Origin of the sequence: Providencia sp. PROV119, from assembly GCF_028482435.1 — a bacterium.
Taxonomy (GTDB): domain Bacteria; phylum Pseudomonadota; class Gammaproteobacteria; order Enterobacterales; family Enterobacteriaceae; genus Providencia; species Providencia stuartii.
The window spans coordinates 173015-403700 of sequence record NZ_JAMPQL010000001.1 but is presented as its reverse complement, the minus strand read 5'-3'; the positions used below and the strand labels follow the sequence as shown (position 1 = coordinate 403700).

Here is a 230686-nt window from a genome sequence, read left to right as displayed (position 1 = left end):
CACCTGCTCTGATAGCGGCACAATATGAGGTCGGCGTGTAAGCACACTTGATTAGCATATTTGTTAGCTTCATAAGTCACTAATATTGTAGAGGTAAATTCTATATAAAAAACTACGCAACAAATTATTGTAGAGATTTAGAAAGACGTTAGTAGACTTTGGTAGAGTGAGATTTAGCTAGAATGCTTGATTTAACTGAGGTTAGGAGACTTTAGTAGACTTGATTAGAAGTGAAGATGGCGGAGGAGGAGTCCGCTTAATATAAATCCAACCCCATCCAGAGCTATTCAATTAGTAACGGAATATCAATGGATTATTTAAATTCAAATCCAAACATGTATAATATTCTCCATACAAAGCCTAACAATAATGGCATACCAGATGGCATACTCAACCTTAGGATAAATTCACCATGGCTTTATTAACCAATACCAAAGCTAAGAATATACAACCTGGGGATAAACCATTACCTCATGGCGGTATCACCGGCCTTACTCTACATCCATCATCAACAAAAGGAAGAGGAAAGTGGGTACTTCGCTATATGAGCCCAGTAACACAAAAACGCCGAAATGCGGGTTTAGGTAGTTACCCAGAAATCACAATTTCAGAAGTGTCAAATATTGCTTCAATAATGAGAGAGCAAATAATCAAAGGTATTGATCCCCTTGAGTTCAAAAAATCAATTTCCGAGAAGCCATCAATCCCTTCTTTTGAAGATGCTGCTCGTAAACTTCATACTGAATTACTTCCTGGCTGGAAAAATGAAAAACACGGTAAACAATGGATCACTACACTGGAACAATATGTATTTCCATTTATCGGCTCAATGACATTAGATACCATTGCCCCCGCTGATATAGCTGACACATTACGCCCTATCTGGTTAACTCGCTCCGAAACTGCCTCTCGCGTCAAACAACGTATCCATGCGGTTATGCAATGGGCATGGGCACATAGTTATTGTTCTGCTAACCCTGTCGATGTGGTCGCCCATTTATTACCACAACAAATCAGCGTGAGTATCCGTACCGAACATCAACCTGCAATGCCATGGAAATCACTCCCTCTTTATATTGCAACCTATGTATCCACAGATGAACGATACAATGTCACTCGTGCCTTACTCTTATTTGTCATACTCACCGCCTCACGTTCTGGAGAGGCTAGAGCCATGCGATGGGGAGAAATTGATTTTAAACAACGAGTTTGGACTATCCCAGCCGAAAGAATGAAAGCTGGCATGCAGCATCGAGTTCCCTTATCGGATCAAGCTATGTCGCTACTCCATAGCTTAAAAGGGCTACATGATGAATTGGTTTTTCCTTCCCCCAGAAAACAAGTTGTCCTTTCCGACATGGTGCTCACTGCATTCTTACGGCGTACGAAAGCCCCAAGCGATAATCCTAACCGCGTTGCAACAGCACATGGCTTTCGTTCAACTTTCCGGGATTGGTGCTCTGAGCATGGCTATTCTCGGGATTTAGCTGAAAGAGCACTCGCTCATACAGTCAAAAATAAAGTGGAAGCAGCTTATCACCGAACGGACCTATTAGATCAGCGACGCCCTATGATGCAAGCGTGGGCTGATTATCTCTTGCCTTAAACTAAAGAGCTAGCCAATATGGCTAGCTCTTTTATCTCTTATTAACAATAGAAGGCATGGGCTGTAGAAAACTTATGTCACTACAGGCAAATCCACACCAAATCTGACCGATTTTAACCATCTAGACTTTATTAATAGGAGTTTAATCTACTATCGATTTTTGCAAATAATTAGGTACAAAATCACAGGGTAAATATCTGAAAATCAGTTGGCTTGTACTTCTTCATAACTTTGCGACATATATGAACCGCCTGTTGCCACTATCCAGCCTCAATAGATTCTGGATAATGGCTGGTTACCCTTTACCGAAATGACCACTCAGTGATCGCAAAGTCTACGATTTTGTTATGCCGTTTATCTATTGCTTCACAATCCCACACTGGGTTCTCGCTATCTTTAACGAAAGAAGCAATCTCAGCCTGTTGGTTAAGAATGGGGGTCTTTCTGTAAGACATTAACTTATCGGCAAATGGTTTGTTTCCGATGGACGCATTGTGCGACCCTGATATGAGCATCAGGTTGCCAAGACAATTGAGGTATTCAGAGCTAAAGTCCTCGGAATATTCACCCTGCTCATTGAGTTCATATCCTGTTTCGAGAGGACTTCCATCAGTAGGCGTGCGCGGTGCTATATGTTCAATTTGTTGGTTGGTAATCTTGAACCCTTCGACTGAATATCCAGCTCTCTGAAGATAACTCTCGTAGCTCCAAAGCAGGTAGCTTAGTACATTATTTCCGTACATCCCGCCATGTAGATAGTTCTTCATATTTGCATCACTCCAATACCACGTATCGTTGAGCTTACTTGCTATTTTTTCTGATAAGACAGCATTGTTGCCATCGTAGGAGAGCAGAATTTCATTGAGACGCTCTTGGATATTTGCCCGACTATTGATGAGCTTAGCCCTAAAGGTTATCACTTCAAGAATGCGGAAAAGAGTTGGGAGATCTGAAGAGTTATAACGGTAGCCCTTAATAATGAATGGGTAAATGTACGCGGGGATCCCAAGTTTAAACAGCCTTTTCGCATACAGACTCTTTTCATGTTGTAACTTATCTATGGCCACAAATGAATCGTTTAAACTTCGAACGTACCCTTTTATCCAGGTAACTTTGTCATCTTTGTTACGGAAAGCTTCCTTCAAGTCATCCAAAGTGCGGTAGGCATACCCCTTGATATACGCATTGTTGTGGTAAATCAGAACACTATCTTCATTAATCCGCTCTATATTGTTGATTCTCTGATAAATGTGTTTAAATATGTTCGATACAAATTCGATATTGTTATCAACATCGTCAGCAGGGCTATTCACGTACATCTGATACATGAAATACGATTTGACCTTTTCCATATTGGTCAATTCTTTGCCTCTATTATTTTCCAGTTCAAACATCAGAGCCGCATCCTTCTTACCCTCCAACTCGATGATGGTAAGGTCGGTATTTTCAAGCTTATCTTGGATACTGACAAGGCGTGCGGTATCAAGTTTAGAGAGTTGTTTAGTGAAGTATGCTTTCGCTTCAAGTAGTTTCTTTTGTGATGGAGAATAAGCATCAAACTGATCGTGATTTTCGACAATTAAGCAGTCATAACAACTTCGATCATATTCAACTGGGCGGAGTTTAATATTTTTATCTCTGATGAAAGCTTCTTCAGTGTCTTCAATGTCAAAATTATGCTCTGACAGGTCATCTCGTGTCTTTAATACATTGAGTAGAGAGCGAACAAATATAGTAATGGTAGTGACCCTTTGCTGGCCGTCAATGATTTCGTATAACTTGTTCTTTTCAACGCATTCAAGAAGAATATTCCCGAAAAAATAGTTGTTTTCCCCATCTACTTGCTCATAAAGATCTGACAAGAATTCATTCCAGTTATTCTCTCCCCAAGCATAAGCCCGCTGGTATACAGGGATCTCGTAACTAACCTTGGAGGGTTCAAAGAAAGCCAATACTGTGGTTTGATTAAAGTTCATGTCACTCCCAATACTAAACATTACACAGTGTTTAATATCAAAAATTTAATCATATCATATTGTAGTGGCTCACTAAAACTGGCCACTGATATAGAGTTTTCCTATATTTTTATTTATGTGAACAAGGCAGACACTGATGGCATTCATAACTCAGAAATTTCCAAAAACGAGTTTACCCGGCTGTCCGCTTTTCGCTCAGACCAGCCGGTCAGGCTTAGTTATGTTCTACCCAACAAAACCTGTTAGTTCCAGTCTGAGCTAATGCCTCTCAATTAAACCTGACTGGTTCCGAAGTTTCTAAAGTCAGTAATGAGCTCCTTGGTATTCATTTTAGCCAGATACGTCATGCGTAATAGGAAATCAAAATAATTAGAATGACGGGCCAGAGCATCTCGTCTATCAAATCGAAATACGGGGTTCTCTGGAAAGTTAACTAATGGTGCATAGTCTGGGTACGCTAAGCCAATGGCGCTACACCATGCCCGTTGTATTCTAGTCGCCATATTATTGGCATCATCTTGTAAATAGTTGCCTAAATAGCCGTATATATCTCGATTAAATAACAAAACTAAATGGTAGTGAGGATATTCACTTTCATTACGTTCTCTTACCCAAGCATAATAAGGGAGTGCTGGTGTACCTGAACGCCCCGTACGATGATGTGCGGCTCTCAGTTGGCTTTTTAGTGACTCGATAAAACGGGTAATGGCTCGCTCATCCGTGCGTTGAAAACATATAGGCATATCTGGGGCATCAGGACTACTATCCTGAGCGAATCGTAAATCAACTCGGATTGCAAATACTCGGTTATGGTGTTCTAGTGTATTCTCAACCACAGCCAGTAATCGACGGAGGATATAATACGATATCGAGGAATCATAGCGATCACTCGCGATAGTTATCAGTTGATCCAATTCTGTTTTAGTTAATGCATAAGCTGACATTTTCATTACCTTACTATCATAGAAATAGCGATATCTGTATTCGTGTTTAAGTACCTATCGCATCCATAACACAGTGAGTTATAGACACAATAGGTACGGTGATTAAATAAACATTGCTTTGTTGATTGATAGGTGTTATTGTTATAAATTAGTATTGTATTTGGTAAGATGTTATATATTACCTATACCGACATCATTCCATTTAATAAAAGACAGACTCAACCCTCCCCAAAGCCGCAATAAACCTCGCTTGGTGATATAATCCTACTCACTGATTTTATTCAAAATAACTCTGAAGTTATCCTTTATCTTGGTGAGTTATTGAGCATAAATATCCCTCGATGACTCAGTGGTATATTTAAACGTTCTGCAAGTACTTTAGGCTCCATTTTTGCCCCCGTAAACTTGACATAGTGAGTGCCATTCTTTTCGAATAATTGGACTTTATCTTCCTGCTGTAATTTTTCTAACGCTGGTCGTAAACGGTCTGAGCGCCTCAGTGAATAGGGACCATTTTTAATGATATCATTTCGCCGAAAATCATATGATTTATTGCTGACAAGATGTTCTTCCAACCATAACAGGAGTTTTTCAGCATCACTGACTTCCTTAAAATCATCTATTTTTTTGATAAAATGATTAAGATGCCACTGAGTAATATAGACTGCCGACTCCAGCGTTTCCAACGTAACAACAGTGGAATCGGGTGTCATAAACATTTGCATCACTCCAGCAATTCGAGAAGCATGCTCCATAAAGCGCGATGCGTAATCATCATAAGCATGTAATTCCCCACCAGGCTCCATCATCTTTTTAACAGTTTGATAATAGCCATTCCACGCCCCTTGGGCATCGAGTGCTAAAGTAATACAATGGCGTTCTTCGTCATTTTCCCGACGTTTTATTCCTTTTTGTAAATGGTTTATCAACGTAGCCGATAAATCTGCTAGACTTAATTCAGTTGAATGTGAAACATTTTTTATCTCACATAATTGCTGAATTTGATCTAGATCCACTAATAAGCTGCGAGCTAAAAAACCTGAACTCTTTGCTTTCTTTCCTTTTTTATCCATAAAGCTGTCAAATAACGCTGGCTGGACCATGAGTAACAGACTAAAACGGCAATCTTTGATGACATAGTTATCTCTAGATGCTCGGCTTACCGATTTCCCCTCTGCGCACCAAAGCGAATTTAGTAATGGTGTTTTTCGCAATAAACTACTTTCAAACAATTCACCCGCCTCATCTGACATCAGCGACAATACGGGATATCCATCCCCCAACTCCTGAGCCAGACCTTCACTTGTTGAATCATTGATTACTAAACGTTTTTTTATTGGTGCTACTGGTTTTTGAACAAGGCACTCTTCTAAATTCAAAAAAGCTTCATTCACTTTTATTCCCTGATTCAGCGCTTTTTGATAGCATTTATTCAATGCGCTAAATTTTATATTCCATAGCACCAGACTCCGCTCATAATTATCTCTTTCAATATAAAAATCCTGTTCGAGTTGTTGCTCAAATTCTGAAATTGCTTTTGTGAGCAGTTTATAAACAGTAGATTTTCGGCACCCCGACCTCGCCAAAACAACATGATAAAGTGACAGTGGATATTTTCGTCCACTTATCGGTTCAATATCAAAGCTATCCTGACACGACAAGGACATCACACTTAAAAGAGTAGGCAAAATAATTTCAGCCGCCGCGTCTGTTTTTATATGTACTAGCTCAATCATGCGTTGAAAATAATCTGGTAATTTCTCTATGTTTAAATATAACTCTTCATTTTTTTGTGACATTTCATCCGCCTTATTGATTAAACCATTCTTGAAGTTAACCATTTTTCAACTGAAGCGTATTGCCAGCCAACTGATGATGCACCAAGTTTGATAGGTTTAGGAAAATCTGGATCGTAGTACTTAGAACGAGGATTAAGTTTTTCATAAATACTAGATCTTGATATCCCAAGCATCACTGTCAATTCGGTCATACGTAAAATACGTATACGCAAATTATTCTGATTCATATTTTCGTTTAGATGATGTATTTGATTCTCCATTGATTCACGTTCTTAAGAGATATTCATTTTCCACATCATCTGGCAATATGTCCTCGTAGAAAATTGGAAACCAACTGGAGAATGTCATGTACACCCATATTTTTGCTAATATCATGTTAACAGCCTACGACATAACAGTTTTAAATAAGGAAAGAATAGAAAAAATCAACACAAAAGAAAAAAAAATAAAAACAAAAAATATAAAACGCTAAATCTAGCTAACCAGAGAAAAATTGAAAATTTTTCATTACATCAAGATTTTTTTGCAAAAACAGGTAATCTGAAAACGCAGGAATATGGTGATGACAACATCAATACTAAAGAAACATATCAAAAATTGATTAATATCATCGATAGCAAAGCAGTCTTTACTCAGACAGAAAGACAGATGTTTTTCTATAAATATGAGCAACTGTATAACGCATTGATTGCTCAATACGTTGTGTCTAATTTAGAAAAAAAAGAAATATTAAAAAAATATACAAAAGCCACCATACCGGCCATTGTGGCATTAGATATGTATAAAACGCTGAGTCTTTCCGTCGATAAAGAACAATTACATTTTTACAGTCATATCCATCATTTTATACTGAGTGAATACTACGACAATCATCACAATAATCTCGAATCGCTCTGTAAAGGGGTGAGGGCCTATCTCAAATACTACATCAAGACATTAGCGTTCAACCCCATTGTTAATCTTTTTGAAATTACAACCTCAATTAACAACATAAGAACCTCATCATTCACAACAATTTGTAACATCGATACGATTATTGATGCTTGCAAAAAAGAAGCGAGCGAGATAGGTAAACCACACGATACCCAATTTGAGCAATTGAGAGTCGCTTATACTTCTCTTAGTGTCCTGCTCGCCTTTCAAAAAATCACTCACCTACTGACGCCACTTGTATCAAATTATAAAAAATTACTTGAAGATAAACTTGAAGCGCCAGATCCTCTCTTCTATTTAGAACGGTATCTTTACCAAAATGTTAAAAATGATCCTATTTTTTTGGGAGAAGATGCACTGTATGAGTATATCGAGGTGTTAATTTCTCACGAGAAAATAGATATCCCTAGTTGTGAAGATGACTGTGATTGCGGCCAAGGCCCTGAATGTGAGTGTCAATGTATCCCTAGTTATTGTTACGGTATTCTTAATATTCTAGAAAACTTTATATTTGAAAATAAATCTCATCTGCCTTTACCTACTCTTGTACCCTCCATAAACTTATCTGAGTTTTCCCTAAAAAAATAAGCATTTTTGAATTATCATCATACTTAGATGAGCTCTGTGACGAAGTGCCATCTCTTAAATTATACAAAGAAATCCCTTATATTCTTGAGCTACTTTACGCTAACGAGTTAGATAACATAAGAGAGGTTATTAACGAAATCTCATTTGAAGAATTCCCATTAGGTTTTTTTACATCTACACTCGCTATTATCAATCTCGCATTAAAGATAAAGTTTGAACCAAAATCGATTCGATACGGGTCATTACTCTCCTATATCAATCCTATTTTAACAAATCAAGGTGTATATACTGAATATATCATTGTTACACCCGACATTAAAAATTCCACTCAGTCAGTTTCTGATATAGAAGAAAACCCTGTAATTAATGATCCCAACAACCAAACAGTTCTGCATTCAATCATGATATATAATAGAATGATAAAAAAAATGATTATTTATGATAATGATCACTCCGAGCTCATTGCCCCACAATCCGTTTATGGGCTTCTCGATTCGGTTGAGCTCGCCCTTAAAAAATTAAGGGAAGCTTTTTTTCAGGAGAAAATGTTGCTTACAGATAAAGAACTGGCAAGCCTTATCATTCAAAATAAAGTATTAACGAAACATGAAACCAATGATAATCTGATAGGTATACTCAATGAGGCTACATTATATAATTGCCTTGGTTGCCTTTCTTATTTATATAAAAATCTAGCGGGTTATGGCGAATCACTTCCAAACATATTATCATTTACAGGAATATCAAAAGATGAACATGAAGAAAGAGAAACATTACGTCGCGCATTACTCATCGTGAAAGAAAAACAGACTAATAAAGATAACTAAACACCTTCAATCTTATTCATGTCAATCAATGCACCTGCAACAGCTGCTACATGTAGCAGCTGTTGCAGGGTATACCTTCTATTTTAAATTTTATTGGCTAGTGGGCGGCCCGTTAACTTGTTATTAATTCGTTTTATGATTTTTAAGTTGGGCAATACCTACTTGATGGCAGGGAGGAATATTATAGAGCAAAAAAATATCATAGAGTTACGCAACTTATCTTATCAATTTGAATTATTGCATTAGCTAATTCCTGAGTATGTTTTGTATCGAGTTGATGGAGGGATTGGACGCGTTCTTGATAATCTTCATTGACTTTGACTTGTTCGGTCAGCTCAACAAGCAATTCGGAATTCTTAGTGTTTAACTCACCTATCCTTTCGTGTTGTTTCCACATTCCCCATATGGCTAGGCTATAGTCAGTACTAGAAGCTGCTTAGGCAGGTAGTAGGCGCTATCTGCCTTTTAAAAGGGTTCCACTGATAGCCGCCATCTTCGTCTGTTAGGGAATAGTCTGATACGAGCTTACCAATATCATGGAACAAAACGCCGAAGGCTGCTGCAACACGCCACCTTGGTTCAAGCTCTTTTATCTCAACAGGTGTGCCACTGGTGTCAATGATCTTCAAAAAATCACCAAATCAATTTCCACATACTGAGCTCGTATCAGGCACTATTCATGATTTGAGTTTTTGACAAACGTATCCTGGTGTTTGTGAAGAAACGAGTTCACTTGGGACTTATCCAGCTCCAGCTCCTTGGCAATTTGACGTCCTTTCAGGCCTGGTGCCCCACCTAATAACTCTGAGACTGCCTTCAGCAAACCATCACTCCTTTCTACCTACCTACCATTCGTTGCATACTTTGCGTCCACGAGGCTTTAAATGCTGAATCTCCTGCGAACAACTTGTAGAGCTCAAGTTCATCTTTACGGCGTTGCAGCATGATTTCCTTGAGCATTTTTTCGAAGGCCAAATCTCGATTATGGGGATCTGGGTTGTTTTTGTATTTCGATTCGAAGTCAGGGTGATTGCGGATACTTTCAGCGATGTTCACGAACTTAACCTTTTGCTCTTCAGGTGTGGCACTCCAGCCCTGGAACCATCGCTCATTAAATGTGCGAATGATTTCATCCAGCGGGTCAGTTTCTTTTTCACCGCCATGCGCCCCACGTGGGTTCGGATTTTGAGGATCAAGCTCCGCTTCTTGGTCATTAAGTTTAATGCTGTGATTAAGCTTCACACGTTGCAAACCGTATGAACTCAGATCGACAGAATCGAGAAGCTCATCAATAGCATCAGCATCGGGATCTTCCACTTTCAATTTCGGTATTAAAAACTTCAGGAACCAAAACAGTTTTTCCCAGCTGACCATTTCATAAGGCATGATAGAAGCCATCTGCCCATAGATTTTAACGAACTGTTTGGCTTTAATCTTAAAGTCCACTTTAGCTTCAGCTTCAAGATCTAGTTCATGGTCAAACCGCGCTGCGGCAATATCAATGATTGGACTGAGTGTTTGGGCGTCTTCATTCTTGAAATAACGCGTCACAAAGTCTTCAACTTCATACCACTCGTACACACCGACATCGTCCATTTCATCTTTCAACTCGTGCAGCACGTTTATATCTGTAGCTTGGGACAATGACGTTGCTGTATAGAAAGGATCGAATGCTGATTGAATATCTTCAACCGAGTTGAAAAAATCCAGGATAAACAAGTCTTCTGTTTTCTTCCCTAGCTTAGGTGCACTGCGATTGAGCCTAGATAGCGCCTGAACACACAAGACACTGGCGAGCTTCTTATCTACATACATGGCGCAAAGTTTAGGCTGATCAAACCCAGTCAGATACTTGTTCGCAACCACTAAAAGTCGATACTCATCGGTATCAAACATATCTTTGGTATCTGACTCAGCAAAACCATTAATATCTGCTTCGGTATATTCAATACCATCAACTTCTTTGGTTCCTGAGAAAGCAATGGCAACTTTAAAGGGGTTCCCTTGCTCCTCAAGTATTCGCCTTATCGCTTTGTAGTATCGAATGGCCGTCTCAATATTTTGAGTGACCACCATTCCTTTACCTTTACCTTTGAGCTTTTTCGTATTCACGACATGCGGAACAAAATGCTCCAGCATAATCTCTGCCTTGGTATCAATTGTTTGCTGGCTTCGTTCTACATAAGCTCTGAGTTTTTTCTGCGCCTTTTTGGTATCAAACTCAGGGTTATCAGCAATTGATTTCTCAATCTCATAATAACTTTTGTACGTCGTATAATTTGCCAGCACATCTAAGATGAAGCCTTCTTCAATGGCTTGTTTCATCGAATACAAGTGAAACGGCTTGTAAGAGCCATCTTCTTGGCGTTGACCAAATTTCTCCAAAGTGCTGTTTTTGGGTGTCGCTGTAAATGCTAGGTACGACGCATTCCCACGCATCTTGCGTGATTTCATCGCCTGAAGGATTTTATCCTGAGCATCTTCTGCCTCTTCGACTTCAGACTTGCCCATCGCTCGGTTCATATTGTCATGCGCCGAACCAGACTGTGAGCTGTGTGCTTCATCGATGATCACCGCAAAGCGCTTGTCACTAAGATCGGCGATACCATCAATAATGAACGGGAATTTCTGAATCGTCGTTATAATGATCTTTTTGCCATTCTCCAGCGCCTGCTTAAGCTCAGAAGACTTGTTCGCCGGGGCAATAATGTTCTTTACTTCAGAAAACTCTTTAATGTTATCCCGCAACTGCTTGTCCAATAGGCGTCTATCGGTAACCACAATTACAGAGTCAAATAACGGCTGCTCCAAGCTTTTTCCGCCTGCTACATCAGACGAAGCAGGATAGGTTTCAATTAGCTGATAAGCTGCCCAGGTAATCGAGTTAGACTTACCTGAACCGGCAGAGTGTTGAATTAAGTAAGTCTGACCGACACCGTGCTGGGCGGCATGGTCTACTAATTTTCTCACCACATCCAATTGGTGGTATCGAGGAAAAAACAGGGTTCGCTTTGGTAATGGATCTTTGCTTGACCCATCCAGACGCACAAAATGCTGAATAATATTCGCCAAGCTTTCTTTAGTGAATACTTCTTGCCATAGGTATGCCGTTTTATGGCCAGATGGATTCGGCGGGTTGCCTTGCCCAAGATTGTGACCTTTATTGAACGGCAAGAAGAATGTACTGCTACCTGATAACTTGGTGGTCATATACACTTCGTCGGTATCGACCGCCATATGCACTATGCAGCGGCCAAAGGTCAGCAATGGCTGAGTTGCATCCCGATCATCTCGATACTGCTTTTGGCCGTGATAACGTGCTGTTTGCCCGGTCCATGCGTTCTTCAACTCCAGCGTTATCAATGGTATTCCGTTGATAAACAATACCATGTCGATTTCTTGTAGGGGATTTACCATGGAATAGCGCACTTGGCGAGTACAACTAAACACGTTATCTGCAAAGTTTTGCTTTACCTTCTCACTACTGCTTGCCAAAGGGGCTGGATAGAGCAAATTGAAATGAGCATCGTCTACGCTTAGCCCTTTCTTAAGTAAATGAAGAATGCCATGCTTCTTAATCAGTCGGTCAAATCGTTCGAGTAACTTACGCTGCCAATCTGAGGGGTTGTTCTTTTGCAGTTTGGCCAACTCTACTTCTTGTGTCTTTTGCAGAAATTGCCAGAAAAAACGTTCATCAATGGCATATTGCATATTAAAGTCACTAGCAGCACCAATGAAGTATCCAGCACCCAGTGACTGCTGACTCAGCCCCTCTTTGAGCTCTTCAGTACTGATCCCAGCCAGACATTTCTCGATGGCCGACTCTAATGCTTGTTCATTGGTTTGACTGACCATAATTGTAAGTTCCCTTAATCAAAATTCTTCTGTTTCATTGCCTCAGCCGCTTTTTGCAGCGGTCCTTTCAAGGCTTTTTCTAACTTTGTCATCTGCTCTAAGTGCCACGCAACCGCTTGGGGCCAAGTCTCTTTATTAAACCCATCGGCTTTGGTCGAAAACTGGATACGGCAAGATTTCTTCTCATCCAGCCTCATCCACTCAAGTTCTGCACCAAAAGTATGCTCAATGTCCTGCTTGGACTGACTCAACAAGTCAAAAAGGTATTTATTCTCTTCGGTAACCCCACGGCTGATCCAAAGCTCTACTCGAAGCTCTTTTTGCAGAAATATCTGGTTATACGGACATCCACTTAGCCCTGAGCCTGCTGATAACCAATGATCTTTGCTTGGGCTAATGTTGTTATAGAGTTGGCAAGCGCTTTTCTGAAACGCCTCTAAGGCACGCTCCCAGTACTCGCGCCGCACCGTATGGCGGTTTTTTAGTACCACTTCGGTAGTTTTTTCTTCCGCTTCCTTGGCATTAATACCGATCATCAACTCTTTCGCTTCAGGTGTTGGGATGATCTGGTCAATATTAATCAGTAGCTGTTCACCCAGTGAATAAGGCGTGATTTTGAAGCAGGCAATGCTAATGCCTTGACCCAATAACCACAGCGCGGTGCTGGTCACTTCTTTGCGAAAGTTTGCCGCAACTAACATAATGCGCTGGCTGTTACCCAGGTTGAGCTTTAACTCATCGAGATCGGGCGCATCCAAAAACTCACATATTCTTTGACTGGCACTAAGAGCGGCACTTGCAGGGGTATTTAACAGGTCAGCCTCTCCTGTCACAGGCTCATAGCGGTCTAAATATTGCTGGTAAATTTCAACGATTTGCGCTTTGGTTAAACTGACACAGTAAGAGGCATATTTAAGGGCCTGCCACACCACATCTCGGCCACTGTCGTCCAGCTTGTTTTCAATAATGACCAAGTTGCCATCTTTATCCAATGCCAGTAAATCTAAGCGTTCACGGGTATCATCAAAGCCATCAAACTCCTTTTGAATAATCAGTAGCTCTTCACCGAGTGCGGAAGGTTCGTGTGCCAACCACTCCTGAAGATGCTTGCGCTCAGTAAAGCCCAACTCACTGAACTTCTTTGCCTTAACCGGACTAATCCTATTGGCCTGATGATTTACCGTGAACATATTCGCTTCCTATTGCTCAACCATTTCTGGGGTGATCTTGATTTTTCCTGTCACGGCGCTGTTGATCAGGGTGGTTTTGTATTCTTTAAGCCTTTCGATTTGTTGCAGTTGGATCTCAATGGTCTTTTCGAATTTTAACGTTTCAATTCTGAGAAACCCAACTATCCTATCTTGTTCAATTTTTGATGGGCACGGCAATAAAAAATGTTTAAAAAATTCATTATTCAATATCGGCAAAGTAGTATAATTTGCCACTTTAAGCATTACGCTTGAATACATACTAATCAGATAATACATGAACTCTGCGTTTTCATGGCGTGAACTAAAACCCGTTATTTGTTGGTTAAATGCCGAAGAACTCTTGAGGTAAGCAGTCTTACCACAAGTTGCACCTATACCAACAATCAAGACTGAATCACCTGGAAATATCTTTGCTTGACCATGTTTAATTGCAAGTTCAGATATAGTCTTTTCTGACTTATCAAGATAACCAGCATTTAAATCTTTGGGATTATACCAATCAACATCTCCATCGAAATATTTTGGCTCAGAAGTTACCGGGGTCGTACCAGTCTGAATAGAGTCAAAAATGAATTTCATTTTTTTTACTTCCCAATGCGCTGGAACCTTCCCAATCCAATCCACACCGGAGTCCTTCATTGGCACATTCGGGTCAAGCCCTTGGGTCACCGCCTGTTGGATGATGATCTGCTTACGCTCTTTCAGCAGGCTAATTTGCTGCTCTTTGATCGCAATAGCTTCGTCGATTAGAGCGGTTTTCTTGTCTAGGAAGTTGGCGATACGGGTTTGTTCTTCTTCAGCCGGAATAGGAAGAAGTGAATATTGCAACTCCTCATAACTGATGTTTTTTCCTTCACGAATCCCTACAATCGATGTTTGTAACTCTGAAATAAAAGTCTGACTTTTAAACAAATATTTGTAATATCCTGCAAGTAGATAATCTTTCTTAGTTTTTAACACCGTATAAGCAGGGCTTATGATTCCATCATGATGACAATACTCCAAACCACCTTCAAAGGAACGAAGGCTTATAGCAAAGTCACCTTTTGCAATGAACTTGAAGCTTTCTAGATTGCCAGATGGCATAACCATTCTGTTTTCTACCCACTCTCTGGGAACAACACCTTGACTTTGTGTAACAGATAATAAAGTTTCGTTAGGCTTGTTTTTCATCGACGTATCTTTGAAAAGAAACTTCATTTTTACTGCGTCCCAATGGCTCGGTAAATCCCCTAACCATTCAACTCCAGAATCTACATAATCCTCATATTTCGGCATCAACGCTAAACTTTGACTCGGGCTGTCCGTGCCCTCGCGCTTTGCGCCAACGGCAGAGCCGTTGTTCAAATTTACTCCCGATAAATTTGTCATTCGACTTCTCCCTGAACTTCCGCCACGTTCACTCCCAATATCTGCGCAATAAGACCTTCGGCTTTTTGTTCTAGGTTAATAATATCGGTTGCGACCTCTTCTAAACTACGCAGTGGTTTATGACGGTAGAAATACTTATTGAAGCTGATTTCATAGCCAATTTTTACCGTATCTAGGTTTATCCATGCTTCATCGACATGAGGCTTCACTTCGCCCTTGAAGTACTGGTAAATGCTTTGCTTTAATGGAACAGATTCTGTGTCACGAAGGTCTGAGTTGGTCTCGTAAGTGATGTACTCGCCTTTTTTACCGCCTTCTGTTGCAGGAAGGGGGTAATAACCAAAATCGGGCAGGTCAGCGACTTCACACTCATAGCGCTCCAGCAGGTCGTTTAATTTATCACCCGTTAATTTAACTACCTTTTTAACCACTTTCTTGGCGGTTTCGTCATACCAGCTCACCGCGTTCAGAATGACATTTTTCTCAGGTGCTGAAAGCTTAATGGCATGGTTTTTTAGTGATTTATCAACTTGGGTTTTAAAGCTATTGAAGTCATCAAATTCAATGCTACCGATGTCAGCCATCAGCGTTTGTGCAGTTTCAAGCAATGCTTTTAGCGCCAGCCAGTGTTTCACATCAAGCAGTTTGGCCTTAGCCTTAGCATTGAGACTGATATCGTTCTCTTCACACCAAGAAAGAATGTCCTTCTCAATGGATTTCAAGAAGCTCTTTTTCTGATCTGACCCATAGCCAGTTTTTTCATATACACGTTCGCCATGCTCTGCGTAAACGTACTCCATCACTTCACTAAGCTGCCTATCAAAACGCAGTGGGGCTATGGCATCTTGAGTAAACTTGGCTTTGCGGCGATCAGGACGCTCGATAGTGACTTTGTAGTAGCCAAAATCGTCATTGCTGAATACCTTACTGGCGATGCCAACAGGATCATTGTTTGCATCCAGTGCTCTTTCAACATCCTTACACGCGAGGTAAGTATCGGTAATTTCCGTGATGTGCTCAGGCGCAAATTCGCAGTTTTTGTTACCTAAGTTCTTGCGCAACTTACGGTAGAGCAAGCTGGCATCAATTAATTGCACCTTACCTTTACGCGCCTCAGGTTTATTGTTGTTCAACACCCAAATGTAAGTGGTAATGCCAGTGTTATAGAACAGGTTATTAGGTAACTGAACGATGGCATCTAGCATGTCGTTTTCAATGATGAAGCGACGAATATTACTTTCGCCGCCGCCCGCATCACCGGTAAAGAGCGATGAGCCGTTATGAACAGAGGCAATCCGGCTGCCTAATGGACTTACGCTCGGATCTTTCATCTTGTTGACCATCTCCATTAAGAATAGCAGCTGGCCATCACTCGAACGTGGCGTGGCATCCACCACTTCGAGATTTCCCCAATAGTCTTTCAGGCTAACCTTAAAACGCGGGTCAATCACATCACTGCCGTCTTTAATGTACTTCTGTTCAGACGCCCAACTCTTACCGTATGGCGGGTTAGACAACATAAAGTCAAAGCGTGAAGCCGCAAACTCGTCGGTAGACAAGGTTGAGCCTACTTTGATGTTCTCAGGGTTGTTGCCTTTGATCATCATGTCCGATTTACAAATCGCGTAGGTCCCGTCATTGATCTCTTTGCCGTAAAGGTAAACATCTCGGCTGTCGTTCGGGTATTTCTCTTCAATGAAGTTTTGAGATTCAGTGAGCATACCACCGCTACCACACCACACGTAACATTCACTACTGGTGACATTGGCTGTAGGCAATGATTATTCTGCATTACAGGTGATTTCCAAATTGTCCATAGGTTAGCATCTTAAATGGTGACAAAAACTCAATTTTGTCACCAGCTCATTCGAAACGAATTTTATCAAATCAACCACACGCTAAGCAGATCAGCTTGGCAGAGAAAGACTGCTCAGGTTTCACGATATTCCGGTGATGAAGTTCACGCTCCAAGACGGCTTCAATTTTATGCAAATCTACTTCGTGAGCGCCTTTCTTTCCCTTAGGTTTAAACACTGCGTCTATTTGCTTTTCTAAATGAGGTAGCCGGTTACCATTGCAATCGACAGCAAGTTTCATGATGGAGTGAACATTGTGTCCTTTTTCGTTGGCAGCCCTTACTTCCCATAAAGAAACGGTTTCACCAGCATTCAGCTCACTAGAATAGAAACCAAGGTATTCAGGATCAAGATTGCGGTATTTATCGAGCTGTTTTGCAATCACGGGATGATCCAAACCAATCAAATGCAATTTTTCCGAATTGGTCGCGTCTTCTCGAACCGTGGTAAACAGCATTTGTTCGAGACCATCTTTTACCAGGGCCCATTGCTTTTGTCCGCGAATCTCAATGGCTTCCCCTTCGTATGGCAAGGCCTTCTGCATAAACCGGATCAGATCGTCTATGGATTCCCTTGTATCTGAGAGTGATGCGTAGTCATCCAAACTGAAGCCATCTAGGTCCTGGAATAGTTCGAATACCGCATCCTTAGCAGTACGGGCATTATCCATAGCCGCTTCAAGCTCCAGCCGGGTCCGTTTAAGCTCTGGGTCTTGCAGTGCCTGCGAATAAAGTTGCTGATAGTTCACCTGCTCAGATAATTGGCCTAGAATTTGTGATCGAAGGTCTTCTTCCACCTGGCCCTTTTCATCCACTTTACCAAGCGCCTTGGCAATCTCCTCCAGTTTTTCATCTAGTAGCAGGAAAATGCGACCTTCAATGGTGTCACCCAACACAAGGTTATAAACCTGCGCTGTATCTCGCTGTCCATAGCGGTGAATACGACCAATGCGCTGTTCCATATCCATTGGATTCCACGGCAGGTCAAAGTTAAACAGCACCCGTGCATGTTGCAGGTTGATACCTTCCCGACCGGCGGCTGTACAGATCATTACGCGAGGACCATTGGCCTGTTTGAAGCGCCGTTCTGCCGCGAGTTTACTTCCGTGATCACCACCTTTAAGCACAACCACACCTTGGCCTGGATACGCTTTTTCAATCTGGTCGCCCAGCATTTCAACCGTACCCAGATAGGTGGCAAATATCACAATGCGTTCCTCTGGGTTTTGTTGCCACAGCACACCCAAAGCCCCAATGAGCTTATCTACTTTAGTTTCACGGGCTGAAGGGAACAGCCCCAGTAGTTCTTTAATGCGGAATCGCTCTTCTGGCAGGGCGTATGCCACAGCATCCATGGCCGCATCTTCAGCGGCGGCTGTTTCCAGCTCATCGGTAAACGTATCGGATACAGCGGCCAGCTGCTCTTCATTGATCTTTTTAAGTAGGCGACGCTTGATGTCATTCAATATACGGTCGATCTCAAGGTCAGAAAGACGGTCATGACCTAAATCGAACTCAACGCGAATCTGTTCTTTCGCCTCATTAAAAGCAAAGTCTCTGGCGTCGATGTCGAGGTTTTCATCGTGCATCAAGCCCTCATGAACAGTCAGGGCCAACAGTCTTCGTCTCAAGGTGCGATGCACCGCCGCAAAGCTGGACGCCGCAATCTTTTGGAAGATCGTCATTACAAAGCCCAGAGCCGTTCCTTTGCCGCCTTGCTTCTTCGCCAGAGCAAAACCGTCGCGCAGGTATTCATTCAGGGCGTTATAGAAATCGCGCTCCTGATCTGACATTGAAAAGGCTTCGGTATGCACCCAGCGCCTAGCAAACAACGTGGATCCATCGGCTTTACAGGCGTCGGCTTTGGTGCGGCGGAAGATGATTGGATTCAGGCGGTGACGTTCTTCCACCATCTCTGTTTCACTGGAAAACAAAGTGGGGTCAAGCAAATCAATCAGCTTCCAGAAACGAAAATGATCGCCCTGGTGTGGTGTGGCCGAAAGCAGAATCATATCCCTACTGTGGTCACGTAAGGCTTCCGCCAATTTGTAGTTCTGGGTCTTGCGGGTTTTGCCACCTTGCTTATAGGCAGTGCAGTGATGCGCTTCATCAAAAACAATCAAATCCCAACGGGGGGCTTCCAGTATTTTCTTGATTCTTGCTGGACGCTTTAAGGTGTCGATGCTAGCAATCAGCAGGTTATGTTTAGCAAACGCATTACTGCGGCGGTCGCTGACATCACCTTCGCGGCCGAATACTTCAAAATTCAAATTGAAAACCTCATTCAGCTCGCGGTGCCAGTTGTTAACCAGACCTGCCGGCACAACCATTAAAGCCCGGTTTAGCTCGCCACGACTGGCCAATTCCCGCAGCACTAATGCTGTTTCAATGGTTTTCCCCAAACCTACTTCATCGGCAATCAGAAAGCGACGTGGGCTCGCGCAGGCAACCCGATGAGTCAGCACCACCTGGTGGGGTAGCAAATCAATCTTGGCTGAAGTCAGCGAGCTGGCTGAATCCTGAAGGGGTAATTCATGCGCCTTCCAGGAGAGCCAGGCTTTCGTGTCACTATCTGTATGGGTGCCAATGCTGGCTACCACGCGCTCATTATGGCTAAGTGCCGCCACCAAGGTGCTGACGGGTACTTGTCGCTCACCCTGGGGAAAGAAGACACGGGCGTAGCCACCCACTGCCGAGATAACAACACCTTGGCCAAATTCAAAATGGCTGACGCGTTCACCGGGTTTAAAAGTCATGGTTCCCCCTATTAGCTGATCCGCTCTAGGTATAAACCCAGCCATTCGTTCGTTTTTCCGCCAAAAGCGGATTCAATCCGGCGCACGTCCTTTTGTGCGCCGTTCCAGATGCATTGTCCCAACGGGAACATTTGCGCATCGTATTTACCAGCCAAGCACCAGTTGTAGGTACTGGTGGTCAGATCTTCCTTCCAGCGCCCCTGATCCGGCATCCAGAAAATCAACGCGGCATCGGCATGGTTCTGAAAGTCGTAGATCATTTCGTAAATCTCCGATTCCAGCCATTCCAGTGCATCTTCTGGTGATAAAGCGTCTACAGCTACGTCCAACCCTGCGACGTATAAGCCATCGTCATTCAGCAGAGGCATATCGTCCGGCCAGCCCGCTTCGTAATAGCCGATGAACTGACGCAGACTGATCACCTGACTTGCAGCATTTAATTCAGCCAGTGTTTTGCCACACCAAAGCACTGAGACACCGCGTCGCTTCCATTTGTCGTTGGTCAGCACATCGCTCATATTTCATCTTCCATACCAAACAATGATATTTGTTCCTGCATAACCTGTTGATGATCTGCTTCCCATCTATTAAACAATTGCCTTGCCAAAGTGCAGGCACTGCGCATAGATAAGTCGGCTCCGTTGTGAACAAGCCAATCTAATAGATGACCTAATGCCGGGTGTGGCTTAAAGTTATCATCCAGAATTTTCTTGGTATTGATACCGCTTTCCGGATAACAGGCACCCACAAGCAACATGGCCTGATCAAAGTCGCGGCTCACGCTGCGACTGCTGGCCATTCGCTCTTGCGCAATTTCTAGCGGAGATCGCCAATGAAAAGCCTTTGGTCGTGTGGTTTCGGTAGCCCAGCCCAAAGCGATAAAAGTCGATGGTGCTATGCCGCTACCGCGCAGGAATTTCTGCATCTGATCGCGCTCGACTGAAGGTTGGCGTGCAAAAATACGCAGAAATTGGCGTGTATTTGGCTCACACACCACCGGGGTACCACCCGATTCTGATTCTGATTGGTCATCCAGAATTTGGTTAATCCCTACTAACGCTTCGTTAACCGTAAATTCGCGGCCTTCCTCAACATATACCTGGCCATAGTGGCGTGAGAAATATTCTAAAGCCTTACCGCGCTTGATGACCTGAATATCTGCTACTGGCAAACCTTTTGACTGGTGATGTTCCAACAACTCTTGCAACTGACGCACATCTGCAAGAATCTTGCGACGCAAGCGAGCCCAGCTGATTTTACTGGGCGCTTCAGTACGCTTACGGCATACATGAATAATGTCGTATTCAATGGTCTTGGAACCAAACTCGCCCTTTCCTTTAGTTTCATCACTGCGAATAGGATACGTTGCTTCCAGGTAGTAACCTGCGTCAAATAAGCTCTCTAATACATCCAACCAAGGCTCGTCTTCGCTGTGATGGAAGGTAAATGCCAAAATGCCCCCTGGTTTCAGCAACCGATTCGCCTCCCGCCAACATTCGGTCAGCAAGCGCTTATAAAACGCATCTGGATCATCTGGATGGCGTGCTTTGTTAGAAACAGCTTCCAGCGTCTTTGGCGTGTATTCCCCAGCATAAACCTCTGGGTATTTATCCTTCAGCAGCAGACGTAGCCATACGTAGAAGAAATCCGCTAACTCGGCGTAGTGCAGCAAACCACCAAATGGTGGATCGGTAATGACGAGATCATACGACTGATCGGCATACTGTTTTAATTCCGTCGATGAGCCGCAGGTCACTAAGGTTCCCGGCAACACTGGGTCGTTTGGCATGGCCTTTGAGCTTTTCCCGCTGACCAATTTGCCAATGTCAGCGGATATATTGCTCAGCATCTCGTTCGATACAGTTTCCCATGGCTGCTTGCACCACTCCAGCCCCTTGAGGGTGTTTGCTCTGCATGATGCCCAATTCCCTCTCCCTAAATTAGCAAATACTGAATTTTCAATTACAGTCGATTTAGGGTGATAGTTATTGTTACTAAACATCGGCTCCATTTTGTCGGCATTGTTATTCCAAAAGCAGAACATATTCTGATTGCGCAGATACTGCTGAAATGCACCCAAAACTATTTCTTTACTGGTGTCGCTGAAGCCATGAGATGTATCAATAGCCTTGAGAATTTGTGCATGAATTAGAAGCTGAAGCGGGTTAAACATGGTGTTCCAGTGCGTAAAACCATGATTAGGAACGCCGCCTTGCAAGTGGTGTGTCATAAATCCATAGGGTAATTTCGACTCGGGCCAATAACCTCGCAAATCCGAATTTTTCCTTTGCGCCCACTCAGATACCGCCAAATTTTGTCTTTTGGCAGCATTGCTGTCAGCTGGCGCAAAGTAGCGGCCATTGTATGGTGCACCTGTTGCATCACGTCCAGGTGAATAACACTGTAATACGTAAGCAGCCATCGGGCCGGTCTGGCCAGAAGCTTTAATACTGTCGAGAACATCTTGTTGACGACCACAAGTGCTTTCCTGACAGGTGAAATTAGACTTTTTAGGAATAGTGCCTTGCCGAGTGTTTATCACCAAACCTGAATCAGGACAGGTAATTTCTTCGGGCAATTTACCCCGAACTTCCAGCAGCTTAAGTGTCTTTGTTCTGTGCAGATTCCAACGCTGCGTTGCTTCCACCTCACTAAGGGAGGTGCCGCCAAATATTCCTGTTTCGTCTGCTTTTGAAGAACCTTTAAGCCAATCAGGATGAACAAGCAGAGATAAATCAACCTTCTTATTTTTACTCATCTTCTTGAGTAAACGTGAAGACTCTCCCTTCTGCGCTGCCGCCTCATCACGATATTTGTGTTGGCAATGAGGGCATTGATAGCTCCCAGCATCATCCATGATGGCGTAAGGAGCTTCTGAATCGCTAACGACCAGCGGAACATCGGGAGCCATACGGGCTTCCTGGCGCTCAATATCAAAGCTCGTTCCACAGTGTTGGCATTCAACATCTTGCCAGGTTTTAACCGAAAGGGATTTCACCGCTACGACTGGAGAGGTCATCAATGGAGTGCGGTGACCGCATCCGGGAGCCGCACATGGGCCGTGCTTAGCCCAGAAGGTGTAAATGACTTCTGGGCCTTCGTATGTGTAGTCTTTGCGTTCTTCAGGTGTCAGAGCCAGCGGATCAAAATCATTGCCCATGACTCTACCGGTAGAACGCTGTGTCCATTTGCCTTTTTCGCCATCAGGGCCTTCGCAAGCGTAAAACGGCATGATCTGGGGTTTTACCTCCCGCTCGATGTGATCAAAAAGTTTGTTCACTTCATCCAGATCAACATCAGCCAGCTCGTTCTTTACAACCAGCCAGGCAACTGGGTTGAGATCGTTGCCTGTCATCTGCATACCGAGCCGCGCACCTTCGACCAATGTGGTACCGCCCCCCATGAAAATGTCAGCCACTTTCAATTTTCTGAACGCTTGGTTGTCCTGGTGATTGGCATAGTAGTTATCCCAAACCAATTTGGCAGATTCGGATGGTTCATCGGGCGCTTTGGTGGCAGCTGCAATCAACATAGAGCGGAATACGCTGGAGCGGCGACGTGCCCACCACTTACTCATTTGATATATTGGCTTGCCCGCATTACCTTCTATCTGCGCAATCTGGTTGATTGGCAGAATCGGGAAATCAACCTCAAGGCAGGTTAAGGGGCGATTGGGGTCAGAAAAATCTACCGATTCCAGTTGTGCTTTTTTACCGGCACTAACGGCCTCTGCCACCAATTCTTCTGTCAGTTCTGCTTTCGTTTTGTTAGATGCCATAAAAATACTTATCCAAAGGCCAGCACTGCATGCTGACAATTAATTATTCGGTTTCGACAGTTCGATAAAGGGTACGGCCACCTCTAACAGGCTCAACCCACCGTGGGCTAAGCTTGGGTAGCCGCCTTGTGAACGCCATTTCTTGCGGCCCAGCACAATGTTCCAGTTGCCATGCTGTGTCGTTAGTACCTGAGATAATGGCGGTACCCAATGCTGTTCGGTTTTTGCGTTTTTCACTTCGCTGTTGCGGCCAGACTTGAATTGCCCTTTCAGATAGGCTTTTTGGTCTTCCGGGTAAACATCAGGAAATAACGCGGGATTTGAATACCCATGGTCGGCAGTAATAACCAGACGACGGCCCGTGGCTAGTTTGTCGATGAAGGCCCAGAATTCATCGCCGGTTAATACGGCTGCGGCTTCTTTCGCCAACACCCGATAACCTGCTCCCTGTTCGGCCAGATGATGCATACGTTCATCAGGCCAGTGATGCCAGAAAATAATATTCGGGTCAGCCTTGATCAGAGATGCACAATCCCCCCATGGCAAGTCGGTGGACTCAGTGAAGGCTTCAGGGAAAGCAGCACTATTCCCCTGGTTGTTTTGCAATCTGGTGCGCTGCCCAAATCCCATGGCCCTTGCAAACGGTGTGGTATCACCGGGTAGCTCAGAGGCGGTCGCACCGGCGCTGTGAACTGTGTAGCCCCGCTGCTGCGCACTTTCGAGAATCCAGGGCGCTTCGCGGAGCGACAGTGCATCCAGAATCAGGATGGCTTTCGGTGTTGTCTGGCGTTGCCAGAATGCTTTCAGAGCATCTGCCGTTTTTGGCGAAGCACTCTCGAACGATGCCCACAAATCCCAGGCACTGCCTGCCAACACGTCATCTAATGGTTTGATGGCGCGGTCCCGTTCGGTTGTTTTTGCATCCGCCAGATCCTGCCTGATCGGTTCTGCAAACAGGGGCCAGAGGGCCGAAAAAATTTTCGGCCATGCTTCCTGTGCGGGCAGTCTGTGTATATCAGCGATCAGTGACTTATCCATATGCTTTCGCTCGTCGATTATTGTTCTTTATCCAAATCCAGAGAGTAAGTAACACCATCCGGTAAGTTTTTCAGCAGATGCTCTAACTGTGCACCAGTGAGCTGCGAGGTAGACAATTTTACGTCCTTCACCTTACTGCCTTTGTTAATTCCCCATTGTTCAAGCTTACCGAGCAAGCTCAATGTGGATGTATTCTGGGCGCTGTAATGAGCAACGAAGCCGCCACTGGAACCACCGAATAGCGATCCCGGCGTTAGTGTCGTACCGGATGCTGTGCAGCCATTGCCTGAGCCTGCGGTTGGCTCGTTAACACCACCGGCGGTGAATTCTTCTGGCACGCCTGGAACAGGCTGAACAGGGACAGAACCGCCTGAACCAACAGAGCCTCCGGGCAGGTGCAATGTCGTATCTTCCAGATCTTTACCGCTGCCCAGTCTCCCACGAACTCGCAACCAAGCATCATCCGTGGTTTCTGACGGCTTTTTCTCGTACAGACTGCCTTTGGCGTTGATGGCAATTTTGCCTTCTGCACAGGCTCGCCCAATGCGCTCTTTAACGGCTGTTTCACCAAGCCAAGGAATGCTTTCTGCACCTTTTGGGGCTGGCTCTTTGAGCTGTTCGATAAGGTCGGCCACGCTACGGCTATTGGTCGCGGCATCAAGCAGTATGGTGTCGAATTCTTCTGGAATGAACAGCTCGCTGCAGATTTTTGCATCCAGCTTTTCGAGGATCTGTAACCCTTCTGCGCCGTGCTGTGAAATCTCAAATTCGCATTGAGATGGGTCTGCGAAATTCCATACGACCAAGACTGCAAAACGATCAAAGCGGGATTGCAACTGCTCACGCAGTTCCTTCTGGTATTTCAGATGCAATTGAGCGTACTCACGCTCGGAGTTTTTCCAATCGCTAGCAAGATAAACCGCACGGGCTAATACCAGCAAAGACTTATCGTAGAAAATGTCGCCAGTACCCACACGTGGCAGCAGGAAGCGCACAGTGTTTCTTGCCTTGGCAACATTTGTTTTCAGCCATTCTCCCAGCTCTTTGTTGTCCAGCGATGCCTTGGGCATAACAATCACTGGAATCCGGTTATCCCAATGCTGAGGATGGTCTTTTTCTTCAATATCCGCCCATGGCGAAGTGCGCCACTGCTTCTTTAAGACAATGGTTCGATAGATATTCGACTGATTGCCATCCCCAACCAGGGCGTAACGAATCTCTTTGGCGAGGTGTTCTACATCCTCATCCTTTTGAAAGAGCTTGTCGTTTTTAGCATGTGCTAACAGTTTGGCCTGTGGATTCACCTCGTTCTTGAAGACCAAACGGTTGGCTTGGCGGTGAATGTTGAAGCTATTGTCCTCGATGACTGCAAGCTCAGCGGCAAACAGGTTGTCATCAATCGCTTTTCGCTCAGTAATATCCAGCTGCAATTCTGACGGCTCAGCACCGGCATGATTCTCCAATGATAGGGAACGCAGCCAGAGAGCGGAAAGAATGGGCTCAAGATGTGGGACCTGAGCAATAGGTACACCGTTTTTAACAGCTTCGAGGTTGCGCAGTGCATTCTCACGCAAATCCCGATGCAGCTGACTCGCTACCGAATCCAGTAGTGAGGTAACGCCTGATTTTTCACTGGTTAAGCTGAAGTTGGCAGGTGTAAGTATGGCTGTGTCGTCACCAGATTCCTTAAACACATCCACCAGAATACGCAAGAGATCGCGTGTCTCTTGAGTTTCGGTTGCGATAAGCACCTGATCGTCCAGCAATTGCAGGAGTCTTGGCGAGTAAGGCCAGGTCTCGATAAATTGCTGTCTATGTTTTTCGTGATCGGAGCCTGAGATATGACTCAAACGCAGGAATTCATCCACATGAGTTTTTATCAGTGAAGCAATATCAGACTCTGGAATGTTCATCCGGTTTTCGAAGATCCGATAGAGCAACAAACGCTGTCTGTCTCGTTTGGCTTCTGGCCCTTTGAAATCAATCAGTACTGGGTTCACACGGAACAGCTGCTGCGCTGCGTCGGAGTTGCCTTCGCGCACAGATACGACAAGTGTCAGAAGTTCAGGGTACTTTGCAGATATTTCCGAGAGGATTTGAATGAAGTTAAAGGCCCAGGCCTTACGTTTGTACTGGTTGGAGTTTGTTAATCCTTCAAACCACGTCTGGAATTCATCCAGAATAAGGATAAATGGTTTATTCTCTGCCATTTCCAGTATCAGGTCATAACCTGGAACCTCGGTGCCGTGCACCTCCCACTTGGCTTTAATAATATTGCCATGCGGATGCTGGTCGAACAAAACATCCCATACATGCTTATAGCGTTGCAAGTGCAAGCTTTCAGTAATGACATGCATGCCATACTGCAATTTGAGATTTGCAATGTCAGGATTTTTCAGTCGGGTAGACCAGTCATTCAACCAGTTTACTGTTGCATCCTTATCCTGATGCATATGTGACAGTGCTGCCATAAGGTGTGATTTACCTTGGCCCCGCGCACCGATAATTACGACAGGCTCAGCCCGGCCAGCTTGTACAGCTTCCACAGTCTTGAGCATGTCGATTGAAGGGTAAGTGATCTTCAGAAATTCACTTGCAGACTTATCGAGCGCACCGGTGCCATTCCGGTTATGCATTTCGATCATCGTTCCTTTAATACGACGACCAGAAAACTCCTCACGTAACTTCAGTCCTAGCATGGTTAGCTCTCTTTATTACTTGATATTTGGTTGTGTTGCTGCGCTATCCATATATCTATCTCTTCTTTCTTAAAACGCCACGAGGTGCCCACTTTGAACGCTGGGATCTTTGCTGCTGTGGCCATGCGATAGACAGTACGCTCGTTGAGCTTGAGGTACGACGCGACATCCTTGACGGTCATTATTTGCTCACTCATGTTTGTTGTCCGCAGTTAGTACAGTGTCATGTCGGTACTGTACAAGAAAGTCTTCTCTTGTTCAATGTTATATCTAAATGTCAAGTATGCATGCTTAACACCTACCACCATCGCACTAGCTCCCGCGCAGGGACATCGTAAAAATCTTGAGTAATACGATTCTGGATACTGTCATCGTCCAAGTACTTCGCCAACTTGTTAATGACGCTTACCGGGTGCCGTTTCAGTTCAACTGCTATCTGCCGGACAGTGCAGGCATAATCAATCATGTCGTAAAGAATCTCTTCGTCCATCTTGCTCCATGTTTTCCCGAAATTCTCCGAGAATTGAAATTCACCAGTCATGTATCGGTGATAGAAGTCTGACAGCTCCCCCATAAACACCTCTGAGACGACACCGTCCAGGGTCAAGTGCTGGTATCGCCCAGATCGAGGCCACAAGTACCATCGCCGTAATTCAAATTGCAGTAGATACTTGTATTTACTTAGCTTTTTGTCGTTCCACATATACTTGTCCATAACCCAGTCGATTGAGTTAAGACTACCTCAGAATGGTAAAAATGAGCGATATATCCCGTGGTGATATATCCAACATTTGGTGATAGTTCTGTCTTTTGGACAGAGCGAATATGAAAGCTCCAATACTGGTCGCTTTTGGCGAGAAGGTTCGCCAGATACGGAAGGAAAAGGCCTCTCGCAGGAGGCTTTGGCGGACCTAGCCGGTATAGATAGAAAAGCTATATGGGACATATCGAGCGCGGTGACCAGAACATCACCCTGACGAAGATCCATCAAATCGCTGACGCCGTGGAGATTCCGATCGTAAATCTCATCTCTTAACAAATTTAGACTCGCTCCCGGTGCAATTTACTCACGAGGGTTTCTTCGAGTTCGAAATGAAGTGAACATTACTTGCCGGTAGCTGAGCTTGTAGACGCTGATTCTCAAGTGTCAGCTCCAGTATCCGGGATTGAGCATCCAGCAACTGCCCCAAGGCTTTATCTCGCTGCTCTTCCAGCGCCTTAACCTTTTCCATTAGATCACGGTTCCTCGATCTTTGCGCAAGCATCATTTGTCTGGGCGATTTCTGCGGTGCTTCATCCTTGTGACTTTCTATCCAGGCTTGAATATCCGCAACCAGCTCAGGGAATCGTGCTCTGCGAAGAGCGGAAGGATCTACCCCCGCTTCTTTTGCAACATTGTTCTGACTGACTTGTGTCCCTTTTAGCAAAATATCTGGCTTGCCCGCTTTGAGGCGTTCAAAAGCCTCCCTGAATTTCAGTTCAGCCTTACTGACTTTTCTTGGATCAATTACTTTCGATGACATGGATTGCTCGCTCTGCGGATTCTAATTGCGCTCGCAATGACTCATACAACGGGGAGTCTGGCGCAGCGTCACTGATCTGAATAGTAATAACGTTTTTAAGCTGTTTAATCATTGGTAGCTTTGCTTTATCTAACAATGCCGATGCGCATGGCTTATTGCTGCTAAATCCCATACAGGAACTGATATTGCTGATCCCCCCGAGTGAGCAAGGTGGGCCTGAATTGGCGCAGCCTCCAAGGAATGTTTGACGGTAACTGATCCGTCCTGATTTTGCGGCCTTGAGCAACTGCTCATGGTCTTTCTCCGATATTTCGGAGAGGATCTGTTGCTTGCGCTTCTCACCGTGTGGCGAAACATACTGATCAGATTGGAGCGCTTTAAACTCCCGCACCATTGATTGATACATCTCACGCAAGTAATAGGCACGAGCTTCGTCATTCAATGGTTCTTTGAGTCGGTAGTAGTTTTTCCCGTAGTATTGGCTCATGGCGCGTGAGGCGTGTTTCAGCTGATACTGAAGAGACGCTTCGGTCACCAATCCACTGGCCAGCATATTGACAGCACCAGTGCGTCGTAATTGATGCCAGGCAAGGGGCCAGACTTTACCTACGGCAAACTTCTCTGGATCAAGGCCAAATGTCATTCTATTGGCCATTTCCAGATCGGCTTCGGTAATCGTTAGCTCCTTGTCATCAAAGAGCTTTGGCCACATATTTTTGGCAATGTCGCCGTATGACCGAATCTTTTTGTACTTTTTGGTTGATTGAGATTTGGGTGCTTTGGGGCACCATGGTTCATGCTGAATAGATTGAAGAACTGGGTTCTCGACATCTTCCTTTGATAATTCTAAATAAGGATTCTCTCTTGCTGCCTTTAATCGCATAAAAGCAACAGCCTTCCTTTTGTGGGAATTATCGCAATCGTCACATTGGGGATTTATTTCGGCAAACAACCTAAGCCAACCTATCGAGATTGTGTTGAGTTCAGCTCATCTCCTGCCAATACGCTTCAGATTTATGATCAACCCGATAGAGGTTCCAAGTCTATCAACTATCAGTCCACATCAGGAAAAGAACAATTCTGGGTCGCAAAACGAACAGCTGATGAACAATGGGTACAACTCTACCATGCCATAACACTTTTTGATGATTTACCTGAATCGGCTAAACTCGGATGGGTCAGTGCCAAGAACATAAACACATTGGGGATAGTTGAGTGCATGACTAAGAATTAGAGCTCATGATAAAATAATAATCGAAGGTGGGTATTGTTACCATTACTTCACCTTTATTATTTTACTAGTCTCAATTCGAACTCGTTATATCCAAATTGAGTCCAATACTAGCCAATACAATCGGAGGGAAGCCAAAATAAAATGGCATACTGGATGGCATACTCATAAAACCTAAAAAACAAAAACGCCATGCTAATCAATAGCATGGCGTTGAATTCTGGCGGAGGAGGAGAGATTCGAACTCTCGGATGGTTTCCCATCGGCGGTTTTCAAGACCGCTGCCTTCAGCCGCTCGGCCACCCCTCCGCAATGACGTGCACTATAAACATCTGCGCTTTCGATGTAAACCCCCTATTTTATCAATTGCTATAAAAATAGGCACTTAATGTGTTAATGGGCTAAATTATCAACATTTCCAACATGTCGCTTGGGTTATCGCCTATTTTTTGCTAAATTTGCACTCTATTTTTGTTTAGGTTGAAATCTGTATGTTGCTTTTTAACGGCCAAGAAATTGAGACTGACCCTCAGGGCTACCTTATCGATAGCCAACAATGGAGCGAAGATCTTATTCCTCTTCTCGCAGAGCAAGAAAATATCACTTTGACAGAAGAGCATCTTGAAATCATTCGCTTTGTTCGCGCATTCTACTTGGAATTTAATACATCTCCTGCCATCCGTATGCTCGTGAAAGCCGTTTCACAGCAATTTGGGGAAGATAAAGGAAATAGCCGCTACTTATATCGACTATTCCCTAAAGGCCCAGCAAAGCAAGCAACAAAACTTGCCGGCCTGCCAAAGCCCGTGAAATGTATTTAAATGGCTAGCCAATTAATAGCGGACCGAAAAATCCGCTATTTTTTCAGTGTGCCAATTTTCACTAAAATAGTGATCAATCTTTGCTCCTGGAGGGCCACCTGCATTGAGCCATTCTTCGACAAAACGGATATCTTGGTCTGAACCATAGATACCCAGTGCGACACTGCCATCTTCGCGATTATAGACATACCCTTTTATGCCATTTTGATTCGCCCAATGATACGTTTGGTAACGAAAACCAACTCCTTGTACGCGACCATAGATATAAAACAAACGTCCGGTTGATGTTGTCATTTTGGCCCCCATTATCAGTGCATTATTTACTAAAATACGATTTATTACAGTTGTCTTTTATTCATCGAACATATAATCTGGAATTGAGGCACTGCTTTTCAATGTTGCATATAAGACAGTGTATTGCGTTATGAGTAATTGTCCATACATTGGCTTGAAAACGCGGAACACTGCCCCAATATAAAGTTATAGCATAAGCAAGGCTTTTAGGAGGTGGCTATGATGATCACCAGTAAATATGGGATCGGGCAACAAGTTAGACATAAACTACTCGGCTACCTAGGCGTTGTGGTCGACGTCGATGCCGAATATTCGCTCGAACAACCACACGATGATGATATTGCTTCAAACAGCACATTACGTGATCTGCCTTGGTACCATGTTGTTATGGAAGATGACAACGGCGAAGCTATTCATACTTATTTGGCTGAAGCGCAAATTACTTATGAAACCGCTGATGACCATCCAGAGCAACCTTCCATGGACGAATTGGCAGAGTCTATTCGCTCACAATTACAGGCACCGCGCCTACGTAACTAGTTGTTTATAAAATTATTAACTTGTATCCAACAGTAAAGCAGCCCAACGCTGCTTTACTGTATTGTCATGCTTACTTTTCTAAACCTAATAAAGGGATTTCTTGTTTTGGGCATCTATCCATAACAAATTTCATGCCCGCAGCAAGTGCGATGTTTTTCGCATCTTCACTAATAACCCCCTTTTGTAGCCACAGTACTTTGGCTTTAATCGCAACGGCTTCCTGTGCGATCCCCACCGCGGCTTCAGCATTACGAAATACATCCACCATATCTATTGGTTGAGGAATATCCGCTAATTTTGCGTAGACTTTTTGCCCTAATAGCATTTGCCCTGCTAATTTAGGGCTGACAGGGATTATGGTATATCCTTGCTCTAATAAGTACTCCATCACTTCATAACTTGGACGATCTTTTTTATCACTTGCGCCAACTAAGGCGATCGTATTGACACTACGTAATATTTCAGCAATTTCTTGGTTAGTCATCAAAATAACTCCCTAAATCAGTAAACTATTAATCTACAATATGATATATGTTGTAGTGTGTGCTAACTCAATTTTTCTACTATGAGTACCACGTTGATGTTGCTGGCAAGATGAGAGAAAACATGGATTATGTTTTCAATTACCCCAGAAAGTTATGAGATAGTCTTTCTCTCATTATTGCGATAAAAACCAGCAGATCGCGACAAACACGTCATTATTAATATGCTTAGCGTGATACCACGCCACCTTTAAGGGAACATCATGGAATCAACTACTCGTACAATAAAAAACACTAAAAATATAGCACTCGTTGCCCATGACCACTGTAAATCTTCATTATTAGCTTGGGCAACAAAGAATAGCGAACAACTTAAATCCCACCAACTGTTTGGAACGGGTACCACAGCGAAACTGATTAGTCACCATACAGGGCTTCATGTTACTGGTATGCTTAGCGGCCCTATGGGCGGTGACCAACAAATAGGAGCGATGATCTCCGAACAAAAAATCGATGTTTTGATCTTTTTCTGGGACCCTCTGAATGCCGTTCCTCATGATCCAGACGTGAAAGCCTTATTACGTTTAGCGGCTGTTTGGAATATCCCTGTAGCCACTAATCCAGCAACAGCAGACTTTATTATTACGTCACCCTATTTTAATGGTGCAATTGATATAGTGATCCCTGATTACCAGCAGTACTTACAAGAACGCACAAAATAAGCCTTCAAGAGCCGGATAGTTTATCCGGCTCTTTGCTATTTAAGGTTTTTTCTGTCTAGGCACACCTAACTCTTTTAATTCACTAACGAACTCTGATGGTTCATCGGGGTTATACAGTAGCCATACTTGCTGTTTTGCACGCGTCATTGCCACATATAACAGCCGCCTCTCTTCTGCGTGCTCAAACTCCTCATGTTTAGGGAGTAACACTTGTTCCATAATGGATTCGCGTGCCGCCGCTGGGAATCCATCCTTCCCACTGTTCAGCCCACAAATAATGACATGATCGGCTTGCTTCCCTTTAGAGGCATGAATGGTCATAAACTCAATCTTAAGCTTTGGCCAGCGTGTTTGCGCTTTACTTAAGATTTCTGGTCGCAGATAGTGATAACGTGCTAAACATAAAATAGTTTCATTTTCCGTGACATAACCACTCATCTTATCGAATAAACGCTCCAGTGCATTTTCATAAAGCAAAACGACTGACTTTTTATTGCCTTTAACGAGGCTATTAAGTGGTTTATCGAGCTGCGTCGGATTTTGCAATATAAAGCGATTCGCAATTTCACCAATGCGCTGATTAAACCGATAAGTGGTGTCTAATGCGCACAGCGCTCCTTCGCCAAAATTGTGTTCAAAAGAGGTTGTCAGATCAAGCTCTGCCCCGCTAAAACGATATATAGCCTGCCAATCATCACCAACAGCAAAAAGTGACGTTTGTTTATTCTGTTGACGCAATGCCTGTAGCAGTTTTGCTCTTAACGGCGAAATATCTTGAAATTCATCGACCAATATGTGTTTCCAAGGGCTAATAAAACGCCCTTTCTCTAATAAATTAACAGCTTGATGGATCAACCCAGAGAAATCGATAGCCCCTTCATCTTTTAGAGCAGTTTTCCAAGCCTTTAATAAAGGTGACATGAGACGAAGGCGTTTTTGAAACAGATCTCTAAACTGCTCGTCGGCAGATTCGATCATCTCTTTCTGGCTACCGCCATGCATACGCATTAAACTTAACCAGCGCTCTAAGCGACTTACTATCTTTTTACTGATTTTTTCATCTTTCCAGAATTCACCTTCCGGTACATCCCACTGTAGCTCCTCAGTTAGCCACTCCCGCCAGCCTTTCGCTTGCGCTTTTTTCGTACTGCACTGTGTACGCCATTCATTCAATAACAATTCACCACGTTTTTGAGAGTCAGTTTCGAATTCACTGATAGCAGGTGATTTATTGCTTCCTTCACGAATGATATAGAGCGCTAGCGCATGAAATGTTTTGGCTTCAATATCCTCCTGCTGCAAACGCTCTTGGATACGTTCATTCATTTCTTGCGCCGCTTTACGACCAAACGCTAATAATAAGATTTGCTCAGCCTTAGCGAGCTTTCTTAAAAGAAGCCAGCCGGCTCTCGCGACTAATACTGACGTTTTCCCACTCCCCGCCCCAGCAAGTACTAAAACGTTATCTTCTCCATTAATGACGGAGAGTGCTTGGCTTGAGTTTAACGGGGAGGTTTCAACATGTTGGAAAAAATCACTATAGCGTGACAGGATTGATTCACTCCATTGTTGGTTAACCTGTTGCCGACAACGTTCTCCATCATTGAGCCATTGCAAACAGTAGTGATAAGGGGCAGCACAGTTTTCAAATTGACTGACTCGCGCTAACGGCAGAGGAAGGGAAGAAAATTGCTCGCTGATCTTTTTACGAAAGGTGTTTAATTCACGCAAGCTAAACCAATTATCCTGCTGAGTTTGCTGCTGTATTCCTTTTGCGAGGGCGACAAGCACTTGAGCACTGACCTCACTCATTTCAATGCTCCATTGTTGCCATTTATCATTTAAATAGTGATAAAAGCGTTGCGTTTGCTTCCATTCGGTTCCATGCAAACGAACAACTTGCTCATCAGCTAGTTCAAACTCTAACTCCCCCCAAACAATTCCCCTTTTGCAATGAATATCAATTAATTGGTTAAAAGGGATAAGATATTGATGTTTTTCACCACTCACCTCAATGCCAGCATTTAATAAGCGAACCCGATTATAGGGATGCTGAGCCAGGCGCTGCCCAATCTGTGTTGATTTCAGTTCCATACATCCTGCACCTGAGTAGTTCAATCATGAAAATAACGGCTGCTTGATTCCAGACAGTTTTTTATTACTTACAAACACGCTATCCTATATAGACTCTAAATATTCGAGTTGTATCTAGGCGGCAGATTAAACTGCTTGTTTATTCGTCGAAAAGACGCCCAAGGAGCCTATAAACCTTGAGCACTTCAACACGTAACAGCTAGGCAACTTAAAATATAACGAGTATAGACTACGAAATGTTCGCCTCTGAGGTACTTTGTGTTAACGCTGCTTACCAGTTATCGTCGTGTTTTATATAACAGTCATGCTCTATATTATATCCGAATCTTAATCGCCCTGACAGGGACGACACTGATCCCTTGGTTATTGGGGCAAGAGCCTAAAGTCACAATCCCTCTGACATTAGGTATGGTAGCGGCCGCCTTGACCGACCTAGATGATAGGTTGACTGGCCGATTAAAAAACCTAGCTATCACCCTACTTTGTTTTTTTATTGCCTCAGTTTCGATTGAGTTACTGTTCCCGCATCCCGTTCTGTTCTTTTTTGGGTTGGCACTCTCGACCTGTGGGTTTATTCTCTTAGGGGCGCTAGGTCAACGCTACGCCACTATTGCATTTGGTGCGTTATTGATAGCCATCTATACCATGCTTGGGGTGCCAATATTTGATACTTGGTACCAACAACCCGCCCTATTACTTATTGGGGCTATTTGGTATAACCTTCTTACGTTGATCGGCCACATTCTTTTCCCTGTTCGGCCTTTACAAGATGCGATCACTCAATGTTATCAACAGCTAGCCGCCTACCTCGATGCAAAGGCCAACTTATTCGACCCTGATCTTGAAGATGACTACCAACAGTCAGTCTATGATTTAGCATTAGTCAATAGCACCTTAGTCAGTACGATGAATCAGGCTAAAATTGCGCTGCTCAGTCGGCTCAAAGGCGATAGAGGCCAGAAAGGAACACGTAATACCCTACAATATTATTTCGTTGCACAAGATATCCATGAACGGGCTAGCTCATCACACATACAATATCAGCAACTGAGTCGTACGCTACGCCATAGCGATATTCTCTTTCGTTTCCAACGACTACTTAGCATGCAAGCGCGGGCTTGCCAACAGGTAGCACAATCTGTTTTGTGGCGTAAGCAGTACCAACATAACCCGCGCTTTGAAGGTACTTTTGCTTACCTTGAAAACTCACTGCAACTGCTAAAACAACAGTCACCTGCAATTCATGAAATTAAGGCGCTGTATAATCTACTCAAAAATCTAAAAGGGATTGATGTCCAACTGAGAGGGCTTGGCCTCGAACAAGGTTCACGCCAACAGAATAATAAACAATTTGAACAACTCTCAGATGAGTCACCTTCAGGCATCAGTGATATCATCGCGCGCTTCAAGCACCATTTAACACCGCAATCCGCCCTGTTCCGCCATGCAGTTAGGATGTCTCTCTTATTATGTACAGGCTATCTCATCATCCAATTATTTGATTTAGAAAGAGGATATTGGATTTTATTGACTAGCTTGTTCGTTTGTCAGCCTAACTATAGCGCAACAAAACGGCGGCTCGCACTCCGTATTATTGGCACACTGATTGGGATCCTCGTTGGCTTGCCGCTATTAAAATTTGTTCCTTCTATGGAAGGGCAGCTCACCTTAATTGTTATCTCTGGGTTACTGTTTTTTGTTTTCCGCAGTAGCCAATATGCGCAAGCGACACTATTTATTACTCTGCTCGTTCTATTTTGTTTCAACCTGCTAGGGGAAGGATTTGAAGTTGCTCTCCCTCGGGTCATTGATACGCTAGTTGGTTGTTTTATAGCCTTCCTTGCTGTTAGCTTTATATGGCCTGATTGGAAATTCCGCCAATTACCGCAGGTTGTGCAAAAAACCATGAATAGTAACTGCCGCTATTTAGATGCGATTTTACAGCAATATTACCAAGGTAAAGATAACAGTCTGGAATACCGTGTTGCGCGCCGCGATGCCCACAATAATGATGCTGAGTTTGCTTCTATCGTTTCCAATATGGCATCCGATCCTAAATCGTATAAAGTCACTCAAGAGCAAGCCTTTAGGCTCCTCTGCCTCAACCACACCTTACTGAGTTATATTTCAGCATTGGGTGCGCACCGAGAGCAAATGCAAAATGAGGAAAACCTGATTATTTTGAGTGATGCTATCTGTTATGTAGAAACATCATTACAAGTCATGAGCCTAGATACCTTAATGGATGAGAAATCAGAACGTCTACGAGAGAGTATCACTCATCGCATAGATAGCATATCGACCAGCGATGATGAAAAGACGGTCCTTATTATGGAACAAACAAGGCTGCTGCTTGAACTGATCCCTGAAATAAAATCCATGATCAAGCAAATTAATATTCCCGTTACTTCGCCTCTTGCAAATGGCCATCATTCAGCCATATAGCGGATAAATCAAACTGATGAGCGGGTGTCAAAATACAGCGTTAATCGTTACACCCGCTTGTGCGACCTTTAGCCTAATACGGTTCAACCAACGCTGTTGTACCAATTAATCAACTCTTGTTTAATTTGTGTCGGCAGCACAGCACTGTGATAACCTTCGATTGCACCAGCCAACCCAATTAATAATTTGATACTAGGGGAAAAACGACCAAGCTGTTTTAACTTCAAAAAACACGCTTTCGCGCCTATTTCACGTAAATCGTCGGCTTTATGAATACCTATTTTCCCTAATGCCCTTTCAACCGACATATTCATATTAGGTAAATCTTTTATCCGAGTGACGGCAGACTGCTTTTGCTGCCGCTCTTCAATAGCTGAACGATAGGCTAAATCAATGCAGTGCAATAAAAGCGCTTCATTCTCCCAAATCTGCTGAGGTAACTGATAATAGCGCAGCTCTAGTGGGATCCCTTTTTTACTGAAAACTAACCGTTCAAGTTCAATTGATTCAAAGTAGCTCCTTGCAAAAAGGCAGCCACGTAAATATAAGAGCCCATCAAGCGCTAAGCCAACAATAACGTTATCAACAATCAAACAATAGCCGCCAAAATAGTTTTTCTTTTTAAATTCACCAAAACCTTTTAACAGCTGATCTAATCGAGAATCATTTTTTTCCGTTAAAGACATACACCCAAACTCCTTATGAGCATTCATCTACTTCCATCCTTGTGTGTGAAACTATAAATACCTTAATTTTACAAACAATTAGCAGAAGTACATTCTGAGAGGATCCGCTAAAAACTCCAAGAATATTGCAGATAAAAACAACAAAGTTGCGAAGCGCTTTGAAAAAATAGTCTTGATATTGGATAAATATACAGTTACTGTATATGCATACAGTTTGATTGCGAGGTGAACTATGGCTATTTATTCTTGGAACAAGGCAACTGAACATTCTGTTAACCACAGCACACAAGCAATGCCTTCAACACCGCCTATTGATGGCTCGATGCAACAAGGCATGGTGAGTGAACTGGTTTACGATGAAAAACATCCTATTATGGATTACATTCTACTGCCGATGTTGCGTCAGTTCGGGGCGCAATCTCGTTGGCTGCTTTGGCTAAGCCCCAATAAAAAGTTAAGTCGTCACTGGTTAATGCAATCAGGCTTGCCTATTAACAAAATTATGCAACTCAGCAATATGGCGTCGATAACGACGATAGATGCGATGGAAAAGGCATTAAGAAGTGGTAATTATAGTGTTGTTTTAGGTTGGCTACCGGAATTAAATAAACAGGACTTTGCTCGCTTACAAACGGCAGCACAAGAAGGACATTCTATCGGCTTTATTATGCGCCCTCAAAAAACACATAATATCGCAAGTATCCATTCTGGACAGCAAAATAACCTAAAAATTCACTCTAACTATTATCACTAGCCAAGATTAAGAATATTCTTAGTAAATTTGACATTCGGATATCTCAGACTCAGAAAATACCGAAAAAATAATTGAGATCAATGTGATAGATAATAATCAACTCAAAATAGGATTACGTTTATCTCTCTGATTTATCCGCTAAAAAATGTTTTTTTACCATGATTTTTGCTTGCTCTACTTGTATCTTTTTTAGTTCGTTGTAGACTTTAGCTTGTTAAGGTTATGGCATTATTTTTTACTTTTTATAAATTTTTGTAGATAATGTCAGCGAAACCTAGCAAGTATTTTAAACCAATGGCGAATAATAAGGCTCTTTGAAGCCATGCCTATATTGGATGATAACGAGGCGTAAAAAATGAAAAAGACAGCTATCGCAGTAGCAGTGGCAGTAGCAGCTTTCGCAACTGTTGCGCAGGCAGCTCCAAAAGACAACACTTGGTATACCGGTGCTAAACTGGGTTGGTCTCACTATGAAGATACCAGCTTCACTCCAGTTGATCGTGAAAACACTGTAGGTAAAAGTACTGACCGTGATACTTTCGGTGCTGGTGCATACGCAGGTTACCAATACAACCAGTACATGGGCTTCGAGCTTGGTTATGACTGGTTTGGTAAAATGAAATACAAAGGTGCTGGTAACAACGGCGACCTGAAATCAATGGGTGTTTCTCTGACTACCAAACTGAGCTATCCAGTAATGGACGACTTAGACGTTTACACTCGTTTAGGTGGTATGGTATGGCGTACTGATGTTAAAGCACACCAAACAGGTGAAGAGCGTTACAAAGAAAACGATACTGGTGTTTCTCCTGTATACGCACTGGGTGTTGAATATGCAATCACTCCAAACTGGGCAACTCGTTTAGATTACCAATGGGTTAGCAACATCGGTGATAACGACAACCTGGGCGTACGTCCTGACAACGGCATGCTGAGCGTTGGTCTGGCATACCGCTTCAACCAAGAAGCAGCACCAGTTGTTGAGCCAGCTCCAGTTGTTGAGCCAGCGCCAGTTGTTGAGAACAAGCGTTTCACTCTGCGTTCAGACGTTCTGTTCAACTTCAACAAAGCAACTCTGAAACCAGAAGGTCAGCAAGCACTGAACGAACTGTATAACGAACTGAGCAGCATCGACCCAACTCAAGGTCGCGTACTGGTAGTTGGTTTCACAGACCGTATCGGTTCACAAAACTACAACCTGCCACTGTCACAAAAACGTGCTCAGTCAGTTGTTGATTACTTAGTTGCTAAAGGCGTTCCAGCAAGCGCAATCGCTGCTGAAGGTCGTGGTAAAGAAGATCCAGTAACTGGTAACAAATGTGACAACGTTAAAGGCCGTGCAGCTCTGATCGAGTGTCTGGCTCCAGACCGTCGCGTTGAAATCGAAATTCAAGGTACAACTGAAGTTGTCACTCAACCAGGTGCTTAATTCTTAGCCCCTCGTTCGAATTTCGAACTGAATACAAAAAACCCCATTTCGATGGGGTTTTTTTTTATGCTAAAAATCATCAGCTCACTAAACACAATCTGTCATTGTTACGATTAAATCGATCGTGGTCGAAAAAATAATGGCGGGTTACAAAGCATTTCGTTGGGAATAAAACGATCGTGGTTGATCAACGGGCAACTTGAGATAATCGTCTCCCCTATTTCTTGGTACTTGAATTCCCTAGAATCGCCTGTAGGTCTTGCTTTAACGAACTCATTTGGCTCTCATACTTATCTTTATGCTCAGCATCTTCGATCAACTGAATGATCGTCTCTGATAATGTTTTATTGCGTTTCACTGCAAGGTTAGATAAACGCTGCCAAACAGAAAAGTTAAGGTCGATAGATTTTTTTCTGGTATGGGGATGCTCAGCATTGAAATGACGTTTACGTCTTGCTCGAATGCTTTGCTTCATACGGTTATCCAATTGTGGATTCATATGCAAAGCGATCCATTTTAAAACCTCTGTGGGCTGGTTTTCCATTTTGAGCAATAGCGCGATAGCCTCACTTTCGGCACTTCTTTCGATATACCGAGTAATTGGCTCACCACTTCGGGACTTCTTCACCAGATATTCCCATTTCCAGCCACATTCTAAATTTTCAAGCTGCTGATATTTCATATTTTTTCCTGACGAAGATCGAACCTGACCTATATTAGCAATTTTAGATGAAGATACGCAATTTAAGCACCACCGTCGACCTATTATTGACAAAGAAGATAACAACTAGGCACAAAATAGTGTACAATCATCGCTCATCTATTAACAATTTAATGAACAAGCATGTCCACATTTGAATGCATACTTCTCGTATATGGGATAGGCGGGGTGTGCTCAGCGCTTATAACACTACTCCTGACTAAAGACCCTAATATCTTTATGAGATTGCTCAGTGCGCTCTTAATTGGCTTAACATGGCCAATGTCTTTACCTGTTGTGCTATTATTTTCTTTATTCTAACTGATTATACGACAATTATTGCTGCAAGATTGGCGCTCAAACGCTAATATAGCAACCTTGCCCTATGGGTAATAAATTGGCCTGAAAACAACATATACTCTAAATAGTTTGCAGTACAGCGAATTGCTCAAAAAATGAGCCGCCGCTAATGTACTAAAGTCTGTGAGTCGTACATATGTATGTCGTCAATAACGGGGCAGCCTACAATAAAAAGAGTATAAAATATCCAAACCAAATTCAGGCATACGCGCCCTGCTCATCGACAGGCATTTTACTTATAATCATATTAATAGCAGAAAAATTATAGTGATCAGTCAAGAACTAACATGGCAAGGCCTAATACCTGACCTAACGCCTTACCAGGCAAACTTTGTTTCTTCAGATACCCTGACTCCTGCTTCTTTGTCAGAAATCCAGCCAAGGCTATTTGATAGCATTGAGCGCTTTATCAAAGAGAATTCACGGACTCGATTTATGTTTATCAAGTCCGACGACAGTGAGCATTATCTAGCAACATTTGCTGAGGCGATCCGCCCTTTACTGACCCCATTTTCGCCCATTAATGGTGATTATCAACTCACTGAAAATAAACTTGCTTTCAAATGGTGTCCTGAAATTGAGAGTCGCTTCTCAAGCCGAGCAAATATTGCCTGTCGCCATTGGATTGAGCCGGAACAACTGTTTGGGTATATCACACCATCATTACATCCAGTGCCGGGTTTATTGCATCACGTTAATGGTGGAGTATTGATATTATCGGCATCATCATTGGTCTCTCAACCCCTGATGTGGCAGCGGCTACAAAATATGATAGCTCGCCGCCAATTCGAATGGTTGCCTTTCTCCGATAATCAACCATTACCGATTGAAATTGAACCTCAGCCACTCGATATCAAGTTAATCATTGTTGGTGACCGGCTTGAGCTTGAAGAGTTTGAGTACACTCACGCAGATCTCTTTGAACATGCTATTTATGGGGAATATGAACCCATAATGTTCTTTGATAATGAAGAACAACTCGCCTTGTGGATGCGCTATATAAAATCAATTATTAATGCTAACCATCTCCCCGAAATCGCACCTGATGGTTGGCCTACGTTTATCACTCAGGCAACACGGTTTTGTGAAGATAAATTTAATCTACCTCTTGATACACAGTGGCTAGCCCGCCGATTGACGGATGCCTCTCACTATCAGTCAGGCAACTTAATGGACGCCAATGCCTTTAATCAGGCTGTGGAAAACCGCCTATGGCGCCATAGTTTCCTGACAGAACGTTCACAAGACGATATTCTGCAAGAACAGGTTTTTATCAAAACCGAAGGCGAAGTGATAGGACAAATCAATGGATTGTCCGTCTTGCATTATCCTGGGCACCCAGAAGCGCTGGGAGAGCCTTCGCGCATTACCTGTGTCGCCCATTTAGGTGATGGGGAATTTGTCGATGTTGAACGGAAAGCCGAGCTTGGCGGCAACATTCATGCTAAAGGCATGATGATCATGCAAGCTTATTTAAATTATGAGCTAAAATTGGAGCAGCCTCAGCCATTCTCAGCCTCGATTGTTTTTGAGCAATCCTATGGTGAAGTTGATGGCGATAGCGCCTCTCTTGCCGAACTTTGTGCGTTAATTAGTGCATTAGCGCTCCAGCCTATCGATCAGCAAATCGCCGTCACCGGTGCTGTCGACCAGTTTGGTTATGTGCAGCCTATAGGTGGTGTAAACGAAAAAATCGAAGGCTTCTATGATATTTGTGCTCAGCGTGGTTTAACAGGGCAACAAGGGGTAATTATCCCAATGGCTAATGTGCGCCATCTCTGTGTCAAAGAGGCTGTTGTCAATGCCGTACAAGAGGGGCAATTCCATATTTGGCCTGTGGAGCATGTTGCTCAAGCGATCACATTACTCACTAAGCAGCCCTATTTTGAGCAGCAAGCTGAAGGTGATAACGTACACCTGTTAGCTTTAATTCAAGAACGCATCAATCAAGCAAATTCACCCGAAAAACCAAAACTTCCATGGTTCCTAAAATGGCTTGGTTGAATAAAAAAATATCAGATCGGAGTTGTTCAGCGTACAAGTGTAAGCTATCCTGTATTCTTAAACTTAATTAAGGCTATCAGAAGAACATGGTTGATAAACGCAGTTCCTATACAAAAAGTGATTTAGAAGCTTCTGGAAGAGGCGAATTATTTGGCGAAAATGGGCCTCCATTACCTTCAGGTAATATGTTGATGATGGATCGTATCATCACCATGACTGAAGATGGTGGTACCTTCAATAAAGGCTATGTCGAAGCTGAATTGGATATCAATCCAGACTTATGGTTCTTCGGCTGCCATTTTGTTAATGACCCTGTTATGCCTGGCTGTTTAGGCCTAGATGCCATGTGGCAACTCGTTGGTTTCTACCTCGGGTGGCTCGGCGGAGAAGGCAAAGGTCGTGCTCTTGGTGTTGGTGAAGTAAAATTCACGGGCCAAGTACTTCCAACGGCTAAAAAAGTGACTTACCGTATCAATTTTAAACGTGTTATTAACCGTAAATTGATTATGGGTCTTGCCGATGGTGAAGTACTGGTTGATGGTAAAGTCATTTACGTGGCTAATGACCTAAAAGTGGGTCTATTTAAAGACACTAGTGCTTTCTGATCCCGCACCTAAGCGCTAAAAACTAAAACCTCCGCAATGGCGGAGGTTTAAAATTTGTTTGAAGTGAATTAAAAAACCGTTTATTTAGGTTCTCTAACGAATAAGTTAGGCTTTGTTCTGCCTGATTATGCAGAGAGAATCGCCCTGTCCTCCATGGCTTTACGCCAGCCTCCTAACCAGTGCGATCGTGCATCTACAGATTGATAGGGGCACAATTCTTTGGAACGACCTGCTATACCTGCTTGATAACCTCTTGATAAAGCTCTTTCTAAACGGTCTCGCTTCTGTCTTTTCATGCCTTACTTCCCTCATTGTCTAAAATGGAAAAGAAAACAGCACCTAAGCCCTTCATAGCGTTAAGTTAAGTCACTAGTGGGATTCCGCTCACCGACCCTTTCTTGATACTTAGGGATAGCTTGCCTTGCCACTCACAGACAATTCAAACTATGTAGGGGATCATCTCATTTAGGTACACTATAGAAATACAGCCGACAGATTAGAAAATCAAGTAAAGAATTTCATATAAATGTCATAAATGCTATAAATGTGATTTATATTTTCAAATTATGACAACTCGTTGATTTTAAATAAATTAATATCAATTTTATTATATGTATTTATATTGAAATATTTTATAATTGAATGATATGCAACCAATTTTATAAAAAAATGCACCTTAGCCAATGACGGCGTAAGATGCACTTTATTGATGAAAATAGTGAATATTACTTAAGATTTATTGGCCTCTTTAGCAATCTCACTCGCAACTTGCTGCCATCCATCAGCCAGCGTACGGACTAATTCTGGATAGCCATCTTCTTTTTGTTCAAGCTGTATATCGAAGTTACGACGGATGATCTCTTTGTCACGCGACAAAGTCCAGAACCCTTGAACTAATACCTTACCATCGTAGCGGCCATTAAAACTTGTTAGCGTAATATCCAATGTGTCCGGCGAATTCTGCAAAGGTTGTAATGAGACTAAACGCCCCGGCAACGCAGAAGACAATTCACTCACCATGGATTGTCCTAACTGTTGTTCTAATGGGCTAGCCCATAAATGGGAGCTAGCATTATTGTAACTGACATCTGACGTTTGGTAAGTAATACCATTTGATGTCAGAACATCCGCCAGCATGATGCGCTGTAACCAAATTTGATTTTGTTGCCCCATCACAACCGCACTTTGTGTTGCCGGCGATTTCACCGGCAATTGGTAATACACTTTTTCAGGGGTGCTGCTACAAGCCGCCAGCATTAAAACAAATATCGATATCAGATATCTCATTATTTTTTCACTCCTTTCGGTACAGGATCCTTAGACGGCTCAGCTTCGAATACCAAGGCATTACTCTTATTATTCAAAGTACGTAACAATGGCTGGACTTCCCTAAGCACCTGATCTAAACGTTGCATATTATCGACCATCTTATTATATGCAGGTGACCCCGGTTGGAACCCTTGCATCGCACGGTTCATTTCATTCAACGTTTTTTGCAAGTCTTGAGGGAGTTTCTGGAACTCTTTACTTCCCATCACTTTATTTAGCTCAGCGAGCATAACTTGCGCTTCTTTGATCGTTTTTTGCCCTTCTGCCAACGTTTGAGTCGTTTGATTCAGCATAGGCTCAATCGGCATCGCATTGATTTTATCCAGCACAGAAATCACTTTTTGCTGAATTTGCGCTAAGCCACCGCTCGTCGTTGGGATGACTTTATAACCAGCCACCACAGTTGGCCCTTTATATTCAGGCACATTAGGCACAAAGTCGAGATCAACAAACAGTGCCCCTGTTAGCAAGTTCCCAGATTTTAACGATGCACGAAGCCCATCCTTCATCGCTAATTTCAACTCATTTTTCAAGTTAAAATCAGCACCAACATCTTTCGCAAAACGCTCAGGCTCAATATGAATTAATACAGGAATACGGAAATCGTTATCCAGTTTTTGGTCGAGGCCTTTGGTATAGAATGGCACTTGAGCGACCGTTCCTAGGCGAATACCACGGAACTCCACCGGTGCACCAGGCTGTAGTCCACGTACTGAGTCAGAGAAGAACAGAACGAAATCTTGGTATTCAGTATACAGAGAGTTTTGAATACTACTTTGGTTATCAAAGAGTTTAAATTCTGTATTTTCTTTTACACCTTCTCCCGGCGCCCAGCCAGCAGGTACATCAAAGCTTACGCCTCCTGTCAGCAAGGTGGCAATAGAGCCAAGCTCAACATGGATCCCTTGCGATGACATATCAAATGCAATACCACTGTCCTTCCAAAAGCGCACATTCGTACTAATTAACTTATCATAAGGTGCGTTGATGAACAGTTGATAGCGCATATCACGCTTACTCATGTCGAAATTACTGGTTTCAACTGAGCCAACACGGTAACCTCTAAACAGTACAGGGTCGCCTGGATTGAGTTGCCCAGCGCGGTCACTCACCAAGATAACGCGGATCCCTTTCGCATCCGGTGAGGCTAAAGGCGGCGAATCAAGCAGTGTAAACTCGTTATGCTCCTTTTTAGAGTTACCCGGTTGTAATTCGATGAAAACTCCCGAAAGTAATGTGCCTAATCCTGTCACACCTTCACGGCCAATTGTCGGTTTTACGATCCAAAATGCAGAATCCGCACGTAGGAGATCTTTCATATCGCTATTTAAGCGTGCTTTGATAACAACTCGACTGAAGTTGTCATCCAGCGTCACGCTTTCAACAATACCAATATCCACACTACGGCTCTTGATTTTGGTTTTACCCGCTTCAATGCCTTCTGCATTGTAAGTAATTAATGTCACTTCAGGGCCTTGATGGCTGAAGTGATAAAATAGTATCCAAGCACCAATGAGAACAGTAACGATAGGGATCACCCAAACAGGTGACCAACTTTTCAATTTACTGATTTTGGCATTGGCCTGTGGTGTTTCTTGTTCACTCACCCGATGGCTCCTTCTTGTTCAACAACTTTTACCGCACTTTTCTTTTCACAACGATCCCATGTTAATCGAGGGTCGAAAGTCATCGCAGCAAACATCGTTAAAATCACAACGACACCAAAGAAAATAACGCCCTGTGCAGGGACGATACTCATTAATTGCCCCATTTGTACCAATGCGGCCAAAATAGTAATGACAAACACATCGATCATTGACCAACGCCCCACATACTCCACCAATTCATAAATAAAGTGCATTCGATGTGGGTCTCGGTTGCCATAACCTTGAGAGTCAAGGCATAACCACGCGATACCTATCATTTTTAACGAGGGCACCATAATACTGGCGATAAAAATAATTAATGCGACAGGATAAGAGCCATCCCCCCACAATAATATCACGCCGTCCATAATCGTTGAGTCCATATCGCTACCCAACATATTGGTCGTCATCACCGGTAAGACATTCGCTGGAATATATAGGAAAAACGAGGTCAATAGCAGCGCAACGGTCCACTGTATACTTTGATGCTTACGTACGCTACCACGAGCGTAACAGCGCGGACATTGGGATTGTTCCGCCGGTAAGATAGCCGTGCACACTAGGCACAGCCTTACGTTTTGGCTGATCCCAGTTCGCCCTACTTCTAATTTATGGGCTAACTTAGGGGCTGCTTCAATTTTGTTCCACATCCAATGCCGGTCAAGGCATTGAAATGCCCTAACTTGCAAGAGGCAAAATAGACAATACGGCAAAAAGCTTAACCCAACACCAATGTCACCATAAGCAATCAGTTTTACAAAGCTAACCAGAACCCCTGCGAGGAAAATTTCCGCCATACACCAAGATTTCATTTGAAATAGGATACGGCTGATCCACACTTTGATTCTTTTTGGAACATACACTTGTAATCCCAATAGTATGATTGTCACCATACAAAAGGCAGGGATGACTAATGAAAATAACAGAAAAAAGAGGGCTAAGCTGCTGTAACGCGTTGTCGAAATAATCTCGATAATTTGAAATATAGAAATTTCATTTTCAATCCCAGCCGCACTCATTTTGACAAATGGAAACATACAAGCGACGAGCAGCATAATTAATGCGCTAAACGCATACGCTGCCGGCTGCTTGTATGGATAGCGCCACTTTGACACCAACACTGTATGACAGCGTGGGCAGGTTGCTTTAGTTCCCTGTTCTAATTCAGGTACCGCAACCAGCATGTCGCATTGTGTGCACAGCACATGTTCATGAGACTCATGAGAGCACAAGGTGATTCGCCCCTTCTTATTTCCTGAACGATAAACTAGCCATTTTTCAGTAGCTCAAGCTCTTGCCAGCGGTCGAACGCCTGCTCTAGCGCTTGTTCCTTTTCAGCTAATGTATTTAATGTTTTTTCGGTTATATCGTGAGGCTGGTTAAAGAAATCAGCATCACCAATCGCCGCTTGAAGTGCTTCAATTTCACCTTCTAGCTGTTCGAGCTTCGATGGTAATTGTTCTAATTCACGTAGTAAATGGTAGCTTATCTTATTATTTCGCTTTGTAGGTTCTTTTACCTTAGGCGATTTATCTTGCTCCGCTATTTTACTTTGTTGTGAATTTTTCAAGCTCACGGTTTGTGCTTTTTGCTGTTGGGCATCAAAATAGCCGCCAGCGTAACGGTTAATCACCCCGTTACCTTCAAAAATCCAACACTCTGTTACGCTATTATCAACAAATTCACGATCATGACTAACCAATAAAACAGTGCCTTGATAGCTATCGACCAACTCTTCAAGCAGTTCTAGTGTTTCGACATCAAGGTCATTGGTCGGTTCATCGAGGATCAATAAGTTGCTTGGCTTTAAAAATAAGCGTGCAAGTAACAAACGATTACGCTCACCACCAGATAATGCTCGTACCGGTGTCATGGCGCGTTTGGGCGGGAACATAAAGTCTTGTAGATAACCGAGTACGTGGCGTGGTTTACCATTGACCATCACCTCTTGCTTCCCTTCTGCAAGGTTATCCATGACCGTCTTATCAGGATCGAGTGCGGCGCGGTGCTGATCAAAATAAGCGACTTCTAATTTAGTTCCACAGTGCACTCTGCCACTATCTGCTTTGAGATCACCCAACATCAATTTGAGCAGGGTTGTTTTACCGCAGCCGTTTGGCCCAACTAAAGCGATTTTGTCTCCACGTAACACTTGCGCACTAAAGTCTTTAACCAGTACTTTATCATTGATTTGGTAATTCACATTTTCCAGTTCAAAGACAATTTTCCCTGAGCGAGACGCTTCCTCAACCTGCATTTTCGCACTTCCCAGCACTTCACGGCGCTGAGAGCGTTCTACGCGCAAGGCCTTGAGTGCACGAACACGCCCTTCATTACGGGTACGTCTCGCTTTAATACCTTGTCTGATCCACGCTTCTTCTTGGGCCAGCTTGCGGTCAAATTCTGCATTTTGCATCTCTTCCACACGCAACGCTTCTTCTTTTGCCACCAAGTAATCATCATAATTGCCCGGCCATGACGACAACTTACCTCTATCCAGATCAACAATACGTGTTGCCATATTGCGAATAAATGAGCGGTCATGGGAAATAAATACGATACTACCTTGGAAATCTTTCAAAAAGTTTTCTAACCATAAAATGGTTTCGATATCCAAGTGGTTAGTCGGCTCATCAAGAAAGAGGACTTGTGGATTACTCACTAATGCACGACCAAGAGCCGCTTTACGTAGCCAGCCCCCAGACAGTGATGACAGTTGAGTATCCGCTGGCAAATCCAATTTTTTCAAGACATCACTGATACGGGCATCCAATAGCCATAAGTTACGGCTATCTAGTACTTCTTGTAATTCAGCTAATTTATTTAAATTCTTTTCACTCGGATCGGTTTCCACCAATTTAGAAACATGGTGATACTCTTTGAGGTATTCTGCCTGCTCTGCTACGCCTTCGGCAACAAAGTCAAAAATCGTCCCTTCAATATTACGGGGTGGGTCTTGCTGTAAACGAGCAACCACGAGATCTTGTTGGTAAAGCAGTTGCCCATCATCAAGAGGCTGCTCTTTAGTTAGGACGCGCATGAGTGTCGATTTACCCGCACCGTTGCGTCCAACTAAACAGACACGCTCATTTTCTTCGATATGAAGTTCCGTGTTATCCAATAAAGGGGCATCACTAAACGAAAGGTATGCACCCGATAAATTAATTAAAGCCATTGATGTTATCCTTTATGCTGCATGGCGGATCAGCCAGCAGTTATGAATCTGACGATTACGAGCAAAATCTTCTGAACGCGTTTTGGCGGTAATTTCTTCTGCTTGTAGTCCTAACGCATTCAGAGCTTCGATATCCATTTTAAAGCCACGCTTATTGTTAGAGAACATGATGGTACCACCACGACGTAACATGCGTTTTAGGTGAGTGATCAACTGAACATGGTCGCGCTGTACATCAAAAGTACCATCCATTCGCTTTGAGTTTGAGAATGTTGGCGGATCAATAAAAATCAAATCAAATTGTTCTGGGCTATTCGCCAACCAGTTTAAGCAGTCAGCTTGGATCAAGCGATGTTGGCGCCCCGTTAAGCCGTTAGCCTGTAAGTTTTTCTCTGCCCACTCAAGATAGGTACGCGACATATCAACTGACGTGGTGCTTTTCGCGCCTCCAAGCCCTGCATGAACTGTTGCGGAGCCGGTGTAGCAGAAGAGATTAAGAAAATCTGCACCACGACTCATTTGTCCTAACATGCGTCGAGCAATGCGGTGGTCTAAAAACAGCCCTGTATCAAGATAGTCGGTTAAGTTCACCAGCATCTTAGCGTTGTATTCTTGCACTAAAAAGAAATCCTCTTTTTGTGCTAGCTTTTCATATTGCTGTTTACCTTTCTGACGTTGGCGTGTTTTTAATACCAACTGGTTAGATGACAGCTGCAATACATTCATCGTCGCCGTGATCACATCAAATAAACGTTGGCGCGCTTTGCGTTCATCCACTGTTTTCGGTGGTGCATACTCCTGTACGACCACTTTGTCACGATAAACATCGATAGCCACATTATATTCTGGCAAATCTGCATCATAAATGCGGTAGCAATCAATCCCTTGCTGTTTAGCCCACTTGCTGAGTTTTTTATGGTTCTTACGTAAGCGATTAGCAAAATCAGGAGAGATTTCACCGACCGTTTCCGACGGTGTTTCTGCCAATAAATAATTTTTCTGTACGCAATCCAATGGGCCATTTTTGGCCTTAAATTCACGTTCAGAGCGTAGTTGTAAGCAACTTAACAGTTCAGGAGAGGCACTAAAAATAGATAAACGCCAACCAGGGAAACGCGCCTTCACAATACGGCCTAATTGGCTATGTAAAGCAATCAATGCAGGCTCACTTTCAAGACGTTCGCCATAAGGCGGGTTACTTAAAATGGTTCCCTTAATGCCTGTTTCAACAGGGTTTTCAAGCATAGCAGCATCGCCATGATTGAAACTCACTAATGTTTGAACGCCCGCCCTACGTGCATTAGAGCGCGCCATATCAAGCACTCGTTTATCGATATCAAAACCATAAAAACGCGATGTTGTCTCTTTTAGGCCTTGACGAAAACGCACTTGCGCTTCCGTGATCAGCTCTCGCCATAATGCAAGGTTATATTTTGACCAAGCATAGAACCCCCAATGTTCACGGTACAAGCCAGGCGCTCTGTCTGCTGCAATCATAGCCGCTTCAATCAATAGTGTGCCGGAGCCACACATAGGATCGACAAGGGGGGTGCCCTGCTGCCAGCCTGAGCGATTGATAATTGCAGCGGCTAACGTCTCTTTTAATGGCGCTTGCCCTGCCAAATCACGATAACCACGGATATGAAGTGCATCACCACTTAAATCAAGCGCTACACTAGCTTTCTCTTTATTCAAGTAAACATTGATACGAATATCAGGCTGCTGGCGTGCAACATCAGGCCGCTGATCTAATTTACGTACGAAGCAATCGACAATGGCATCTTTAACTTTTAAAGCACCATATTGGCTATTGCGGATCTCTTCGTTTGTACCACTAAAGTGAACTGAAAATGTGTCCTCAACTGAGAATACCTCAGTCCAATCGATAGCTTGTACACCAAGGTATAAATCTAAGTCGCTATAAACATCAAATTCATTCAATGGTAATAAGATACGGGATGCCAGCCTACTCCAGAGTAGACTCTGATACATCACCCGTTCATCAGCCTGAAAATAGACGCCCCCTTGTGCAACTCGGCACTGACTAGCGCCCAGAGCTTCCAATTCCGATTTCAATAGTTCTTCTAGGCCACGAGCTGTGCTGGCAAACAGAGAATTCATAGTATTTTTTACCAATTTGGATGAAAAATTGTTGCGCATTATAGCTAATCTTATGGACTTGTCATAAAGTTGCTCAGCAACAATTATAAGGATTAAATAATGATTACGCTTTCACGCCTTTATACGCACCCAGTCAAATCAATGAGAGGGATACGCCTGTCTCATGCATACGCCGATACCAGTGGGCTAATATTTGATCGCAATTTTATGGTAACAACACTGGAAGGTAAATTTATCACGGCAAGAAAATACCCTCAGATGTTACTATTTACACCAGCAATGTTAAATAATGGGCTTTATCTCAAAGCACCCGATGGTGAAAGTGTGACGGTATTGTATCAGGACTTTGATGAGAATCAGAGCCCAACTGAAGTCTGGGGCAATCATTTTCATGCACTTATTGCGCCTGAATCAGTCAATACTTGGCTAAGTCGTTATTTTGATGAGCCTGTTCAACTACGCTGGTTAAGTCCTCACTTGTCACGTCGCGTCAAAACCATGCCCGATGTGCCTATGTCGTTTGCCGATGGCTACCCCTTCTTATTAATTAATGAAGCTTCGGTACAAGAGCTACAAAGGCGTTGCCCCGCCAGCATTAAGCTCGAGCAATTTCGCGGTAATTTGATTATCACCGGTGCCCAACCTTTCGAAGAAGATACATGGAAAACGATTCAGATTGGCGATGTCGTTTTTAGCTTAGACAGACCATGTAGCCGCTGTATTCTAACGACTGTTAGCCCTGAAAAAGGCATTAAACATCCACACAGCGAACCATTAGCAACACTACAAACCTTCCGTACCACGGAAAGTGGTGATGTGGATTTCGGGCAAAATGTCGTTATCCATAATACTGGGATTATACGAGTGGGTGATACCGTGACAGTTCTTGAAAAGAAACAACCTAATCAGTATATCCCAAAAGAGCGAGAAACGGATAATAAAGCGAAAAGTCCTTCTACGCCATTAAGTACGGTCACAGTCACTTTTGAAAATCATGATTATGAAGGAAATAACCAAGAAGTGATCCTTGAACAATTGGAATCAAAAGGGATCACTTTACCTTATTCCTGCCGTGCTGGTATTTGTGGTCAATGCAAAATAAAGTTGATTGAAGGGGAAGTCACACCATTAAAACAAAGTGCAATTAAAGCGGATGGTTATATCTTAGCCTGTAGTTGCATTCCCAAAAGTACCATTAAATTAGCTTTAAGCTAATTTTCTAACACCATCATCTCAATAATAACGATTATTTTATTGATGGTGTTATTGGCGAATATTAAAGAATATCCATATTAATAGATCATGGACGATCAATTAAATGACATTCTCATACAGTAAGCGATTAGACTTGCGTTTATATTGCCTCATACGATCATTCATGATCTTAATTGGATCACAAAAGCGTAATTTACGATCAGGCAATTCTAATTGTGCCTCCGCTAATAAACACAAACTTGCCGACGTACCAGCCTCAGCAATAATAAATGTCGCTATATGATGGCTATTTTCTAAACACACTTGAATAAGCTGACCTTGCGCAGGTACTTGAATATCGTGAAAAGGAGAAAAATACCAACTTTTCGGCATTTGCGGTTTTAAAAAGCGAAATGCCACTAAACTGTTCAGTACTAATTCAGCCCGTTCTTCATGAGATAGATTTAATTTTTTAGCCTGCTCATCAAATATATAAAACTCCGCAGCATCTTCAATGCTAAAAGGCATTTCATCACGTGCGAATGCTGTCAGCATTTTTGCGGGAAAACATGAGCGAAATATCATGCCGTTGGCGAGATCTAGCATCACCCTATCATGGTCATGATCAAAATACCAACGCCAATGATCATCGGGTTTTATTATCATAAACGATCCCTTAGCGATTTACCGGTATACTCACCATACTTTAAGTTGCCAATTGAGTCGTGCTCAATTACCCTAGCTGTTGCATTATTTTGCTCTAAGGATTTTTTAAACGAATAATTCGCTTACTGCCTAAAAGCAACTCAAATGAGTTAGAGTATAAATATATTTTTAAGATACTAGCTCAAAATAATTCGATCTTAAAAATGCAAAACAAAATGATTTAAAAATAGACAGCCAACTCAATATAGATTAAAAGGGAGCATAAATAAAGCCCCCTTTAGGTAAATTTACAGTTAACTATATATGGTTCACAATATCTTTTATTAATTTTGGCCCATTATATATAAAACCAGAATAAATTTGGATTAATGATGCCCCCGCGTCCATTTTTTCTCTCGCAGCAGTTAATGAGTCTATACCACCCACTCCAATAATAGGTAACTGCCCTTTTAATTCACGAGAAATGATCCGAATAACCTCTGTGCTTTTTAGTTGCACTGGGCGTCCACTTAAACCGCCAGCTTCATTACAATGATTTAAACCTTGAACTAAAGAACGATCTAACGTGGTATTGGTTGCAATCACACCATCAATATTATGTCGAACTAAGCTATCGGTAACTTGGATTATTTCTGCTTCGGTCAGATCCGGTGCAACTTTAACCGCAACAGGAACATATTTTTGATATTTCGATTGTAACTCCAGTTGCTTGGCTTTTATTCCACTTAATAAATCATCCAACGCTTCGCCATATTGCAAAGTGCGTAAACCTGGCGTATTTGGTGATGAAATATTAATAGCAATATAACCGGCATGTGCATAAACTTTATCCATGCAAATTAAATAGTCATCCTTGCCTTGTTCCACTGGGGTGTCTTTATTTTTACCGATATTAATGCCAATAACCCCACCGTAAGTTGATTTTTTGACATTTTCAACAAGGTTATCAACGCCTTTATTGTTGAACCCCATACGATTAATCAGTGCTTCCGCTTCCACTAATCTAAACAATCTAGGCTTATCATTACCTGATTGCGGTCGTGGCGTCACCGTTCCAATCTCAACAAAACCAAAGCCCATTGCTCCAAAAGCATCAATACATTCACCGTCTTTATCTAAACCCGCAGCTAGGCCAAGTGGATTTTTAAAAGACAGTCCCATACATTGAACAGGTTTAGTAGCAACAGATTGGCGGAGAAGGAATTTAAGCGGGGAATTATTTAAACATTGAAGCTGCCGAAACGTCAGTTCATGGGCTTTTTCTGGGTCGAACTGGAATAGAGCCTTGCGGGCAAGGTGATATAACATATCCAATAACCTATTTCTGTCTATACCCACCATATTTTAAGTTGTAAGCACTGCGATAACACTTGCTGCCGACACCTCAAACTATTTTGTGTATAAAGCGATTAAAAGACACAATGTTCCGCGCGTCAAAACACTCAACAAATGAAATTTGCTGAGGCCATTTTTAACAGGGATACATTTTCATCCGATAAAACGCGACATAGATTACCCTATTTTACGCCTTTTTTTCTATAAAAAATTCATTTATTCGCTACTTGCAAACCAAAGTTGCCTTAATCGGCAATTGAACCGTTGCTGTCAATGGAATAACACCGCATACAACCTAATATGATTGCCTGATTTAAAAGAAAAAGCCCTTGAAACGACGTTCAAGGGCTAACAACACAGCTAATATCAGTAAAGAACTTAGCTTTCGAGCGCTTTCGTCACTTTTTCGAACAGATCACCTGAAAGGTTATCCAACGCTTTGAGTTGCTCTAACGTATTGCGCATCAGGCCTTGGCGTTTATCGTCAAAACGTTTCAAACGGATCAACGGTTCAATCAATCGCGATGCGACCTGTGGGTTACGTGTATTTAAATCCACGAGGATCTCATACAGGAATTGATAGCCGCTACCATCTTTCGCATGGAAAGCTGACGGGTTACCGGAGGTAAACGCCCCAACCAAAGAACGCACACGATTTGGGTTGCTCATACTAAATGAACGGTGATTCAGCAAGCTACGTACTTTCTGCAAGACATCCGGTGCAGGGCTAGTACCTTGCAATGTAAACCATTTATCCATCACTAGGCCATCGTGGTGCCAACGCTCATCAAAGGCCGTCATTAATGACTCTAGGCACGGTAACTGAGACTCACTCGCCGCCGTTAATGCGGCTAAAGAGTCGGTCATATTATCGGCCGATTTGAATTGTTCTGACACTAATTTGTCTGCGAGTGCTTGATCATCGCCTGCTGCAATATACTGTAAACACACGTTACGTAATGAACGTTTCGCAATATCGCCGTGGTCAACACGGTAGCCATCAATTTTAATCGATTGATAAACCGCGAGGAATTCATCAGCCATTGCTGTCGCCAGTTGATGAGCGATAAAGTTAGCAACATGATGGATGGCATCAGGGTCGATAGTTTGGAAAAATTCTGCCATCTCATTTTCAGAAGGCAGAGTCAAAATCAGTGCCGCGAGTGCTGGATCGATGGTGTCATTAAGTAACACTGCTCGGAATGCATCAATCACATGCTCAGGGAGAACGAGCGCGTTGCCCGCCTGATAGTTCGCAACGTTGATCTTCACATAGTTACCGATCAGTTGCTGAGCCGCATCCCAACGTGAGAACTCATTACTTGCATACTGCATCAGAAAAGCGAGTTGCTCATCACTGTATGGATAGTCCAATTTAACTGGCGCAGAAAATTCACGTAGTAATGATGGTACAGGGCGGCTTGGCACATTATCAAAAGTGAATGTTTGTGATGCTTGCGTAACATTCAATACAGCGTTTACGCTACTGCCAAGATATTGCAGAGGAATAACGGCCCCATCTTCACCATACAACTCAATATCGAGTGGAATGTGTAACGGCTGCTTTTCTGACTGATCCGCGGTCGGAGGTGTCATTTGGCTCACATGCAGCACATACTGTTGCTTTTCAGGGAAGTACTCATCACGAACCGTTAATACAGGTGTCCCTGATTGACTGTACCAACGACGGAATAACGAAAGATCCACATTCGAAGCATCTTCCATCGCTTGCACAAAGTCGTCACAGGTTGCGGCGCTGCCATCATGACGATGAATATACAGTTGCATACCCGCTTGGAACATTTCTTCCCCTAGCAGAGTATGGATCATACGAATAACTTCAGCCCCTTTTTCATAGACCGTTAGCGTATAGAAGTTATTCATCTCGATCACTTTTTCAGGGCGAATTGGATGAGCCATTGGGCTTGCATCTTCAGCAAACTGAGCCGCACGCATCACTTTGACATTATTAATGCGATTGACAGAGCGAGAGCCAAGATCTGAACTGAACTCCTGATCACGGAAAACGGTCAAACCTTCTTTTAGGCTCAGTTGGAACCAATCGCGGCAAGTGATACGGTTACCTGTCCAGTTATGGAAATATTCATGACCGATAACAGATTCTATATTTAAGTAGTCTTTATCGGTTGCGGTTTCATTTTTAGCGAGCACATATTTTGAGTTAAAGACATTCAGCCCTTTATTCTCCATCGCGCCCATATTAAAGAAATCAACCGCCACTATCATGTAGATATCAAGGTCATATTCAAGACCAAAGCGATCTTCATCCCATTTCATGGCATTTTTTAGGGATTGCATCGCCCATGGTGCACGATCAAGGTTGCCTTTATCAACAAACAACTCTAATGCGACCTCGCGGCCTGTGCGCGTCACGAAAGTGTCGCGAAGAACATCAAAATCCCCCGCAACTAACGCAAATAGGTAACTTGGTTTAGGGAACGGATCTTGCCATTTCACCCAATGGCGCCCATCATCGAGTGTCCCTTCGGCAATACGGTTACCATTCGATAGCAAGTAAGGATAGCGCTGTTTATCGGCGGTAATTGTCGTCGTATAACGCGCTAACACATCCGGCCTATCCTGATAATAAGTAATATGGCGGAAACCTTCTGCTTCACATTGAGTGCATAATGCATCCCCTGAAACATATAAGCCTTCTAATGCTGTGTTTTTTTCAGGGCTGATTTCATTCACTATGCGTAATGTGAAAGCCTCAGGCAATGATGCCAATATCAGCTTACCATCTTGCTCTTTATAATCAGTCCAAGGCTGACCATCCACTTCAATAGAGACCAATTTAAGGTCTTCACCATGCAGTTCCAGTGTAGATGAGGCTGGGTTAAGGCGTTTGACTTGGCTAATTGCCGTCACGACGGTTTTTGCGGGATCGAGGATAAAATCAAGATCAATTTCAGAGATAGTATAATCAGGTGCTTGGTAGTCCTGACGATATTTCGCTTGTCGCAATTGGGTCATATGAAACCTTTTTTATTCGTTAATTCTATATAGTCGTTTACCAATTCTTCTTTATATTACTATACGCTGCTGCAACATAAATGCTATATGAGAAACACTCTCATCATACTATGTTAACGATTTATGACTATCAGTATCGATAAATGTTAACAATTGGTTTGTTCGTTGATGCTATAACGCTGTTAAATAGAAAATTACGTGTTAGTATCGTTTCATGCTCAATGACTGGCAATGAGTATATTAACGCTTGTTAATCAACTCTAATCGCTAATGTGCCATTCTGGTCAATGACGTATACTCTAAATCATTCGAGAGCCATGGCAAATAGGCCATAACCGTCACCGATAAGGCGACAACTCGAAATGTGATGAGTATAAATAAATATTGGAAATGCTCACAGACACAAGAGTGATGCAATAAGGCTTCTATCTTCTGTCAAAGTGAGTATACTTTTCCAACTTTAACGATTTAGCTAATAAGTAGATAGCTCCGCGAGGACGCCTGCGCGCCATGAATTTAGACGCTACCCCTATTATTACATCACTGCTTGACACTGATGCTTATAAGCTTCATATGCAGCAGGCCGTATTTCACCATTACAGCCAAGTACCGGTTGTCGCCGAGTTCCGCTGTCGTAGTCGTGAAATTCTAGGTGCCTATGCCGATGAAATCCGCCAGCAAGTCCAATTGATGGCTCACCTTTCACTCACCGATGATGAGGCCAACTATTTAAAAGAGCTTCCTTTTTTCAAAGACGATTATCTTGCATGGCTAAAAACGTTTCGCTTTAAACCTGAACAGGTCAATATCACCACTGCGGATGATGGGCAGCTCGCGATTCGTATTAGTGGCCCATGGTGCGAAGTGATTATGTGGGAAGTTCCCCTCCTCGCCTTGATCAGTGAAATAGTTCAACGCGATAGGCATCCACAGGTGACCCAAGAAGATGCCGTTACTCAGTTGAAAAAATTACTGACGGTATTTTATGATCAAGCGGCCGAAAACCATATCGACCTTAGCCGCTTTAAACTCATGGATTTCGGCACGCGCCGCCGTTTTTCCTATGATGTCCAATCTGCTATCGTCTCCTTGCTTAAAGAGGAGTTCCCTTACCTTGTGGGCACAAGTAATTACAAACTGGCACATAAATTAGGGCTAGCCCCCGTCGGCACCCAAGCCCATGAATGGTTCCAAGCGCACCAACAAATTAGCCCTGAGTTAGCCAATAGCCAACGTGCTGCACTCCAAAGTTGGCTTGACGAATACCCCGACCAACTTGGCATTGCATTAACGGACTGTATCACGATGGATGCATTTTTGCGTGATTTCGATGATAACTTTGCGAAGCGCTACCAAGGATTACGCCACGATTCAGGGGATCCTATTGAATGGGGAGAGAAGGCCATTGCGCACTATGAGAAATTAGGCATTGACCCAATGACTAAGACGCTCGTGTTCTCAGATAGTCTCGACTTACAAAAATCATTAGAGCTGTATCGCTATTTCCATAAACGCATTAACCTTGTGTTTGGGATTGGCACAAGGCTCACTTGCAATATTCCCGGTGTCGTACCTCTGAATATTGTGATCAAATTGGTTGAATGCAACGGCAAACCCGTCGCGAAATTATCCGATAGTCCGGGTAAAACCATTTGTGAAGACGATGAGTTCGTTAATCAGCTTCGCAAAGCGTTTGATCTTCCTAAAATGGAAAAGGCTTGCTAATTTGGCGATGCACTGTGTGATACCTTAATGGGAATAGGTATCACACCAATTCCCCTTTCAGCGTACGCAATAACACGATAACTTGTCGCTTAATAATATATTTGCTTGCTATTCTAACCCCAACTAGGTTATAGCTAGAGGCTATTGCACTTTTTGGTACAAAAGTATCGATTTTTTACTTGTTTCCTGCCTCACGGCAAGTAACATAGAACTTTAACCTTGAAATAGAGAATTTCGGGAAAACAAATACTTTCATTGGTCTATAAGATGAAAAATGGCTTATTTAGCCCAGTGAAAATGTCATCGTTAATTTCGTTTATATAAAAGAGAGTAATTTTTATGATCGTAGCGCCTGTAGTCGATGTACTGCAAGGCCGTGTGGCGGTTGGCTCTGAAGTCACCGTTCAAGGCTGGGTACGTACAAGGAGAGATTCAAATGCTGGTTTTTCTTTCCTCGCCGTTTATGACGGTTCCTGCTTTAACCCATTACAGGCTGTCATCAATAATAATTTACCTAATTATAACGACGAAGTCCTGCATTTGACGACAGGCTGTTCTGTTGAAGTCACGGGGATCGTGAAAGAGTCACCGGGCCAAGGCCAATCTTTCGAATTAGAAGCAACAGCCGTTAACGTTGTTGGTTGGGTTGAAGATCCGGATACTTACCCTATGGCTGCAAAACGTCATAGCGTTGAGTACTTACGTGAAGTCGCACACTTGCGTCCTCGTACCAACTTAATTGGTGCGGTAGCTCGTGTTCGCCATACCCTCGCCCAAGCGCTGCATCGTTTCTTTGATGAGCAAGGCTATTTTTGGGTTTCTACCCCAATTATTACAGCTTCAGATACCGAGGGTGCAGGTGAAATGTTCCGTGTTTCTACACTGGATTACAACAACCTGCCACGTAACGACAAAGGCGAAGTGGATTTCAGTGAAGACTTCTTTGGTCGTGAATCCTTCTTAACCGTATCCGGTCAATTAAACGGCGAAGCTTATGCCACCGCATTAAGCAAAGTCTATACCTTTGGCCCAACATTCCGTGCAGAGAACTCAAACACCAGCCGCCACTTAGCGGAGTTCTGGATGGTAGAGCCAGAAGTGGCCTTTGCTAGCCTAGACGATGTTGCGGGTCTTGCTGAGCAAATGTTGAAGTTTGTCTTTAAAGCTGCGCTGGATGAGCGCCGCGATGACCTTGAGTTCTTCGCTCAACGTGTCGACAAAGAGGTTATCAACCGCCTTGAAAGCTTCGTTAATTCAGATTTCGCTCAAGTTGATTACACTGACGCAATCAAGATCCTTGAAACCTGCGGTAAGAAATTTGAAAACCCCGTTTACTGGGGGGTTGATATGTCTTCTGAGCATGAGCGCTATTTGGCTGAGCAACATTTCAAAGCACCTGTGGTTGTTAAAAACTATCCTAAGGACATTAAAGCTTTCTATATGCGCCTTAACGAAGATGGCAAGACAGTGGCAGCAATGGATGTACTCGCCCCCGGTATTGGTGAAATCATCGGTGGTTCACAACGTGAAGAGCGCCTTGATATGTTAGACGCGCGTCTTGAAGAGCTTGGAATGAACAAAGAAGATTACTGGTGGTATCGTGACCTACGTCGTTACGGCACCGTGCCTCACTCAGGCTTTGGCCTCGGGTTCGAGCGCTTAGTGGCTTATGTAACAGGTGTCGGTAACGTCCGTGAAGTGATCCCATTCCCACGTACACCACGCAATGCGGCATTCTAATCACTACAGCTTTTCCAAATAAGCTTCCAATATCGAGCCTATCATGGCTCGATATTTTTTATCACCGTCATTCTTTTTAGTCGATTTGCGAAATACATCACAGCGTTACCAACTGAGTACAATTTCTGCACCCTTTTTAAATTGATTTAGCTTAGATCGGAAAATTCCGCTTTTTTCATCGTTTTTTGTTTTCTCTATAAGCAAATCTATCACTTATATTTATCTAAGCTGTTCAAAAAAAGTTCAATTTGACCTTTAAAAAAGTTCCCTAAATTTTGTAATTATTTTTAAACTGGTCATACCTGTGGTTATTTTTCACTCTATTTTTTACATTTTGAAACACCTTGTTACCATTTGTTTCAGAATCTTTATTTTTGTAGCACTTTGAGGGTAGATAAATTTATTTACCAATGGAACACTGGACGCCGACATAGACGACACTAATCTCTCATAAATAGTTCCAAATTTTTTTGAGAATTATTTTTGGCAGTGGCAGGTGTCCGAATAACACCAATGAGGGTAATAATAATGATGAAACGCAATATTCTTGCAATGGTTATCCCAGCTCTGTTGGCTGCAGGCGCAGCAAACGCAGCTGAAGTATACAACAAAGACGGCAACAAACTAGACGTTTACGGTAAAGTTGACGTTCGTCACTATTTTGCTGACGCTGATAAAGGTAAGAAAAGTGAAGATGGCGACGACTCACGCGTTCGTTTAGGTGTTAAAGGTGATACTCAAATCACTGACCAACTGACTGGTTTTGGTCGTTTCGAGTGGGAAACTAAGACTAACAAAGCTGAAAATGAAGGTGAAAACAAAAACCGTCTGGCTTACGCGGGTCTGAAATTTGCTGACTTCGGTTCAATCGACTACGGCCGTAACTACGGTGTAGTATACGACACGAACGCATGGACCGACGTGTTCCCACTGTGGGGCGCGGACACTATGGCTCAGTCTGACAACTTCATGACTAGCCGTAACCGTAACCTGTTAACTTACCGTAACAACAACGCGTTCGGTTATGTTGATGGCCTGAGCTTCGCTCTGCAATACCAAGGTAAAAACGGTGACAACAACAAGTCATCAGCAGGTGAAGCTGCTAAAGACAACGGTGACGGCTACGGTTTCTCAGCAGCGTATGATTTAGGTTGGGGCGTATCACTGGGTGGTGGTTACTCTAACTCTTCTCGTACTCCTAATCAGCAACATAACACAACTGCTGGTGGTCAAAAAGCACAAGCATGGAACGTTGGTGGTAAATTCGACGCTAACAACGTTTACTTAGCCGCTATGTACGGTCAAACACTGAACACTACTCGTTATGGTTCAGACGACAATATCGCTAACAAAACTGAAAACGTTGAATTAGTTGCTCAATACCTGTTCGACTTCGGTCTGAAACCATCTATTGGTTATAACCAATCTAAAGGTAAAGACTTAGGCCGTACTTATAATGGTAAAACTTACAACAACCAAGATCTGGTTAAATACATCTCTGTAGGTTCTTACTACTACTTCAACAAAAACATGTCTGCAGTTGTTGATTACAAAATCAACCTGCTGAAAGACAACGACTTCACTCGTGAAAACGGTATCAACACTGATAACGTAGTTGGTCTGGGTCTGGTTTACCAGTTCTAATTATTGTTTAAACAATAATTCAGACAACAGTGAAATCTGTTTTGAAAAGCAACGCTTCGGCGTTGCTTTTTTTGTTGTGTGACGCGCTATTTTTATCCTTATTTGTCCCTTTACCCTCGTACACTCTCTCCCTAACCACTAAATCCTGCATTAATATCAATTATTAATCTAAAGTGTCGATACGTTAGAGAAAATCGCTGCATTTAGTGCGGTTAATGGTCAGATCCCATGCAATTTATACCTACATCACAAGATCTTACCAATTTTTAGTAAAACGGTTGGCAAATTGTTTTCTGCGCGTTAACCTGAGCACTCAACATTTTCGGCTTAACAACTGAGCTTTGGAATCGACAACATGTTTGAAAAAATTACTGCTGCCCCTGCTGACCCTATTTTAGGCCTTGCTGATAGTTTCCGTGCTGATCCTCGTGAAAACAAAATTAACCTCGGTATCGGCGTCTACAAAGACGAGTCTGGTAAAACCCCTGTTTTAGACACTGTAAAAAAAGCAGAGAAATTCCTGCTTGAAAACGAAAATACCAAAAACTATCTTGCCATCAGTGGGATGCCAGAATTTGGTCGTGTCACCCAAGAGCTGTTATTTGGTAAAGAACATGAAATTGTCACCTCTAAACGCGCTCGTACTGCACAAGCGCCTGGAGGTACGGGTGCCCTACGTATTGCCGCTGACTTTATCGCTAGTCAAACCAATGCTAAACGTGTCTGGATAAGCAATCCAACATGGCCAAACCACAAAAATATTTTTGAAGCCGCTGGCTTAGAAGTGTTGACTTACAACTACTATGATGCCGCAAGTCATGGTATGGACTTTGATGGTATGCTCAACAGCTTATCTTCTGCGGTAGCCGGTGATGTTATCGTTCTGCATGGCTGCTGCCATAACCCAACAGGTATCGACCCAACAGCTGAGCAATGGGCTAAACTCTCTGCCCTATGCGCGGAGAAAGGTTTACTGCCAGTATTTGACTTCGCTTATCAAGGCTTTGCTAAAGGGTTAGATGAAGATGCTGAAGGGCTGCGTATCTTTACCCAACAAAACCCAGAAATGATCGTCGCCAGCTCTTACTCTAAGAACTTCGGCTTATATAATGAGCGTGTCGGTGCCTGCACCATTATTGCGAAAGATAGCGATAATGCAGAGCGTGCGTTTAGCCAAGCAAAAGCGGTTATCCGTGCTAACTACTCAAACCCACCAGCACACGGTGCAGCCGTGGTTACGACCATTCTTTCTGATGACGCACTAAAAGCAGAGTGGATCCAAGAGCTGACCTCAATGCGTGAGCGTATTAAACGTATGCGTCAGTTGCTGGTCAATACACTGGAAGAAAAAGGCGCTAAACAGGACTTCAGCTTCATTATCAACCAAAATGGTATGTTCTCCTTCAGTGGCCTCAATAAAGAGCAGGTAGAGCGCTTACGTAGCGAATTTGGTATCTATGCAGTTAGCTCTGGGCGTATCAACGTCGCAGGTTTAACGCTGGAAAACATGGTACCACTGTGTGAAGCCATCGTAAAAGTACTGTAATGGCTTAACACGATAAAGTTTTTACAATAATAGAACGCCTCTCAATAAATTATGAGAGGCGTTTTTTCTTTTTAAATAACAGAAAACTAGCTCGATAAAATCACAGAAATAGCCATGTCCCAACAGGTTGGGGCATGGCTTCATAGGGTGAAAGCAAGCTTAGATGGTGATTAAGTCGTCATCACCAAACAGGAAGATCATCCTGCAAAAATGGATTGGTTTTGCGCTCATGACCAAGATCTGACATTGGCCCGTGGCCTGGGATAAACTGATAGTCATCCCCTAAAGGCAGAACCTTGTTTTTGATTGAAGCAATCAACGCCTGATGGTCTCCACGAGGGAAATCACTGCGCCCTACCCCCCCTTTAAATAGCACATCCCCCATTGAGATAAGTTTATCTGCATGGTTAACAAAAATAATGTGACCAGGGGTATGACCGGGGCAATGCAATACATCAAAGGCCATCGTTCCACAATGAACAGTCTGCCCCTCTTCTAACCAATAGTCAGGGGTGAAGCTAGGACCACCTTCAATATTAAACATCGCATGTTGCTCTGCTAGCGCTTCAATCCAAAAAGCATCTTCTTTTTGTGGGCCATAAATAGGGGCTGAAAAGTGCTTAGAAATGATAGCCGTTGCACCGATATGATCAGCATGCCCATGCGTGAGCAGAATTTTAGTGAGTTTTAAACCACGCTCTTCGATAGCGGCAATGAGTTTTTCAGCTTCACCACCGGGATCGACTATCACTGCTTCCATCGTATTTTCATCCCAAATCACCTGACAATTTTGCTGAAAAGGAGTTACTGGGATAATCATATAGTTCATTAAGCAATCGCTCCGTAATCTGTTTTATTTATACCCTAAATACTTCAAGAAACAGCGCAAGGCAAAGTAATCCCTGTGAGTGCGGTGACTTGAAGTACGCTGAGCATAGGTACAGATTACCATGTTCTTGCCGGACCTGTATCAATATGGATGAAATTACTTTTTGGATAATAACCAACGCCGCCAGCTCTCATTTTCAGTGCCGCTTTACGGATATGGCTCAATTGTATCCCTTCGATATGGAAGTCCATTGCTTGTCCACGAGTATGGTAACTCTTTTTCGCCACCCCCGAGCTGCTACGGCGCAAGGCATTATTTGTTTCAAGTGAACGGTAACCTGAAATCAATTGAATAGGCTTATTCGACCCTAACATAACCTGTAACATATAAATTTGGTCGAATAACTTAGGATCAATGGTTTTGACTTTATCGCAACGGTAATCACGGAATAAGTGATTTAATCGAGCTAACTCAGATTTGTTATAATGGCGTCCATCAAAAAACTCTGTTTTTAAAAATTCCCCAGTATTGAGGTTTTGAAAACGCAAAATTTTTGGTTTAGGCGTCGTCATAGCAGCAAAAACATGGCTAGGCAATAAACTCAGCCCAAAAGCGGCTGCACCAGCACCTAACCACTTGCGGCGATTTTGGTCGATAATATCCATAGATGGTAACTCAAATTTCAATGGGTTAAACATACCCAGCCGTTCGAGCTACAACTTAGCGGCTAACTTCTTTCGAATCACTTCATTGCGCGCCTAGCTGCATCTCGAATGAGAGAGTATAGGAACAAAATTTATACTATTGTTCAGTCTAACAAATGATATTTAACTTTAATGTATAAAAATGTAAAGAAATAAGTAAATAAGCGCAAATTTGGCATATTTACGCCAAAAGAGTGAACTTGGTCACTCATAATAAACAGAATATCTTCTTGTTATTGAGTAATCATTGAAAATATAGGTTTTGATACTTAAGTGTAACCCACTATCAACTAATTATTAGTGATAATAGAAATATCAGGGAGGAAACCTCCCTGATATCACATTTAATGTAAGATGTTTTTTATTGCGGGTAAATATTTTTCAGCATTATTGATACTATTATCATATTGGTAAATATCAGCGCGGTACTGAGGCTGTTGCTCTTTGTCTACCCACGCCGTTTGATAATAAAGATAAACGGGGATCCTATCCGGAATATTCACATAACGCGTACTTCCTGCTTTTACTGCACCATCAATACGCTTTTGCTCCCACCCTGCATCACCTAACAAGATACTGGCTAATTCGCTAGCTTTATTTACCCGTACACACCCTGAACTGATAGCACGTGCACTCCGATTAAATAAGCTGTGGTTCGGTGTATCATGCAGGTAGATTGCATCCGAACTTGGCATATTAAATTTATAGCGGCCTAATGAGTTGGTCGGCCCCGGTGCTTGGCGGATCCGATAAGGAAAATTCGCTGGAGTGATAACATCCCAATTGATGGAGTAAGGATCAATCTCAAAGGAGTCTTCCCCCCATCCGGAATAGACCGTGTAACCTTTGCGGCTAAAATAGCTAGGATCCTGCTTCCCTCTTGGTGCAATGTCTTTACGAGCCATGCTGGTAGGCACGCTCCAAGGTGGATTGATCACCACATTATTTAATGCACTGCTCATTATTGGCGTTTTACGATCAGGCCGGCCAACAATCACTTTCGAATCTAAAATCACTTCATCATTTAGGAAGAAATTTAATGAAAATGCAGGGATATTCACCAAGATCCCAGTGCCATTATTTTCAGGAATAATACGTAAGCGTTGAATATTCAACGCCATTAGCCCCGCTTTTTGCTGAGGTTTCATATTCAGCCAAACTTTGGTGCCTTTCCCCACCATACCGTCAGCTTCCAAGCCATAGCGCTGTTGAAATTTTTTGACAGCTTCAACTAGCTCATCACTGTACAAACGCGCATGTGCGGTCGCTTTGGCGATTTCTGCATCTGGCGCTGCGGCATCTAACTCTGTATTAATCGCCGTTTCATCAAGTAGCCCTTGGCGATACAAGATCTCACGTAAAGCGATAACATCATCACTCGATTGACCCGGTTTTAGGGTTTTGGTATCCACTAAAGCCAACCCATCGTCATCCATTTTTAGTTGCTTCAACATTTCTTCGCGCATAGGCTGATACAGGGAATGTTGAGGCGCTTGTAATTTGACCCATTCATTAAGGCGGTTTTCGGCGGCGGCATCCAACCATGGCTTCATTTGCTCTGCCGTAGGTGCCGCTATTTTGTAAGGCTGTTTCCGGTATAGCCAAAATTGTCCATTAGCTGAAACACCAGAAAGATATTGTAGATAACCCAACATGGCATCAGACAAAATCACATCACGGCCTAATTCGCTCAACTGAACATGTTCAAGGGCGGCTAACCACTCATTAAATTGAGGTTGTACCCCTGAAAGTGCCAGCTCCGCCAGTTGTTGCTGAAACTGTTCGATAGCCGTTTCATCTTGCCATAACAGTTTCATCTGCCGATCTGCATAAATCTTCGCGAGTTGTGAAGAAAAAACAGGTTTTATATCGGCAGGTAATGCTCCCGTAATTTGCGCTAAACTTTCAGTTGGTGTGATAGTCGCCACAGGGGTTGCCACCACCTCTTGCTGCAATGGCGCTTCTTCTGTCAAAATTAGCCCATTGTCTTGCGCTGAAAATACAGGAAGTTGTATCGACAACAGCCCACAAATTACCGAAAGTTGCAGAGCTTTCACTCTTTTCTTTGCCATAAATCCACCTTAAGTAACCACATGGATAACAATCATTTTTTATTATATTGAATATTAATTGTATTTAATTTCGAAAAGAATGTTATAGGAATTGGCTAATTTTGTCTTTAAATAACGCGAAACGATTTTACGCTTAGCCATTAAAACAGAATAAATACAACCAATGAAAAATAGACGTATTTACTGCTAAAATACCTAAAAACAAATCATAAAAATGAAATAATAACTAGATTGTTAAATTAAATATGACTTAAGTGTGATAGTTTCCTCTTTACACCTCTTTTGACTATTTCATGGCGAATGATACATTTACCTCTTATGAGTTAATCTTTGTGAGATACTAAAAAAGGCGCCAGGCGCCTTTATATTATTCATGTTATGTCGATTAACCTAATTAATATTCAGAGTTAATCACAACCTCTTCACCAAATTGCCCTGCTTTAGGTAATGGTTGGTAGGAGGAGTTTGCGGCACGTAAAATACGAATACCACGGATATTTAATTCACGAGCTGCGGCAATATCGGCATCAGCATCACCATAATAAATTTTTAATTTATGGTCACGCATCCAACTGACTTTATTATTTTGTCCCGGTTCATCCCCCGCAAAAATGACTGGGTTCATTTTATCTGCCGGGATACCAAGCCCTTCTTGTACATATTGGCTAACGGTTTCTGTTTTTGTCTTCGTGCGGCCAGTAATAAAGTAAACAGTATCACCACGTTTTAGATGCATTTGGACTAACTCGATGCCGACTTTTTTAGGCATGCTGAATTTATCCCATTCATTATTCATCTTTTCCCAAAATTCCCTATTTTTGAGATAACTAAAATCATTTGGAGAATATTCTAGTTTACCGCGATAAAAACCAGGACTGGAAAAAAGTACGGTATCATCAATATCAAAACCAACAGCCATAGGAGCTTGGCCTTCAAGGCTATTTTTAATTTGCTCAACAGAAACCCAATGAATTGGTTTCTGTTCAGCTAACTCTGCCACAGTTACCCCTGGGCTAACAACGTCTGGCATTAATACTTTTGCCTGTGACGTTGCCGTAAAGCTGAATACTAACGCGATGGCACTTAGGGTCAATGTCGTTTTTTTCATGTTGGATCCTTACTGATTTATTGACTATGCAGGCATCATGAAAGCAAGCCATAATTATACGAAATATAATTTATTTGGAATGCATCACAAGAATTCAGATAATAATGTCTTTTCTCTCATAAAAATGAGATTAATGTCTCATAGTGACTTTCTTATTCCGATCCAATTAACCACTATTCAGTAAATTTAACTTATGCGGATTTTTATTAAAAAAAAACGGCATTATTTCTAACGCCGTTTTTAGTGACTTAAATAGGTTAATTACCCTTGAGGCAATTGTGCTTGTGAACTTGGGTTATCTTGACCAAACCCTTTTAATCCAACAACGTGTACGTGCTCTCGATTATCAAACACTTTACGAACCAATTTATAGGTCGTTCCTTTTTCAGGACTGATATTCTCAGGTGCTGCAATAATCAGCTGCATTTCTAACCGCTCACACAGCTCAAACAAGGTGGCGATAGATTTTGCATCCAGTCGAGCGGCCTCATCGAGGAACAGCAAGCGGCAAGGAATGATATCTTTTGCACGTAAGCGACGTGACTCCTCTTCCCAGCTTTGCACCACCATAACCAATATCGACATCCCTGTACCAATCGCTTCACCTGTCGATAATGCACCACTTTCCGCCTTCAACCACCCATCGGATCCGCGGTTAACTTCAACTTCAAGTTCAAGGTAATTACGATAATCAAGTAACTCCTCACCGATAGTTTGCGGTAAGCGTTGCCCCATATCGATTTGTGGGTTCAAGCGTTGATAGAGCTTAGCCATCGCCTCAGAGAAGGTTAAACGCTGGCTGGTGAACAGATCTTGATGCAATTCGCTCTCTTCTGAGAGCACCGTCAATAACAGAGAATGGCTTTCTCGAATATTGACATTCAAGCGTACCCCTTTCACCTGACCAAACGCAACGGCCTGCAAGCCTTGGTTCAACATGCGAATACGGTTCTGTTCACGCTGAATGGTCTTACGAATAATGTTAGCCACACTCTTCGAACTGATCGCCAGTTTTTGCTCACGAGCCGTTAGCTCTTCTGTTAATCGAGCCAACTCAATTTCCATTTGCTCAATTGCATCGATGGGGTCATCAGTACGAATGATATCTTGACGAATACGCTCGCGAAGATGCTGATAAACAGCAATAAAGAATTGGATCTTACGCTCTGGGCGTTTCGGATCTTCAGATAAACGCAGCACATCACGTAAATGTTCATTATCTGCTACCGCTAAACGTAACGCCCCCAAAGCCTTATCCGACATTGAGCGTAAACTATCACCGTCGGTATAAGCCAATTCTCGACGGTGTAAACGCCGCTCAACACCATTGTCTTTCACCAAGCGCATGACAGCACACCAGCCAGCCTTAGCCGATACCACTTGTTCGCGCAATAGATAATAATCTTTCTCTAACTTGCGAATACGTTTTTGCAAGTTTTCCATTTCCGCTTCACATAAGGTCTGCTGTTTTTCTAGCTGGTTAATTCGGCTACGATTCGCCATGACAGATTGATGTAGCTCATCACGACGAATACGTGCACGCTCTTGCGCATCAGGATCCGCTTTAACACCAATATCCTGCATTTCTGCTTCTAGCTCTTTTAACATCTCTTGTTTGGTATCAAACGAGCTGCGAAGCGACGCTAAAACTTGATTGAATTGTGCTGATTGTGATTGCTGCTGACGTAACTGCTCACGAGCGCGGCTTCTTTCATTTTCAGCTTGCTCTAAGCGTTGGCGGAGTTTTTCGTTAAGGTCGGCATTCTCATTCACCATCCCCGTCGAATCACTGTAGCTAAAGTGGGCGCGACGCTGCACCACTTCCACCAAGGCAAAGGCCTGTTGTTTCGCGATTTGCTGACTATGTTTCGCATTCTCATAGTCTTGACGTAGCTGATCATGTTGCTCAGGGTCGCTCAATAACGCGGTAACGATAGGCTCTAGTTTTGCTAACGCCTGACCATGTTTATTTAAGAAATGGGCAGCTTCTTCTGCTTCTGAAAGCTCATCTCGAATTTCGTCAGCGCGATCCGCTAGCGTTTCATCCATCAATAACCCAACTAAAGGTAATAGTCGGTTTAATGCAGATAGAGACTCTTTACCCATTGCAAACTGTTGGCGCTGTTGCTGAGTTTGCTCTTCAAACTGAGCCAAATTACGCTCTATCTCAGTACGTTTTTGGTTTAAGGTGCGGATTTCGGCTTCGGGGTCGGCTTCAAAAGCTACCGAAATATGTTGACCAATAAAACGACTAAAAGCTTGATGTGCACGTTGAATTTTTTGTACGTCAAACGAGAGCGTTGCGTAGCGCTCAGCTAAGTTATCACGCTCTAGTGTCAATGCTTCTAAGCGTGTTTCACGGGCTGCTCGGCCAAATAAGGGCACTTCCGGATAACGAGAAAAACGCCATTGCCTATCTGACGAGCGTACTAATACCGCATTTTCAAACTCTTCTGCATCGAAAACACTGTCATCGAAGGATTGGGGATCCCCTTCAATAAAGTAAACATCTTCTGGGCAATCTTGCAACGTTTCTAATTGGCTGCGCACCACCGAAAGGTCTTGAACAACAATCCCATTTCGAGCAGGACCATACAGCGCCGAGAAATAAGGGGCATCTTCAATGGTGATATCGTCGTAGATTTCCGATAACAACACCCCACCAAAACGTTCTGCAAGGGCAAGTAAACGGCTATCTTCCGCACCACTAGGTTGACTGAGGCGCTCAATTTGCTTCTCTAATTCGCGACGTTGGCTCGCCACCTCGTCACGCTCAACGGTGATTTCCCTTTCCTGTTCAAGCAGTTGCTGCATGTACTCTGTAACAGCACCACTTGATTCAAATGATTGTTTGGCTTGTTCGTTAAGCTGAGTCAACGCTTCTTGTGCCATTAACCATGCAGGCGCTTTAGCCGTTAATACTTGAATGCGTTGACGAATTTGCTCAAGCTCTTGGCGCATCTGCATACGACGTTCGCCGCTTTCGTTGACACCAACACTTAATTCTTCTTGCTGCGCTTCCAATTCGGCCATTAGGCCATCTAATTCATCTGGCTCATAGCTTTTGTTATGTCGCTTACAAAATTCGTTTAATAAGCGCTCTGCATTTTGCTGACTGTCTAAGCGTTGTTGTAATTCAGCGAGTTGCATGCGTAATGGTTGCACTCGCTCTGCCAAATGTTGCTGTGAAGACCAATCGCGTAATAGCGCCCTTGCTTGCTGGTAAGCCTCGCTACGACTGACTTCACCTACCATACTTTTAACAAGTTGGTACGCTTGCTCAAACTGACTGTGTGCCGCATCCGCAACACTGATTTTTTGCTCTAATGTCAGTAACGCTTCTGTGGCCTGCTGCTCGCGAGCTTCAAAGGTTTCTAACCACTCGTCTGCATTTTCTATTGATAAGTCAGGTAATTGGCACAATTCACGCGCCCGAGTCAGTGCCTGCAATGCTTGCTGATATTGAATAGCTCGGGTTTGCTGGACATCAAGCGCCTGCTGATAATCAGCCAACTGGCTTTTTAATTCATCAACTTCAATTTCAGCCGCTTCAGCACGTGCTTCAAACTCTTCTTGGCGCTCTGTCGCCTCAGCAACCACTTCCGACTGCTCTTCAAGACGGAAAGTCAGCTCTTCAATATCGGCTTGGTAGCGATCGATTTTCTCTTGCTGACGCAATGCCGTCTGAACAAGGTTTAAATGGTCATTTGCAGCCTGATAATCAGCCTCTAAATCAGACGATGCATTATTTTGTTCGTTCAATTCGCGGGCAATTTCAACGCTACGAACTTGCTCTTGCCTCAACTGCTTACGGCTCGCCAATAGTTCACTACGCGCTGCCATTGCTGAATCAAGGTGAATACGTCGTTCATTGGAGTGACGCATATAATCGGCTGACACATAATCTGTAGCTTGGCTGATCAGATGTTTGAATAAATCACGATCCGATTGGGTTACGCGGATGGCTTCTAGTGTCAGGCGGTTTTCACGTAGCGCAGCTTCCATGTCTTGGAAAGCCTTACGTACTCCACTGTTTTCTGGCAATAAATAATCACGTAGCGAGCGAGTGATGGCACTAGAGATCCCGCCATACAATGACGCTTCAATCAGACGATAATATTTGCTACGGTCACTGGCTGAACGTAAACGCTTCGGTAAAACACCGAGTTCAAACAGGACTGAATGGTAATCCGTGATTGAGTTGAATTGCTTAAAGTGGAGGCCTTCTTGCTGTTCTAAACGCTCTTTTAATTCGTTGAGAGCGATAACTTTTGCTTGGCGCCCATCCACTATTTCGGTCAAAACTTCGGTCGGTACTGTCGCGATTGGCACACCTTGGATCATGAAAGGTTTAATATCGACTTTCTTATCACGACCCGCAACCTGTTGCAGCCTCACCCCAACAATGACGCGCTGATGTTTAGAGTTCAAAACATCCAAAACAGCATAACAGACCCCCGGGCGTAGCTTACCGTGTAAGCCTTTGTCGCGTGAACCTGTTGTTGCCCCTGCTTCGGTGGTATTACGGAAGTGCAGCAAGGTGAGATCGGGGATCATTGCGGTAATAAATGCCGCCATCGTTGTTGATTTACCTGCACCATTTCCCCCTGACAGCGTGGTCACCAGCTCATCAAGGTCAAAAGTACGCGCAAAAAAACCGTTCCAGTTAATCAGCGTCAGTGAGCGAAACTTCCCGCGTTCAATCATACTTGTTCATCCTCATCACTCTCAGCCGCATCTTGGTCTTCGTCTGTCTCTTCATCTTCACTATCCTGTAAGGATAACCCTTCTTCGAGGGAGATGGCCTCACCGTCACGGATCATACGTAATTGGGCTTCTTGAACGTTATCACCACTACGAACGTCAGCACCGAAACGGAATACCGATTCAGAAATAATAAATCTGTTCGAGTCGTTTTGAATAAAATGTACCATGCCTAAACGACGTAAGCGGTTCAGGGAGGTTCTCAGCTTTTCTTGTAGCTTTTGCTTATCCAAATCAGAACCGGTTGAGCGTTGATTAACAAATTTCAATAATTTGCTTTCATCCGCCAACGATAGTAGCTCTTCAAATAGCTCTTGGGCGGTAAAAATGCCTTGGTTAGTCAATCGTTCAGGACTTAAGTAGAGATAGCAAAGAATTTTCCCTACCATCATATCCAGCTCAGATAATACCGAGCGTGGGATCAAAGTTGTTGAACGGGGACGTAAATAGAAAAAGCCTTCCGGTGCCCGAATCAGTTCCACATTGTAGCGTGCATAAAATTGCTCTAACACCTCTTGAAAGTCCATCAAGAAGGCATGGTTATCAAGGTCATCAATACTAATATGACGCCCTGAACGCAATTGACTATCTAGCTCTGGGAAAATGGGGTTGGCCAATGCCTGAGCCAGTTTAACTGGCATAAATTGTTCAATATTTGTCGATGACATGTGCCTGCACCTTGGCTCCGTAATCATTAATTGCTAGCCACTCTGACGGCAATCCCGCCAAATCAGCCTCTGCGATACCTAATTTAACAGCCTGATCAATAATAATGCGTGTCACATCAAAGTGACGTTTCTGTGGATACTGCTTTAAGTACTCTTGTACGACTCGGGCAACATCCAGTGGCTGTTTTTCGCGTTTATAGAATGCCAGTTCAGCTTCCATAAGCTCGGCTAACCGATCGTTCACCTCGCTAAACTCTTCAAATTCAAGGTCTGGAGGCAATTCCCCCATCACCTCTTCATCGTTCAAGGCTAACTCTTCGTCACGCATATCAAATAGACGGTCCGCATTCGCGTAAGTCAGCGCCCATGGGCTATCAAGATATTGTTGAACGGATTGGCGTAAACGCTGCGAGAAAATACGGTTTTTATCCATATCAATTGCAGTACGGATAAATTTATGGACATGGCGGTCGTAACCAATCCAGAGATCGATAGATTGTTGACCCCAACTAACAATGCGGTCTAATTTGTTTTGCAAATCGTAAACTAGCCTATCCACCATATCGGAAAAGACTGGCGCATTCATATTCGCTTCTTGAATACGTAATAAATTCGCCTGTAATTTATCTCCGGCGGCTTCTAACGTATCCTGAAGCTCTCGCAATGTACCGGATGTCTCTGATAACAGCTGTTCACAGTTTGCGATAGCGGCCTGCCAATCTTGGTTGAGTAATGCAGCAATATCTTCTTTGATACTATTTTGCTGCTCATCCATCACGCGCTGAGATAAATCAATGCTGTCGAATATTTCAGCCACTGAATATTTCAGGGGGGCGAATACAAAACGGTGCCAATAAAATTCATCGCCGCCTTCTTCGGCTGCCTCTGCTGCCCTTTGTAGCTCACCTGCCACAATGGATAGCTGCATAGACAACCTTAATGTAGAAAACTCACGCTGACGAATGTAGTAGTCGCTTATTCCAATGCCAAGTGATGTCAAACGGTAAATGGCGTTACCTTCTGTAATATCACTGGTAAAACGGTTAAATATTTTCTGGCGAACCATATCATTGATAGCGTTGTTCGCCCTGACAGATAATGATTCCGTGGTCTGTTCAAAACCTTTACACACTTCACGGAATGCATCAATCAACTCCCCTTCATTCATTTCACCGTTAACGCGTTCGCTGTTTAATACCGCAACCGCCAGCAAGAAAGCTAAGCGCTCTGGAGGCAGTGAAATCGAAAAATCATTTTTTCGTGCCCAGGACACGAGTTCAGGGACGGTCTGGGAAAAATCACTCATAAATCGTCCTTTATTATTGGTTTTCGTGCCATGACATGAATATAACGCCCCATGCTGATGTAGGGTTCCTGACGACAATATTGTTGTTCTAAAGCCAAAAGCGCCGGAAAATCTTTTTGCTGTAACTGCCGACTTTGCAGGTAGTCATGAAAGACTCTGACGCCACTTTTGCCAATAATCTCCATTTTGCAATCAGACAACCATTCATCGACTTGTTGTGGTAGTAATGGATTTTGTGGCGATAATGAACGTTTACGTCGACGTTGGATATGCGGTGTAGCAAGATGAAAATTACCTAAAATCGCGTTTCGCATTACTAAACCATTTGCATTATAGAACATGACAGAAAATACGCCTTCTGGCCTAATTATATCTACCAACTGTTCAATTGCATATTTCTGTTCACTAATCCATTCAAGTACCGCATGAAATAGCACTAAATCAACCGTACCTTCAATATGTTGGCGAATATCTTGAACTGCACAATGAATAAAACGCATATTTTCGCTAATCCCTTGTTCTTCGGCAAGTTCATTAGCGCGTTCAAGCATTTCTTCGGATAAATCGCAAAGTATGACCTGATGTCCCATTGCCGCCAGTTTGCGCGAAAAGTGACCTTCGCCACCGCCTGCATCTAAGATACGCAATGTTTGCCCATTAAACTGAGATAAAATCAATTGGGTTAGATCTTGCCAAACAACCGCTTCGCGTATTTTACCTTTTGTCGTGCCATAGATATTTTTTGCAAATTTATCAGCAATATCATCAAAGTTGCGGTCTACCATGTATTATCCGGTACTCTTTAAATTAGCCATTCATGCCTGTTAACACAACGCCACCTTCCCAGCAAATGTTAAAATCAGCCAGTTCTTATTTCGCCGTTAATGAAATAAGATCAAATCCAGAATATGATTCAATATTAATTCGGCTAAAATAACGCTGTACATCTGCTTGATGTTTAAGGCTGCTGAAACCTAAATGATATACGCTCAATAACTCGATGTGCAGGGTTTGAACCGCTAGGAGCATCGATAGCTCTGTGACTCGTGCGAATGAGTGTAGTCAAAAATACAGCAACTTGAAGTATGACGATTATAACAGATAACGGCCTTATTTTGGCATAGTGCGGTCCTGAATTCAGCAGTCAGAACAATTAATTGACGATAAACTCCAAAAAATAGGTTCACTTATGCTATTTCTTTTAAAAAAATACTTGGGCGCCTTACTTATGCCGCTCCCTCTACTGCTGCTGATCGGGTTTATCGGCCTTATATTGCTGTGGTTTACACGCTGGCAAAAGAGTGGCAAGGCCTGTGTATCCATGAGCCTTATTGTTATTGCCCTTTTAGGGTTGCAGCCTATTTCTGACAGTTTACTTGCCCCTGTTGAAGGGAATTTCGATAAACGCTATGAACTGATCACAGAAAATCCCCCCGAGAATGTTCACTATATTGTCGTGCTCGGTGGTGGGTTTACCTATAATCCAGATTGGAGCCCGAGTTCTAACTTGCTCAACAATAGCCTGCCTCGCGTCACTGAAGGTGTCCGTTTATACCTAAAATACCCAGGAAGTAAGCTTATTTTTACAGGAAGCAAAGCGAATAGCACTATCAGTAGTGCAGAAGTTGCGGCCATGGTTGCTCAGTCACTTGGTGTACCTGCTAGCGATACGATTGCATTAACAGAGCCAAAGGATACGCAAGAAGAAGCATTTGAAGTGGAAAAAATAATTGGGAAAGAGCCGTTTTTGCTGGTGACCTCGGCGAACCACTTACCAAGAGCCATTTCCATGTTTACAGCACGCGGCATGCAGCCTATTCCTGCCCCTGCAAACCAATTGGCCATCAAAAGTGCACTCAATCCGTGGGAAAAATATTTCCCTTCCGCATTCTATTTTAGCCATAGCGAACGGGCTTGGTATGAATTAATCGGCTCTATTTGGTTTTATTTAAAGCCAGATAACACCGAAGCACTAGAAACCCCCATTTTAACGCCTGAGGCCATAGAAGCAGAATAAATAGAACAATAAAAAAGGTGTGGCTCAGAAATGAGTACACACCTTATATGGCTACCGATATTTATCGTTGCTTATTTAAATTGCTTTCTTACTAGCTCGAGATCTTCTGGAGTATCCACACCAGCACCCGGTGCTTTTTCAGCCACTGCCACATGTATTTTTTCGCCATACCAAAGCACTCTTAACTGCTCTAGCATTTCGATTTTCTCTAATGGGCTGGCTTCCCATTTAATATAACGACGAATAAACCCTGCGCGATAAGCGTAGATCCCAATATGACGTAAGAAATGATCACCGATAGCATTTTGGCTAACGGCGAATTTATCTCTATCCCATGGAATGGTCGCTCGAGAAAAGTAGAGCGCATAACCTTCGTGATCTGTCACTACTTTTACCGCATTTGGATTAAAGGCTTCTTGAGCATCATGAATAGGCACTGCCAATGTTCCCATCTGCGCTTGGCTACCTTGAAGGTTCCTTGCAACCTGGCTAATGATTTCAGGTGGGATCAAAGGCTCATCACCTTGTACATTCACAATGATTTCGTCGTCCGCAAAGCCATAGGTGTCAATGACCTCTGCTAAACGCTCTGTTCCTGATTGGTGGTTAGGATCAGTCATACAAGCTTCACCGCCTGCTTGGATAACTGCATTCGCAACGTCAGGGTGATCGGTCGCCACAACGACACGTGACGCCCCTGACTTAATGGCTTGCTCCATGACTCTGACAACCATCGGCTTGCCATGGATATCAGCAAGGGGTTTCCCCGGCAGTCGAGTAGAAGCATAACGAGCAGGAATAATAACAGTAAACATAATGATTACTGCCCTTCGTCTAATGCAACTTTGCGAGCTTCACTTTCCAACAAAACAGGAATGCCATCACGGATAGGATAGGCAAGGTGATCGAATTTGCAAATCAGTTCAAGGTTTTCTTTGTTGTAACTTAATTTGCCATGACAGATAGGGCATGCAATGATTTCAAGTAAACGGTGATCCATGTTTTCTCCCAAATGGATTTAACTCACTTCGGGTCAGGATAACACAAGCCGATATCACCGTTAACTCTAATCTTTTTGAATACGCTCTCCTGCGAGAAATTGAGAGGATAGAGGTGCAGGAGAAACGGTACTGTTAATGATTTAATTAATAAGCAATAACGTCAGCAGCCGTTATGCCATCTGAATTGCGAGTAACAGAAAACTCGACATTTTGACCTTCAAATAATGATTTGATTTTTTTATTTGCAATTGATTTACGTGTAACAAAGATATCATCACCGCCATTTATTGGTGAAATGAATCCATAACCCTTATTTGCATCAAACCATTTAACTCGACCCATATGTAATTGAAAATTCATATTAAAACTCCTTTTGTTCTGAGAACAATAATTCTATTTATTGTTGTACTATTACTCTTTACACGTTATACCCCATGATAAATTGCCGATTTATTAAAACGCTTTAAGAGCAAGTAAACGATTACTACCGGATGTACTGTTGTTATTAATCTGTACACACTATTAAATTAACGGTCTTTCGCATACCAATCATCCACTGTAACTTAACAGCCTATTTTGACATTGAGATGACAAAACTGATGAATAAACGTGGAAACTGCGAGGAAATAGAGACGAACTCAGTTGACCGTGAATAAATCAAATATAGATACTCATTATTAATGAATTACATTTATATACATAATAAAGAGATCTACATCACGTTGGAGATATTATTATCACAGTAAATGTTTAAAGACAAGTTTTTTTATAGCGCTCTACCGTGTTTTTGATCTCACTGAGGATCTTTGCTTCCCCTGACGCATCGAAAGAAGCGTCCACAGGCAGATACCACCAATTGGCTTGGGCGAAGGATTGGCATTTTACTGCGTCTTTTTCGGTCATTAGCAGGGGTTCATTATTAGGTGTTAATGCTAACAGAGAGTGTTGTTGATACGGCTGATGATCTGCAAAAGCATGCGTTTGCACCAATTCTAACCCTTTTTTTTCTAAGGAGGCGAAAAAGCGAGGAGGATGACCTATGCCAGCCATAGCAACCACCGTTTTAAGTTCACTCACTGCACACTTTTCACCACTGAGTAAATTAACGGCAATATCCCCTTCTAATGCCATAGCGACTTCATTAGCGTTTGCTTGCCCACCATTAACGATGACGGCATTCACACTCGTTAAACGCCCCGCTCTTTCACGCATTGGCCCAGCGGGTAACCACCAGCCATTGCCAAAACGGCGTTGACCATCAATCACAACGATTTCGTAGTCTCTCGCTAACGCATAATGTTGCAAACCATCATCGGTGATGATCACGTCCAACTCATGGTTTTCCAATAATGCTCTCACCGCCTCACTGCGTTTGGGGGCCACCGCGACAGGCGCTTTGGTTCGGTAGTGAATTAAAATAGGTTCATCACCGGCTTCAGCCGTTGTCGTCGTTGATGAAATCACTAGTGGATAGTGATCTGCTTTTCCACCATATCCCCGAGAAACCACACCAACGCGGTAACCTTCCCGAGTTAATGCTTCTACTAGCCAAATAACGACAGGCGTTTTACCATTCCCCCCTGCCGTTAAATTGCCAACAACGATTACTGGAACTGGTGCCTTCCAAGAACGGAATAACCCAGCTTGATAACTTATACGCCTAACTAACGCGATCGCCCCATACAGCAGCGAGAACGGCAGTAGTAAGATATAAAGCCATGACTGACCAGCCCAGATTTTTTCTATCATTGGCTAAACTGTATTTTATGTAGTTGAGCATAGGCCCCCTCTAGCGCTAATAACGCTTTATGGTTGCCACGTTCGATAATGCGACCATCTTGAACAACTAAAATTTCATCCGCATTTTCAATAGTTGATAAACGGTGAGCAATCACAAGAGACGTTCTATTTTTTTGTAGTTCGTCCAGTGCTGCTTGAATAGCTCTTTCTGATTCAGTATCCAATGCAGACGTTGCTTCATCTAGGATCAAGATAGGGGCGTCACGCAACAGTGCGCGAGCAATGGCAATACGTTGGCGTTGACCACCCGAGAGCATCACACCATTTTCCCCAATCACCGTATCTAAACCTTTATCCAGTTTCGCGATAAAGTCCATCGCATAAGCCATTTCTGCGGCTTTCTCAATTTGCTCGCGGCTAAAACGCCCATCCGTTGCATAAGCAATATTGTTTGCAATGGTATCATTAAACAAATACACATGCTGTGAAACCAGAGCCACTTGGTTACGCAATGACTCAAGGGTATATTCCCTAATATCATGCCCATCAATACGGATAGAGCCTTTATCGATGTCATAGAAACGTGTAATCAAATTGGCAATGGTTGATTTCCCTGAGCCTGAACGCCCAACCAAGGCCACCGATTTACCTGCTGGTAAAGTAAATGAAATATCATCTAATGCAGGATGTTCTTTAGTTGCATAAGTAAACGTGACATTTTCAAATTCAATATCACCTTTCACATTAGATAATACTTTGGTTCCCTCGTCTTTTTCTTGTTCAGTATCGAGAATAGAGAATAGTGTTTGGCATGCTGCCATCCCACGTTGGAACTGAGAGTTAACGTTAGTGAGCGATTTCAATGGGCGCATTAAAGCAAACATAGAAGAGAAAACAACGGCGATTGTCCCCGGTGATAACTGTTCACGAATTTCAGGGAAACTTGCCGCATACAGAACGAACGCTAATGCAAAAGAAGCAATCAATTGAATAATCGGGTCTGAAATTGCCGAAGCAGTGACCATTTTCATTGATTGGCTACGCATATTATTGCTGACTTTATTAAAGCGCTCAGTTTCAACTTTTTGTCCGCCAAAAATTAAAACTTCTTTGTGCCCTTTTAACATTTGTTCAGCACTAGCCGTAACATGCCCCATCCCCGTTTGCATATTTTTACTGATCTTGCGAAAACGCTTAGAGACGATGCGGATTGTAATAGAGACGATTGGCGCGATAACAATCAAAATGAGGGAGAGTTGCCAGCTATAGTAGAACATCATCGCAAACAAACCGATGATATAGGCACCTTCACGAATAATGGTAATTAATGCACCTGACGATGATGCCGCCACTTGCTCTGAGTCATAAGTGATACGTGATAAGAGGGTCCCTGTAGATTGCTGATCAAAAAAGCTGACAGGCATTCCCATCATATGGCCAAATAGCTTACGGCGCATACTCATTACAACTTGCCCAGAAACCCACGAAACACAGTAGGTTGAAACAAAGCTAGATGCACCACGAACAATAATTAGACCTAACATAGCGAGAGGAAGCCATTTTAAAACGTCATTATCCGCTTTCTCAAACCCTTCATCGAGTAAAGGCTTTAATAAAGAAATCATAAACGCATCCCCTGCTGCGTTGATGACTAGAGCGATAGCTGCAACAAATAAGCCTGCTTTAAACGGCGAAATAGTAGGCCATAACCGGCGAAACGTTTGTCGTGTCGAAAGGTCTTTATCAATCATGTTTTTATTACCAAACTTAATGTAAGCGCACTATTCTACTCGGGAAATGGCGGATCACCAAACCAGAGATGATACCATCTAGGGTACATTTCGATTCGATAGCGCAAAATATTTAACTTTTCTTTTTTAAACCAGATAGTTACCTGACCTGACTCCGCTGTATTAATCCATTTAATATTATTATTTTTGTACCGTAAGTACACTTTATCTGACGGTATTTTCCAAGGACTGTATCTTGCTGAAGAGACTAATACCGTTGTTGGTGAAATTGTTCTAATGAATAGTGACGTTGATGACGTATTGCTGCCATGATGTGGCGCAAAAACAATGTCCGCATTTAATCGATGTTTATATAGTGCGGTAATTGCTTGCTCACCCTGCTTTTCGATATCACCTGTTAGTAAGATTTTATGGTAGCCATCGGTTAACATGATCACACAAGAATCATCATTATGAGACTTTTCAGCAAGCTTTTCAGGCCAAAGCACTTCAAAGTGCAGCTCTCCCCATTGCCAACGTTGACCTTTAGAGCAAGGAAGATGTTGCCCCCCTCCAAAACTGCTTCGCACATTTAACCAAGGGTATTGTTTTTTTAGAAATGGCACTCCGCCTATATGGTCAAGGTGCTTATGGCTTAGAATAAGGCCTATCGGGATAATCCCTTTTCGTTTTAAGTATGGAATGATCTGTTTTTGGGCGTTACTTCCTCCTTGCCAACGATTACCTGTATCGTATAAATAGGAGACGCCTTTTTGCTGTATTACAACGGCTAAACCATGACCAACATCCAGAGTGGTTAAGCTCCATCCTTGCTCTACTGATTTATCAACCGCACTTTCAGTGCCGATGCACAATGCACTAAAACAGCCTAATAACCCAATATAGGTTCGATGCCAGCCAAATGAAATAAATACACCAATCAACCAGCAGAATATAGAAACCCACAATGAAACGGACTGTAGCTCCATCCAAAAATCACTGAGATACACTAATGGCTTTATTCCTATTGAAATAATGCTATCAATTAACTGCAAAATAAAATGATGGATTGCAGCACTTGGAAACAGATATAGCAGAAATGAGAGTAAGATAAGCGGTACAACCAACCAAGAAACAATAGGAACCAACCAGAGGTTTGCCCAAAAGCTCATAAAATTGATCCCTTGAAATAATCCCATTTGTATTGGTGCTAATAAGATCAATAAACCCGTTTGTAAATGCACGAAAGGAATTAACCAACCAAGGACTTTTGTATGCTGTGTAGAAGATGATACAGAAAATAACTTGAACCAATACAGTATCGCCAATACCGCAAAACTGGATAACCAAAAGCTGTCAGATAGCATAGCTAAAGGGTCAGCAAGCACAATCAAACCAATGCTCCATACCGCCCATTGCCATGAAAAATAGAGGCTCTTTTGCTGTTTGATATAGATCCACAACCCCAATGCAATTAAAGCACGTGTCGCTGGAATAGCGAAACCGGAGACCCATCCATACAGAAAAGCAAAAATGCCTCCAAATATAATAGGTATTTTGGGGCTAATAACGTAGCTGGGAAGCAAATACAGTAAGCACCGAGCAAGCCAATAGCCTAGTAAATAAGATAGCCCGATGTGCAAACCGGATATGGCGATAAGGTGGCTCACACCTGTACTTTGTAATAGTGCGGATAACTCAGGCGTTAATAATGTGCGCTCACCAAACATTAAAGCATAAGTAATCGCAGCATTTTTTAATGAAAGAATTTCTTCCTTATAAAAATCTATTACCCTCTGCCGCACAGAGCAGCGAGAGTCGATCATTGTTGTTTGGGTGTTTTTTAATTTACCAATAATACGTTGTGATAGGCTATAACGTTGTTGGTCAAAGCCCCCTTCATTTAAGGATGCATGTAACGGTTTTAATAGGCTATTAAGTTGCCAAGTTTGCCCCGCACAAATAGTAACACCTGACCGATGTTTCACTTGCCATACCGCATATAATGGCGGAAACACGGTGACCCCAGCAACTTTATTAATTCTGACTTTAATGTTTTCTTTTTCTTTATTAAATAGTGGAACGCTGATAATAGTAACGTCTAATAATTGGTACTTTTTTGACAGTAGGTTTATTTTCTCAATAACATCATTAGCGTGCCAACATGCCCACAAAAATGCGATAGCTATTAATAGAAAAAACTTCAGATAACGATGTGCTTTTATAAATAACAAAAATAGAAACAAGATACCTGAAATAATGAATGAATTATTTATTGTGGGGATATGATGAATAAATAAAATCGGTAATGTGCCAATAAATATCGCGATCGCCGCTAAAGTATAGGAAAGTGATCCTCCCCGAAATAGTGTCAGTATACTGCCATACATTTCCTCACCTCTTAGTGCGCCACATGAATGAGCACCATAACGAGGCTTACCCTTTTTTGGAAAACATGAATATCAGCGATACGAGCTGCTTCCTAATACTTGATGATATCACTCAATCATATTTTTTTATTTAGGAGGGGCTTCACAAAACTATTTTGTTTTTATTGTTAATTTAAATAATTATTGAGAGAGAGTATCGCCGCTTGGATTAAATTAAAAGTGAGTGATATCGTTGTCTATATAGCTTCGTCTATCTCGATTTTAGCTAAGCTAAATATCAACAGCCTATATAATCTAACTACCTAAGTGGGTCATTCATGTTCGGGTAACTTGTGTCTGTATTCCGAGCCGTTGCTATACCATAACCAGTTTTATTACGCTCCTAACCTATGGTGCTCTATTTTTTAGCCATTAGCAGATTGCTCCAGCCCTACGACAATACTTAAACGGTTTCCTGCGAGTCAGATAAGCAATTAAGCAGCTCACGGTCCCCTTTACTGAGCGTGTCGTTTTAGCCAGAAACGCTATCAATACGTTAAAGCCCCCCAATAAAAAAACGGTGCTGTGAAACACAAGCACCGTTTTGAACTAATAATTAAGATTTACAATCAATTATTGACCATAAATATTTACACGGTCACGTAATTCCTTACCTGGTTTAAAGTGAGGAACGTATTTACCTTCCAACTCCACTTTGTCTCCAGTTTTTGGGTTACGCCCAACACGCGGAGCACGGTAGTGAAGAGAAAAACTGCCGAATCCGCGGACTTCTATACGTTCACCACCAGCCAGAGTATCTGCCATATGTTCGAGAATTTCTTTAACAGCATCCTCGACCGTTTTTGCTGACAGATGAGATTGCTGGCTAGCCAGTCTTTCGATTAACTCAGACTTGGTCATAGTACCTCCCTAAACTACCGTTACGAAGGGGTAACGCCTGTTACCCCTACCTTAATTATTCGCCTTTAGCTGCTTTGAAAGCTTCAGCCATTGCGTTGTTACCGAAGCTAGTATCTTCTTGCTTGTTCACAGTAGCGATAGCGTCTTTTTCATCAGCTTCGTCTTTTGCACGAACAGACAGGTTGATTACACGGTTTTTACGGTCAACACCAGTGTATTTAGCTTCAACATCATCACCAACTTTCAGAACCTGTGTTGCATCTTCAACACGGTCACGAGAAGCTTCTGATGCACGTAGGTAACCTTCAACGCCCAGAGTCAGCTCAACAGTTGCACCTTTAGCATCAACTGCGATAACTTTACCAGTTACGATTGCGCCTTTCTTGGTTGCTGCTAAGTAGTTATTGAATGGATCTTCAGCTAACTGCTTAACGCCCAGAGAGATACGCTCACGTTCTGCGTCGACTTGCAGAACAACGGCTGCGATTTCGTCACCTTTTTTGTATTCACGAACTGCTTCTTCGCCTGCAACGTTCCAGGAGATGTCAGACAGGTGAACCAGGCCATCGATGCCGCCTTCCAGACCGATGAAGATACCGAAGTCAGTGATTGACTTGATTTTACCTTCAACACGGTCACCTTTGTTGTGAGTTTCTGCAAATTGCTGCCATGGGTTCGCTTTGCATTGTTTCAGGCCTAGAGATATACGACGACGTTCTTCATCGATATCCAGAACCATAACTTCAACAACGTCACCAACGTTAACAACTTTAGATGGGTGGATGTTTTTGTTAGTCCAATCCATTTCTGAAACGTGAACCAGACCTTCAACGCCTTCTTCGATTTCGACGAAGCAACCATAGTCAGTCAGGTTAGTTACGCGACCAGTCAGTTTAGTACCTTCTGGATAACGTTTAGCGATTGCAACCCAAGGATCTTCGCCCAGTTGTTTCAGACCCAGAGAAACACGGGTACGCTCACGGTCGAATTTCAGAACTTTAACTGTGATTTCATCACCAACATTGACGATTTCGCTTGGGTGTTTAACACGTTTCCAAGCCATATCAGTGATGTGCAGCAGGCCATCAACACCGCCCAGATCAACGAATGCACCGTAGTCAGTAAGGTTCTTAACGATACCTTTAACTTCCATGCCTTCTTGCAGATTTTCGAGCAGTTGATCGCGTTCTGCGCTGCTTTCAGATTCAATTACAGCACGGCGAGAAACAACAACGTTGTTGCGTTTCTGATCCAGCTTAATAACTTTGAACTCTAGCTCTTTGCCTTCCAAGTGGGTTGTGTCACGAACTGGACGAACGTCAACCAGTGAACCTGGTAAGAACGCACGGATACCGTTCAGTTCTACAGTGAAACCACCTTTTACTTTACCGTTGATAACACCAGTTACAGTCTCAGCTTCTTCGTAAGCTTTTTCCAGCATTAGCCATGCTTCGTGGCGTTTCGCTTTCTCACGAGAAAGGATAGTTTCACCGAAACCATCTTCAACTGCATCCAGAGCTACGTCGATTTCGTCGCCAACTTGGATTTCTAGCTCACCCTGAGCATTTTTGAATTGTTCTACTGGGATAGCAGATTCAGATTTCAGACCTGCGTCAACCAGAACAACGTCTTTATCGATGGCAACAACAGTACCACGGACGATAGAACCAGGACGGGTTTCAATATTCTGCAGGGATTCTTCAAAGAGTTGAGCAAAAGATTCTGTCATATTAATGATCTTCAAGAGTTTTAAATTAACGTCCATTCAGCTTCCGGCCAAATGGGGTTGTTTTACATACCCCACAACTTTCCTTGTCATAAGGTGATTACCATGTTAAGCGAAAAAATCAACATAGTATTAGATGCGTATACTATCTACATTATAAGCTAAAATACAGCCAATTATTAAGATAATTGCAGAATTTTTTTCGCGTAGGCTTGTGCTTTTTCAATGACTTCCTCAATTGACATACTTGTGGAGTCCAAAATCAAAGCATCCTTCGCGGCAACTAAAGGTGCAACCGAACGGTTACGATCACGATAGTCGCGTTCTTGTATTTCGGTTAAAAGTCGTTCAAAGTTAACATCAAACCCTTTTTCCTGCAACTGCTTCATGCGCCGATGAGCGCGCTCTTCTGCGGAAGCGTCAAGAAAAATTTTGACGGGAGCGTCAGGAAAAACAACGGTTCCCATATCACGACCATCTGCAATCAAACCAGGCATCGCTCTAAATGCGCGTTGCCGGCGTAATAGCGCTTCCCTTACACGCGGAAAAGCCGCTATTTGCGAGGCGGTTTTACCCACATCTTCCGTGCGAATTTGATTTGAAACATCTTCGCCTTCTAAAATCACTTTTAACTGGTTTTCTTCTGGCACAAAGCGTACATCTAGGTTTGCCGCTAAAGGTACTAACGCATCTTCAGACTGAATGTCTACATGATGATGTAAAGCCGCTAATGCGAGAACACGATAAATCGCACCAGAATCTAAGAGTTGCCATCCAAACTGGTTTGCCAGCGCTTGGCATAATGTACCTTTACCAGCACCACTTGGTCCATCAACGGTTATTACAGGGGCAATTGCCACCATAAAAGGTCTCCTTCTCTGCACGTGGTTTCACCACCTGCAATTAAAATCTGTAGTGGTATTATACCTACTCGACGATTTTGTGAAATAAGCAGGTTCTGATGAGTCGCAGAAAAATGGTTATGCAGATATATAAATGGCGGCTAATTATGGATACTGACTGACATTGCCTCAATGCAAAGTCAGTCAGTCGAATGATTAAAATTTAGCTCAGACGGGCTAATTGTTGGAAGTAATCTGGGAATGTTTTTGCCGTGCACCCTGGATCTAAAATCGTAACAGGGGTATCAGACAAGGCAACGAGCGAAAAACACATAGCAATTCGGTGATCGTTATAGGTTTCAATTTCAGCATGCTGTAATTGCGCTGGCGGAACAATACGGATGAAATCGTGCCCCTCTTCGACTTCAGCACCGACCTTACGCAGTTCAGTCGCCATAGCATACAGTCTATCCGTCTCTTTCACGCGCCAATTATAGATATTACGGATCACCGTTTCCCCTTGCGCAAACAGTGCCACAGTACCAATGGTCATCGCTGCATCTGGGATAGCGTTCATGTCCATATCGATTCCGTTTAACGTACCTCGTTGGCATTCAATAAAGTCATCCCCCCAACGAATTGTTGCCCCCATTTTCTCCAGTACATTGGCAAACTTGGTATCGCCTTGGAGACTATTACGACCAATACCTGTCACTCTGACAGTGCCACCTTTAATAGCTGCCGCGGCAAGAAAATAGGATGCTGATGACGCATCACCTTCGACTAAGTATTCACCGGGTGATTGATACTGCTGTTGCCCTTTAATAACAAAGCGTTGATATTGGTGATTATCCACTTCAACGCCAAACGTTGCCATCAAAGCTAAGGTGATATCGATATAAGGTTTTGAAACCAATTCACCTGAGATAGTAATGATTGTCTCTTTCTCAGCCAACGGCGCGGCCATCAAAAGTGCGGTCAAAAATTGGCTAGAGACAGAGCCATCAACCGATATTTCACCACCAGAAAAACCACCACGTAAGCGAAGGGGCGGATAATTTTCTTGTTCTAGGTAATCAATCGTAGCGCCACCTTCACGTAAAGCATCAACTAAATGCCCTATTGGGCGCTCTTTCATGCGAGGCTCGCCTGTTAACACAATATTGTTATTCGCTAACGACAATGCTGCGGTCAATGGGCGCATTGCCGTACCCGCATTACCCAGAAAAATTTCCAGTTCGTCAGTATGGCATAACCGCCCACCGACTCCTTGAACACGGCAACGTGTTTTATCTTCAGACAATTGGTAATTAACACCAAGCTGGCTTAATGCATTCAGCATATGGCGAATATCATCACTATCCAGTAAGTTTGTCAGTAACGTTGTGCCATTAGCCATCGCCGCTAATAACAGCGCTCGGTTCGATACACTTTTAGACCCTGGCAGGTTGATCGTTCCGTTAATTGAAGAGATAGGTTGTAATGTCAGGGATTGCATAAAGCGCAGGTTCTCCAGTACTGTTTGCCTAATTATTTATTATCGTTTTCAAAAATGAAGATAGTTAAACCCGACCCAATGCGCGGATTAGGTCGGGAAGATGATTATGCGTGGCGACGTTCAAAGTCTGCCATGAAATCAACAAGTGCTTGGACACCGGCTAATGGCATCGCATTGTATATTGATGCACGCATCCCACCTGAAACGCGGTGACCTTTTAGTGACAATAGCCCTTGTGCTTTCGCTTCTTCAAGGAATTTGTCATCCAACGCAGGATTTTGCATTTGGAAAGGTACGTTCATCCAAGAACGGTTTTCGACCGCAACGCGGTTAATATAAAATTCACTATCATCGATTGCGTTATACAACAATTGTGATTTTTCATAGTTGCGTTTTGCCATTTCCTGCAAGCCGCCCTGCTCTTTCAACCACTTAAATACCATACCTGACAAATACCAAGCAAAAGTCGGCGGTGTATTAAACATCGAGTCATATTTTGCTAGGGTTGTATAATCAAATATTGAGGGTGTCTGCTTTGAAGCTTTGCCCAAGAGATCTTCACGGATAATAACAATGGTAAGACCCGCTGGACCAATATTCTTTTGTGCTCCTGCATAAATCACGCCATAACGGCTAATATCAATAGGTTTAGACAGAATCGAAGATGAATAGTCCGCAATGATCACTTTGTCTTTCGGGAAATCAGGTTCTTCATGGATAGCTAGGCCATCAATAGTTTCATTAGGGCAATAGTGAACATAAGCCGCATCTGAGCTTAATTGCCATTCGCTCATCGGTTTCACACCCACAACACCGTCTTTTTCTTGTTTGACTTGGATAATGTTAGGAGTGCAATATTTTTGTGCTTCTTCTGCCGCAGATTCCGCCCAATAGCCACCAACAATATAGTCTGCCGTGGTTTTATCGCCCAACAGGTTCAGCGGTAATGCAGCGAAATGACCGCGAGCACCACCATGGCAAAATAGTACTTTATAATTTTGCGGAATATTTAATAAATCACGTAAATTTTGCTCTGCTTCCTCCGCTATCGCAATAAAATCCTTGCCGCGATGGCTAACTTCCATAACAGAAACGCCTAAGCCTTTCCAGTTACAAAATTCCTGTTCAGCACGACGCATGACTTCAACAGGTAGCATGGCAGGACCCGCACTGAAATTATAAACCTGACTCATTGATTTCACCCTATCTTCAATTTCAACAATGTTTGTTAAATTAACTCAGTAACTATGGTTGTATCATCACCTGTCACTTGCTGCAACGGTTATTGTCGAGTTGATGGGAAATACGATAAGTTGAATTTATTGATAAAAAAGAGAGGAATTTTGTTAATCCCGTCACAACAAATACCACCACAATATTATGAAGCGATAGTGGACGAATAAAAAATATAATCCCGATTATGGCCTGTTTTGCATAATCGGGATTTGAAAATATTTTGCTCTAGCCAGTTAGGCAATAATGATACGGCTGATTAAGCAATAACCTTATTCACAATCTCTATTGCTTCTTGTTCAATTTGGCGTAAATGCTCTTCGCCACGGAAACTTTCACAATAGATTTTGTACGCTTCTTCCGTGCCGGATGGACGAGCGGCAAACCAACCATAATCGGTCATGATTTTTAGCCCACCAATAGAAGCGCCATTACCCGGTGCCGTCGTTAAACGTTGAGTGATCTTATCGCCCGCTAAAGAGTCCGCAGTGACCATCTCTGGCGACAACTTACTGAGTTTCGCTTTTTGCTCATGGGTGGCTTTGGCTTGAATACGACTATAAATAGGCGCACCAAATTTTTCGGCGAGTTTGTTATAACGTTGCTGAGGGTTTTCCCCTGTCACCGCAGTAATTTCCGCCGCTAGCAAACATAAAATGATACCGTCTTTATCTGTCGACCAAGGTGTGCCATCAAATTTAAGGAAAGACGCTCCGGCACTCTCTTCGCCGCCGAAACCCAATTTTCCGTTAAACAAGCCATCGACGAACCATTTAAAACCAACGGGTACTTCGACAAGTTCACGTCCAATATCGGCAACAACACGGTCAATCATGGCACTTGAAACGAGTGTTTTCCCGACAGCGACCTCTTTCCCCCATTGTGGGCGATGCTGGAATAGGTAATCGATCGCGACCGCAAGGTAGTGGTTTGGATTCATTAACCCTGCTGGGGTGACAATACCATGACGGTCATAATCAGGGTCGTTGGCGAATGCTAAGTCAAACTTTTCTTTCATCCCTAATAGGCCAGCCATCGCCCAACGCGATGAGCAATCCATGCGGATCACGCCATCATGATCAAGCGGCATAAAACGGAATGTTTGATCTAATTGATCATTCACCAGTTCAAGATCTAATTGATAATATTCAGCAATCTTGCGCCAATATTCGATGCCAGAACCACCGAGTGGGTCGACACCTAATTTTAAACCTGCTTTTTGAATCGCCTTCATATCCACCACTTCACCCAGTGCGGCGACATAAGGCATGACTAAATCTTGTTCGGTGACATAACCACTGACCAGCGCATCTTCAAAAGAAATACGCTTAACACCCGTAAGGCCGTTTGCGAGTAATTGATTTGCTTGCTTTTCGATAACCGATGTTAAATCGGTATCAGCAGGGCCACCATTTGAGGGATTATATTTTATACCGCCATCTTCCGGTGGGTTATGAGAAGGTGTAATGACAATTCCATCCGCAACATCTTGATGGGATTGATTATAACTGATAATCGCATGGGATATGGCAGGCGTCGGAGTAAACCCGTTATCGGCTTGGATAACCACATTGACTTGGTTTGCAGCTAACACCTCAATAACCGTAATAAATGCCGCTTCAGACAACGCGTGGGTGTCTTTGCCGACAAAGCATGGCCCTGTTAGCCCTTGCTTTTTACGTAAATCAGCAACCGCTTGAGCAATAGCAAGAATATGATTTTCGTTGAAATTTTTCCTACTTGCACTGCCTCGATGCCCCGATGTTCCAAACTTCACTGCATGTTCAGGGTTACCGACTTGTGGTTTTAGTTGATAATATTGAGCGGTTAGTTGTGCAACATTAATCAAATCTTTCTGAAACGGAAGCTGCCCTGCGCGTTCATGTATTGTCACTTGTTATCTCCCAATGCACTGGTGCCTTATTTGTGACACCAGCGATGCCTCAATTTTTCGATTAGATAGTATTACAAACTTTCTCAATCACATTGGCAGGGAACTGCATTTCCTGCATGATTGCTTCAACCATGCTGCGTTTGCGATTGGTATTTGTGTTGGTGATCACCCAAAATGGCGTTCCCGGAATATGCCGAGGTTTTGACTGCTTACCTGCGGCTAACAGTGTTTGCTCATCGCCAGCAAAATAGACACGCGTACGACCATGCATTGACTCTGTCGCATTAGCAAAAACAGTGGCGTCTAAGCTATAGAGTGTCGATAAAATTAGCATAAAGCGGTCGATGGCTTTGCTTTTTTCTGCATAAGCATCAGAGAGTAAAAGCTCCCTCATCACCCTAACTGGATTTTGCGGCGTAATGGCTGTTTTTTTTGTCTCGACCGCCTGCTGCGGCGGCTGTTCGTTGCCGAGTTCTTTAACGACTTGTACTGGCTGACCGGACTTTAAATTTAACATACGGCGCAAAATATCCGATGCACTTTCACCGATATGCAGTGTGTGGCTGGCAATATAGCGGTAAAGCTCTTCATCAACTTCTATCGTTTTCATTTTTTCCCAGTACTTTTTTAACTAAAATTTGCGTTGGGATTATAAGATAGATTTCAAGAAAACAAAACAATTAAAATTTCAATAACTTAAAGTAAACAGCACACTAAGTTCAACGATATTTCAGTAAGTTATCATCTGATTGGTGGTTTTATGTTTAATCAGAAAAAAATACAATAATGAGAAGAATGAGACCTTAATATTCCATTTATTCTTTTATTGATAGCATTGAATAATTAATCGACCCGTTTGGATTTTGCTAATGTACATGCCATCATATCGTTAAAGAAGATAAATAAGCTGAAAATGAACTATGACAAACCTGCTAAACCATACTATTCATAAACCTGAAACTCCGGTATCGTCTACCCCTGTCGTGCTGATCCACGGATTATTTGGTGATCTCAATAATCTCGGTGTATTAGCCCGCGATTTACAAAAATATTTTGTCACCATCCAAATTGATGTCAGAAACCATGGCGACTCATTCCGTGCCACGACAATGGAATATCGCCAAATGGCACAAGATGTCATGACACTCTTACAATCCCTTGGATATGAAAACGCCATTTTGATTGGTCACTCCATGGGCGGGAAAATTGCGATGGCAGCAACCGAAATTGCCCCTCATTTCGTAGAAAAAGTTGTGGCTATTGATATGGCGCCTGTCGCTTATCAAGTTCGCCGCCACGATACCATTATTGCGGCTCTCGAAGCGGTGACCCACGCTGGCGTCAAAAGCCGCCAAGACGCGACGGTAGTCATGCGCGAATACCTTGATGAAGAGAGTGTCATTCAGTTTTTACTCAAATCATTCCGCCAAGGCGAGTGGAAATTTAACCTGCCTGCCATCAAAGAAAACTATGAGTCTATTATTGGCTGGGAAACCGTTCCGGCTTGGGATAAACCTGTTCTATTAATCCCCGGCGGTAACTCCCCTTATGTGCAAGCCGAATATAGAGAAGAGATTGCCGCACAGTTCCCAAATGCAAAAGCATGGGTCGTCGCGGATGCTGGGCATTGGGTTCATGCAGAGAAACCAGATCATGTACTTAGAGCCATACACCGTTTCTTAGACTTGCCCGAATACCAATAAATTCAAGCTTTATTTATAATGAAGGGAATATATAACCCTTCATTATAAACCAAATAAGAACCAATAATATATAAGACAAACTTCAATACACTGATAACTATTATTTCTGTATTATCTCTGTGAAAACTATCCATGCTATTTCATCTATTATTGCTAACATTATTTTATCAGCAATAAATATCAACCATCCTATATGACAAGCAATAACCCAAAGGAATATTCACAGAAAAAATGGAAAGTGAAAATACTCAGTCAACACTCTACTTTATTGGCATCATCATTAAGTTAACAAATGATATTAGTCAAGACGAGTTTAATACCATCACCGCAGAGAAAGAAAGTTTCCGTGATACATTAAAAGCGCTTCAAAACAAGCTTAATATAAAGTGTAAATATAAAAATCAAACCAATAAAAACATTAGTAAGATAGATTCTCCTTCTATTATTTATGATAATGATAACGTAGCTTATCTATTAGCTAATTTTAATCATGAACAAGTTCTTATTCAGCGATTTGGTAACCATCCTCCAGAATTATGGAGTATGGATAAGTTTATCCAAATGTGGAGTGGTAAATGGCTACAGGTTAAAACCAAACAAAGCCAATTTGATATTACTTGGTTTAAAACAGAATTTTTGAAATATAAATATATTATCGCTAGCGTTTTATTATTTTCATTTATTTTGCAAATACTCGCTTTAGTGACACCAATTATTATCCAAGTCATTATGGATAAAGTGTTAGTGCATAATAGTATGGTGACATTAGATCTGCTGATCTTTGGTCTTATTATTGCCGCCATCCTTGAAGTGACGCTTAAAGGGCTGCGTGAGTATGTTTATAACCATACTGTTAACCGTATCGATATGACTTTAGGGTTAAAGCTGGTCAATCATTTACTGCATCTGCCTCTTTCGTTTTTTAAAACTCGGCAAATTGGTGCAATCGTTACACGCGTTAAAGAGCTAGAGACTATTCGCGAATTTTTGACAGGAAGTTTTTTTACACTCTGTGTTGATGTGCTCTTTTTATTTGTTTTTCTTTATGTCATGAGCCTATTATCCTCAACCTTAATGTTGGTTTTTTTATGCTCAATTCCTTTCTATTTATTAGTTGCTTGGTGGCTGACGCCTAAAATTGAGGCCGCGGCCCATAAGCAATTTGCAAATATTGCCATCAACACCTCATTTTTAACCGAAAGTATTAATGGTATTGAAACAGCCAAAAGCCTCTCAATAGAGCCCAATTTTACTCGCCGCTGGGATCAGCAAACTTCTGATATGAGTCATACGACATTTGCGGCAGGCCAAATCAACTCCCGCTCTGAACATATTGTGATGGTGATTGAGAAATTAACCAGCGCCGTTATTTTGTGGATTGGTGCCTCTGAAGTCTTAGCCTTACAGCTTACTATTGGTCAATTTATTGCATTTCATATGATGGTCAATCATGCAAGCCAGCCTCTTGTTAAGTTGGTTAAGCTCTGGGGGGATTATATTAGAACCAAAGTTGCCATCGAAAAATTAGCGCAAATTATCAATTTGCCGACAGAGCAAACAAAACAAGCGGATAATAATAATACCTTAAAAGGCCATATCCATTTGCGTAATATCTCTTTTCGCTATCAACCTGACATGCCTTATATTCTCGATAATTTTAATTTATCGATTCAGGCTGGTGAAACATTAGGCATTGTTGGTACATCTGGCTCAGGAAAAAGTACTCTTGCACGTTTATTACTCCGATTATATACCCCTGAGAAAGGAACGATCCTATTAGATGGCACTCCTCTTTCATCGATGAATATTCATTCGCTCAGAAGGCAAATTGGTATCGTATTACAAGAGAACTTTCTTTTTAACCAAACCGTTTTCGATAATATTGCGCAAACTTATCCCAATGCGTCAATGGATGAAGTCATACATGCCGCCAAAATGGCGGGGGCCCATGATTTTATCTTAAAATTACCGATGGGTTATGACACCATATTATCCGAAGGAGGCGCATCACTGTCTGGGGGACAACGCCAAAGAATTGCTATTGCACGTACACTGCTCGCCGACCCTAAAATTATTATTTTTGACGAAGCCACCAGCGCATTAGATGATGAGTCTCAAGCTATTATTCAAAAAAATATGCAGCTTATTGCTCAGGGCAGAACGGTAATTACGATTGCTCATCGCCTTTCTACTATTCGTCATCACCAACGTATTATCGTGATGCAACAAGGCAAAATTGTTGAACAAGGAAGCCATCAACAATTACTTGAGCAAGGCCAGTTTTATCAACATTTATGGGCGTTACAGCAATCTTTTAAATAATGACACGGATGTTAGTTATGAAACAAACAGCAGCAACGACACGGTATAACCATTTTTTACCGTCACATTTAGCACTATTAAAAAGCCCGCCGTCTTACCTAGCCTTAACAACGGCCATCATTATCAGTATTGGCATTTTATTTGCGATTATTTGGTCATATATCGGTAAATTAGATATTCAAGCGACGACACAAGGCCGATTGGTCGTTTCCGGGCGAACACAAGTTATTCAAGCCTTTGAGCTTAGCCGCTTACAACATATTTATGTGGCTGATGGACAACACGTCAAACAAGGCGACCCATTATTAAGTGTTAATGTCTTAGGGATCAATCAAGATATTCATAATCTTAATTATCAAATTCATTTTCAACAAATTGAAAAATGGGTACATCATGCGTTATTAAATCAAATCTCCCCTGAGCTCACTCAGGAGTTTGCTAAATTATTACCTACAGAGCAGCAACGCCTTTTAGAAAGCTATCAAAGCTTAAAAAATGAATATGATGCGTTACTCAATGAGATTGATAATGAAATAACATTGAATAGAACTCATTATTCGGCAAGAGAGCGTGAATTAAAAGACGTTAATACTTTGATCATCAATATACAAAAACGCCTTGATGCCCATCGGGTATTAAATAATCAGCAACTGATTAGCCAAAAAGAGTTTTTGGAGCAAGAGCGTGAACTGTTAATGGCGAAAAAAGAGAAAACCTCAAAATTATCCGAGCTAGCGATCCTCAATAGTCAACATTCCGCACTACATGAAAAACGTCACCGACTACAGACACAGAAAACCCAAGAGTGGTATGAAAAATATCGCCAAGCTGAATTTAAATTAGTTTCAGCGGAGCAGGAATTACTAAAAAACCAAGAAAGAGAGCAGTTAAAAATTATTCGTTCCCCTGTAGATGGTACAGTACAACAACTCGCGACCTATACTTTAGGTGCCGTATTACAGCCAGCTCAACAATTGATGGTGGTTGTGCCCAATAATGACGTGCAATTAGCCGAAGTCAAAATTCTCAATAAAGACATTGGATTTATTCGTGAAGGCCAATTAGCAACGGTCAAAATAGATGCTTTCCCCTACACACGCTATGGCACTATCGATGGTGAAGTCATTTCGATTTCTAGAGATAGCACCCAAGACGAGCAATTAGGTTTGGTTTTTTTAGGGCAAATAGGTTTAAAGAAAAAGAGCCTATTGGTTGAAGGCAATCACATCGAATTAACCCCTGGTTTATCGGTCACTGCCGAAATTAAAACCGAAAAACGTCGCGTCATCGATTATTTACTTAGCCCTATTCAAGAATATACCACCACCGCCATGAGGGAAAAATAATCCATGACTGCGACTGAAACAAATTATGGTTTAGAGGCTTTAGTGTGGGTGGCAAACCATTATCAAAAAAATGTCACTAAAGACCAATTAATGCATGCTATTGGCATGAGCTCTGATTCACCGACCGACTGGGAGCTTAGAGAATGTGCCCACATTATAGGCTATGAAAGTGAGCTTGATGATTTAGACAAACGGCAAATCGCTAACCTTCCCCTTCCTGCACTAATTCGTATTCACGATGTTTGGTGGGTGCTGGCAAACAATCATGAGGGGGCGTTAGTGTTAATTCACCCCACACAAGGTGAGCTTTGTCTGTGGCATGAACATAATACAGAGGTAAATAGCCGCTTTGCCGTGTTATTAATCAAAGAACAATTTGAAGCCGAGCAAAAAAGAAAGTTTGGTATTAGCTGGTTTATCCCTTCAATATTACGTCAGCGCACCCAATTAAAGAATGTCTTTATCCTTGCAGCTGTCGTGCAACTTTTTGCCTTAGTTAGCCCATTATTATTTCAAAATGTCATTGATAAGGTACTTGTTGGACGTAGTTTAAATAGCCTTCATGTCTTGGCAATAGGCATTATTAGTATTGCCTTTGCAGAGCCGCTTTATAGTTTTCTTCGGAATAAAATTTTTAGCCATACCAGTACACAAATTGGCGCTGAATTATCAGGAAAACTCTATCGGCACCTAATGGCACTACCATTGGGCTATTTTAAGCGGCGCCCTACAGGGAAAATTATCGCTCGAATTCGTGAAATGGCCCATATCCGCCAGTTTTTAACTGGCTCTACCTTGATGCTATTTATCGATTTACTCTTTGTTAGCCTTTTTATTGCCATTTTATTTACCTATAGCGCCATTATGTCATGGCTTCTCATTGGCTCTTTGGTCATCTTTTTTATTTTATGGATGATACTCGGCCCCATTATTCGGCAACAAACAGAGAAGTCCTATCAAGCCGATGAAAATGGGCTAACCTTCTTAACAGAGGCTGTCACAGGGATTGAAACGATTAAAACGACAGCAACTGAAACCTATTTTTATCGTCGCTGGCAAAAGTTACTCAGTAAACAACTTATTCAAGGTTTTAAAGTCACCTTGCGTAGTGAGGTCGCCTCACAGCTAATGGCTCTCGTCAGTAAAATTACCACAGCGCTGTTGCTTTGGGTGGGTGTCAAAGAGGTGATGAATGGGGGGATCACCCCCGGTGAATTGGTTGCCTACAATATGTTAAGCGCTCATGTCACTCAACCTGTACTTCGATTAGCGCAAATATGGCAAGATTTTCAGCATACCATTATCTCTCTTCGCCGTGTGGGGGATATTTTGGATGAGCCTATTGAAAATGAACGAAAAGGCATTGTCAGTTCGGCATCTATTCAAGGCCGTATTGAGTTCCAAAATATTCGTTTTCGTTATCAACCCGAAACCCCAGAAGTGCTGAGCCATCTTTCATTATCCGTTAAAGCGGGAGAGTTTATCGGTATTACTGGGCCTTCAGGCTCTGGAAAAAGTACCTTAACGAAACTACTGCAACGGTTATATATTCCACAACATGGTCAAGTGATTGTCGATGGGATGGATCTTGCGGTTAGCGATACGGTTGCTCTGCGTCGCCGCATGAGTGTCGTACTTCAAGAAAGTATGTTGTTTGTCGGTACTATTGAAGAAAACATTCGTTTGAGTAAACCACAAGCCAATCATGATGACGTTGTGGAAGCGGCTAAACTTGCAGGCGCCTATGACTTTATTATGTCACTTCCTGAGCAGTTTAACTCCCCTCTGTCAGAGCGTGGACTGAATCTTTCGGGAGGGCAGCGCCAGCGTATCGCACTCGCTAGAGCGTTACTGACAAAACCGGATATTTTGATTTTGGATGAAGCTACCTCGGCATTAGACTACGAGTCCGAAGCCGCCATCATGGCGAATATGCCTTTAATCACACAAGGACGGACAGTGATCAGTATTGCGCACCGTTTGAATACTATCATGCATGCGGATCGCATTTGTGTAATTTGCGACGGTAAGGTGGCTGAAATGGATAACCATCAAAATTTGCTTCAGCAAAATGGGTTATATGCACATTTATGGCGGCAACAAACTCAATAATAGTACCGTCAAAGCACCAGCATGCGCTCGGCTGGTGCTTTTTCCAACAAACAGCTCTTTTTTTTACTATCAATAACTTTCGCTCGACATGCGCTATGGTACAAGGGAGTCAGCTAGGGTATTATTGCGCGCTGGATTATTGGTATACGCCCTTTAGCAGTAAAAATATATGGCAAAAGAACAAACTGATCGCACCACCCTTGATTTGTTCGCTGAGGAACGCAGGCCTGGGCGACCTAAAACAAGTCCGCTGTCGCGGGATGAACAATTAAGAATCAACAAACGTAATCAACTTAAGCGTGATAAGGTCAAAGGACTACGCCGCGTTGAATTAAAACTTAATGAAGATGCTGTCACGATATTGAATCAATTGGCGAATGAAAAAAACATGAGCCGTAGTGAGTTGATAGAAGAGATGTTAATGTCACAGCTAGCGCTAGTCTATGAGCCTTCTGGTCAATAGTTTCGTCTTCATAAACCACACAAATTCGACAGATTTATTCACGCTTTTTCGCCAAAATAGGGTCAAAATTCTAGGTACTTTAGTTCAAATTTAGCCCTATCTGGCTTTAGTAAACCAGATTGGAAAAACAAGAGGTTATTCACTTTATGGCAGTCATAGGCATTTTCTTCGGTAGTGACACTGGTAATACAGAAAATATTGCCAAGATGATCCAAAAGAGATTAGGCAACGAGAACGCGGAAGTTCATGATATTGCAAAGTGCAGTAAAGAAGATATTGAAGCATTCGATATTCTGCTTCTCGGTATCCCAACTTGGTACTATGGTGAAGCCCAATGTGATTGGGATGACTTCTTCCCAACACTCGAAGAAATTGACTTTGAAGGTAAACTTGTTGCTTTATTCGGCTGTGGCGACCAAGAAGACTATGCGGAGTACTTCTGTGATGCGATGGGAACCATTCGCGATATTATCGAGCCACGCGGTGCAGTGATCGTCGGTCATTGGCCAACTGATGGCTACCATTTTGAAGCATCTAAAGGAATGGCGGATGATAACCACTTTATCGGCCTTGCTATTGATGAAGACCGCCAGCCGGAACTCACCGAAGAACGTGTTGATGCATGGGTACAGCAAATTTCAGAAGAGATGTCTTTGTCTGAAATTTTAGGCTAATCGACTAATTAGAAATAGGCTTATTAATACTATTATAATAATGCGACAAAGCATGGTTTCTATTTTTTATTTCCATGCCTATAATTGTAAATCAGTTTAGAAGACAACTGAATTTATGTTAAAAACGTCTCATTATTGTTAAATTTATGATTTAAGATACAGGACAAACCCGCATGACAGACAACAATAAAGCATTGAAGAATGCTGGACTCAAAGTCACTCTTCCAAGATTAAAAATATTGGAAGTACTTCAGGAGCCTGAGTGCCATCACGTCAGTGCGGAAGATCTCTACAAAAAGCTGATTGATATGGGCGAAGAGATCGGTCTGGCTACAGTTTACCGCGTATTAAACCAGTTTGATGATGCAGGTATCGTGACACGTCATAACTTTGAAGGCGGTAAATCCGTTTTTGAGCTGACTCAACAGCACCATCATGACCACTTAATCTGCCTAGACTGTGGAAAAGTCATCGAGTTCTCTGACAAATCCATCGAAGAGCGCCAGACCAATATCGCTGCACGCCACGGTATTAAACTATCTAACCACAGTTTGTATCTTTATGGTCACTGTGCTGATGGCGATTGCCGTGAAAATGCGGATGCACACGATCCAAAAGAGTAATTACCGTAAATCTTTGCCTTTAACTGACTATAGATAGTTTTTAAAAAGGCTGTGGGATTTGAGTCCAGTACTCACTGGGCTCTAGCCTTCCCCACTTCATATTAATGCCTTACTTATCCTGTTTTGAGATCTTTCAAGAACCTAACGAGTCCCCTTCAATCCTTTGTCAGCTGAGTAAAGATTAAGTCGTATGGTTGATAGGGTTCTGATACCCAAGCTCGGCGGGTAATAGAACGTGATTATTGTATGGTGACGATAAAACCGTGAGGGAGCCTCTTCATTCGCTCCCTCACCACATACCCGTTATTTTTGAGTCACGATTTCTACACGACTCGCCCTCGCCCCGTCTGGACTTTTCGCTCTTATTTTGACGTTCCCATTGACTTTGGGTGGGTTATCCGCCGAATAAACCTGCCAGTTATCGCTATCTGCCAATGCATACTCGATAATTAAGCTAGGGTAACTGATATTCGCCAGTAGCACACCGTTTTCAATTTTTGCACCAGGAACAGGGATACGGTAGGCAACTCCGGCTCTATCTAAGCGGCGAAGCTCTTTTTGCCCTACGATAGTCGCAAAACGGTTCCAATCATCTGCTAATTTTTGCTGTGAAACATATTGGGTTTTACCACCAATATATTCACGCCCTGATTGATAATCATTTTCCCATTGCGCCTTATGCCACGCTCTTTCTGCCAGCGGCAAAATGCGAGGGAATAACATGTATTCGACCTTATCATCCGTTCTGACGGCTTCACTCCACAATTGCCCTGAAAGACCATATACGCCCGGCCAAGGCTTGTCGCTTTTCGCACTGAAAGGATTCCCATCTCTATCCACTGAGGTTTCAGCATTTTGAGGGAGGTTATTCGGGGCAAAAGCAAAGACTTTTTGTTCATCACTCGCGCGTGTTGCCCAGTAGTAACCACTTTCACTTGGGTTAACTTCATAAGGCATATCAAAATAGACATAGTCTGGGTTGGAGATAACCACTTGGTAGCCTTTGTTTGCCCAATCATTTGCCGAGTCAAAGCCTCCCCAATAGAGAGTATCCCAGAAATTAACGCGAACATTGTCAGTGGCGAAATCTTTCGCACTCGAAGCGTCTTTTAAACCATCCTGCCATGCTTGCATTGTTGTAACGCCTTTTTGTTGCAAACTTTTACTCACCTGTTTAGCAAAATGGCTGGAAAGATGGTCAAAATCGCTGACATCCCCTTGCTGAATTAAAGCCTGACATGCTTTCGATTTTGCCCATGGCTTATCTTCGCGCTGTTTATCAATAATACCTTTGCCCGGCTCAATAGGGCCGCGTTTATCTTGGAAGCCTGCACCTAAGCGAATATTTTTCGCCTCATCACCACCAAAATGCCATGTTTTCAGTGGAACACCTGCTTCATCGTGCATCTGCATCACTTCACTGACGACTTTATTGACAAAGTTCTGTGATGAATCTAAGCAAGGGTTTAAATAACTACGCTTATCATAAAACTGTACCGATGTGGTTATTGAAGTATCTGATGGGTCAACTAAGCGGTACTCATTTGCCCCTTGTTCATCGCCCGCCGCGCTTAACTTATTATAACGCGCCTCCATAGCAACAACGGCTGCACGTGCATGGGCTGGCATATCAATTTCAGGGATCACCTCAATGTTGCGATCTTTGGCATAACGTAAAATTTCAATATAGTCATCACGCGTGAAATAGCCGCTCCCCATATTATTATTGTCAGCCCCCGACCCGAGTTGCGGCAATAAACATTTTTGCTCAGTTAAATCATGGCAACGCTGACTTCCCACTTCCGTTAATTCAGGTAAACCGGGGATCTCTATCCGCCAGCCTTCATCGTCGGTTAAATGAAAATGGAATTTATTTAATTTATAGCGTGACATCTGGTCAATTAATCGCATCACCACCTGTTTACTGTGGAAATTTCGTCCAACGTCTAAAAAGACCCCACGATATTCCATACGTGGTTTATCATTCACGACCATTGCTGCCACTTTCGGTGTGTCACCTTCAGTTACTGCTGACAATAATGAACCTACACCATAAAATAACCCTATACGGTCATAACCAATAATTTCGGCTCGTTGCGGTGTGATCACTAATTTGTAAGCACCACTCACTTGATCTTCAGTAGAAAATTGCTTAGGTGCGATTTTTCCTTCAATGGGGAACCCGTGACTATTTTGTTTTAGCTTGCTCAGTTGTAAGTGTTGTTCAATAACAGCTAACTCACCTTTCGTTAGCCCATTTAGTTGTAATTTAACGCCTTTACTCAGATCAACATCCTCTGACTGCAAACTGATATCAAATGGTGTTGGTAAGATTTGCCCTCGCAATTGCTGCTCAGATAACGGTTTCATCGCTAAGTTTTTTTGATAGCGGTTTTCTGGTGTCATTAATAGATTGTTATCGGCGTCGGTTCGTTTCCAATTTTTCAGTTCAAAGGGGGTAACAAAGGTTGTTGGATCTTGAGTATCAGTGCTCTTAAGGTTGCGTGGGGATGCATCTCCCGATGTCGCGTACCACCTAGGCATAAAGTCTGAATAACTAACCTGCCAATATTCTCCCGTTAGCGGTAATACCACTTTTTCGTGGGCTTTAATCCCTTTAAATTGCTCTGTTGGTGTAATTTTATGAAGGTCGCCTGTAATATGTGTGATCTTAAATTGCGGGTTATCTTGTTTTAGAATCTGTCTAATACTATGAAAATAAAGCGCCCAATCGTTGGATTCAATCGCAGTATCGCCATTTGTTAAGGTAATATCGACACGGTTACATGCAGCCCAATCGGCACCCAGTGCAGCACAGTGAGTACCATGCTCACCAGCTTGGTTATCAAGCACATTTATTTTCACATCTATATCACTTAATGCATCGACGACTTGAGCCGATGATTGTTCAGCATTTACTGCGGTAGAAAAAAGTGTTGCTGATATGAATAATGCTAAAGGACTTAAATAATTCTTTTTCATTGTGACCTCAATATTAAATTCAAAATCAACCACTGCTATTTTATTTTTTAATAGCAGTGACCGCGCTATTAAAAAATAGTAAATGGCATCATGACCATAAACTTAATATCTTTTTCATCTTGAAATATATTGCCGAACCCACCACCATAGCTTGGAATATCTGTATGGTTGTCATATTTAGTAAAATGTAATTTAAATAAGGTATCTTTCGCCTTACCTGTCTGAACGGTATATAAAATATCAACGTTCCAAGCCGTTTCTTTTAATTTTACATCTTGAGCATATTGTGTATTCGTGCTGGGTTTAGCATCCCATCCATAAATATATGATGTTCCTACTTTCCAACCAGCAAGATCCCATTTAGCTAAATCGTACATCACCCCCGCAAAGAGCGCTTTTTCATTATTCGCGTTATAATCGGAGCGCCCATCCCACCAAATATCTAATCGCCCATTTGATGTCGCATACCCCGGGGTCATACGCTGTAAAAAATAGCCCTGATTCCCCTTTGCCTTCACATAAGTGCCTTCTAATCGAAAATCAAACTGATCATAGGTATAGCCAAACGTCACGGCTTGCAAGAACGCCAATCCATCGTAAACATCATTAATGCCACCATTGGTTACCTTATCTTTTGCTCCATAAAATTGATAAGACATCCGCAGGTCACGTGTAGCCACAGGAACAGCATAAGAGGCCTTCGCAAAATACTGGTCCATATAGCCTTTTGCTTGCCCATAAGCCGCCTCTAAAACAAGGTTATTTTTAAAATCATATTTAAAACCAAGGGATTGCAAATAACTGATCCCTGTTTGGCCATCCGCTTCACGGAAGTTATACATATCGCGATACCAAGGCGCTTTATAACGGTCTGTCCACATATATGACAGGCTCAAGGCCCCTTGTTGTGCGAAATCAAATACCCCACCGATTTCGAAACCCCGATAAGTTCCGGGCATATAGCTCCAGTGAGAAGCTAATAGTGTTTGTCCTGTTGGTTGGATATAACCGCCTCTGCCCCAAAACGGACCATATTGCATTTTAGCCGCTGCTTTATAAACGCTGACACCACTTCGATCACCGGTCCATTTTTCATCCCAACGCGTTTTTGCATCACTAAAACCAATTTCATTAGGCGCCGCTGGGCCACTATTGGATAATTCTATGGCTGTAAATGCGGCTAAATCTAAACCGATGACATCCTGAAAATAACCTGAAGAATAATCAAAGCTGGCATTCACGGTTGAATGTTTAAGGTTGTCGACATATTTCTTATATTTATCGCTTTCTGGATTTAACTCTTTCCTCGAACGGTCACGTTGCCAATAATACAAACCGCCTTTAAGGGTTGAATCATCTAAAAATTGCTCAGAAAAACTTATTGGTTGATAACTAATAGGAAGGAGTGCTATTCCTATTTTAAGCACGAGTATTCCCCTGCCACGATTGACATTTTTATTAACCATTCGATGTTTCCTCAGTTTTTTATATTATTTTTCAGTGATAAATTTCAGTAGCCGCCCGTTAAGTAATGATTAGTTTTGATAAACAAAATACGAGTACCTACTTAGCCTATTTTTCGCAACGCGAATTATCAAGACTAAAAATATATTTATTCCTAAAATATGAGCCAAGACACATTAATTTTTCTATTCATTCACAGTACTAATTATTCGAGTTTATGGTGTTTCTCGAATTAATATCCTGAATTTAGGATAAAATGCAGGCAAAACACTATGGACAGAATGGGCATTTTGGACTTATTTCAACATAAAAAATAACTACATTTGAATGTAATCGTTTCATTCAAACTTGCTAAGTTGATTCATAACTGCTTTAGTTGATGAATAGTTTTTCACTCATAAACAGATCAAGTGAATGATTTTAGTGAGGGAAAATAAGGCGATTCAATAAGAGAAATAAGAGGGATCCGTCACACGTGAATATAGAGAAAAGTCAGCAGGAAGGTTGGCGTACACTACTCACCGGTAAGAATCTCTGTTTAACACTTGCCTTATCGGGGGGGATTTGCCTCCATGCGATTAATGTTTATATCACCATTACCACATTACCTTCCGTTGTACGGGATATTGGCGGCATTAATTTCTATGCTTGGAATACCACACTGTTTATTCTGTCTTCGATTATTTTGTCCGCCCTTACCTCACGGATCCTCAATTATTTTGGCCCCAAAAAAAGTTATGGGCTGGCGACGTTGATTTTTCTTGTAGGATCCGTTATCTGCGCTATCACCCCCTCAATGCCAGTGATGCTCCTTGGCAGAGTGATCCAAGGGGCTGGTGGCGGGATTTTACTCACCTTATCTTACTCAATGGTACACATTGTATTTCCTCAACATTTATGGTCGAGAGTGTTAGCGATGATGTCGAGTATGTGGGGAATGGCAACATTACTAGGGCCAGCACTGGGTGGCGTATTTGCAGAGTACGATATATGGCGAGGAGCATTTTGGTGTCTGGTCGTAGTCGGTATCCCTTATTTATGGCTGACTTGGCGGATTTTGCCGGCAAAAAATCCCCATGAAAACTGCCCTCAACAGCCGATTCCATTACAGGCCCTTTTACTGCTTTCTTGCGCCGTGCTCGCCATCTCTCTAGGCAGTTTAAGTCAAGGCAAATTTATCCCTATTGGAGGGATGTTTATTGCCGTTTTACTGTGTGCTCGATTAATGGTTATTGAGCGTCGTGGTCATAATACGCTTTTCCCTTCGGGAACATTTCGCTTTTCTGCACAATTAGCGCCTATTTACCTCACGATGGCATTGTTGGGTCTAAGTGTACAAACAGAGGTTTTTGTTCCCTATTTTTTACAGATATTGCATGGTGTGGCTCCCTTGTTATCAGGCTATTTAGCGGCCCTAGTCGGTGCGGGTTGGTCAAGTGCCGCCATTGCTTCCTCATCACTAAAGCCGACGGTTGCCGTGCGAATTATTCGTTTTGCTCCAGTATTCACACTGGTAGGCCTAACCACTCTTGCATTGTTCATAACAAAAATTATTGCTATTGAAGCATTTCAGGTATGGATTATTTGTATTGGTCTATTTATCACTGGCGCAAGTATTGGTGCAGCATGGCCACATTTGCTCACGCGAGTATTGCAAGTCTCGGCTGGAAGTGAATCTCAAAAAGCGTCGTCGGCAATTACGACCTTACAGCTATTTTCCACTGCTTTTGGTGCCTCTTTGGCAGGTATGATCGCTAACCTTGCAGGGCTTTCTTCACCTGGAGGGATTGAAGGTGCACAATCGGCATCAATATGGCTCTTTATACTCTTTTCCTTAGTACCTTGCTTTGCGCTAATTACCGCTAATATTGTCGCCAATAGGGTGGATTTATCTGCGAAAAGCTGCGAATAGAGGGTCATTCCCCCTATTCGCTAATTTTAGTGTGGGTTAGTATTTTTCAAAAAGTGCCTGAATACGTTTAGGATCTTTGGTTTCAGTCAAGGCTAATTGAAGTAAAACACGTGCTTTTTGCGGGTTTAAGCGCTCTGAAGCTACAAAGCCATATAAGTTATCATCCACTTCAGCATTACGAGTGGTGTAGCCTGTTGGTACACGGCTGGCACGAACGACAACCACATCCTCTTTAGCGGCAGTGGCTAATGCATCAAAAACCGTTTTATACATGTTGCCATTCCCAACCCCCGCACTCACTATTCCCTCAACTCCCTCATCACGTAACGCTTTCACTGGGGCAGCAGAGGCATTAGCATAGTTATAGACAATGCCAACTTGAGGTAATTTGTCTAATTTACTGACATCAAAGGCTGCTTTATTATCTCTAGGCTCTGCTGGTTTATAAAAAGTCACTTTGCCATCATGGATAAAACCTTGTGGGCCTGCATTTACTGCCTCAAACGCTTGCACTTCGGTTGTGTTCATCTTAACGACATCACGCCCTTTGATCACTTTATCATTCATTGCCATTAAGACACCGCGATCCCCCGCTGATTTATCCGTCGCTACCACCACCGCATTATATAGGTTGAGAGGGCCATCAGCCCCCAGTGCAGTCGATGGTCTCATTGCGCCAACCAATACAATAGGTTTTTGACATGATGTTGTTAAATCGAGGAAAAAGGCAGTTTCTTCTAACGTGTCTGTACCATGAGTGATCACAAATCCATCTGTTTTATCACACTCTTGGTTGATTTTTTTCGCTAACGTTAACCAGACTTGGTCATTCATATCTTGGGAGCCAATATTGACGACTTGCTCGCCATTAAGATTCGCTATTTTTTTGATTTCAGGCACTGCATTGATGAGTGCATCAATACCGACCTTTCCGGCTTGGTAGCTTGAAGATGTTGCTGATTCACCACCTCCTGCTATCGTTCCTCCGGTGGCTAATACGGTAATATTTGGTAGTGCAAAAACGGATGTACTTGCCAATGAGAGCGCTGTCGCCAGTAATATTTTATGACTCTGTTTCATCCTATAACCTCTCTTTAAATAAACTACCGTTATTATGTGGATTTGAAACTGCATTTCCGTGATACCGATAATTATTTTAGGCAAAATAGTGGGGATTAGGATAATTTTGCGTGAGGTGTGTAACAAAAATCCGTATCATAGCCCCCTATAATTCTCCCTATTGATAAGTAACAAAATCATGAGCCAAACATTTATTCCTGGCAAAGATGCCGCCCTTGAAGTTTCCATCGATGCATTTCAAACAAAATTGAAAAAGCTCGGTTTTGATATTGAAGAAGCCTCATGGCTGAATCCTGTTCCTAATGTTTGGTCAGTCCATATTCGAGACAAAGCATGCCCTCTGTGCTTTACGAACGGCAAAGGCGCGAGCAAAAAGGCCGCTTTAGCTTCTGCACTCGGTGAATATTTCGAGCGTTTATCAACTAACTATTTCTTTGCCGATTTCTATTTAGGAAAATCGATCGCTGAAGGTGATTTTGTTCATTATCCCAATGAAAAATGGTTTCCTCTTACCGAAGACGATAGCTTACCGGAAGGTATTTTAGACACTCGCTTACGTGAATTTTACGATCCTGATAATGCTTTGGCAGGCAGTCAGTTGATCGATTTACAATCGGGTAATGAAGAGCGTGGTATCTGTGCACTGCCTTTTACTCGCCAATCCGATAACCAAACGGTTTATATTCCTATGAATATTGTCGGCAACTTATATGTCTCTAATGGTATGTCGGCAGGCAACACGGCAAATGAAGCGCGTGTTCAAGGCTTATCTGAAGTCTTTGAACGTTTTGTGAAAAACCGCATTATTGCTGAACGAATCAGCTTGCCTACCATCCCAAATGAGATCATGGCTCGCTATCCTAATGTGGTTGAAGCCGTTGCCACACTTGAAAAAGAAGGCTTCCCTATTTTCTGTTATGACGCCTCTCTTGGTGGCCAATTCCCAGTCATTTGCGTGGTGCTATTTAACCCACAAAATGGAACCTGTTTTGCCTCTTTTGGTGCCCACCCTGATTTTGGTGTTGCTTTAGAGCGTACCGTAACAGAACTCTTGCAAGGCCGTAGCCTTAAAGATCTTGATGTGTTTAATGCGCCGACATTCGATGATGAGGAAGTGGCTGAGCAGACTAACCTAGAGACCCATTTTATCGACTCTAGTGGTCTTATTAGCTGGGATCTCTTTAAAGACGATGCCGATTACCCTTTCGTCGATTGGAATTTTAAAGGCACAACACAAGAAGAATTTGCAACACTTATGGGCATTTTTAATCAGCTCGACGCCGAGGTTTATATTGCTGATTATCACCACTTAGGGGTTTATGCCTGCCGTATTTTAGTGCCGGGTATGTCTGATATTTATCCTGTCGAAGACTTGCATATTGCCAACAATGCGATGGGGGCACATTTACGTCATACCATTATCACGCTGCCTGATAGCCAATGGGAAAAGCAAGATTATCTGGCATTAATAGCGCAATTGGACGATGAAGGCCTCGATGATTTCACGCGTGTACGAGAGCTACTTGGCCTTGCCGTAGGTAAAGATAATGGCTGGAGTAACTTGCGTATTGGTGAGTTAAAATCCATGCTGGCGCTAGCAGGTGGTGACCTAGATCAGGCATTAGCCTGGGTAGAATGGACACAAGACTTTAATAGCTCCGTTTTTACCGCTGAACGAGCTAACTATTATCGTTGTTTGCATACCCTGCTACTACTGAGCCAAGAAGAACAACGTGATGCGTCACAATATTATAGCGCTTTTGTCCGTATGTATGGGCAAGAGACCGTCGATGCGGCATCCGCTGCTATTGCTGGCGAATCTTGTTTCTATGGTTTGTGGTCCATCGATGATGAATTAACTGCGCTTCCAGCTCACCAAGCGCTACTTGCAGCCTATGAAAAACTGCAAAAAGCAAAACGTGAACATGCCTAATTGTTTTCTAACTCATCATTTTTAGATAGTGGCCTTCGGGCCATTATCTTTATATAAGTTAAATTAATTAAAATCACCGCTCATTTTGCAATATTAAAATAACAAATCACCGGTTTTATTTACCTATATTCCCTGAGCAAAGTCAGAATATAAAAATTTTTAATAAAATTTAAAAAATATTTAATTTATAAAAATCAATTAGATAAATCGAAATTTAACCATTTTTCAACAATTTACGTCGATTTCTTACGATGGTTCATGATCCATATCAAATTTCTTAGTTATGCCGTTTGTTACTATGATTGCGTGCTATAATTAATCAACTTAGTAAGAGAGTGTTAGTATGAAAGCTGACAACCCTTTTAATCTTTTGCCTCCCGCTGTAATGGCTCAAGTTGCAGATGACTCTGGTGTTTACAAAGCCAATAAACATCCTGCAATAACATACTTGTCAGCATTCACTGCCGGTATCTTTATCTCAATCGCATTCGTTTTTTATATTACTGCGACCACTGGCGCACAAGCCGCTCCTTTTGGTTTTACGAAACTTATCGGTGGTGTCTGTTTCTCTCTTGGGTTGATGCTCGTGGTTATTTGCGGTGCAGATCTATTTACATCCACGGTGTTGACCATTGTGTCAAAAGCTACAGGGCGGATCACTTGGGGGCAAATGTTCCTAAATTGGTTTAACGTCTATGTTGGCAACCTTATCGGCGCGCTCTTCTTTGTTGCTTTGATTTGGTTTGCTGGTCAATATACCGCGGCAAATGGTCAATGGGGGCTTAATGTCCTACAAACCGCAGACCATAAACTGCACCATACATTTATTGAGGCTGTTTGTTTAGGTATTTTAGCTAACTTAATGGTTTGTCTCGCTGTTTGGATGAGCTATTCAGGTCGTAGCCTAGCCGATAAGCTTTTGGTGCTTGTGCTCCCTGTCGCCATGTTCGTTGCGAGTGGCTTTGAACATAGCATTGCAAACATGTTTATGATCCCATTAGGTATCATGATCAAAGAGTTTGCTCCAGCTGAATTCTGGACTCAAATTGGCGTTTCACCAGAACACTTTTCTCAACTCAGTGTTAGCAACTTTGTTACAGACAACCTAATACCCGTTACTATCGGCAATATCATTGGCGGCGCACTTTTAGTCGGCCTAATTTACTGGTTCATGCATTTACGTGGTGGTCAAAAACATTAATAGCCACTACTTTCACGAAAAGATTTATTAAGATCCTTAAAAGATCCATTGTTAAAAGGTAAAAGTATCATGTCAGAATTAAATGAAAAATTCGCTTTAGCATGGCAAGGTTTTAACCAAGGTAACTGGAAAGAAAACGTCGATGTGCGTGACTTCATCCAGAAAAACTACACTCCATATGAAGGTGATGAATCTTTCTTAGCAGGCTCTACCCCAGCAACAGATGCGCTGTGGGAAAAAGTCATGGAAGGAATCAAAATCGAAAACCGTACTCATGCCCCCGTTGATTTTGACACTGATGTTGCATCAACGATCACTTCCCATGATGCGGGTTACATCGCCAAAGATTTAGAACAAATCGTTGGCCTGCAAACTGATGCACCTCTAAAACGTGGACTTATCCCATTCGGTGGGATCAAAATGGTGGAAAATTCATGTAAAGCCTATGATCGCACTTTAGATCCTAGCCTGAAAAAAATCTTTACTGAATACCGCAAAACCCATAACCAAGGCGTTTTCGATGTTTACACTCCAGACATTCTAAAATGCCGTAAATCAGGTATCTTAACCGGTCTGCCTGACGCATATGGTCGTGGTCGTATCATCGGTGACTACCGTCGTGTTGCTCTGTACGGTATTGATTTCCTGATGAAAGACAAATTTAATCAGTTCACTTCACTGCAAGAAAGATTAGAGAACGGTGAAGACCTGCAAATGACCATTCAATTGCGCGAAGAAATTGCTGAACAGCACCGTGCATTAGGCCAAATCAAAGAAATGGCTGCAAAATATGGTTATGACATTTCAGGTCCTGCGACTAACGCTAAAGAAGCGGTTCAGTGGACTTACTTCGCTTACCTAGCGGCAGTGAAATCACAAAACGGCGCAGCAATGTCATTTGGTCGTGTTTCAACCTTCTTAGACATTTATATCCAACGTGACCTTGAAGCTGGTAAACTGACAGAGCAAGAAGCACAAGAGCTGATTGACCACTTAGTCATGAAGCTACGTATGGTTCGTTTCCTACGTACTCCTGAATACGATGAGCTGTTCTCTGGTGACCCAATTTGGGCAACAGAATCTCTGGCAGGTATGGGTCTTGATGGCCGTACACTGGTGACTAAAAACACCTTCCGTTTCTTAAATACACTGTATACCATGGGCCCTTCTCCAGAGCCTAACATGACTATCCTGTGGTCAGAGAAACTGCCAATTAGCTTCAAAAAATTCGCTGCAAAAGTCTCTATCGATACTTCATCAGTTCAGTATGAAAACGATGACTTAATGCGCCCAGATTTCAACAACGATGACTATGCTATCGCATGTTGCGTCAGCCCAATGGTAGTTGGTAAACAAATGCAGTTCTTTGGTGCTCGCGCTAACTTAGCGAAAACCATGCTGTATACCATCAATGGTGGTATTGATGAAAAACTGAAAATGCAAGTAGGTCCTAAACACGCTCCTATCATGGACGAAGTACTTGACTTCGATACTGTGATGGATCGTATGGATCACTTTATGGATTGGTTAGCAACTCAGTATGTCACTGCATTGAATATCATTCACTATATGCATGACAAATACAGCTATGAAGCGGCTCTGATGGCACTGCATGACCGTGACGTTTACCGCACAATGGCTTGTGGTATCGCAGGTCTATCTGTCGCTGCTGACTCACTGTCCGCAATTAAATATGCGAAAGTAAAACCAATTCGTGACGAAGACGGCATTGCAATTGACTTTGAAATCGAAGGTGAATACCCACAATTTGGTAACAACGACCCTCGCGTCGATGATATTGCTTGTGACTTAGTTGAACGTTTCATGAAGAAAATTCAGAAACTGCCGACTTACCGCAATGCAGTACCAACTCAATCTATCCTGACAATCACTTCTAACGTGGTTTATGGTAAGAAAACAGGTAACACACCAGATGGTCGTCGTGCTGGCGCACCATTCGGACCAGGTGCAAACCCAATGCACGGACGTGACCAAAAAGGTGCTGTGGCTTCACTGACTTCTGTCGCTAAACTGCCATTTGCTTACGCGAAAGATGGTATCTCTTATACCTTCTCTATCGTACCAAATGCATTAGGTAAAGATGATGAGGTTCGTAAAGCGAACTTAGCCGGTCTAATGGATGGTTACTTCCACCATGAAGCTTCTATCGAAGGCGGTCAGCACCTGAACGTCAACGTAATGAACCGTGAAATGCTGTTGGATGCGATGGAAAACCCAGAGAAGTATCCTCAGTTAACTATCCGTGTTTCTGGTTATGCAGTGCGCTTTAACTCACTGACTAAAGAACAACAGCAAGACGTTATTACTCGTACTTTCACAAGTTCAATGTAATAATTAGGTTAATAAGTCAATTAAAATAACTAAAAAGCCCCAGCCTTATGGGGCTTTTTTAGAACTAAACCTGAATACTTTAAGTCAATTACCCACTAATAACGATATATTTAAGTATAACAGGTATTTTTGGAGTTCCTGCTATGTCGACAACAACCAATATTATTCCAACCGCTGATTTAAGCACCACTGCGCCTCCTGCGACGCTGGGACGTATCCATTCCTTTGAATCTTGTGGTACTGTTGATGGCCCTGGTATTCGCTTTATTGTCTTTTTTCAAGGCTGCTTAATGCGCTGCTTATATTGTCATAACCGTGATACTTGGGACACCCATACCGGTAAGATGGTTACCGTCGAAGAGTTAATGAAAGAAGCTGTTACTTATCGCCACTTTATGAATGCCACAGGTGGTGGCGTAACGGCATCGGGCGGCGAAGCGATTTTACAAGCTGAATTTGTTCGTGATTGGTTCCGTGCATGTAAAGCGCAAAATATCCATACTTGCCTTGATACAAACGGCTTTGTACGTCGCTATGATCCCGTGATTGATGAGCTAATGGAGGTGACCGATCTTGTTATGCTCGATTTAAAACAGCTCAACGATGATATTCACCAAACATTGGTCGGCGTTTCTAATCACCGGACACTCGAGTTCGCTCGTTATCTTGCCAAACGTAACCAAAAAACTTGGGTGCGTTATGTCGTTGTTCCCGGCTGGAGTGATGATGACCACTCTGTTCATCTGCTCGGCGAATTTACCAAGGATATGAAAAACATCGAGAAAATCGAATTGCTCCCCTACCATGAGTTAGGCAAACATAAATGGGAAACCATGGGCGAGGAGTATAAACTCGATGGCGTTAAGCCCCCTTCAAAAGAGATCATGGAACGTGTCAAAAGCATCCTTGAAAGCTACGGCCACAAGGTCATGTATTAAACACCCTAATGGCTCTACACTCATGTAGAGCCATTATCATTTATTGTGTTTTAAACAGCATACCAATAGCTGCGGCAAACATTATCAAAGCGGTTCCTCGAAAAATCACTCTCTGCGATTTCGTACTCGATAAAAATTTACTTGCCTTCTTTGCACCAAAGATAAATATCATGCCAACTAAAAGTAATATTAATAACGTAGTTGGAACTAATACTGTGCTCCAAATCGTTATAGTAATTTCATTTAAAGAAATGACTAACGGTAATATTGCCATATAAAAAGCGATTGTTTTTGGATTACTTAATGTAATGGCAAGACCGGAAACACTCACAATAGCTAACTGCTTTTTTGATATAGCACCTACAGTATTTAATGGTTGGGCATCGTGGCGCCAAAAGACATAAGCTAACCAAAATAAATACAGTGCAGCAAACCAATAAATTAAATTAAAGATCGCGGCTAAGTGGTCAGCAACGAATACTAGGCCGAATATCGCAAAAGAGAGATAAATAATATCCCCTAAAATTAATCCACTCAGTAGTGCAAACCCCATTGTTACGCCACCCTTCAAGGTACGTGCAACGACTGCGGTCATTCCGGGCCCTGGAATAACGGCAGCAATCGCCAATGCACTCGCATAAGAGAGCAATTGTGTTATGCTTATCATATGATTAACCTACAGTAGAATGGCGAGATATAACGCTTATTTAAATAATGATAAATTACCGGTTAATTTATTGATGCTATTTTTATTCCCTACCAAACCAATAGCTGCTAATTGAATTTCTTGATCTAGAGTGTTAGTTAATTTTTGAGTGTAGTCATCATAACTTCTACAAGACTGAGCAATTAAACTAAAAGGTAATATATAAATATCTTCATGCTCTGCTATTTCTTTTTGAATTTGCTTTATTCGCTCAGGCGAGCTTTTTAATATAGGTAATGATGCATTGATGACCCCAGGATAATAAATATTATCTGCACTCATTAAATCATTCCCTATTAATTGGGTAATTTTGTTGCCTATCCCTACACCAATGATACTTGCAGCATTCATAGCAAGCCCTAATGCTAGATCTTGATTGACGATGATGGCACAACGATGAATAGATGCATCAAATTGCATAAAATCCCCTTTTCATAATTTTTGATAACATAAGGTTCTTCTGGTCGTGAACTGTAACAATTATGTCATCAATAAATAGAAATTTGCTGCCTATCTTATCTGTAGTAAAGTAGCTAAAAGAAGAAAATTACCTATTTATAAATATATTCCGAAAGGAAATACCCACTATGGCAATAGATAAGACAGAAATCAAGATTCTTAAACTCCTTCAAGACGACGCACGTATTACAAATCAAGTACTCGCTGATAAAGTCGGTATGTCAGCATCCCCTTGCTGGCGACGCGTTCGTAAATTAGAAGACGATGATGTGATCCAAGGCTATCGAGCTATTCTTAACCGCAAAAAAATTGGTTTAGGTGTTATGGTTTTTGTGCGTGTCACTATCGACAGCCATAGTGAAACGGAAGCAAAGAAATTTGAACAAGAAGTCAGTGAGTTAGAAAATGTTGTTTCATGCTACAGCATCGGGGGAGATGCCGACTTTTTATTGCAAGTGGTTTCCCATGATTTAGATTCCTATGCCGATTTCGCGATGTCTGTGATCCGACGGCTTCCTGGTATTAAAGAAATGCAAAGTATGTTCGTGCTTAAAGAGATCAAACCCTTAGTTTCTTATCCTGTAACAACCGTTAATAGTGAAGCATAATAACCAGCAACGTATCAGTGGGTTGTAAAAAAAAACGCCACTAATAAGTGGCGTTTTCTGTTTTAGTTAATTTAACTTGATTAACCGATGTACTCTAGGCCTTTCATATATGGGCGCAATACTTCTGGTACTTCAATACGACCATCTGCTAATTGGTAATTCTCCAATACAGCAACCAACGTACGACCAACAGCAAGACCAGAACCATTCAGTGTATGCACCAACTGTGTTTTCTTGTCACCTTTACTGCGGAAACGTGCTTGCATACGGCGAGCTTGGAAATCCCACATATTTGAGCACGAAGAAATCTCACGGTAGGTATTCTGAGCTGGTAACCAAACTTCCAAGTCATAGGTTTTACGTGAACCAAAACCAATATCACCAGTGCAAAGGATCACTTTACGATAGGGTAATTTCAGTAATTGCAGCACTTTCTCCGCGTGACCGGTTAGCTCTTCCAATGCTTCCATCGATTTCTCAGGATGCACTATTTGTACCAATTCGACTTTATCAAATTGGTGCATACGGATAAGCCCACGCGTGTCACGACCATAAGAACCCGCTTCTGAACGGAAGCATGGTGTATGCGCAGTCATTTTTAGTGGTAATGCATCTTCATCAAGGATTTCATCACGTACTAAGTTGGTGACCGGCACTTCCGCTGTTGGGATCAATGCATAAGTACTTTCCGCTTCTTCTTCAAGCGGCTTAGTATGGAACAGATCTTCACCAAATTTAGGTAATTGACCAGTGCCATAAAGCGTATCATGGTTAACCAAATACGGTACATACAGCTCTTGATAGCCATGCTGTTCAGTATGCAAATCCAGCATAAACTGAGCCAGTGCACGGTGTAGACGAGCAATTTGCCCTTTCATCACCACAAAACGCGCGCCTGTCAGTTTAACGGCCGCGGGGAAATCTAGACCACCAGCGAGTTCGCCAAGGCTAACATGATCTTTAATTTCAAAGTCATATTGGCGTGGTTCACCCCAACGGGCAACCTCAACGTTATCTGAATCATCTTTCCCATCAGGAACAGCATCATCAGGCATATTCGGGATACTTAATGCAATATCACGGATCTCTTGTTGCAGCTTATCTAATGCTAACTTAGCAGCATCTAATTTTTCGCCTAACTGGTTCACTTCCTGACGTAAAGGCTCGATATCTTCACCACGCGCCTTAGCTGCACCAATGGATTTCGATCGCGAATTACGCTCTGCCTGCAGGGATTCAGTTTCAACTTGCAAAACTTTGCGGCGTTCTTCTAATTCACGCAGCTTTTCCACATCAAGGGTAAAACCCCTGCGAGCCAGTTTTTCAGCAACCGCGTCTAGCTCCGTACGCAGTAAATTGGGATCGAGCATGCTTATCCTGTGATTATTGTTAGTCAATATTGAAAGGGAGTATAACACATTCCGGCATTATACTCGTTACACCATCAAGCCGCCTATTGTGAAGGCGACCTAAATAATTTTATAAAAAATATTTCTTATAACCTTACCGCATTGCCCACATTAGCGATAGCGTTTTGTTGGGCTATTTTGATCCTGTTGCGCTAACCAGTTTAATTTTTCTGCTATTTTCGCTTCTAAACCACGATTCGTTGGGTGGTAATATTGGGTATGTTGCATTTCAGGTGGGAAATAAACCTCACCGGCTGCATAAGCATTTTCTTCGTCATGAGCATAGCGATACTCTTTCCCCGCCCCTAATTCTTTCAACAGTTTTGTCGGTGCATTACGTAAATGGGCAGGTACATCATAATCAGGCTGCATTTGCGCATCCGCTAACGCGGCTTTATAAGCCGTGTAAACTGCATTACTTTTTGGTGCACATGCCAAGTAAACAATAGCTTGAGCAATCGCACGCTCACCTTCCGCAGGACCAACCCGAGTGAAGCAATCCCATGCGGAAATAGCGACCTGCATCGCTCGCGGGTCGGCATTCCCTACATCTTCAGATGCGATAGCCAGCAAGCGCCGAGCCACATAAAGCGGATCACCACCTGCGGTAATAATCCGCGCATACCAATATAAAGCGGCATCGGGAGCCGAGCCTCGTACTGATTTATGCAAGGCAGAGATTAAATCGTAATAACGATCACCTTTATTATCAAAGCGCGCTGTACGTTCACCGCTGACTTCTTTTAGTAATTCAGCCGTTAAAATACGCTGACCATGGCTATCGGTTTCCGCCATATCCGCCATCATCTCTAAAAGATTGAGGGAGCGACGGGCATCACCATTAACCAACTCGGCAATTAATTGACGAGTGGTATCGGGTAAAATCACATTTTGCCCGCCTAAGCCTCGCTTGGGATCCTCCATGGCTTGCTGCAACACATCTTCAATATCGCTTACCGTTAAAGATTTCAGTAGATAGACCCGTGCACGCGACAATAATGCGGAATTGAGTTCAAACGAAGGATTTTCTGTGGTTGCGCCGATAAAAGTAATGGTGCCATCTTCAATGTGTGGTAAAAACGCATCTTGCTGACTTTTATTAAAACGATGCACTTCATCAACAAATAAAATAGTCCTACGACCCGCATCTCGATTTTGGCGAGCTTTCTCTATCGCTTCACGGATCTCTTTAATACCGGACGTAACGGCAGAAATACGTTCAATATCTGCCTGTGCATAGTGACCAATAATTTCGGCTAATGTGGTTTTGCCTGTTCCTGGTGGCCCCCACAAAATCATTGAATGTAAATGACCTGCTTTTATTGCCCTGGGTAATGGTTTACCTTCAGCAAGCAAATGTTTTTGGCCTATATACTGTTCAAGAACCTCTGGGCGCATACGCGCTGCCAGAGGTTGAAATTCATTTTGTGAAAAATCGAGTGATAGGTTGCCCACTATTTCCTCTTATTTACCACCTGAGCGTTGGTCATCCAATGTGACCCCTTCCGGCACAGTGAATGTAAACTTACGCTTATCGACATTACCATTTTTTTGTTCTTTCAATTGGTAAGCACTTGTTTGCCCATCTTGCTCAACGGCTGAAAACTTCTCAATGGTGCCTTCTGGAGAAACCGTAATTGAAAAACGTTTTAATGTGCCATTACTCAACTTGGGTTTTAAGTCGAATGTATTACCTTGCTGAATAATAGAGTACTGTTTCCAATCTCTTGGGTTATTACGTGTAATCAATAAAAATGGGGTATCTTGAGTCGCATCCGCTAAGTTAGTGACAGTGACTTGCTCAACAAACGGGTTATAAAACCATAAATTTTTGCCATCAGACACTAAAACACTTTCATCAGGTGACGTCATATTCCAATTGAATAAATTAGGGCGCTGAAGCCATAATTCCCCCACACCTTCTTGTACGAGGTCACCTTCTGGGCTGGTGACTTTTTGAGAGAAGCTAGCGTGGAAGCTATTGACCTTATTCAGGCGATCCTGAAGGTCTTGGCTGGCATCTGCCAGTACTGAGCCGATATGTAAACTTAGAGCCAACGCCCCCAATAACATCATTTTTTTCATCGAACAAAGACCTTTTATTGATACCTTAATAGGCGCTATGCCTTTATTATTGCTCTCGCAACTCATCGACAACAAGGTTAGTAATCAGCTTGCCGTGGGGAAAGCACTTCGCGATTTCCATTATGTCCCGGCTCACTGACAATCCCTTGCGTTTCCATTTGCTCAACAATTCGCGCAGCGCGGTTATAACCAATGCGGAACTGACGTTGAACACCTGAAATAGAAACGCGTTGTTTCTCTACAACAAACTCGACGGCTTGATCAAACAGAGGATCCAACTCTTCCTCTGCGCTATCATAACCGCCCCCTTCATTTTCATCGCTGCATTTGGTAATGCTATCAATATATTCTGGGCGACCGCGGGCTTTCCAATCATTCACCACCGCGTGCACTTCTTGGTCACGGACAAATGCCCCATGGACACGAACAGGAATCGATGAGTTAGGTGGTAAATACAGCATATCCCCCATTCCCAATAATGACTCTGCGCCACCTTGATCGAGGATAGTCCGAGAGTCAATTTTACTTGATACTGTAAAGGCAATACGCGTAGGTATGTTTGCTTTAATTAAACCTGTAATGATATCCACTGACGGGCGCTGAGTTGCCAATACTAGGTGGATACCTGCTGCACGTGCTTTTTGCGCTAGGCGAGCAATCAACTCTTCAACTTTTTTCCCTGCCGTCATCATCAAGTCAGCAAATTCATCAACCATGACGACAATATAGGGTTCTTTTTTCAGCATTGGATGCTCAGTTTCCATGCTGTCACTCGGTTTCCAGTGTGGGTCAGGAATAGGTCGCCCCATCTCTTCGGCAGCTTTAATTTTATCGTTGTAGCCAGCAAGGTTACGTACGCCAAGCGCCGACATTAAGCGATAGCGACGTTCCATTTCATTGACGCACCAACGCAATGCGTTAGCAGCATCTTTCATGTCAGTCACGACTTCTGTCAGCAAATGTGGAATGCCTTCATAAATAGACAGTTCCAACATTTTCGGGTCGATCATGATAAAACGGACATCTTCAGGTTTCGATTTATACAAAATACTGAGGATCATCGCGTTGACCCCTACCGATTTACCTGAGCCTGTTGTCCCCGCAACGAGTAAGTGTGGCATTTTCGCCAAATCCGCAATAACCGGATCGCCTTCGATATCTTTACCCAACACCATTGTTAACGGTGATGCACTATGCCTAAATTCGTCACAGTCCAGTACTTCTCTTAAATAGACTGTTTGGCGTTTTTCGTTCGGTAATTCAAGCCCCACATATGGCTTGCCGGGGATCACTTCAACAACCCTCACCGCCGTGGTAGAAAGTGAACGGGCAAGGTCTCTCGATAAAGTGGAGATCCGCGCCGCTTTTACCCCCGGTGCCAAATCTAGCTCGAATCGAGTGATCACCGGCCCCGGAGAGAAGCCGACCACTTCCGCTTTCACCCGATAGTCATTTAAGCGAGCTTCAATCAACCGTGCTGTCTGCTCTAATTTAAACATGTCAACAGGCTCTTCTTGCGTTGGTGGCGTAGTTAACAAATCCAAAGAAGGCATAGGCGTCGTTGGTTTTGGCAATGGTTGATCATTGCGTACCAAGAACGGATGGAACAGGCTGTCTTGCTGCGGCTCCGGTTGTTGTGGTTGTTGCTGCTGTTGTGGTTGTTGTTGCTGCGGTTGTGGTTGTTGCAGCGGAGCAAAAGTGTGCGACTGATTAGCAGAGATATCCGGTGTTGGAGCGACATGTTTTGTCACCTCATTCACTTGAGGTGTATTGTTTGTATTCTCCACGCTCGTTGCACTAAATGACGGCATAAATAAAGGATCTGCAGGCTCTTCATTAACCAAATCATTAACTGGCGAAAATTCATCTAATACCGAAATATGTTCACTCAGATCGAATTTAGGTTCAACTTTATAACCCGCATTCTCATCATCATCTTGCGCTGAGAAGGTATTTTTAGACTGGCTAAAGTGATGAGTATTTTGCTCAGTTTGTTCAACAGAAGCGGGCGCAGAAGACCAACGATGCTCTATTTCAGGTTGAGTATAATGAACCACTTTTTCTGGCGTTGGCGTTACTTCAGCCTGATGAGATATTGGTGACTCAGTCTCATCATGATGCTCAATATCACTGCCGTACCGTTCGCGCTGTTGCTGCAAAAATTGCTCACGGAGCCTATTTTCTTGTTCTTCATCTTGTTGTGGTTCATTCTCTGACGCAGCAGACCATTGTTGATAAATCTGCTCACGTTGCAAAGCTTCTTCTTTACGGCGCTGAAGTTCAGCATCACGTTGAGAAGGAATGCGAATGCCATATAGCTCCCGACGGGTTGGTAACCGAACAGGATTTGGGCGAGGCAATTCAGGCTCCATATTTTGTTTAACCTGAGCGTGGCGCTCAAGAGCCGCAACGGAAATACCAGCGGCTGCCAATGCAGCGGGATCGGCTAGCCTATCTGTTACTGATCGCCCACTTGCCTGTGAAACCGCCTCACTGATAGAAGAAGCTGGCATCGATACATTTTGCTGCCCTGTTAGGTTTGCTAATGATGGATTATCAGTATGTTCTGTCGGTGTCGTTGCAGCAGGTTGTGCCTCTGCCCCCCAACGCTCATGTGTATGATGATTGGCAGGTTGGTTAACCACACCATTCTCTGGAGATACATTATGGCTTTCAGGTTGGTAGCCTGTTGGCTCCGCGACTTGTGCCTGAGGCTCACTGGTTTTGAATTGGAAATCCCTATCATATACAACAGGTTGATAATCATCCGGCACTTCAAAATGATAAGCTTCTTGCGGCTCAGAAGCTGAAAACGCAAGGGGCTCTTCAACTTCATCAATAGGTTGATTGGCAGCCAAAGGAGCCGCTTCTTCTGTGGGTTGAACCTCTTCGGTTTCTACTGCGGCTAATTCACTAATTGAGGGAGCGGAGAACAAAACATCGTCACTGTCTACATTATCAATCGCTTGGCGCTCTGCCTCCTGCGCCCGCTGTAACGCATCTTCTGTTTCTTCAACATCATACGCATCATAATCATCGCCGCGCGCACGATTAGTCATTAATGTGATAGGAATTAATACCGCCGCACCAATTTTTTCGGCAATCGTCAACCATGACCAGCCCGTAAACAGTGTAAAGCTAATTGCCCATAAAAAGAGCAATGCCAGTGTTGCACCTAAAGAATTAAACCATGGCATGATCGCATTACTAAACACACTGCCAATCACCCCACCGGACGCGAAATTCGGTAAGTCGTCAAAGTTAAGCGCAGCAAGACCGCATGATGAGAGGATCAGCGCTAACCCACCAATTAAGCGCAATGACAACGAAAAGAAGTCAATATAACGACGTTGGCTTTCATAATGGTAAATCGCCCAACAACCGAGTAGCAGTAGAGGTGGAATTGCAAATGCTAAAATCCCAAAAGCCGAAAAGAGAATATCCGCACTCCAAGAGCCAACACTTCCCCCCAAATTTTTAACCGGTGCATTCCATGTGGTTTGCGACCAGCTTGGATCTGAAGGATTGAAACTCATTAATGCCACCATTAAGAAAATGGCACTTAAACAAATGGCAAGCAAAATGACTTCGAGTAGCCGTCTTCCACTACTGAGTTTTTTTAATCGAACGTGTTTGTCTTCTGTATATTCTTGGCTCATTACTGTTTCTTTACTGACTGATGATGTCACCCATGCCGAAACGAACTCACTTGAATTCGCAATGATGATAAGCACATATTGAAAGCCATTCTAACACCAATCACCTTCTTGTGCGTGACTTGTTGCCTCTCAGGCAAACTAAACGACTGTAGACACAGCAAGATGCAGTATTTCATCTTACAGTTGAGGATTCAATTTCTATTTTACGTTAAAAATCTTAATTATTTATGGCTTTAATATCAATAGATTAAAACGAAGAGTTACAGCTATTTAGCCTATTTTCAGAAAAAATCATATCGACGCTGTGCCTTTAATCGGAAACAGAGTCAAAAAAGCGCTAAGAGAGATAAAATATTGGCCTCTAAAACGGAACAACGCTGAGTAAACTCAGCGTTGAAACTGCAGTGCGACAACCATAAATGATGTTGTGCAGAAATGAGACTATACAAGCCTATTAGCGTGTTTTAATAACCAAGCGGTTACTTTGCTTCACTTCTTCCATAACGACGTACGTACGAGTATCGTTCACACCCGGTAGACGTAGAAGAGTCTCACCAAGCAGTTTACGGTAAGCGGACATATCTGGCACACGCGTTTTCAACAGATAATCGAAATCACCAGAAACTAAGTGACATTCTTGGATCTCTTCAAGCTTTTGAACCGCTGTGTTGAATTGCTCAAACACATCTGGTGCACCACGGTTTAGTGTAATTTCAACGAACACCAAGAGTGAAGCATCTAAGTAGTGAGGATTCAAAAGTGCTGTATAGCCAGAAATAAACCCTTGTCTTTCCAGACGACGCACACGCTCCAAACATGGCGTTGGTGACAAACCAACACGCTTAGACAGTTCTACGTTTGAGATACGCCCATCTTTCTGTAGTTCGTTAAGTATATTCCTATCAATACGGTCAAGGTCTTTTCCTGGACGCTTTTTATTATCAATCATCTCTTTATCTCTCTTTCTCTAATTGTTATTTTCCACACCTATAAAACAGCACCATCCTCGCTCATACTTTATTTATTTAGGTATTCGTGTTCAGGAGCAAATTTTATGCGCAATGCTGAAATCGACGTGAACAGAACCCCTGTTCACAATGATCACCTGTTTGTTAAGTTATAAGTGCTGTAAAGTTAACTTTCCGGCAAGAACAAAAACACACCATTTGCATTGGTCTACTAGATAATTAACTCTTACATAGATGTTTTCGCAAATGCACAGCCGATTGTCAAAGCAAATGAATAAAAATCAGTACAAGATTTCGATTTTTTTTCTATTTAAACGTTTCGCTGTCCGGATTCAGGAATATTCCTAAAAATCCTACCACGTGACATAAGCATACTTGCCATACTAAATTTTCACTTTAATCACTATTATCTATCGCAAAAATAGCTCAGCTATAATTTACTTAGTATTTAAATCACTTTTTTTAGCTTGCCAATTCTCCTACAATCCCATTATCGCTATTTTTATACTGAAAATGAGGTATTCATGAGCACAGCCATACATCGCAAGCTAATCATTTTGGGTTCTGGCCCAGCAGGATACACAGCGGCAGTTTATGCTGCACGCGCAAACTTAAGTCCAGCTCTGATTACTGGCGTGGAAAAAGGCGGTCAGTTAACCACTACGACTGAGGTTGAGAACTGGCCGGGTGACCCTGAAGGCTTGACTGGTCCAGGTTTGATGGATCGCATGTATGAACACGCGACCAAATTCCAAACAGAAATTATCTCAGATCATATTAATAAGGTTGATCTTAAGCAGCGCCCTTTCCGTCTTTTTGGCGATGAAAACGAATATACCTGTGATGCCCTGATTATTGCGACAGGTGCATCGGCGCGTTATATCGGCTTACCTTCTGAAGAAGCCTTTAAAGGCCGTGGCGTTTCTGCTTGTGCAACTTGTGACGGCTTCTTCTATCGTAATCAAAAAGTGGTTGTTGTCGGCGGAGGTAATACTGCGGTTGAAGAAGCCCTTTATCTATCCAACATTGCCTCAGAAGTCCATTTGGTTCACCGTCGTGATAGCTTCCGCGCAGAAAAAATCCTAGTTGATCGCCTAATGGATAAAGTGAAGAACGGCAATATTACGCTGCATACCGACCGTACACTTGATGAAGTACTCGGTGACGATATGGGCGTGACAGGCGTCCGTTTGCGTAATACCAAAACCGATGAAACTGAAGAATTAGAGGTGATGGGGGCATTTATCGCGATTGGTCACAGCCCAAATACCGCTATCTTTGATGGCCAGCTAGATTTAGAAAATGGCTATATCAAAGTGCAATCCGGTACACATGGTAATGCAACGCAAACCTCTATCCCAGGAGTCTTTGCCGCAGGTGATGTAATGGATCATATTTATCGTCAAGCAATTACATCAGCAGGTACAGGCTGTATGGCTGCCCTAGACGCAGAACGCTACTTAGATGGTTTAGCGGATAAAAAATAGTATAACCACATCCATCCTGATCATTTTAGGCACCTCAAATAGGTGCCTTTTTTGCCCCCTCTTTATAGGATAAGTTCCTTTTTTTTCAGAGTAAGTTCATAGGGGAGTTTCCTCCATCAATCTACAATAATCAAATTATTGATACATTATTTTTGACAATTCGCGCTAGGAAATATTATGGGTCAACAAATACAACGAGAAGCTATCAGCCGCTATGCCTACCTTTTTGTCGCTCTACTTGCTATTATCCAATCGACCTTGATTGTATTGTCAACGGACTCTTCATTCTCGTTCATATATAATTTAAGCGCCCCATATACCTATCTTCCTTTTATGGTCGCAATTTTTGTACCTTCTGCTGTCAGTTACTTAATTACGAATGCCAAATCAGCTATTTTCTATACTAATATCTTGATCATTGCTGTATTAACAGTCTGGATCACGCTATGGGATGCAAAGAACTTAGAATTAAGTTACAGTCAACCTCAATTTACTGCCTTTGCTACCTTAATTGTTCTTTTTTTCTTTTTGCTACCTTGGTTGCAGACACGTCAGTTAGTGGGTAGATGGCATATTGATTATAGCCACTTACTCGATTTTTATATTAAAAATACGCTATTAATGATTATTGCCACCGTCATTGGTGGGCTTCTGGTTATTTTACTTTATCTCGCCAGTTTTTTATTTACGATTGTCAATCTCTCTACTCTTAGCCAGCTTATTGATAACAATTTTACTTTATATTCAGGTTTCACTTTAGGATTTAATATTGGGCTGGTTTTTTTACGCTCAATATTTGAGTTTCGCTTTAGCCAATTTATCCATTATATCGCCCGCTTTTTCCTGATAATACTCCATCTTATTGCTGCCATATTTGTCGGTGGTTTTTTATTTTCATTTGTGATGAAACTATCGATATTAGAGGTGGGGGCTAGCGCAATACTGTGGTTCTTGGCTTTAAATATCATTTTAATTAATTTGACCTATGGGAATGGACACCACCAATACCAACGTTTTACATGGCTAAACACCTTAACGCTGTCTAGTATCATTTTATTGAATTTTTTCTCACTTTTTTCACTTTACGGCATTTTAGTGCGTGTCAACCAATACAGTTGGAGTGTCTCTCGCCTCTATGCCTTTAGCATCGCACTCTTTTTCACCGTCATTATTTTCGCCTACAGCTTTGCTATTATTCGCCGAAGAACGCTTTGGGCAAAATCTTTAGGTACCATAAACAAAGTAGGGATTGTAGGGCTAATGGCTGCCATCCTTATGATTAATAGTCCGATTGCTGATTTTAACCGTATTACCGCAAACAGCATATTAGCCAGTATCGAAAATGGTAAAATTGACGTTAACCCTCGGCTCGCTTTTGCCTTAAAAGAACTCGGGCCCAAAGGCCAACAAGCTATCGAAAAGCTCAAATTAAATCCCAATTACACCGCTCTACTCTATACAGATATCGATATTGGTAATGAAAAAATGAGTAAATCCCCCAAAGAGGCCATAATTATCGCAAAAAATAGTGCCGAATTGCCGGAAAGTTGGTGGTCCCAAACACGCGAATCGAGCTGCACCAATAATTATCATCCACCTCATTGCCTAGGTTTTATGGCAGATATCAATCAAGATGGACAAAACGAGGTTATCATATGCCGTGCTTCCCCTAAGAGTGATTCTTTAGCCTGTACTATTTGGCAATATCAAATTACTGATTGGAAATTGATTGATCACCAAATCAGTCATTATGATTCGGTGGCACAGCGAGATAACGCATGGGATAAATTATTAAATGGTCAATTTAAATTAGTGCCTAAAGAATGGCTACAAGTGGTACCAGAGCAATAATATTTATGCGTGATAAATGGCTTTACTCATTTATGTAAAGCCATTCGTTGTTATGAACCTACAGCTTATCCCTTGTATGCTAAATGCCATACATCTTGTAAACTCACCGACATCGCTCTAACAGGTTTAACTACCTTATTGATTTTAGTTTTGCATGGATGACAATTATCATTTACCTTTATAAAACATATTGATAACAATCATCTGTGCTATTTTAATAACACACTTTTATTATGCAACATATCGCGAATAAGCTGCTATGATAGGTAAAAACTCCGTTAAGCTTTAATCCATTGGCTTATTTTAGCTAGCGGCACACTCTCAATATAAAACTATACCTGCACACTGATCATTATGGATAAAACAAGACAGACTGAATTGGTACGTTGGTTGAAACAGCATAGTACATCCGCAAAACGTTGGCTGCGTATATCTATGCTATTAGGCGTTGTTAGTGGTCTGCTGATTATCGCACAAGCGTGGTTCTTGGCGGTAATATTGCAAGCTCTGATTATGGAACACACTCCACGAGAGCAACTTCTGACCCCTTTTATCCTACTCCTTGCCGTATTTGTGCTACGCGCACTCCTAACGGTTATTAGAGAGCGAGTGGGCTTTCGTTGTGGTCAAGTTGTACGCCAAGAAGTACGCAACATGGTCTTAAATAAGCTACAAGCGCTAGGCCCTGTATGGGTAAAAGGTAAACCAGCCGGTAGCTGGGCGACTATCGTTCTAGAGCAGATAGAAGATATGCAAGAGTACTATTCGCGCTATCTACCACAAATGTATCTTGCTGGCATCATCCCTATTATGATCTTGATTGCCATCTTCCCATTTAACTGGGCCGCCGCCTTAATCTTGTTTGCAACCGCCCCATTGATCCCCATTTTTATGGCCTTAGTGGGACTCGGTGCCGCAGATGCTAACCGACGTAACTTTGTTGCTTTAGGTCGCCTCAGCGGTAGTTTTCTCGACCGGTTACGCGGCTTAGATACATTACGACTGTTTTTCCGTGAAAAAGCAGAAGTGCAACAAATTCGTGAATCTACCGAAGACTTTCGTTCAAGAACCATGGAAGTCCTTAGAATGGCTTTCCTCTCCTCTGGTGTGCTTGAGTTTTTCGCCTCAATTTCAATCGCTATCGTAGCCGTCTATTTCGGTTTTTCCTATCTTGGCGAATTAAATTTTGGAAGCTATGGGTTACCAGTCACCATGTTTGCCGGTTTTCTGGCATTAATTTTATCGCCTGAGTTTTTCCAACCTCTACGTGATTTAGGCACCTATTATCATGCCAAAGCTCAAGCGGTAGGCGCAGCAGAAAGTTTGGTGACATTGTTAGAAAGCGATGGCGAACAAAAAACAGAAACTGGGGATAAGACACCGCAAGATAAACCCATTCAAATTGAAGCAAATAAGTTAGAAATCTATTCCCACGACGGTCAACGTCTTGTCGGTCCTCTCGATTTTACTATCGAGCCACAACAGCGTATCGCTGTTGTCGGGCAAAGTGGTGCTGGGAAAAGCTCTTTACTCAATCTTTTGTTAGGTTTTCTTCCCTATAAAGGCTCGATTAAAATTAATGGGGATGAGCTAAAAGAGCTTTGCCCAGATAAATGGCGTGCATTAATTGGCTGGGTGGGTCAAAACCCTCATTTACCAGAACAAACACTTATCGAGAATATCTGCTTAGGTAAACCGACTGCTTCAGAGGCTGAAATACAACAAGCCATTGATGATGCCTATGTTTCCGAGTTTCTCCCTATGCTACCTGATGGCTTAAATACACGCCTTGGCGACTATGCTGCCAGGCTATCCGTTGGGCAAGCTCAACGTGTTGCTGTCGCGCGTACACTCTTAAAGCCATCGCGTATTTTATTACTGGATGAACCAGCTGCTAGCCTTGATGCGCACAGTGAAAAACGGGTCATGCATACTCTTAATCAACTAGCTCAACAGCAAACGACAATTATGGTCACCCACTTACTCGAAGAAACGGTTAATTACGACCAAATTTGGGTGATGGCAAATGGTCAAATCATTCAGCGTGGTCATTATGCACAATTGAGCCAATCGGAAGGGCCATTTGCCCGCTTGTTGGCTCACCGTAGTGAGGAGCTTTGATAATGCGAGTTCTATTACCTTTTTTGGCTCTCTATCGCCGACACTGGTTTTTGATCCTGCTCGGCATGATCTTAGCCATCGTGACTTTACTTGCCAGTATTGGGCTACTTACTCTATCAGGGTGGTTCCTCGCTGGGGCGGCAATTGCAGGTTTTCCGGGGCTTTATTATTTTAATTATATGCTGCCTGCTGCTGGTGTCCGTGGTGCCGCTATTTTCCGGACCGCAGGTCGCTACGCCGAACGACTGGTTAGCCATGATGCCACATTCCGAGTTTTGGCCCATTTACGTGTGTTCGCCTTTAGTAAAATATTACCGCTCTCACCGGGGGGGATCAGCCGCTTCCGCCAAGGGGAAATTCTTAACCGCCTTGTGGCGGATGTCGAAACCCTCGATCACCTATATTTACGTGTTTTATCGCCGATTTTTGCTGCTTTTGTCGTGATCTTTGTCCTGATTTTTGGGTTGAGCTTCCTTGACCCTCGCCTAGCGTGGACACTCGGTTGTATTATGCTGTTTTTATTATTTACCTTACCGTTTGTCTTTTATCGTGCAGGTAAGCCCATCGGACAAGAGCTGACTTACTTACGTGCCCATTACCGCACTGTCCTGACATCCGCTTTACAAGGGCAAGCGGAACTGACTTTGTTTGGAGCGCTTCCCCGTTTTCGCCAAACATTGGCAAATATTGAAAGCCAATGGCAAGGACGCCAACAACAGCAAGCCAATCTAACAGGGGTATCTCAAGCCATTATTCTATTTGCCTCTGGTTTTACTGCTACTTTGTTGTTGTGGATGGCGGCAGATCATGTGGGGGGGAATACTAACCCAGGAGCACTCATTGCTTTATTTGTCTTCTGTGCACTGGCCGCTTTTGAAGCCTTAGGCCCTGTCGCCGTTGCCTTTCAGCATATGGGGCAAGTGATTGCTTCTGCTGAACGTGTTTCTCAGCTAATTGATGCCAAACCAGAGGTAACATTCCCTGACAACGGTTTATCCCTTCCCCAACTGGAAAGCCTTGTTGTCGACAATATTTCATTTACTTACCCCGAGCAACCTTTCGCAGTTTTAAAACAGGTTTCGCTTTCACTGCTACCGGGGCAACACATCGCCTTATTAGGTAAAACAGGTTGTGGGAAATCAACACTTTTGCAATTACTCACTCGAGCATGGGATGTTGATAGTGGTATGATCAAAATTAATGGTCAAAATATTAGTGACTATAGTGAACAAGCACTGCGTTCGCTCATGTCAGTCGTTCCACAACGGGTACACATTTTTAGTGATACCTTGCGTAATAATCTACTGCTCGCTAACGATAAGGCAACCGACAAACAGCTCATTGAGGTGTTAGACCAAGTTGGTCTTGGTAATTTGTTGGAAAATGAGCAAAAACTTAACGCTTGGATGGGTGAAGGTGGTCGACAATTATCGGGTGGAGAGCAGCGCCGCTTAGGGATCGCTCGAGCGCTATTACATAATACGCCATTAATTTTAATGGATGAGCCAACCGAAGGGCTTGATGCACAAACAGAGCAGCAGATCCTTGCCCTGTTAAAAGAGAAATGTGCCGATAAGGCACTAATTGTGATCACCCATCGCATGCAAGGTATCGAGCAAATGGATACTATTTGCGTGATGGATAACGGTGAAATTGTTGAGCAAGGCTCACATCAGGCGCTTTTAGATTTAAAAGGCCGCTATTTTCAGTTTCGCCAGCGCCATTTACAACAGCAGGCCCTGTGAGGCACATCATGTACCAGCTCGATGATGACTCCTATCTGTTCCCGCCCGTCCATGAAGCGATGCGGGAACCTAATGGCCTGTTAGCTATTGGTGGCGATTTAGCGCCAGATCGGCTGAAGGCTGCCTACTATGATGGCATTTTCCCTTGGTTTAACCCGGGCGAAATGCCATTATGGTGGTCACCCGATCCTAGAGCGGTTTTAATGGTTGGCGAATTGCACATTAGCCGTTCGATGAAAAAGTTATTGAGAAAGCAAAAGTATCGCGTCACTGTCAACCATGCCTTCAAAGATGTCATCGCAGCTTGTGCGATACGTGACGAAGGAACATGGATTTTACCTGAGGTGCGTGAGGGGTATCAGGCACTTCATGAGCAGGGGATCGCTCATTCTATTGAGGCGTGGTATGGTGAAGAACTGGTTGGCGGCCTGTATGGCGTGAACATGGGGCACCTATTTTGTGGGGAATCTATGTTCAGTCGGATGAATGATGCCTCCAAATTTGCTTTTATTACATTTTATTTTCATTTTTTGCGCTATAATGGGCAGCTTTTTGATTGTCAGGTACTTAACCACCATACCGCCTCATTAGGCGCAAAAGAAATATCCCGTCGGGATTTTTTACATATTCTTTATCGGTGGCGTAACAAAGCGATTGATCCCGCCTGCTGGTTACCGCAATCGATTGAAATACCGCCATTATTCGAATAGCGAATTTTGGCTTTACGTTATTTTATGCCCATACTGTTCAAGAAAAATCGCTTTAAAATGCAACATTTCTTTACTTAGTGAGGGTTTTTGGGCATTATCTTGCCCGTTAAAAATCATGGTTATTAGACTTAGAGGATTAGATGGCCAAAGAAGACAATATTGAAATGCAGGGCACAGTACTGGATACCCTGCCAAACACAATGTTTCGTGTTGAACTGGAAAATGGTCACGTTGTGACTGCCCATATTTCTGGAAAAATGCGTAAAAACTATATCCGCATCCTGACAGGCGACAAGGTAACTGTAGAGTTAACTCCGTACGACCTGAGCAAAGGCCGTATCATTTTCCGTAGCCGCTGATTCTATCTCTTCAGGCAAGGCCTGATACAGCCACAGGTGCACAAGACACCTGTGGTCTATTTGTTGTCAGAATACCGCATCCTCCGGAGAGGCCTTGTGCACGCTACTGAAGCTATATGTCAGTGTGTTACTTTTATTATCAAGCCCGATACGTACTGAGCCGCCATTAGTTAACGAACCAAACAGTAGCTCATTTGCTAATGGTTTTTTCAGGTTATCCTGGATCACACGTGCCATAGGTCGGGCTCCCATCGCCTTATCATAGCCTTTTTCACACAACCAGCGGCGAGCCTCTTGGCTAACTTCAATCGAAACACCTTTCTCATCAAGTTGCGCTTGTAGCTCGACAATGAATTTATCCACCACCTGTATGATGATATCCATGGATAATGAATTAAACCAAATAATGCCATCAAGACGGTTACGGAACTCAGGCGAGAAGACTTTCTTAATTTCAGACATCGCATCCGTACTGTTGTCTTGCTCTGCAAAGCCAATTGAGCGGCGCTGTGTTTCTTGAACCCCTGCATTGGTTGTCATGACAACAATCACATTACGGAAATCGGCTTTGCGCCCATTATTGTCTGTCAGTGTGCCGTGATCCATAACTTGTAGAAGGATATTAAACACATCGGGATGCGCCTTTTCAATTTCATCAAGCAGCACAACAGAATGTGGATGTTTAATCACCGCATCCGTCAAAAGCCCGCCTTGATCAAACCCTACATACCCAGGAGGTGCACCAATTAAGCGGCTCACGGTATGCCGTTCCATATATTCAGACATATCAAAGCGCAATAATTTTATATCCAATGCCTTAGCGAGTTGGACTGTGACTTCCGTTTTACCTACCCCAGTAGGGCCTGCAAATAAGAAGGAGCCTACCGGTTTATGATCTTGGCCTAACCCCGCTCGACTCATTTTAATAGCTTCTGTTAATGCGGTGATCGCATCATCTTGCCCAAACACTAGCATTTTCAGGCGCGAATCTAACGTTTTTAAGCGCTCTTTATCGCTCGAAGAGACGGTTTTTTCTGGGATACGTGCGATACGCGCAACCACAGATTCAATCTCAGGCACACCAATGGTTTTCCGACGTTTGCTAGGCGCAACCAAACGTGTCCGAGCGCCTGCTTCATCGATAACATCAATCGCTTTGTCTGGCAGATGCCTATCCGTGATGTATTTAACCGACAAATCAACCGCGGCTTGAATGGCTTTTGCCGTATAACGAACATCATGGTGTGATTCGTATTTCGGTTTTAATCCATTAATGATACGTACCGTTTCTTCGGTTGTTGGCTCTACAATATCAATTTTCTGGAAGCGGCGTGCCAACGCCCTATCTTTTTCGAAAATATTACTAAACTCTTGATAAGTCGTTGAACCAATAACACGGATACGGCCACCTGATAACAATGGCTTAATTAAATTTGCCGCATCAACTTGACCACCAGACGCTGCACCAGCCCCAATAATCGTGTGAATTTCATCGATAAATAGAATGCTTTTACTGTCTTTTTCCAGCATTTTTAGCAGTGATTTAAACCGTTTTTCGAAATCACCTCGGTATTTAGTGCCTGCTAATAAAGAACCAATATCTAATGAATAGATAGTGCAGCCGTTCATGACCTCGGGAACATCCCCTTGCTCAATGCGCCATGCTAGCCCTTCCGCTATCGCTGTTTTACCAACGCCAGATTCTCCCACCAGCAATGGGTTGTTTTTGCGACGGCGGCAAAGAACTTGGATCGTTCTCTCTAGCTCTGCCTGACGCCCTACCAGCGGGTCAATTTTGCCTTGTTTAGCCAGTTGATTCAGATTGGTTGTGAAATTATCCATATGATCATCAGAAACAGGCTGTTCTTCATGATTGACGTTGCTGTTTGGCGTATCTTGCTCGGATGATGCCGAAGCTTCCCCTTTAATCGTGCCGTGGGAGATAAAATTGACAACATCTAAACGGCTTACATCATGTTTACGCAATAAATAAGCTGCCTGTGACTCCTGCTCGCTGAATATCGCGACCAGTACATTCGCGCCACTCACTTCATTACGACCCGATGACTGAACATGGAAGACCGCACGTTGCAGAACGCGTTGAAAACTTAATGTTGGCTGAGTATCGCGATTATCATTTTCAGGCAACAGTGGCGTCGTTTGCGCAATAAAGTGCTCAAGCTCTTGTCGCAGAACAACAAGGTCAACTTTACAGGCATCCAATGCTTCACGTGCTGACGCATTACTCAATAATGCCAGCAACAGGTGCTCCACTGTCATAAATTCATGTCGATTATCTTTCGCTTTTGCAAATGCGACGTTTAGACTCAGCTCCAGTTCTTGATTGAGCATAAGCACCTCCCAAAATTGATATTAGCGAGTTCACACTTTTTCTATTGTGCACAACAAAGGGTACTCATGTTCGCGCGCATAGCTGTTAACTTGTGCCGCTTTTGTTTCCGCAACCTCTGCCGTAAAGATACCGCAAACCCCTTTCCCCTGAAAATGGACATCTAACATTATCTGTGTAGCGCGTTCTTCATCAAAAGAAAAGTATTTTTGCAACACTTCAACAACAAAATCCATTGGAGTGTAATCATCGTTATTTAATATAACCTTATACATCGAAGGGGGCTGTAAAACTTGCTCCACTTCATCTTTAAAAACAACATCTGTTTTAAATGTACCAAGAAAATCGCTCATTACTTGTCGTGCTCGGAGTTAAGATTTATTAAGCATAGCCTTTATTATCAATGATTTCTATTAATCAAGATAACAATAAAACATAAATAAAATCATTTGTTTTATCAATTGCTGTTTCCGCTTAATAACAGTGTAACACGCAACCTAACGCAACTCATATGGCCTAAATTTTGTGATCTGCTTCAAAATTAATAAACTGGAGAGCGTTAGCCATATCAAATTTTTATCACTTCGCCAAAAATCAGCAAATTGATCGCTTGACGTCCGAAGGCAATTCACTACAGTATGATTTGCAGACAGTCAATATGTGTAATTATACTTAGTCGATGCATAGTGGTTATGCATTTATGTCAAACACAACTTGTAAATACGAAGGACGATGTATGGAGACAGGTACAGTTAAATGGTTCAACAACGCCAAAGGCTTTGGTTTCATCTGCCCAGAAAATGGGGGCGAAGATATTTTCGCTCATTATTCTTGTATACAAATGGAAGGTTACAGGACATTAAAAGCTGGTCAGAAAGTCAATTTTAGTATTAATACTGGCCCAAAAGGGAACCATGCCAACCTCATCATTCCGATTGAAAGCAGTACGTTGAATCATACAAGTGCAGAGGCAACGCCTCAAGAATAACCCCCGTGTAATAGAGCACAGTTAATTACTTTTCATTTAGCAATAACTGGTTTGCATGATTGGTCGTTAACTGTGTCTATTTTTTAATATCAATCTTTTGATATCAATGGGGACGGCCGTGGGTTTGTAAAAAAGAGACATCACCATAAAGTGATTTAAGCAGTGCGAATTGCTCTTCATCATAGAATTGGCAATTACCGCTACCAAATGCCTTCGCAACTTCAATCATAAACTTCACCGATGCGGCAATATCCACTTCATGACTAGCGCCTGTTGAACAACCCGGCACAATTGTCTGCGTACAAATAGCCACACCAACAACAGGGGCTGTTGTTGAGATTGCTGGCTGCATAATACTATTGATGTGATGTAATCCGTTGCCGTAAGGCGTGATATCTTGTACCGCGAGCGGGAACGTCACCGCATTCTGCCCACTGCTCCACTCCATCAAATGAAGTAAGTCCTCAGAAACAGGCAAGATATAGCCATCTTTTACCGTTGGTGACAAGGCATAACCTTTATGGTTGATCAGCCTATTTCCCTTTGTCGTGTCCACAGATAAAATAGCATCCGCTTCTGGGATAGCCTCATTTTCATTCATCGTCTCATCGTTGAGTGGTGAGTCCATAAAATCAACGGGGCTATGAGGACGTGTTGGCGCTGTTGGGCAAATATGCGTCGTAATGATCACATCCCCCATGAGGACATCACCCTTTTCTCTCATCTCGGCAAGTTTTAATGCCGTCGCAATGGCAGCAATAGCGCCATCAGCATCAGAAACCAGCCCAATACGAGATGGGCGCGCTCCGATACCCCCTAAACGCCCAATAATCCCCAATGTTGGGGCATGGTTACCTTGGCGTTTACCATGAGTACCTGGGATCACGATACGCACAAAATCACTTTGCCCTTTTCCATCTCGCACTGTTTTTGATGATGCTTCAATGGTAGTAAAGTTTTTAAACAAAGCGACAATATCATCCCCATTAACAACGGCGCTATCGATTAACTCGTAAGCACACAGGGTCTGCTTTAAACTCATATATTTCCCTTGTTATGTACTACTTTTCAGCTTATTTCTCTCGATCTCACCACTCTCCTTTAATGGTTGGTGTATAACCGTCAAAAATTAGCCTATTTCCTGGTGAAGGCGCATACACGCACAATAAATATAATATTTTTATTTTATGATTCACTACTACGTTTTAACCAATAAGGGTCACCTACCATACTGCCAAGGTAGGATGCCTTATGACATATTTTTGTCGCTAATTGCGCCAATAATTCAGAGGTAATTTGCGATGCAGGTAAACTCAAACATAAGGCATAGAGTGTACCTTGCGCAGGGTCATACACTGTACTTGAGACAGAGGCGACCCCCGGAACGGATTCATTAATTGAAAATGCCCAGCCTCGTTCCTCAATTTGATTTAACTCTTGGCGTAGCTTGTCTTGCTTTTCTTGCGGCTCTTGGCAAATGATCACTTCACGTTCACTCAAAGAGTAACGAGCTAATAACGCTTTACCTGTAGAAGTTCCCGCTATAGGCAATTTTGTTCCCGGCTGAGTGATCACTTGAAGCATGCTATTACCAATACGTGCATGCACGACTCTTACCTTATCTTTGTCTCTTAAAGAGACATAAGTGGTGAACCCCGTTTCTTTGGTCAGTTCATCGAGTGATTCAAGCGCCATATCAATCAACGGGTTCATACCCCGAGCGCGATGCGCTAACTCCATAATGATCAGCCCCGGACGATAAATGGGCGCATCATTTTTCTTTTCGAGCAAACCATGCTCTGCCATCTGTTTTAATAAACGTGATGCTGAGCTTTTTGGCATTCCCAATTCATTCACTAACGTTGTCACCGTCAGTTCATCGCCGGAGCGAAGAAACAACCGATATACATCGACAACACTTGAGAGAATACTCATAACTCACCTGTAACCTGAGAATTCTGCACCAACGCCTCATAGCTTTGTGGTTTTCTATCTCTTAAATAAGGAATGTTCAAACGCGTATGAGCCTGAACTCGAAAATCAACCTCACCAATGAGCAACGTTTCACCATCACAACTGGCTTCACTTAACACTTGCCCACGAGGCCCTACAATCTTACTACCGCCAAATAAATGAAGATCTTCCTCATTCCCCCAACGGTTAACTGCTAATAAGTGGCTACCATTCTCCAAAGCGCGGCACGCGGTATTGATATCCCACATGTCCTTATCTTGAATACGCCATGCAGAAGGCACGAGCAGCAATTCAGCGCCATTTAAGGTTAAGATACGAGCCACCTCAGGAAACCCCATGTCGTAACAGATCATCACACCAATCTTACCGAATGGAGTATCAAATACCGGATAGCTATTACCACTGCTAAACCATTGTTTTTCAATGCCAAATGCGTGGACCTTACGGTAGACCCCGCTGACACCTTCACAACCTGGATTCCACACCCCAACAGCGTTATAAACCTCGCCTAAGTAGCTTCCTCGCTCAGCAAAGCCACTAACAATAGTGAGATCCAATTGCGTCGCTAGTGCGCTAAACAAGCGATAAGTTTCGCTGCCTTCATCATCGCTGAGATCCCATAGTTGGGTCGCAAGCAAATCGCCTCGATAGCCTGTTGTAGCCAGTTCAGGAAAACAGATTAATTTGGCACCTTGCTCCGCAGCTTGATGGCAGAATGCGGCCATCCGCTCTAAATTATGCTGCTTTTGACCAAGTAAAGAGTTAAATTGCGCAAGAGCAACTTTAACGCTGCTATGATCCATTGCTCTCATCCTTAATCTAAATGGTTAACTTTACGAAATTGCAGCGTATCGACACCTTTTATTCGAGCTTGCAGCAGCATCATCATCCAATAAAGGACTCCGCTAACTAGCAAAGAGTTAAGCGCTGGCACACCAAAATCAGTATCCCAAGGGCCTAATGCCGAGCTTAGCCAACCGACAACAACAGCAATAGCCCAAACAACCAACGTAATGGGATTAACTGCCTCACACAGAGTTGGAAGTTCACCCGCTGCTCTGGTTGTATCTAACTCACGCCGATCACGCTTTAATAAATAATAATCAACCACCATGATCCCCGCCACAGGTGGGATTGCTATACCTAAATAAATCAGAAAACCCACAAAATTATCTAAAATGCCGAGCATCGAGGCGATCGTACCCAAAATACCGATAACCCACGTTAGATAACGACGGTCAAACCGTTTTTTGAAGATGGCATTCAATAAAGTCGATAAACCTAGTGATGAAGAGTAGAGGTTAATATCATTCATTTTGATAGTGGAGAAGATAACGATCGATGCTCCAACCAACCCAGTTAACGTCAACATTAGGTCAAAGACTTCATTGGTACGCAGGGCAAGTGCCATCAACACTGAAATCATATTGACTAACAGCTCACCAAAAAAAGTCCCGATAAGGGTCATCCAAAAAACCTCTTTCGGGCTTTTCATGAAACGACTAATATCGGGCGTTGTGATAGCTGAAATAATAAACCCACCAGCAACCATCGTAATGGCTGCTGGTAGAGTCATAAAAGCCCCCGCAGGTTCAGTGCGATTAATAAGCGCTCCGATATCTTGCCCAGAAAGCAAGCTATAGGTTGCCCAAGCTAATGCGAGTAAAAATAGCGGCGTTGATATATTGGCGGTAATAGATAAAAAGCGATACCCATATACCGTAATAATCGTCACCGCGATACCTGTAATAAGCGACCAAGTCCCTGGTGTTAGCACATTCGTCGCTTTATACATTCCATCCGCAAAGAAGCCATTTTGTACGCCAAACCAGCCCATCAGTGAAATCGCAATTGCGCCACCAATTAAAGCAGAGCCTAACTTACCAAATCCAGACCACCTTGATAGTAGACTGATTGACATTCCTTCACGGCACGCAGCTGCACCTAAAGCCCAGCTAACAACTTGTAAAATCACTGAACCTAACATTGTGGCCCAAAACGCTTGCCAAAACGTCAGTCCATAACCCAATGCTGCACCTAACATCACCTGAGATACACAGGCTAGTGAGCCAATTCGGATTATAAGAACTTCGTAGAATGGCCTGCGAGCACTGAAGGGCACCCGAGCCAGAGAATAATCTTCACCTGTTTTATTCGCCATTTAGTATTCCTGCTGTGTGGATCTTTGCTATTAAGTTTATTGGCTTTATTTTATTTGTTCCATTTTATGGAACTAGGTTTCATTTATTCTACGAGACAAATGATATCCATGTTCGATACCAAATCGCAAGTAGAATTTAACTTTTTACATAGCTTTTTGTGTATGTAGATATAACTATAACGGGAAAACTAAAGGCTGGGGAGATAAATTGATATAAAAATAAGGATGTTGAAGTACCTCTGACCATTACAGAGGTACTTGAAAAAATACAGATAGATCTCTTACTACTCTCTTGCTAATGCATCAATAGGGTTTAATCTTGCTGCACTTCGCGCGGGTAAGAATCCAAAAATGATACCAATTGCTGTCGAACAGATAAATGCACTGATCAGCGCCATAGGTTGAAAAACGAAAGTCCAGCCGGGCAACGCCATTTGTGCCATGACACTAATGCCATAGGAAAGCCCAATCCCCATTAACCCACCAATCAAGCAGACCAGTACCGCTTCAATCAAAAATTGCTGCATCACATCACTTGTGCGCGCACCAACCGCCATACGGATACCAATTTCTCGGGTTCTCTCAGTAACGGAAACTAACATGATGTTCATCACGCCTATACCACCAACCACCAGCGAAATAACAGCGACCAAGGTTAGAAACAGTTGCATGGTACGAGTGGTTTTTTCCGCTGTTTTCACAAGTGTATCAATATTGTAAGTAAAAACGTCCTTCTTACCGTGTCGCAATGTCAATAAGCGGGTGATCTGTTGCTCCGCTGTTTTGGCATCAACCCCCTCTTTAACCCTTACGACAATACTATCCAAGTAAGGTCGATTTAAGATTTTGCTATTTACCGTCGTATCCGGCAGCCACACTGACAGCGAATTACTTGAACCAAAAATTGATTTTTGCTCCGCGAGAACACCGATCACGGTAGCTGGCATATTCCCAATCAAGATGGTTTCCCCTACCACTTGCTTTTGGTTAGGAAAAAAGCGACGTTTTGTGTTCGCATCAATCACAACCACTTGCGCCCTACGCTCTACCATATCTGCAGTAAAGTTCATCCCTTCGGAAAACTTTTCAGCGTAGACCTGAAAATAATCACGCCCAACCCCTAATAACTGGGCTGAAGCATCTAAATTCCCCTTACGCAATCGAGTTGATTTAGATAACTCCCCCGATACGGCTTGCACATAAGGTTGCTTGGCAATGGCGTCAACATCGGACGGCTTTAAAGATTGCCGATTCTCTGCATCATCACTACCAAAATCCTCCCCAGGGTAAACCGAAATGGTATTCGTGCCGATTGATTTTATATCATTGAGAACCATGCTTTGAGCGGCATCACCGATCACCATAATAGAGACGACTGACGCAATACCAATGATAATGCCTAACATGGTGAGTAGTGTGCGCATTTTATTAACCACCATGGCGCGCCAAGCCATTAACAGTGCTTCGCTAAACCGTCCATAGATTTGCCCTAACGACATTTTCCTAGGTGATGTTTTCTCCAATGAAGGTACGTTTGGAGCTTTAGCAGAGCCTGAGTCACTAATAATTTCGCCATCTTTAATTTCAATAATGCGTTCAGCCTGCTGAGCGACTTTGGGGTCATGGGTAACAATAATAACGGTGTGCCCCTGCGCACATAATTCTTTGAGGATTTTCATTACCTCTTCACCAGAGTGGCTATCAAGGGCACCAGTTGGCTCATCAGCAAGGATAACTTGACCACCATTCATCAAGGCACGCGCGATACTTACCCGCTGTTGTTGCCCTCCCGATAACTGACTTGGTCGGTATTCTGTTCGTTCACCAAGCCCGAGTTTCGCTAATAATTCAATGGCTTTTTTACGGCGTTGAGTCTTACCTGCCCCCGCGTAAATGGCGGGAACTTCAACATTTTGCTCAGCCGTTAAATGGCTAAGTAGATGGTAGCGCTGGAAAATAAAGCCAAAGTGTTCACGGCGTAACTCAGCTAGCTGATCGTTATCAAGCTGAGAAATATTTTGCTGAGCAACAAAGTATTCCCCTGAGCTAGGTTTATCCAAACAGCCGATGATATTCATTAAAGTTGATTTCCCCGAGCCAGATGCACCAATAATGGCCACCATTTCCCCAGCATCAACAGTTAATGAAATATTTTTCAATACCGTAATTTCTGTTTCACCAGCAGGATAACGTCGCGTGATCCCTCTAAGTTCTAATAAGGCTGACATATTAACTCTCCGCGTTACGGCCGGTGATCACCTGTTCGCCTTCTTTTAGTCCATCAGTGACTTCAACATATACATCATTACGGCTACCGATTTTTATTTGCCGTTTTTCAGCCTGTTCTCCCTGCAACACTTCTACCTCATAAATTTGCGGGGAAACTTCATCCCCTAAAGCAGAGAGCGGTAAAAGTAATACATTTTTATGCGATTCAAGATCAATTTTGACCTGTGCCGTCATTTGTAATTTCAGTAAATGCTGGGGGTTGGGCACTTCAAAACGTGCATAATAAAAAATAGCATCGTTGATTTTTTCAGGAGTCGGTAAAATATCTTTCAATACCCCTGAGAAGCGTTTATCTGGCGCGCCCAATACAGTAAATGACGCTGCCTGACCCGGTTTAAGATGAATAACATCCGCCTCTGACACTTCAGCTTTAACTAACATTGTATTCAAATCAGCTAATGTCAAAATGGTTGGCGCTTCCTGAGCCGCTATCACTGTTTGACCTTGTAATGTTTTGATAAACGTGACAATACCATCCATTGGCGCGGTAATTTGTGTATATTTCAAGTTTGTTTTTGCCGTATCTAAGGTCGCTTGGTTGCGCTTAATTTGCGCCTGATATGTTGCCACCTGCGCCTTTTTCACAGCGACATCCGTTTGCGCTTTATCTAAATCTTGTTTTGAGACGGCTTGGAGCTTAGATAAACTCAATTGGCGTTGATAAGTCACTTCAGCTAAGCGTAACTCTGCTTTCGCTAACGCCAAATGTGATTCCAGCTCATGGATCGTTTCTTGAGATTCTGTCACGTCGTTTTGTGCTTTTTGTGGATCAATGACCGCTAGCAAATCACCTTTTTTGACTTTATCTCCCTCTTGAACATACAGAGTTTGTAGCTGCCCACTGACCTGTGCACCGACATCAACTTTGCGCACAGCATCCAGTTTACCTGTTGCTTGAACTTGTTTATTGAGATCACCTCGGGCCACTGCGACTGTTTGAAAAGCCTCTTTTTTATCTTCCGTGAAAAAAAAGAATGCGATACCAATCGCAATTAAAATAACCAGTAAAGAAACCAGCCACTTCTTACGTGAATTTGCTCTCATTCAATCTATACCTATACCAATAAAGAGAGGGCTACGCCCCCTCATAAAATTTACCTATTTAGCCGAGCATTCGTGAATAATTTAGTAAGCTTTACCTCTTGCTAACCACGCTACCCGAGAAAACATATTTTTGAGTTGTGATGGGATAGAATCTGGCCCTAATTCTGCTGCTCGATTGACAATAGCGATAGCAAGATCAGGTTTGGATGTTTTGGAAATTGCTTTAATAATCACACGTCGAGTCGAAACTTTCGCGTTATCCGGTATCCCTGATATCTCATGATAAAGATGTTTAAATCCTTCGCGATATAAAAAATGCTCCATATCCGGTGCCGGCAATCGAGTTAATCGGTCTCGTTCCGTGTCATGCATTTTTTCAGCGTAACTCAGCGCGGTGGCGGCATACTTCTTACCAGCCTCATCGCCATCAACAAGTGTATGCCATTCTATACCCATTTTGCTGGCAAACTTTAACAAAGGCTTAAGACCGCTTTGTGCAAACTCAATCACTTTGATGCCTTCTGTTTCAAAGTAATAGTTACACTGCCGCGCTAACTCATTCATTAACCAAATTTCAGTCTCGCCTTCAACCAATAACCAACAACGCGCAAACATCGCTGATGGCCGGTTAAAGCGGATGTGAAAGGAGATTTTCCGAATTTCCTCCGCAGATAGCTCATTCTCACCTAAGCGATAAGCCGAAACTTTGCCGGAATCGCGCACCAAGCGGCAAAGATTTTCAATCGGTACTTGCGACAGAAGCTCCCCGGAGTTCGTTGTGGTCAAGCGTTGTAAAGAAAAGAGATTGAGTAGACCCCAAGCAATCGACAACATAATTGGATGCAGGCGTGTTTCGGGGTCTTCTACAATAACCAAAGGGCGTGCATATTTATCGAGTTGGATATTGCCTTTTGACTGCAATAAAGAAGAAAACATGCCTAAGATAATTAAACGGATATTACGCTGATTTGGTTTTGCAATAATACGGCTAATATTATCTAAAGCATGCCAGCCTCTTTTGCGTGGTTCAAACTTAATTGCTGCTTTATGCTCTTGAAACAGATGGTTACTTTGCCCCGCAAAATAATGACTGAGCAGTTGCTGCATCGCATCCACCCCTTCAACCAACTCCTCGTCGCTCAAGCGTTGCGGATTATTGATTAATGCACGAGTCAGCTCTTCCATTCGCGAGTTAAAAATATCGCGTACCTCTTTTTCACCCGCAACAATCGTCTCAGTATTTAATGTGCGCAAAAAACGGGCATCACGCAAACGGATCACTGGATATAAGCGAATAATTTCTTTGATATATTTACCGACATTATCCAATGACAACTTATTTCCCCCTGCATTGAGGAAACTACGGTCAACGCTAATGCTGCCGTCTTCTTTTAGTTCAGCACTAACGCGGTAAAAGATATGCTTAAGATCATCACCGTTATCGACCCAAACGGAGGTAAGATTACGAAAGCGAAATGAGCGATGTCGGCCTGGGCGGTTTTCACAAAATTTCAACACTATCTGCAATGAGCGAAATCGAGAGGCATCATCCCCTGTTGGATGATGAAAATCATGCTTATTAAATTGGTAATTTTCTTGTTCAGGCGAAAGTAAAATCGTCAGTGCATCCAAAAGGCTCGACTTTCCCCATGAGTTTTCACCAATTAACACCGTATTGTTATTTAAAGCTAATGAGAGCCGGTTAATCCCTCTAAAACCGTAGATTTCCACTCGTTCCAGATACATACACCCTCTCCTTGCTATTAATCTATTTTTAGAGCTTACCTCTTAACTGCTGGTATGACTATAAGACAGCTCGAAAATTAAATATATTTTTACACTCAATAACTAAAGTTGTATTTCGGCAACAGACGCGGCTGGCTCGTCCGTAAAGCCACTTGACGACGTATCAACGGCAGATAACAATAGAGCTGACTAAGTTGAGCCTCCATTTATAGTGTTATAAAATAGTTAAACTTTATTTTTTAGTCTTTTTATCCTATTTTTTATCCATAACTGGAGAAAAAGACGCTATCTTAGAACCATCTGCCAGACTGATAAAACAGCAAATAAATGAAATTAATATCAAATATAATAATTAATATATAACCCCTTGTTAATGGGATAATTATAAGGATGCAAAATGTATTCAGGACTACTCATTATTTTACTACCGTTAACGCTAGGTTATCTTATCCCTATAAAAAATAAAAAGATTTTAGATATTATACATCGAGCGTTAAATTCAATGGTTTATATCATTCTCTTTTTAATGGGGATTACACTCGCTTTACTTGAAAACTTAAGTGTTCACCTATTTTCAATTTTAATCTACGCACTCACATTCTTTGGTTGTATATTTTCACTTAACCTTATCTCACTACTGCTATTAGATAAGTTAGATCCTTGGAAAATCCCTAAGCATAAACAAGAAAAGCCGCCATCACGTTTAAAAATGGTATTTGAATCATTGCAACTGTGTGGTGTGCTATTGATTGGTTTCTTAGTTGGCTTAACTGGATTTGATTTCCTGCACTATGCCGATAAAGGCAGCCAAATTGCGTTAATGATGTTACTGCTTCTTGTCGGCCTGCAACTTCGCAATAGTGGCATGAGTATTAAACAAATCTTAGTTAACCGCCGAGGAACCACAATCGCCTTTGTGATGGCAATCAGCGCGCTAGCTGGTGGCGCAATTGCCGCATTATTATTAGGTTTACCCGTAAAAATGGGGCTAGCATTGGCCTCTGGGTTTGGCTGGTACTCATTAACAGGGATTGTATTAACCGATGCCTATGGCCCTGTCATGGGGAGCGCCGCTTTCTTTAATGACCTCGCTCGTGAACTCGCTGCGATTATGTTGATCCCTTTAATTATTAACCGCTACCGCTCAACCGCATTAGGTATTTGCGGCTCAACATCAATGGATTTTACCCTCCCAGTCCTCCAGCGAAGTGGTGGCGTCTCTATCGTACCGGCCGCTATTGTGCATGGTTTCGTGCTCAGCCTCGTTACCCCGATCTTAATGGCATTTTTCACTTAGCTATATTTCACTCACAGATTGCCACTTATTTATAACATGATAGATAAGTGGCAAGTCCTAAAATGACTATAATTAACAGCACTTTACATAAGTAGAATTTCAGTCACAATAGCGACAGATGAGAGTGAAACAGGAAACCAAGATGAACGAAAAGCAACGTGTTTTAGTATTGGGCGCCAGTGGCTATATTGGGCAAAATTTAATCCCCGAATTAATTAAGCAAGGCTATCAAGTGACAGCCGCTGCTAGGCGGGTGGATTGGATGCTCTCACAAGGCTGGCAAGATACACAATGTGTTTATGTTGATCTGCAAGACCCTGAAACACTCAAAGACGTGATGAAGGAGATCGATATTGTCTATTTCCTCGTTCATAGCATGGCTGATCATGCCAACCTGATTGAACGTGAGCGCACGGCGGCTCGCCATGTTCAGCAAGCGCTTGATCAATCGAATGTTAAGCATGTTATTTATCTCAGTTCACTACAACATGGTCACAGCTATTCTCAACATTTGATCTCTCGTCGATTAACAGGGGAGATTTTACGTGAGAGTCAGGTGCCAGTCACAGAGATCCGCTCAGCAATCATCGTTGGCTCAGGATCGGCGGCTTTTGAGATCATGCGTGATATGGTTTACAACCTCGCTATCTTAACCCCACCGCGTTGGGTACGTTCAAAGTCTTCACCTATTGCGCTGAGTAACATACTGCATTACTTAACTGAATTAGCAAAACGCCCCGTGACTGAAAGTAAAATTTACGATGCAGGTGGCCCTGAGTACATGAGCTACCAAGAGCTATTCAAGCGCTTTATAAAAATCAGCGGTAAGCGTAGATTGCTGATCCCTATCCCTATTCCTATTAGCATGATCTCCGTCCACTTCATCAGTTTGATCACCTCAGTTCCTCCGGCAATTGCTAAAGAGTTGATCCAAGGATTGCAGCATGACCTGCCTGCCGACGATAAAGCCTTACGCGAACTGATCCCACAAACGTTGGTTTCATTTGATGAGGCGGTCAAAACCACCTTAGCTCAAGAAGCCGATGCTATCGACAATGCAGATTGGGGTTATGATCCTGAAGTCAAAAAACGCTGGCGACCGGGTTATGGTTTTTACCCTAAACAGGCTGGTGCCACACTCGGCACTTCGGCAAGTACAGAGTCGCTATGGCATGTTGTGCAGCAAATCGGGGGTAAAAACGGCTATTTTTATGCCAACGCACTTTGGAAAACCCGTGCCATTATGGATGACATGATGTTAAACAAAGTGAAATATGGTCGCCCCGCTCGTGAAGAGCTGCAATTAGGTGATGAAATTGATGGTTGGCGCGTCATTAATTTGGAGCCTAATAAACAGCTTAGCCTGCTCTTTGGGATGAAAGCGCCTGGGCTAGGCCGCCTGACTTTCACCATTCACGATAGCGGTAGCCGCCGTTCAATTGATGTACGTGCATGGTGGCACCCCGCAGGATTTAGTGGGTTGCTCTATTGGTTTGCCATGATGCCTGCCCATCTATTTATTTTTAAAGGCATGGCTAAACGTATTAGTGAATTGGCGTTTGAGCGGGATAAACAACTTGCAGGCAAGTCATCAACTGGGCAACAGCCGCCAAAATGATGATTGCTTAATAACAAAAAACCAAATTTTTATGCATATATTATTGCATAAATATGCTTACAGGATTAATATCTGTGTCAGTTAAACAAGGTATTATTGGTAAGCATGAGCATTCAATTAAAAAATATAAACTGTTTTTACGGCTCTCATCAGGCGCTCTTTGATATCAACTTAGAGTGCCCTGCCGGAGAAACCATGGTATTACTCGGGCCTAGCGGTGCAGGCAAAAGCTCTTTGCTACGTGTACTGAATTTGTTGGAGATGCCACGTTCAGGTGTACTTAACATTGCAGGTCAAAATTTTGATTTTGCCTCAACCCCTGATGCCAAAGCTATCCGTGCATTACGTCAAAATGTCGGAATGGTTTTTCAACAATACAATCTATGGCCTCATCTCACCGTCATGGATAATTTAATTGAAGCGCCGTGCCGAGTTTTAAAGCTGTCACGTCAAGAAGCAAAAGCAAAAGCGGAAAAATTATTAGAACGTTTGCGATTAACACAATTTGCAACGCGTTTCCCTTTGCATTTATCTGGCGGCCAACAGCAACGTGTTGCCATTGCTCGTGCATTGATGATGGAACCACAAGTTCTGCTATTTGATGAACCAACGGCAGCCCTTGACCCCGAGATTACAGCACAAGTCGTCGATATCATTCGCGAGTTGTCTGCAACAGGAATTACACAGGTAATCGTGACTCATGAAGTTGAGATTGCCCGTAAAGCCGCTAGCCGTGTGGTGTATATGGAAAACGGTCATATTGTTGAACAAGGGGATGCCAGCCATTTCACAGCACCTCAAACTGAAGCATTTGCAAATTATCTGTCACACTAATAGATATAGGATTAAGCAATGAAAAAAATTATATTAGCTGCACTACTTGGCGCTGTAACCCTATCTGCAACTGCGGCGGAAAAAGAGACCATCCGTTTTGCAACAGAAGCGACTTATGCCCCATTTGAAATGTTTGACAAAAACAACCAAATCGTGGGTTTTGACGTCGACCTTGCCAATGCGATGTGTGAAAAAATGAATGCAACTTGCACATTCACCCATCAATCTTTCGATAGCTTGATCCCAAGTTTGAAATTCCGTCGTTTTGAAGCATTGATGGCAGGTATTGATATTACGCCTGATCGCCAAAAACAAGTGGACTTCACTGACACTTATTACCCTAATTCGGCTGAGTTTATTGCCATTAAAGAGAAAGTCTCTTCTGTTGATCAGTTGAAAGGGAAAAAAATTGGCGTTCAAAATGGCACAACTCACCAAAAATATATCATGGAACAGCATAAGGATATGACGACCGTTCCTTATGATAACTACCAATCAGCTATCCTTGATCTGCAAAATGGTCGTATTGATGCTGTGTTCGGTGATACTGCTGTTGCTGACGAATGGCTAAAAGCCAAAGGCAACGAAAACTTAGCGCCTGTTGGTGAAAAAGTCACTGATCCACAGTACTTTGGTATCGGCTTAGGTATCGCGGTTCGTAAAGGTAATAAAGAGTTGTTAGATAAAATGAATAAGGCATTGGCAGAAGTAAAAGCTGATGGAACTTATGACGTTATCTATAAAAAATGGTTTGAACAATAATCGATACTGTTAATGAACAATTTTCTTTTTCTAACAAGTGCCGCCGGTATCACCGTCGGCCTTGCTGTTTCTGCTCTCATATTGGGCCTGATCCTCGCCATGTTATTTACGGCATGGGAGTCCGTGCGTTTTAAACCTATCGCTTTTTTAGGAACGTGCTGGGTCACCTTGATCCGCGGTCTACCTGAACTGCTGGTTGTGTTATTTGTCTATTTCGGCACACTGCAACTGATTAATATTTTAGGTGATGGGATAGAGATCAATCTGGGTTTCTGGCAAACCACCTTACAGATTGATCCGAGCATTTTCTTTGCAGACAGCGGTGAGTTTGACTTTACCCCCTTCGCTTGCGGTGTGGTTGCATTAGCCCTTCTCTATGCGTCCTACGCATCACAAACCCTACGCGGTGCCTTAAAAGCGGTGCCTTATGGGCAGTGGGAAGCAGGTTTAGCGCTTGGATTAACCAAACGAACCATATTCTTTCGTTTTATCATGCCACAAATGTGGCGTCATGCGCTGCCCGGCTTGGGCAACCAATGGCTGGTATTACTCAAAGATACCGCACTGGTTTCTTTAATCAGTGTTAATGATCTTATGTTACAGACTAAGACCATTGTTAACCGTACCCATGAACCTTTTACATGGTACGCTATTGTAGGGCTTATCTATCTTGCGATTACCTTATTAAGCCAAGTTATTTTGAAACGAATTGAATTGCGTACAACTCGCTTTGAAAGAGGTGAATCGCAATGATTGATTTAATTCTCGATATTTTACCTGGCTTACCAACGAGCTTATCGTTAACCTTCAGCGCATTATTTGTGGCATTTATATTGGCCGTATTATTTACGCTCATTTTGTCATTAAAAACGCCAATTATTTCGCAAGCCGTCAAAGTCTATATTACCCTATTTACCGGCACACCATTATTGGTGCAGTTCTTCCTGATTTATAATGGCCCTAGCCAATTTAAATCATTACAAAACTATCCTGTACTGTGGGAGTTTATTTCAACGCCTTGGGTATGTGCGATGATTGCATTAGCCCTCAATAGTGCTGCTTACTCAACATTACTCTTTCATGGTGCCGTAAAAGCAATTCCATCTGGGCAATGGCAATCATGCCAAGCATTAGGTATGTCTAAAGCCCAGACCATGCGGATTATTCTTCCCTATGCGTTTAAGCGCTCTTTATCATCTTATTCGAACGAAGTGGTATTAATCTTTAAAAGTACCTCACTCGCCAGTACGATCACGATGATGGATATTATGGGTTACAGTAGCCAAGTATTTGGTCAAAGTTGGGATGTAATGGCATTTGTGGCTGCGGGGATCATCTACCTCGTTGTTAACGCAATTTTGACGATCATCATGCGATTTATTGAACGTCACGCTCTTGCATTTGAGCAAAGGAACTAACCCGTTTTATTTTTGAATTTAACCTATCACAGTCATAAAAGGGCTTATGAAAATAAGCCCTTGAGGCTTGCTGATAAACAGGGATAAAACCCTAGTTTTTCCCTCTTCGTGTTATCAGCAGTCTGTTTGATTCACCATCAGGGCTAGCGTTTTACCGCTTTTAACACTAAAAATGGTGCATAACGGGTATAGCGTTCAAGATCAGGGCGCTCTTTTAGCGCACTAGCAAGCGGTTTAGGCTCTTTCAACCCTTCAAGGGTAAAACCACAATCAAGTAAGGTTGAGACATAATTTTCCACCATACGATGGTACTTGATGACGTTCTCCACAAACCACGTTGTGTTCCTGCTTGATTGTTGTTGATAGCAATCAACAGGTAAATAGCGAAAATTACCCCGTATATTCGTGCAGGTATCGGCTTGACCAACCTTAAATATAATTCCAGCTATCAATATAGAGAATGGGATCCCGAAGGGAGATTAACGGATGATGTTCATTGTCTAAATCTAAAACGAAAAACAATTTTGCTTGGCGCTTAGGTTTAGAGGTTCAATATGCCGTTAATGACAATCTGTCAATGGATTTGAGTTACCGCTATCGAAGATGGCTGCACCTTTAAATCCAAAATTAAAGCTCGGTCTAATGATATTTTATTGGGTGTCACCTATCATTTCTAATTAACATTATCCGGCAGCTTATCTTTTAATAAGCTGCTTTAATTATCACACTATTCGATTAATAAAAATGTTCTAAATAATTCGCTAGGTAAGTTGTTTAGTTTTTGACTAATAATGCAATCACTTCGTAGTGCGCAGTATGTGGGAACATATCAAACAACTGCACCTTACTCACAGCATAGCCTTCCAATTGCTCAATATCTTTTGCCATGGTCTGAGCATTACAGCTTGAATATAAAATATAGTTAGGCCGCATAGTCGAAAGATATTCACATAACTCTTTACCTATGCCTCTCCTAGGTGGATTGACTAATACCAATTGAGGAATATTTCCTTTAGCCGTTGCAAACTTCGTTGAATCTAATGCTTGAAACTCAACATGTTGTAGTCCAAGCTCTTGCGCTGATTGCTTGGCACAAGCGATCGCAGGAGCACTAATTTCAATTCCCGTTAACTGAGTTTGCTTTTCCGCACAATGTAAGCCAAATCCGCCAACACCGCAGAAAAGATCCCATAAGCTAGTGATATTAAGCTTTTTAACCCACTCACGCGCTGTTTGATATAACCGAGCAGCCACAACAGGGTTCGTTTGAAAAAAACTGTGCGGCCGTATAAACAGTGGCACTTGATTTAGCTGTTCCCGTAAAACCTGCTGCTCAGTGAGATAAATTTCTTGTTCGCCTTCTAATATCGCCATATGGACAGGCTGCAAATTAACCGTGATCACCGCCAATTGGGGTAATTGCTGCTGCAACCACGGTAACGCATTTTTTAGCTGCTCAACTTTTTTTTCTGAACGCAAGACAAATCGCAACAGAAACTCACCCGTATGCTGGCTTTGCGTTAATAATAAGTATTTTAATTCGCCACGTTTACGTTCAATGTTATAAGGCGTTAAACCTGCTCGCGCAATAAAAGGTTTAATGACATCAAAAACGGCTGAAAATGGCTCAGGATAAAGCGGACAATCCGTTAAACTAATTGCCTGCCCTTGTGAATTCACAATGCCCAATATTGGTTTTTCGACACTTCCACTCACCACCATTTTGGCTTTATTACGAAACCCTGATAAAGGGCTGGCAACTGGCGATTGAAATGCGTCGGCAGTCACCATTGGTAATAAAGAAACTAGGTTTTCCTGTTTTAGTTTGAGTTGTTGATCAGCTGGTAGTTCAAGCCATTGACAGGAACGACATTCGCCTGCCTCATATTTCTCACAATGCATAATATAAAAATTTAATGGAGCGTTACGGAAGGGTTATCATCAATATCAAGGTCAACAGTTTCTTCATCAAACTCATCTTGGTTCGAATACAACAAATTATTGCTATAAATTTCAAAAATAATCGATGATATTTGATCTTCTGCTTGCTGTAAGAAATGGCAAAATTGGCGATAAGTCATCCCAGCTTCAAGCGAGAAGGATTGGCTGACGATTAACTTAGGTAAGTTTTCATTATTAATTTCAAGAAAGACTTTGGCTGTCAGTGAGCTAGCATTGATTTGGCTGATATTGGCCACTAAAGTCACGATCGCCGTTGGCTTAAGCTCCGCCAGAGCGGAAAGGACAAGAACATTATTAATAATGTCGAGTTTGGCATCAAAAATGCCCTCTATATTTTGCATATGCGGCAAATGTAGAGCAGCACAAGAATCACACTCGAAATAAGAGGTTTTGAGTTGATCAAGCCATTCACGAAGCTGTGATATGTCAGGGTAACAAATAGAATCCATGGGTAATAACCTTCTTCAACTCAAATAAAAACTAATAGAATAACACTTACCTAACCAAACCGAATTTTTTTGGCTAGAAAAGCGGATAATTTTCACACATTGGTGGTGAAAACACCAGTAAAACCATGCTCACTCCCCCTTTTTCTCCTCTTTATCATCATCGTCATCTTGCTTTTTCTTTCTTCCCGGCCTAGATGAGTTTTGATTATCAATACCAAGAAAGCTTAATCCATGTATCGCTCGCCAAACAATATTGATAGTGGCTGGTATCAAACAACCAATCCCAACCATAACAATCGCGACTAAAACATTTTTCTGCATCAATGGCTCAGGTAAGGTCAGATAGCCATTCATCGCAAGTAAGACAACAATAAGCAGTAAAATCCCTACTGCTTCTAAGATGAGAATCGGCTTAGGGAGATCGGATAGCGAACGCATTTCTCGCTGTGGTTTCTTATTCATCAAGTCCCCTTCTAGAACAATAACTATATACCCCCAACCGAATAAACAGCACTACAACGGGGTATTGTTTAGCGATGCAGTATACCCCATATACTAGCGGATTCTGCATCAGAGCTATACTAGCAAAAGGTAAAATCACCATTTATTTCTAGCTTATTGTCTGGCAAATCATTCACCTTATTATTCCCCTCAATAAGTGCACGGTGACAAAGACAAATCAACAAAGCTGCATCTTGAAGTATGACGAGTATGGAGGCATAGTATTGGGCATTGTGGATAAAAAAACTGTGTTAGTCTTATAGGAGATACTATGTACACTGTGATTTTTGGTCGCCCTGGCTGCCCATACTGTGTTCGTGCTAAAGAGTTAGCTGAAAAACTGAAAAATGACCGCGATGACTTTGACTACCGCTACGTCGATATTCAAGCAGAAGGCCTCACCAAAGAAGATCTATCTAAAACAGTCGGTAAAGAAGTGCTGACTGTGCCACAAATTTTTATCGATGAGAAACACATCGGCGGCTGCACTGATTTCGAAGCTTACGCAAAAGAGCACCTCGATCTCTATAAATAAGCAATAATCCCCATGGGCGGCTCAGTCTCTAATCCGAGTCGCTTCCTTTCTCAATTTGTGCTATTTCCTTCCCATTGCTAAAAAATAAAGCAAATTTTTTTTCTCTATGCGAACTTTCTTATTTAGGGGGGGTCTTAATTTATGCCACTGCTTTTCTTTGATGTCCCCATATTGAGGAGCCCGATAGCCAACTTACGTTTTATCGCTATCGGGTTTTTTATTGCTTAACCGTTCTATTCCCCTTGCAATGTCAGAACTATTTTGCGTTCCCCACCATAATTTCGATGTTCACATAGGTAAATTCCTTGCCATGTCCCCATGTTCAGACGTCCTCGACTCACAGGAATAACCAAACTCGCGCCTAAAATACTCGCTTTAAGATGGGCAGGCATATCATCACTTCCTTCATAGTTATGCTGATAATAAGGCTCATCTTCAGGAACAGCATGGTTAAAGAAGCTTTCAAAATCCTGTCTTACCGTATAGTCTGCATTTTCATTGATTGTCAGTGAAGCCGATGTATGTTGAATAAAGATATTCAGCAGCCCAACTTGGATCTGTTTCAACTCAGGAAGCTGTTGTAACAACTCATCGGTCACTAGATGAAACCCTCTGCTTTTTGCTGTTAATCTTATCTCTTTTTGAAACCACATAAGCTATTCCTTTATCGCACCTTAAATTTGTCTTATCGCTATTGAGTAAATCATCAACAAAACGTCAACTTATCGCTCTATTTAAGTAATATTAAGATAAAGGCACTTTACCTGCCATGTAAGAGACTTTACTCTCTCGCTTTATCGTCTTATTTATCACCCATTTTCTGAGGTATACACCCGTGCTGGAACAACTTAATCAAGATCTCTTTAATCTCATTAATGCGGCCCCAGCGTCTGCAAGTGGTACTATCGCACTTGCAACCGTTATCGCTAAACGCTTAATTCTCCTTTTCCCTCTGTTTACTGCGGCATGCTGGTTATGGGGTGCCAAACAGGATATGACCCGCCAAAGAGCATTCGTCTGCAAAACAGCATACGCCTTAGTGATCGGTCTGTTTATTTCATGGTTGATTGGCTTAGTTGCACCTCATGAACGCCCTTTTGTTATGGGAATAGGCACCAATTTCCTTGAGCACGAGCCAACCGCTTCTTTCCCTAGCAATCACGGCACTATCGTCTTTACCTTTGTTTTCGCATTTTTGTTCTGGCTAAGAACATGGGTTGGTTTATTGATGCTCGTTCCCGCTATTGCAATTGCATGGTCACGTATCTATTTAGGCGTCCACTGGCCTTTAGATATGATAGGGGCATTTATCTTGGGTCTTATCGCGTGTGGTTTAGCCCAAATTCTTTGGGGACTTATCGGCCATAAAATCCAAGCCCCGCTCACACATCTTTACCAAATCATATTTTCAGTTCTTATTCGCAAAGGCTGGGTACAACCCTAATTTTTTCATTAATCAGTACTGGCGTTATTTACGCCAGTACTTAAACAATTTAAATTTTGCGTTGAATCAATATTTAGTTTTATTTTTCCATTCTAAAAATGAATAAAAAAGCCTTTTCACCACCAGAATAAACAACATTTAATTAACAAATATTTTGTTACGCTTTTTAATTATTTTTTCCTTCGAAAAATAAGTATTCAACTGCTCTTTAAACCATCTTATTATTCATTAATGTCTTTAGAATAAAAAAACTAAAAAAATAATAATTAATCACTAAGTAAACAACTATAACAAAACAAAATAAACACATTGAAAACAACAAGTTAAATAACTCAAAACCAGTGTATAATTGGTTTTGATTCAATATTAATTTCTGGATTTAATTCATTTTCCTACTACTTCAATAAATCCATTCTATTCATTAATATAATAATATTCCTCCACACAAATATAAATTGACACATAACTACTCCCCATTGGTTATTCTCCGATATTAAAAGCCTCCCTCCCCTTATTAATCTTAAGGTAAATTTCTTAACAATTTTATAAAAATCGAAAAATAATCACGTTAAAGACATTTTTCTCTTTTGAGAGTATGATCACGGTGATTTATACTAAAAATAGGTACATTTGCACCATCAAAAGTGGTTTATCAAATCTACCTACAAAACTAACAAAACTGATTGAAAATAAATTTACTATCAGTTTTATATTTATTTCCAATCAGATTGTTAGGTAGAAACAAAACTGCACATTATATTTGGCGATAATTTGTTCGTACCAAAAGATTAAAACATCAGTGATGGCTTATGCCTTCACCGAGATGCCTATTTTTTGACTTTTATTTCGGAGACTATTATGGATACAACTCGAGTTGGTTCCATCGATAAAACAGCCTCGCAAATTGGAAATGCCCTTGCTTGGCGTAAAACAGATACTGTATGGATGCTTGGTTTATATGGTACAGCTATCGGTGCTGGAGTCTTGTTCCTACCTATTAATGCAGGAATGAGCGGCCTACTTCCCGTCCTGTTGATGTTAGTACTCGCTTTTCCAATGACCTTCTTCGCTCACCGTGGTTTAACACGCTTTGTTCTTTCAGGTTCAAAGCCTGAAGGTGATATCACTGAAGTGGTTGAAGAACATTTTGGACGTACTGCGGGTAACTGGATCACCCTGCTCTATTTCTTTGCAATTTATCCAATCCTCTTGGTGTATGGTGTTTCTATCACCAATAATGTGCACAAATTTCTGACAGAACTCATGGGCTTTACCGCACCACCACGTTGGTTGCTAGCGTTGGTTTTGGTGGGTGGCATCATGGCCATTGTGGCATTCGGTGAAAAATATATTGTTAAAGTGATGAGTATGCTGGTGTTCCCATTTATCGCCGTGCTACTCGCTTTCTCTTTATATATGATCCCCCATTGGAATGGTGCGGTACTTGATACCTTAACCATAGAGGGCATCACAGAAGCGGCAAAACACAGTGGTGGTCAGAGTATCTGGGTAACTATCTGGTTAACCATTCCTGTTATGGTGTTCGCATTCAACCATTCACCTATCATTTCAGCGTTCTCTGTAGCGAAGCGTGAAGAATATGGTGCACAGGCTGAACAAAAATGCTCACGTATCCTCGCATCTGCACACATCTTAATGGTATTCACTGTTATGTTCTTTGTGTTTAGCTGCGTGTTCACCCTGTCTTCGGCAGATTTGGCTCAAGCAAAAAAACTGAACATTAGTATCCTTGACTACTTATCTGGTTACTTTGATCAACCTTTCATCAAATTTGCTGCCGCAATTATCGCTTTCGTTGCTATAATTAAATCATTCCTCGGACACTATTTAGGTGCACGAGAAGGCTTTAATGGCCTCGTTGAGCGCGCTTATCGTGCGAAAGGCAAAACAATTGACGTTCGTAAATTGAATCGTGGTACAGCTATCTTCATGTTAGTCACCACTTGGTTAGTGGCAACATTAAACCCTGGCGTACTGGATATCATCGAAAGTCTAGGTGGCCCAATCATTGCTATCTTACTGTTCTTAATGCCTATGTATGCTATCAGTAAAGTTCCAGCAATGCGTAAGTACTCAGGTAAGTTAAGCAATGCATTTATCGTTATCATGGGTTTGATTGCTATCTCAGCCGCAACTTATAAGTTGTTCTTCTAAGTCAGCCTTTATCGGGAGGCGGGATCCACTCCGGCGGATATGCCTCCCCTTCTCAAATAAGATGCCGGAAGATACGGCATCACATGCCTAAGAAATTAAGACTTTATATAGGAAGCGCTGAATATGATTAGCGTATTTGATATCTTCAAGATTGGTATTGGTCCATCTAGCTCCCACACCGTCGGCCCGATGAAAGCGGGTAAACAATTTGTTGAGGATTTAATCCAACAAAACCTTCTGACAGCCACCTCACGAATTGCGGTTGATGTCTATGGTTCTTTATCATTGACAGGGAAAGGACACGCAACTGATATCGCGATTATTATGGGTCTCGCTGGTAACTTACCTGATACTGTTGATATTGATGCCATACCCAACTTTATCCGTCACGTTGAGCAAAGTGGTAAATTGCTGTTGGCTCAAGGGCAGCATGAGGTTGACTTCCCCATTGAAGGCGGGATGAATTTCCATTCAACCAATTTACCTTTACATGAAAATGGCATGACCATTAGTGCATTTAATGCCGATAATAACGTGATCTACAAAAAGACCTACTACTCTATCGGTGGGGGTTTTATTGTCGATGAGGAGCATTTTGGTCAATCGACTGAACAATCAGTACAAGTTCCCTATCCCTATAAATATGCAGCAGATTTACAAAAGCATTGTAAAGAGACAGGCCTATCCCTTTCTGCTCTCGTGATGCAAAATGAGTTAGCCATACACAGTAAAGAAGAAATCCATCAATATTTAGCGGCTGTCTGGGATGTCATGAAGGCGGGTATTGAGCGTGGCGTCACCACCGAAGGGTTATTACCGGGGCCACTACGAGTACCTCGTCGTGCCGCAGCATTACGCCGTCAACTTGTGACTAGCGATAATACCAATATTGACCCAATGGCAGTAATTGACTGGATCAATATGTTCGCCTTAGCCGTCAACGAAGAGAATGCTGCGGGAGGCCGTGTTGTCACCGCGCCAACTAATGGCGCATGTGGCATTATCCCTGCCGTTTTAGCTTACTATGACAAATTTATTCGTCCTGTAAATGAGAACTCCTATACTCGCTATTTCTTAGTATCAGGTGTTATCGGCTCATTATACAAAATGAATGCCTCTATCTCTGGTGCAGAAGTTGGTTGCCAAGGTGAGGTCGGTGTCGCTTGTTCAATGGCAGCAGCAGGCCTTGCCGAGTTGATGGGAGGAAGTCCAGAACAAGTTTGTGTAGCAGCAGAAATCGCGATGGAGCATAACCTTGGCTTGACTTGTGACCCTGTTGGTGGGCAAGTTCAAGTGCCTTGTATCGAACGCAATGCAATAGCCGCAGTAAAAGCGGTCAACGCGGCACGCATGGCATTACGCCGTGTGAGTGACCCGCGAGTTTGCTTAGATAAGGTTATCGAAACCATGTATGAAACGGGTAAAGATATTAATGCCAAATATCGTGAAACGTCACAAGGTGGTCTAGCAATTAAATTGGCGCATTGTGAATAATTACCCTGTTTTTAATCGACAGTAATGTCACTTTATATGCCTGCTTTTAATATGAGAAATCTTATCATAAAGCAGGCATAGTATGGATGAACAAAAACGTAACTATTTCCCCTTTAAATCCCCAATCGTTTTGACTGAACATACCCGTTCAACTTTGTCGTGTTGTGAGAGAAAAAAGTATAATTGTATCCTCATTACAATATTGAGGATATTCTTTAAAAAAAGAATAAAAATGCATAGTTCTAGGTATCATACATTATTTTCCCTTTTCACAAGAATTTCACCATATTCTTCCGCTTTTATCAAACAGCTAATACATATTTTCTCAGGAATAAAAGGAATATCAGGTAATGAACTTTGTGGGATTGAAGTCCCTAATATTTTCACAACATCAGGTAATTGTCCTTCCCCCCACCACTTGAAGGTGCCCCAGTACCAAAATTAATCATTTTACTAGATGTAATTCCGCCAGCATCAATCTTAACAAAGTTCCCTGCTGCCTGTAAGGTTAATTCGCCCCCTGCATCAATAACCACTTTTACTCCCGCTTTTAGTTCCTTTCTTTTTTGTTTTTCTTATCCCGAGTTCAGGTTATTTACTTTTACATCCTGTTAAAACTTGACCGCTTCCGTCAGGAAGTCTGAATGAAAGTATCCCTAACCTTTTCATATAACCAATATGAACATCATCTTTATCATAGAACAGTTCATCGCCCTCTTTCCCTTTTTTCTCTTCAAGCCTTGGAGTTACATAATCTCCAAGATTCATTCCCTTTACTGTAACTACTCTATTGTCAATCACAATGACGGCTTCTGACAAATTACCAGGGAATTCATATTCATTACCCGTTAGATCCGCAGCACGGTTTATATCCTGATCTATAATACAGACGTATTCTCCATCATACGTTACATCTTTCCCACCGCAGCCAGCCAATGAGACAGCAAAAATTCCTAACACCAACCCCTTTTTCATACATCACCATATTTTAGTTAAGTACGTAAATAATAGGATAGATGCAGGTTTCAGGCAATCATAACCACCCGCATAGCGGGTGGTTTTATGTTTAAGATGCTAACGCGACTTAAACTGGCTAAAGTCATAAAAAAACAGGAGTCAGCTATATACTGACTCCTGTGTTTCGTTAATTTTATTATGATTACGCGATATCTGGGTTAACCAGCGTCAATACCGATTGTGCTCTTTGCTTCACCTCATTTACAATGCCGTTTGCAGCGCCTTCGATTCTACTCCCCATTGAACTGATTGACTCTCTCAATGTGCTTACAACCGTGTCCGCCTTACCATCTACATTGATATTTATCTCATTATTCATCACCATAGATTGGCTATTGCTGTCGCCTGCTTTAATAGTACCTGAGTTTATACCTAGGTTTTCAGCATTACCGCCCGTCACAGCAGGAGCCATTTGCTCTTTGATATCCCCCAATGGATCGGCAGTATTTGAAATTGTCACTGTGGTAGTTTTGCTGCTCGTCGTCACTATAGAATCCGATAACTCTTCTTTACCTTCATTAGCCAGTGAAGCAATTTGCTCTAAAAGAACTTCCAGTTTTTTACCAAACTCCTGCTGTTTTTGGCTGTATTCTGTTTCCATTTTGGTGATTTTAATATTCAAACGAGAAATGGTTTCTTCTCTTTTTGAAATTAAGGATTGGTTATTTTCTAATTTGTCTTGTGTATCATTAAGTTCTTTTTTCAATGATGCAATCGCTTTATTGAGCTCTTCTTTATTAGCACAATCGTCATTTAATTGCTGCTCTAACTCAGCAATTTTAGATTCCTTATTATGGATATCCGACTGTAATGCTTCAATACGGTCATTTGCTTTAATTATTTTTTTATTGATATCAACAAGTCTCTCTTCAAGTTTATTTTTATCTTCGATAGCTTGTTTTATTTTTATTGCCATCGATTTTATCTCTTGATCTTTATCAGACAATTGAGATACCAAATTATCAATTTTCTCAAGGTCACTACTTATAACTTCATTTAATTTTTTAATTTCCTCATTTTTTTCTTTTAGTAATGTCTCATATCTATCTTTTTCCGATTGAGATAGCGCGCTACTATCAGCTTGCATATCACTGAAACTTTCTTTTATTTTGGCAAAATCGTCTTTCATCGCTTTAAGCTGCTTTTGATTTCCATCATAAGTTTCTACACAGCGCTGTAGTTCCCTGACGGCATCCCCCCCTTTTAAATAAGAGTATTTTGTATTAACCGAACCAAATTCGTTATTCGCTAAACCGCCTTTTAACGTATTTTTGTTTATACCATAATTACTGCTATGACCCCCACCGATATCACCATTGTTTTTACCATGATTAATGGCGGCTCCAGCTTCAATAATATCTTCATTATGGTTATTATTAATTGAGCTACCACCTTTAATTCTACCATTACCTAACCCACCATCGTGAGCTAAGCCACCTTCAATAATGCCTTTATTACGGCCATGATTAGTAGCATCTCCGCCTATTGTCGTGTTCTCACCCAATCCTTGTGTTGTTTGTTTTCTTTCTAGCTGTGCTTTTCTTTCTTCAATTGTCATAGCCATAAATATCATTCTCCGTATTAAATACACTAATTAAATCCATTTATAAATAAAATACTTCATATCGGTTTGGCAATTCCATTGAATAAATTACATTCATAAAAATAATTAAACACCAAACGATTAATATAATTATTGAATTAAAAATAAAATATTGCAATTGAAGTTTATCTGTAAAAAATAATTAGAAATTAAGACTAACTCTATTTAAATATTCAAAATTACGATAAGTTAATAATCTTTCATTTGTAAAATAGCGTTTTTCAATCCAAGATTATACCTAAGTGCCTTAAGGCCCTCACATCCTCGTATTATATCGTTCACTCACCATGCAATTCAGAAGCGCAAACTCTTCCTGAACGATGATTCTGTACGTAGAGTGATTTATTTAGTGATTGAGTCGGCCTCTAAAAAATGGAGCATGCTGATCCAATATGGGAAACAAGCATTTAGTCATTTTATTATTGCGTTCGGTAACGGTCCAAACGGCCACATTTAATGAAAGGCGAATACATAGAATGAGTTACAGGGGAGTTGCTGGTGCTGTACTTACAACACCAGCACACCATTCAAAAATAATATGGTGACCGTTGCACACATCTAACAAAAAAGCCTCAGCAATCCAATCGTTAATTGTTCACCATCGGCCAATTGAGCTTTGCAACAGCGCCACCTCAAGCGTGCTTTTAATCAGGATTTAACCAAAAATAGCATTCCACCAGCCACTGACCGTTTTTACGATATAGTCCCAAATACGCCCAAAGAAGCCCGCTTCTTCAACTGATTCTTTGACCACGAGTGGACGCTGTTCAACAATTTGATCGTTTAAGATAAAATTGACTGTTCCAACCGCTTGATTTTTAGCCAGTGGTGCTTCAATTGATGGATTCGTCAGCGTATAACTCACTTTCAAATTCTGTAACTGGCCTTTTGGTATCGTGATAGCAGTGTCTTTTTCAACGCCAAGTGCTACCTCTGATTTATCACCAAACCAAACGCGCTGTGTTTGCAATGTTTGATCGGCTTTGATTGGAGTCACCGTTTCAAAGAAACGGAACCCCCATGTCAGTAATTTTTCACTTTCCGAAAAACGTACTCGGTCACTCGGAGCACCAAGCACCACAGAAATCAGACGCATTGGGCCATCCGTCGCGGAAGCAACTAAATTATGCCCTGCGCCACTGGTGTGACCCGTTTTCACACCATCAACATTGAGATTTTGGCTCCATAACAGACGGTTACGGTTAGGTTGACGGATTTTGTTAAAAGTAAACTCTTTTTCTTTATGTAAAGCGTACTCATCAGGCACATCACGGATCATCGCTTGGGCTAAAATTGCCATATCACGAGCAGTGCTGTATTGCCCTTCAGAATCTAGGCCATGCACTGTTTTAAAATGGGTATTTTTTAACCCTAACTGCTTCACATATTCATTCATCAAGCTGACGAACGAGTCTTGGCTACCAGCGACATAATCCGCGAGCGCGATACTGGCATCATTCCCTGACTGAATAACGACCCCTTTATTTAGATCCAATACCGAGACACGATCTTTAGGCTTTAAAAACATCAGTGATGAGCCTTTTAGGACGGGATTGCCCGTTGCCCACGCATCTACACCTACCGTGACCATATCCTGTGGCGTGATTTTACCCGCTTTAATTGCTTGACCGACCACATAGCTGGTCATCATTTTCGTCAAACTAGCAGGATCTAAACGCTCATCTGGATTACCTGACGCCAAAATTTTACCGCTGTCGTAGTCCATCAATACAAAAGCTTTTGCATCAACCTGTGGAGCAACCGGTGTTCCTGCCGCGTAAGCAAAATGACTTACCGCAACTAAAAGGCCTAATCCAGTTCCTAGGTATCGCGCCTTTAAGGTGAAAAATTTTTTGTTCATCGGTTACTCCTTTACAAATACTAAAACGGTTAATTCATTATTAATGTAGGGCTTTTTACACAATTAAGCTACACACAACAAATAAAGATTGTTCCCATAATACGATTTCATCTATCTTAATTAGGGTAAACAACGAAACATCAAATCATGGGGAAAACTATGTTAACTGTATGGGGTCGTAAAAACTCATCAAACGTCAAAAAAGTACTTTGGTGCCTTGAAGAATTGAACGTTGCTTATCATCAAAAAGATGTTGGCGGCCCTTTTGGGGGGCTTGATACACCTGAATATAAAAAAATGAATCCAAACAGCACCATTCCAACTTTACAGGATGATGACTTTACCCTGTGGGAATCAAATACCATTTTACGATACCTTACGGAAAAGTTTGATCATTCTCACTTATTGGTCCCACAAAACCTTCAAGAAAAGGCTGCTGCCGACAAATGGTTAGATTGGGGATGTGGAAGTTTGTTCGATAATATCAAACAGATGATGAATAAAATTGTCCGCGTTTCCCCTGACGAACGAGATCCAGAAACAGTACGTACCATTTATCACAATATTGAAAAGTTGCTCAAAATTGCCGATGAAGCCCTAGCGACTCAGCCCTATTTTAGCGGTCAACAATTTGGGATCGCTGATATCGCTATTGCTCCACTGTTTTACCCATGGCACGAAATCGTCACAGAACGCCCTGAATTCCCTCACTTAGAACGTTGGTACTCTCAGTTAACAACCCGTCCTGCTTTCCAAAAAATTGTGATGATCCCGCTTAAATAGTCATCGGCATCTGCATTGGGTTTGGGTATTGATACTCAAACCCAAGTTCTTGACAGATACGTTCACCTTTAACGATTTTCCCTGCGTTTTCTGCCGGTTCAGTGCAAAATTCAGGTGCCTCCAAATTTAATGATTGAGACGCTTGGCGGTAGAAATCCGCGCGTTGAGGATGTTGAGGAGCACATAAATTATAGATATGTCCTCCTTTGGGCTGCCTGAGTAATAATAGGATGGCAGCAATCACATCATCCTGATGAACAAGATTAACAGGCTGTGTTGCTCCTTTTAGGGATTTTTTGCCCGCAAGGAAACGCCCTGCGTGACGATTTTCTCCTACCAACCCCGCTAGCCGTAAAATATCCACTGAAATGTTCGGCAGTGCATGAAGCCAGTTTTCAACCTCAATCAAGGCTTGCCCTGACGCGGTTTCTGCATGTCGCTGGCTATTTTCATCAATTTCACCAATCGCATTACCGTAAACAGAAGTCGATGAGGTAAAAATCACACGAGGAATTTGAAAGGTTATTGCCGTATCAACAAGCTGTTCGATGGCGTTGACATAAGCTGATACATTCACTTTTGAAGGCGGTAGTAAAATAATTAACGCCTGAGCCTCTTCCATTAATTGCTGTAAGTCATCACCATCACACACTAATTCGGGAGTGAGCTGCAAATGATAACAATCAATTCCTACAGCACGAGCGGCAGCGATACCATCCGTGGTCGTTTTTGTGCCAGAGACTTCAATCCCCTCAGCCAACAACGCTCTCGCAAGGGGTAACCCTAACCACCCCAATCCAACAATTGCGACCTTTTTCATCATTCCCCCCTACATACCGACAATAACTTAATTCTGCTTAGCTTATCGAAAAACCTTTTAACTTCCGAATATATTATTCAGGCGATTATTCACTATAAAACGGCACTATCCAATTATTATCGATTATTTTTAAAAAAAGAGTTGCATTCTAGTGATGAAATCGGATAGGTTGATGAGTAGTGAATGTTTAAGCAACTAACAATATTATTATCGGAAGCTATTATGACTCGTATTTCTCGCAACCATCATCATCACCATCATCCTGATTAGTCTTTCGGGCGATGTGTGCTGGAAGACGTTCAATAACTCTTCCGGTGGCTGAAATGCGAAATAGAGAAAACCCTCGGAAGAATATCTTCCGAGGGTTTTTTTATTATTAATCAAAAATATATTACAGAATAAGCAGGGTAAAATTATGTTGGATAAATCACGGTTAAGAATTGCTATTCAAAAATCAGGTCGTTTAAGTGAAGACTCACGAGAACTGCTTGCCCGCTGCGGAATTAAAATCAATTTACAACAGCAGCGATTGATTGCTTATGCAGAAAATATGCCTATTGATTTACTTCGTGTACGCGATGACGATATCCCAGGGCTAGTTATGGATGGTGTCGTTGACCTTGGTATCATTGGTGAAAACGTCCTTGAAGAGGAGCTATTAAGCCGCCGTGCTCAAGGCGATAATCCCGCTTATAAGACACTGCGTCGCCTTGATTTTGGTGCTTGTCGCTTATCATTGGCCGCGCCTCTTGACTTTAACTACACAGGTGCAGAGTGCTTAAATGGCTCTCGTATTGCCACCTCTTACCCGAACTTATTAAAACGTTACTTCGATGAAAAAGGCATTCAATTTAAATCTTGTTTATTAAACGGCTCTGTCGAAGTCGCCCCTCGAGCAGGTCTTGCCGATGCTATCTGTGATCTTGTTTCAACAGGGGCAACATTAGAGGCCAACGGCCTAAAAGAAGTCGAAGTGATTTATCGTTCTAAAGCTTGTTTGATCCAACGAGACGGGGAAATTTCAGCAGACAAGCAGCAACTGATTGATCGCATGATGACACGCATTCAAGGTGTTATCCAAGCCCGCGAATCCAAATACATTATGCTACACGCTCCAAGTGAGCGCTTAGAAGAGATTATCGCATTACTGCCGGGTGCAGAGCGCCCTACTTTGTTGCCTTTAGCGGGAGATAAAAACCGTGTTGCAATGCACATGGTCAGCAGTGAAACCCTGTTCTGGGAAACCATGGAAAAACTCAAGGCATTAGGCGCAAGCTCCATTTTGGTTCTACCGATTGAAAAAATGATGGAGTAATACCGATGGAAATGGGATTTAATCAACCGATTCGCTGGTCATCATGTCATGCTAATGAACAAAAAGCGCTACTGACACGCCCTGCCATCGCTGCGTCTACAAACATTAGCGCTGCTGTCACCCAGATCATTGAACAGGTCAAAGCCCGCGGTGATAGTGCATTAATCGAATTTAGCCAACGTTTTGATAAAACAGCTATTTCAACTATTCGTGTTTCACAAGATGCTGTTGAACAAGCCGCAACACGCCTTGATGACAACATCAAAATTGCGATGCAAACGGCCATCGGCAATATCCGTCGTTTTCATGAGGCTCAGAAACCGGCGGCTATTCAAGTTGAAACTCAACCTGGGGTTGTGTGCCAACAAATTACACGCCCGATCGATTCCGTGGGTCTCTATATTCCTGGAGGCTCGGCCCCCCTTCTCTCAACGGTAATGATGTTAGGCACACCCGCAAATATTGCAGGCTGCCGGCAAGTGATCCTTTGCTCACCGCCACCTATTGCAGATGAAATACTCTATGCCGCTAAATTGTGTGGTATTACCGATATTTTCCAAGTTGGGGGAGCGCAAGCAATTGCCGCTATGGCATTTGGAACCGAAAGTATTCCCGCCGTTGATAAAATTTTTGGCCCGGGCAATGCCTATGTGACAGAGGCCAAACGCCAAGTCAGCCAAGATCACGAAGGGGCCGCAATTGATATGCCAGCGGGGCCATCAGAAGTGTTAGTCATTGCTGACAGCCAAGCCAACCCTGCTTTTACAGCGGCGGATCTATTATCGCAAGCAGAGCATGGCCCTGATTCACAAGTCATATTGTTAACCGACAGCCAAACATTTGCTCAACGTGTTATTGATGAAACGGAAAAACAGCTTGCAGAGTTATCGCGTGCTGATATTGCAAGAGCAGCATTGAGTGCCAGTCGTGTCATTATTGCTGACTCCATTGCACAGTGCGTTGAAATAAGTAACCGCTACGGTCCAGAACATTTAATTCTACAAACACGTAATGCCGACGAATTAGTCGAAGACATCACCAGTGCGGGATCGATTTTTGTTGGTGACTGGTCACCTGAATCCGCGGGAGATTATGCATCTGGAACTAACCACGTGTTGCCGACTTACGGTTATACATCAACCTATTCAAGTCTTGGCCTTGCTGATTTTATGAAACGTATGACAGTGCAAAAACTCTCGCCTCAAGGGCTTTTAGGGTTAGCGACTACCATTGAAACGTTAGCGCAAGCAGAAAGCCTAACGGCTCACAAAAATGCCGTGACCTTACGTGTCACTGAACTGAACAAACAAAAATAGGAGTGAGTGATGAGCGAAACCTTTAAAGCCGCTAGTCTTGCACGTAACAATGTCAAAGAGATGACACCCTATATGTCTGCTCGCCGTTTAGGCGGTCGTGGTGATGTTTGGTTAAATGCGAATGAATACCCAATTGCGCCAGAGTTTCAGTTTAATGAACGTAATTTAAACCGCTATCCTGAATGCCAGCCTACCGATGTGATCCTCAATTACGCGGCATATGCAGGGGTTTCTCCTGAGCAAGTGTTAGTTTGCCGCGGCGCTGACGAGTCAATCGAGCTGCTGATCCGGGCCTTCTGTGAACCCGGTAAAGATGCGGTGATGTTTTGTCCACCTACCTATGGCATGTACAGTGTCAGCGCTGAAACTTTTGGTATCGAACAGAAGAAGATCCCTGCTCTGCCAGACTGGTCACTCAATGTGGATGCTATTCGTGAAAACTTGAGCAACACTAAGCTGATCTATATTTGCAGCCCCAATAATCCAACCGGCAATATTATTGATAACAAGGCACTGGTTGAAGTCCTTGAAATGGCGGCAGGTCGAGCGTTAGTGGTTATTGATGAAGCTTATATTGAATTTTGCCCTCAATATAGCGTAGCCAGTTGGCTCAACAACTACCCTAACCTAGTCGTACTGAGAACTTTATCAAAAGCATTTGCACTAGCAGGCCTGCGTTGTGGCTTCACATTAGCCGCCCCCGATGTTATTGAAGTTTTGCTAAAAGTGATCGCTCCTTATCCGCTTTCTACCCCTGTGGCGATGATAGCGGCTCAAGCGCTGAATATGGAGGGGATAGCGACCATGAAACACCGTGTTACGACAATCACCAATAACCGCATTGCGCTTTCAGAAGCTTTACAGGCATTGCCTATCGTAGAAAAGGTTTACCCAAGCGAGACTAACTATATTTTAGTGCGCTTTACTGACGGCAATAAGGTGTTTAAAGCCCTGTGGGATCAAGGCATTATTTTACGTGATCAAAGTAAACAGCCAGGACTTGCCAACTGTTTACGTATCACTATCGGCACAGAAACCGAAAATGTACGTGTTATTGACGCTATTGAAGCCCTTTGCTAAACCTGAAAATAGGAAACATTCATGAGCCAAAAAATACTTTTTATTGACCGTGACGGAACATTAATCACTGAGCCACCTACTGATTTTCAGGTCGATAGCCTAAGTAAATTAGCATTTGAAAAAGCGGTGATCCCGAGCTTACTCGCGCTCCAAAAAGCCAACTACCGTTTAGTCATGGTCACTAACCAAGATGGCTTGGGAACGGATAGCTTTCCAACGGCTGACTTTGAGCCACCTCATAATTTAATGATGCAGGTTTTTGAATCTCAGGGTATCCAATTTGATGAAGTGCTGATCTGCCCTCACAAACCTGCGGATAACTGCAACTGCCGCAAGCCAAAGTTAGGCTTAGTCGAAAATTATCTTGTTGAAGGTAAATTAGACAAAGCAAACAGCTATGTGATTGGCGACCGTGAAACCGACATCCAATTAGCTGAAAATATGGGTATTCAAGGCCTACGTTATAGCCCTGAATCACTCGATTGGGTCGCTATCACTGATAAGTTAACCAAACGCGATCGTCATGCCTTGGTCGAACGAGTCACAAAAGAGACCCATATTCGCGTCGAAGTCTGGCTTGATCGCGAAGGCGGTAGCCAAATCAACACCGGCGTTGGCTTCTTTGATCACATGCTTGACCAAATCGCGACTCACGGTGGTTTCCGTTTAAATATCGACGTTAAAGGTGACCTATTTATAGACGACCATCACACCGTTGAGGATACAGGTTTAGCCCTTGGTGAGGCACTGCGTGTTGCGCTAGGTGACAAACGTGGTATTGCGCGTTTTGGCTTTGTGCTACCGATGGATGAATGCCAAGCACGCTGTGCATTAGATATCTCAGGCCGCCCACACCTTGAATACAAAGCAGAATTTAAATACCAACGCGTTGGTGATTTGAGCACTGAAATGATCGAACACTTTTTCAGTTCACTCTCTTATGCGATGGGTTGTACGTTACACCTGAAAACTAAAGGGAAAAACGATCACCATAAAGCAGAGAGCCTATTTAAAGTGTTTGGTCGCACCTTACGCCAAGCGATCCGTGTTGAAGGGGATACTTTGCCTAGCTCGAAAGGGGTTCTCTAATGAATGTTGTGATCCTTGATACGGGGTGCGCTAATTTGTCATCGGTCGCTTACGCTGTTAAGCGTTTGGGTTACACCCCAAAAATTAGCCGTGATACTAAGACGATTTTACAGGCTGATAAAGTGTTTCTACCGGGAGTCGGCACAGCAAGTGCCGCCATGGAACAACTGAATGAGCGTGAACTCATTCCGTTAATTAAAACGCTGACTCAACCTGTTTTAGGCATCTGCTTAGGTATGCAATTAATGGGCAGTGTGAGTGAAGAAGGTAAAGAATTGATCCCATTACTGGGCCTCATTGATAGCCCGGTCCAAAAAATGGATGCTAACGGTTTGCCTGTTCCGCACAGTGGCTGGAACCAAGTTAAAGCATTAGCAGGCCACCCTTTATTCAAAGGGATCCGTGAGGATGCCTACTTCTATTTTGTGCATAGCTATTCGATGCCAATTTCAGGCAATACCCTAGCTCAAACCTTATATGGGAACCCATTTAGTAGTGCTGTCAATCAGGATAACTTTTACGGGGTTCAATTCCACCCTGAACGTTCGGGTGCCGCAGGTTCCCGTCTGATCCAAAACTTTTTGGAGATGTAATTGAGATGATCATTCCTGCTTTAGATTTAATTGATGGTAATGTTGTTCGCCTACACCAAGGAGACTATGCCAAGCAAACGGCATACGGTAATGATCCTCTCCCTCGCCTGCAACAATATGAGCAAGAAGGGGCGAAATTACTGCATTTAGTCGATTTAACGGGAGCCAAAGACCCACAAAAACGCCAAATTTCCCTACTCAAAAAATTATTAGCTGGCGTTTGTGTTCCTGTACAAGTTGGCGGTGGTATCCGCACTGAAGAAGACGTAAAAGCGCTGTTAGACGCGGGAGCGACGCGAGTGGTTATTGGCTCAACCGCGGTCAAGCAACCCGAATTAGTGAAAACTTGGTTTGAACGTTACGGCGGTGAAGCTATCGTGCTTGCTCTGGATGTTCGTATCAATCAACAAGGCGTTAAAGAAATTGCCATCAGTGGCTGGCAAGAGAATTCAAACCTTTCTCTAGAACAGGCCATTGAGATGTATCAGCCATACGGGCTAAAACACGTTTTATGTACCGATATTTCGAAAGATGGCACTTTGGCGGGTTCCAATGTCAACTTATATCGTGAAATCAGTCAAAAATACCCTGATATTGCTTTTCAAGCTTCAGGGGGTATTGGCTCTTTAGCTGATATCGCCGCTATTCCATCATCAGGAGCGGCAGGCGTGATTGTTGGTCGCGCCCTACTTGAAGGTAAATTCACTGTCGCGGAGGCAATCGCATGTTGGCAAAACGCATAATTCCTTGTCTGGATGTTCGTGATGGGCAAGTGGTTAAAGGTGTTCAATTCCGTAATCATGAAATTATTGGTGATATCGTGCCGCTCGCCCAGCGTTATGCCCAAGAAGGGGCAGATGAATTAGTTTTTTATGATATTACTGCATCATCTGACGGCCGTGTGGTCGATAAGAGTTGGGTTTCCAAAGTCGCCGAAGTCATTGATATCCCGTTTTGCGTGGCTGGTGGTATTAAAAGTGTCGAAGATGCAGCACAAATCCTGTCATTTGGCGCAGATAAAATTTCCATTAACTCACCTGCATTGTCTGATCCAACCTTAATTAGCCGTCTCGCTGAGCGCTTTGGTGTTCAATGTATTGTGGTTGGTATCGACACTTGGTTTGACCATGACAGCGGAGATTATCTGGTTTATCAATTTACTGGGGATGAAAAGCGCACCACACAAACTCGCTGGAAAACCTTAGATTGGGTTAAAGAGGTTCAACAACGCGGTGCTGGCGAAATCGTTCTAAACATGATGAACCAAGACGGTGTACGCCAAGGCTATGATCTGCTACAACTGAAAAAAGTCCGCGAAATCTGCCAAGTGCCTTTAATTGCCTCTGGTGGCGCGGGTGAAAAAGTACACTTCCTTGATGCTTTTTGCGATGCAAACGTTGATGGCGCACTTGCTGCTTCTGTGTTCCATAAGCAAATCATCAATATCGGTGAATTAAAGCAATACCTTGCAGAAAATGGAGTTCAAATTAGAGTATGTTAACCACAGAACAATGTCACCAACTTGCTTGGCAAAAAGTCGATGGGCTAATGCCTGTTGTTGTACAACACGCCACCTCTGGTGATGTACTAATGTTGGGTTATATGAACCCTGAAGCCTTACAAACCACCTTAGAGAGTGGCAAGGTCACTTTTTATTCAAGAACCAAACAGCGCCTATGGACCAAAGGGGAAACGTCTGGCCATTTTCTCAATTTGGTAGATATCTATCCAGACTGTGACAGCGATACCCTGCTCGCCTTAGTACAACCTATTGGACCAACTTGTCACAAGGGCACTGAAAGCTGTTTTGCTCCAGCCCAAAGTGATTGGGGCTTCTTATTTGAACTGGAAACCTTACTAAAATCACGTAAAACAGCAGATCCTGAAAGCTCTTACACCGCGCGTTTATATGCTAGTGGAACTAAACGTATCGCTCAAAAAGTGGGAGAAGAAGGGGTTGAGACCGCACTAGCTGCCACCGTGAATGATCGTGCTGAACTCACGAATGAAGCCGCAGATCTGATGTATCACTTGCTGGTACTCTTACAAGACCAAGATCTTGATTTAAGCACTATCATCAAACGACTGAAAGAGCGCCATCAATAATAATACGGTAGCCTGCTTAAGGTGGGCTACCCAATATAAAAAAGGTGAACTGATTATTGTTCGTCGACCTAAGCCCTCCTATTATCTTACCTATAAATGACTGTTTAGCTAATTGAGTCAATTAATTCAAGTGAAAGCCTATTTTAATAAAAATGCTATTTGGACAATGATTTCGCTATTAACTTAAAAACACGCTCATTGCTTCTTTCAATTTTCAGATAATATCCATGGTATTTAGCTTGTTATCTAATTTTGCTACTATCTCAACTGTTTATTTTTATAAAAAAGGAACCGTCGTGTCAGAAAGCCCTATTTTTATTCAATTAACCCAGTTACTTGATAAACATAATGCCAGATACCGTGTGATGGAACACCCAACCGCAGGTAAATCTGAGGAAGTCGCTAAAGTACGAGGAACCCAATTAGGTCAAGGTGCAAAAGGTCTGGTATGCCATGTCAAAGGAAATGGGATCCGCCAACATGTTTTAGCTATTCTTCCTGCGGATAAACAGGCTGATTTAAGCAAAATAGCCCATGCCATTGGCGGAACGCGAGCCTCATTAGCGAGTCCAAAAGAAGTGGATGATTTAACCCAATGTGTATTTGGCGCCATTCCTCCTTTTAGCTTCCACCCCTCGCTAAAATTAATTGCTGATCCTTATTTATTTGCCCGTTTTGAAGAATTAGCCTTTAATGCTGGCACACTTGAACGCTCAGTTATCCTCAATACCGAAGACTATCGGCGTATTGCTAATCCCACGCTAGTTAGTTTTATTCGTGATAGTGAAACAACGTAAAATAACTTGATTTTAAGTAAAATAGGTCTCGCGCTTTTATGCGGCTGCTACACTTAGTAATAACTGTTGTTCAGTATAAAGGAGAATATCATGAGTTTATTCGACAAAGCAGAAAACAGAGCAAGAGAAGCCGCTGGCACGGCGCAGCAAGCCTATGGTGAAGTCACCGACTCTACAGAACATCAAATTAAAGGTGCCGTTAAAAAATGTGCAGCTCAAGGCTGTGATACCTTAAATTCCGCTGTGGATAGCGTAAAAAGCCATCCACTTGCCGCAGCCACTATCGCTGCCGGAGTCGGCTTTATATTTGGTTACTTAGCCAGCAAGAAGTAAATTTATATATGCGATAAAGGGAATGACATATCATCATTCCCTATCGGTCATTGTTATGATTTGTTTTGATATTCCAACAATGCCGCTTTTAATGCGGCCAAATCAGAATGACATAAATGAGGTTTTAACGCATTGAATTGCTCTTCAGGCCAATCATAAATTCTCAATGCGAGCAGCTCACTAATAATTTCAGGCGAAAAACGGTATCCAATCTGTTTCGCTGGATTGCCCCCAACAATGCTATATGGCGCCACATTTTTTACCACAACACTATTGGCGGCAATAACAGCGCCTTCACCGATATGAACGCCTGGCATGATGAATGCTCGCATACCAATCCATGCGCCATCACCAATTATCGTATCGCCCTTCCCTACATAGGCTTCATTAATATGCTCAATAAAAGGATACAAGCAAAACCAGTCCATTCGATGAGTGTGATTTCCTCCCATCAAAATCACGGCTTCACTGCCGATACACACATAATCGCCAATATAGAGTTGATCGACTTGCCAAGGAAGTTGCCAGTCACGACTCCCTTCATCTCCTTGTAGGTAACGAACAACGGAGGCTTCAAAGCCATTATCCCAACAGTCACTGTAATAACTGTGACGCCCTTTAATATGGATATTGGGGTTTTGGACAACTTCGTGTAATAGTTGATATTTTGACCAATGCTTTTGATTCATGGTAACAATCCTCGTCGTAAAATTATTATTACCATAGAACGCTGTCTATGGTGATGTATTCGCGCTCAAAAATACATCACCTTTAGCCACCCTAGGCTGTTTTAATAAGGGATTTATCATTTATGCTGCCTCATTCTGTGCGGCTAATTTTAAGCTGACATTCCTTGCCACCAGCGCAATGATACAGCCTAACAACATTAAAATAGCTAGCGCCCACTTTGCTGGTAAGAAGGCATTAATCGCCAATAAACTTAACCCCGCACCAACCGCCATTTGAATAAACCCGACCAGTGCAGAGGCCGTTCCAGCCTCTTTTTCAAAAGGTTCTAACGCGTAACTGGTTGCGGTTCCCATCATAAAAGCGAGTCCTGTACAGGCACAAGCAACAGGTAACATATAGACTAACCAATGGTTTTGTAACGCATAGGGCAGTAACATTAAGCCTAATACGAGGCCTAAACACCCGATCCCCATAAATAAGCTACCTGCTTTTAAGCAATTAGGGCGACCAATTTTCGGGATATAGTGGTTAGCAATATAGCTAGCAAACATGATCCAAAAACCATTTGCCCCAAACACAAGCGAAAATTCTAGCGGGGTTAGCTTTGAATCCCCCATTAACACGCTCGGTGCAAAGGAGACATAAGTCAGTACCATTCCCATACTACCCGCATTAACCAATGCAAAAATCATAAAATACTTATTACGCAAAATGTGCAGATAATGGTTAAGTTGCAGTTTTTTCACATGTTGCAAACTTGCAGGGCGAGTTTCAGGTAAAAAAGCTATCACCAATACTAAGAGCAGTAATGCATAGAGGGCAAGGAACCAAAAAGGTGCGCGCCATCCCCAATATTCTGCCAAAAAGCCACCTAATAGCGGAGCAAGCGCTGGCACAATGTTTAATGTGCCATTCAGGAAGCCAAATGCACGCGCCGCTTCTGTACCATTTAAACGGTCTCGCACCCCACTAAAAGCAACTACACCTGTACAGCAGACCGCGACACCTTGCAGCACTCGCGCAGCAATAAAGATCTCCACCGCAGTGGATAATGCTGCAACTGTCGACCCGATGATATAAATTAAGATCCCTATGATGGCGATAGGTTTACGTCCATATCGATCAATTAAAGGCCCTGAGACCAACTGCCCTATACCAAAAATTAAAATAAACAGCGCGATTGTTGATTGTATCAGTGACTCTGGGGAGCCAAGGGCAATCGCAATAGCAGGGATTGTCGGTAAATATAGGTCAATCGCCAGTGGGCTAAGTAGTACGAGTAACAATAACAGGACAAGGAACTTTCGCATAAATAGAATTCTTAGTGAACAATCATCAAATGATCAATCTAGGCTTTGCAGTGAAGCTTTCTCAGCCTAATAATAAAAATGAACTGATAATTCTATCAGTAGAATCAATCAAAGCGATACCCGATTTTCTTGCCCGAATATCTTTCAGCATAAAAAACTCACCGTTAAGTAAATTTAACGCTTGAATGCAGAGTACAGATGCTCTGTTAGGCAGCTTATGATCCTCTAACTATCACTAAGTAAACGAGTATTTTAGACTAAGCGAATGAACAGCGTCGTATCAGTCACTCCCCGCAACGTAATAGCCAATTGATGAATACCAGTTCATTTTTTATAGTGTTATTAGTTATGGTTTGTTATTCAAAATTCTTCTCTTGCGGATCCATCAGGTAAATAATCGCTATGTATTATTCCTAGTCGAAGCCTATTTTCTCACCCTATCGTAGAGTAAGCTCACTTCAATAAAAATAGTATTATCATCAATTCAATAAGGCGATATTCTCGAGTAATGGCAATCCATGAAGTCACACCATAATTTGCATAAGCCTTCTATTCCCCTTACGCTGTCTCTTGCGAGTTCTTGTCTAATTTGTTTTAGCTGACAACCCCAGTTGATTTACCTACATTTATGACATTATCAACTTTGAGTTTTGACGAGTATTAGCATAATAAGAGAGCGAACTGAGAAATAAATACTTAAAAAATGAATAATAATCTAATTACTCAATTACAAAATTGGTATAAATCTCAATGCGATGGAATTTGGGAGCATGAATATGGATTAGACATCAGTACGTTAGACAATCCAGGCTGGCGAGTTCATATTAATGGTGAGAGTGGAAAAAATAAATCAAACCTTATTGTTAATAATAGCAATGATGATTGGTTAAATATCATTACAACTGATAAAGAATTTAAAGGCTATGGAAGCCCACAAAATTTAAATATCATCTTAGATTACGCTATTAAATGGCTTAATGGGTCATAACAGTATATCTCCTTCAGCCTAGCATAATGTTTTTAATATTCATGACTTCCCCAGCCTAATAGGGGGAGTTGTATGCACAAAAAAAGGGGCTGGATCACCAGCCCCCTCACTTATGTAATTCATTGTTTTAATGAATTACTCCATCCATTCGGTATGAAATACGCCTTCTTTATCAGTACGTTTATAAGTATGAGCACCGAAATAATCGCGCTGTGCCTGAATTAAGTTAGCAGGCAATACCGCTGAACGATAGCTATCATAATAAGAAATTGCGGCTGAGAATGTGGGTGTTGGAATACCGTTTTGTACACCATAACAAACCACATCACGTAACGCTTGCTGATATTCATCTGCGATTTGCTTAAAGTATGGCGCTAATAACAAGTTCGCAATCTGTGCGTTTTCATTGTAGGCATCTGTAATCTTTTGCAAGAACTGAGCACGAATAATACAACCAGCACGGAAAATCTTCGCGATTTCACCGTAGTTAAGATCCCAGTTATATTCGTCAGAAGCCGCTTTTAATTGCTGGAAGCCTTGAGCATAAGAGACGATTTTACCTAGGTATAACGCGCGGCGTACTTTTTCGATAAACTGTTTTTTATCACCTTCAACCGCTTTTAATGCCGGACCAGTTAACACTTTAGAAGCAGCAACACGTTGATCTTTTAGGAAAGAGATATAACGTGCGAATACCGATTCAGTGATAAGTGTTACTGGAATACCTAAATCTAAAGAGCTTTGGCTAGTCCACTTACCTGTGCCCTTGTTTGCCGCTTCATCCAAAATAACATCAACAAGATATTTGCCATCTTCATCTTTTTTCTTAAAGATATCAGCGGTGATTTCAATCAGATAGCTACTTAGTTCACCTTGGTTCCAATCTGCAAAAATCTCTGCAAGCGCTTCATTGCTTAGGTTTAAAGCACCTTTTAATAATGAATAGGCCTCAGCGATAAGTTGCATATCACCATATTCAATACCATTGTGAACCATTTTAACATAATGACCAGCACCATCTGGGCCAATATAAGTCACGCAAGGCTCACCTTCTGCTTTAGCGGCGATTTCTTTTAGAATTGGTGCAACCAGTTCATAAGCCTCTTTTTGTCCACCCGGCATGATCGATGGGCCTTTTAGTGCCCCCTCTTCACCACCAGAAACCCCTGTACCGATAAAGTTAAAGCCTTGCTCTGATAGCTCGCGATTACGACGGATTGTGTCTTTATATAGCGTATTGCCACCATCAATCAGGATATCGCCTTTGTCCAAATGCGGAGTCAATGCAGCAATCGTTTTATCTGTCGCTTCACCTGCTTTCACCATTAGCAGGATACGGCGTGGTTTTTCCAGAGAGTCGACAAACTCTTCAATAGTGTAGCTGGGAACTAATTTTTTCCCTGGATTTTCAGCAATAACTTCATCCGTTTTATCTTTAGAACGGTTGAAAATAGAGACGGAATAACCACGGCTTTCAATATTCAGCGCAAGGTTGCGCCCCATGACAGCCATACCGACAACGCCAATCTGTTGCTTTGACATGAAAAACTCCTGTCTGATTAGGACCTAAGCCAGCATTTTACTTGCTGGCAATTCTGTTAACAGGATCACATGTTAACTCAGGTTTGTTCTGGTGGGTAGTTATTGATGCAATCGATGACGCAAACGGAATATTATTTGTAGATTATCGTCTCATTAACGTGAATTTTTATTGAAATTTGAGTAAACAAACCGCATTATTCACCAGTCGGCATATGCCGTCATATCAGAAGGTAAAACAAACTGTATGGAATGGATCGCAGATCCTTCGATTTGGGCGGGGCTTGCCACCCTTATCGTTCTAGAAATCGTTCTTGGTATTGATAACCTCGTCTTTATTGCCATTTTGGCAGATAAGCTTCCGCAAAAATTGCGTGATAGGGCTCGTGTAACGGGTCTGATGCTAGCACTAGTGATGCGAGTCATTCTGCTATTTAGCTTGTCTTGGCTAATCACGCTCACCAAGCCTTTAATTACACTATTCGATCATCCATTTAGTGCCAGAGATCTGATCATGTTGGTCGGCGGTCTCTTTTTGCTATTTAAGGCAACAATGGAGCTTAATGAACGGCTAGAAGGTGGGGATGAACACGCGCATACCCAGCGGAAAACATCGAATTTCTGGGCTGTTGTGGCACAAATCATCGTCCTTGATGCAGTTTTCTCACTCGATTCGGTAATTACTGCCGTTGGGATGGTTGACCATATTGGTGTTATGGTTGCTGCTGTGACGATTGCCATGATGTTGATGATATGGGCAAGTAAGCCACTAACTGGTTTTGTTAACAACCACCCTACTATCGTTATCCTGTGTCTCAGTTTCTTGTTGATGATAGGCTTTAGCTTGGTTGCTGAAGGCTTCGGTTACTCGATACCGAAAGGCTATCTATATGCTGCGATTGGTTTCTCTATCATGATTGAAGTCTTAAATCAGTTCGCACAATTTAACCGTCGCAAATTCCTAAAAGGTAGTCGCCCATTACGTGAGCGCACAGCAGAAGCGGTGCTACGTATTCTAAGCGGTAACCATGAACGTGCGGAATTGGATGCTCATACATCGGACTTGATAGCGGATAACCAATCTGTTTTTGATCCACAAGAGCGTCAAATGATTGCCCGAGTTTTGGGAATGGCGGAACGTAATGTCGAAAGTATCATGACATCACGCCATGATGTGGAATATTTAGATATCAATAAATCAGCCAGTGAATTACTACAATTGCTGGAAAAAAATCCGCATTCACGCTTTGTGGTGATTGATGAGAATATCAGTGATGAGCCTGTTGGTGTTATCCATGTGCTTGATTTAGTTAAACAGCAGCTCAGTGGTCAACCTCTTGATTTACGTGCTCTTATTACTCAACCCCTGATCTTCCCTGAAGGCCTTTCGCTGCTAAAAGCGCTAGAGCAGTTCCGTAAAGCTCAAACACACTTTGCCTTTGTTGTCGATGAGTTTGGTACTGTTGAGGGTGTCGTCACCTTAACCGATGTAATGGAAACCATTGCTGGTAACTTACCAGATGGGGAAGAAGAAAATGATTCGCGTCATGACATCCAAAAGTTGGAGGATGGTCACTGGATTGCCAATGGTTTTATGCCATTAGAAGACCTGATCTTATTTGTTCCAATGGAATTGGATGAAAAACGTGAATACGAAACCATTGCAGGCCTATTGATGGAACATCTTCAACGTGTTCCTGAAGAAGGTGAACAAATTGAGGTGAACGGTTGTATTTTCCAACCGCTTGAGGTCAAGAACCACCGTATTAGCAAGGTGCTGATTATTCCACCTAAACAGCCTGAAGAAGATGAAGAAGAGTAATTAAGCTTCATTTAGAACCATACCGGCCAGTGAGCCGGTATTTTTTTACATAAATATTTAAAGTTGCTTTATCCGATGTCTTAAAACACAAAAATGGTAGCGTTTTTTAAAAGAATTAATTATTGAGTTGTTCAATAATTTAGGCAACTTAATAATGTTATTCGAGGTTAACATGGTTCAGTCAATCACTGGTAAAGTATTACATAACACACATCAGTTACAACAGCCACAAACAACAGCTCACAATTCAGGTATTACTGGAAATATAAAACGTACGACCAATAGCTTTCAATCAAATCCAGCCATAAATCAGCAAAACACAAACAAAGTTGGCAGCGGAATATTTAAGCTTAAAGAATTAAAAGGAATAGAGAAAGATGTTAGCTCTATTCTAAAAAATATGAATAATTTGCTAAATAATATAAATAAAGAGCATGGGGCTATAGATGGCGAAAAAAATAAAAATCAATTTAAACAACTATCAATTCAATTAAATAACTTGCGAGGAAAAACCGCCAATTATCAAAAAAGATTAGATGATGTGGGCTATAAAAGTGGCTCTAAAAAACGGGAAACACTGGCAAAATTTGAACAAAAATTAAACCTAGCAGGCTTAGTTAAAAGGAATATTGAATCAAAAAAAGGTTACCAAGATAACCAAGCAGCGAAAGAAGCCGCTAAAACAATTGATCCTAATGACCCTCAATACCGAAAAACTTTCAGCGTATTCTAATAAGTTTATGTAAATAAATGGCATCTTATTCTGATGATGCCATTTATTCATGAAAAGCTTAGAGCGCGTTCAACAAATCACTTAGCCCTTTTTGTTCTTCCTTCTTCAAAAAGTTACCTAATGCCTCTTTTGCTTGTGTCTTTAATTCATTACGTAGCAATTTTTCGACATTCAATTGATATTGCAGATTGCTCCATCCACCATAAATACGCAGTGGAATAGTCATCGCTTGTAACTGCTGGATAAAGCGAGAATCACCGCCCCAACCTTTAGTGATTTGTACGCCCAAATTCACATCTAGGGTTTCGGCTGGTACATTTGCCCAACCTTGTCCGGTAATCGAGATGAGTGGAGACGTTGCATTCATTGAAGCAATATTGACGGTTCCTTTATTTAAACGACCATTAACGGTGAACAATTCAACTTCCGTATAATTTCCCGTATTGACCGGCGCATTAATTTTATTGGTCACCCGTGAAATAGATTGTTGGATCAATAACGGAATATTTAAGCCCGCTAAGCGTGCATTTTGTAAACTGAAACTCACAGGACCTTGCCATAAATGTTTCACGGCATAATCATCATAACCAGGCCCCGATAAATCCGCATTGATAGTCACAATACCGCTCAATTTTTCGGGCATATTAAATGCCTTTAATAACGGCGTTAAATTAATATTTTGGATATTAGGCTTCGCCATGACTTGCGCGGGGATCGCAGCATAATTAATGGTCACAGGCAGTGAGAATAGTCCTCCAAACGCCTTCCCTTCTAACTGAGAAATGACTAATTGAGGCGCTTGATTTTGTGCTGCAAGTTTTACTGCGCTTACCTCCATTCCACGATAAATCAAATTATCGATATTGAGATCAATATTGGCAGTAAAGGATTTTAAATTCGATAAATCATATTTTTGGGTTTCTTTCCCAGAAATAACAGGTTTAACCCCCACTCGAGCAGGATTATCGGATTCATTCGCATTATGGGAGCCTGCATTTGTATGCGGTGTACCCAGTAATTTATCTAAATTTAAGCGATGAGAAGATAACTGAACACGAACATCAGGGATATTGCCTAATTGTGCTGCGATTTTACCGGTTAATTCACTTTCATTCGCCTTAATGACAATGTTATTTAAACTGGCTGTCGCAACATTCTCTTTAATGTAAGCAAAATCACTGGTGAATTGACCCGTTATGCCACCTTCAGGCAAATCAACACCTGTAAAGGTGTAATCAAATTGAGTTAATTGCCCACTAATTTGATGTGAAAGCTGGGAGAGATCAAGCTCTGCTCGCGCATCAAAGCGCAGCTCCTGCTGGTTTTTATTTAAATTACCGCTGAATTTAGCCGTAATTTTTCGCTCATCATTTTTCTTTAAGGAAAGGTTGATATTGCGTAAGTTGTACTCATCATTCTGAGTTTTCCAGATCACTAAACTATTTGATACTTCAACTTTTTCAATATCCAATAGCCATTGGCTCTTCTCCGTAGAGCTTGGTGTTTGCTTGTTACCTGCTGGCGCAATCGGTGAGTTAGCATCAGTTTGAGCTTCGCTTTCTGGTGTATGACGAATGACTGCACCGTCTAAAACAATTTGTTCAACAGATAAACGATGAGAAAGCAAAGGCCACAATTCTACGTCAAGGCGCATATTTTCAGCGCTCAAGACAGGTTGGCTTGCATTAGGTGCGGTGACCGAAACAGGTCCTGTAATAATGCTAAGGGTCGGCCAGACATGCCAACGCATATCGCCTTTAAAATCGAGCTGATAGCCGCTCTTTTTCTCGACTTGCTCCACAAGATACTGTCTAAAGTCGTTTGGATTCACTAACATGACCAACGCTGTTAGCCCAACTACAATCACGACTAGCAAGATGACCAGTGTCGTCAGAAATCGTTTCATTCTTCCCTCACTCAAGTTATGTCTGCTACGCCACACAAAAGGCTCACACTACACCTATCCCTGCACAATATGCGGAATTACCTCAAATTAAACATAAAGATAATTCCGCAATACTTCTCGTTATCAATCTTCACTGATACGACTACCGACCGCCCCTTGCTGATTTTTATATTTTGCATCTTGTCGGCTATTATAAGGACGATCTGCGCTGCCAGATAATGGCTCAAAACTTAAAGCGCCAATCACCATTCCAGGGCGCAGGGCCAATGGGAGTTTACCTGAATTATAAAACTCTAACACAATTTGCCCACACCAACCGGGGTCGATTCGATGAGCAGTAACATGCACCATTAACCCCAATCGTGCTAACGATGAACGCCCATCTAACCACCCCACTAGGTTATCAGGCAGGGTAACAGACTCGAGAGTGACTGCAAGTGCTAATTCCCCTGGATGGAGGAAAAAAGGCTCATTGTCTTTGAGAATTATTTCATCACTCATGACACGGTCAAGCGCCGCATTAACTTCATCTTTCGGGCCACTTAGGTCAATAAAGGCTGCGGTATGCCCACGGAAAACGCGGAATTGGTTTCCTAGGCGCACATCCGCCGTTGCTCCATTGATCCGTTCAATAGGTGGACGTGGGCTAATGACTAATTTTCCCTCATCCATCCATTGAATAATATCGCGGTCACAAAGACGCATGATGGTATCCCCCCTTTTATTATTTTCCATCGCCAGACTGCCTAATGCTGTTTAGTCTTGGCAAAATTCGCCGATTTTCGCTTTTAAGATATCAATGGCAACGCGGTTTTTACCGCCACGAGGCACAATAATATCGGCATACTGTTTTGACGGTTCAATAAACTGTAAAAACATCGGACGAACGGTTCTATTATATTGTTCAATCACAGAATCCAGCGTTCTGCCTCTCTCATTTACATCACGTTTTATCCGTCGCATCAAGCAAATATCAAGCGGAGTATCGACAAAGATCGAAAAATCCATCTCTTCACGTAAACGTTTATCTGTTAGTAGCAAGATCCCTTCGATAATAATAACTTTTTTAGGTTTGAAGTGAATGCTGGTTTCTTTACGTGTGTGAGCGACATAGTCGTATTGAGGAATTTCTACTGATTTACCGCTTTTGAGCGCTTTGAGGTGTTGATACAGCAAGCTGTGATCCATGGAATTTGGGTGGTCATAATTGACTTTTAACCGCTCTTCCATTGGTATATCTCTTTGATCTTTATAGTAGCAGTCTTCTGGTATAACACCGATATTATGATCACCAACCTTTTCCCGTAACTCTCGATATAACGTACTCGCGATAAGGCTTTTTCCGGATGCAGAAGCTCCTGATATACCAACAATGGTACAGTGGTGCGCTATGTCAGTCATAAAATGATAACCTGGTTAAATAAATCTGAAATGAAATGCATGACTTCATATTGATGAAGTTATGGTTGCCGGAATTATAGGAGTTAATGGCGAGAGGTTCCAGCTTCACAAAGCAAACTCGCTAAAAAAACACTAAATAATAAGAAGAAATATCCATAAAAGGGGAATTCGATTGCGGTTAGATCCCTGTTATCGGCATGCCGTTATTTATCAACCTAAAACAGGTACAATTAAAACGTTTTACGCCCTTCTCCCTCTAAGATAGTTATTATCCGTTATTTTTCGCTCATCGTTTTTAAGGGAAGGTTGATGTTACGTAATATTATACTCATCATTCTGAGTTTTCCTGAGCGCTAAACTATTTGATACTTCAACTTTTTCAATACCATTGACTCTTCTCTATAGAGTTTGGTGTTTGTTACCCATTGGCGCAATCAGTGGGTTAACATCCATTTGAGTTTCACTTTCTGGCGTATGATGAACGACGGCATCGTTTAAAAACAATTTGTTCAATGGATAAACGATAGAGATAAGCGATAAGAAAGCAAAGGCCACAATTCTACGTCAAGACGCATATTTTCAACGTTCAAGACAGGTTGGCTTGCATTAAGAGCGGTGTTCGAAGCAAGTCCTGTCATCATACTAGGGGTCGACCAGACATGCCAACGCTGTTGGCCTAACTACAATCACGACTAGCAAGATGACCAGTGCCGTCAGAAATCATTTCATTTTTTATCTGCTACGCACCACAAAAACTCACACAATACTAATTTCTGCACAACAAAAATACATTCCTTTTTATTATAGTACGTTTATCCGTTTTATCCCTTTTATCAAACAAGTACCGACAAGATCGAAAAATCTCTCTCTTCATATAAACGTTTATCTGTCAGTAGCAAGGCCCCTTCAATACCAACTTTGTTAGGTTTGAAGTAAATGCTGGTTTCTTTGTATGTATAAGCGACATAGTCGTATTGAAGAATTTCTACTGATTTACCGCTTTTGGGTGCTTTGAGGTATTGATGCCGCAAGCTGTGATCCATGAAATTTGCGCGGTTATAATTGACTTTTAACCGCTCTTCCAATTGGTCTATCTCGTTAATCTTTATGTTCGAAGGCTAATAGCTCAATTGGGTCTAATCGTTACTCAACGTATCGTTTATAAAATGGCTACCAAACGCAAACACAGTGATGCCGTGGCGGATAATTTGCTGAATCAAAATTTTAATCTTGTAGCCCCTAATGAAGTCTGGGCGGGTAATTTACCTTAAGGAAAGGCACTTGGTGCTGCCACAAAAAAACGCCCCAGAGAAAGAGGCGCATCAGATTATGGGGATGTAATCAATCACTGTGAAGATTATGCTTTTATAAATGATTGCACGGTGGTCACTGTCAGTCGGGTCAGTGCGGAGTAAAACGGACTGTTTCCGTGCGTGTCCAGACGCTGCGAATAACGCGGTAACCAACTCATCAGGTGCTGACTGAGCAGTGTATTAACCGCTACTTCTCGCATTTCAGATGCCAGTACCGCCGCCTGAAACAAAATCAGCCCGATGTGATCAGCGGGTTCCGGATACGGGGTATTTAGTTTTAGCCGCTCCTGTTTTAGAAAAGCGCTCAGCGCAAGAGTCGAATCCCCCTGCAACAATCCTTCCGCATCGAGATACACCGAGCCCCAAGGTGGCGCCGGTAACGACCCTGGCCCGACGAACAGAGATTGCCATGCCGATTTCAGTACCTCCGCCCCCTCTGCGGCCGTGCGGCTCAGTTGCATGCAGAGTGTACTATCCACCTCACACGGCCACTGCTGGGCAAATCCCGGCAGGGTAAACAGACGCATCGCCATCCGGTTGCTGTCATCATCCGGCGGGAACAGATAGCAGATCCCCAGTACATTAAACGCGGCCGCATAGTGAGCTGTCTTATTCATTACATCTCCCTTCAGATATGAATATAATAGAACACATAACGCAACATAAATTCTGCCGCAATAGTCAGTAAACCGCCGGTGATAAACCCGCCGCAGACCGGTACGCCGTTGTGTGCTTTTTTCTGCGCTCGAACAAGAGATATACAGCAGAGTGCCACACCAATTGCGGCTGCCGCTAGGACACCAATCCGCAGCTCGGCGATACTGTCATACGCATCAATCGGTGACAGCGGAAATGTAATGGATTTATGAGTCAGCTGTGTGAGGGTCAGGTAATGCTCATAAAATGGCTGATACAGCAGACGACCAGCTAGGCTTACCGCCATCATCCCCCACAACAGCCACAGCTGTGATAATGACAATGTATCAGCGGGCAGCGCAATCCCAACTCTGTGTCCGGTTTTCTCAACTATCACCACCAGCAGAATAAACAGCACTGCACCAAGTGTCAGCGTCGTACCGTAAAACATCAGATAGGTATTGATATCATTCCAAGTCAGAATCGAGGTATAACGGTAAATCGATGCCATACAGAAGATATCGAACAGCCCGATCGCCATCGCTCCACCATATAACAGAAAAGAAAATTTGCCCGTCTTCCACAACCAGAGAAAACTGATACCCAATACGCCAACAAATGATGCGGTAACCACTACTTCACGGCTAAGCCAAGCACTGAATACATTATTAATGGCATTCGGCGCATTGAGTGGCACGCCGAGGTGAGTAATTGATGCAACAGATCCCACACCCGCAATACCGCAGATAATAAAAATCGTCAGCATCATAAAACGCTTAAAGCTGTCTGTCGGGAGGCGATGGCTGAAATGCATGGCAAATACCCCACTCACAACGCACAGCCCCACCGCCGCATTCATCATGTAAGTGAAAATTAAAAGTGACCACTCATTCATTTTTCTTTTCTCTCACTGTTCATATCATCAAAGTTCGCGCCCCAGTGCGGGTTAATCACCAGATTCGGATGAGTTATTGACGGATCTGGTAGCCCAGTCACGTAATCAAGGTCGCCGTATTTCGCCCTCAGTTCGTCTATTGGGCCGAACTGAATCGCCCCGAGTGGACAGGTGCTAACGCATACTGGCTGTTCACCTTTTTGTTGAAGATCGATACAAAAATCGCATTTCGACATCTGCTTTGTTTCCGGATTCATCTGCGGCGCGCCGTACGGACACGACCACGCACAGGCACCACAGCCAACACATTTATCAGTATTGACCATCACAATGCCATCCCCTTCGCGTTTATGCATCGCAGTTGTCGGACAGTTGCGCACACAGATCGGGTCTTTACAGTGATTACAGGAAATAGAAAGCGTATAGGCGAACACGTTATTAATCAGTGCGCCGTTTTGATTGCGGCTATACCCGCCGCCAGTCATTTCATACACCCGACGGAAGCGGCGGCCGACATCAAGATTATTTTTGTCCTTGCACGCTACCTGACACGCTTTACAACCGGAGCAGCGGGCGGAGTCAATATAAAAACCTAACTGTTTGCTGCTGACTGCCGGATAAACGATGAATTTGCTCATGCTTTTTCCACCTCAACCAATAATGTTTGGTGCGCATTGCCGTGGGCGAGCGCGGTACGGCGTGACGAGGTGAGCACGTTGGCACATCCGCCCTGATCAATGCCATTGTTGTCCGGCAGCCACCAAGCTCCGGCTTGTAATGCAACCACACCGGGCATAATGCGCTGTGTGATTTTTACTGGGATCATGGTGATACCGCGATCGTTATGTACTTTCACTTTTTCACCGTCACTGATACCGCGATCCGCCGCATCGAATGGATTAATCCACAGCTCCTGCCGCTGCACTTCTTGCAACCACGGGTTAGCGAACTGCGTGGAGTTCGCGCGGTTGCGGCCTTTCCAAGTGATCAGCTGTAACGGGTATTTCGCGGTAAGGCTATCTTCCGGTCCTTCGATGGCTGGAACATAATGAGATAGCGCGGGAATGTCCGGATTGTGCATGTCATACAGGCGTTTGGAGAAAATCTCGATTTTGCCGGACGGAGTCGGGAACGGGTTGTTCTCAAAATCCTGAATATTTTTTTCAAAAGCCACATTTTGGGTATGCGGACGATGAGTTAATAAATGACGGCGTTTTATCAGCAGCTCATCAAACGTCGGAATATTATCTTCTGGGCGCTTTTGTGCTGCATCATTGACGAGGAATTCTATCCAGTCACGATCTGTCTCATGCCCTTCGGTGAATGCATCACGAACCCCCAGTTTTTCCGCCACGTCGCACAGCCAGTCGTAATCGGTACGACGTTCAAATTCCGGTTCAATTGCTTTTTCAGATAGGATCAGGTAATCGCCGTAACTCCAAGTGCCGCCGATATTCCAGCGTTCCAAAAAACTGGTTTCCGGCAGTAGCAAATCCGCATATTTCGCACTCGGGGTAAGATAGAGATCGCTACAGACAATAAATTCGACTTTCGATTCATCCTCCAGCACTTTTGCGGCATGGAGAATATCGGTATTTTGGTTGGTCAAATAGTTACCCGCCATTGAGAAAATCATTTTGATTTCGGTGTCGAGTTTGTCTGCATTTTTCAGTCCGTTACCCGGCGTGACCAGATTTTTGTCCTCACACGCCTGCACCCAGTTGGTGATGTTGATTTTGGCTTTTACTGGGTTATCAAACAGCTTTGGTCCGGCGATGGTTTTGCGCAGTTCCGGATTCAGTGCCATGCCGTAACCTGCCGCCCAGCCGCCGCGCACGCCGACATTACCAGTGATGGTTGCCAGCAGCGTTGCACCGCGCGCACTGCGTTCACCGCAGATATGACGCTGTGGTCCCCAACCCTGCATCAGCACCGCCGGTTTGGTTGTGGCATATTCACGCGCCAGCTGACGGATAGTTTCCGCCGGAACTTTAGTGATTCTCTCTGCCCATTCTGGGGTTTTGGCTATGCCGTCTTTTTTACCCGTTAGATAGGCCACCAGTGATTCATTATCCGCTACACCTTCCGGCATTTGCTCTTCGCTGAAACCCAGCGTGTATTTATCAATAAACGCCTGATCATGTAGATTTTCTGTGACGATGACATACATCATCGCATCCATCATGGCGTTATCTGTCGTCGGCAGGATCGGGATCCATTGATCAGCCAATGAGGAGGCGGTATCGGAATAGCGCGGATCGACCACAATAAACCGAGTGCCGTTCTTTTTCATCTTCTGGAAATAGTGGTTACTGTGCCCGAAAATAGTTTCGTTCGGGTTATGCCCCCACAGGATCACCAGTGGGGTATTTTCTAGGGTATCAAGTGTGCTGCCGCTGGCGGCGGTGCCGTAGGTATACGGCGTGGCTGCCATGGTGTTACCGTTACTGACGGAATGGTAGTTTTCCAGAAACCCGCCCGTCAGATTAAACAGACGACGCAGCATATTCGCACCGGAAAAAATCCCGCCGGTCACGCCTGTACTCAGGCTAACAAACCGTGACGCAGGGCCGTATGTGTCACTGATACGTTGCCATTCTGCGGCGATCAGGCTGGTTGCTTCTTGCCAGCTGATGCGCTCAAAACGCCCTTCACCGCGCTTACCGACCCGTTTCATCGGGTATTTCAGGCGGTCTGGGTGATAAATAAATTTCCGGTAACCACGTCCGCGCACACAAGCCCGCATGATCGGCATATCTTCATTCAGTTCCGCATCCGGTCGGGTACTGATGCGGATGGCTTTTCCGTCTTTGATATGTGCCCGGATATCACATTTCCCACCGCAGTCAAAACTGCTGCATGTTGGTACAATGCGAACCCCGTCATCCGTTTGATGAACAGGAATCTGTGTAGGATCGGACGGAACGGATGCAATACTTTCGGATGCCAGAAACGGCACCGCAGATAATACAGAACTGGCCTGTATGAAACGGCGTCGGCTTATTTCGCCGAGAGTGCCGGATTTTTCATTATCGTGACCGGATTGATGACTCATAATGGATTTACCCTGAGTGAGAAATACAGTGCGGCATTTAAAAATCAGGAAATAATAAATATTATTTAATTTCAAATGACCGGAAATAACATTACGCCACCGGCAATCGCTTAATAGCCGGTAATAATTAAAGTCTGTATAAACAGAATGGCGGCAAAATAGTAATGGATTAATATATTGCCGCCATGCGAAAATCAGACAACGGCATTTGAATTCCGGCCTGATCCCTGCTCCTGTTAACTGAACGTTTTATATTTGTTGCCGTAAAAATACAGATATGGCACTCAGTTCTGTTATTGCCATAAAAGACCTGTTTTACGGTAACAGGATCTGATATAACACCCTCTAATTTTTCTTTCCGTTAGATAGGGAGCGCGGCCTTCATGAGAAATATTCCGTTAAAAAGCGTGGATAATATCGCGCGGGATGTCATTGCTCTCGGTACAGATTATTTGCCCGATACCCTACTGGAATACCACGCGCACCGTCGGGCACAATTTTTATATCCGGCCACCGGACTGATTGAAATCAGCACCGCAGACGGTGAATGGGTGATCCCACCTTCCTGCGGAGTGTGGATCCCCGAACAGGTCGCCCATGAAACTCGGATGCTGAATGTCAGCACACGCAGTTTGTATATCGAACCAGCAGCAAAGCCGCGCCACGCCGTTAGTTGTGAGGTGGTGAGTGTCTCTCCGCTGCTGCGTCAGTTACTGCTGGAAGCAGTGGACATCCCTGCGGAATATGATATTCAGGGGCGTGACGGGGTGCTGATGCAGCTGATTCTTTGCGAACTGGCACGTATGCCCCCACTGCCGTTTTTCGCCCCGATCCCGCGAGATGAAAAGCTCGGCCGCCTCTGCCGTGAGTTTATGCGCAAACCGGTTATTACTTCGCAACCGGGGGAGTGGGCAGAACAGCTGCACAAAAGCGAGCGCTCCTTCAGCCGTTTCTTTCGTACCCAGACTGGCATGTCGTTTTCAGAATGGCGTCAGCAGGCATGCCTACTGAACTCGCTTTCCCATATTTTGTCCGGGAAATCGATTACCGAAGTGGCTTATGAGTTGGGTTACAACAGTGCAGGGGCATTCTCAATTATGTTTAAAAAACAGATGGGGCAATCCCCTTCTCATTTTAAAAATGACGATTCGGATATCCACCATTTTTAACTTGTTTTTTGACAAATACAAATTCAACCTTTGCCGATATTTTCCCCACGATTTTTTACAACTAAATAATAATGAGGATGCGCTCAATTTTAGCCGCAGATGGTTATTTAAGGTTTGTGCCATTGGGCGCGGTGGATGTTAGCGATATGTCCGTGTTATCAGGGAAACTTGTGCAGAACACTCTTCTGGTATAACCCCGATAACTAAAAAAACACTAAATATTAAGAAGAAATAGCCTGAAAGGGGAATTCGATTGCGGTTAGATCCCTGCTGTAGGCATACCGTTATTTATCAACCTACAGCAGGCACAATTAAAACGTTTTACGCCCTTCTAAGGCAGCAATACGATTTTCAATCGAAGGATGGGTCGAAAACACGGAATCCCCCTTATTAAAAATATAGGCCGCACTACGATAAGCATCTCCAATACTCGAATGATCATAGTCTGTTTTCTCATGCTGACCGGAGATTTTTCGTAAGGCGCTGATCATTGCTTGGTTATCGGTTGTTAAATCAACGGCTGCCGCATCTGCCATATATTCGCGCGTTCGTGAAAGATAAAAATAGAGAATTTGCGTTATCCACGGCAGAATAAAATTAAGCGCTAATAAAACCACCTGTGCTTTATTGGATGCACTATTTCGGCTACGTCCTGCCGTACGAATAAAAATTTGGCTAACTATGTTTGTGATGGTCAAAATCACATTCGCCAAGATACCAACATACAGTGTCAATTTAGAATCACCGTGAATAATATGGCCAACTTCATGTGCCATCACCGCCTGAATTTCATGGCGATTGAGCGTTTGTAATAAACCACGCGTAACACCAACCAACGCATTTTTAGCACTCCAACCCGCAGCAAAAGCATTTGGCTCGTTGCTATCTAAAATATACAAACGCGGCACATAACGTAAAGTCGCACTTAAACTTAGCTCTTCTAATATATTATAAAGCTGCTTTTCTTCCGCGGTACTGGCATTTTCCGCAGTAATCTCTTTAGCATTCATACCCGCTAACATCATTTTGTGTCCGCGAAAATGAATATAAATTAATCCTAAAAAAGTAAGTCCTAAAATAATTAATGTAGCAACGGGAAAGCGTTTAAAGGTCGCAAATGCCAGCATATTTTCAAAAAAACCACCCCACTCATCAGGATGTGTCGCTGTATCCACTAATAATCCAACAATCAGCATAATGAAGATATAACTCACCACGACTAATCGTGTACGGATATTGTTTTTGCGTATGACGTTTCTAAAATCCATAACATTATACCCTGCCTAACTTTTCAGGGAGCATAAGGCTCCCTGATAAATACAATGGATTTGTTATCGTTAATCAAAGTTAATACGGCGGGACTCTTCACTTTTTATGGCTTCTTCATCAAGACGCCAATAATCTTTATCAATTTTTAAACTCGGAATGAGGTTAACGATAAAAACGGCTGGCATTGAGGCAATATAGGCTTTATACGCTTCCAATGCTCGGTTATAACCGCGTTTGGCAAATGACAGCTTATTTTCAGAGGAGACGATCTCCTCTTGCAAATTAGCCATGATGGCATCAGATTTCAGCTCAGGATACGCTTCTACTGCAACATTAATCGCACCACTAGAGACCATTTTAGACAAGGCATCTTCCGCTTCTTTCGCCTGAACCCCTGTTGCTGTTTTCGCCAGAGTTCTTAATTCAGTAATTTTACTGAAAACTTCTGACTCATGGCTTAAATATTTTTTGACCGTTGCTAGTAAACTATCAAATACTTTTCCACGGCGGTCTAATTGTACCGAAATCTCAGTTTCACTCGATATAACAGCCTCACGCATTGCCACAATTCGGTTATAAAAGTAGATAACAATCAATACTAATACGACAATCAAAATTAAAAATTTCATAATCACCTTTTAGGCATCCGCCATAGGAAAAAAATGCAATATCAAAGCCCTAACGAGTAAGCATTAATAAAAAACAGATAATAAACATTCTACGCTATCATAATGAAATAGAGAAATACGCAAATAACAAATAAGAAAAGTTGGAAAGGGATTGGTCGATAAGGCGTATGGTTAGTAGATTGAAATATAAGGGGCTATCCCAGAAAACTGAAATAGCCCCTTCAAATAGAGACCGATATTAAACTGCTCGGAATGAGATCTCGGTCGGGATTTTTTCCCCTTCCCAATACATCAATGAAGAGATATTTGAGGCAATTTCACGGTAGATATCCGCAAATTCCCCTTCAGGATCACGCATCACAGTAGGTTGACCACGATCCAAATCTTCACGTAGAGAAATATGTAAAGGAATTTGCCCTAACAATTGCGTGTTATATTTCTCAGCGAGTCTCTCTGCGCCGCCTGTGCCAAAAATAGGTTCCACATGACCACAATTGCTACAGATATGTGCACTCATATTTTCGACGATACCAAGAACGGGTACATTGACTTTTTTGAACATCACAATCCCTTTCATTGCGTCCACCAGCGCAATATCTTGCGGCGTAGTGACAACAACAGCACCTGTAACAGGAATGTTTTGTGACAGTGTCAATTGGATATCCCCCGTTCCCGGTGGCATATCGATAACCAAATAATCTAAATCAGGCCATAAGGTATCTTGTAGCATCTGCATTAGCGCCTTACTTGCCATTGGCCCGCGCCACACCATTGCATTATCATCGGTGACTAAGTATCCAATAGAGTTTGTCGCAAGACCGTAGGCCATAATTGGAGCCATGTGCTGACCATCTGGTGAAGTTGGTCGCTCCATGGTGGTTCCCAACATATTTGGGATCGATGGGCCATAGATATCCGCATCAAGAATACCGACTTTCGCCCCTTCTTGGGCAAGTGCCAACGCTAAGTTGACAGAGGTACTGGATTTACCGACCCCACCTTTACCGGAACTGACGGCCAAAATGTTACGAACACCGTTAATACCCGGCAAATCATTTGCCCGTTTTAACGTGGTAATATCGTGACGCAATTTCCACTCAACCGCATGAGCGCCAGTCGCTTGTTTCAGTTCCGCCGTTTTTTCGCTGATCAGAGTCTGAAAAGGCCCCTTCCATACGAATGGCATAACTAGTTCAACATGCAACACATTATCCAACATTGCACAGTGATGTAATGCTTTGATAGAAATCAGATTACGCTTCAGTGTTGGGTGTGTAAATGAAGCCAAAACGGTGGAGACTTTTTCAGTCAGCAGTTCTGGATTGTTCTGCTCGGGGGATTTATCGTTCATCCCGGCTCCTTTATTTTATATTTTTAACACTATCGTTCTTTCACTGCTATTTATCATAACAGAGAACCATCAAAATAGTGACCGCCTTACTAACGAAAAGCCACTAAGAGTAAAAAATTCCTTTTTCACATAAATTACGGATTAATATTTTATTACCCTAGCCGCGAAACAATTGATCGGTTAACATCAAAGTCCCTTTTCAATAATGGAAGTAAGAAAGTTACTATGTCTCAAGTCGCGAATAAACTACTGGTAACCTGTGCGTTACCCTATGCTAACGGTTCAATCCATCTCGGTCATATTCTGGAACATATTCAGGCTGATATTTGGGTCCGTTATCAGCGAATGCGCGGCAAAGAAGTTCACTTTATCTGTGCGGACGATGCGCACGGCACACCAATCATGCTGAAGGCTCAGCAATTAGGTGTTTCTCCTGAAGATATGATTGCAGCAGTGAACAAAGAGCATCAGGACGATTTTGCTGGTTTTGCGATTAGCTACGATAACTATCACTCAACACACAGTGAAGAAAACAAACAGTTATCCGAGCTCATTTATAACAAGCTTAAAAACAACGGTTTTATCAAAAATCGCACTATTTCACAGCTTTACGATCCTGAAAAAGGCATGTTCTTACCCGATCGCTTTGTAAAAGGTACTTGCCCAACCTGTAAAGCAGAAGATCAATATGGCGATAACTGTGAGGTTTGTGGTGCGACCTATAGCCCAACAGAGCTGATTAACCCACGTTCCGTAGTTTCTGGTGCGACACCAGAGATGCGTGATACTGAGCACTTCTTCTTCGACCTGCCTGCATTTAGTGACATGCTACAAGCGTGGACTCGTTCAGGTGCCCTGCAAGAGCAAGTCGCCAACAAAATGCAAGAGTGGTTCGAATCAGGCTTACAGCAGTGGGATATTACCCGTGATGCGCCTTATTTTGGTTTTGAAATTCCAGATGCACCGGGTAAATACTTCTATGTGTGGCTAGACGCGCCAATTGGTTATATGGGGTCATTTAAAAACCTGTGTGACAAACGTGGCAATATCAATTTTGACGAATTTTGGAATAAAGATTCAAAGACCGACCTCTACCATTTTATCGGTAAAGATATTGTGTATTTCCACAGCTTATTCTGGCCTGCAATGCTTGAAGGCAGTGGTTATCGTAAGCCAACTAACCTATTTGTTCATGGCTATGTGACCGTTAACGGCGCCAAAATGTCTAAGTCTCGTGGTACCTTTATCACAGCGCGTTCTTATCTGGATCACCTAGATGCCGACTGCCTACGCTACTACTATGCCGCGAAACTTTCATCGCGCATTGATGATATCGACTTGAACTTAGAAGACTTTGTTCAACGCGTTAACAGCGATATCGTCAATAAAGTGGTTAACCTAGCATCACGTAATGCGGGCTTTATTGCAAAACGCTTTGGCGGGAAATTGTCCGATAACATCGCAGACCCAGCGCTCTATCAACAATTTATTGACGCGGCACAAATTATTGGTGACGCCTATACAAGTCGTGAATATGGTAAAGCGGTGCGCGAAATAATGGCTCTCGCCGATCTAGCTAACCGTTATGTCGACGAAAAAGCCCCTTGGGTTGTCGCTAAACAAGAAGGTAAAGATCAAGAGCTTCAAGATATCTGTTCAATGGGCATCAATTTATTCCGTGTCTTGATGACTTACTTGAAACCTATTTTACCAGGGCTGGCAAAACGTGCAGAGGCTTTCCTCAATATCGAGCTTACATGGGATTCTATCACCACGCCGTTAACTCACCACGATGTTGCGCCATTTAAGGCGCTATTTACGCGTATTGAAATGGCGAAAGTCGAAGCTATGGTGGAAGCCTCTAAAGAGAGCATTAAGCCAGCTAAGGTGTTAACAGGTCCACTGGCCGATGATCCAATCCAAGAGACGATTACCTTTGATGACTTTGCCAAGATCGATCTACGCATCGCGCTTATCAAACAAGCCGACTTTGTTGAAGGCTCTGACAAGCTATTAAAACTGCAATTGGATATTGGCGGTGAAACTCGCCAAGTGTTCTCTGGTATTCGCAGTGCGTACCCTGATCCAAAAGTATTAGAAGGTCGACTGACCGTGATGGTGGCAAACTTGGCACCACGTAAAATGCGTTTTGGTCTGTCTGAAGGTATGGTGATGGCCGCAGGCCCTGGTGGTAAAGATATTTACCTGCTAAGCCCAGACAGCGGTGCTCAACCGGGTATGCAAGTAAAATAAAATAACGGTTCCCAAACGGGAAAGAGTTAATTATTAAGCGAAAAGCGGGGAATGATGAATTCTCCGCTTTTTTTATGCAGTTTTAACTGTGATCTATAGCACAATTATAAAGTTAATTGTATGATGAATACACTTAGCATAATAGGACGAGTCTCATGTCATTAAAATATGTGCTGATAACCGGATGGCAGTATTTGCGCGCTTTTGCGCTGCTTTATCTCTGTCTGATCGTTGGGAACCTGTTATCAACACTGCTTCCATTTACTGTTCCCGGTAGCATCATCGGTATGCTAATACTGTTTATGTTGCTAGCTCTACAAATTATCCCAGCCCACTGGGCGCAACCTGGTTGTTCCATTCTTCTCAAAAATATGACCTTGCTGTTTGTACCAATAGGTATCGGCATCATGAATTATTATGGTCAATTAAGTCAGCAACTGGTTCCTATTCTCGTTTCTTGTTTTATTAGCACGCTAATCGTCATGGTCGTGGTGGCTTTTAGCTCCCACTATATCCATAAAGAGCGCCAAATTGTTGGGGTTAAACCTGATGAAGTTCCCCTCCCGCCTGAAGACACTATCAGCGTGACTAGCGATACTGAACAAAATAAGGGGAATGACAAATGCTAGAACATATCTGGTGGTCGTTACCACTAACAATTATTGTGTTTTATATTGCGAGAAAATTGTCAGTAAAATTAAAACTGCCTTTATTGAATCCATTGTTAGTCGCAATCGCCATCATTGTTCCATTACTGATTTTTACCAATACGCCTTATGAGCACTATTTTGCGGGAAGTAAGATCTTAAATGACTTATTGCAACCTGCTGTTGTTGCATTAGCTTTCCCTCTATACGAGCAGATGCACCAAATTCGAGCGCAATGGAAGTCATTATTGAGTATCTGTTTAGCAGGTAGCCTAGTTGCTATGTTTACAGGTACTGCAATTGCTTTATGGCTCGGCGCAACACCGGATATCGCCGCCTCTGTCTTACCGAAATCCGTCACAACGCCGATTGCTATGGCGGTTGCTGATTCCATTGGTGGGATCCCTGCTATTAGCGCCGCCTGTGTCATTTTTGTCGGGATACTAGGAGCCATGTTTGGTCACGCCTTATTTGATGCATTGCGCATTCGCACTCACGCCTCACGAGGGCTAGCAATGGGAACCGCTTCTCATGCGCTCGGTACAGCTCGATGTGCTGAAATCAACTATATTGAAGGCGCATATAGCTCTTTAGCCTTAATGACCTGCGGGGTGATTACCTCACTGCTCGCCCCCTTTGTCTTCCCTGTTATTCTTCATCTTTTCGGCTAGACTCAAAACCAATAGAGGCTTATTTGCCTCTTTTGGTTTTTACCGCGTCAAAAATTTGAGATACATCTCTCAATTATAAGATGAGTTTCATTTATTTCATTTGAAAAGTGATATTGATCACATATGGTTTAATGATTTATTACATAGAATGTAAATAAGTGATTAGGGAGGTATCTCATGCATTCAAGATTTAAGTCCGCTTGGTCTCAACTTCCAGAAAAGTTGCAAACCGCACTCAAACCCATTATTGATACGCCAGACTTTCAAGGGATGCTGAGTGCTGAACAAGTTAATCAGCTTAAAGCTGATTGTGGTTATAGTGATAGTGAATTGGCATTTTTATTATTGCCCTTCGCAGCCGCTTACGCCGTCACACCAATTTCCCACTTTAATGTCGGTGCGATTGCTCAAGGCATCAGTGGCAACCTCTATTTCGGTGCTAACATGGAATTTAGCCATGTCGCTATCGCACAAACCATCCATGCGGAACAGTGTGCCGTCACCCATGCATGGATGAAAGGTGAAAAACAGCTCACTTCCATCACCGTAAACCACACACCTTGTGGCCATTGCCGCCAGTTTATGAATGAATTACGCGGTGGCGGTAAAATCGCAATCCGTTTACCTGAGCGCCAGCCTGCAACATTACATGACTATTTACCCGATTCGTTTGGACCGGCTGATTTAGCAATCACAACGCTGTTAATGGATAGTGTTGATCACGGCTATAGCACACCAAGCCGTAATCGCTTGTTATGTGCTGCTATCGAAGCGGCAAACCAGTCTCATGCCCCTTATAGCCAATCTCACTCAGGCATTGCGCTACAGCTAAAAGATGGCTCATTATTCACGGGTCGCTATGCTGAAAACGCAGCATTTAACCCAAGCTTACCTCCTCTACAAGCCGCGTTGATTATGGTAAACATGGCAGGTAAAGACCTACACGTTATTGAGCAAGCGGTACTTGTTGAAAAACAAGATGCTATCGTTAAACAGTGGTGTATCACTGAAAATACCTTGCAGGCACTAGGCTGCCAACAAAAAGAGTTAATTTATCTTAATTAATCGTTTTATCGCTGATTGCCGCCAGAGAGTATGGCGGCAATTTGTTATATAGCCCTTCTCTACTTTTTAGTGTACTGCCCAATTCGACTTAAAGATTATCAATTGATTTATACGATCTTTTAATATTTCTATAAAACCATTCTTATCAAAAATATTAATACTCACAAAGCTCGCTGCGATTAAAATAAAAAATTCGTAAGATAAAGAATAATATTTATCGCTTAGAAAAGGTTAACTCTATAATTTTTCTTATGTATATTTAACACATTGCTCTAATTGAAAACATCTTACTTAACCTACACTTTGCTTCCCTACAATCGAGATAGATAGGCCATCCCTTCCATTTGACAAAAAGTAAGGGCTAAAAAGACCATTCCAGTACAATTTCTTTCCATGGTGAAAAAATCGATTATATTATTTATCATATAGATAATGCTATTTAACAAATATTTTAACTCTTTGTATCAATAATCACTGTACATATTTTCTGTTTACCTTAGGATCTACATCGACTGTTGTTTTTTAATCGTCCAAAGAGTGATTTTTCATGGAACATGAATACGAAACAAAACGCCCTCTGTACATTCCCTATGCAGGCCCTATCCTGCTTGAATTTCCTTTGCTAAATAAAGGTAGTGCTTTTAGCGAAGAAGAACGTGCTAGCTTTAACCTATATGGTCTCCTACCTGAACAGGTAGAAACTATTGAAGAACAAGTTGAGCGTGCTTATCGCCAGTTAATCGATTTCAAAACCGATATCGACAAACATATCTACCTAAGAAATATCCAAGATACCAACGAAACCCTGTTTTACCGCCTGATTGATGCTCATTTGACTGAAGTGATGCCCATCATTTATACGCCAACAGTCGGTGAAGCATGTGAGCATTTCTCTGATATTTACCGCCGTGCTCGTGGCTTATTCATCTCTTATCCAAACCGTGAATATATTGATGATATGCTACAAAATGCGACCAAACAAAATGTTAAAGTGATCGTTGTCACTGATGGCGAACGTATTTTAGGTTTGGGTGACCAAGGTATCGGCGGTATGGGGATCCCAATCGGTAAGCTTTCACTGTACACCGCTTGTGGTGGTATAAGCCCAGCCTATACCCTGCCGATTGTTATTGATGTCGGCACTAATAATCCACAACGTTTAAATGACCCATTGTATATGGGATGGCGTCACCCACGTATTACAGGCGAAGAATATGACCAATTTATCGATGAGTTTATTCAAGCGGTAAAACGTCGTTGGCCTAATGTACTGCTGCAATTTGAAGATTTTGCGCAAAAAAATGCGATGCCATTACTCAACCGTTACCGTGATGAGTTGTGCTGCTTTAACGATGATATTCAAGGCACTGCTGCTGTCACTTTAGGTAGTTTGATTGCCGCTAGCCATGCTGCGGGGAGTAAACTCAGTGATCAACGTGTCGCCTTCTTAGGCGCTGGCTCTGCTGGTTGCGGAATTGCAGAGCAAATCATCGCACAAATGAAATCAGAAGGGTTAAGCGATGAACAAGCGCGTTCACGCATTTACATGGTCGACCGTTTTGGTTTATTAACCGATAAACTGCCTAACCTCCTCGATTTCCAAAGTAAGCTAACGCAAAGCAGCAACAACCTAAGTGATTGGGATGTAAACAGTGATTCAATCTCTTTACTGGATGTTGTACGTAATGCAAAACCTACTATTCTAATTGGGGTTTCAGGTCAAGCAGGCCTATTCACAGAAGAGATCATCAAAGAGATGCATAAACACTGTGAACGCCCAATTGTCATGCCATTATCTAACCCAACATCACGGGTTGAGGCTCGCCCAGAAGATATTATTAACTGGACCGATGGTAAAGCACTGGTGGCAACAGGTAGCCCGTTCTCACCTGTAAATTACAAGGATAAAGTCTATCCTATCGCTCAATGCAATAACTCCTATATCTTCCCTGGTATTGGTTTAGGTGTAATTGCTTCAGGTGCAAAACGTGTCACTGAAACAATGTTAATGGCAGCAAGCCGTGCATTAGCCGAATGTTCACCACTTGCTAAAGAAGGGGAAGGCCCACTATTACCACTTCTATCTGATATCCAACAAGTTTCACGTATTATTGCAAAACAAGTCGCCAAAGAGGCACAGGTGCAAGGTGTTGCAACCGTAACGTCTGATAATGCATTGGATGAAGCCATTGAACGTAACTTCTGGAAACCAGAGTATCGTACTTATAAACGTACTTCTTTTTAGTTGTAATTAAGGACGTTCCCCTTATATTACAGGCAAAGCCCTAACCTTTTGGTTAGGGCTTTAATCAATTAGAGTCTAAAAAACTTTTTTCATCTATATCAATTGAAAACCAGCCTCTCAATGAATCCTCTTATCAAGGCCATTTCATACCGAAAATGAAGACTGCTATCGATTTTGAGCTTACTCAACTGCCACTGCATATCTTTTATGCCAATAGCTAATGAAAACTGCCTAATTGTGGTCACTTAAACTGACTTATTCAAAAACAAAACCCCATGAGGATAATAACATGGGGTTTTAATCTGATAGCACCTTAACGGCCTTTTTCAGCTTTCTCTTTTTCAATCATGATTAGACTGAAAATAAGCGAACATATTATATAATCTTGATGTATTATCAGCGTTTGCTGACATATTCGCTATTAATAGTGCCCTTGCATTGATGCTGCTCCAAATATTGCGATTATTGAAGACAAGAAGAAGAACATAATAAATGTGACAACAATGCTTATAATGAAACAAAATAACCCAGCTCTGTTCCATGTCTCTTGTACCTTCATAAAGGTTTCAACAGAGTCATAATCGCCATTTTTCCAAGCCCATTCATTGCCTTTAATACCACAAACAAATATCCAGACTATATTCAATAAAGGAATTAATGTGAGTAATGGCAAATAAGATTTATTACCAATACCCCAATAGATATTAAAAATAAATGCCCCCCAATTCCAGCGTTTGATTTCATTTGGAACACTTTTGTTTTCGTAAGACATCGATATCTCCCTATCTTAAAAAGATAATTATTTATTTTTTGATAAACATTAAAAAGCAACCACGCATGGTAATAAAAAATTTGGATTAAGTGAAATACTATTATGTTAAAATTGCCGAAATGATCACTTTTATTTCAACATTAGGAATATACTTAAAAGGTAATACTCTTAATATGGAATAATTTTATTTCCTAACACTGGTCATAACTAAAAGCACTGAGAACAGCACATTATGCTTTGGATAACGCCAATCCTCATTCAATTATATTAAAATTAACGAAAATATATTACTATATTATAATATTTCAACTATAGTGGTCGTCTTGTAGAGTAATAATATGGCAGAGCAGCAAAATCCTTTCTCAATAAAATCAAAAGCTCGCTTCTCTTTGGGCGCGATAGCGCTGACTCTGACTCTAGTCTTACTGAATATTGCTGTCTATTTCTATCAAATCGTCTTTGCATCCCCCCTTGATTCTCGTGAAAGTAATCTTATTTTGTTTGGAGCGAATATTTATCAGCTTTCATTAACGGGTGATTGGTGGCGCTATCCAATCAGTATGATGCTACATTCTAATGGCATGCACCTTGCTTTCAATTGCTTAGCATTGTTTGTGATAGGTATCGGCTGTGAACGTGCCTACGGCAAATTCAAATTATTAGCTATTTATATTATCTCAGGCATCGGCGCGGCCTTATTTAGTGCATATTGGCAATATTACGAAATATCAAATAGCGACCTTTGGACTGATAGTACTGTATACATTACTATCGGTGTTGGGGCTTCTGGCGCGATTATGGGAATTGCAGCAGCCTCAGTGATATATTTAATCAAAGTGGTTATCAATAAACCCAATCCTCATCCCGTAATACAGCGTAGACAAAAATACCAACTCTATAATCTGATTGCCATGATTGCATTAACGTTAATTAATGGATTGCAGTCCGGCGTTGATAATGCAGCACATATTGGTGGTGCTATCATCGGCGCCTTAATCAGCATCGCTTATATACTTGTTCCCCATAAGTTACGTGTTGCTAATCTCTGTATTACGGTCATTGCAGCAAGTTTGCTTACGATGATGATCTACCTCTATTCATTTTCTACAAATAAGCACTTACTAGAGGAGCGTGAGTTTATTTATCAGGAAGTCTATACAGAGCTTGCTGATGCCAACCAATAATTTTGAGAAGGGTCAGTTTATCACCACCTTAAGTGTCATCATAATGGCACTACATAAGATCAGCAGCAATGTCAGATATTGAAAGGTACGCTCTGATAGTTTGAGCAGCAAATATTTTGCGAGTGGCATAATCAGTAATGCCCCAACACATAAGGTTAACGCCAATGTTAAATCGGTGTGTCCATCTTGCGCATAAGCGTATGCAGAAGAGCCGGATAAGACAGTAGTCACCACAATAGAAGTTCCAATCGCTTGCTTAATGTTTAATTGCATATAACGTAATAGCATGGGTAAAACCACCACCCCACCTCCAACACCCGTCGCACCAAGCACGACCCCAGCTATCACAGCAGGAAAAAACATTGCCCCTATTTGATGTTGTTTCAGGGTAGTTTTTTGTATCGGTGTGGCAAAAAACATACGGTGAATAAATAAGTACAGCGAAAAAATAATAGCGGCAGCAACAAGTAGATTGATCCCCCGCTCAACTTGTTGGGTATATTCAGGCAGACTCCCCAACCAAGTAACAAGGAGGCTTGATAGAAATGTGCTAGGTAGCATGATAACAAGCACAATTAATGCCCCTTTAAGGGGAATATTCCCTAAACGAAAATGCATATATGACGATGACACTTTCATCAACATCGAAAGAAAATTAGCCGTCGCCACAGCAGCCAGCGCATTAAGACCAAAAAAATAGCTCAATATTGGTAAAACAATAACTCCGCCCCCGACCCCCGTTGTACTAATAACCAAACCAATCAATGCACCGATAACTAACTCAGTAAAAATCATTCTGCCTCATCCTAATTGTATTATGGCTTCTCGTTCCTTCTGTAATGCAAGCACGACATCTTCATTGGTGAGTGTTAAATATTTAAAAAACAGCGTATCAAAAACGACCATTTGCAAAACTTGTGGTGTGATCACGCCAGTCTGAAAGAGCTGTTCTTCATAGAAATAGGGAAGGACTAAATCCGCCAAACGCACGGCTTCATCTTGTCCAAAGCGGGTTAATACGATGGTGCTACACCCTTTTTTATTTGCTAACTTTAACATATGGTTAATGTCTGGCGTATTCCCTTTTGCCGTGATCGCGATAACCAGATCATCGGCATCTACATTAGACGAATAACTTAGCTGTACATGTAAGTCAGGGCTAAATAGTGCATACTTGTTTACACGGATTAATTTATAGAAGATGTCATAAGCCACAATCGCAGAAGTACCAACCCCAAATAAAACAATACGTTTCGCTTCAACTATTTTTTGCGCAATCTCATCCATGGTGTTGGGATCGAGTAATTCCAGCGATTTTTCAATGGCTGTAATAAACATTTGCCCCGATTTAGCGATAATTTGCTCTGTATCATCATAAGGGTTCAAGCTACCGCTGAGGCTTTCAGCTTTATATTGTTTTTCATCCGATAAGTAGTCCACTTTAAAATCAGAATATCCGCGATACCCCATTTGGCGAGTAAAACGAATGACAGATGCGCTGCTCACTCCCGCAGCTTGAGCCAACTCCGCCACATTCATTGCAACAAAATTATCACGACTATCTAGCAAAAAACGGGCAAGACGCTGTTCAGTTCCTTTACCTCTATTCAATAAGCTTTCCAATTTTGATGTCAATGTTGACATACCCATTCCTTCTTATTCTTTGTAGGGTAGTTGGGAGCTATTATCATACTGACAATAAAATCGACAATCATGTACCTACTGCCGCAAGTGATAGATAGAAAATTGATCTACATCAACTAGGTTAGATTTTTCTTATTAGCCACCAATTCGCATTTTTGCACTATCGACAGAACCCTCCCTTAAATCGATTGACAGGACTTTACGTTGCCCGACTTGCTTCCCCTATTTAACTCAAGTAGCCTTATCACCATGACTATTAATATTAAAGGCAAGGACAATGAGGAAACGTCTGCTTTATGGTCTGATAGCGATTTTAGGGATAGCGTTAGTCACTATTATTTTACTTGACCGTTGGATAGCATGGGATACGGCTCCTGATATTTATGAAGATGTCGCTGATCTGCCAATACGTGATGTTGGTATGGTATTGGGTACATCTAAATATTATTCAAGTGGCGTCCAAAATTTATACTATAGCTACCGAATTCAGGGGGCAGCAGATGCTTATCACAGTGGAAAGGTGAAGTATCTACTGCTTAGCGGTGATAATGGTGCACACAGTTATAATGAACCCATCGCCATGCGTAGGAATTAATCAAAGCAGGCGTGCCCGCTTCAAAAATTGTTCTCGACTTCGCAGGGTTTAGAACATTAGATTCTGTTGTGCGCACACGGAAAGTATTTGATACCGACAATTTTACGATTATTACCCAGCGCTTCCATTGCGAACGCGCGTTGTTTATCGCTAAGCACAAAGGGATAGATGCGCAATGTTTAGCGGTACCAACACCAAAAGCGATGTTTAAAGTAAGAATACGTGAAGTGTTTGCTCGGTTGGGGGCTTTAGCGGATCTCTATGTTTTAAACCGCGAACCTAAGTTTTTAGGGGAGCAAGAGTCTATCCCTGCGCCCATTAAAATGCCAGAAGGGATCAAGGGCTATCCGGCTGTTTCTCCCGATGAAATCAACAAAATTTAAAAATTTCTAGCAATCAGGCAGGGTAACTGCCTGAATTGTTTTATCTCGCCTTTTCTATATTCTATCTAACTTTTCGGTCAACCTTCGCCACGCCCACTCCATCGGGCCTTGATGAAAAAAGGAGAGCCAGAAATAAGAAAATAATAGGTTTACCGCCCAAATTGGCACAATAAAGAGCAACAACTCAGACCGTGAAAAATGGTTGAAATAGCCTAAATAATAAAAAATCGTCACACAAATTAAGGTTTGCAATAAGTAATTACTTAATGCCATTCGCCCCGTGCACTGTAGCATTTTGGCCAACACACTATGCTGTAGCGTTCCCCAAAAACCGTAAATAAGGGCGATATAACCAAAAGATTGTAATGGGGACATCAATTCGTTGACAACATAGCCCACAATGGCTGTCGCAAAATAACTCCATCCTGATAGGCTTTGCATATAAAGAGATACGGCTTGAACAAGCAAAGCGGGAATAATTAATAGCATTGCCATACGTCGATAATGCTGGGAACTGAATTGCCCGCTTAACCATCCACTGCGCATCGCGACATACCCCGCGATCATTAGCCCCAGCAGCTGCCACCCATACTGAATAAACAGCATTTCCACCATGGTTAACATCGATTGAGTGCGATAGATTAAGCTAACACTCCCCCCCGTAGTGTTTCCCAGTGATTCGTACAACGCTTGCTCTTCAGAAACGACCCAAAAATCACTCGACCCCACCGTGCTACCTAACAACAATAAACTCACTAATCCAATAAAATAGACAAAGCCTGCTATTTTTAATAGGTTGCCAGAGTCATATTGTTTAAATATCAGTAATGCAATACATCCCGTTACTGCATAAGCAAATAAAATATCTCCTGACCAAAAACCGATACCATGAATCAGCCCTAGTACCGCCAAAATGACTAAACGACTCATATTCCATCGGTCGCCTTTGCGACGTAATAACGCTAACGTCGCACCAAATAAAATCGAAAAAATCGTTAAAAACTTACCCTGAATAAATAGGTTAAAAACCACCCAAGTAGCCATATCAGTTTGGCTAATAGATTGAGAATAAACAGGATTAATATAAGCCATTTGCGGCAAAGCAAACCCAAAAATATTCATTAATAGAATACCTAAGATTGCGATGCCACGTGTTGCATCAAGCCTATCAATTCGCCCTTCTTGGGAGCGATGCGATAATATGGCAGTCATAATAGATTACAGGTGACGCACTGCGCGCAAAAACTCTTGACGTGTGTTTTGACTAGATTTAAACAGTCCTCCCAACGAGGTGGTGGTGGTGGCACTGGTCGCATCACGGATGCCTCGAGCTTTAACACAGTAATGCACAGCATCAATTGATACCGCAACATTATTAGTATCTAGCAATGTCTGCAAGGCCACCAAAATCTGCTGAGTTAAGCGTTCTTGTACTTGAGGACGTTGTGAGAAAAATTGAACAATACGGTTGATTTTTGACAGGCCAATCACTTTATCTTTCGGAATATAAGCAACTGTAGCCTTACCATCAATAGTAACAAAATGGTGTTCACATGTACTTGTTAAGGTAATATCACGCACAGTGACCATCTCATCAACTTTCATTTTATTTTCAATGACGGTGATTTTTGGGAAGTTCGCGTAATCTAGACCTGAAAAAATTTCATCGACATACATTTTAGCGATGCGCTTTGGTGTATCCGCCAAGCTATCGTCAGTTAAGTCCAAATTCAGTAACTTCATGATCTCTGTCATATGCCCTTCAATCAGTTGCTTACGCTCTTCGCCTGATTTTGGTTGGATACGCAACGGGGTTTCAAGCCCTCTTGCTTCCAAAGCAGCATGCACCAATTCGGCTTCTTTACTCAGAGATGACATTAGATTCTCCACAAACGATATAACGATTTTTTATGAAAATGCAGGTGTGCGCTGTACTCTAAAACAGCAAGTTTAGATAATCCAGCATTACATCCATAGATCAGATGAAATATTTGCATCAACAAATATTCATTTTATCAGGATAGCCTTTGATGCTCCCCTCGGATATATCATCATTTAACTATAATTAATAACATATTTTCAGAGCTATTCTTTATCGAGAACGGCGATAAACTAACCCACCCGCGACACACAATGCGATAAACGCACTGTATAAAGCAGGTTCTAGTTTTCCGGTGAATGTCGTGGAAATAAAAGACAACATAGGGCCAATAAGCTGCCCGATTGCATAACATGTCGTGAGTAAACCCGCCATAAAACGGTTATGTTCCGGGGCCAATTCACGTCCTAGTTGCATTGACAACTGTACCGCACACATAAGCCCCCCACCAATTAGGATTGCAGCAATCACCAACCCTGAAATACCCGAAATAACTTCTGAGATTAATATTCCGATCCCTTGTAACCATAAAGTGATCGCTAATCGGTTTTGGGTTGTCGAGAAATTACGTAGTAGCATGGCGATTAGAATGCCAACCACCGCGGATATACCAAAGACCGGCCAAACAAATTGGGCAAATAAACTATCAGGGAAACGCTGCGCGGCCATTTGTGATAAAAATGTCGCTGGCAAAATATAACCAAAGCCAGCCAATCCATAGCTCCATACCAGTCGCTTGATTTCTGGCGTAAGCTGAAGTTTTTTTATTTCCCCGACAGGCCGATGCCACTGCCCCGTACGTGGAATATGGCAGCTAATGTATAGACTAAAAATTAGTGCTAACCCACCGTAGATTAACCAACCTTGGCTGGCAGATAATTGCCAATCTTGGATGGCTACCGCAAACAGACCGCTAAGAAATATTCCAGCTCCGGTTCCAGCAAATACCGCCACACTTAATGCAGGTCGATTTAATTTTGCTAAATTCTCATTAGCCCAAGCAACCACGAGTACCAGTGCCATGCCACTCGCCCAGCCAATAAAAAAACGGGCAATACTATGTAAAATAGGGCCATCAAGAAGTGCGGAAATCAAGGTTATCGCAACGGCTCCCCATATTCCCAACCACATGCGTCTTTCAACGTGTTGACGCGCACGCATTGCATCAAAGGAGCCCAACAAATACCCTAAATAATTAAAAGCAGCGACCACACTGGCTGTAGAGAGTGTAAGTTGATGCTCTTCAATCATTAAAGGGACTTGGGGAGTTAGCGTAAAGCGCCCTATCCCCATAACAACAACGAGCGAAAGAAATCCACTAAAAGCAATATGGAAGGCGGCTGCACTACGGCTAGGGTGCGCCTGTTCATTGGCGGAAACCATAAATTCCTTAGTTTCATTTAGAATGCAATAATTAATCAGATTACTTTTTAACATAACATTAACAAAAATACAATTTATGTCCGTAGGGCTATCTAAGGCATTTATTCGCGCGAGACTTCTCGTAAAATCCAACGAAAAGCTATTCTTAATCAATTTCTATTCATTCACCCCTCGCGATATCTCTGCCATAATAAGCAGCACGACAAAATCTTAAGCCTCAATGGCAAAGCAGAATAATAGGGGTACTAATGGACATGTGTCATACCGCTGGGTTGATCTCACTTGAGCAAGCACTCGATAAAATACTCACTCAAACACAAACAGTGACTCACTCAGAGCGCATTCCGCTCACAGAATCGGCCCAACGCATCACCGCAGCCGACATCACCTCGCCAATGAATGTTCCCCCATTTGATAACTCTGCAATGGATGGATATGGTTTTCGTTTCGCTGAGTGGGATGGGAAAACCCCTATGCCTGTAGCAGGAAAATCATTCGCAGGTCAACCAATGCAAGGGGAGCTTCCGCACGGTAGCTGTGTGCGCATTATGACTGGCGCCCCTATTCCACAAGGTGTCGATACTGTCGTCATGCAAGAGGAAACGGAAGAGACAGCTCAAGGGGTCGTGTTTACAGGTACAGTTAAAAAAGGCAGCAATATCCGCCGTGCTGGGGAAGATATCGCAAAAGGTAGTAGTGTGATCCCCGCGGGTACTCTGCTATCCACGGCTCAATTGCCTCTTATTGCTTCTTTGGGTATTTCAACGGTTGATGTACACCGCCGTCTAAAAGTTGCGGTATTTTCTACGGGAGATGAGTTGCAAGCGGTGGGTCAACCACTCAAAGAGGGGCAGATCTACGACACTAACCGTTTTACTGTTCGCCTAATGCTCGAAAAACTTAACTGTGAGGTTATCGACCTTGGTGTTATTCCTGATTCCCCTGAAAAGCTCAAGCAGACCTTTATTGATGCAGATAACCAAGCTGATTTAGTGATTAGTAGTGGTGGCGTCTCCGTGGGTGAAGCGGATTACACCAAACAAATTTTAGAGGAGCTAGGAGAAATCGGCTTCTGGAAGCTAGCAATCAAACCCGGTAAACCATTTGCTTTTGGTAAACTCCATTCAGCGTGGTTTTGTGGATTACCGGGTAACCCAGTTTCCGCAGCACTCACCTTTTATCAACTCGTGCAGCCGTTGATTGCTCGCCTTTCAGGGAATAGCCAATGGAAAGCGCCAATGAAATTTAAAGTTCCTGTTACCACACCGTTGAAAAAAAGCCCCGGTCGTCTGGATTTTCAACGCGGGATCCTAAGCGTCAATGAACATGGGCAACTGCAAGTTGCAACAACTGGCCACCAAGGCTCTCATGTATTTAGCTCCTTTAGCTTAGCCAACTGCTTTATCGTCTTAGAAAGGGAGCGTGGGCATGTCGCGGTAGGCGAAACCGTTGATGTCGAAATGTTTAATGACTTACTCAAAAGCGAATAATGACCGTGCAAGAGCTTACCGATCAAGAGATGTTGCGTTATAACCGCCAAATCATTTTACGTGGATTTGATTTTGACGGGCAAGAGAAACTCAAGGCCAGCAAAGTGCTGGTCATTGGCCTTGGTGGTTTAGGTTGCGCAGCCACACAATACTTAGCTGCCGCTGGTGTAGGTCAACTCACTTTAGTCGATTTCGATACTGTTTCACTGTCTAATCTACAGCGACAAACCTTGCACCGTGATGCGACGATTGGTCAACCTAAAGTTGATTCAGCTAAAGCACAGTTAGCCGCAATCAATCCACATATTTGTATTGAAACGGTCAATGCACAGTTGGACGATGCGCAACTGAATGAACGGATAATGACCCATGATGTTATCCTTGATTGCACTGATAATGTGGCTATTAGAGAGCAGTTAAATCGCTTATGTTTCCAGCATAAGAAACCACTTGTTTCCGGTGCCGCTATCCGTATGGAAGGGCAGCTATCTGTTTTCACCTATCAAGAAGGAGAGCCTTGTTACCACTGCTTGAGCCGCTTGTTTGGTGAAAATAGTCTAACCTGTGTAGAAGCCGGCGTAATGGCGCCTTTGGTTGGTACGATAGGTACACTCGAAGCAATGGAAACCCTCAAATTGCTCACCCAATATGGCAAGGTCAATACTGGTAACGTGTTGTTTTTTGATGCGATGACGATGGAATTCCGCCAATTCAAACTGACCAAAGACCCCCATTGTGAAGTGTGCGCACACCAATAATTTCTTCCATTAGGGCGGTGACAAACGCACCGCTCGATTAAGAATATTCCTAAAAAATAAATTATTTTTGCTTTAACCTTATACTATCCCCTTTCGTGTTGGCTGACATCAATAAGCAGTCATCACTTTACATTTTTAAATAAGTTACTGAGAGTATTTAATATGCAATTCCCTCCTTGCCCGAAATGTCAGTCTGAATACACCTATACTGATAACGATATGTATATCTGCCCTGAGTGTGCGCATGAATGGAATGATGCCGAGCCTGTAGAAGAAAGCGATGAGTTGATCGTTAAAGATGCTAACGGGAACCTATTAGCGGATGGCGATACCGTCACTGTCATTAAAGATTTAAAAGTGAAAGGTAGCTCATCAATGTTGAAAATTGGTACTCGAGTAAAAGGCATTCGCTTAGTCGAAGGCGACCACAATATCGATTGTAAAATTGATGGTTTCGGCCAAATGAAGCTGAAATCTGAGTTTGTGAAAAAGAATTAATTAACTTGTTCAGTTAAATACTAAGACCTAGCTCAGCTAGGTCTCAAAGTGCGAATAACGTCCTCATTTTTTATTGAGGCGTTTGATCTAAAAAGGTTCCAGTATCCCCACCTCGTCAGCTGACAAAATTCCCCCCATGAAACTATGATTAACTTTGATCTCAATCGGATGTTTGTATAGGCTGTACCGTAAGATATTATTAGTCTGGTAAATTAAGTGATCGATAAGAGCCAATTTAAAAATCTGAAGTTTTTTGAAAATGAGCCATTGGTTCACCATTTGAATTACCCTCTGTCGGAAACAGCCGAAAGAAACATACTGAATGGCTGGCTTCCTTCATGCATGGAAGATAAATGGCTATCATACAGTGAGGATGGCTGTGTTTTCGTTCACAGAAGCTGGACTGGGCATTTGATGTATAAATTCACGATCCGTGATGGAAAGATACAACGCGTAGAGATTGCGATGGATGATTTTGTGAATATGACTGTCGAGCGAAAAATCGAGGTCTTTTTATCACTTTTACCGCATTTATCAAAAGAGCATTCGAACGGTTGGGAGTAGCGTAGCCTCTCTGTATGATCAGGGCGCTACGTTCATCTCTATATGCTTGTTGTCGAATTAATTTCTTAGAAAGAATGATGTCTAGATTAGTCATCACCTTTGAGAACTCATTTAACGATAACAGTCTGTTGGCCTAGCTCAGCTAGGTTTCAGAGCGTTCACAAACTTAATGAGGCTTAGATTCGGTCTCGAAACATAATAAATGATGATTAGAAAAATCATTTTTTGACCGACAATACACATTGGGAAACCACACTGTTCCCGATGTTATCAATACATAATCTGCTAAATAATTTTTAGAAACGTGCTTAAAAGGATTGGTCAGTCAATAAAGCAAACGGCTCACAATAACGAAAGCGAGCCGTTTAAAGTCTATATAATACTCTTTAAAACATACTCGTTACTAATACCACAGTTCCCTGATATTCCCCAGCAGCAATACTTCCTGAACTATGTAATGTCGATTCCACATTAAAAGGCGTTTTTACATTCATAGCCGTATCAATCGTGTATTGTTCATTACCTGAAGAGCAAGTGTTGCGTGCACAGACCTTTGCTTCTGAATATAAGCCTGGTGCAAGAATGGTATTGCTGGTAGTGCCGTTACCGAGTAACTGTGTGGTCACTTTGGTATTCCCTGTACAGGTTACATACCCTGTGGCCGTTGCCTTATGTCCATTGAGCTGATTAGAATCCACCGTTCCATGATCCAGTAATGTCGACATCTCAAATGTACAAGCAATCGGTACTTCGGGTGTAGAACGTGTACAGTCCGTTTCATCGATGCCACTACCTGCAACTAAAGAAGATGATGTGTTATTCGCACCATATACATTCACCCGCCAACATATTCGTCTAAAATCGTTCGGATTCGCCACACTAGATATAATTATTGGAGCCGCTTGGCCTACCCCTCTAGTACCTGACATTTGAAACAGCGATAGATCATTTAAGACACTTTCACAACTCCGATTTGCGGTATACCTATAATATGAATGGTTTAATCCTCCAGATGAATTGATGTAGCGTGTTCCTGTCGGTGGTGGAGTTAAGAGAAAAGCGCCATACCTATCATAAGCAACGCTTCTTAGTAACAAAGTTATTTCAATTTCCACAGTACACTGGTTGACTGTTCTCATCCATGGAAACTGATTCACTGGCGCATAGTGGAAAAGACGGTATGAAGAAATATTGACATTAGAACAACTCCCATTCGTTAAATTTTGGGGGTTATAACAGCGCCCTGAACTCGAAGGGATCCTCACTTCATAACTGTTAACACCGATCCACTGCGAATTTATCCAAGGTGTTGATGCAAAACTTTTAGTGCCTAACAATAACAATACACTAAATAACAGATAATTTTTAAATAAACGTTGACCCCATATGTTTTTCATATGATCCTCGATTTAAACTGAATTATTGGCCCGTTGAAGACATATTTCAGCCACTTATTGGTAGCTTAGGGTGTATGTCATGGTGGCAGAAAAATTACCGGGTTTGATGCTGTTATTGGCAATCGCTCCCGCTTTTCCTTGAAGATAAGCACGTAATCGGATCGTCATGGCACCATTTTTTATCGGCTGTGATGGATAAGATACTCCACTCGTCGGATTCAATGGGAGTTTCACACCACTTAACGTTTCAATACCGATTGCGGCTCCCGATGCCTCACTATTGGCATCAAACTCTAAAAGCCCATCCGGCGTGGCGTTGCCATTAAAAATAGTCGTTACTGAATTTGCAATTGAAGCGTCACAATCTTTCAATTGAAGCTCAAATTCCTTACTTAAGATCCTGCTGTTTGAGTACAACTCTTTCGTTGAGATACTATTGAACTCAACAGAAAAGTTCTCAAATTCAGGCACAATTTCGCAGGGTTCTGCTACCAATGTGCCGCCATATGTCACTTGGCTACTATTTGTGGCAGCATATAAATTTGCAGAAAGCGCCCCCACCAACGAACTTACCCCTAAAAAAATACCCATATGCTTCATTTTTCCTCCTTAGGGGTACTGCAATGCAATGGTTGCAATCGCTTCAAAAGGGCCTTCCTGTAAGTTCACTTGTGGATCCTTTACAGGTACGGCATAGAAATTCAGCGCCGTAAAGCCATTACTAGGCAAATTAAAGGTGAAGTGGCTATTTGGTGCCACAACACTTCCATTTTCATTTCGATATAAACGTACACCGAGACCTGTTACATCGGCTTGTAACGCATTGGCATCAAAACCATTCGCAGCATCACCGCTATAAGACAGTGCTAAAGATGAAGGTCGTGACGTATAACTTCGACAATCTATATTTACGGTAAAAGGCCGTTGATGGTCGATACCGTTAATTTTATTGATACCTATGTCTTGGAAATCAATCTGTATTGATTGATTAATTCCTTTATCGCTATAAACATCACAAGGGGGATTTTCAAGTAATGTTCCTTTAAATTTCACATCCACGGTATTGGCTAATGCAGGCGACATATAAGCGCCTATCATAAAGGCAAACATGGGCTTTATTAGACGCCTGTTTTGTTTGCTCATCATAGGTACTCCACACTTAATGTGCCTGATGCATTGAATACCCCAGCATTCACCGAACCCCCATTTTTTAATACAGGGACTGCGGTTAATTTAGGTAATGTGTTAAAGTAGAAATCAACCCAACGTCCTGGCTCAGTTGCCGTGCCATCAACGCGAATTTCTAACCCCAAATCACTCTCTGATGTTTCAAGATACTGGGTGTTAAAACTGGCTGGCGTTCCACTAAATTTGAGTTTCAATGCTGGATTATTCGCAGAGCCATCACAAGCTAATGTGTAAGGGATCGACGTTTCATAACGCTGTCCATCAATATCCTTAATAACCATGTCAGGGAAATCAACAGTGATAATTTGGTTTTGATTAACGGTACAGGTTTGCTGTAATACTTTGACTTTAATCCTTAAAGTATAAATATCCGCACTAGTATTGGTACTCACTAATAAAATGCTACTGAGCACTAGGCTACGCAAACACCTCACCCGATGAATAAACGATTTTTTCATTATCACTGCTCCTATTCATAGAGCATCTGGAATGAGATCACCGCATGGTATGCTCCAGCGATTAAGAGTGATCCCGTCCTAACCGGTGTAATCGTGTAGGTCAGTTGACGTTGGCCAGAGGGTAATAACACAGGGTGACTCTCTTCCCCTAAAGACAAAACCGTACCTGACGCATTACTTAGCTGTAACCCAAACCCTTTTGCCCCCTCGACTAAAGCCAAATTAGGCATTTCATTTGTTGATGGTGCTACAAAGCGTATTTTTACCGCTGGCTGAGAGTGACTCCACGCTGTTTGTCCTGTTTTTTCATCAAGTAATGATGTTGGATGAGAAATACAATCTAATAGCTCTATTTGAAAAGGAACCGCCCGCCCTTTTGCCCCAATACGATTAAGTTGCGCAGTTTCAAAATTACCCATATCAATAGATTGGTATTCAGATGTCATCGCTAAGCGGCACGGACTTTCCGATAAAGAACCACGAACATACAACACGCCTTGTTGACCATCGACATCCCAATTATTCGCTGAATTATATAGCTGAGTATTTTCATTCATTGCCCATCCCAATGGCGCCCCTATTAGCAGCGTCCAAAAGATAGCCAATCGCTTATGTAAAGTCATTTATCTACCCTCTTTCATAGGCACCATTAGCCTTATTTCTCTGCTGCATCTGGATCAACATGGCACGTACTTCCTTGACAACTGAAAGTGAGATTAGGGCGACCACCATAGTCATTAACATAAGTCAGCACTGGCGTATTACCGAGTTGATGACTATTCACGCCAAGATTTTGCTCACTAAAAGGGGCTAGCATAATCGGCTTAAAATCTTTAATTGGTGCAGACTGATTACTTTCACCAGCTTCAATAACGGTGACATAATAAGGCGTTGGATTATTTATCGTTACGCTATTCCCCTCTTTTAATAAGGTTAATTTTTGTTGCCAAGGAACGGTATTTGGTCCGCTAATAATGGCTTTTGGCCTATAAAAAAGTTTGACCCGTGTTTGTAGTGCAATTTGTAATGTATTGGGTTTATCACTTTTAGGCGGAATTTCCCGTAAGTTGAAATAAAACAACGACTCTCTATCTTGTGGTAATGAATTGATAGCGGGTAATGCTTCAATTTTTACTTGGCTTGATTTCGCAGGCTCAATACGTTGAATAGGCGGTAACACAATTAATGGAGAGGTGATTTTTTCTCCTTTTTCATTTTCTATCCAACCTTGAGCTAAATACGGAAGTTGTTTGTTATTATTAGCGACATTTAACGATACCGATTTCTGCATTCCCTCAAAAATGATACGCGTTCGGTCCATTGAAATAGCCGCTAATACATTGGTGCTGGATAACACGCAACTGGCTAACCCAACCCCTGCAATAAATTTGGTGTTTAGTTTCATTTAATCGTTACCTTCCTATGTAGTACCTAATGTGGTTTATCAATGATTGTTCTGGGCATTTAAGCTATATGCATGACAGCTATACACGGCACGGCAATAACAATGCGTGTTCACTATTTTGAAGTGGCTCAGGGAAGGTGATTTGACATTGAGCATCACCCCCCCACTGCACACTCATCACTTCATTTGCGTTGATCCCACTAACGTAAGCGCTTCCTGAATCACCGACGATGCCGACTTCTTGCCCTTTTTGATTAAAGATTTGAGCCCCAAATGGCGGGAAAGAATGATCTGCCAAACGGATCTCCACCATTCTCTTTTGCCCTGATATGACAGAGAATTTGCGGTAACCAACAGCACCTTCTGTCAAAGTGGCTTGAACAACAGATTGTTGAGCGTCAACATCATTAGGCAACGCATTGAGATCGATACTGGCTTTATTGCGATAATAGCTACTGAGCTCAGTCACTACCGCTTTACCAAATCGGTTTGACGTTATCGGGCTGCCATAACCTTTGATAGGAACATCAGAAATACCATCAGTATCAACTAATAGACGCGTTCCTCCCATCGAACTCATACGATGGAAAGCACCGCCATTTGGTGTTAGTGTTAAACCACCATTAAAAGAAGCTCCCACTGCGCTATATTGCCCACGCATATAGCTAGCATTAGCTGTAATGCGCGAAAGATCGCCTTGATGAGTCACGAACGCACTACTTGATAGCCCCTTACGCGTATTCCCTACACTCAATTGATAGCTATTACGTTCATCAGTGCTGTTGTAATACGTCATACGATTGGTTGTATCGTGACGGTTAGTATCGAGCGAGTAGCCGATTTGTACCCCACTGCCCCATGGAATATTCACCGATAAATAACCGCTATCGTCATGGCTCTCTTGGTAAATACTACGATTTGCCGAAACCGTTAGACTGACGTTTTTAATCGTTCCAATATCAAAATATTTGGAAAACATAACGCTGTAATAATCATTATCAGGACGATCCCAGAAGGTTTGATGATTATAATTGAGGTAAACAGATGCGCCTGCGTCACTAAAATTCTTGCTCATCGATACGGTGTATTGCTCCTTACTACTGCCGTAACGTTCACCATATTGCCTAGCACTTAGATAGTCAGACATAGTCATATAGTTGCGATCAGAAAAACGGTAGCCTGCGAATTGAATTTGGCTGTCGATCGCTTCGAAACGTTTTGAGTAATTCACACGATATGAGCCACCATGTATGCGCTCTTCACTCGGTAATTTAGAAATCGAGTGCGTAATATCTCCTGAAATAGCCCCCCAACTGAGCAAATCACGTCCTAGGCCTAATGAGAGTGCATTATAATTTTGGCTATTTAGCGTTCCACTGAACAAAGACCAGCCATTAGTCACCCCCCATGAAAACTCCCCTGTGGCAAAGCTATCACCTTGGCTATGTCGATCGATATCCGTTGGCTGCCCTAAAGCTAACTTATATTGCACTTGTCCCGGACGCGTTAAGAAAGGTAGACTTGCCGTATCTACTTGGAACTGTTGCGTCGAACCATCTTGCTCTTTTACAGTGACATCAAGCTTGCCGGAAACCGCATCACTCAAATCTTGAATACGAAATGGGCCAGGTGCGACCTGTGTCTCGTAAATAGTGCGTCCTTGTTGGCTAATCATCACTGTCGCGTTGGTTTGTGCGATCCCTGTTACCTCTGGCGCATAACCACGTAAGATCGGTGGCATCATATTGATATCCGAGCGCAAGCTACCACCAATAAAGCGGAAACTATCAAAAATATTTGACTGTAAGTAATCCTCACCCAGTGTTAGTTTTGACTGTAATGATGGAATTGCACGATAGGTATAAAAGCGGTTCCAACGAAAATCGTTATTCGTTTTTACGTATGACTGAGTATTATAATCTAAACGGCTTTGCCACTCTGCACGCCAGCGCCAAGCACCTGTATTGATGCCGACAAGCCCGTTACCATTTAGTGCATAAATATCGTTACCATCATTGTAAGAATGATTGGCTGTCGCGTTTAAATTGTAATCCAACATTATTGCTGGAATACCTTCATCCCAACGAGAAGGTGGATCCCAATTAGGTGCACTATATTCTAAATAAGCCTGAGGAACGCTTACATTTAAAGAAGATGTTGAAAAATCCCCAGTAATTGACATCCCTGCTAAGCTATTAGGATCCACACATTGATTATCATTCCACCATGCCAGTGAATTATAAGCGTCTTTCGTTAGCCCCAACTTTTGTGTTTCTACAGGTGAAAGACAGGGTTCACTTCCTTTTGGATCATTTTTAGGCGTAATAAATTTAACGGGTATTTCTGATAATTCATCGCCATTCACTCTGAGAGTCAAAGAATAGCTACCCGGTATAATATAGTTGGCGCGGGAAAAATGATTTAAATTAATATTTTTTTTATCTTCGACATCTAACACATCCGTGTTAAATTCAATATCATTATGAGCAATAGAGTTTATTGGGTATATATTTAACGCAACTGAAATATATAAATAAACCATATTTGGCCGATAGGAAACCAATTTATATGAATACATATAAGCATCCCTAGTTAAATAATTTCATCAATGATTTTTAATAATATTCAAGTTTGAATCGAATCGCAGAGTAATAAGACCCTGATTGTAATGGTTTGGTATTGGAGACTAATCTCACATGATAATCCAATCTCATTGATGGTGGAGTAATATCTATTTTTGATACTGGCCTACCGGGAATAATATTTATATCGCTCGAATTTCTTAAAGATAACCCCACACCCTGAGCATCGCCAAAAATTGAAAAAATATTATCTTCAGATGGACCATCAAAAGTTAATTCAACTGCATTCCATAATTGATTCTGGCTGTTATGCCTTATTAAATTGCAATTAATAAGATGAATTGAAAAACTTTTTTCCGGACCTTTGCCATCTTGTTTAATTAAACTTATAGGAATCGTTCCTAAATCAATAGATTGTTCTTTCGAGCCTGTCGCGATTGCACATGCTGCATCTGTAATTTCTCCTTGAATAGTTAACAACCCTGTTTCTTCATCAGCATGTGCAAATGAAAGGACTCCAGAAATCAAGAAGGCCATAGTGGTATAATACATATTTTCTTTCATACTGAAGTCCTATGTTCAAAATTAAATATCAATACTTTTCAAGTATTATTTGTACTCTAATAAGAAATTAGATACTGCGGTAAAATCACCAGGAACAATCGCTTGGCCACTTAATCCTTGTAAATAAGCAGAAAAGTTCAGTGTATTTCGACCTGTTAGTAGGTTTTGGTTAGTGACCGATGAGCCATCGAATTTCACTTTTTCACCATTCATGCCTATAACCACAACACCTGCACCTGATGCTGAACCTTGTATCGCTAACATATCGCTATCAGTACCAATTGCACCGCCAGTAAAAGAAACATCAACTGTTTTCAGTGTGCTAACATCACAATCAACTAATTGAATATTAAAATTTTGTGCAGTAGATTTACCACCATCCGCTAATGAAGCATTGGAGATTTTACCCATTGGTACAATTTGGCTAGCAGTGTCAGCACTGATACCGCATGGAGCATCAATGATTTCACCTTGAAAAGATACCGTGCCACTTCCTGCGGCAAAAACGGATGAACTCATTACCCCGGAAATTAATGCTGCTAAAATAATTTTTTTACTCATAACTGCCTCTATAAAATAAGATAATAGATACCCATTATAATAAGGGGTATTGTTTCGTTTTATTTCCCATTGAGAAAATAAACATAATATCCAATATGGATATTATGTTTATTCTTACATATGATTTTAAATAAAAAGAATTTATATAACTAAAAAGTCATTCCTACTGGCATTGTTAATATCTAATATATAAATATCACTTAACTTCATTTCTTCTAATATATATTGAATTAAGATTTCATAACTAATATCTAGCGCTAATATAAAATTAAATAGCGTATCGACACTAATATGATTAATTCCCCTTTCATATCTCGAGATTTGTTGTTGAGAGATATTTAATTTAACTGCAATTTCATATCCAGATAATCCCTTTTCTCTTCTTGCTCTTTTCATGGAGGCACCAACTATCTTTGTAATAGACTTACCATCATTGGTGCTAGAATAATTAAATTTTTCTATATGCATATAGCGTCTCCACTCCTGATATTTAAGACTAATACTTACTACTTCCTTTTGTCGCGATAATTATACGAATTTAATTTATTATTTAAATACCTGTGAAAATCTCACTTTATCTAAATATAAAAAAAACCATCAATACAAAAAAATAATCTCATTTGATTACAATGAGTTATGATGATCTAATTTTGATGATCTTTATTAGAAGATGAAAATCACCACAATTACTCACTTCTGGTGATTTTATGACGATATATATTATAAAAATAAGGCATATTTTTGGTCATTTAAGTTATGACCGCTCAACAATTAACCATCAAATTATGAGTAAAAAGTCAATTGTAAATCATGTACATCTATTTACTCATTTTTTAACTACTTCTTATTAAAATACAACAACATGTTAATATCGACTTAATTTATAGGGATATAAAACATTGAAAAGATATTTTATACAAATAAATTAATGACAATGGCTCTGAGGCTATTTCCTAATACAGCACATGTTTTATATTGAGATCACCATATATCGCTTAATATTGAGTTATAATAAACTTAATGATATCTCTCAGAGGAGCCACTACCTCTAGCACTCGCTACCAAAGTAGAAAGTTACATTATGTGGTCACAGACCATTAAAACTGCTCGCGGGAAATGTTTAGTGAAAACGATATTGTCAGTTGGGTTAAGCTGAATGCGTATTACTTGAGGAAATGCGTTTTTGAGTATTTCGTAATGGAGAGCCGAAAATAACCCTAGCGGCACTGAATGTCATTTTCGGTTGACGAAACCACATGAAGACGCCAAAACGGGTCGAGGGCTTGCTGCAAATTTCACTAATTTTTTAATATTACCTACTTTATTGGGTAATTTAACCTATCTAAAACAGGTAACGATGCCATTTAAATTGCAGGTTCAGTCATCTCAGACCTAGCTTAAAGCTAGGTCTTCCATTGACTATCTGACGCCAGTAAACTTATTCAATCACACCTTGGCTCTTCAAATATTCATCATAAGTTCCTTTGAAATCAATGACTTTATCTTCTTTGATTTCTAAGATACGACTTGCTAATGAACTGACAAATTCACGGTCGTGAGAGACAAAAATCAATGTGCCTTTATAAAGCTCTAAGGCTAGGTTTAAGGACTCAATAGATTCCATATCCAAGTGGTTGGTAGGTTCATCCATAATTAAGATATTTGGTTGTTGCATCATTAGCTTACCAAATAACATACGACCCTGCTCACCCCCCGACAGTACTGATACTTTTTTCTTGATGTCATCTTGAGTGAAGAGTAAGCGTCCTAAAACACTGCGAACCGCTTGTTCATCATCGCCTTCACTTTTCCACTGACTCATCCAGTCAAAAACGGTCAGATCTGTTTCGAAGTCTTCTGCATGATCTTGTGCATAATAACCAATAGCACTATTTTCAGACCACTTAACCGTACCACTCTTAGGAGGAAGTTCGCCAACGAGTGTTTTCAAAAATGTGGTTTTACCGATACCGTTCGCACCGATAACCGCCATTTTTTCCCCTACTTCAAGTAATAAATTTAAGTTTTTAAACAGCGGAGCTTGATCATAACCATTCGTCACCCCTTCCAACTCAAGGGCATTACGGAATAATTTTTTCTCTTGTTCAAAACGAATGAATGGGTTTTGACGGCTAGAAGCTTTAACTTCCTCAAGCTGAATTTTATCAATTTGACGTGCTCGAGAAGTGGCCTGTTTTGATTTTGAAGCATTCGCACTAAAGCGACTCACAAAGGATTGCAATTCGGCAATTTGCGCTTTTTTCTTCGCATTATCTGCAAGTAGGCGCTCTCTGGCTTGTGTTGCAGCAATCATATACTCATCATAGTTACCCGTGAACAAACGCAATTCACCGTAATCTAAGTCAGCCATATGCGTGCAAACCGTATTCAAGAAGTGCCTATCATGGGAAATAATGACCATAGTGCAATTACGATCGTTCAACACTTGCTCTAACCAACGAATAGTATCAATATCCAAGTTGTTGGTTGGTTCATCGAGTAACAAAATATCGGGATCTGAGAACAGTGCTTGAGCCAACAGTACCCGTAATTTCCAACCTGGAGCGACTTCACTCATCGGACCGTAATGCTGCTCGACAGGAATGCCCACACCGAGTAACAGTTCACCCGCACGAGCTTCCGCACTGTAGCCATCCATTTCACCGTAAGCAACTTCAAGATCAGCAACGCGGTAGCCATCTTCCTCACTCATTTCAGGAAGTGCGTAAATACGGTCGCGCTCTTGTTTTACATTCCATAGCTCAACATGCCCCATAATGACAGTATCAAGCACTGTGTATTCTTCGAAGGCAAATTGATCCTGACGAAGTTTACCAATGCGCTCATTAGGGTCAGTGGTACTCACATTCCCCGCAGTTGGTATAAGATCGCCCCCTAATATCTTCATAAATGTCGATTTACCGGCGCCATTTGCCCCGATTAAACCATAACGGTTCCCTGTTCCGAATTTAACGGAAATATTTTCAAACAGCGGCTTACTGCCAAACTGCATAGTGATATTGCTTGTCTGTAACACTTCTATGCCTTTAATTTACGATGTCGAGGATACCCAACCAAATAGCGGCGCATTATGCCACAATCATTCGCTTAGATCTTGTACTGATTGCATCACCCTAGATGAATAGTAATCCATCCAGCCCTGTATATAATCAAACGAGGTAAGCATTTATCGGTTATGCCACAATATACCAATACTTATTATTGCTATTATGGCGATATAATAAATGGAATTAAAAAGTCGTATGATGAACTTTAAGTTCTAAATAAAAATATTGCTCGCTAAGGCAACTTAATATCGCGATAATAAAAGATAGAATTTATTTATAATGTCGTGATGGCCTAATATTTATTATTAGACCATCAATGGTATTTTATAACTTAATTCCCATGGTACGCGTGATTTCTGTTAACCCCTCTCTCTCATAAAACTTAATTGCCTTATGGTTTTGTGCTAACACAGTAAGCTCTAAATGGCTTAATTGATTGTCTTTTACCCATGTTTTCATTTGCTCAATTAATTGATGCCCCACTTTTTGGCCTCTCAACTCGGGAGATACGACAAGGTCAAAAATATAGGCAAATTGCCGAGGAACCATACAATTATAAGGCGGTGCCGTTTGCTTTTGAGCAATGCAAAAGCCTTTAACTTGCCCATCATATTCCGCCACGAGCAAATGAAAGTTTTCATCACTAATGGTATTTTCAACAAAATCTCTCATCTGTTTAGCAGGCTGCATTCTTTCACTATCAAGCGCTGCCATTTCAGTAAATAACAGCTCATAGAGAGACAGCACAGCTTCAATATCGTGTTTTACTGCACAGCGGATCATAAATACCTCACCGAAGTTTAATCATAAGTTTTAACCGATGGCGCAAGATAGGTTTCAAAACGATCGAGTAGAGCTGCTGGATCATTTTCAACTATCGCCATATGGCGATATTTTTCCTGTAAAAAAGCCTCATCAGCCATTTTGTTCGTCATATCAATTAGTGGCTGCCAATAGTTATTAATATTAAATAGCCCACAAGGCTTAGTGTGTAGCCCTATTTGACTCCAAGTGAACACCTCACTAAATTCCTCAAGAGTGCCGTAACCTCCAGGTAGAGCAACAAAGCCATCGGCAAGCTCAATCATCTTACTTTTACGTTGATGCATCGTGTCAACTTTATACAATTTAGTCAGATTTTTATGAGAAATTTCACGCTCTTCAAGTAGTGAAGGAATAACTCCAATTGCTTGACCACCTTGAGATAAAATAGTGTCGGCCACCGTGCCCATAATACCAACGCTTGCCCCACCATAAACTAAAGTAATATTGCGCTTGACCATTTCTTCTGCAAATTTAATCGCCTGTTGCTTATAAACTTCATTAGCTCCCATGCTGGAACCACAATAAACGGCAATACTGTTAATTTTTCTCATTTTTTCCTCGTTTTTATCGTGTTTTTATGGAAAATAATTATACGTTACATAAGGATAAGCTCAACACACATTCTCATCCCACCCTCATCAACATATAAAACTCTGTCTAAAATTAATTAAAGCGCCTACACATGGGGTATATAGTCAACAAAATAAATATTAAATGCTATGTTTTATCGTGCTCTCTATTTTATAAATACATATTATCCATGTTAAATTTATGTCATAATCACCGCTTATGTTATGTACCTGAGTTGTTAATAGTCAGCACGTACATTTTCTTTGTCAAAATTTTCTTTTATTGAAGAATAATCAGCCATTTTTTTGCTGATTTTATTACGTATTTCTGAGGTTCAACGATCCATGTCTGCCGATACTAAAAAGAGTGCCTTTCCTCTATTACCCGTGGGATTGCTATTACTGGCAATGACCTCAATTCAGAGCGGAGCATCTCTAGCTAAAACACTGTTTCCTGTTATCGGTGCACCAGGAGTGACTGGGCTACGCTTATTGCTTGCGACCATTATTTTATTTGTCATTTTTAAACCTTGGCGATTAAAGTTTAGGCGAAACTCTCTTATTCCCCTGTTAACTTATGGTCTTTCTTTGGGGACCATGAACTATTTGTTTTATTTATCCTTAGAACGAATTCCACTTGGGATCGCGGTAGCACTTGAGTTTACAGGGCCACTGGCTGTCGCAATGTTTTCATCCCGCCGCCCCATTGACTTTTTATGGATAGCGTTGGTCATCGTTGGGCTGCTCTTTTTATTGCCTATCGGTGATGATATTAATGGCCTAGATCTTGTCGGTGCCTTATATGCCCTTGGTGCGGGCGTTTGTTGGGGGATCTATATTATTTTTGGCCAACGGGCTGGCGCAGGTTATGGTGCCGCAACCGTAGCAATAGGCTCCTTTATTTCAACCCTGATCTTTTTCCCTATTGGGTTAATGCAGACAGGTGTTGAGGTCATGTTTGACCCTGCTATTTTGCCGTTGGCGTTGGCTGTTGCTGTTCTCTCTACAGCCTTTCCTTATACCTTAGAGATGATAGCGCTTACCCGACTTCCAGCAAAAACCTTCGGGACTTTGATGAGCCTTGAGCCTTGTATGGGGGCATTCCTTGGAATTGTCTTCCTCCAAGAGCATTTAACCGTTACTCAATGGTTAGCACTATTATGTATTGTTTTTGCCTCAATAGGCTCAACATCCACAGCACGCCCTAAAACAAAAATAGAAGAGGTTTCTTAAATAAATAGAGGAAGAAATTTCTTTATTATTTAATTTGTATAAAGGTTAATAAAGTTAACAACATTTTCTTTATTAACCTTATTTATTGTAAACTTTCTTTAATATCATTGAAATATTAGCTTATTAATCCTATAGTAATATTTATTAAGCGTTTATTTAATTATAAGCCGTTATCAATTTTACCTATCAAAGTAATAGAATATTACATTATGACAAGTTGGTTCTGTTGTTTTATATTAATTAACAGAAACAGATTATTGAATAATTAATTACTTATAAGGGGAAGATTATGAGTACAGCTAAATTAGTAAAAGCACCTCAAGCAAATCTTTTATATACCCGCAATGATGTTGAGGATAGCGTTAAATTAGAGTCTATCAATATTTTGAATGTTATGGTCATCCATTTTACTGATCTTTCTTTAATGACCAAACAAGCACATTGGAATATGCGCGGTCGTAACTTTATTGCCGTACATGAAATGCTAGATGGCTTCCGTACCACTTTAGTTGAGCACCTTGATGAATTTGCTGAGCGTGCTGTACAACTTGGTGGAGTTGCAATTGGTACGACTCAGCAAGTCAATAAATTTACATCGTTAGAAGCTTATCCAATTGATATCCACGATGTTCAAGATCATCTAAAAGCATTAGCAGACCGTTATGCGGTTGTGGCTAACGATATTCGTAAAGCTATCGATGAAGTCGAAGATGAGGATACCGCGGATATGTTTACTGCGGCATCACGCGACCTCGATAAGTTCTTATGGTTCTTAGAAGCTAATATTGAGTAATGTCGATAAAAATAGTCAACGTTGATTGACCCCTTGGCCACACTAATGTGTGGCCTTATTGTTATTATACTATTAAGAAAGACGTTAACGTTACGTACCGCTTGGCATAGCCGGCCGTTCAATTGGGAACACGGGTAATGCGTTCAGCAACCGCTTACCATAATTTTTGGTGATCAATCGATTATCATAGATAACAATCTCACCATAGCATTCATGGCTACGGATCAACCTTCCTGCTTGTTGAATCAAATTAAATGATGCACTTGGTAAACTTTGTACTTCAAACGGATAACGTTTAAGCGATTTTAACCATTCACCTTCAGTAATAATCACGGGGTTAGTCACCGGTGGAAAAGCGATTTTATGGATATGTACCTGTGTTAAATACTCACCTTTTAAATCAAGCCCCTCCGCAAATGACTGCAACCCTATCAGTACACTGGTTAACCCTTTATTGATCCTGTCACAATGGGTTTCAACTAACCGATAGCGCGGCTGATCCCCTTGCACTAACAATTGTAGACGTAAATCTTTTACATGTTCCAGAAACCCTTCCATCGCTCGCTGGCTACTAAACAACACTAGCATACCTCGATGAGTACCTTTTTCTAATTGATGCCGGAAATACGTTGCCATCTCCGCTAAATGTAGCTCTTCATTCGAGATAGTTGGTTCGTACTTCATTTGAGGAATAATCAGTTTACCCTGTTCAATATGATTAAAGGGTGAAGACAGCGTCACAAAACGGTCATCACTTTTTTCTGATAACCCACTCAATTCTTGAAAACGAGAGTAGCTATTAAGTGAGCGTAAC

190 protein-coding genes, 1 tRNA gene, 8 pseudogenes and 1 other annotated feature (2 of these 200 cut by a window edge) are annotated in these 230686 nt (G+C 42.3%); of the genes and pseudogenes, 80 read left to right on the top strand and 119 right to left on the bottom strand.

What is annotated here, in order from left to right; genetic code table 11:
• Positions 1-36 (bottom strand): annotated as a pseudogene (locus PSF11_RS01805) (tyrosine-type recombinase/integrase) (its annotated part extends 367 nt beyond the left edge of the window); the annotation flags it as partial.
• 376 nt (positions 37-412) lie between these two features.
• On the opposite strand from PSF11_RS01805, the gene PSF11_RS01800 reads away from it, so the two are divergent.
• Entirely contained in the window at positions 413-1606 is a 1194-nt protein-coding gene (locus tag PSF11_RS01800; protein ID WP_115113542.1) for a tyrosine-type recombinase/integrase, read from the top strand.
• Positions 1607-1908: 302 nt separating this feature from the next.
• Here PSF11_RS01800 and PSF11_RS01795 read toward each other — a convergent pair whose 3' ends face one another.
• The 4 genes from PSF11_RS01795 to PSF11_RS01780 form a co-directional block, all read right to left on the bottom strand.
• Positions 1909-3582, bottom strand: a complete 1674-nt coding sequence (locus PSF11_RS01795) for a DUF262 domain-containing protein (protein ID WP_115113543.1) — start codon at positions 3580-3582, stop codon at positions 1909-1911.
• Positions 3583-3854: 272 nt separating this feature from the next.
• Positions 3855-4526: an inovirus Gp2 family protein gene (locus tag PSF11_RS01790; protein WP_115113544.1), complete on the bottom strand. Its 672-nt coding sequence runs from the start codon at positions 4524-4526 to the stop codon at positions 3855-3857.
• Positions 4527-4831: 305 nt separating this feature from the next.
• Positions 4832-6325, bottom strand: a complete 1494-nt coding sequence (locus PSF11_RS01785) for a YfjI family protein (protein WP_115113545.1) — start codon at positions 6323-6325, stop codon at positions 4832-4834.
• A gap of 17 nt (positions 6326-6342) precedes the next feature.
• Positions 6343-6585, bottom strand: a complete 243-nt coding sequence (locus PSF11_RS01780; protein ID WP_115113546.1) for a helix-turn-helix transcriptional regulator — start codon at positions 6583-6585, stop codon at positions 6343-6345.
• 86 nt (positions 6586-6671) lie between these two features.
• Here PSF11_RS01780 and PSF11_RS01775 point away from each other — a divergent pair, with 86 nt between their 5' ends.
• From PSF11_RS01775 to PSF11_RS01765, 3 genes are all read left to right on the top strand, one after another.
• Positions 6672-6797, top strand: coding sequence for a hypothetical protein (locus PSF11_RS01775; protein WP_258558223.1), 126 nt, complete (start codon positions 6672-6674; stop codon positions 6795-6797).
• A 176-nt stretch (positions 6798-6973) separates the two neighbouring features.
• The gene (locus tag PSF11_RS01770; RefSeq protein ID WP_115113547.1) at positions 6974-7846 is read left to right on the top strand and encodes a hypothetical protein; all 873 of its coding nucleotides are present in this window, start codon (positions 6974-6976) and stop codon (positions 7844-7846) included.
• 44 nt (positions 7847-7890) lie between these two features.
• Positions 7891-8673: a hypothetical protein gene (locus PSF11_RS01765; RefSeq protein ID WP_115113548.1), complete on the top strand. Its 783-nt coding sequence runs from the start codon at positions 7891-7893 to the stop codon at positions 8671-8673.
• Between the two features lie 431 nt (positions 8674-9104).
• Here PSF11_RS01765 and PSF11_RS01760 read toward each other — a convergent pair.
• The 14 genes and pseudogenes from PSF11_RS01760 to PSF11_RS01695 all read right to left on the bottom strand — a co-directional run.
• Positions 9105-9296 (bottom strand): annotated as a pseudogene (locus PSF11_RS01760) (TraI domain-containing protein); the annotation flags it as partial.
• 214 nt (positions 9297-9510) lie between these two features.
• The gene (locus PSF11_RS01755) at positions 9511-12528 is read right to left on the bottom strand and encodes a type I restriction endonuclease subunit R (RefSeq protein WP_115113549.1); all 3018 of its coding nucleotides are present in this window, start codon (positions 12526-12528) and stop codon (positions 9511-9513) included.
• A gap of 14 nt (positions 12529-12542) precedes the next feature.
• Positions 12543-13718 carry a DUF4268 domain-containing protein gene (locus PSF11_RS01750; protein ID WP_115113550.1) on the bottom strand — a complete coding sequence of 392 codons (1176 nt, stop codon included), beginning with the start codon at positions 13716-13718 and terminating at the stop codon, positions 12543-12545.
• 9 nt (positions 13719-13727) lie between these two features.
• Positions 13728-15110 (bottom strand): restriction endonuclease subunit S, encoded by a 1383-nt coding sequence (locus PSF11_RS01745; protein ID WP_220186809.1) that lies wholly within the window; start codon positions 15108-15110, stop codon positions 13728-13730.
• Positions 15107-16846: pseudogene (locus PSF11_RS01740) on the bottom strand (HsdM family class I SAM-dependent methyltransferase); the annotation flags it as partial. The pseudogene PSF11_RS01740 and the gene PSF11_RS01745, both read right to left, overlap by 4 nt.
• Positions 16847-16997: 151 nt before the next feature.
• Positions 16998-19721: a DEAD/DEAH box helicase gene (locus PSF11_RS01735; protein WP_115113551.1), complete on the bottom strand. Its 2724-nt coding sequence runs from the start codon at positions 19719-19721 to the stop codon at positions 16998-17000.
• 11 nt (positions 19722-19732) lie between these two features.
• Complete coding sequence (locus PSF11_RS01730) at positions 19733-20239, bottom strand: hypothetical protein (RefSeq protein WP_064169689.1); 507 nt, start codon at positions 20237-20239, stop codon at positions 19733-19735.
• Positions 20236-23499 (bottom strand): DUF1156 domain-containing protein, encoded by a 3264-nt coding sequence (locus PSF11_RS01725; RefSeq protein WP_115113552.1) that lies wholly within the window; start codon positions 23497-23499, stop codon positions 20236-20238. The genes PSF11_RS01730 and PSF11_RS01725 overlap by 4 nt, the downstream gene beginning before the upstream one ends.
• A gap of 39 nt (positions 23500-23538) precedes the next feature.
• The gene (locus tag PSF11_RS01720) at positions 23539-24537 is read right to left on the bottom strand and encodes an alkaline phosphatase (protein ID WP_115113553.1); all 999 of its coding nucleotides are present in this window, start codon (positions 24535-24537) and stop codon (positions 23539-23541) included.
• 17 nt (positions 24538-24554) lie between these two features.
• Positions 24555-27236 (bottom strand): hypothetical protein, encoded by a 2682-nt coding sequence (locus PSF11_RS01715; RefSeq protein WP_115113554.1) that lies wholly within the window; start codon positions 27234-27236, stop codon positions 24555-24557.
• A 2-nt stretch (positions 27237-27238) separates the two neighbouring features.
• Positions 27239-27433 carry a methylation-associated defense system helix-turn-helix domain-containing protein MAD1 gene (gene mads1, locus PSF11_RS01710; RefSeq protein WP_021574203.1) on the bottom strand — a complete coding sequence of 65 codons (195 nt, stop codon included), beginning with the start codon at positions 27431-27433 and terminating at the stop codon, positions 27239-27241.
• Positions 27434-27534: 101 nt separating this feature from the next.
• Positions 27535-27939, bottom strand: a complete 405-nt coding sequence (locus tag PSF11_RS01705) for a hypothetical protein (RefSeq protein ID WP_181795801.1) — start codon at positions 27937-27939, stop codon at positions 27535-27537.
• Positions 27940-28303: 364 nt separating this feature from the next.
• A complete protein-coding gene (locus PSF11_RS01700) occupies positions 28304-28759 on the bottom strand; it encodes a hypothetical protein (RefSeq protein ID WP_115113555.1) in 456 nt (151 codons plus the stop codon).
• On the bottom strand, positions 28740-29471 hold the full coding sequence (locus PSF11_RS01695) for a hypothetical protein (protein ID WP_147279818.1): 732 nt from the start codon (positions 29469-29471) through the stop codon (positions 28740-28742). Before PSF11_RS01695 ends, PSF11_RS01700 begins: the two co-directional genes overlap by 20 nt.
• Before the next feature lie 192 nt (positions 29472-29663).
• Between PSF11_RS01695 and PSF11_RS01690 the strand changes: the two genes are divergently transcribed.
• Positions 29664-29993, top strand: coding sequence for a hypothetical protein (locus PSF11_RS01690; protein ID WP_115113557.1), 330 nt, complete (start codon positions 29664-29666; stop codon positions 29991-29993).
• Positions 29994-30211: 218 nt separating this feature from the next.
• On the opposite strand, the gene PSF11_RS01685 is transcribed toward PSF11_RS01690, so the two are convergent.
• A tRNA-Ser gene (locus PSF11_RS01685) sits at positions 30212-30299 on the bottom strand.
• 182 nt (positions 30300-30481) lie between these two features.
• Here PSF11_RS01685 and PSF11_RS01680 point away from each other — a divergent pair.
• Positions 30482-30811, top strand: coding sequence for a TusE/DsrC/DsvC family sulfur relay protein (locus PSF11_RS01680; RefSeq protein WP_004918228.1), 330 nt, complete (start codon positions 30482-30484; stop codon positions 30809-30811).
• Positions 30812-30823: 12 nt separating this feature from the next.
• On the opposite strand, the gene PSF11_RS01675 is transcribed toward PSF11_RS01680, so the two are convergent.
• The gene (locus PSF11_RS01675; protein WP_223854711.1) at positions 30824-31105 is read right to left on the bottom strand and encodes an acylphosphatase; all 282 of its coding nucleotides are present in this window, start codon (positions 31103-31105) and stop codon (positions 30824-30826) included.
• A 219-nt stretch (positions 31106-31324) separates the two neighbouring features.
• Here PSF11_RS01675 and hspQ point away from each other — a divergent pair, with 219 nt between their 5' ends.
• Positions 31325-31645, top strand: coding sequence for a heat shock protein HspQ (gene hspQ, locus PSF11_RS01670; RefSeq protein ID WP_004918224.1), 321 nt, complete (start codon positions 31325-31327; stop codon positions 31643-31645).
• Positions 31646-31715: 70 nt separating this feature from the next.
• Here the strand turns inward: hspQ and PSF11_RS01665 are convergent, their stop codons facing one another.
• Positions 31716-32129 carry a CoA-binding protein gene (locus tag PSF11_RS01665; protein ID WP_036943643.1) on the bottom strand — a complete coding sequence of 138 codons (414 nt, stop codon included), beginning with the start codon at positions 32127-32129 and terminating at the stop codon, positions 31716-31718.
• Between the two features lie 261 nt (positions 32130-32390).
• Here PSF11_RS01665 and PSF11_RS01660 point away from each other — a divergent pair, with 261 nt between their 5' ends.
• Entirely contained in the window at positions 32391-32849 is a 459-nt protein-coding gene (locus tag PSF11_RS01660; protein ID WP_014657950.1) for a methylglyoxal synthase, read from the top strand.
• A gap of 39 nt (positions 32850-32888) precedes the next feature.
• Here the strand turns inward: PSF11_RS01660 and helD are convergent, their stop codons facing one another.
• A complete protein-coding gene (gene helD / locus PSF11_RS01655; protein WP_272682728.1) occupies positions 32889-34943 on the bottom strand; it encodes a DNA helicase IV in 2055 nt (684 codons plus the stop codon).
• 258 nt (positions 34944-35201) lie between these two features.
• Here helD and yccS point away from each other — a divergent pair, with 258 nt between their 5' ends.
• Positions 35202-37388, top strand: a complete 2187-nt coding sequence (yccS, locus tag PSF11_RS01650) for a YccS family putative transporter (protein ID WP_014657948.1) — start codon at positions 35202-35204, stop codon at positions 37386-37388.
• A gap of 83 nt (positions 37389-37471) precedes the next feature.
• On the opposite strand, the gene PSF11_RS01645 is transcribed toward yccS, so the two are convergent.
• Positions 37472-38074: a TfoX/Sxy family DNA transformation protein gene (locus PSF11_RS01645; RefSeq protein ID WP_225829639.1), complete on the bottom strand. Its 603-nt coding sequence runs from the start codon at positions 38072-38074 to the stop codon at positions 37472-37474.
• Between the two features lie 232 nt (positions 38075-38306).
• Here PSF11_RS01645 and sulA point away from each other — a divergent pair, with 232 nt between their 5' ends.
• Positions 38307-38828 carry an SOS-induced cell division inhibitor SulA gene (sulA, locus tag PSF11_RS01640; protein WP_014657947.1) on the top strand — a complete coding sequence of 174 codons (522 nt, stop codon included), beginning with the start codon at positions 38307-38309 and terminating at the stop codon, positions 38826-38828.
• A gap of 355 nt (positions 38829-39183) precedes the next feature.
• Positions 39184-40257 carry a porin OmpA gene (gene ompA, locus PSF11_RS01635; RefSeq protein ID WP_014657946.1) on the top strand — a complete coding sequence of 358 codons (1074 nt, stop codon included), beginning with the start codon at positions 39184-39186 and terminating at the stop codon, positions 40255-40257.
• 217 nt (positions 40258-40474) lie between these two features.
• On the opposite strand, the gene matP is transcribed toward ompA, so the two are convergent.
• Complete coding sequence (gene matP, locus PSF11_RS01630; protein WP_004918208.1) at positions 40475-40939, bottom strand: macrodomain Ter protein MatP; 465 nt, start codon at positions 40937-40939, stop codon at positions 40475-40477.
• A gap of 162 nt (positions 40940-41101) precedes the next feature.
• Between matP and PSF11_RS01625 the strand changes: the two genes are divergently transcribed.
• The 3 genes from PSF11_RS01625 (at position 41102) to fabA (ending at position 43926) form a co-directional block, all read left to right on the top strand.
• On the top strand, positions 41102-41278 hold the full coding sequence (locus tag PSF11_RS01625) for a GhoT/OrtT family toxin (protein WP_014657945.1): 177 nt from the start codon (positions 41102-41104) through the stop codon (positions 41276-41278).
• 306 nt (positions 41279-41584) lie between these two features.
• Positions 41585-43321, top strand: coding sequence for an AAA family ATPase (locus tag PSF11_RS01620; protein ID WP_004918203.1), 1737 nt, complete (start codon positions 41585-41587; stop codon positions 43319-43321).
• Between the two features lie 86 nt (positions 43322-43407).
• Positions 43408-43926 carry a bifunctional 3-hydroxydecanoyl-ACP dehydratase/trans-2-decenoyl-ACP isomerase gene (gene fabA / locus PSF11_RS01615; protein WP_004918201.1) on the top strand — a complete coding sequence of 173 codons (519 nt, stop codon included), beginning with the start codon at positions 43408-43410 and terminating at the stop codon, positions 43924-43926.
• A 125-nt stretch (positions 43927-44051) separates the two neighbouring features.
• Here fabA and rmf read toward each other — a convergent pair whose 3' ends face one another.
• From rmf to rlmKL, 6 genes are all read right to left on the bottom strand, one after another.
• Entirely contained in the window at positions 44052-44222 is a 171-nt protein-coding gene (rmf, locus tag PSF11_RS01610) for a ribosome modulation factor (protein ID WP_014657943.1), read from the bottom strand.
• 433 nt (positions 44223-44655) lie between these two features.
• Positions 44656-45213 carry a membrane integrity-associated transporter subunit PqiC gene (gene pqiC, locus PSF11_RS01605; RefSeq protein WP_036943633.1) on the bottom strand — a complete coding sequence of 186 codons (558 nt, stop codon included), beginning with the start codon at positions 45211-45213 and terminating at the stop codon, positions 44656-44658.
• A complete protein-coding gene (gene pqiB, locus PSF11_RS01600) occupies positions 45213-46862 on the bottom strand; it encodes an intermembrane transport protein PqiB (RefSeq protein ID WP_004918196.1) in 1650 nt (549 codons plus the stop codon). The genes pqiC and pqiB overlap by 1 nt, the downstream gene beginning before the upstream one ends.
• Positions 46859-48133, bottom strand: coding sequence for a membrane integrity-associated transporter subunit PqiA (pqiA, locus tag PSF11_RS01595; protein WP_071599643.1), 1275 nt, complete (start codon positions 48131-48133; stop codon positions 46859-46861). Before pqiA ends, pqiB begins: the two co-directional genes overlap by 4 nt.
• 35 nt (positions 48134-48168) lie before the next feature.
• Positions 48169-50076, bottom strand: coding sequence for an ABC transporter ATP-binding protein (locus PSF11_RS01590; protein WP_004918188.1), 1908 nt, complete (start codon positions 50074-50076; stop codon positions 48169-48171).
• Between the two features lie 12 nt (positions 50077-50088).
• Positions 50089-52197, bottom strand: coding sequence for a bifunctional 23S rRNA (guanine(2069)-N(7))-methyltransferase RlmK/23S rRNA (guanine(2445)-N(2))-methyltransferase RlmL (gene rlmKL / locus PSF11_RS01585; protein WP_072503022.1), 2109 nt, complete (start codon positions 52195-52197; stop codon positions 50089-50091).
• Between the two features lie 99 nt (positions 52198-52296).
• On the opposite strand from rlmKL, the gene PSF11_RS01580 reads away from it, so the two are divergent.
• The gene (locus tag PSF11_RS01580; RefSeq protein ID WP_072502954.1) at positions 52297-53412 is read left to right on the top strand and encodes a YcbX family protein; all 1116 of its coding nucleotides are present in this window, start codon (positions 52297-52299) and stop codon (positions 53410-53412) included.
• Between the two features lie 99 nt (positions 53413-53511).
• Here PSF11_RS01580 and PSF11_RS01575 read toward each other — a convergent pair whose 3' ends face one another.
• From PSF11_RS01575 to pepN, 3 genes are all read right to left on the bottom strand, one after another.
• Entirely contained in the window at positions 53512-54057 is a 546-nt protein-coding gene (locus PSF11_RS01575) for a cell division protein ZapC (RefSeq protein WP_004918182.1), read from the bottom strand.
• Between the two features lie 297 nt (positions 54058-54354).
• Positions 54355-55365, bottom strand: coding sequence for a quinone-dependent dihydroorotate dehydrogenase (gene pyrD, locus PSF11_RS01570; protein WP_014657940.1), 1011 nt, complete (start codon positions 55363-55365; stop codon positions 54355-54357).
• A 405-nt stretch (positions 55366-55770) separates the two neighbouring features.
• Entirely contained in the window at positions 55771-58389 is a 2619-nt protein-coding gene (pepN, locus tag PSF11_RS01565) for an aminopeptidase N (protein ID WP_072502953.1), read from the bottom strand.
• A gap of 510 nt (positions 58390-58899) precedes the next feature.
• Here pepN and pncB point away from each other — a divergent pair.
• From pncB to PSF11_RS01545, 4 genes are all read left to right on the top strand, one after another.
• Complete coding sequence (gene pncB, locus PSF11_RS01560) at positions 58900-60114, top strand: nicotinate phosphoribosyltransferase (RefSeq protein ID WP_004918176.1); 1215 nt, start codon at positions 58900-58902, stop codon at positions 60112-60114.
• 339 nt (positions 60115-60453) lie between these two features.
• The gene (gene asnS, locus PSF11_RS01555) at positions 60454-61854 is read left to right on the top strand and encodes an asparagine--tRNA ligase (RefSeq protein WP_004918174.1); all 1401 of its coding nucleotides are present in this window, start codon (positions 60454-60456) and stop codon (positions 61852-61854) included.
• Positions 61855-62382: 528 nt separating this feature from the next.
• On the top strand, positions 62383-63498 hold the full coding sequence (ompC, locus tag PSF11_RS01550) for a porin OmpC (protein ID WP_269204341.1): 1116 nt from the start codon (positions 62383-62385) through the stop codon (positions 63496-63498).
• Between the two features lie 355 nt (positions 63499-63853).
• A complete protein-coding gene (locus tag PSF11_RS01545) occupies positions 63854-65044 on the top strand; it encodes an amino acid aminotransferase (RefSeq protein WP_004918170.1) in 1191 nt (396 codons plus the stop codon).
• A 181-nt stretch (positions 65045-65225) separates the two neighbouring features.
• On the opposite strand, the gene PSF11_RS01540 is transcribed toward PSF11_RS01545, so the two are convergent.
• From PSF11_RS01540 to cmoM, 8 genes are all read right to left on the bottom strand, one after another.
• Entirely contained in the window at positions 65226-65873 is a 648-nt protein-coding gene (locus tag PSF11_RS01540; RefSeq protein WP_004918165.1) for an MBL fold metallo-hydrolase, read from the bottom strand.
• Positions 65874-65989: 116 nt separating this feature from the next.
• On the bottom strand, positions 65990-66538 hold the full coding sequence (locus tag PSF11_RS01535) for a YcbK family protein (RefSeq protein WP_014657936.1): 549 nt from the start codon (positions 66536-66538) through the stop codon (positions 65990-65992).
• A gap of 383 nt (positions 66539-66921) precedes the next feature.
• Positions 66922-68649, bottom strand: a complete 1728-nt coding sequence (gene ldtD / locus PSF11_RS01530) for a L,D-transpeptidase (protein ID WP_072502951.1) — start codon at positions 68647-68649, stop codon at positions 66922-66924.
• 394 nt (positions 68650-69043) lie between these two features.
• A complete protein-coding gene (aphA, locus tag PSF11_RS01525) occupies positions 69044-69757 on the bottom strand; it encodes an acid phosphatase AphA (RefSeq protein ID WP_004918158.1) in 714 nt (237 codons plus the stop codon).
• Between the two features lie 261 nt (positions 69758-70018).
• Positions 70019-74464, bottom strand: coding sequence for a chromosome partition protein MukB (gene mukB, locus PSF11_RS01520; protein WP_004918156.1), 4446 nt, complete (start codon positions 74462-74464; stop codon positions 70019-70021).
• Entirely contained in the window at positions 74461-75189 is a 729-nt protein-coding gene (gene mukE / locus PSF11_RS01515; RefSeq protein ID WP_004918154.1) for a chromosome partition protein MukE, read from the bottom strand. Before mukE ends, mukB begins: the two co-directional genes overlap by 4 nt.
• Positions 75170-76495 carry a chromosome partition protein MukF gene (gene mukF, locus PSF11_RS01510; RefSeq protein ID WP_004918153.1) on the bottom strand — a complete coding sequence of 442 codons (1326 nt, stop codon included), beginning with the start codon at positions 76493-76495 and terminating at the stop codon, positions 75170-75172. Before mukF ends, mukE begins: the two co-directional genes overlap by 20 nt.
• The gene (gene cmoM, locus PSF11_RS01505) at positions 76492-77280 is read right to left on the bottom strand and encodes a tRNA uridine 5-oxyacetic acid(34) methyltransferase CmoM (RefSeq protein ID WP_004918152.1); all 789 of its coding nucleotides are present in this window, start codon (positions 77278-77280) and stop codon (positions 76492-76494) included. The genes mukF and cmoM overlap by 4 nt, the downstream gene beginning before the upstream one ends.
• A 404-nt stretch (positions 77281-77684) precedes the next feature.
• Between cmoM and elyC the strand changes: the two genes are divergently transcribed.
• Positions 77685-78512: an envelope biogenesis factor ElyC gene (elyC, locus tag PSF11_RS01500; protein ID WP_036943618.1), complete on the top strand. Its 828-nt coding sequence runs from the start codon at positions 77685-77687 to the stop codon at positions 78510-78512.
• Positions 78513-78583: 71 nt separating this feature from the next.
• Here the strand turns inward: elyC and kdsB are convergent, their stop codons facing one another.
• From kdsB to seqA, 13 genes are all read right to left on the bottom strand, one after another.
• A complete protein-coding gene (gene kdsB, locus PSF11_RS01495) occupies positions 78584-79327 on the bottom strand; it encodes a 3-deoxy-manno-octulosonate cytidylyltransferase (protein WP_014657931.1) in 744 nt (247 codons plus the stop codon).
• A 5-nt stretch (positions 79328-79332) separates the two neighbouring features.
• Positions 79333-79512: a Trm112 family protein gene (locus PSF11_RS01490; protein WP_004918148.1), complete on the bottom strand. Its 180-nt coding sequence runs from the start codon at positions 79510-79512 to the stop codon at positions 79333-79335.
• 145 nt (positions 79513-79657) lie between these two features.
• A complete protein-coding gene (locus tag PSF11_RS01485; protein WP_004918147.1) occupies positions 79658-79873 on the bottom strand; it encodes a cold-shock protein in 216 nt (71 codons plus the stop codon).
• 390 nt (positions 79874-80263) lie between these two features.
• Positions 80264-81262, bottom strand: a complete 999-nt coding sequence (gene lpxK, locus PSF11_RS01480) for a tetraacyldisaccharide 4'-kinase (RefSeq protein ID WP_004918145.1) — start codon at positions 81260-81262, stop codon at positions 80264-80266.
• Positions 81259-83004, bottom strand: a complete 1746-nt coding sequence (msbA, locus tag PSF11_RS01475) for a lipid A ABC transporter ATP-binding protein/permease MsbA (RefSeq protein ID WP_004918144.1) — start codon at positions 83002-83004, stop codon at positions 81259-81261. The genes lpxK and msbA overlap by 4 nt, the downstream gene beginning before the upstream one ends.
• A 35-nt stretch (positions 83005-83039) precedes the next feature.
• On the bottom strand, positions 83040-85373 hold the full coding sequence (locus PSF11_RS01470; RefSeq protein ID WP_053110294.1) for a DNA internalization-related competence protein ComEC/Rec2: 2334 nt from the start codon (positions 85371-85373) through the stop codon (positions 83040-83042).
• Between the two features lie 612 nt (positions 85374-85985).
• Entirely contained in the window at positions 85986-86273 is a 288-nt protein-coding gene (gene ihfB, locus PSF11_RS01465; RefSeq protein ID WP_004918141.1) for an integration host factor subunit beta, read from the bottom strand.
• A gap of 55 nt (positions 86274-86328) precedes the next feature.
• Positions 86329-88002 carry a 30S ribosomal protein S1 gene (gene rpsA, locus PSF11_RS01460; protein ID WP_014657928.1) on the bottom strand — a complete coding sequence of 558 codons (1674 nt, stop codon included), beginning with the start codon at positions 88000-88002 and terminating at the stop codon, positions 86329-86331.
• Positions 88003-88178: 176 nt separating this feature from the next.
• The gene (gene cmk / locus PSF11_RS01455; protein WP_004918139.1) at positions 88179-88862 is read right to left on the bottom strand and encodes a (d)CMP kinase; all 684 of its coding nucleotides are present in this window, start codon (positions 88860-88862) and stop codon (positions 88179-88181) included.
• A 202-nt stretch (positions 88863-89064) separates the two neighbouring features.
• Positions 89065-90339 (bottom strand): 3-phosphoshikimate 1-carboxyvinyltransferase, encoded by a 1275-nt coding sequence (aroA, locus tag PSF11_RS01450; protein ID WP_004918138.1) that lies wholly within the window; start codon positions 90337-90339, stop codon positions 89065-89067.
• Between the two features lie 104 nt (positions 90340-90443).
• On the bottom strand, positions 90444-91532 hold the full coding sequence (gene serC / locus PSF11_RS01445; RefSeq protein WP_004918137.1) for a 3-phosphoserine/phosphohydroxythreonine transaminase: 1089 nt from the start codon (positions 91530-91532) through the stop codon (positions 90444-90446).
• Between the two features lie 299 nt (positions 91533-91831).
• Positions 91832-93466 carry a phosphoglucomutase (alpha-D-glucose-1,6-bisphosphate-dependent) gene (gene pgm, locus PSF11_RS01440; RefSeq protein WP_004918135.1) on the bottom strand — a complete coding sequence of 545 codons (1635 nt, stop codon included), beginning with the start codon at positions 93464-93466 and terminating at the stop codon, positions 91832-91834.
• A 61-nt stretch (positions 93467-93527) separates the two neighbouring features.
• A complete protein-coding gene (gene seqA, locus PSF11_RS01435) occupies positions 93528-94076 on the bottom strand; it encodes a replication initiation negative regulator SeqA (RefSeq protein ID WP_004918133.1) in 549 nt (182 codons plus the stop codon).
• Between the two features lie 310 nt (positions 94077-94386).
• Here seqA and ybfF point away from each other — a divergent pair, with 310 nt between their 5' ends.
• The 7 genes from ybfF (at position 94387) to fur (ending at position 102709) form a co-directional block, all read left to right on the top strand.
• The gene (ybfF, locus tag PSF11_RS01430) at positions 94387-95169 is read left to right on the top strand and encodes an esterase (RefSeq protein ID WP_072502949.1); all 783 of its coding nucleotides are present in this window, start codon (positions 94387-94389) and stop codon (positions 95167-95169) included.
• Between the two features lie 231 nt (positions 95170-95400).
• Entirely contained in the window at positions 95401-97491 is a 2091-nt protein-coding gene (locus PSF11_RS01425; protein WP_072502948.1) for a peptidase domain-containing ABC transporter, read from the top strand.
• Positions 97492-97508: 17 nt separating this feature from the next.
• Positions 97509-98837 (top strand): HlyD family type I secretion periplasmic adaptor subunit, encoded by a 1329-nt coding sequence (locus PSF11_RS01420; protein WP_080997994.1) that lies wholly within the window; start codon positions 97509-97511, stop codon positions 98835-98837.
• 3 nt (positions 98838-98840) lie between these two features.
• Positions 98841-100949 carry a type I secretion system permease/ATPase gene (locus PSF11_RS01415; RefSeq protein WP_072502947.1) on the top strand — a complete coding sequence of 703 codons (2109 nt, stop codon included), beginning with the start codon at positions 98841-98843 and terminating at the stop codon, positions 100947-100949.
• A 169-nt stretch (positions 100950-101118) separates the two neighbouring features.
• Complete coding sequence (ybfE, locus tag PSF11_RS01410; RefSeq protein WP_004918124.1) at positions 101119-101412, top strand: LexA regulated protein; 294 nt, start codon at positions 101119-101121, stop codon at positions 101410-101412.
• A gap of 146 nt (positions 101413-101558) precedes the next feature.
• Positions 101559-102086: a flavodoxin FldA gene (gene fldA / locus PSF11_RS01405; RefSeq protein ID WP_014657842.1), complete on the top strand. Its 528-nt coding sequence runs from the start codon at positions 101559-101561 to the stop codon at positions 102084-102086.
• A gap of 173 nt (positions 102087-102259) precedes the next feature.
• Positions 102260-102709 carry a ferric iron uptake transcriptional regulator gene (gene fur / locus PSF11_RS01400; RefSeq protein ID WP_004918120.1) on the top strand — a complete coding sequence of 150 codons (450 nt, stop codon included), beginning with the start codon at positions 102260-102262 and terminating at the stop codon, positions 102707-102709.
• A 303-nt stretch (positions 102710-103012) separates the two neighbouring features.
• Here the strand turns inward: fur and PSF11_RS01395 are convergent, their stop codons facing one another.
• Both PSF11_RS01395 and chiP read right to left on the bottom strand, forming a co-directional pair.
• Positions 103013-105691, bottom strand: a complete 2679-nt coding sequence (locus PSF11_RS01395; protein ID WP_014657841.1) for a beta-N-acetylhexosaminidase — start codon at positions 105689-105691, stop codon at positions 103013-103015.
• A 68-nt stretch (positions 105692-105759) separates the two neighbouring features.
• Entirely contained in the window at positions 105760-107157 is a 1398-nt protein-coding gene (gene chiP / locus PSF11_RS01390; protein ID WP_072502946.1) for a chitoporin ChiP, read from the bottom strand.
• 473 nt (positions 107158-107630) lie between these two features.
• On the opposite strand from chiP, the gene PSF11_RS01385 reads away from it, so the two are divergent.
• Positions 107631-109067, top strand: a complete 1437-nt coding sequence (locus tag PSF11_RS01385; RefSeq protein WP_105874294.1) for an MFS transporter — start codon at positions 107631-107633, stop codon at positions 109065-109067.
• A gap of 36 nt (positions 109068-109103) precedes the next feature.
• On the opposite strand, the gene ansB is transcribed toward PSF11_RS01385, so the two are convergent.
• Positions 109104-110147, bottom strand: coding sequence for an L-asparaginase 2 (ansB, locus tag PSF11_RS01380; protein WP_072502945.1), 1044 nt, complete (start codon positions 110145-110147; stop codon positions 109104-109106).
• Between the two features lie 178 nt (positions 110148-110325).
• Here ansB and ycaO point away from each other — a divergent pair, with 178 nt between their 5' ends.
• From ycaO to pflA, 4 genes are all read left to right on the top strand, one after another.
• Positions 110326-112080, top strand: a complete 1755-nt coding sequence (gene ycaO, locus PSF11_RS01375; protein WP_014657839.1) for a 30S ribosomal protein S12 methylthiotransferase accessory factor YcaO — start codon at positions 110326-110328, stop codon at positions 112078-112080.
• A gap of 343 nt (positions 112081-112423) precedes the next feature.
• Positions 112424-113281 carry a formate transporter FocA gene (gene focA, locus PSF11_RS01370; protein WP_004918108.1) on the top strand — a complete coding sequence of 286 codons (858 nt, stop codon included), beginning with the start codon at positions 112424-112426 and terminating at the stop codon, positions 113279-113281.
• 69 nt (positions 113282-113350) lie between these two features.
• Entirely contained in the window at positions 113351-115633 is a 2283-nt protein-coding gene (pflB, locus tag PSF11_RS01365; RefSeq protein WP_004918106.1) for a formate C-acetyltransferase, read from the top strand.
• Between the two features lie 143 nt (positions 115634-115776).
• A complete protein-coding gene (gene pflA, locus PSF11_RS01360; protein ID WP_014657838.1) occupies positions 115777-116571 on the top strand; it encodes a pyruvate formate lyase 1-activating protein in 795 nt (264 codons plus the stop codon).
• Between the two features lie 40 nt (positions 116572-116611).
• Here pflA and PSF11_RS01355 read toward each other — a convergent pair whose 3' ends face one another.
• The gene (locus tag PSF11_RS01355; protein WP_036943599.1) at positions 116612-117238 is read right to left on the bottom strand and encodes a LysE family translocator; all 627 of its coding nucleotides are present in this window, start codon (positions 117236-117238) and stop codon (positions 116612-116614) included.
• Positions 117239-117274: 36 nt separating this feature from the next.
• Positions 117275-117697 carry a DUF2000 domain-containing protein gene (locus tag PSF11_RS01350; protein ID WP_072502944.1) on the bottom strand — a complete coding sequence of 141 codons (423 nt, stop codon included), beginning with the start codon at positions 117695-117697 and terminating at the stop codon, positions 117275-117277.
• 167 nt (positions 117698-117864) lie between these two features.
• On the opposite strand from PSF11_RS01350, the gene PSF11_RS01345 reads away from it, so the two are divergent.
• A complete protein-coding gene (locus PSF11_RS01345; RefSeq protein WP_004918098.1) occupies positions 117865-118344 on the top strand; it encodes an Lrp/AsnC family transcriptional regulator in 480 nt (159 codons plus the stop codon).
• 80 nt (positions 118345-118424) lie between these two features.
• Here the strand turns inward: PSF11_RS01345 and serS are convergent, their stop codons facing one another.
• The 6 genes and pseudogenes from serS to lrp all read right to left on the bottom strand — a co-directional run bounded on the left by serS (position 118425) and on the right by lrp (position 126446).
• Entirely contained in the window at positions 118425-119714 is a 1290-nt protein-coding gene (gene serS / locus PSF11_RS01340) for a serine--tRNA ligase (protein ID WP_004918096.1), read from the bottom strand.
• A 150-nt stretch (positions 119715-119864) separates the two neighbouring features.
• A complete protein-coding gene (locus PSF11_RS01335; protein WP_004918094.1) occupies positions 119865-121208 on the bottom strand; it encodes a replication-associated recombination protein A in 1344 nt (447 codons plus the stop codon).
• A gap of 9 nt (positions 121209-121217) precedes the next feature.
• Positions 121218-121838, bottom strand: coding sequence for an outer membrane lipoprotein chaperone LolA (gene lolA / locus PSF11_RS01330; protein ID WP_014657836.1), 621 nt, complete (start codon positions 121836-121838; stop codon positions 121218-121220).
• A gap of 77 nt (positions 121839-121915) precedes the next feature.
• Positions 121916-124642: pseudogene (locus tag PSF11_RS01325) on the bottom strand (DNA translocase FtsK); the annotation flags it as partial.
• A gap of 342 nt (positions 124643-124984) precedes the next feature.
• Positions 124985-125386 (bottom strand): annotated as a pseudogene (locus tag PSF11_RS21220) (DNA translocase FtsK 4TM domain-containing protein); the annotation flags it as partial.
• 565 nt (positions 125387-125951) lie between these two features.
• Positions 125952-126446 (bottom strand): leucine-responsive transcriptional regulator Lrp, encoded by a 495-nt coding sequence (lrp, locus tag PSF11_RS01320; RefSeq protein ID WP_004918089.1) that lies wholly within the window; start codon positions 126444-126446, stop codon positions 125952-125954.
• Between the two features lie 543 nt (positions 126447-126989).
• On the opposite strand from lrp, the gene trxB reads away from it, so the two are divergent.
• The 6 genes from trxB to infA all read left to right on the top strand — a co-directional run bounded on the left by trxB (position 126990) and on the right by infA (position 134738).
• Positions 126990-127952, top strand: coding sequence for a thioredoxin-disulfide reductase (gene trxB, locus PSF11_RS01315; RefSeq protein ID WP_004918087.1), 963 nt, complete (start codon positions 126990-126992; stop codon positions 127950-127952).
• A 177-nt stretch (positions 127953-128129) separates the two neighbouring features.
• Entirely contained in the window at positions 128130-129803 is a 1674-nt protein-coding gene (locus PSF11_RS01310; protein WP_072502943.1) for a DUF7057 domain-containing protein, read from the top strand.
• Positions 129804-130157: 354 nt separating this feature from the next.
• The gene (gene cydD / locus PSF11_RS01305; RefSeq protein WP_014657832.1) at positions 130158-131924 is read left to right on the top strand and encodes a heme ABC transporter permease/ATP-binding protein CydD; all 1767 of its coding nucleotides are present in this window, start codon (positions 130158-130160) and stop codon (positions 131922-131924) included.
• A 2-nt stretch (positions 131925-131926) separates the two neighbouring features.
• The gene (cydC, locus tag PSF11_RS01300; RefSeq protein ID WP_060560690.1) at positions 131927-133669 is read left to right on the top strand and encodes a heme ABC transporter ATP-binding protein/permease CydC; all 1743 of its coding nucleotides are present in this window, start codon (positions 131927-131929) and stop codon (positions 133667-133669) included.
• A gap of 8 nt (positions 133670-133677) precedes the next feature.
• On the top strand, positions 133678-134379 hold the full coding sequence (aat, locus tag PSF11_RS01295) for a leucyl/phenylalanyl-tRNA--protein transferase (RefSeq protein ID WP_004918075.1): 702 nt from the start codon (positions 133678-133680) through the stop codon (positions 134377-134379).
• Positions 134380-134519: 140 nt separating this feature from the next.
• Positions 134520-134738: a translation initiation factor IF-1 gene (gene infA, locus PSF11_RS01290; protein ID WP_004244560.1), complete on the top strand. Its 219-nt coding sequence runs from the start codon at positions 134520-134522 to the stop codon at positions 134736-134738.
• A 66-nt stretch (positions 134739-134804) separates the two neighbouring features.
• Here infA and clpA read toward each other — a convergent pair whose 3' ends face one another.
• Both clpA and clpS read right to left on the bottom strand, forming a co-directional pair.
• Positions 134805-137090 (bottom strand): ATP-dependent Clp protease ATP-binding subunit ClpA, encoded by a 2286-nt coding sequence (gene clpA, locus PSF11_RS01285; RefSeq protein WP_004918072.1) that lies wholly within the window; start codon positions 137088-137090, stop codon positions 134805-134807.
• 30 nt (positions 137091-137120) lie between these two features.
• Entirely contained in the window at positions 137121-137441 is a 321-nt protein-coding gene (clpS, locus tag PSF11_RS01280; protein WP_004918070.1) for an ATP-dependent Clp protease adapter ClpS, read from the bottom strand.
• Between the two features lie 383 nt (positions 137442-137824).
• On the opposite strand from clpS, the gene cspD reads away from it, so the two are divergent.
• Complete coding sequence (gene cspD, locus PSF11_RS01275; protein ID WP_004918068.1) at positions 137825-138076, top strand: cold shock domain-containing protein CspD; 252 nt, start codon at positions 137825-137827, stop codon at positions 138074-138076.
• 103 nt (positions 138077-138179) lie between these two features.
• On the opposite strand, the gene PSF11_RS01270 is transcribed toward cspD, so the two are convergent.
• The 7 genes from PSF11_RS01270 to PSF11_RS01240 all read right to left on the bottom strand — a co-directional run bounded on the left by PSF11_RS01270 (position 138180) and on the right by PSF11_RS01240 (position 147290).
• Positions 138180-139118, bottom strand: coding sequence for a DUF1177 domain-containing protein (locus PSF11_RS01270; RefSeq protein WP_072502942.1), 939 nt, complete (start codon positions 139116-139118; stop codon positions 138180-138182).
• A 143-nt stretch (positions 139119-139261) separates the two neighbouring features.
• The gene (locus PSF11_RS01265; protein ID WP_004918066.1) at positions 139262-140011 is read right to left on the bottom strand and encodes an IclR family transcriptional regulator; all 750 of its coding nucleotides are present in this window, start codon (positions 140009-140011) and stop codon (positions 139262-139264) included.
• Entirely contained in the window at positions 140008-140853 is an 846-nt protein-coding gene (locus PSF11_RS01260; protein ID WP_014657828.1) for a nitrilase-related carbon-nitrogen hydrolase, read from the bottom strand. Before PSF11_RS01260 ends, PSF11_RS01265 begins: the two co-directional genes overlap by 4 nt.
• A gap of 11 nt (positions 140854-140864) precedes the next feature.
• On the bottom strand, positions 140865-142211 hold the full coding sequence (locus tag PSF11_RS01255) for a purine-cytosine permease family protein (protein WP_014657827.1): 1347 nt from the start codon (positions 142209-142211) through the stop codon (positions 140865-140867).
• Positions 142212-142495: 284 nt separating this feature from the next.
• Entirely contained in the window at positions 142496-144439 is a 1944-nt protein-coding gene (gene macB, locus PSF11_RS01250) for a macrolide ABC transporter ATP-binding protein/permease MacB (RefSeq protein ID WP_004918063.1), read from the bottom strand.
• 1 nt (position 144440) lies between these two features.
• Positions 144441-145544, bottom strand: coding sequence for a macrolide transporter subunit MacA (gene macA, locus PSF11_RS01245; protein ID WP_004918062.1), 1104 nt, complete (start codon positions 145542-145544; stop codon positions 144441-144443).
• An 81-nt stretch (positions 145545-145625) separates the two neighbouring features.
• Complete coding sequence (locus PSF11_RS01240; protein WP_004918060.1) at positions 145626-147290, bottom strand: DUF2813 domain-containing protein; 1665 nt, start codon at positions 147288-147290, stop codon at positions 145626-145628.
• A gap of 397 nt (positions 147291-147687) precedes the next feature.
• On the opposite strand from PSF11_RS01240, the gene PSF11_RS01235 reads away from it, so the two are divergent.
• From PSF11_RS01235 to artM, 6 genes are all read left to right on the top strand, one after another.
• Positions 147688-148587: a lysine exporter LysO family protein gene (locus tag PSF11_RS01235; RefSeq protein WP_004918058.1), complete on the top strand. Its 900-nt coding sequence runs from the start codon at positions 147688-147690 to the stop codon at positions 148585-148587.
• Between the two features lie 142 nt (positions 148588-148729).
• The gene (locus PSF11_RS01230; protein WP_014657826.1) at positions 148730-150205 is read left to right on the top strand and encodes a DUF2867 domain-containing protein; all 1476 of its coding nucleotides are present in this window, start codon (positions 148730-148732) and stop codon (positions 150203-150205) included.
• 105 nt (positions 150206-150310) lie between these two features.
• On the top strand, positions 150311-151039 hold the full coding sequence (gene artP, locus PSF11_RS01225) for an arginine ABC transporter ATP-binding protein ArtP (RefSeq protein ID WP_004918053.1): 729 nt from the start codon (positions 150311-150313) through the stop codon (positions 151037-151039).
• An 18-nt stretch (positions 151040-151057) separates the two neighbouring features.
• A complete protein-coding gene (gene artJ / locus PSF11_RS01220) occupies positions 151058-151801 on the top strand; it encodes an arginine ABC transporter substrate-binding protein (RefSeq protein ID WP_004918052.1) in 744 nt (247 codons plus the stop codon).
• Positions 151802-151813: 12 nt separating this feature from the next.
• On the top strand, positions 151814-152554 hold the full coding sequence (gene artQ, locus PSF11_RS01215) for an arginine ABC transporter permease ArtQ (RefSeq protein WP_004918050.1): 741 nt from the start codon (positions 151814-151816) through the stop codon (positions 152552-152554).
• Positions 152551-153219 carry an arginine ABC transporter permease ArtM gene (gene artM / locus PSF11_RS01210; protein WP_004918049.1) on the top strand — a complete coding sequence of 223 codons (669 nt, stop codon included), beginning with the start codon at positions 152551-152553 and terminating at the stop codon, positions 153217-153219. The genes artQ and artM overlap by 4 nt, the downstream gene beginning before the upstream one ends.
• Before the next feature lie 143 nt (positions 153220-153362).
• Here the strand turns inward: artM and PSF11_RS01205 are convergent, their stop codons facing one another.
• The 4 genes from PSF11_RS01205 to PSF11_RS01190 all read right to left on the bottom strand — a co-directional run bounded on the left by PSF11_RS01205 (position 153363) and on the right by PSF11_RS01190 (position 156092).
• The gene (locus PSF11_RS01205) at positions 153363-153671 is read right to left on the bottom strand and encodes a hypothetical protein (protein WP_145928237.1); all 309 of its coding nucleotides are present in this window, start codon (positions 153669-153671) and stop codon (positions 153363-153365) included.
• A gap of 322 nt (positions 153672-153993) precedes the next feature.
• Complete coding sequence (gene rlmC / locus PSF11_RS01200; protein WP_072502941.1) at positions 153994-155121, bottom strand: 23S rRNA (uracil(747)-C(5))-methyltransferase RlmC; 1128 nt, start codon at positions 155119-155121, stop codon at positions 153994-153996.
• Between the two features lie 11 nt (positions 155122-155132).
• Complete coding sequence (locus PSF11_RS01195; protein ID WP_004918042.1) at positions 155133-155630, bottom strand: YbjN domain-containing protein; 498 nt, start codon at positions 155628-155630, stop codon at positions 155133-155135.
• A 129-nt stretch (positions 155631-155759) separates the two neighbouring features.
• The gene (locus PSF11_RS01190; RefSeq protein ID WP_004918040.1) at positions 155760-156092 is read right to left on the bottom strand and encodes a DUF1418 family protein; all 333 of its coding nucleotides are present in this window, start codon (positions 156090-156092) and stop codon (positions 155760-155762) included.
• Positions 156093-156402: 310 nt separating this feature from the next.
• Here PSF11_RS01190 and PSF11_RS01185 point away from each other — a divergent pair, with 310 nt between their 5' ends.
• Complete coding sequence (locus PSF11_RS01185) at positions 156403-156666, top strand: GrxA family glutaredoxin (protein WP_004918038.1); 264 nt, start codon at positions 156403-156405, stop codon at positions 156664-156666.
• Between the two features lie 233 nt (positions 156667-156899).
• On the opposite strand, the gene PSF11_RS01180 is transcribed toward PSF11_RS01185, so the two are convergent.
• On the bottom strand, positions 156900-157319 hold the full coding sequence (locus PSF11_RS01180; protein WP_004918036.1) for a secondary thiamine-phosphate synthase enzyme YjbQ: 420 nt from the start codon (positions 157317-157319) through the stop codon (positions 156900-156902).
• A 182-nt stretch (positions 157320-157501) separates the two neighbouring features.
• Between PSF11_RS01180 and ybjG the strand changes: the two genes are divergently transcribed.
• From ybjG to PSF11_RS01165, 3 genes are all read left to right on the top strand, one after another.
• A complete protein-coding gene (gene ybjG / locus PSF11_RS01175) occupies positions 157502-158110 on the top strand; it encodes an undecaprenyl-diphosphate phosphatase (protein ID WP_004918034.1) in 609 nt (202 codons plus the stop codon).
• Positions 158111-158968: 858 nt separating this feature from the next.
• On the top strand, positions 158969-160285 hold the full coding sequence (locus PSF11_RS01170) for a serine/threonine transporter (RefSeq protein ID WP_014657823.1): 1317 nt from the start codon (positions 158969-158971) through the stop codon (positions 160283-160285).
• A 123-nt stretch (positions 160286-160408) separates the two neighbouring features.
• Positions 160409-161779 (top strand): L-serine ammonia-lyase, encoded by a 1371-nt coding sequence (locus PSF11_RS01165; protein WP_036943586.1) that lies wholly within the window; start codon positions 160409-160411, stop codon positions 161777-161779.
• A 383-nt stretch (positions 161780-162162) separates the two neighbouring features.
• On the opposite strand, the gene PSF11_RS01160 is transcribed toward PSF11_RS01165, so the two are convergent.
• From PSF11_RS01160 to PSF11_RS01150, 3 genes are all read right to left on the bottom strand, one after another.
• Positions 162163-162315 (bottom strand): hypothetical protein, encoded by a 153-nt coding sequence (locus PSF11_RS01160; protein WP_227698333.1) that lies wholly within the window; start codon positions 162313-162315, stop codon positions 162163-162165.
• Between the two features lie 55 nt (positions 162316-162370).
• Positions 162371-162754, bottom strand: a complete 384-nt coding sequence (locus PSF11_RS01155; protein WP_040132948.1) for a hypothetical protein — start codon at positions 162752-162754, stop codon at positions 162371-162373.
• Between the two features lie 184 nt (positions 162755-162938).
• The gene (locus PSF11_RS01150) at positions 162939-164360 is read right to left on the bottom strand and encodes a hypothetical protein (protein WP_072502940.1); all 1422 of its coding nucleotides are present in this window, start codon (positions 164358-164360) and stop codon (positions 162939-162941) included.
• Positions 164361-164688: 328 nt separating this feature from the next.
• Between PSF11_RS01150 and PSF11_RS01145 the strand changes: the two are divergent.
• A pseudogene (locus tag PSF11_RS01145) lies at positions 164689-164856 on the top strand (IS256 family transposase); the annotation flags it as partial.
• A gap of 198 nt (positions 164857-165054) precedes the next feature.
• On the opposite strand, the gene PSF11_RS01140 reads toward PSF11_RS01145, so the two are convergent.
• The gene (locus PSF11_RS01140) at positions 165055-166260 is read right to left on the bottom strand and encodes a serine hydrolase (protein WP_004918021.1); all 1206 of its coding nucleotides are present in this window, start codon (positions 166258-166260) and stop codon (positions 165055-165057) included.
• Between the two features lie 159 nt (positions 166261-166419).
• On the opposite strand from PSF11_RS01140, the gene PSF11_RS01135 reads away from it, so the two are divergent.
• A complete protein-coding gene (locus PSF11_RS01135; protein WP_014657819.1) occupies positions 166420-167043 on the top strand; it encodes a glutathione S-transferase family protein in 624 nt (207 codons plus the stop codon).
• Here PSF11_RS01135 and PSF11_RS01130 read toward each other — a convergent pair.
• Positions 167036-167863, bottom strand: a complete 828-nt coding sequence (locus PSF11_RS01130; protein ID WP_014657818.1) for an SDR family oxidoreductase — start codon at positions 167861-167863, stop codon at positions 167036-167038. The genes PSF11_RS01135 and PSF11_RS01130 overlap by 8 nt on opposite strands.
• Positions 167864-168108: 245 nt before the next feature.
• Positions 168109-168237 (top strand) — a sequence feature (His leader region).
• A gap of 41 nt (positions 168238-168278) precedes the next feature.
• On the opposite strand from PSF11_RS01130, the gene hisG reads away from it, so the two are divergent.
• The 10 genes from hisG to PSF11_RS01080 all read left to right on the top strand — a co-directional run bounded on the left by hisG (position 168279) and on the right by PSF11_RS01080 (position 176492).
• Positions 168279-169178 carry an ATP phosphoribosyltransferase gene (gene hisG / locus PSF11_RS01125; protein ID WP_004918014.1) on the top strand — a complete coding sequence of 300 codons (900 nt, stop codon included), beginning with the start codon at positions 168279-168281 and terminating at the stop codon, positions 169176-169178.
• 5 nt (positions 169179-169183) lie between these two features.
• Positions 169184-170494 (top strand): histidinol dehydrogenase, encoded by a 1311-nt coding sequence (gene hisD, locus PSF11_RS01120; protein WP_004918012.1) that lies wholly within the window; start codon positions 169184-169186, stop codon positions 170492-170494.
• 9 nt (positions 170495-170503) lie between these two features.
• The gene (gene hisC, locus PSF11_RS01115; protein ID WP_072502939.1) at positions 170504-171574 is read left to right on the top strand and encodes a histidinol-phosphate transaminase; all 1071 of its coding nucleotides are present in this window, start codon (positions 170504-170506) and stop codon (positions 171572-171574) included.
• A gap of 21 nt (positions 171575-171595) precedes the next feature.
• Positions 171596-172663: a bifunctional histidinol-phosphatase/imidazoleglycerol-phosphate dehydratase HisB gene (gene hisB / locus PSF11_RS01110; protein WP_004918009.1), complete on the top strand. Its 1068-nt coding sequence runs from the start codon at positions 171596-171598 to the stop codon at positions 172661-172663.
• Positions 172663-173256, top strand: a complete 594-nt coding sequence (gene hisH / locus PSF11_RS01105) for an imidazole glycerol phosphate synthase subunit HisH (RefSeq protein ID WP_004918008.1) — start codon at positions 172663-172665, stop codon at positions 173254-173256. Before hisB ends, hisH begins: the two co-directional genes overlap by 1 nt.
• 5 nt (positions 173257-173261) lie before the next feature.
• Positions 173262-173999 (top strand): 1-(5-phosphoribosyl)-5-[(5-phosphoribosylamino)methylideneamino]imidazole-4-carboxamide isomerase, encoded by a 738-nt coding sequence (gene hisA, locus PSF11_RS01100; protein ID WP_004918006.1) that lies wholly within the window; start codon positions 173262-173264, stop codon positions 173997-173999.
• Positions 173981-174757 (top strand): imidazole glycerol phosphate synthase subunit HisF, encoded by a 777-nt coding sequence (gene hisF / locus PSF11_RS01095; RefSeq protein ID WP_004918004.1) that lies wholly within the window; start codon positions 173981-173983, stop codon positions 174755-174757. Before hisA ends, hisF begins: the two co-directional genes overlap by 19 nt.
• Positions 174751-175362, top strand: a complete 612-nt coding sequence (gene hisIE, locus PSF11_RS01090; protein WP_004918003.1) for a bifunctional phosphoribosyl-AMP cyclohydrolase/phosphoribosyl-ATP diphosphatase HisIE — start codon at positions 174751-174753, stop codon at positions 175360-175362. Before hisF ends, hisIE begins: the two co-directional genes overlap by 7 nt.
• A gap of 365 nt (positions 175363-175727) precedes the next feature.
• Positions 175728-176159, top strand: coding sequence for a YbaK/EbsC family protein (locus PSF11_RS01085; protein WP_223854886.1), 432 nt, complete (start codon positions 175728-175730; stop codon positions 176157-176159).
• Between the two features lie 90 nt (positions 176160-176249).
• The gene (locus tag PSF11_RS01080) at positions 176250-176492 is read left to right on the top strand and encodes a glycine zipper domain-containing protein (protein WP_014657814.1); all 243 of its coding nucleotides are present in this window, start codon (positions 176250-176252) and stop codon (positions 176490-176492) included.
• 53 nt (positions 176493-176545) lie between these two features.
• Here PSF11_RS01080 and PSF11_RS01075 read toward each other — a convergent pair whose 3' ends face one another.
• Positions 176546-177181, bottom strand: coding sequence for a CatB-related O-acetyltransferase (locus PSF11_RS01075; protein ID WP_036943574.1), 636 nt, complete (start codon positions 177179-177181; stop codon positions 176546-176548).
• 120 nt (positions 177182-177301) lie between these two features.
• Positions 177302-178492, bottom strand: coding sequence for a multidrug effflux MFS transporter (locus tag PSF11_RS01070; protein ID WP_014657812.1), 1191 nt, complete (start codon positions 178490-178492; stop codon positions 177302-177304).
• A gap of 703 nt (positions 178493-179195) precedes the next feature.
• On the opposite strand from PSF11_RS01070, the gene PSF11_RS01065 reads away from it, so the two are divergent.
• Positions 179196-179480: an Imm53 family immunity protein gene (locus PSF11_RS01065; RefSeq protein WP_004917993.1), complete on the top strand. Its 285-nt coding sequence runs from the start codon at positions 179196-179198 to the stop codon at positions 179478-179480.
• Between the two features lie 135 nt (positions 179481-179615).
• On the opposite strand, the gene gndA is transcribed toward PSF11_RS01065, so the two are convergent.
• Positions 179616-181022, bottom strand: a complete 1407-nt coding sequence (gene gndA, locus PSF11_RS01060; protein WP_014657811.1) for an NADP-dependent phosphogluconate dehydrogenase — start codon at positions 181020-181022, stop codon at positions 179616-179618.
• A 244-nt stretch (positions 181023-181266) separates the two neighbouring features.
• On the opposite strand from gndA, the gene PSF11_RS01055 reads away from it, so the two are divergent.
• Both PSF11_RS01055 and PSF11_RS01050 read left to right on the top strand, forming a co-directional pair.
• The gene (locus tag PSF11_RS01055; protein ID WP_004917989.1) at positions 181267-182841 is read left to right on the top strand and encodes a TerC family protein; all 1575 of its coding nucleotides are present in this window, start codon (positions 181267-181269) and stop codon (positions 182839-182841) included.
• A 172-nt stretch (positions 182842-183013) separates the two neighbouring features.
• The gene (locus PSF11_RS01050) at positions 183014-183574 is read left to right on the top strand and encodes a hypothetical protein (protein WP_145928236.1); all 561 of its coding nucleotides are present in this window, start codon (positions 183014-183016) and stop codon (positions 183572-183574) included.
• A gap of 58 nt (positions 183575-183632) precedes the next feature.
• Here PSF11_RS01050 and asmA read toward each other — a convergent pair whose 3' ends face one another.
• The 4 genes from asmA to PSF11_RS01030 form a co-directional block, all read right to left on the bottom strand.
• Complete coding sequence (asmA, locus tag PSF11_RS01045; protein WP_004917985.1) at positions 183633-185480, bottom strand: outer membrane assembly protein AsmA; 1848 nt, start codon at positions 185478-185480, stop codon at positions 183633-183635.
• A gap of 123 nt (positions 185481-185603) precedes the next feature.
• Entirely contained in the window at positions 185604-186185 is a 582-nt protein-coding gene (dcd, locus tag PSF11_RS01040; protein WP_014657808.1) for a dCTP deaminase, read from the bottom strand.
• Positions 186186-186236: 51 nt separating this feature from the next.
• Positions 186237-186881 (bottom strand): uridine kinase, encoded by a 645-nt coding sequence (gene udk, locus PSF11_RS01035; RefSeq protein ID WP_004917981.1) that lies wholly within the window; start codon positions 186879-186881, stop codon positions 186237-186239.
• A gap of 833 nt (positions 186882-187714) precedes the next feature.
• Positions 187715-187966, bottom strand: coding sequence for a uridine kinase (locus PSF11_RS01030; RefSeq protein WP_225829591.1), 252 nt, complete (start codon positions 187964-187966; stop codon positions 187715-187717).
• 6 nt (positions 187967-187972) lie between these two features.
• Between PSF11_RS01030 and PSF11_RS01025 the strand changes: the two are divergent.
• Positions 187973-188146 (top strand): annotated as a pseudogene (locus PSF11_RS01025) (IS3 family transposase); the annotation flags it as partial.
• 92 nt (positions 188147-188238) lie between these two features.
• Here the strand turns inward: PSF11_RS01025 and dmsD are convergent.
• The 4 genes from dmsD to PSF11_RS01005 are packed head-to-tail and all read right to left on the bottom strand — an operon-like array spanning position 188239 to position 192780.
• A complete protein-coding gene (dmsD, locus tag PSF11_RS01020) occupies positions 188239-188811 on the bottom strand; it encodes a Tat proofreading chaperone DmsD (RefSeq protein ID WP_004917969.1) in 573 nt (190 codons plus the stop codon).
• Between the two features lie 11 nt (positions 188812-188822).
• Positions 188823-189725 carry a dimethyl sulfoxide reductase anchor subunit family protein gene (locus PSF11_RS01015; RefSeq protein WP_004917966.1) on the bottom strand — a complete coding sequence of 301 codons (903 nt, stop codon included), beginning with the start codon at positions 189723-189725 and terminating at the stop codon, positions 188823-188825.
• Positions 189722-190363: a DMSO/selenate family reductase complex B subunit gene (locus tag PSF11_RS01010; RefSeq protein WP_014657804.1), complete on the bottom strand. Its 642-nt coding sequence runs from the start codon at positions 190361-190363 to the stop codon at positions 189722-189724. Before PSF11_RS01010 ends, PSF11_RS01015 begins: the two co-directional genes overlap by 4 nt.
• Complete coding sequence (locus tag PSF11_RS01005) at positions 190360-192780, bottom strand: DMSO/selenate family reductase complex A subunit (protein WP_072502937.1); 2421 nt, start codon at positions 192778-192780, stop codon at positions 190360-190362. Before PSF11_RS01005 ends, PSF11_RS01010 begins: the two co-directional genes overlap by 4 nt.
• A gap of 383 nt (positions 192781-193163) precedes the next feature.
• On the opposite strand from PSF11_RS01005, the gene PSF11_RS01000 reads away from it, so the two are divergent.
• Positions 193164-193949, top strand: coding sequence for an AraC family transcriptional regulator (locus tag PSF11_RS01000; RefSeq protein ID WP_004917951.1), 786 nt, complete (start codon positions 193164-193166; stop codon positions 193947-193949).
• A 311-nt stretch (positions 193950-194260) separates the two neighbouring features.
• Here PSF11_RS01000 and htpX read toward each other — a convergent pair whose 3' ends face one another.
• The 3 genes from htpX to apbC form a co-directional block, all read right to left on the bottom strand.
• Complete coding sequence (htpX, locus tag PSF11_RS00995; RefSeq protein ID WP_072502936.1) at positions 194261-195217, bottom strand: zinc metalloprotease HtpX; 957 nt, start codon at positions 195215-195217, stop codon at positions 194261-194263.
• A gap of 69 nt (positions 195218-195286) precedes the next feature.
• The gene (locus PSF11_RS00990; protein ID WP_072502935.1) at positions 195287-195847 is read right to left on the bottom strand and encodes a LemA family protein; all 561 of its coding nucleotides are present in this window, start codon (positions 195845-195847) and stop codon (positions 195287-195289) included.
• A gap of 238 nt (positions 195848-196085) precedes the next feature.
• Positions 196086-197198 (bottom strand): iron-sulfur cluster carrier protein ApbC, encoded by a 1113-nt coding sequence (gene apbC / locus PSF11_RS00985; protein WP_004917946.1) that lies wholly within the window; start codon positions 197196-197198, stop codon positions 196086-196088.
• A gap of 225 nt (positions 197199-197423) precedes the next feature.
• Here apbC and metG point away from each other — a divergent pair, with 225 nt between their 5' ends.
• The 5 genes from metG to PSF11_RS00960 all read left to right on the top strand — a co-directional run bounded on the left by metG (position 197424) and on the right by PSF11_RS00960 (position 204079).
• Positions 197424-199451, top strand: a complete 2028-nt coding sequence (metG, locus tag PSF11_RS00980) for a methionine--tRNA ligase (RefSeq protein WP_004917944.1) — start codon at positions 197424-197426, stop codon at positions 199449-199451.
• A gap of 155 nt (positions 199452-199606) precedes the next feature.
• Entirely contained in the window at positions 199607-200080 is a 474-nt protein-coding gene (locus tag PSF11_RS00975) for a CidA/LrgA family protein (protein WP_014657800.1), read from the top strand.
• A complete protein-coding gene (locus PSF11_RS00970; RefSeq protein WP_004917940.1) occupies positions 200074-200769 on the top strand; it encodes a CidB/LrgB family autolysis modulator in 696 nt (231 codons plus the stop codon). Before PSF11_RS00975 ends, PSF11_RS00970 begins: the two co-directional genes overlap by 7 nt.
• Before the next feature lie 177 nt (positions 200770-200946).
• Positions 200947-201834 (top strand): cytidine deaminase, encoded by an 888-nt coding sequence (gene cdd, locus PSF11_RS00965; RefSeq protein WP_053110314.1) that lies wholly within the window; start codon positions 200947-200949, stop codon positions 201832-201834.
• A gap of 547 nt (positions 201835-202381) precedes the next feature.
• Positions 202382-204079 (top strand): NAD-dependent malic enzyme, encoded by a 1698-nt coding sequence (locus PSF11_RS00960; RefSeq protein WP_004917935.1) that lies wholly within the window; start codon positions 202382-202384, stop codon positions 204077-204079.
• 421 nt (positions 204080-204500) lie between these two features.
• Here PSF11_RS00960 and PSF11_RS00955 read toward each other — a convergent pair whose 3' ends face one another.
• Positions 204501-204851, bottom strand: coding sequence for a hypothetical protein (locus tag PSF11_RS00955; protein WP_004917933.1), 351 nt, complete (start codon positions 204849-204851; stop codon positions 204501-204503).
• 338 nt (positions 204852-205189) lie between these two features.
• Here PSF11_RS00955 and PSF11_RS00950 point away from each other — a divergent pair, with 338 nt between their 5' ends.
• Positions 205190-206035 carry a rhomboid family intramembrane serine protease gene (locus PSF11_RS00950; RefSeq protein WP_072502934.1) on the top strand — a complete coding sequence of 282 codons (846 nt, stop codon included), beginning with the start codon at positions 205190-205192 and terminating at the stop codon, positions 206033-206035.
• A 12-nt stretch (positions 206036-206047) separates the two neighbouring features.
• Here the strand turns inward: PSF11_RS00950 and PSF11_RS00945 are convergent, their stop codons facing one another.
• Together PSF11_RS00945 and PSF11_RS00940 are read right to left on the bottom strand one after the other, a co-directional pair.
• A complete protein-coding gene (locus PSF11_RS00945) occupies positions 206048-206830 on the bottom strand; it encodes a sulfite exporter TauE/SafE family protein (protein ID WP_072502933.1) in 783 nt (260 codons plus the stop codon).
• A gap of 6 nt (positions 206831-206836) precedes the next feature.
• Positions 206837-207679 carry a MurR/RpiR family transcriptional regulator gene (locus PSF11_RS00940; RefSeq protein WP_072502932.1) on the bottom strand — a complete coding sequence of 281 codons (843 nt, stop codon included), beginning with the start codon at positions 207677-207679 and terminating at the stop codon, positions 206837-206839.
• Between the two features lie 277 nt (positions 207680-207956).
• On the opposite strand from PSF11_RS00940, the pseudogene sanA reads away from it, so the two are divergent.
• Positions 207957-208657: pseudogene (gene sanA / locus PSF11_RS00935) on the top strand (outer membrane permeability protein SanA).
• Between the two features lie 54 nt (positions 208658-208711).
• Here the strand turns inward: sanA and yeiB are convergent.
• The 3 genes from yeiB to PSF11_RS00920 all read right to left on the bottom strand — a co-directional run bounded on the left by yeiB (position 208712) and on the right by PSF11_RS00920 (position 211919).
• A complete protein-coding gene (gene yeiB, locus PSF11_RS00930; protein ID WP_115113559.1) occupies positions 208712-209869 on the bottom strand; it encodes a DUF418 domain-containing protein YeiB in 1158 nt (385 codons plus the stop codon).
• Positions 209870-209875: 6 nt separating this feature from the next.
• Entirely contained in the window at positions 209876-210535 is a 660-nt protein-coding gene (gene folE / locus PSF11_RS00925; protein ID WP_004917919.1) for a GTP cyclohydrolase I FolE, read from the bottom strand.
• Between the two features lie 214 nt (positions 210536-210749).
• Complete coding sequence (locus PSF11_RS00920) at positions 210750-211919, bottom strand: YbfB/YjiJ family MFS transporter (RefSeq protein WP_036943552.1); 1170 nt, start codon at positions 211917-211919, stop codon at positions 210750-210752.
• Between the two features lie 248 nt (positions 211920-212167).
• Here PSF11_RS00920 and moeA point away from each other — a divergent pair, with 248 nt between their 5' ends.
• The 4 genes from moeA to PSF11_RS00900 all read left to right on the top strand — a co-directional run bounded on the left by moeA (position 212168) and on the right by PSF11_RS00900 (position 215229).
• Positions 212168-213409 (top strand): molybdopterin molybdotransferase MoeA, encoded by a 1242-nt coding sequence (gene moeA / locus PSF11_RS00915; RefSeq protein ID WP_053110319.1) that lies wholly within the window; start codon positions 212168-212170, stop codon positions 213407-213409.
• The gene (gene moeB / locus PSF11_RS00910; protein ID WP_004917908.1) at positions 213409-214167 is read left to right on the top strand and encodes a molybdopterin-synthase adenylyltransferase MoeB; all 759 of its coding nucleotides are present in this window, start codon (positions 213409-213411) and stop codon (positions 214165-214167) included. Before moeA ends, moeB begins: the two co-directional genes overlap by 1 nt.
• Before the next feature lie 162 nt (positions 214168-214329).
• Positions 214330-214665 (top strand): zinc ribbon domain-containing protein YjdM, encoded by a 336-nt coding sequence (locus tag PSF11_RS00905; RefSeq protein WP_004917906.1) that lies wholly within the window; start codon positions 214330-214332, stop codon positions 214663-214665.
• A 216-nt stretch (positions 214666-214881) separates the two neighbouring features.
• Entirely contained in the window at positions 214882-215229 is a 348-nt protein-coding gene (locus tag PSF11_RS00900; RefSeq protein ID WP_169342108.1) for a hypothetical protein, read from the top strand.
• 386 nt (positions 215230-215615) lie between these two features.
• Here the strand turns inward: PSF11_RS00900 and PSF11_RS00895 are convergent, their stop codons facing one another.
• The 13 genes from PSF11_RS00895 to PSF11_RS00835 all read right to left on the bottom strand — a co-directional run bounded on the left by PSF11_RS00895 (position 215616) and on the right by PSF11_RS00835 (position 227828).
• On the bottom strand, positions 215616-216626 hold the full coding sequence (locus tag PSF11_RS00895) for an MrpH family fimbial adhesin (protein WP_060560676.1): 1011 nt from the start codon (positions 216624-216626) through the stop codon (positions 215616-215618).
• Between the two features lie 54 nt (positions 216627-216680).
• Positions 216681-217226 (bottom strand): fimbrial protein, encoded by a 546-nt coding sequence (locus tag PSF11_RS00890; protein WP_014657790.1) that lies wholly within the window; start codon positions 217224-217226, stop codon positions 216681-216683.
• A 9-nt stretch (positions 217227-217235) separates the two neighbouring features.
• A complete protein-coding gene (locus PSF11_RS00885; protein WP_004917896.1) occupies positions 217236-217772 on the bottom strand; it encodes a fimbrial protein in 537 nt (178 codons plus the stop codon).
• The gene (locus PSF11_RS00880; RefSeq protein WP_014657788.1) at positions 217769-218272 is read right to left on the bottom strand and encodes a fimbrial protein; all 504 of its coding nucleotides are present in this window, start codon (positions 218270-218272) and stop codon (positions 217769-217771) included. The genes PSF11_RS00885 and PSF11_RS00880 overlap by 4 nt, the downstream gene beginning before the upstream one ends.
• 11 nt (positions 218273-218283) lie before the next feature.
• A complete protein-coding gene (locus PSF11_RS00875; RefSeq protein WP_004917893.1) occupies positions 218284-218895 on the bottom strand; it encodes a fimbrial protein in 612 nt (203 codons plus the stop codon).
• Between the two features lie 32 nt (positions 218896-218927).
• Positions 218928-219677: a fimbria/pilus periplasmic chaperone gene (locus PSF11_RS00870; RefSeq protein WP_014657786.1), complete on the bottom strand. Its 750-nt coding sequence runs from the start codon at positions 219675-219677 to the stop codon at positions 218928-218930.
• Positions 219678-219756: 79 nt separating this feature from the next.
• Positions 219757-222255 (bottom strand): outer membrane usher protein, encoded by a 2499-nt coding sequence (locus PSF11_RS00865; RefSeq protein WP_014657785.1) that lies wholly within the window; start codon positions 222253-222255, stop codon positions 219757-219759.
• Positions 222256-222292: 37 nt separating this feature from the next.
• Positions 222293-222823 (bottom strand): fimbrial protein, encoded by a 531-nt coding sequence (locus PSF11_RS00860; protein ID WP_004917888.1) that lies wholly within the window; start codon positions 222821-222823, stop codon positions 222293-222295.
• Positions 222824-222868: 45 nt separating this feature from the next.
• Entirely contained in the window at positions 222869-223384 is a 516-nt protein-coding gene (locus PSF11_RS00855) for a fimbrial protein (RefSeq protein ID WP_014657784.1), read from the bottom strand.
• A gap of 141 nt (positions 223385-223525) precedes the next feature.
• Positions 223526-223852 carry a helix-turn-helix domain-containing protein gene (locus tag PSF11_RS00850; RefSeq protein ID WP_004917882.1) on the bottom strand — a complete coding sequence of 109 codons (327 nt, stop codon included), beginning with the start codon at positions 223850-223852 and terminating at the stop codon, positions 223526-223528.
• A 970-nt stretch (positions 223853-224822) separates the two neighbouring features.
• Positions 224823-226421: an ABC-F family ATPase gene (locus PSF11_RS00845; protein WP_014657783.1), complete on the bottom strand. Its 1599-nt coding sequence runs from the start codon at positions 226419-226421 to the stop codon at positions 224823-224825.
• Between the two features lie 355 nt (positions 226422-226776).
• Positions 226777-227235 carry a GNAT family N-acetyltransferase gene (locus PSF11_RS00840; RefSeq protein WP_272682727.1) on the bottom strand — a complete coding sequence of 153 codons (459 nt, stop codon included), beginning with the start codon at positions 227233-227235 and terminating at the stop codon, positions 226777-226779.
• A gap of 17 nt (positions 227236-227252) precedes the next feature.
• Positions 227253-227828, bottom strand: coding sequence for a TIGR00730 family Rossman fold protein (locus PSF11_RS00835; RefSeq protein WP_004917874.1), 576 nt, complete (start codon positions 227826-227828; stop codon positions 227253-227255).
• Positions 227829-228191: 363 nt separating this feature from the next.
• On the opposite strand from PSF11_RS00835, the gene rhtA reads away from it, so the two are divergent.
• Both rhtA and dps read left to right on the top strand, forming a co-directional pair.
• Entirely contained in the window at positions 228192-229079 is an 888-nt protein-coding gene (gene rhtA, locus PSF11_RS00830) for a threonine/homoserine exporter RhtA (protein WP_072502930.1), read from the top strand.
• A 289-nt stretch (positions 229080-229368) separates the two neighbouring features.
• The gene (gene dps, locus PSF11_RS00825) at positions 229369-229872 is read left to right on the top strand and encodes a DNA starvation/stationary phase protection protein Dps (protein ID WP_004917871.1); all 504 of its coding nucleotides are present in this window, start codon (positions 229369-229371) and stop codon (positions 229870-229872) included.
• A gap of 90 nt (positions 229873-229962) precedes the next feature.
• On the opposite strand, the gene dinG is transcribed toward dps, so the two are convergent.
• A protein-coding gene (gene dinG, locus PSF11_RS00820) for an ATP-dependent DNA helicase DinG (RefSeq protein WP_014657781.1) crosses the window boundary here: on the bottom strand, positions 229963-230686 show its 3' end. It continues 1385 nt past the right edge of the window; 724 of the gene's 2109 nt are visible here — the last part of the coding sequence; its start codon lies off the right edge, out of view — the gene reads right to left on this strand; it ends in the stop codon at positions 229963-229965.

What these genes read in the sequence shown, in the direction of transcription:
- PSF11_RS01800 (WP_115113542.1), top strand. Translation starts at nt 413, where the DNA reads ATGGCTTTATTAACCAATACCAAAGCTAAGAATATACAACCTGGGGAT.
- PSF11_RS01795 (WP_115113543.1), bottom strand. Translation starts at nt 3,582, where the DNA reads ATGAACTTTAATCAAACCACAGTATTGGCTTTCTTTGAACCCTCCAAG.
- PSF11_RS01790 (WP_115113544.1), bottom strand. Translation starts at nt 4,526, where the DNA reads ATGTCAGCTTATGCATTAACTAAAACAGAATTGGATCAACTGATAACT.
- PSF11_RS01785 (WP_115113545.1), bottom strand. Translation starts at nt 6,325, where the DNA reads ATGTCACAAAAAAATGAAGAGTTATATTTAAACATAGAGAAATTACCA.
- PSF11_RS01780 (WP_115113546.1), bottom strand. Translation starts at nt 6,585, where the DNA reads ATGGAGAATCAAATACATCATCTAAACGAAAATATGAATCAGAATAAT.
- PSF11_RS01775 (WP_258558223.1), top strand. Translation starts at nt 6,672, where the DNA reads ATGTACACCCATATTTTTGCTAATATCATGTTAACAGCCTACGACATA.
- PSF11_RS01770 (WP_115113547.1), top strand. Translation starts at nt 6,974, where the DNA reads ATGTTTTTCTATAAATATGAGCAACTGTATAACGCATTGATTGCTCAA.
- PSF11_RS01755 (WP_115113549.1), bottom strand. Translation starts at nt 12,528, where the DNA reads ATGGTCAGTCAAACCAATGAACAAGCATTAGAGTCGGCCATCGAGAAA.
- PSF11_RS01750 (WP_115113550.1), bottom strand. Translation starts at nt 13,718, where the DNA reads ATGTTCACGGTAAATCATCAGGCCAATAGGATTAGTCCGGTTAAGGCA.
- PSF11_RS01745 (WP_220186809.1), bottom strand. Translation starts at nt 15,110, where the DNA reads ATGACAAATTTATCGGGAGTAAATTTGAACAACGGCTCTGCCGTTGGC.
- PSF11_RS01735 (WP_115113551.1), bottom strand. Translation starts at nt 19,721, where the DNA reads ATGACTTTTAAACCCGGTGAACGCGTCAGCCATTTTGAATTTGGCCAA.
- PSF11_RS01730 (WP_064169689.1), bottom strand. Translation starts at nt 20,239, where the DNA reads ATGAGCGATGTGCTGACCAACGACAAATGGAAGCGACGCGGTGTCTCA.
- PSF11_RS01725 (WP_115113552.1), bottom strand. Translation starts at nt 23,499, where the DNA reads ATGGCATCTAACAAAACGAAAGCAGAACTGACAGAAGAATTGGTGGCA.
- PSF11_RS01720 (WP_115113553.1), bottom strand. Translation starts at nt 24,537, where the DNA reads ATGGATAAGTCACTGATCGCTGATATACACAGACTGCCCGCACAGGAA.
- PSF11_RS01715 (WP_115113554.1), bottom strand. Translation starts at nt 27,236, where the DNA reads ATGCTAGGACTGAAGTTACGTGAGGAGTTTTCTGGTCGTCGTATTAAA.
- mads1 (WP_021574203.1), bottom strand. Translation starts at nt 27,433, where the DNA reads ATGAGTGAGCAAATAATGACCGTCAAGGATGTCGCGTCGTACCTCAAG.
- PSF11_RS01705 (WP_181795801.1), bottom strand. Translation starts at nt 27,939, where the DNA reads ATGTGGAACGACAAAAAGCTAAGTAAATACAAGTATCTACTGCAATTT.
- PSF11_RS01700 (WP_115113555.1), bottom strand. Translation starts at nt 28,759, where the DNA reads ATGTCATCGAAAGTAATTGATCCAAGAAAAGTCAGTAAGGCTGAACTG.
- PSF11_RS01695 (WP_147279818.1), bottom strand. Translation starts at nt 29,471, where the DNA reads ATGTGGCCAAAGCTCTTTGATGACAAGGAGCTAACGATTACCGAAGCC.
- PSF11_RS01680 (WP_004918228.1), top strand. Translation starts at nt 30,482, where the DNA reads ATGTTGCTTTTTAACGGCCAAGAAATTGAGACTGACCCTCAGGGCTAC.
- PSF11_RS01675 (WP_223854711.1), bottom strand. Translation starts at nt 31,105, where the DNA reads ATGACAACATCAACCGGACGTTTGTTTTATATCTATGGTCGCGTACAA.
- hspQ (WP_004918224.1), top strand. Translation starts at nt 31,325, where the DNA reads ATGATGATCACCAGTAAATATGGGATCGGGCAACAAGTTAGACATAAA.
- PSF11_RS01665 (WP_036943643.1), bottom strand. Translation starts at nt 32,129, where the DNA reads ATGACTAACCAAGAAATTGCTGAAATATTACGTAGTGTCAATACGATC.
- PSF11_RS01660 (WP_014657950.1), top strand. Translation starts at nt 32,391, where the DNA reads ATGGAATCAACTACTCGTACAATAAAAAACACTAAAAATATAGCACTC.
- helD (WP_272682728.1), bottom strand. Translation starts at nt 34,943, where the DNA reads ATGGAACTGAAATCAACACAGATTGGGCAGCGCCTGGCTCAGCATCCC.
- PSF11_RS01645 (WP_225829639.1), bottom strand. Translation starts at nt 38,074, where the DNA reads ATGTCTTTAACGGAAAAAAATGATTCTCGATTAGATCAGCTGTTAAAA.
- sulA (WP_014657947.1), top strand. Translation starts at nt 38,307, where the DNA reads ATGGCTATTTATTCTTGGAACAAGGCAACTGAACATTCTGTTAACCAC.
- ompA (WP_014657946.1), top strand. Translation starts at nt 39,184, where the DNA reads ATGAAAAAGACAGCTATCGCAGTAGCAGTGGCAGTAGCAGCTTTCGCA.
- matP (WP_004918208.1), bottom strand. Translation starts at nt 40,939, where the DNA reads ATGAAATATCAGCAGCTTGAAAATTTAGAATGTGGCTGGAAATGGGAA.
- PSF11_RS01625 (WP_014657945.1), top strand. Translation starts at nt 41,102, where the DNA reads ATGTCCACATTTGAATGCATACTTCTCGTATATGGGATAGGCGGGGTG.
- fabA (WP_004918201.1), top strand. Translation starts at nt 43,408, where the DNA reads ATGGTTGATAAACGCAGTTCCTATACAAAAAGTGATTTAGAAGCTTCT.
- rmf (WP_014657943.1), bottom strand. Translation starts at nt 44,222, where the DNA reads ATGAAAAGACAGAAGCGAGACCGTTTAGAAAGAGCTTTATCAAGAGGT.
- pqiC (WP_036943633.1), bottom strand. Translation starts at nt 45,213, where the DNA reads ATGAGATATCTGATATCGATATTTGTTTTAATGCTGGCGGCTTGTAGC.
- PSF11_RS01590 (WP_004918188.1), bottom strand. Translation starts at nt 50,076, where the DNA reads ATGGCTTTAATTAATTTATCGGGTGCATACCTTTCGTTTAGTGATGCC.
- rlmKL (WP_072503022.1), bottom strand. Translation starts at nt 52,197, where the DNA reads ATGAATTCTCTGTTTGCCAGCACAGCTCGTGGCCTAGAAGAACTATTG.
- PSF11_RS01580 (WP_072502954.1), top strand. Translation starts at nt 52,297, where the DNA reads ATGATTACGCTTTCACGCCTTTATACGCACCCAGTCAAATCAATGAGA.
- PSF11_RS01575 (WP_004918182.1), bottom strand. Translation starts at nt 54,057, where the DNA reads ATGATAATAAAACCCGATGATCATTGGCGTTGGTATTTTGATCATGAC.
- pyrD (WP_014657940.1), bottom strand. Translation starts at nt 55,365, where the DNA reads ATGTTATATCACCTTGCCCGCAAGGCTCTATTCCAGTTCGACCCAGAA.
- pepN (WP_072502953.1), bottom strand. Translation starts at nt 58,389, where the DNA reads ATGACCCAATTGCGACAAGCGAAATATCGTCAGGACTACCAAGCACCT.
- pncB (WP_004918176.1), top strand. Translation starts at nt 58,900, where the DNA reads ATGAATTTAGACGCTACCCCTATTATTACATCACTGCTTGACACTGAT.
- asnS (WP_004918174.1), top strand. Translation starts at nt 60,454, where the DNA reads ATGATCGTAGCGCCTGTAGTCGATGTACTGCAAGGCCGTGTGGCGGTT.
- ompC (WP_269204341.1), top strand. Translation starts at nt 62,383, where the DNA reads ATGATGAAACGCAATATTCTTGCAATGGTTATCCCAGCTCTGTTGGCT.
- PSF11_RS01545 (WP_004918170.1), top strand. Translation starts at nt 63,854, where the DNA reads ATGTTTGAAAAAATTACTGCTGCCCCTGCTGACCCTATTTTAGGCCTT.
- PSF11_RS01540 (WP_004918165.1), bottom strand. Translation starts at nt 65,873, where the DNA reads ATGAACTATATGATTATCCCAGTAACTCCTTTTCAGCAAAATTGTCAG.
- PSF11_RS01535 (WP_014657936.1), bottom strand. Translation starts at nt 66,538, where the DNA reads ATGGATATTATCGACCAAAATCGCCGCAAGTGGTTAGGTGCTGGTGCA.
- ldtD (WP_072502951.1), bottom strand. Translation starts at nt 68,649, where the DNA reads ATGGCAAAGAAAAGAGTGAAAGCTCTGCAACTTTCGGTAATTTGTGGG.
- aphA (WP_004918158.1), bottom strand. Translation starts at nt 69,757, where the DNA reads ATGAAAAAAACGACATTGACCCTAAGTGCCATCGCGTTAGTATTCAGC.
- mukB (WP_004918156.1), bottom strand. Translation starts at nt 74,464, where the DNA reads ATGATTGAACGCGGGAAGTTTCGCTCACTGACGCTGATTAACTGGAAC.
- mukE (WP_004918154.1), bottom strand. Translation starts at nt 75,189, where the DNA reads ATGTCATCGACAAATATTGAACAATTTATGCCAGTTAAACTGGCTCAG.
- mukF (WP_004918153.1), bottom strand. Translation starts at nt 76,495, where the DNA reads ATGAGTGATTTTTCCCAGACCGTCCCTGAACTCGTGTCCTGGGCACGA.
- cmoM (WP_004918152.1), bottom strand. Translation starts at nt 77,280, where the DNA reads ATGGTAGACCGCAACTTTGATGATATTGCTGATAAATTTGCAAAAAAT.
- elyC (WP_036943618.1), top strand. Translation starts at nt 77,685, where the DNA reads ATGCTATTTCTTTTAAAAAAATACTTGGGCGCCTTACTTATGCCGCTC.
- kdsB (WP_014657931.1), bottom strand. Translation starts at nt 79,327, where the DNA reads ATGTTTACTGTTATTATTCCTGCTCGTTATGCTTCTACTCGACTGCCG.
- PSF11_RS01490 (WP_004918148.1), bottom strand. Translation starts at nt 79,512, where the DNA reads ATGGATCACCGTTTACTTGAAATCATTGCATGCCCTATCTGTCATGGC.
- PSF11_RS01485 (WP_004918147.1), bottom strand. Translation starts at nt 79,873, where the DNA reads ATGAATTTTCAATTACATATGGGTCGAGTTAAATGGTTTGATGCAAAT.
- lpxK (WP_004918145.1), bottom strand. Translation starts at nt 81,262, where the DNA reads ATGATAGAAAAAATCTGGGCTGGTCAGTCATGGCTTTATATCTTACTA.
- msbA (WP_004918144.1), bottom strand. Translation starts at nt 83,004, where the DNA reads ATGATTGATAAAGACCTTTCGACACGACAAACGTTTCGCCGGTTATGG.
- PSF11_RS01470 (WP_053110294.1), bottom strand. Translation starts at nt 85,373, where the DNA reads ATGTATGGCAGTATACTGACACTATTTCGGGGAGGATCACTTTCCTAT.
- ihfB (WP_004918141.1), bottom strand. Translation starts at nt 86,273, where the DNA reads ATGACCAAGTCTGAGTTAATCGAAAGACTGGCTAGCCAGCAATCTCAT.
- rpsA (WP_014657928.1), bottom strand. Translation starts at nt 88,002, where the DNA reads ATGACAGAATCTTTTGCTCAACTCTTTGAAGAATCCCTGCAGAATATT.
- cmk (WP_004918139.1), bottom strand. Translation starts at nt 88,862, where the DNA reads ATGGTGGCAATTGCCCCTGTAATAACCGTTGATGGACCAAGTGGTGCT.
- aroA (WP_004918138.1), bottom strand. Translation starts at nt 90,339, where the DNA reads ATGCAATCCCTGACATTACAACCTATCTCTTCAATTAACGGAACGATC.
- serC (WP_004918137.1), bottom strand. Translation starts at nt 91,532, where the DNA reads ATGAGTCAGGTTTATAATTTCAGTGCGGGTCCTGCCATGCTACCTGTT.
- seqA (WP_004918133.1), bottom strand. Translation starts at nt 94,076, where the DNA reads ATGAAAACGATAGAAGTTGATGAAGAGCTTTACCGCTATATTGCCAGC.
- ybfF (WP_072502949.1), top strand. Translation starts at nt 94,387, where the DNA reads ATGACAAACCTGCTAAACCATACTATTCATAAACCTGAAACTCCGGTA.
- PSF11_RS01425 (WP_072502948.1), top strand. Translation starts at nt 95,401, where the DNA reads ATGGAAAGTGAAAATACTCAGTCAACACTCTACTTTATTGGCATCATC.
- PSF11_RS01420 (WP_080997994.1), top strand. Translation starts at nt 97,509, where the DNA reads ATGAAACAAACAGCAGCAACGACACGGTATAACCATTTTTTACCGTCA.
- PSF11_RS01415 (WP_072502947.1), top strand. Translation starts at nt 98,841, where the DNA reads ATGACTGCGACTGAAACAAATTATGGTTTAGAGGCTTTAGTGTGGGTG.
- ybfE (WP_004918124.1), top strand. Translation starts at nt 101,119, where the DNA reads ATGGCAAAAGAACAAACTGATCGCACCACCCTTGATTTGTTCGCTGAG.
- fldA (WP_014657842.1), top strand. Translation starts at nt 101,559, where the DNA reads ATGGCAGTCATAGGCATTTTCTTCGGTAGTGACACTGGTAATACAGAA.
- fur (WP_004918120.1), top strand. Translation starts at nt 102,260, where the DNA reads ATGACAGACAACAATAAAGCATTGAAGAATGCTGGACTCAAAGTCACT.
- PSF11_RS01395 (WP_014657841.1), bottom strand. Translation starts at nt 105,691, where the DNA reads ATGAAAAAGAATTATTTAAGTCCTTTAGCATTATTCATATCAGCAACA.
- chiP (WP_072502946.1), bottom strand. Translation starts at nt 107,157, where the DNA reads ATGGTTAATAAAAATGTCAATCGTGGCAGGGGAATACTCGTGCTTAAA.
- ansB (WP_072502945.1), bottom strand. Translation starts at nt 110,147, where the DNA reads ATGAAACAGAGTCATAAAATATTACTGGCGACAGCGCTCTCATTGGCA.
- ycaO (WP_014657839.1), top strand. Translation starts at nt 110,326, where the DNA reads ATGAGCCAAACATTTATTCCTGGCAAAGATGCCGCCCTTGAAGTTTCC.
- focA (WP_004918108.1), top strand. Translation starts at nt 112,424, where the DNA reads ATGAAAGCTGACAACCCTTTTAATCTTTTGCCTCCCGCTGTAATGGCT.
- pflB (WP_004918106.1), top strand. Translation starts at nt 113,351, where the DNA reads ATGTCAGAATTAAATGAAAAATTCGCTTTAGCATGGCAAGGTTTTAAC.
- pflA (WP_014657838.1), top strand. Translation starts at nt 115,777, where the DNA reads ATGTCGACAACAACCAATATTATTCCAACCGCTGATTTAAGCACCACT.
- PSF11_RS01355 (WP_036943599.1), bottom strand. Translation starts at nt 117,238, where the DNA reads ATGATAAGCATAACACAATTGCTCTCTTATGCGAGTGCATTGGCGATT.
- PSF11_RS01350 (WP_072502944.1), bottom strand. Translation starts at nt 117,697, where the DNA reads ATGCAATTTGATGCATCTATTCATCGTTGTGCCATCATCGTCAATCAA.
- PSF11_RS01345 (WP_004918098.1), top strand. Translation starts at nt 117,865, where the DNA reads ATGGCAATAGATAAGACAGAAATCAAGATTCTTAAACTCCTTCAAGAC.
- serS (WP_004918096.1), bottom strand. Translation starts at nt 119,714, where the DNA reads ATGCTCGATCCCAATTTACTGCGTACGGAGCTAGACGCGGTTGCTGAA.
- lolA (WP_014657836.1), bottom strand. Translation starts at nt 121,838, where the DNA reads ATGAAAAAAATGATGTTATTGGGGGCGTTGGCTCTAAGTTTACATATC.
- lrp (WP_004918089.1), bottom strand. Translation starts at nt 126,446, where the DNA reads ATGATTGATAATAAAAAGCGTCCAGGAAAAGACCTTGACCGTATTGAT.
- trxB (WP_004918087.1), top strand. Translation starts at nt 126,990, where the DNA reads ATGAGCACAGCCATACATCGCAAGCTAATCATTTTGGGTTCTGGCCCA.
- PSF11_RS01310 (WP_072502943.1), top strand. Translation starts at nt 128,130, where the DNA reads ATGGGTCAACAAATACAACGAGAAGCTATCAGCCGCTATGCCTACCTT.
- cydD (WP_014657832.1), top strand. Translation starts at nt 130,158, where the DNA reads ATGGATAAAACAAGACAGACTGAATTGGTACGTTGGTTGAAACAGCAT.
- cydC (WP_060560690.1), top strand. Translation starts at nt 131,927, where the DNA reads ATGCGAGTTCTATTACCTTTTTTGGCTCTCTATCGCCGACACTGGTTT.
- aat (WP_004918075.1), top strand. Translation starts at nt 133,678, where the DNA reads ATGTACCAGCTCGATGATGACTCCTATCTGTTCCCGCCCGTCCATGAA.
- infA (WP_004244560.1), top strand. Translation starts at nt 134,520, where the DNA reads ATGGCCAAAGAAGACAATATTGAAATGCAGGGCACAGTACTGGATACC.
- clpA (WP_004918072.1), bottom strand. Translation starts at nt 137,090, where the DNA reads ATGCTCAATCAAGAACTGGAGCTGAGTCTAAACGTCGCATTTGCAAAA.
- clpS (WP_004918070.1), bottom strand. Translation starts at nt 137,441, where the DNA reads ATGAGCGATTTTCTTGGTACATTTAAAACAGATGTTGTTTTTAAAGAT.
- cspD (WP_004918068.1), top strand. Translation starts at nt 137,825, where the DNA reads ATGGAGACAGGTACAGTTAAATGGTTCAACAACGCCAAAGGCTTTGGT.
- PSF11_RS01270 (WP_072502942.1), bottom strand. Translation starts at nt 139,118, where the DNA reads ATGAGTTTAAAGCAGACCCTGTGTGCTTACGAGTTAATCGATAGCGCC.
- PSF11_RS01265 (WP_004918066.1), bottom strand. Translation starts at nt 140,011, where the DNA reads ATGAGTATTCTCTCAAGTGTTGTCGATGTATATCGGTTGTTTCTTCGC.
- PSF11_RS01260 (WP_014657828.1), bottom strand. Translation starts at nt 140,853, where the DNA reads ATGGATCATAGCAGCGTTAAAGTTGCTCTTGCGCAATTTAACTCTTTA.
- PSF11_RS01255 (WP_014657827.1), bottom strand. Translation starts at nt 142,211, where the DNA reads ATGGCGAATAAAACAGGTGAAGATTATTCTCTGGCTCGGGTGCCCTTC.
- macB (WP_004918063.1), bottom strand. Translation starts at nt 144,439, where the DNA reads ATGTCAGCCTTATTAGAACTTAGAGGGATCACGCGACGTTATCCTGCT.
- macA (WP_004918062.1), bottom strand. Translation starts at nt 145,544, where the DNA reads ATGAGAGCAAATTCACGTAAGAAGTGGCTGGTTTCTTTACTGGTTATT.
- PSF11_RS01240 (WP_004918060.1), bottom strand. Translation starts at nt 147,290, where the DNA reads ATGTATCTGGAACGAGTGGAAATCTACGGTTTTAGAGGGATTAACCGG.
- PSF11_RS01235 (WP_004918058.1), top strand. Translation starts at nt 147,688, where the DNA reads ATGTATTCAGGACTACTCATTATTTTACTACCGTTAACGCTAGGTTAT.
- PSF11_RS01230 (WP_014657826.1), top strand. Translation starts at nt 148,730, where the DNA reads ATGAACGAAAAGCAACGTGTTTTAGTATTGGGCGCCAGTGGCTATATT.
- artP (WP_004918053.1), top strand. Translation starts at nt 150,311, where the DNA reads ATGAGCATTCAATTAAAAAATATAAACTGTTTTTACGGCTCTCATCAG.
- artJ (WP_004918052.1), top strand. Translation starts at nt 151,058, where the DNA reads ATGAAAAAAATTATATTAGCTGCACTACTTGGCGCTGTAACCCTATCT.
- artQ (WP_004918050.1), top strand. Translation starts at nt 151,814, where the DNA reads ATGAACAATTTTCTTTTTCTAACAAGTGCCGCCGGTATCACCGTCGGC.
- artM (WP_004918049.1), top strand. Translation starts at nt 152,551, where the DNA reads ATGATTGATTTAATTCTCGATATTTTACCTGGCTTACCAACGAGCTTA.
- rlmC (WP_072502941.1), bottom strand. Translation starts at nt 155,121, where the DNA reads ATGCATTGTGAGAAATATGAGGCAGGCGAATGTCGTTCCTGTCAATGG.
- PSF11_RS01195 (WP_004918042.1), bottom strand. Translation starts at nt 155,630, where the DNA reads ATGGATTCTATTTGTTACCCTGACATATCACAGCTTCGTGAATGGCTT.
- PSF11_RS01190 (WP_004918040.1), bottom strand. Translation starts at nt 156,092, where the DNA reads ATGAATAAGAAACCACAGCGAGAAATGCGTTCGCTATCCGATCTCCCT.
- PSF11_RS01185 (WP_004918038.1), top strand. Translation starts at nt 156,403, where the DNA reads ATGTACACTGTGATTTTTGGTCGCCCTGGCTGCCCATACTGTGTTCGT.
- PSF11_RS01180 (WP_004918036.1), bottom strand. Translation starts at nt 157,319, where the DNA reads ATGTGGTTTCAAAAAGAGATAAGATTAACAGCAAAAAGCAGAGGGTTT.
- PSF11_RS01170 (WP_014657823.1), top strand. Translation starts at nt 158,969, where the DNA reads ATGGATACAACTCGAGTTGGTTCCATCGATAAAACAGCCTCGCAAATT.
- PSF11_RS01165 (WP_036943586.1), top strand. Translation starts at nt 160,409, where the DNA reads ATGATTAGCGTATTTGATATCTTCAAGATTGGTATTGGTCCATCTAGC.
- PSF11_RS01155 (WP_040132948.1), bottom strand. Translation starts at nt 162,754, where the DNA reads ATGAAAAAGGGGTTGGTGTTAGGAATTTTTGCTGTCTCATTGGCTGGC.
- PSF11_RS01150 (WP_072502940.1), bottom strand. Translation starts at nt 164,360, where the DNA reads ATGGCTATGACAATTGAAGAAAGAAAAGCACAGCTAGAAAGAAAACAA.
- PSF11_RS01140 (WP_004918021.1), bottom strand. Translation starts at nt 166,260, where the DNA reads ATGAACAAAAAATTTTTCACCTTAAAGGCGCGATACCTAGGAACTGGA.
- PSF11_RS01135 (WP_014657819.1), top strand. Translation starts at nt 166,420, where the DNA reads ATGTTAACTGTATGGGGTCGTAAAAACTCATCAAACGTCAAAAAAGTA.
- PSF11_RS01130 (WP_014657818.1), bottom strand. Translation starts at nt 167,863, where the DNA reads ATGAAAAAGGTCGCAATTGTTGGATTGGGGTGGTTAGGGTTACCCCTT.
- hisG (WP_004918014.1), top strand. Translation starts at nt 168,279, where the DNA reads ATGTTGGATAAATCACGGTTAAGAATTGCTATTCAAAAATCAGGTCGT.
- hisD (WP_004918012.1), top strand. Translation starts at nt 169,184, where the DNA reads ATGGAAATGGGATTTAATCAACCGATTCGCTGGTCATCATGTCATGCT.
- hisC (WP_072502939.1), top strand. Translation starts at nt 170,504, where the DNA reads ATGAGCGAAACCTTTAAAGCCGCTAGTCTTGCACGTAACAATGTCAAA.
- hisB (WP_004918009.1), top strand. Translation starts at nt 171,596, where the DNA reads ATGAGCCAAAAAATACTTTTTATTGACCGTGACGGAACATTAATCACT.
- hisH (WP_004918008.1), top strand. Translation starts at nt 172,663, where the DNA reads ATGAATGTTGTGATCCTTGATACGGGGTGCGCTAATTTGTCATCGGTC.
- hisA (WP_004918006.1), top strand. Translation starts at nt 173,262, where the DNA reads ATGATCATTCCTGCTTTAGATTTAATTGATGGTAATGTTGTTCGCCTA.
- hisF (WP_004918004.1), top strand. Translation starts at nt 173,981, where the DNA reads ATGTTGGCAAAACGCATAATTCCTTGTCTGGATGTTCGTGATGGGCAA.
- hisIE (WP_004918003.1), top strand. Translation starts at nt 174,751, where the DNA reads ATGTTAACCACAGAACAATGTCACCAACTTGCTTGGCAAAAAGTCGAT.
- PSF11_RS01085 (WP_223854886.1), top strand. Translation starts at nt 175,728, where the DNA reads ATGGAACACCCAACCGCAGGTAAATCTGAGGAAGTCGCTAAAGTACGA.
- PSF11_RS01080 (WP_014657814.1), top strand. Translation starts at nt 176,250, where the DNA reads ATGAGTTTATTCGACAAAGCAGAAAACAGAGCAAGAGAAGCCGCTGGC.
- PSF11_RS01075 (WP_036943574.1), bottom strand. Translation starts at nt 177,181, where the DNA reads ATGAATCAAAAGCATTGGTCAAAATATCAACTATTACACGAAGTTGTC.
- PSF11_RS01070 (WP_014657812.1), bottom strand. Translation starts at nt 178,492, where the DNA reads ATGCGAAAGTTCCTTGTCCTGTTATTGTTACTCGTACTACTTAGCCCA.
- PSF11_RS01065 (WP_004917993.1), top strand. Translation starts at nt 179,196, where the DNA reads ATGAATAATAATCTAATTACTCAATTACAAAATTGGTATAAATCTCAA.
- gndA (WP_014657811.1), bottom strand. Translation starts at nt 181,022, where the DNA reads ATGTCAAAGCAACAGATTGGCGTTGTCGGTATGGCTGTCATGGGGCGC.
- PSF11_RS01055 (WP_004917989.1), top strand. Translation starts at nt 181,267, where the DNA reads ATGGAATGGATCGCAGATCCTTCGATTTGGGCGGGGCTTGCCACCCTT.
- PSF11_RS01050 (WP_145928236.1), top strand. Translation starts at nt 183,014, where the DNA reads ATGGTTCAGTCAATCACTGGTAAAGTATTACATAACACACATCAGTTA.
- asmA (WP_004917985.1), bottom strand. Translation starts at nt 185,480, where the DNA reads ATGAAACGATTTCTGACGACACTGGTCATCTTGCTAGTCGTGATTGTA.
- dcd (WP_014657808.1), bottom strand. Translation starts at nt 186,185, where the DNA reads ATGCGTCTTTGTGACCGCGATATTATTCAATGGATGGATGAGGGAAAA.
- udk (WP_004917981.1), bottom strand. Translation starts at nt 186,881, where the DNA reads ATGACTGACATAGCGCACCACTGTACCATTGTTGGTATATCAGGAGCT.
- dmsD (WP_004917969.1), bottom strand. Translation starts at nt 188,811, where the DNA reads ATGAATAAGACAGCTCACTATGCGGCCGCGTTTAATGTACTGGGGATC.
- PSF11_RS01015 (WP_004917966.1), bottom strand. Translation starts at nt 189,725, where the DNA reads ATGAATGAGTGGTCACTTTTAATTTTCACTTACATGATGAATGCGGCG.
- PSF11_RS01010 (WP_014657804.1), bottom strand. Translation starts at nt 190,363, where the DNA reads ATGAGCAAATTCATCGTTTATCCGGCAGTCAGCAGCAAACAGTTAGGT.
- PSF11_RS01005 (WP_072502937.1), bottom strand. Translation starts at nt 192,780, where the DNA reads ATGAGTCATCAATCCGGTCACGATAATGAAAAATCCGGCACTCTCGGC.
- PSF11_RS01000 (WP_004917951.1), top strand. Translation starts at nt 193,164, where the DNA reads ATGAGAAATATTCCGTTAAAAAGCGTGGATAATATCGCGCGGGATGTC.
- htpX (WP_072502936.1), bottom strand. Translation starts at nt 195,217, where the DNA reads ATGGATTTTAGAAACGTCATACGCAAAAACAATATCCGTACACGATTA.
- PSF11_RS00990 (WP_072502935.1), bottom strand. Translation starts at nt 195,847, where the DNA reads ATGAAATTTTTAATTTTGATTGTCGTATTAGTATTGATTGTTATCTAC.
- apbC (WP_004917946.1), bottom strand. Translation starts at nt 197,198, where the DNA reads ATGAACGATAAATCCCCCGAGCAGAACAATCCAGAACTGCTGACTGAA.
- metG (WP_004917944.1), top strand. Translation starts at nt 197,424, where the DNA reads ATGTCTCAAGTCGCGAATAAACTACTGGTAACCTGTGCGTTACCCTAT.
- PSF11_RS00975 (WP_014657800.1), top strand. Translation starts at nt 199,607, where the DNA reads ATGTCATTAAAATATGTGCTGATAACCGGATGGCAGTATTTGCGCGCT.
- PSF11_RS00970 (WP_004917940.1), top strand. Translation starts at nt 200,074, where the DNA reads ATGCTAGAACATATCTGGTGGTCGTTACCACTAACAATTATTGTGTTT.
- cdd (WP_053110314.1), top strand. Translation starts at nt 200,947, where the DNA reads ATGCATTCAAGATTTAAGTCCGCTTGGTCTCAACTTCCAGAAAAGTTG.
- PSF11_RS00960 (WP_004917935.1), top strand. Translation starts at nt 202,382, where the DNA reads ATGGAACATGAATACGAAACAAAACGCCCTCTGTACATTCCCTATGCA.
- PSF11_RS00955 (WP_004917933.1), bottom strand. Translation starts at nt 204,851, where the DNA reads ATGTCTTACGAAAACAAAAGTGTTCCAAATGAAATCAAACGCTGGAAT.
- PSF11_RS00950 (WP_072502934.1), top strand. Translation starts at nt 205,190, where the DNA reads ATGGCAGAGCAGCAAAATCCTTTCTCAATAAAATCAAAAGCTCGCTTC.
- PSF11_RS00945 (WP_072502933.1), bottom strand. Translation starts at nt 206,830, where the DNA reads ATGATTTTTACTGAGTTAGTTATCGGTGCATTGATTGGTTTGGTTATT.
- PSF11_RS00940 (WP_072502932.1), bottom strand. Translation starts at nt 207,679, where the DNA reads ATGTCAACATTGACATCAAAATTGGAAAGCTTATTGAATAGAGGTAAA.
- yeiB (WP_115113559.1), bottom strand. Translation starts at nt 209,869, where the DNA reads ATGACTGCCATATTATCGCATCGCTCCCAAGAAGGGCGAATTGATAGG.
- folE (WP_004917919.1), bottom strand. Translation starts at nt 210,535, where the DNA reads ATGTCATCTCTGAGTAAAGAAGCCGAATTGGTGCATGCTGCTTTGGAA.
- PSF11_RS00920 (WP_036943552.1), bottom strand. Translation starts at nt 211,919, where the DNA reads ATGGTTTCCGCCAATGAACAGGCGCACCCTAGCCGTAGTGCAGCCGCC.
- moeA (WP_053110319.1), top strand. Translation starts at nt 212,168, where the DNA reads ATGGACATGTGTCATACCGCTGGGTTGATCTCACTTGAGCAAGCACTC.
- moeB (WP_004917908.1), top strand. Translation starts at nt 213,409, where the DNA reads ATGACCGTGCAAGAGCTTACCGATCAAGAGATGTTGCGTTATAACCGC.
- PSF11_RS00905 (WP_004917906.1), top strand. Translation starts at nt 214,330, where the DNA reads ATGCAATTCCCTCCTTGCCCGAAATGTCAGTCTGAATACACCTATACT.
- PSF11_RS00895 (WP_060560676.1), bottom strand. Translation starts at nt 216,626, where the DNA reads ATGAAAAACATATGGGGTCAACGTTTATTTAAAAATTATCTGTTATTT.
- PSF11_RS00890 (WP_014657790.1), bottom strand. Translation starts at nt 217,226, where the DNA reads ATGAAGCATATGGGTATTTTTTTAGGGGTAAGTTCGTTGGTGGGGGCG.
- PSF11_RS00885 (WP_004917896.1), bottom strand. Translation starts at nt 217,772, where the DNA reads ATGATGAGCAAACAAAACAGGCGTCTAATAAAGCCCATGTTTGCCTTT.
- PSF11_RS00880 (WP_014657788.1), bottom strand. Translation starts at nt 218,272, where the DNA reads ATGAAAAAATCGTTTATTCATCGGGTGAGGTGTTTGCGTAGCCTAGTG.
- PSF11_RS00875 (WP_004917893.1), bottom strand. Translation starts at nt 218,895, where the DNA reads ATGACTTTACATAAGCGATTGGCTATCTTTTGGACGCTGCTAATAGGG.
- PSF11_RS00870 (WP_014657786.1), bottom strand. Translation starts at nt 219,677, where the DNA reads ATGAAACTAAACACCAAATTTATTGCAGGGGTTGGGTTAGCCAGTTGC.
- PSF11_RS00865 (WP_014657785.1), bottom strand. Translation starts at nt 222,255, where the DNA reads ATGTATTCATATAAATTGGTTTCCTATCGGCCAAATATGGTTTATTTA.
- PSF11_RS00860 (WP_004917888.1), bottom strand. Translation starts at nt 222,823, where the DNA reads ATGAAAGAAAATATGTATTATACCACTATGGCCTTCTTGATTTCTGGA.
- PSF11_RS00855 (WP_014657784.1), bottom strand. Translation starts at nt 223,384, where the DNA reads ATGAGTAAAAAAATTATTTTAGCAGCATTAATTTCCGGGGTAATGAGT.
- PSF11_RS00850 (WP_004917882.1), bottom strand. Translation starts at nt 223,852, where the DNA reads ATGCATATAGAAAAATTTAATTATTCTAGCACCAATGATGGTAAGTCT.
- PSF11_RS00840 (WP_272682727.1), bottom strand. Translation starts at nt 227,235, where the DNA reads ATGATCCGCTGTGCAGTAAAACACGATATTGAAGCTGTGCTGTCTCTC.
- PSF11_RS00835 (WP_004917874.1), bottom strand. Translation starts at nt 227,828, where the DNA reads ATGAGAAAAATTAACAGTATTGCCGTTTATTGTGGTTCCAGCATGGGA.
- rhtA (WP_072502930.1), top strand. Translation starts at nt 228,192, where the DNA reads ATGTCTGCCGATACTAAAAAGAGTGCCTTTCCTCTATTACCCGTGGGA.
- dps (WP_004917871.1), top strand. Translation starts at nt 229,369, where the DNA reads ATGAGTACAGCTAAATTAGTAAAAGCACCTCAAGCAAATCTTTTATAT.